At 43.2% G+C, this 230,686-nt stretch carries 209 protein-coding genes (2 of these 209 only partly in view); 191 read left to right on the top strand and 18 right to left on the bottom strand.

Annotation, left to right across the window (positions count from 1 at the left end; genetic code table 11):
- The 39 genes from AC27IJ_RS10265 to AC27IJ_RS10075 form a co-directional block, all read left to right on the top strand.
- Positions 1–12, top strand: partial view of a hypothetical protein gene (locus AC27IJ_RS10265; RefSeq protein ID WP_487148696.1) — the end only. It extends 444 nt beyond the left edge of the window; 12 of the gene's 456 nt are visible here — the last part of the coding sequence; its start codon lies off the left edge, out of view; its stop codon occupies positions 10–12.
- Positions 13–310: 298 nt separating this feature from the next.
- Positions 311–745 (top strand): hypothetical protein, encoded by a 435-nt coding sequence (locus tag AC27IJ_RS10260; RefSeq protein WP_487148694.1) that lies wholly within the window; start codon positions 311–313, stop codon positions 743–745.
- A 150-nt stretch (positions 746–895) separates the two neighbouring features.
- Positions 896–1,162 carry a hypothetical protein gene (locus tag AC27IJ_RS10255; RefSeq protein WP_487148692.1) on the top strand — a complete coding sequence of 89 codons (267 nt, stop codon included), beginning with the start codon at positions 896–898 and terminating at the stop codon, positions 1,160–1,162.
- A gap of 188 nt (positions 1,163–1,350) precedes the next feature.
- Positions 1,351–2,529, top strand: coding sequence for a PAAR-like protein (locus tag AC27IJ_RS10250; protein WP_487148690.1), 1,179 nt, complete (start codon positions 1,351–1,353; stop codon positions 2,527–2,529).
- A gap of 112 nt (positions 2,530–2,641) precedes the next feature.
- A complete protein-coding gene (locus AC27IJ_RS10245) occupies positions 2,642–3,454 on the top strand; it encodes a PdaC/SigV domain-containing protein (RefSeq protein WP_487148688.1) in 813 nt (270 codons plus the stop codon).
- A 237-nt stretch (positions 3,455–3,691) separates the two neighbouring features.
- A complete protein-coding gene (locus AC27IJ_RS10240) occupies positions 3,692–4,282 on the top strand; it encodes a hypothetical protein (RefSeq protein WP_487148686.1) in 591 nt (196 codons plus the stop codon).
- Entirely contained in the window at positions 4,282–5,949 is a 1,668-nt protein-coding gene (locus AC27IJ_RS10235; protein WP_487148684.1) for a hypothetical protein, read from the top strand. The genes AC27IJ_RS10240 and AC27IJ_RS10235 overlap by 1 nt, the downstream gene beginning before the upstream one ends.
- Positions 5,950–6,039: 90 nt before the next feature.
- Positions 6,040–6,597 (top strand): hypothetical protein, encoded by a 558-nt coding sequence (locus AC27IJ_RS10230; RefSeq protein ID WP_487148682.1) that lies wholly within the window; start codon positions 6,040–6,042, stop codon positions 6,595–6,597.
- Positions 6,598–6,802: 205 nt separating this feature from the next.
- Complete coding sequence (locus AC27IJ_RS10225; RefSeq protein WP_487148680.1) at positions 6,803–7,372, top strand: hypothetical protein; 570 nt, start codon at positions 6,803–6,805, stop codon at positions 7,370–7,372.
- A 123-nt stretch (positions 7,373–7,495) separates the two neighbouring features.
- A complete protein-coding gene (locus AC27IJ_RS10220) occupies positions 7,496–8,035 on the top strand; it encodes a hypothetical protein (protein WP_313260159.1) in 540 nt (179 codons plus the stop codon).
- A gap of 169 nt (positions 8,036–8,204) precedes the next feature.
- Complete coding sequence (locus AC27IJ_RS10215) at positions 8,205–10,823, top strand: Hsp70 family protein (protein ID WP_487148678.1); 2,619 nt, start codon at positions 8,205–8,207, stop codon at positions 10,821–10,823.
- A 10-nt stretch (positions 10,824–10,833) separates the two neighbouring features.
- On the top strand, positions 10,834–11,610 hold the full coding sequence (locus AC27IJ_RS10210; protein ID WP_487148676.1) for a hypothetical protein: 777 nt from the start codon (positions 10,834–10,836) through the stop codon (positions 11,608–11,610).
- Positions 11,611–11,923: 313 nt separating this feature from the next.
- Entirely contained in the window at positions 11,924–12,454 is a 531-nt protein-coding gene (locus AC27IJ_RS10205; protein ID WP_487148674.1) for a hypothetical protein, read from the top strand.
- 617 nt (positions 12,455–13,071) lie between these two features.
- Positions 13,072–14,466, top strand: a complete 1,395-nt coding sequence (locus tag AC27IJ_RS10200; RefSeq protein ID WP_487148672.1) for a phage baseplate assembly protein V — start codon at positions 13,072–13,074, stop codon at positions 14,464–14,466.
- An 11-nt stretch (positions 14,467–14,477) separates the two neighbouring features.
- Complete coding sequence (locus tag AC27IJ_RS10195) at positions 14,478–15,764, top strand: hypothetical protein (protein ID WP_487148670.1); 1,287 nt, start codon at positions 14,478–14,480, stop codon at positions 15,762–15,764.
- A gap of 11 nt (positions 15,765–15,775) precedes the next feature.
- Positions 15,776–16,366 (top strand): hypothetical protein, encoded by a 591-nt coding sequence (locus tag AC27IJ_RS10190; RefSeq protein ID WP_487148668.1) that lies wholly within the window; start codon positions 15,776–15,778, stop codon positions 16,364–16,366.
- A 31-nt stretch (positions 16,367–16,397) separates the two neighbouring features.
- On the top strand, positions 16,398–16,928 hold the full coding sequence (locus AC27IJ_RS10185; protein WP_487148666.1) for a hypothetical protein: 531 nt from the start codon (positions 16,398–16,400) through the stop codon (positions 16,926–16,928).
- 48 nt (positions 16,929–16,976) lie between these two features.
- Positions 16,977–18,470, top strand: a complete 1,494-nt coding sequence (locus tag AC27IJ_RS10180; protein ID WP_487148664.1) for a DUF4280 domain-containing protein — start codon at positions 16,977–16,979, stop codon at positions 18,468–18,470.
- 13 nt (positions 18,471–18,483) lie between these two features.
- A complete protein-coding gene (locus AC27IJ_RS10175) occupies positions 18,484–19,692 on the top strand; it encodes a hypothetical protein (RefSeq protein WP_487148663.1) in 1,209 nt (402 codons plus the stop codon).
- 112 nt (positions 19,693–19,804) lie between these two features.
- Positions 19,805–20,041, top strand: a complete 237-nt coding sequence (locus AC27IJ_RS10170; RefSeq protein ID WP_487148661.1) for a hypothetical protein — start codon at positions 19,805–19,807, stop codon at positions 20,039–20,041.
- Positions 20,042–20,248: 207 nt separating this feature from the next.
- Positions 20,249–21,382, top strand: coding sequence for a tetratricopeptide repeat protein (locus AC27IJ_RS10165; protein ID WP_487148659.1), 1,134 nt, complete (start codon positions 20,249–20,251; stop codon positions 21,380–21,382).
- A gap of 34 nt (positions 21,383–21,416) precedes the next feature.
- Positions 21,417–21,575, top strand: a complete 159-nt coding sequence (locus AC27IJ_RS10160; RefSeq protein ID WP_487148657.1) for a hypothetical protein — start codon at positions 21,417–21,419, stop codon at positions 21,573–21,575.
- Positions 21,576–21,589: 14 nt separating this feature from the next.
- Positions 21,590–22,792, top strand: coding sequence for a hypothetical protein (locus AC27IJ_RS10155; RefSeq protein WP_487148655.1), 1,203 nt, complete (start codon positions 21,590–21,592; stop codon positions 22,790–22,792).
- A 72-nt stretch (positions 22,793–22,864) separates the two neighbouring features.
- Positions 22,865–24,070, top strand: coding sequence for a tetratricopeptide repeat protein (locus tag AC27IJ_RS10150; protein ID WP_313152252.1), 1,206 nt, complete (start codon positions 22,865–22,867; stop codon positions 24,068–24,070).
- A 199-nt stretch (positions 24,071–24,269) separates the two neighbouring features.
- Positions 24,270–25,505 carry a hypothetical protein gene (locus AC27IJ_RS10145; RefSeq protein ID WP_313152251.1) on the top strand — a complete coding sequence of 412 codons (1,236 nt, stop codon included), beginning with the start codon at positions 24,270–24,272 and terminating at the stop codon, positions 25,503–25,505.
- 162 nt (positions 25,506–25,667) lie between these two features.
- Positions 25,668–26,804 carry a hypothetical protein gene (locus tag AC27IJ_RS10140; RefSeq protein WP_487148652.1) on the top strand — a complete coding sequence of 379 codons (1,137 nt, stop codon included), beginning with the start codon at positions 25,668–25,670 and terminating at the stop codon, positions 26,802–26,804.
- A 109-nt stretch (positions 26,805–26,913) separates the two neighbouring features.
- Positions 26,914–27,513, top strand: a complete 600-nt coding sequence (locus tag AC27IJ_RS10135) for a hypothetical protein (RefSeq protein ID WP_487148650.1) — start codon at positions 26,914–26,916, stop codon at positions 27,511–27,513.
- The gene (locus tag AC27IJ_RS10130; protein ID WP_487148648.1) at positions 27,485–32,422 is read left to right on the top strand and encodes a DUF6531 domain-containing protein; all 4,938 of its coding nucleotides are present in this window, start codon (positions 27,485–27,487) and stop codon (positions 32,420–32,422) included. The genes AC27IJ_RS10135 and AC27IJ_RS10130 overlap by 29 nt, the downstream gene beginning before the upstream one ends.
- Positions 32,423–32,427: 5 nt before the next feature.
- Positions 32,428–32,862 (top strand): hypothetical protein, encoded by a 435-nt coding sequence (locus AC27IJ_RS10125; protein WP_312441932.1) that lies wholly within the window; start codon positions 32,428–32,430, stop codon positions 32,860–32,862.
- 66 nt (positions 32,863–32,928) lie between these two features.
- Positions 32,929–33,279, top strand: coding sequence for a hypothetical protein (locus AC27IJ_RS10120; RefSeq protein WP_313258332.1), 351 nt, complete (start codon positions 32,929–32,931; stop codon positions 33,277–33,279).
- Positions 33,280–33,300: 21 nt separating this feature from the next.
- Positions 33,301–33,477, top strand: coding sequence for a hypothetical protein (locus AC27IJ_RS10115; RefSeq protein ID WP_312441935.1), 177 nt, complete (start codon positions 33,301–33,303; stop codon positions 33,475–33,477).
- Between the two features lie 366 nt (positions 33,478–33,843).
- The gene (locus tag AC27IJ_RS10110) at positions 33,844–34,050 is read left to right on the top strand and encodes an RDD family protein (RefSeq protein ID WP_487148645.1); all 207 of its coding nucleotides are present in this window, start codon (positions 33,844–33,846) and stop codon (positions 34,048–34,050) included.
- Between the two features lie 207 nt (positions 34,051–34,257).
- A complete protein-coding gene (locus AC27IJ_RS10105) occupies positions 34,258–34,491 on the top strand; it encodes a hypothetical protein (RefSeq protein ID WP_312441937.1) in 234 nt (77 codons plus the stop codon).
- Complete coding sequence (locus AC27IJ_RS10100) at positions 34,476–35,021, top strand: hypothetical protein (RefSeq protein WP_312441939.1); 546 nt, start codon at positions 34,476–34,478, stop codon at positions 35,019–35,021. Before AC27IJ_RS10105 ends, AC27IJ_RS10100 begins: the two co-directional genes overlap by 16 nt.
- Positions 35,022–35,060: 39 nt before the next feature.
- A complete protein-coding gene (locus AC27IJ_RS10095) occupies positions 35,061–35,486 on the top strand; it encodes an RDD family protein (protein ID WP_487149044.1) in 426 nt (141 codons plus the stop codon).
- Between the two features lie 369 nt (positions 35,487–35,855).
- Positions 35,856–36,302, top strand: a complete 447-nt coding sequence (locus AC27IJ_RS10090) for a hypothetical protein (protein ID WP_312441940.1) — start codon at positions 35,856–35,858, stop codon at positions 36,300–36,302.
- 315 nt (positions 36,303–36,617) lie between these two features.
- Positions 36,618–36,806, top strand: coding sequence for a hypothetical protein (locus AC27IJ_RS10085; RefSeq protein WP_312441942.1), 189 nt, complete (start codon positions 36,618–36,620; stop codon positions 36,804–36,806).
- Between the two features lie 220 nt (positions 36,807–37,026).
- Positions 37,027–37,158, top strand: coding sequence for a hypothetical protein (locus AC27IJ_RS10080; RefSeq protein ID WP_312441944.1), 132 nt, complete (start codon positions 37,027–37,029; stop codon positions 37,156–37,158).
- A gap of 72 nt (positions 37,159–37,230) precedes the next feature.
- Complete coding sequence (locus AC27IJ_RS10075) at positions 37,231–38,043, top strand: hypothetical protein (protein WP_313152232.1); 813 nt, start codon at positions 37,231–37,233, stop codon at positions 38,041–38,043.
- A gap of 590 nt (positions 38,044–38,633) precedes the next feature.
- On the opposite strand, the gene AC27IJ_RS10070 is transcribed toward AC27IJ_RS10075, so the two are convergent.
- Positions 38,634–39,653 carry a LacI family DNA-binding transcriptional regulator gene (locus AC27IJ_RS10070; RefSeq protein WP_312441946.1) on the bottom strand — a complete coding sequence of 340 codons (1,020 nt, stop codon included), beginning with the start codon at positions 39,651–39,653 and terminating at the stop codon, positions 38,634–38,636.
- Between the two features lie 248 nt (positions 39,654–39,901).
- Between AC27IJ_RS10070 and AC27IJ_RS10065 the strand changes: the two genes are divergently transcribed.
- The 8 genes from AC27IJ_RS10065 (at position 39,902) to AC27IJ_RS10030 (ending at position 48,495) form a co-directional block, all read left to right on the top strand.
- Positions 39,902–41,191: an ABC transporter substrate-binding protein gene (locus tag AC27IJ_RS10065; RefSeq protein ID WP_313258320.1), complete on the top strand. Its 1,290-nt coding sequence runs from the start codon at positions 39,902–39,904 to the stop codon at positions 41,189–41,191.
- Positions 41,192–41,257: 66 nt separating this feature from the next.
- A complete protein-coding gene (locus AC27IJ_RS10060) occupies positions 41,258–42,136 on the top strand; it encodes a carbohydrate ABC transporter permease (RefSeq protein ID WP_312441950.1) in 879 nt (292 codons plus the stop codon).
- 1 nt (position 42,137) lies between these two features.
- Entirely contained in the window at positions 42,138–42,992 is an 855-nt protein-coding gene (locus tag AC27IJ_RS10055; protein ID WP_487148640.1) for a carbohydrate ABC transporter permease, read from the top strand.
- Between the two features lie 72 nt (positions 42,993–43,064).
- Positions 43,065–44,474, top strand: coding sequence for a mandelate racemase/muconate lactonizing enzyme family protein (locus AC27IJ_RS10050; protein WP_487148638.1), 1,410 nt, complete (start codon positions 43,065–43,067; stop codon positions 44,472–44,474).
- 6 nt (positions 44,475–44,480) lie between these two features.
- Positions 44,481–45,494 (top strand): mannonate dehydratase, encoded by a 1,014-nt coding sequence (locus tag AC27IJ_RS10045; RefSeq protein WP_312441956.1) that lies wholly within the window; start codon positions 44,481–44,483, stop codon positions 45,492–45,494.
- 21 nt (positions 45,495–45,515) lie between these two features.
- Positions 45,516–45,977, top strand: a complete 462-nt coding sequence (locus AC27IJ_RS10040) for a VOC family protein (RefSeq protein WP_313186873.1) — start codon at positions 45,516–45,518, stop codon at positions 45,975–45,977.
- Positions 45,978–45,993: 16 nt separating this feature from the next.
- Positions 45,994–47,340 (top strand): GH1 family beta-glucosidase, encoded by a 1,347-nt coding sequence (locus AC27IJ_RS10035; RefSeq protein WP_487148636.1) that lies wholly within the window; start codon positions 45,994–45,996, stop codon positions 47,338–47,340.
- 12 nt (positions 47,341–47,352) lie between these two features.
- A complete protein-coding gene (locus tag AC27IJ_RS10030; protein WP_487148634.1) occupies positions 47,353–48,495 on the top strand; it encodes a Gfo/Idh/MocA family protein in 1,143 nt (380 codons plus the stop codon).
- Positions 48,496–48,921: 426 nt separating this feature from the next.
- Here the strand turns inward: AC27IJ_RS10030 and AC27IJ_RS10025 are convergent, their stop codons facing one another.
- A complete protein-coding gene (locus AC27IJ_RS10025) occupies positions 48,922–49,620 on the bottom strand; it encodes a FadR/GntR family transcriptional regulator (RefSeq protein ID WP_312441962.1) in 699 nt (232 codons plus the stop codon).
- A 272-nt stretch (positions 49,621–49,892) separates the two neighbouring features.
- Between AC27IJ_RS10025 and AC27IJ_RS10020 the strand changes: the two genes are divergently transcribed.
- From AC27IJ_RS10020 to AC27IJ_RS09915, 22 genes are all read left to right on the top strand, one after another.
- Positions 49,893–51,626 carry an ABC transporter substrate-binding protein gene (locus AC27IJ_RS10020; protein WP_487148632.1) on the top strand — a complete coding sequence of 578 codons (1,734 nt, stop codon included), beginning with the start codon at positions 49,893–49,895 and terminating at the stop codon, positions 51,624–51,626.
- A gap of 68 nt (positions 51,627–51,694) precedes the next feature.
- Positions 51,695–52,654, top strand: coding sequence for an ABC transporter permease (locus tag AC27IJ_RS10015; RefSeq protein WP_312441966.1), 960 nt, complete (start codon positions 51,695–51,697; stop codon positions 52,652–52,654).
- A 5-nt stretch (positions 52,655–52,659) separates the two neighbouring features.
- Positions 52,660–53,577, top strand: a complete 918-nt coding sequence (locus AC27IJ_RS10010) for an ABC transporter permease (RefSeq protein WP_442913621.1) — start codon at positions 52,660–52,662, stop codon at positions 53,575–53,577.
- A gap of 13 nt (positions 53,578–53,590) precedes the next feature.
- Complete coding sequence (locus AC27IJ_RS10005) at positions 53,591–54,610, top strand: ABC transporter ATP-binding protein (RefSeq protein ID WP_487148629.1); 1,020 nt, start codon at positions 53,591–53,593, stop codon at positions 54,608–54,610.
- The gene (locus tag AC27IJ_RS10000) at positions 54,603–55,616 is read left to right on the top strand and encodes an ABC transporter ATP-binding protein (RefSeq protein ID WP_312441970.1); all 1,014 of its coding nucleotides are present in this window, start codon (positions 54,603–54,605) and stop codon (positions 55,614–55,616) included. The genes AC27IJ_RS10005 and AC27IJ_RS10000 overlap by 8 nt, the downstream gene beginning before the upstream one ends.
- A gap of 13 nt (positions 55,617–55,629) precedes the next feature.
- Positions 55,630–56,553: a dihydrodipicolinate synthase family protein gene (locus tag AC27IJ_RS09995; protein WP_313258307.1), complete on the top strand. Its 924-nt coding sequence runs from the start codon at positions 55,630–55,632 to the stop codon at positions 56,551–56,553.
- A gap of 204 nt (positions 56,554–56,757) precedes the next feature.
- Positions 56,758–58,575, top strand: coding sequence for a glycoside hydrolase family 125 protein (locus tag AC27IJ_RS09990; RefSeq protein WP_487148626.1), 1,818 nt, complete (start codon positions 56,758–56,760; stop codon positions 58,573–58,575).
- A complete protein-coding gene (locus AC27IJ_RS09985; protein ID WP_487148624.1) occupies positions 58,562–60,697 on the top strand; it encodes a glycoside hydrolase family 65 protein in 2,136 nt (711 codons plus the stop codon). The genes AC27IJ_RS09990 and AC27IJ_RS09985 overlap by 14 nt, the downstream gene beginning before the upstream one ends.
- A gap of 25 nt (positions 60,698–60,722) precedes the next feature.
- Positions 60,723–61,727 carry a LacI family DNA-binding transcriptional regulator gene (locus AC27IJ_RS09980; protein WP_313152215.1) on the top strand — a complete coding sequence of 335 codons (1,005 nt, stop codon included), beginning with the start codon at positions 60,723–60,725 and terminating at the stop codon, positions 61,725–61,727.
- A 55-nt stretch (positions 61,728–61,782) separates the two neighbouring features.
- Positions 61,783–63,054 carry an ABC transporter substrate-binding protein gene (locus AC27IJ_RS09975; protein WP_312500827.1) on the top strand — a complete coding sequence of 424 codons (1,272 nt, stop codon included), beginning with the start codon at positions 61,783–61,785 and terminating at the stop codon, positions 63,052–63,054.
- 31 nt (positions 63,055–63,085) lie between these two features.
- Positions 63,086–64,003: a carbohydrate ABC transporter permease gene (locus AC27IJ_RS09970; RefSeq protein ID WP_312500830.1), complete on the top strand. Its 918-nt coding sequence runs from the start codon at positions 63,086–63,088 to the stop codon at positions 64,001–64,003.
- Entirely contained in the window at positions 63,993–64,817 is an 825-nt protein-coding gene (locus AC27IJ_RS09965; RefSeq protein ID WP_487148621.1) for a carbohydrate ABC transporter permease, read from the top strand. The genes AC27IJ_RS09970 and AC27IJ_RS09965 overlap by 11 nt, the downstream gene beginning before the upstream one ends.
- Positions 64,814–66,424: a glycoside hydrolase family 31 protein gene (locus tag AC27IJ_RS09960; protein ID WP_487148619.1), complete on the top strand. Its 1,611-nt coding sequence runs from the start codon at positions 64,814–64,816 to the stop codon at positions 66,422–66,424. The genes AC27IJ_RS09965 and AC27IJ_RS09960 overlap by 4 nt, the downstream gene beginning before the upstream one ends.
- Positions 66,425–66,483: 59 nt before the next feature.
- Positions 66,484–69,723 carry a TIM-barrel domain-containing protein gene (locus AC27IJ_RS09955; RefSeq protein ID WP_487148617.1) on the top strand — a complete coding sequence of 1,080 codons (3,240 nt, stop codon included), beginning with the start codon at positions 66,484–66,486 and terminating at the stop codon, positions 69,721–69,723.
- 11 nt (positions 69,724–69,734) lie between these two features.
- The gene (locus tag AC27IJ_RS09950) at positions 69,735–73,565 is read left to right on the top strand and encodes a TIM-barrel domain-containing protein (protein WP_487148615.1); all 3,831 of its coding nucleotides are present in this window, start codon (positions 69,735–69,737) and stop codon (positions 73,563–73,565) included.
- A 103-nt stretch (positions 73,566–73,668) separates the two neighbouring features.
- Positions 73,669–74,313 (top strand): beta-phosphoglucomutase, encoded by a 645-nt coding sequence (gene pgmB, locus AC27IJ_RS09945; protein ID WP_487148613.1) that lies wholly within the window; start codon positions 73,669–73,671, stop codon positions 74,311–74,313.
- Between the two features lie 360 nt (positions 74,314–74,673).
- Positions 74,674–75,729: a LacI family DNA-binding transcriptional regulator gene (locus AC27IJ_RS09940; protein ID WP_313152207.1), complete on the top strand. Its 1,056-nt coding sequence runs from the start codon at positions 74,674–74,676 to the stop codon at positions 75,727–75,729.
- A gap of 55 nt (positions 75,730–75,784) precedes the next feature.
- A complete protein-coding gene (locus tag AC27IJ_RS09935) occupies positions 75,785–76,672 on the top strand; it encodes an ABC transporter permease (RefSeq protein WP_312442414.1) in 888 nt (295 codons plus the stop codon).
- A gap of 14 nt (positions 76,673–76,686) precedes the next feature.
- Positions 76,687–77,622 carry a carbohydrate ABC transporter permease gene (locus tag AC27IJ_RS09930; protein WP_313152206.1) on the top strand — a complete coding sequence of 312 codons (936 nt, stop codon included), beginning with the start codon at positions 76,687–76,689 and terminating at the stop codon, positions 77,620–77,622.
- 31 nt (positions 77,623–77,653) lie between these two features.
- On the top strand, positions 77,654–79,129 hold the full coding sequence (locus tag AC27IJ_RS09925; RefSeq protein WP_313152205.1) for an ABC transporter substrate-binding protein: 1,476 nt from the start codon (positions 77,654–77,656) through the stop codon (positions 79,127–79,129).
- Between the two features lie 80 nt (positions 79,130–79,209).
- Positions 79,210–82,320: an alpha-mannosidase gene (locus tag AC27IJ_RS09920; protein WP_487148610.1), complete on the top strand. Its 3,111-nt coding sequence runs from the start codon at positions 79,210–79,212 to the stop codon at positions 82,318–82,320.
- A 70-nt stretch (positions 82,321–82,390) separates the two neighbouring features.
- The gene (locus AC27IJ_RS09915; protein ID WP_487148608.1) at positions 82,391–84,844 is read left to right on the top strand and encodes a glycoside hydrolase family 2 protein; all 2,454 of its coding nucleotides are present in this window, start codon (positions 82,391–82,393) and stop codon (positions 84,842–84,844) included.
- 303 nt (positions 84,845–85,147) lie between these two features.
- Here the strand turns inward: AC27IJ_RS09915 and AC27IJ_RS09910 are convergent, their stop codons facing one another.
- Both AC27IJ_RS09910 and AC27IJ_RS09905 read right to left on the bottom strand, forming a co-directional pair.
- A complete protein-coding gene (locus AC27IJ_RS09910) occupies positions 85,148–86,134 on the bottom strand; it encodes a serine hydrolase domain-containing protein (RefSeq protein ID WP_487149042.1) in 987 nt (328 codons plus the stop codon).
- Positions 86,135–86,174: 40 nt separating this feature from the next.
- Positions 86,175–86,726 carry a MarR family winged helix-turn-helix transcriptional regulator gene (locus AC27IJ_RS09905; protein WP_487148606.1) on the bottom strand — a complete coding sequence of 184 codons (552 nt, stop codon included), beginning with the start codon at positions 86,724–86,726 and terminating at the stop codon, positions 86,175–86,177.
- A gap of 302 nt (positions 86,727–87,028) precedes the next feature.
- On the opposite strand from AC27IJ_RS09905, the gene vanR reads away from it, so the two are divergent.
- From vanR to AC27IJ_RS09825, 16 genes are all read left to right on the top strand, one after another.
- Entirely contained in the window at positions 87,029–87,730 is a 702-nt protein-coding gene (gene vanR / locus AC27IJ_RS09900; RefSeq protein WP_312441996.1) for a VanR-ABDEGLN family response regulator transcription factor, read from the top strand.
- Positions 87,731–87,770: 40 nt separating this feature from the next.
- A complete protein-coding gene (locus tag AC27IJ_RS09895; RefSeq protein ID WP_442913642.1) occupies positions 87,771–88,853 on the top strand; it encodes a sensor histidine kinase in 1,083 nt (360 codons plus the stop codon).
- A gap of 140 nt (positions 88,854–88,993) precedes the next feature.
- Complete coding sequence (locus AC27IJ_RS09890) at positions 88,994–89,785, top strand: M15 family metallopeptidase (protein WP_312501061.1); 792 nt, start codon at positions 88,994–88,996, stop codon at positions 89,783–89,785.
- A 349-nt stretch (positions 89,786–90,134) separates the two neighbouring features.
- Positions 90,135–91,154 carry a LacI family DNA-binding transcriptional regulator gene (locus tag AC27IJ_RS09885; RefSeq protein ID WP_312441998.1) on the top strand — a complete coding sequence of 340 codons (1,020 nt, stop codon included), beginning with the start codon at positions 90,135–90,137 and terminating at the stop codon, positions 91,152–91,154.
- 123 nt (positions 91,155–91,277) lie between these two features.
- A complete protein-coding gene (locus AC27IJ_RS09880) occupies positions 91,278–92,348 on the top strand; it encodes an ABC transporter substrate-binding protein (protein WP_312500850.1) in 1,071 nt (356 codons plus the stop codon).
- A gap of 37 nt (positions 92,349–92,385) precedes the next feature.
- Positions 92,386–93,897, top strand: a complete 1,512-nt coding sequence (locus AC27IJ_RS09875; protein ID WP_313152198.1) for a sugar ABC transporter ATP-binding protein — start codon at positions 92,386–92,388, stop codon at positions 93,895–93,897.
- Between the two features lie 5 nt (positions 93,898–93,902).
- A complete protein-coding gene (locus tag AC27IJ_RS09870; protein ID WP_313260249.1) occupies positions 93,903–94,853 on the top strand; it encodes an ABC transporter permease in 951 nt (316 codons plus the stop codon).
- A gap of 18 nt (positions 94,854–94,871) precedes the next feature.
- Positions 94,872–95,855 (top strand): aldo/keto reductase, encoded by a 984-nt coding sequence (locus AC27IJ_RS09865; protein WP_487148602.1) that lies wholly within the window; start codon positions 94,872–94,874, stop codon positions 95,853–95,855.
- 328 nt (positions 95,856–96,183) lie between these two features.
- Positions 96,184–96,675, top strand: coding sequence for an HD domain-containing protein (locus AC27IJ_RS09860; RefSeq protein WP_313260253.1), 492 nt, complete (start codon positions 96,184–96,186; stop codon positions 96,673–96,675).
- Positions 96,676–96,746: 71 nt separating this feature from the next.
- On the top strand, positions 96,747–97,322 hold the full coding sequence (locus AC27IJ_RS09855; RefSeq protein WP_312442007.1) for a TetR/AcrR family transcriptional regulator: 576 nt from the start codon (positions 96,747–96,749) through the stop codon (positions 97,320–97,322).
- 14 nt (positions 97,323–97,336) lie between these two features.
- Positions 97,337–97,585: a zinc ribbon domain-containing protein gene (locus tag AC27IJ_RS09850; RefSeq protein ID WP_312442010.1), complete on the top strand. Its 249-nt coding sequence runs from the start codon at positions 97,337–97,339 to the stop codon at positions 97,583–97,585.
- 18 nt (positions 97,586–97,603) lie between these two features.
- Positions 97,604–97,915 (top strand): carboxymuconolactone decarboxylase family protein, encoded by a 312-nt coding sequence (locus AC27IJ_RS09845; protein ID WP_312442012.1) that lies wholly within the window; start codon positions 97,604–97,606, stop codon positions 97,913–97,915.
- Positions 97,916–98,004: 89 nt separating this feature from the next.
- Positions 98,005–98,469 (top strand): YbhB/YbcL family Raf kinase inhibitor-like protein, encoded by a 465-nt coding sequence (locus tag AC27IJ_RS09840; RefSeq protein WP_312442014.1) that lies wholly within the window; start codon positions 98,005–98,007, stop codon positions 98,467–98,469.
- A gap of 276 nt (positions 98,470–98,745) precedes the next feature.
- Positions 98,746–99,588 carry a BglG family transcription antiterminator LicT gene (gene licT, locus AC27IJ_RS09835; protein ID WP_487148598.1) on the top strand — a complete coding sequence of 281 codons (843 nt, stop codon included), beginning with the start codon at positions 98,746–98,748 and terminating at the stop codon, positions 99,586–99,588.
- A gap of 186 nt (positions 99,589–99,774) precedes the next feature.
- Complete coding sequence (locus AC27IJ_RS09830; RefSeq protein ID WP_313260996.1) at positions 99,775–101,658, top strand: beta-glucoside-specific PTS transporter subunit IIABC; 1,884 nt, start codon at positions 99,775–99,777, stop codon at positions 101,656–101,658.
- Positions 101,659–101,738: 80 nt separating this feature from the next.
- Complete coding sequence (locus AC27IJ_RS09825; protein ID WP_487148596.1) at positions 101,739–103,205, top strand: glycoside hydrolase family 1 protein; 1,467 nt, start codon at positions 101,739–101,741, stop codon at positions 103,203–103,205.
- Between the two features lie 88 nt (positions 103,206–103,293).
- On the opposite strand, the gene AC27IJ_RS09820 is transcribed toward AC27IJ_RS09825, so the two are convergent.
- Positions 103,294–103,716, bottom strand: coding sequence for a pyridoxamine 5'-phosphate oxidase family protein (locus tag AC27IJ_RS09820; protein ID WP_312442020.1), 423 nt, complete (start codon positions 103,714–103,716; stop codon positions 103,294–103,296).
- A gap of 98 nt (positions 103,717–103,814) precedes the next feature.
- On the opposite strand from AC27IJ_RS09820, the gene AC27IJ_RS09815 reads away from it, so the two are divergent.
- The 26 genes from AC27IJ_RS09815 to AC27IJ_RS09690 all read left to right on the top strand — a co-directional run bounded on the left by AC27IJ_RS09815 (position 103,815) and on the right by AC27IJ_RS09690 (position 127,262).
- A complete protein-coding gene (locus tag AC27IJ_RS09815) occupies positions 103,815–104,756 on the top strand; it encodes a helix-turn-helix transcriptional regulator (protein ID WP_313258644.1) in 942 nt (313 codons plus the stop codon).
- Positions 104,757–105,092: 336 nt separating this feature from the next.
- Positions 105,093–105,881, top strand: coding sequence for a PTS mannose/fructose/sorbose/N-acetylgalactosamine transporter subunit IIC (locus AC27IJ_RS09810; RefSeq protein ID WP_312442023.1), 789 nt, complete (start codon positions 105,093–105,095; stop codon positions 105,879–105,881).
- On the top strand, positions 105,874–106,713 hold the full coding sequence (locus tag AC27IJ_RS09805) for a PTS system mannose/fructose/sorbose family transporter subunit IID (RefSeq protein WP_312442025.1): 840 nt from the start codon (positions 105,874–105,876) through the stop codon (positions 106,711–106,713). Before AC27IJ_RS09810 ends, AC27IJ_RS09805 begins: the two co-directional genes overlap by 8 nt.
- A 36-nt stretch (positions 106,714–106,749) precedes the next feature.
- Complete coding sequence (locus AC27IJ_RS09800; protein WP_312442026.1) at positions 106,750–107,175, top strand: PTS sugar transporter subunit IIA domain-containing protein; 426 nt, start codon at positions 106,750–106,752, stop codon at positions 107,173–107,175.
- A gap of 23 nt (positions 107,176–107,198) precedes the next feature.
- Positions 107,199–107,672 (top strand): PTS sugar transporter subunit IIB, encoded by a 474-nt coding sequence (locus tag AC27IJ_RS09795; protein ID WP_312432647.1) that lies wholly within the window; start codon positions 107,199–107,201, stop codon positions 107,670–107,672.
- A 26-nt stretch (positions 107,673–107,698) separates the two neighbouring features.
- Positions 107,699–108,553, top strand: a complete 855-nt coding sequence (locus AC27IJ_RS09790) for a MurR/RpiR family transcriptional regulator (protein ID WP_312442028.1) — start codon at positions 107,699–107,701, stop codon at positions 108,551–108,553.
- Positions 108,554–108,562: 9 nt separating this feature from the next.
- Positions 108,563–109,474, top strand: a complete 912-nt coding sequence (murQ, locus tag AC27IJ_RS09785; RefSeq protein ID WP_313258640.1) for an N-acetylmuramic acid 6-phosphate etherase — start codon at positions 108,563–108,565, stop codon at positions 109,472–109,474.
- Positions 109,475–109,478: 4 nt separating this feature from the next.
- Complete coding sequence (locus AC27IJ_RS09780) at positions 109,479–110,483, top strand: serine hydrolase domain-containing protein (RefSeq protein ID WP_487148591.1); 1,005 nt, start codon at positions 109,479–109,481, stop codon at positions 110,481–110,483.
- Between the two features lie 322 nt (positions 110,484–110,805).
- Positions 110,806–112,161 carry an MFS transporter gene (locus AC27IJ_RS09775; RefSeq protein ID WP_312500870.1) on the top strand — a complete coding sequence of 452 codons (1,356 nt, stop codon included), beginning with the start codon at positions 110,806–110,808 and terminating at the stop codon, positions 112,159–112,161.
- A gap of 276 nt (positions 112,162–112,437) precedes the next feature.
- Entirely contained in the window at positions 112,438–113,031 is a 594-nt protein-coding gene (locus AC27IJ_RS09770) for a GNAT family N-acetyltransferase (protein WP_487148589.1), read from the top strand.
- A 21-nt stretch (positions 113,032–113,052) separates the two neighbouring features.
- Complete coding sequence (locus tag AC27IJ_RS09765) at positions 113,053–113,319, top strand: nuclear transport factor 2-like protein (RefSeq protein ID WP_487148587.1); 267 nt, start codon at positions 113,053–113,055, stop codon at positions 113,317–113,319.
- A gap of 15 nt (positions 113,320–113,334) precedes the next feature.
- On the top strand, positions 113,335–113,547 hold the full coding sequence (locus tag AC27IJ_RS09760; RefSeq protein WP_487148585.1) for a hypothetical protein: 213 nt from the start codon (positions 113,335–113,337) through the stop codon (positions 113,545–113,547).
- The gene (locus AC27IJ_RS09755) at positions 113,544–113,981 is read left to right on the top strand and encodes a hypothetical protein (protein ID WP_487148583.1); all 438 of its coding nucleotides are present in this window, start codon (positions 113,544–113,546) and stop codon (positions 113,979–113,981) included. Before AC27IJ_RS09760 ends, AC27IJ_RS09755 begins: the two co-directional genes overlap by 4 nt.
- Positions 113,982–114,109: 128 nt before the next feature.
- Entirely contained in the window at positions 114,110–114,532 is a 423-nt protein-coding gene (locus AC27IJ_RS09750; protein ID WP_487148581.1) for a DUF3788 family protein, read from the top strand.
- 479 nt (positions 114,533–115,011) lie between these two features.
- Positions 115,012–115,635 (top strand): HDIG domain-containing metalloprotein, encoded by a 624-nt coding sequence (locus AC27IJ_RS09745; RefSeq protein WP_312442036.1) that lies wholly within the window; start codon positions 115,012–115,014, stop codon positions 115,633–115,635.
- 196 nt (positions 115,636–115,831) lie between these two features.
- Positions 115,832–116,776, top strand: a complete 945-nt coding sequence (locus AC27IJ_RS09740; RefSeq protein WP_312442037.1) for a Gfo/Idh/MocA family protein — start codon at positions 115,832–115,834, stop codon at positions 116,774–116,776.
- A 278-nt stretch (positions 116,777–117,054) separates the two neighbouring features.
- Positions 117,055–118,461 (top strand): GH1 family beta-glucosidase, encoded by a 1,407-nt coding sequence (locus AC27IJ_RS09735; protein WP_487148578.1) that lies wholly within the window; start codon positions 117,055–117,057, stop codon positions 118,459–118,461.
- A gap of 13 nt (positions 118,462–118,474) precedes the next feature.
- Complete coding sequence (locus tag AC27IJ_RS09730; protein WP_312500880.1) at positions 118,475–119,761, top strand: PTS sugar transporter subunit IIC; 1,287 nt, start codon at positions 118,475–118,477, stop codon at positions 119,759–119,761.
- A gap of 99 nt (positions 119,762–119,860) precedes the next feature.
- Positions 119,861–120,565 carry a GntR family transcriptional regulator gene (locus tag AC27IJ_RS09725; protein ID WP_312500882.1) on the top strand — a complete coding sequence of 235 codons (705 nt, stop codon included), beginning with the start codon at positions 119,861–119,863 and terminating at the stop codon, positions 120,563–120,565.
- Between the two features lie 11 nt (positions 120,566–120,576).
- The gene (locus AC27IJ_RS09720; RefSeq protein WP_312442045.1) at positions 120,577–120,882 is read left to right on the top strand and encodes a PTS sugar transporter subunit IIB; all 306 of its coding nucleotides are present in this window, start codon (positions 120,577–120,579) and stop codon (positions 120,880–120,882) included.
- 30 nt (positions 120,883–120,912) lie between these two features.
- Entirely contained in the window at positions 120,913–121,212 is a 300-nt protein-coding gene (locus AC27IJ_RS09715) for a PTS sugar transporter subunit IIA (RefSeq protein ID WP_312442046.1), read from the top strand.
- Between the two features lie 172 nt (positions 121,213–121,384).
- A complete protein-coding gene (locus tag AC27IJ_RS09710) occupies positions 121,385–122,110 on the top strand; it encodes a histidine phosphatase family protein (protein ID WP_313152738.1) in 726 nt (241 codons plus the stop codon).
- A gap of 44 nt (positions 122,111–122,154) precedes the next feature.
- Entirely contained in the window at positions 122,155–122,916 is a 762-nt protein-coding gene (locus AC27IJ_RS09705; protein ID WP_312442050.1) for a DeoR/GlpR family DNA-binding transcription regulator, read from the top strand.
- Between the two features lie 332 nt (positions 122,917–123,248).
- The gene (locus AC27IJ_RS09700) at positions 123,249–125,603 is read left to right on the top strand and encodes a glycyl radical protein (protein WP_487148574.1); all 2,355 of its coding nucleotides are present in this window, start codon (positions 123,249–123,251) and stop codon (positions 125,601–125,603) included.
- Positions 125,604–125,635: 32 nt separating this feature from the next.
- Entirely contained in the window at positions 125,636–126,562 is a 927-nt protein-coding gene (locus AC27IJ_RS09695) for a glycyl-radical enzyme activating protein (protein ID WP_487148572.1), read from the top strand.
- A 19-nt stretch (positions 126,563–126,581) separates the two neighbouring features.
- Positions 126,582–127,262, top strand: coding sequence for a fructose-6-phosphate aldolase (locus AC27IJ_RS09690; protein ID WP_312442054.1), 681 nt, complete (start codon positions 126,582–126,584; stop codon positions 127,260–127,262).
- Between the two features lie 395 nt (positions 127,263–127,657).
- On the opposite strand, the gene AC27IJ_RS09685 is transcribed toward AC27IJ_RS09690, so the two are convergent.
- Positions 127,658–129,052 (bottom strand): collagen-like domain-containing protein, encoded by a 1,395-nt coding sequence (locus AC27IJ_RS09685; RefSeq protein ID WP_487148570.1) that lies wholly within the window; start codon positions 129,050–129,052, stop codon positions 127,658–127,660.
- Between the two features lie 423 nt (positions 129,053–129,475).
- On the opposite strand from AC27IJ_RS09685, the gene AC27IJ_RS09680 reads away from it, so the two are divergent.
- The 13 genes from AC27IJ_RS09680 (at position 129,476) to AC27IJ_RS09620 (ending at position 140,699) form a co-directional block, all read left to right on the top strand.
- A complete protein-coding gene (locus AC27IJ_RS09680) occupies positions 129,476–129,658 on the top strand; it encodes a hypothetical protein (protein WP_312442056.1) in 183 nt (60 codons plus the stop codon).
- Between the two features lie 339 nt (positions 129,659–129,997).
- A complete protein-coding gene (locus AC27IJ_RS09675; RefSeq protein WP_487148568.1) occupies positions 129,998–131,230 on the top strand; it encodes an ABC transporter substrate-binding protein in 1,233 nt (410 codons plus the stop codon).
- A gap of 105 nt (positions 131,231–131,335) precedes the next feature.
- The gene (locus tag AC27IJ_RS09670) at positions 131,336–132,226 is read left to right on the top strand and encodes a branched-chain amino acid ABC transporter permease (protein ID WP_312442061.1); all 891 of its coding nucleotides are present in this window, start codon (positions 131,336–131,338) and stop codon (positions 132,224–132,226) included.
- 11 nt (positions 132,227–132,237) lie between these two features.
- Positions 132,238–133,254 (top strand): branched-chain amino acid ABC transporter permease, encoded by a 1,017-nt coding sequence (locus AC27IJ_RS09665; RefSeq protein WP_487148566.1) that lies wholly within the window; start codon positions 132,238–132,240, stop codon positions 133,252–133,254.
- A gap of 2 nt (positions 133,255–133,256) precedes the next feature.
- Positions 133,257–134,063 carry an ABC transporter ATP-binding protein gene (locus AC27IJ_RS09660; protein ID WP_312442065.1) on the top strand — a complete coding sequence of 269 codons (807 nt, stop codon included), beginning with the start codon at positions 133,257–133,259 and terminating at the stop codon, positions 134,061–134,063.
- Entirely contained in the window at positions 134,056–134,754 is a 699-nt protein-coding gene (locus AC27IJ_RS09655) for an ABC transporter ATP-binding protein (RefSeq protein ID WP_312442067.1), read from the top strand. The genes AC27IJ_RS09660 and AC27IJ_RS09655 overlap by 8 nt, the downstream gene beginning before the upstream one ends.
- A 12-nt stretch (positions 134,755–134,766) precedes the next feature.
- Positions 134,767–135,429 carry a cytidylate kinase-like family protein gene (locus tag AC27IJ_RS09650; RefSeq protein WP_487148563.1) on the top strand — a complete coding sequence of 221 codons (663 nt, stop codon included), beginning with the start codon at positions 134,767–134,769 and terminating at the stop codon, positions 135,427–135,429.
- A complete protein-coding gene (locus tag AC27IJ_RS09645) occupies positions 135,426–136,283 on the top strand; it encodes an aminotransferase class IV (RefSeq protein ID WP_312442071.1) in 858 nt (285 codons plus the stop codon). The genes AC27IJ_RS09650 and AC27IJ_RS09645 overlap by 4 nt, the downstream gene beginning before the upstream one ends.
- Before the next feature lie 9 nt (positions 136,284–136,292).
- Positions 136,293–137,381 (top strand): DUF4392 domain-containing protein, encoded by a 1,089-nt coding sequence (locus AC27IJ_RS09640; RefSeq protein ID WP_313259119.1) that lies wholly within the window; start codon positions 136,293–136,295, stop codon positions 137,379–137,381.
- Positions 137,369–138,058, top strand: coding sequence for a 5-oxoprolinase subunit PxpB (pxpB, locus tag AC27IJ_RS09635; RefSeq protein ID WP_313259106.1), 690 nt, complete (start codon positions 137,369–137,371; stop codon positions 138,056–138,058). Before AC27IJ_RS09640 ends, pxpB begins: the two co-directional genes overlap by 13 nt.
- A gap of 4 nt (positions 138,059–138,062) precedes the next feature.
- Positions 138,063–139,091: a 5-oxoprolinase subunit C family protein gene (locus AC27IJ_RS09630; protein ID WP_312442073.1), complete on the top strand. Its 1,029-nt coding sequence runs from the start codon at positions 138,063–138,065 to the stop codon at positions 139,089–139,091.
- A gap of 32 nt (positions 139,092–139,123) precedes the next feature.
- Positions 139,124–139,933, top strand: coding sequence for a putative hydro-lyase (locus tag AC27IJ_RS09625; RefSeq protein WP_487148560.1), 810 nt, complete (start codon positions 139,124–139,126; stop codon positions 139,931–139,933).
- A gap of 10 nt (positions 139,934–139,943) precedes the next feature.
- A complete protein-coding gene (locus tag AC27IJ_RS09620; protein ID WP_312442076.1) occupies positions 139,944–140,699 on the top strand; it encodes a 5-oxoprolinase subunit PxpA in 756 nt (251 codons plus the stop codon).
- A gap of 381 nt (positions 140,700–141,080) precedes the next feature.
- On the opposite strand, the gene AC27IJ_RS09615 is transcribed toward AC27IJ_RS09620, so the two are convergent.
- Entirely contained in the window at positions 141,081–141,572 is a 492-nt protein-coding gene (locus AC27IJ_RS09615) for a pyridoxamine 5'-phosphate oxidase family protein (RefSeq protein WP_025231965.1), read from the bottom strand.
- Positions 141,573–141,597: 25 nt separating this feature from the next.
- Positions 141,598–142,506: an AraC family transcriptional regulator gene (locus AC27IJ_RS09610; RefSeq protein WP_312500902.1), complete on the bottom strand. Its 909-nt coding sequence runs from the start codon at positions 142,504–142,506 to the stop codon at positions 141,598–141,600.
- 620 nt (positions 142,507–143,126) lie between these two features.
- On the opposite strand from AC27IJ_RS09610, the gene AC27IJ_RS09605 reads away from it, so the two are divergent.
- The 7 genes from AC27IJ_RS09605 to AC27IJ_RS09575 all read left to right on the top strand — a co-directional run bounded on the left by AC27IJ_RS09605 (position 143,127) and on the right by AC27IJ_RS09575 (position 149,407).
- Entirely contained in the window at positions 143,127–143,318 is a 192-nt protein-coding gene (locus AC27IJ_RS09605) for a nitroreductase family protein (RefSeq protein WP_487148557.1), read from the top strand.
- A gap of 406 nt (positions 143,319–143,724) precedes the next feature.
- Positions 143,725–144,408, top strand: coding sequence for a FadR/GntR family transcriptional regulator (locus tag AC27IJ_RS09600; RefSeq protein ID WP_487148555.1), 684 nt, complete (start codon positions 143,725–143,727; stop codon positions 144,406–144,408).
- Between the two features lie 92 nt (positions 144,409–144,500).
- On the top strand, positions 144,501–145,685 hold the full coding sequence (locus tag AC27IJ_RS09595) for a trans-sulfuration enzyme family protein (protein ID WP_312442082.1): 1,185 nt from the start codon (positions 144,501–144,503) through the stop codon (positions 145,683–145,685).
- 27 nt (positions 145,686–145,712) lie between these two features.
- The gene (locus AC27IJ_RS09590; protein WP_312442083.1) at positions 145,713–147,092 is read left to right on the top strand and encodes an ABC transporter substrate-binding protein; all 1,380 of its coding nucleotides are present in this window, start codon (positions 145,713–145,715) and stop codon (positions 147,090–147,092) included.
- Positions 147,093–147,186: 94 nt separating this feature from the next.
- Positions 147,187–148,092, top strand: coding sequence for a carbohydrate ABC transporter permease (locus AC27IJ_RS09585; RefSeq protein ID WP_487148552.1), 906 nt, complete (start codon positions 147,187–147,189; stop codon positions 148,090–148,092).
- Between the two features lie 3 nt (positions 148,093–148,095).
- A complete protein-coding gene (locus AC27IJ_RS09580; RefSeq protein ID WP_312500913.1) occupies positions 148,096–148,938 on the top strand; it encodes a carbohydrate ABC transporter permease in 843 nt (280 codons plus the stop codon).
- A 253-nt stretch (positions 148,939–149,191) separates the two neighbouring features.
- Positions 149,192–149,407, top strand: a complete 216-nt coding sequence (locus tag AC27IJ_RS09575; RefSeq protein ID WP_313152775.1) for a DUF6485 family protein — start codon at positions 149,192–149,194, stop codon at positions 149,405–149,407.
- Positions 149,408–149,432: 25 nt separating this feature from the next.
- Here AC27IJ_RS09575 and AC27IJ_RS09570 read toward each other — a convergent pair whose 3' ends face one another.
- Positions 149,433–150,770 carry an MATE family efflux transporter gene (locus AC27IJ_RS09570; RefSeq protein WP_487148549.1) on the bottom strand — a complete coding sequence of 446 codons (1,338 nt, stop codon included), beginning with the start codon at positions 150,768–150,770 and terminating at the stop codon, positions 149,433–149,435.
- Between the two features lie 642 nt (positions 150,771–151,412).
- Between AC27IJ_RS09570 and allC the strand changes: the two genes are divergently transcribed.
- The 28 genes from allC to AC27IJ_RS09430 all read left to right on the top strand — a co-directional run bounded on the left by allC (position 151,413) and on the right by AC27IJ_RS09430 (position 183,356).
- Positions 151,413–152,642 carry an allantoate deiminase gene (gene allC / locus AC27IJ_RS09565; protein WP_487148547.1) on the top strand — a complete coding sequence of 410 codons (1,230 nt, stop codon included), beginning with the start codon at positions 151,413–151,415 and terminating at the stop codon, positions 152,640–152,642.
- 17 nt (positions 152,643–152,659) lie between these two features.
- Entirely contained in the window at positions 152,660–153,913 is a 1,254-nt protein-coding gene (locus tag AC27IJ_RS09560; protein WP_312442094.1) for an MFS transporter, read from the top strand.
- 24 nt (positions 153,914–153,937) lie between these two features.
- Entirely contained in the window at positions 153,938–154,729 is a 792-nt protein-coding gene (gene allE, locus AC27IJ_RS09555) for a (S)-ureidoglycine aminohydrolase (RefSeq protein ID WP_312442096.1), read from the top strand.
- A 34-nt stretch (positions 154,730–154,763) separates the two neighbouring features.
- Positions 154,764–155,813, top strand: coding sequence for an ureidoglycolate dehydrogenase (gene allD / locus AC27IJ_RS09550; RefSeq protein ID WP_312500916.1), 1,050 nt, complete (start codon positions 154,764–154,766; stop codon positions 155,811–155,813).
- Between the two features lie 23 nt (positions 155,814–155,836).
- On the top strand, positions 155,837–157,597 hold the full coding sequence (gene fdrA, locus AC27IJ_RS09545) for an acyl-CoA synthetase FdrA (RefSeq protein ID WP_487148544.1): 1,761 nt from the start codon (positions 155,837–155,839) through the stop codon (positions 157,595–157,597).
- Between the two features lie 43 nt (positions 157,598–157,640).
- Complete coding sequence (locus tag AC27IJ_RS09540; protein ID WP_487148542.1) at positions 157,641–158,906, top strand: YlbE family protein; 1,266 nt, start codon at positions 157,641–157,643, stop codon at positions 158,904–158,906.
- Positions 158,878–159,774 carry an oxamate carbamoyltransferase subunit AllH family protein gene (locus AC27IJ_RS09535; protein WP_312500922.1) on the top strand — a complete coding sequence of 299 codons (897 nt, stop codon included), beginning with the start codon at positions 158,878–158,880 and terminating at the stop codon, positions 159,772–159,774. Before AC27IJ_RS09540 ends, AC27IJ_RS09535 begins: the two co-directional genes overlap by 29 nt.
- On the top strand, positions 159,775–160,995 hold the full coding sequence (locus AC27IJ_RS09530; RefSeq protein WP_312500923.1) for a dicarboxylate/amino acid:cation symporter: 1,221 nt from the start codon (positions 159,775–159,777) through the stop codon (positions 160,993–160,995). It begins immediately after the preceding gene.
- A gap of 110 nt (positions 160,996–161,105) precedes the next feature.
- Positions 161,106–162,737, top strand: coding sequence for a PucR family transcriptional regulator (locus tag AC27IJ_RS09525; protein WP_312500926.1), 1,632 nt, complete (start codon positions 161,106–161,108; stop codon positions 162,735–162,737).
- A 259-nt stretch (positions 162,738–162,996) separates the two neighbouring features.
- Positions 162,997–163,305, top strand: a complete 309-nt coding sequence (locus AC27IJ_RS09520; protein WP_312442107.1) for a PTS fructose transporter subunit IIB — start codon at positions 162,997–162,999, stop codon at positions 163,303–163,305.
- Between the two features lie 45 nt (positions 163,306–163,350).
- A complete protein-coding gene (locus AC27IJ_RS09515; RefSeq protein ID WP_312442108.1) occupies positions 163,351–164,457 on the top strand; it encodes a PTS fructose transporter subunit IIC in 1,107 nt (368 codons plus the stop codon).
- Positions 164,458–164,564: 107 nt separating this feature from the next.
- Positions 164,565–165,449: a class II fructose-bisphosphate aldolase gene (locus tag AC27IJ_RS09510; RefSeq protein ID WP_312442110.1), complete on the top strand. Its 885-nt coding sequence runs from the start codon at positions 164,565–164,567 to the stop codon at positions 165,447–165,449.
- Between the two features lie 24 nt (positions 165,450–165,473).
- Positions 165,474–167,435: a BglG family transcription antiterminator gene (locus AC27IJ_RS09505; RefSeq protein ID WP_487148538.1), complete on the top strand. Its 1,962-nt coding sequence runs from the start codon at positions 165,474–165,476 to the stop codon at positions 167,433–167,435.
- 13 nt (positions 167,436–167,448) lie between these two features.
- Positions 167,449–167,898 (top strand): PTS sugar transporter subunit IIA, encoded by a 450-nt coding sequence (locus AC27IJ_RS09500; RefSeq protein ID WP_312442112.1) that lies wholly within the window; start codon positions 167,449–167,451, stop codon positions 167,896–167,898.
- Positions 167,899–167,927: 29 nt separating this feature from the next.
- Entirely contained in the window at positions 167,928–168,917 is a 990-nt protein-coding gene (locus AC27IJ_RS09495; RefSeq protein ID WP_487149039.1) for an aldo/keto reductase, read from the top strand.
- Positions 168,918–168,950: 33 nt separating this feature from the next.
- A complete protein-coding gene (locus tag AC27IJ_RS09490; protein WP_312442113.1) occupies positions 168,951–169,631 on the top strand; it encodes an RpiB/LacA/LacB family sugar-phosphate isomerase in 681 nt (226 codons plus the stop codon).
- 163 nt (positions 169,632–169,794) lie between these two features.
- Positions 169,795–171,177 carry a 6-phospho-beta-glucosidase gene (locus tag AC27IJ_RS09485; RefSeq protein ID WP_312442114.1) on the top strand — a complete coding sequence of 461 codons (1,383 nt, stop codon included), beginning with the start codon at positions 169,795–169,797 and terminating at the stop codon, positions 171,175–171,177.
- Between the two features lie 203 nt (positions 171,178–171,380).
- On the top strand, positions 171,381–172,127 hold the full coding sequence (locus AC27IJ_RS09480) for a MurR/RpiR family transcriptional regulator (protein ID WP_312500931.1): 747 nt from the start codon (positions 171,381–171,383) through the stop codon (positions 172,125–172,127).
- 231 nt (positions 172,128–172,358) lie between these two features.
- On the top strand, positions 172,359–174,254 hold the full coding sequence (locus AC27IJ_RS09475) for a BglG family transcription antiterminator (RefSeq protein WP_312442118.1): 1,896 nt from the start codon (positions 172,359–172,361) through the stop codon (positions 174,252–174,254).
- 23 nt (positions 174,255–174,277) lie between these two features.
- Positions 174,278–174,619 (top strand): PTS lactose/cellobiose transporter subunit IIA, encoded by a 342-nt coding sequence (locus AC27IJ_RS09470; RefSeq protein WP_312442120.1) that lies wholly within the window; start codon positions 174,278–174,280, stop codon positions 174,617–174,619.
- A complete protein-coding gene (locus AC27IJ_RS09465; RefSeq protein ID WP_312442121.1) occupies positions 174,616–174,915 on the top strand; it encodes a PTS sugar transporter subunit IIB in 300 nt (99 codons plus the stop codon). The genes AC27IJ_RS09470 and AC27IJ_RS09465 overlap by 4 nt, the downstream gene beginning before the upstream one ends.
- A gap of 17 nt (positions 174,916–174,932) precedes the next feature.
- Complete coding sequence (locus AC27IJ_RS09460) at positions 174,933–176,195, top strand: PTS sugar transporter subunit IIC (RefSeq protein WP_312442122.1); 1,263 nt, start codon at positions 174,933–174,935, stop codon at positions 176,193–176,195.
- 24 nt (positions 176,196–176,219) lie between these two features.
- On the top strand, positions 176,220–177,032 hold the full coding sequence (locus tag AC27IJ_RS09455) for a tyrosine-protein phosphatase (protein WP_487148533.1): 813 nt from the start codon (positions 176,220–176,222) through the stop codon (positions 177,030–177,032).
- A gap of 266 nt (positions 177,033–177,298) precedes the next feature.
- On the top strand, positions 177,299–177,787 hold the full coding sequence (locus tag AC27IJ_RS09450; protein ID WP_487148531.1) for a MarR family winged helix-turn-helix transcriptional regulator: 489 nt from the start codon (positions 177,299–177,301) through the stop codon (positions 177,785–177,787).
- A gap of 107 nt (positions 177,788–177,894) precedes the next feature.
- A complete protein-coding gene (locus AC27IJ_RS09445; RefSeq protein WP_487148529.1) occupies positions 177,895–179,625 on the top strand; it encodes an ABC transporter ATP-binding protein in 1,731 nt (576 codons plus the stop codon).
- Entirely contained in the window at positions 179,622–181,457 is a 1,836-nt protein-coding gene (locus tag AC27IJ_RS09440; RefSeq protein WP_487148527.1) for an ABC transporter ATP-binding protein, read from the top strand. The genes AC27IJ_RS09445 and AC27IJ_RS09440 overlap by 4 nt, the downstream gene beginning before the upstream one ends.
- A gap of 19 nt (positions 181,458–181,476) precedes the next feature.
- Entirely contained in the window at positions 181,477–182,157 is a 681-nt protein-coding gene (locus AC27IJ_RS09435) for an HlyD family secretion protein (protein WP_487148525.1), read from the top strand.
- 26 nt (positions 182,158–182,183) lie between these two features.
- Positions 182,184–183,356: an efflux RND transporter periplasmic adaptor subunit gene (locus tag AC27IJ_RS09430; protein ID WP_487148523.1), complete on the top strand. Its 1,173-nt coding sequence runs from the start codon at positions 182,184–182,186 to the stop codon at positions 183,354–183,356.
- 100 nt (positions 183,357–183,456) lie between these two features.
- Here the strand turns inward: AC27IJ_RS09430 and AC27IJ_RS09425 are convergent, their stop codons facing one another.
- Positions 183,457–183,879 carry a winged helix-turn-helix transcriptional regulator gene (locus AC27IJ_RS09425; RefSeq protein WP_487148521.1) on the bottom strand — a complete coding sequence of 141 codons (423 nt, stop codon included), beginning with the start codon at positions 183,877–183,879 and terminating at the stop codon, positions 183,457–183,459.
- A 129-nt stretch (positions 183,880–184,008) separates the two neighbouring features.
- Here AC27IJ_RS09425 and AC27IJ_RS09420 point away from each other — a divergent pair, with 129 nt between their 5' ends.
- Complete coding sequence (locus AC27IJ_RS09420) at positions 184,009–184,416, top strand: pyridoxamine 5'-phosphate oxidase family protein (protein WP_442913799.1); 408 nt, start codon at positions 184,009–184,011, stop codon at positions 184,414–184,416.
- Positions 184,417–184,535: 119 nt separating this feature from the next.
- Here the strand turns inward: AC27IJ_RS09420 and AC27IJ_RS09415 are convergent, their stop codons facing one another.
- A complete protein-coding gene (locus AC27IJ_RS09415; RefSeq protein WP_312500958.1) occupies positions 184,536–185,171 on the bottom strand; it encodes a superoxide dismutase in 636 nt (211 codons plus the stop codon).
- Positions 185,172–185,481: 310 nt separating this feature from the next.
- Here AC27IJ_RS09415 and AC27IJ_RS09410 point away from each other — a divergent pair, with 310 nt between their 5' ends.
- From AC27IJ_RS09410 to AC27IJ_RS09395, 4 genes are read left to right on the top strand one after another with little or no spacing between them, the layout of a single operon-like run.
- Positions 185,482–186,870, top strand: a complete 1,389-nt coding sequence (locus AC27IJ_RS09410) for an efflux RND transporter periplasmic adaptor subunit (protein WP_312500960.1) — start codon at positions 185,482–185,484, stop codon at positions 186,868–186,870.
- A gap of 12 nt (positions 186,871–186,882) precedes the next feature.
- Positions 186,883–187,674 carry an ABC transporter ATP-binding protein gene (locus tag AC27IJ_RS09405; protein WP_312442138.1) on the top strand — a complete coding sequence of 264 codons (792 nt, stop codon included), beginning with the start codon at positions 186,883–186,885 and terminating at the stop codon, positions 187,672–187,674.
- Complete coding sequence (locus tag AC27IJ_RS09400) at positions 187,668–188,876, top strand: ABC transporter permease (RefSeq protein ID WP_313153925.1); 1,209 nt, start codon at positions 187,668–187,670, stop codon at positions 188,874–188,876. Before AC27IJ_RS09405 ends, AC27IJ_RS09400 begins: the two co-directional genes overlap by 7 nt.
- Positions 188,877–188,890: 14 nt before the next feature.
- Positions 188,891–190,102 (top strand): ABC transporter permease, encoded by a 1,212-nt coding sequence (locus AC27IJ_RS09395; protein WP_313257328.1) that lies wholly within the window; start codon positions 188,891–188,893, stop codon positions 190,100–190,102.
- 68 nt (positions 190,103–190,170) lie between these two features.
- On the opposite strand, the gene AC27IJ_RS09390 is transcribed toward AC27IJ_RS09395, so the two are convergent.
- Together AC27IJ_RS09390 and AC27IJ_RS09385 are read right to left on the bottom strand one after the other, a co-directional pair.
- Positions 190,171–191,505, bottom strand: coding sequence for a serine hydrolase domain-containing protein (locus AC27IJ_RS09390; protein WP_487148517.1), 1,335 nt, complete (start codon positions 191,503–191,505; stop codon positions 190,171–190,173).
- Complete coding sequence (locus AC27IJ_RS09385; protein WP_487148515.1) at positions 191,486–193,729, bottom strand: helix-turn-helix domain-containing protein; 2,244 nt, start codon at positions 193,727–193,729, stop codon at positions 191,486–191,488. The genes AC27IJ_RS09390 and AC27IJ_RS09385 overlap by 20 nt, the downstream gene beginning before the upstream one ends.
- A 326-nt stretch (positions 193,730–194,055) precedes the next feature.
- On the opposite strand from AC27IJ_RS09385, the gene AC27IJ_RS09380 reads away from it, so the two are divergent.
- From AC27IJ_RS09380 to AC27IJ_RS09315, 14 genes are all read left to right on the top strand, one after another.
- Positions 194,056–195,627, top strand: a complete 1,572-nt coding sequence (locus AC27IJ_RS09380) for an extracellular solute-binding protein (protein WP_312442148.1) — start codon at positions 194,056–194,058, stop codon at positions 195,625–195,627.
- Positions 195,628–195,643: 16 nt separating this feature from the next.
- Complete coding sequence (locus AC27IJ_RS09375) at positions 195,644–196,603, top strand: ABC transporter permease (RefSeq protein WP_313260271.1); 960 nt, start codon at positions 195,644–195,646, stop codon at positions 196,601–196,603.
- 13 nt (positions 196,604–196,616) lie between these two features.
- Positions 196,617–197,453, top strand: coding sequence for a carbohydrate ABC transporter permease (locus AC27IJ_RS09370; RefSeq protein WP_312442151.1), 837 nt, complete (start codon positions 196,617–196,619; stop codon positions 197,451–197,453).
- A gap of 63 nt (positions 197,454–197,516) precedes the next feature.
- Positions 197,517–199,052: a glycoside hydrolase family 43 protein gene (locus tag AC27IJ_RS09365; protein WP_487149036.1), complete on the top strand. Its 1,536-nt coding sequence runs from the start codon at positions 197,517–197,519 to the stop codon at positions 199,050–199,052.
- Positions 199,003–200,784 carry a family 43 glycosylhydrolase gene (locus AC27IJ_RS09360; RefSeq protein ID WP_487148512.1) on the top strand — a complete coding sequence of 594 codons (1,782 nt, stop codon included), beginning with the start codon at positions 199,003–199,005 and terminating at the stop codon, positions 200,782–200,784. The genes AC27IJ_RS09365 and AC27IJ_RS09360 overlap by 50 nt, the downstream gene beginning before the upstream one ends.
- The gene (locus tag AC27IJ_RS09355; protein WP_487148510.1) at positions 200,738–201,418 is read left to right on the top strand and encodes a rhamnogalacturonan acetylesterase; all 681 of its coding nucleotides are present in this window, start codon (positions 200,738–200,740) and stop codon (positions 201,416–201,418) included. The genes AC27IJ_RS09360 and AC27IJ_RS09355 overlap by 47 nt, the downstream gene beginning before the upstream one ends.
- A gap of 9 nt (positions 201,419–201,427) precedes the next feature.
- Positions 201,428–203,215 (top strand): ABC transporter ATP-binding protein, encoded by a 1,788-nt coding sequence (locus AC27IJ_RS09350; RefSeq protein ID WP_487148508.1) that lies wholly within the window; start codon positions 201,428–201,430, stop codon positions 203,213–203,215.
- Between the two features lie 315 nt (positions 203,216–203,530).
- Positions 203,531–203,959 (top strand): hypothetical protein, encoded by a 429-nt coding sequence (locus tag AC27IJ_RS09345; RefSeq protein WP_312500971.1) that lies wholly within the window; start codon positions 203,531–203,533, stop codon positions 203,957–203,959.
- Positions 203,956–204,903, top strand: a complete 948-nt coding sequence (locus AC27IJ_RS09340; protein WP_312442160.1) for an ABC transporter permease — start codon at positions 203,956–203,958, stop codon at positions 204,901–204,903. The genes AC27IJ_RS09345 and AC27IJ_RS09340 overlap by 4 nt, the downstream gene beginning before the upstream one ends.
- Positions 204,904–204,929: 26 nt before the next feature.
- Positions 204,930–205,802: a diadenylate cyclase CdaA gene (gene cdaA / locus AC27IJ_RS09335; RefSeq protein WP_312442420.1), complete on the top strand. Its 873-nt coding sequence runs from the start codon at positions 204,930–204,932 to the stop codon at positions 205,800–205,802.
- Entirely contained in the window at positions 205,780–207,081 is a 1,302-nt protein-coding gene (locus tag AC27IJ_RS09330) for a CdaR family protein (protein ID WP_312442162.1), read from the top strand. The genes cdaA and AC27IJ_RS09330 overlap by 23 nt, the downstream gene beginning before the upstream one ends.
- A gap of 61 nt (positions 207,082–207,142) precedes the next feature.
- A complete protein-coding gene (locus AC27IJ_RS09325) occupies positions 207,143–207,406 on the top strand; it encodes an HPr family phosphocarrier protein (RefSeq protein ID WP_025232049.1) in 264 nt (87 codons plus the stop codon).
- 34 nt (positions 207,407–207,440) lie between these two features.
- On the top strand, positions 207,441–209,156 hold the full coding sequence (ptsP, locus tag AC27IJ_RS09320) for a phosphoenolpyruvate--protein phosphotransferase (RefSeq protein WP_313259534.1): 1,716 nt from the start codon (positions 207,441–207,443) through the stop codon (positions 209,154–209,156).
- A 98-nt stretch (positions 209,157–209,254) separates the two neighbouring features.
- Positions 209,255–210,547: an O-antigen polymerase gene (locus AC27IJ_RS09315; protein ID WP_312442166.1), complete on the top strand. Its 1,293-nt coding sequence runs from the start codon at positions 209,255–209,257 to the stop codon at positions 210,545–210,547.
- Between the two features lie 63 nt (positions 210,548–210,610).
- On the opposite strand, the gene AC27IJ_RS09310 is transcribed toward AC27IJ_RS09315, so the two are convergent.
- Positions 210,611–211,588: a DUF4349 domain-containing protein gene (locus tag AC27IJ_RS09310; RefSeq protein WP_487148503.1), complete on the bottom strand. Its 978-nt coding sequence runs from the start codon at positions 211,586–211,588 to the stop codon at positions 210,611–210,613.
- Positions 211,589–211,693: 105 nt separating this feature from the next.
- Positions 211,694–212,545: an AraC family transcriptional regulator gene (locus AC27IJ_RS09305; protein ID WP_312442170.1), complete on the bottom strand. Its 852-nt coding sequence runs from the start codon at positions 212,543–212,545 to the stop codon at positions 211,694–211,696.
- A gap of 145 nt (positions 212,546–212,690) precedes the next feature.
- Here AC27IJ_RS09305 and AC27IJ_RS09300 point away from each other — a divergent pair, with 145 nt between their 5' ends.
- From AC27IJ_RS09300 to AC27IJ_RS09260, 9 genes are all read left to right on the top strand, one after another.
- Entirely contained in the window at positions 212,691–213,713 is a 1,023-nt protein-coding gene (locus tag AC27IJ_RS09300; protein ID WP_487148501.1) for a D-alanine--D-alanine ligase family protein, read from the top strand.
- On the top strand, positions 213,710–214,570 hold the full coding sequence (gene dapF / locus AC27IJ_RS09295) for a diaminopimelate epimerase (RefSeq protein ID WP_312442173.1): 861 nt from the start codon (positions 213,710–213,712) through the stop codon (positions 214,568–214,570). Before AC27IJ_RS09300 ends, dapF begins: the two co-directional genes overlap by 4 nt.
- Positions 214,571–214,794: 224 nt before the next feature.
- Positions 214,795–217,767 carry an EAL domain-containing protein gene (locus tag AC27IJ_RS09290; RefSeq protein ID WP_487148499.1) on the top strand — a complete coding sequence of 991 codons (2,973 nt, stop codon included), beginning with the start codon at positions 214,795–214,797 and terminating at the stop codon, positions 217,765–217,767.
- Positions 217,768–217,834: 67 nt separating this feature from the next.
- Positions 217,835–219,040, top strand: a complete 1,206-nt coding sequence (locus AC27IJ_RS09285) for a pyridoxal phosphate-dependent aminotransferase (protein WP_312442176.1) — start codon at positions 217,835–217,837, stop codon at positions 219,038–219,040.
- Positions 219,040–220,092, top strand: coding sequence for a histidinol-phosphate transaminase (gene hisC / locus AC27IJ_RS09280; protein ID WP_312442178.1), 1,053 nt, complete (start codon positions 219,040–219,042; stop codon positions 220,090–220,092). The genes AC27IJ_RS09285 and hisC overlap by 1 nt, the downstream gene beginning before the upstream one ends.
- A gap of 57 nt (positions 220,093–220,149) precedes the next feature.
- Entirely contained in the window at positions 220,150–221,277 is a 1,128-nt protein-coding gene (gene ytvI, locus AC27IJ_RS09275) for a sporulation integral membrane protein YtvI (RefSeq protein WP_312442180.1), read from the top strand.
- Between the two features lie 53 nt (positions 221,278–221,330).
- On the top strand, positions 221,331–222,284 hold the full coding sequence (locus tag AC27IJ_RS09270; protein ID WP_487148497.1) for a glycoside hydrolase family 25 protein: 954 nt from the start codon (positions 221,331–221,333) through the stop codon (positions 222,282–222,284).
- A gap of 21 nt (positions 222,285–222,305) precedes the next feature.
- Positions 222,306–223,670 (top strand): MATE family efflux transporter, encoded by a 1,365-nt coding sequence (locus tag AC27IJ_RS09265; protein WP_487148496.1) that lies wholly within the window; start codon positions 222,306–222,308, stop codon positions 223,668–223,670.
- Between the two features lie 44 nt (positions 223,671–223,714).
- Complete coding sequence (locus AC27IJ_RS09260; RefSeq protein ID WP_312442183.1) at positions 223,715–224,065, top strand: NifB/NifX family molybdenum-iron cluster-binding protein; 351 nt, start codon at positions 223,715–223,717, stop codon at positions 224,063–224,065.
- 71 nt (positions 224,066–224,136) lie between these two features.
- Here the strand turns inward: AC27IJ_RS09260 and AC27IJ_RS09255 are convergent, their stop codons facing one another.
- From AC27IJ_RS09255 to AC27IJ_RS09245, 3 genes are read right to left on the bottom strand one after another with little or no spacing between them, the layout of a single operon-like run.
- Complete coding sequence (locus AC27IJ_RS09255; protein ID WP_312442185.1) at positions 224,137–224,922, bottom strand: ABC transporter permease; 786 nt, start codon at positions 224,920–224,922, stop codon at positions 224,137–224,139.
- Between the two features lie 16 nt (positions 224,923–224,938).
- The gene (locus AC27IJ_RS09250) at positions 224,939–225,742 is read right to left on the bottom strand and encodes an ABC transporter permease (RefSeq protein ID WP_312500978.1); all 804 of its coding nucleotides are present in this window, start codon (positions 225,740–225,742) and stop codon (positions 224,939–224,941) included.
- A gap of 12 nt (positions 225,743–225,754) precedes the next feature.
- Positions 225,755–226,555 (bottom strand): ABC transporter ATP-binding protein, encoded by an 801-nt coding sequence (locus AC27IJ_RS09245; protein WP_312442187.1) that lies wholly within the window; start codon positions 226,553–226,555, stop codon positions 225,755–225,757.
- 379 nt (positions 226,556–226,934) lie between these two features.
- Between AC27IJ_RS09245 and AC27IJ_RS09240 the strand changes: the two genes are divergently transcribed.
- The 4 genes from AC27IJ_RS09240 to glnA all read left to right on the top strand — a co-directional run.
- The gene (locus AC27IJ_RS09240; protein WP_312442188.1) at positions 226,935–227,318 is read left to right on the top strand and encodes an ArsR/SmtB family transcription factor; all 384 of its coding nucleotides are present in this window, start codon (positions 226,935–226,937) and stop codon (positions 227,316–227,318) included.
- Positions 227,319–227,359: 41 nt separating this feature from the next.
- A complete protein-coding gene (locus AC27IJ_RS09235; RefSeq protein ID WP_312442189.1) occupies positions 227,360–227,584 on the top strand; it encodes a cation transporter in 225 nt (74 codons plus the stop codon).
- 16 nt (positions 227,585–227,600) lie between these two features.
- A complete protein-coding gene (locus AC27IJ_RS09230; protein WP_312442190.1) occupies positions 227,601–229,469 on the top strand; it encodes a heavy metal translocating P-type ATPase in 1,869 nt (622 codons plus the stop codon).
- A 153-nt stretch (positions 229,470–229,622) separates the two neighbouring features.
- Positions 229,623–230,686 carry the 5' portion of a type I glutamate--ammonia ligase gene (gene glnA / locus AC27IJ_RS09225; protein WP_312442191.1) on the top strand. It continues 274 nt past the right edge of the window, so 1,064 of the gene's 1,338 nt are visible here — the first part of the coding sequence; the start codon lies at positions 229,623–229,625; its stop codon lies beyond the right edge, outside the window.

Below are 230,686 nucleotides of genomic sequence, written 5' to 3'. Positions count from 1 at the left end.
AAAGTATTGTAAGTACATATACGGCATTAATGTATAGAGATCATAGAGGTTACTAAGGTGATTAGATCTAAGGGGATGGGGAATGAGTATCTAACTCTTAAACAAATGAAGAATTTGGGATGGAATAAAATTCATTGTGGTTATAAAGTGATTGGCACAGGAAAAGATAGTCCTATGAATGATATGTCAAGAGATTGTAGAGGTTCCTATGGTGAATAGAACTAAGGTGACGGGTAATAGTTATATCACTAAACAAAACTTAATATACATAGGTTGGAACACAGATGAATAATATCTAAATGATGAAATGGTGAAAGAACTTAATTCAATGTTGGTTAAATATGGTATTACAAAATCAGAGCAAATATATCATTTCCTATCACAAGTCATGAAAGAGTCTGACGATTGTTACAAAAAAGGTTTAGTCGATGGGGTTATTAAAATAGGAAGTAATACTTACATTTCAAGTAGTTATGAAGGCAGAAAGGACTTGGGAAATACTCAAAAAAGTGATGGTATATTGTTTAAAGGAGCAGACATATACACTGACATTTTTATAGAATATCCTCAAATAAAAAACATGGAGTTACTCGAAATAGAGATGAAAGTTAATAAGTTGCTTAAGGAAAAAGCTGTTTTAATATATAAAGACAAAGATATTGAGGGATTAAATTTACCAATAAAGACTAAAGTGGAATATTTTAGCTCGGATATTATCTCGGTTAAATATACAGGTTATGGGTAATATTTTGGTGCTATAAATGGCACTAATATAATGTATGCTACATATGTAAATCTAAGAATCGGTGAAATAATGGATATTCACAATTTGCTTACTGATTGTTTTCAAGAAAAATTAAGTAGAAATGTTTTTAAGTTTAATGGTAGAGGGAAAGTGAGTGAAGGAGAAATTATTGATCCTAATTCTCTTGAATATGGATATGTTAATGGAGACGAAAGTTTAATTTTGGAAATGTTTAAAAATTACTATTACAATAAGGCAATTGATAAATTTTACTTTAATGAGAAATATTTTAATAAAATTGCGGAAACTCCAAGTGGTCCAACAACATATATAGAATTGGCAGCTAGTTATAATGATTTGAAGGATTGTATGAATTATAATGGCGGATTTTGGAATGAAATCCTGAAGTTTAAGTAAAACGAAATATCAGCACGGCTAGAGGACGGGGCAATTGGCATGAAGGTAATATGCGTGATACATATAGATTTTTTTTCATCAAGAGCCGGTTTTGATTTTACAGCACATGTTTTATTATGTTGAGCGGATATTCATGCTGTTGAGGAGGATATATCATAAGCTTTCCTAGATTATAAAGGAGTAATATTATGACGGTTGAAAAGACAAAGGTTAAATCAGTAGTAACGGTTACCAAAGAGGCTGTGTTCATTGGAGATTTTGTATTCAAATTTCAGGGAAATCTTATTAAACAATATAAGGAATGGAAAGATGCCTGCAATGGTGATGTGACGGAATATGAACAGACTGTCAAGGAGTTGATGGCCAAACATTATGCATTTTATGGTCAGTTTCAGAAAGAGAATAAATATGTAAAGAGCGGGTCCGTTTTATGGTGTAGCGGAGGAAGTAAGTTGACAGCATTTGATATTTTACATGATCATGGGGTGGTGCAAAAGGATGGAACCCCGATAGGGATTTGTACAGACTGTAAAGCAAATGAGAATATATATACATTTGAAGGCTGTAAGATACCAGCACCGGCCGGATACCCGGAAAGGCCGGTTGTTACAGTAAAGTCTCAGCCTCAGACTACCTTGCGTAAATGCATCCCTATGTTGAATGGAAGCTGGAGTAAGATCAAGAGTTCTAAAATTAAAATTTGGGATGAATCGGTGGGAACGTATGTTGATGCAATTACTACGGGAGATTTCCTGGCTTGTTTTTATGGGGGGATTATAAGTGTAGTTGAAGTTCCGGGAAACAAGGGATCAGGTAAGGAATATGTCACTGCTGAACAACTTATAGCAATTGGTTGGAGAGAGGAGGTAGTTACAACTGAGATGATTAAAGAATTAAATAGGGTTCTAGCAGAGTATGACATCACTGATATAAATAGTATTCGACATTTCATTGCTCAAGCTAGCCATGAATCTGATGATTGGAACAAAAAGGGATATGGTGATGGTTTGGTAGAAATCGGCTCTAAATCATATTTAGAGAGTAAAAAGTATTGGCCATACATTGGTGCTGGATATATTCATCTAACATGGAAGTATAATTATCAAAAATTCAGTGATTATTTGAAAGAAACAAAAGGGCTTGACGATCCGTTAATTATGTCAGAAGGTCCAAAACGTATTGCAAGTACATATGCTTGGGAAAGTGCAGCATTTTTTTGGAGTGTATTTACTAATGCAAATGAAGTGGCAAGTCACGAAAAAGTAAATCCGGATAGATTATCTGAGATTGTGAATATATATGACACAAAGTCTTTTCCTATAAGAGCAGATATTTATTATAACAAGGTTGTACCAAATATTAAATAATTATTTAAGATATATTCTGCATACTATAATCTATTACAAGAAACAAAAAAACAAGTACTATTTAATATAAATTAATTGGTATATTTCTTACTTAGAAGTAAAGGAGTTTGATATGAATAAAAGAGTATATGTCATCTTGATAATTTTCGTTTTATCAGCCTGTGCCTGTAGATCAAACTCATTCGTTAGCTCTTTGGATAATACTACAAATAGAACTACTCCAGAGTTTAATAAAGGATTGGATAAAGAATTAATTGAGAGTAAAAGTGAAATTGAAGCCGTACAGCTTGGAGAGTTTGATATTAGTACAAAAAGTTACGATAATTCAGATGTTATCAAACAAATTAATATTAATATTTCGTATCCTGAGATATCAGGTCTGTCAACTATGAAATTGCAAAATAAAGTTAATACACTAATAAAAAAGACTGCATTAAAACCGTATAACAACATTGTTAAAACTAACAACGGAATAGTTCAAGGCACCGAATGGACCGTAGATTATACAATAGAATATGCAACGAACACTGTGATTAGCATTAAATTTGAAGGATATCTTTATGCTCAAGGAAATGCTAATGGTATCAATTGGGTGTATTCTGTGAATATTGATTTAACATCTGGAAAAAAAATTACTTTTGTTGATATTTTTCAAGATTCTTTTAAAGAAAAATTAGATTATCGTTTTTTTAAATGCATTGATGTGGACACAATAGGAGCTGAAGAAATTGCTTTAAAAGAAATATTTGATAATTATAAAAGCAACTTTGAAATGAATGATGATAATTTTTATTTTACTAAGGAAAAATTTATTATTATATTGCCTATTGGAGATTATTACCGATTTTCTTCGGACTATAAAGACTTAAAGAGTTCTATGAGAGAAGACAATTTAATCTGGAGTTCCATTTCAAACAATAATTGATGACATAGAGATTGTAGAGATTACAGTGGTAAATGGAATTAAGAGGGCGGGGAAGATTGTAACTCTTTGTTCTAAAGGCTTAAATATGATTGCTTATTTGGATAGTAAAGAAGACTGGAAACGACTAATTAAGCGAAACTGTACCGCGTTTAATTTATACAATTTTCATGGATAGTTGAGAAACTGAACGCCAAAACAATTTTGTATTGATTTTGAAGTTGTACAAGGGAGGATAAGATGGATCGAAGGAAGGAAATGGAAGAATATTTAAAAGATTACAGGACGGAACGGTTGAAAATAAAGAAAATTTATTTAGAAAATAACCTTATAAAACTAGAGTCAGCATTTAATGAAAAGCTTAATATATTAATAGCTGAGCAACTGCAGCGACAAAAAGAAGACAATGCGGTTAAACTGAAAAATATTTTTTTGTGTCGCTTAATCAGCAGCGGCTATACAGAAAGTTATGAGGTAATACTCGGAATGAGTAGTGATATGCTATATATGGATGAGAAAAAAAGTATGGTTTATTGGTATCCAGAATTGGTTTATGAAAATATAGTTCGGGATTTTGATGCAGTTGAAAAATTATTACGAATAAAATTTTTGAGATTGGAGGACTTTGAACTATTTTTTTTGAAACAGAAATTATTATATGATGATTGGACTCTGCTTCAGGAATGTTTCCGCAATTTATTTAAACAAGCGGTTAGTTTGATTATGGATAGCCCACTGCGATTAGAAAACGAATTTCTAATATTGAGCGGAGATTATATGGATAACTTAAAGATTATAGATCATAAGGTGACAGAAAGGAGAGAAGAGTAATGGGAAAAAAACAAAGTTCTTTTCATATGGGAAATGAGTTTAATGGATGTGGGGATATAACTTATTTAAAAGGGACTCAATATGGAACTCATCTTCCGCTAGCCCAGGAGAATGTTCAGCTTTCACCAGATTTCAGAAACTGTTTATTAAAAGTTCTGGGAAGCGTTCCGGTGGTAATCGATCCGGCGAACATGAATCCTGTCTTGTCATCCTTGTTGGGTTCCATGGCCAGTGTAAATCAGGTGCTTATGACAAAAGATGCAGCAACAGGTAATTATGTTGTTCAATTTAATGTCATAAGTCAGGATTTTACAGATGGAGCTTATCCATATTATTTTGAAATACTGGACAATAAGGTACCTGCTGCCATGGGAATAGCTAGTCAATGGGTACCATATGGGGCACCGGAAGGTGCAAAGTGGAAATATTATAAAGATGGGCATTATGTAAAAAGTGACTGGGTATTTATAGGCAAAGATAAGGCATGGTACTATCTGGATTCAGATGAATATATGGTAACAGGCTGGAAGGAGATAGAAAAACGCTGGTATTACTTTATATCGAGCGTAGTGAATGGGCGCGAAACAGCCGGACATATGGCGCTTGGCTGGATGCAAATAAAAGGTTTGTGGTACTATCTGAAAGAGGAAGAGTCAGCCGGATATATGGTAACTGGTTGGAGAGAAATAGGTGGTAAATGGTATTATTTCAAGACAAAAGCAGAGGCTTCTAATGGTAATGACTATGGATATACAATTACCAACACGTGGTTGGAATATAAAGGAAAATGGTATTATTTTAATTTGAAAGGGGAAATGGTTACTTCCAAATTAGTATATTGGAAGGGTAAGAACTATTTTCTGAAAGAAGATGGGAGTATGGCGGTTAATGAAGTTGTCGTTGACCCGGTATCAAAAAAGAAATTTAAAGCAGATGAAAATGGGGTATGCAGGGAGATTAAAAATGGGGTTATTAAGATTGCTTTGAGCGATTCTAAGAGGTTTGTGGAGATTGTTGATGAAGAAGGTAAAAAATATTATGGTGGGAATCAGGCATGGTATAAATGGCCGAATGATAAGAAAAAAGAGAAAGTTGCTCAAGAGGGAGGATGTGGAACAGTAGCATCTGCCAATATTGTGGCATATTTGGCAAGGCATAATTCAAAATATAAAGAGATGTATGCCTATTCAGATTATACAAAGGCTAATTTTTTATTACATATGGAAGACATGTATGAATATGTTACTCCACGCCACATCAAAAGTCAGCCTTTGGGTGTATGGCCTATTGGTATGATGGAGGATGGTATCGAAAAATTTGCGAGAGACAGAGACGTGGAACTTCATGCAGTAAGTAAATACCTTTATTCATTCACTCGTGAAACTATAATTGATTACATTAAAGAAGGTTTAGAAAAAGACTCTCCCGTAGCAATGCTGATTGGAACAGGTGGAAGCAACAACGTAACTATCACAGAACCAGATGGAAGTGAAATATCAGGTAACTCGTTTAAGTTACACTGGGTAACAATTACAGAGTTGGAGGTAGATGAAATCAACGATACGGCAAAAGTGAAGGTATCCTCATGGGGAGGCTGGGGAGAAGTGGATTTAGATGAATATATACAAAATGAAGGGGTTTACCAAGGACTGTTATATTTCGAGTAATAATATATTAAAAGTTATATGTTGCGATAGATATCGTAGTGTCGGGGCGTTTAGCCCCGTGACCACAAATTAAGAATAGGAGGAAAACCTATGGAGTATTTCAACCTAACCCCTTTATTGCTATTAGTAACAATTTTTTTTCTAATTTGTGCTTTTTTATTGATGACCTTTATAAAAGTAAAGAGAAGCCGAATCTGGTTTTTGATTATTGCGGTGGTTATTATAGCAGGTGTAAAAATCCATGACCGGATTATAAATTCGGTGTTTTATGGGTTTGAAACAGAAATGTGTAGGACATATTCAGAAATAAAAAACATAGAGTTGCGTATTATCAATGGAGGAAGTGTTTGCATAATAGATGTCGATCTAAAAGAGGAGATAGAAGCTGAAGAAGTAGAAAATATATTTATTGAAGTATTAAAAAGAGTTAATCAAGATCCAATGTCAAGCTATTTAAAAGGTAATTCTAATCGTAAAAATAAGCATTGGTGTTATTTAACAATAAACTTTTTTAGAGTAAGCCAGGGTAGATTTGAGTCAAAGCTATATCAGCATTCAGATTGGTTTACAAAGGAAAATCAGAAAGAGCAGACATGGAGAAATAGTGATACTGGTAAGGAATATCATTATTCAGATTATATAGAATGATCGTTTTTTCTATGTGTTCTTGCTTATTTGATTATAATGGAATAAATAACGAGTGAAAGTATCCTTATGGGGGCTGAGGAGAAGTTAGTTTAGATGAATATATACAAAATGAAGGGGTTTACCATGGACTGTTATTTTACGATCAATTATATCTTAAAAGTACGTTCAGCTCAGTGACTGCGAGTTTTGAACAGGAGAAAAGCTTATGGAGTATTTTAATTTAATTCCATTACTTATAGCTGCAATGATTTTTTTAATGATTAATGCTATTTTATTGGTTTTTTTTATAAAAGTAAAGAAAAGTCGGACTTGGTTTTTTATTATCGTGTTGATTATCATAGCCGGAGTCAAAATCTATGACCAGACTCTAAATTCGGTGTTTTATAACTTTAAAGAAGAAATTTGCAGAAAATATTCAGGAATAAATAATATAGAATTAGGTATGAGTTATGGAGGGCGCTTTGGATCAATAAATGTTTACATAGAAGAAGAGATAGAAGATGAAAATATAGAAAATATATTTATTGATATACTAAATAAAATTAATAAGGAACCAATGTCAAGCTATTTAAAAGGTAGTTCTAATCTCAAAAATAAAAGTTGGGTAATTTTTGACATAGAATTTTATGGAAAAAATTATATAAGATTTACTTCAGGGCCATATCCTCATTCAGACTGGTTTACAGAAAAAAATCAACAAGAGCAAATGTGGGAAAACAGCAAAACAGCAAAAAGGTACTATTATTCAGATTATAATGGAATAAATAATGAGTGAAAGTATCCTTATGGGGGATGAGGAGAAGTGGATTTAGATGAATATGTCAAAATGAAAGGGGTTTACCAAGGACTGATGGACGTTCAACCCAGTGACTACGAGTTTTGAACAGGAGTAAAGCTTATGGAATATTTCAATTTAATCCCATTACTAATAGCAGCAATGATTCTTTTCATGATTTGTGCTATTTTATTGGAACTTTTTATAAAAGTAAAGAAAAGCCAAATTTGGTTTTTGATCATTGTGTTGGTTATCACAACTGGTGCAAAAATCTATGATCAAATTATAAACTCGGTGTTTTATGGGGTTAGAACAGAAATGTATAGGGAATATCCAGAAATAGATAGTTTAAAGTTACACATAAGTCAAGGAAGACTTTATTCAATGGAAATTGTTCTAAAAAAAGAAATAGATGCTGAAAAAGTAGAAGATATTTTCGTTAAGATTTTAAAAAGAATTAATAAGGAACCAATGTCAAGCTATTTAAAAGACCGTTCTGTTTGGGTTGAGTTTCATGTAAACTTTCGGGGAGCGGTACGGGAGGATTTTGATTCAGGACGCTATTCGTTTTCTGAATGGTTTACGAAAGAAAACCAACAAGAGCAGACATGGCATAATAGCAAGACTGGAAAAGAATATCGTTATTCAAATTATATAGAGTAAAGAATAAGTGAAGGTAACCTCGTGGGAAGGTCGGGGCGGAGTGGATTTAAATGAATATGCAAAAAGGTAATGGCTTTATCACGGACTGGTATATTTTACTCAGTATGTGGATTTTTAAATGATGCAATTGTTATATTAAAGATTAAACGAATGATTAAGGGGAATATAAATGGACAAATATGGATATGTGTTAAACCGGCAGGAAGAAAAGGTTTCAGACAAACGCTATCACAAAGCAGACCTGGAACTGATGACGACATTCCAATTGCGTGAAATCTGCCGGAAGGAGAAAATCATCCAAGGAGTTTTAGATCCAATGGATAAAGAAGAACTGATCCGGGTTATCTTAAGGTACCGGGGGGCGGATGAATACTTCCTGATCCAGAAACAGGATGAGAATGGCCTGCAGGCTCTGGAAGGGGTGCTTCGGGGAACAAAACTTCAGGAAAAGCAGGATATCAGACTGCAGTGCAGTTCCAGGATTGTGGCTTATGAAGGGCTTGCAATCGGTTTCTATGACGGTCTGACGCTGCCTTATGACAAGGAGCTGGCTGGTACCAATGTCCTGGTAGTAGGGGGAGATATGACAGTCTGTGCAATCTTAAATCTAATGCCCATGGGGGATCGGACAGACTGCCTGCACTTAGTCAAAGCTGCAGAGATCACCTGCCGGGAATCCAGTGTCAAGAACTACAGCCTGTACTGTATGGGGCGGCGGGAATCGGAGATGCTTTATGATATTTATAATGGAAGATATAGTTATATGCCGGAGCATATGGAGGTTTACCGGGTCCAGCTTCTGGATTTTGATGTAAGGAAGCCAGTTCCTTTATCCATGCCCATAGCCATGGATTTTGGAACCACCAATACGACAGCCGGGGTCTATCTGGATAACCAGTATTTTGAGAAAGCCGGGGTGAATGACGGGGAAAGAGGACTAAAAGAAAATGATATTAACTATGCCCTGTTCTACGATACCTCCGGAGACTGGCAGGAAACCACCCTGTTTCCCAGCGTGGTAGGAGTACTTTCCGTAGAAGCCGGGAGACCGAAGTTTCTGTTTGGATATGAGGCCATACGCCTGGCAGATTCCAGCTATATTGACGAGGGTTTCTGCGTATTCTATGACATTAAGCGTTGGATCGGAGACTATGAAAGGCAGGAAGAAATCACAGACTGCCAGGGGAGAAGGGGATTTGTTTCCAGAAAGGAAATCCTGAAAGAGTATTTTGACTATGTCATTCAAGCGGTAAGAGACCGGTTCAAGTGTGAGGTCCAGACAGTACATATTTCCTGCCCGGTGAAGCAGAAAGCCCGATTTCAGAAATTGTTCGCAGAAATTCTGCCGGACTATGGAGTGGAAGGAAAGGACATGATCGACGAAGGCGTGTCTGTTTTGTACAACACTATATCCGAAATGATCCGGAAAGGGACCGTGGAAGAAGGGGAAGAGTATAAGGCTCTGATTATTGACTGTGGCGGCGGAACCACTGACTTGTGTTCCTGCAGGTTCCGGATTTGGGACAGGCGCATGGCTTATCGGGTAGAGATTGACACTTCTTATGAGAATGGGGATACAGATTTCGGGGGAAATAACCTGACCTATCGGATCATGCAGTTGTTAAAAATAGCAATCGTGAATCGTCTGTATACGATGAAATTGAATCAGGAAGGGCATATTCTGGCTGGTTACGACATGGATGTATTCCGTTACGTAGACCAGCACGGTACGAAAGAACTTTATAGGGAACTGGAGAAAAATTATGAAGAAGCGGAGGAATTTCTACCCACCCGTTTCCGTGAATATGAGAATAGGAGCAGGGCCGATTATTATAAGGTAAAGAACAACTTTTATTTTCTGTTCCGCCTGGCGGAAACAGTTAAGAAAGAGTTTTACGACCATGTGGGAACATTAAGGACCGTGTTATCCTCCCAGCCGGTAAAGGATGATACTGTAACCTGGATTTCTGTGGACAAGTGGAAGCTGTCCGGATATACGGAAAGAGGGCTTGAAACCATTAAGGAGTTCCCGGCAGTATATTTCAGCGTCTATGAGCTGGAATTATTGTTAAAGGGAGATATCTATGGGCTTATCCGTCAGTTTATGGAACCAATGTATGAGGAGGATAAACTGGGTGAGTATTCTATCATCAAGCTGACCGGACAATCCTGTAAGATCGACATATTCCGAGATGCCTTAAAGGAGTTCGTGCCGGGAAGGACGATCCAGTTTAAGCGCAAGAGCGGAGATCAGACGAAGAATTTTGAATTGAAGATGACCTGTGTGGATGGGGCACTCCGTTATTTGAAGGATAAGAAGTATGGATTTGCAGAGATTGCCATCCATACTGGGGAATCGGCCCTGCCTTACCGGATCACAGCCTTTACCCACAATGGGGAAGAGGTGGAACTGATCCGGCATCTGGAACGGAACAGCCGGAGCGGAATGATATCCAGGAATATGGAAGACTTAACACTCAAGCTGTATTTAAAAGACATGGAAGGAAAAGATCGGTACCAATATACCTGCCACAGTTCCCTGGCTGATTTTGAAGAAAAGAGTTATGAGGAAATTAAGGAGAAACACGGGGAACATATCCTTCAGGCAGACACGGATGATATTGTGGAAAATGAAGTAAAGTTCTTCATATGGGCCAGGCCCATGGACCTGACATTTTCGGTAGTACCGGTATACCGGAAGATTGGAAAGCTGTATCTTGGAGTAGAAGAAGAGTTCTATTTTGAAAATGAAAAATGGGTTCAGAACTTTTTTGATGGGATGAAATAAGGAGGAGCTTATGCAGAATCTATATCCATTGTTTGAACGAAACCGTATATTAAAGAAAGAATTGCTATGGTCACTCCGGGATTATTCCTTTGCACATCTCCAACTGGAATATCAGGAATATAGCCAGGGAATCCTTCGGGGCTGCGATATAACAGTACGAGGTGATAAACTGGTAGTCAGTCCGGGAATTATAAAATACGGACCGTTTATCTGCTTGATGATGGAAGAAGAAACGATTGAATATACTCCATTGGAGCAGATGCAGTTTTTGAAAATAAAAGCAGAGATTGACCGGTCTTCTCCTGATTATATCGCGTACCGTACAATGCTTTTACTGGATCAAAATGAAGCAAAAGACGAAGATGAATTTGAACTCTGCCGTTTTCATTTAAGGAAAGGGGCGCAGCTAAGGAGTCAGTACACAGGCTTTTCAGACATGATAACCGGGTATGATACCATCAATTTGATTTATGGGACCTGGGGAGGTCTGGGAGGAGGAAGTATGGCTCCCGCAATTTCAAGATATTTTGCCAGAACTGTTCTGGAAAGCGGAAACAGTCAGCCAGAGGACCGGTCATTTGCATATCTTTGCTTAAGTCAGCCAGGAGCAGTACCGGTCCAAGCATTAACTGCCTATGTCAGACACCGGAGCAGGGGCGGATGGGATAAGGCAATGGATAACCTGTCTCTCTACCAATCCATGAGTACCATAATTGATGAGATACAAAAGGGTGAGGAAAAAGGCATAAGCAGCAGGAAGGAAAGACGCAGGATACTTGTGGATTAAGCCAACCAGCCAGAAGAGGGAAGTGTATTTGATGAAGGTTACATCGGGAACTCTTAAATTCGATACATATGGTATATGCCAGCTAGGGGCCAAAGAAACTGAAGTTAAATGGGAGCGGTTGGAATTCTTACGGGGCATGTTCCTGCCTGTTAATTTTGAGGTGTTCCTGTTTTGAGAGCACCATTTTGCGATTATTGACGTGGAAGGCACTATGGAGTTTGATGAGATGGTGTTGATTTAAAAGATAGAGAGAAGTAAAAAACAGTACAAATAGGATAGAAAGATAAGTGTTATAAAAGAGGGGAGATATTTAGTGAAATATTTTGTACTCAGACCAGATGAAAAATTCTGTGATGGGCCAATTTTGGGGAATCAAAAAAATGCATTTGATCTTAATTGGATATGCAGAGAGCATTTTTATAAAATACCAAAGAGGAATATTATTCCGGTTTTTACAGCAAAAGATACGATATTTCCATCAATCATAACATCTCCATATGTTTTGGTATCAGAAATGGTCAGATCTGTGTTTGAAATGTATGGAGATAGGATTTTGGCAAAAGATGTTGTGTTAGTGGATTCCGTGAAAGGTTGCATGAAACAATATTTTATGGTTGTTTTGGAAGAATTAACTGGAGAGGTCGAGACTGAAAAAAATGTTGGAGGTTTAAAAAAGACTTTTATCCTTAAAAGTGAAGGAAGACCTTTAGTGGATAGAAATATTTTTATGATGGAATTGGATAGGCGTAGAGATATTGTCATTAATCTGGATTTAGCAGAAAGTATTTTACGGCGTGATGCCCATGGAATTAGTTTGGAGGAGATTGAACTGAAAGAAAGATAAAAGAGAGGAATTAAAAATGGGGGAACCAAGAAAAAATGATCTGAGTCTTTTCGTGACAAAATACCACAGGAGTTCTATATGGTTCAAGGGGTGAAAGTTCAATTTGATTTTGGGTCAAAGCCTAGTGTAATAAATTTACCGTTTGATCAAGGAACATATGTTGGAGATCTAGAGGGCATGGTTCTTTTTTATACGATTTACCTCTGTTCTGATAACTGTCCAGCCTCCGGATAATATTTTGTATGGATATGAAAAATAGGTGACAGCATGATTATTTTCACAGAAGCAGCCGAATCTGATTACTCTACATAAGACAAAGTTTCTTTAACATTTATTGCAGATAAGAAAATAAAAAAAGAACTGAGCAAATGCTTTAAATTAATATTTTGACAATTTATTTGAAAGATTAAAAAAGGCAAGACAAAGGTATACGCTTTACCGCATTAGATAAAATCTGCTAAGTGCTGAATGGTGAAGTTGAAGATATTTTGGAATACTTAACGCTTTATACGTTTGATGTTAAACCCGAAAATCGAATTTGGAGGCAATATACATGCCATGTAGGGAAACAAAGTAATCTATAAATCTAATAAATCATCAGAAACAAAGGAGTAAATATGGGCGAGAGAAGAATAGCAATTAAACCATTTGAAATGATTTCTATATTAGATTATGTGGGAATACAGGAAGTGAATGAACACGGAATTGTAAAAGTTAAAGGGCTGATCCGGGCAGAGAATAAGGAAGAATATATCAGAATGGCTGCTGGAGAAACATGGGTACAGATACTGGCATATGATGACAATGGAAATGAAAGCATCCTGTTTAATGGTGTACTTACAGATTTCAGCATTCAGTCGGCAGGGAACGGTTGTGTTATGGAACTGATTCTTTTTACAGGTACAAAGCTGATGGATTATAAAAAACATATCAAAAGTTTTCAAAAAGAAAGTTATACATACAAACAAACAGTGGAGATATGTAATGAAAGTTATTCTCAGTCAGGAGTGATTATGACGGAAGGAAAAGACAGTTTCCTGCCTGGTTTTGTTCTGCAGTATGAAGAAACAGACTGGGAATTTCTGAAAAGAATTGCAAGTTTTCATAATACGGTAATTGTGCCAACATGTAAGGTAAAAGGAGAAAGATATTTTTTTGGATTGCCAGATAGAAAGGTAATGATTGAATTTGATACAGAAGACTACACAGTCCGACAGGAAGCAGAAGAGTATACTCGTAAAAGTGCAGGAGGGATAAATATCGGAAAGGCAGATGCTGTCAGTTATATCGTAGACAGCAGGGAGTTCTTCGAATTAGGGGATAAGGTATCATTTCAAGGCATGAACTTATATGTGGCTAAGATTCAAACATCATGGTTGGGAAATGAGCTGTCACATAAATATTATTTAAAAACTAAAAATGGGCTGAAAGTGATTAAGTCATACCTTGACTATATTATTGGACTGTCGTTGTTTGGAACTGTGACTGCGGTTAAAGATGAGCGGGTGAAAGTTTCTATCAGAGATGATGAAAATCCACAAAGTGGAAACCGGTGGTTTTCGTATTCCACAGTCTATTCCTCACCAGACGGCGCTGGCTGGTATTGTATGCCTGAAACAGGAGATACAGTGAGACTGTATTTTCCGTCAGAGGATGAAACAAATGCATATGTAATCAGTGCATTTCAGGAAAATCAGGGGGATGGGATAAGAAGAAATCCAGATAACAAGATTTGGAGAAATAAAAAAGGGAAAGAAATCCGCATAACGCCAGATCAGATTCTAATTACCAATAATAAAGGAATGTCTGTGGAACTTTCTGACCGGAAAGGGATCAAAATCGTAAGTGATTCCTCAGTTTCTATTAAAGCAGCCGATGACATCTGTATCAACAGTATGAATGCGGGAGTAGAATTGTCTGCTTCGAACAGCATTGTATTGAGACAGGGAGATACTGTGATGAGAATGGCAGATGGAATCTCCTTCAACGGTGCAAAAATTAATCTGCAATAGGATGGTGGAGTATGAATATAAGGATTAATCAGGAAATTTCATTGGAAACGGAAATTCCATTTCTATCAATTCAAGAGTTTCTTATGACATGGGAAATAAATAAACATTCAGAAGTAAATATATCAGGAATTATAAAAAGCAGTAGCAACAGGCTGTTAAACCATGATTATTCACAGGGAGAAATAAAGCTTATAATGGTTGGAAATGGAATGGAAGAAGCTTCTAAAGTACTGTTTTGCGGATTAGTTGAAACGTTTGATTGGAAATACAGTCATGGTGTAACACATATGATGGTAAAGGCAATATCTGCATCTGTACGGTTGGATGATAAGAAAACCAGCTGCTCATTTCAGAATCCAAACAAATCATATGCAGAAGTGGCCAGAGATATAAGTAATTTGGCAAATGGGCAGGTAATATCAACTACGGTAAATGAGAAAATAGAAAAGCCGGTTATTTGCTATAAAGAAACCATTTGGGAATTTGAAAAAAGATTGGCGAGCCTGCAAAGCAGTTATATTATTTCAGATGTAGTAACTGGTCGTCCGAACATTTGGTTTGGAATGCGCAGAGGAGAAGAAATTAATGAGAAAGATCCGGATTTAAAGGTAGAGATTAAAAAGAATTATGCGGATGGAGAAAAAGGAAGAGTGATTCGACGTTTTTGCATGGAAAGCAGAATCAGTTATTCATTGGGAGACTGGCTTCTTATTTGTGAAAAAAGGTGCGTAATCTATAAAAAAATTGTAAGACTGGAACATGGGGAAACCCGGTTTGTCTATTGGCTTTCGGAAGAGAAAGATTTAAAGACAGAACCCTACTATAATAGTAGATTTACAGGCATGGGATTGATAGGAACAATTGAAAAGACGAATAAAGAAACATTCAGAATCCGATTTGATTTGGATAACAAAAGAGGAGATTATTCTTATACCTGGAGACCGGAATCAGGAAATTCTTTATATGCTATGCCAGAAGAAGGCAGCAAAGTAGAGGTGCAGTTTATGAATCATGATGAGAAGCAGGGAATTGGCGTCAGGTGTTTGCACAGCCTGAAAAATCAGGATGCGAACACCGAAAATAAGTTATTTGAAACATCTGAGGTAAAAATTGGCTTATTTAATGACAGCATCGAACTGGCAACATCAGAGGAATCACTGAATATACTTGATGATTCCGTAATAGATATAGAAGGAGACAATCTGGCAATTAAATCTAGTGGAAAAGTAAAATTATATGCTAAGAATATCAGGTTATCTGCTTCTACTGAGGTCAAAGCACTTACGGGTTTGCAATAAGGAGATCAGATATGATGGAATACGATGATGAGCAGATTATTGCTGTAAAAAAACAAATGAAAGCCCTGCAGACTGCTAACTTAAAAGAACAGGGAATTTACATTGGAGAAGAATATTTTAAGTTTCAGTCAGTTCATATTTTTGATAATGTCAGTATTTACTTGCCGGAAAGTTTTATTGAAATGCCAGATAAAATAAGAAAAATGAAATATCCATCTGATAACCGGCCTGATGTAATTAAAACGAACTTAAATACAAATATCAATTTTGCATTTAATTGGCTGGATAATTTAAATTGTATCAATCAGGGAGAGGAGTTGTCTGGACAGATAAAAGATGTACTTATTAAAGCGAATCCTTCATTTGTTTTTTATGAAGAACGTAATGGAAAAACCTACAGTGGAAATATAATTAAAATGTTTGATTTTAAAAGCTATGGAATTGACGAACAAATGTACAATATGATGTGCACTATATCATTTCATGGCGGTATATTACATGGTATCTTTAATTGCCTGGACAGAGATTCCGAGGATTGGAAGGAGGTTGCATGGCAGGTATTTCAGACATCTATGGAATCAGAACAAAGCAGCGACCGTTAAATCAGTAAAATAGCCAATGGAAGGAGATCGTATGGTAGAAGAGAACAGGAAGATAAGCAGCTTGGATACGCAGGAAATAAGCTATCATCTTTCTGCAAACCTGGAAAAATATCTGGAAAGGTTTGAGAAAATCGAAAAGAGAGAAAGGACTTTTAACTTTTGTGCCGGATTTTTCACAAATTCCTGGATGGCCTATCAGTTTATGCTTCCAGAATGTCTAATTGCTTGGTCCATAGAATTTGGAGCACAGTTTTTCATAAGTATGTGGTTGCTATATGGTAATGTAAATGACAGGTATTTGTCTGTAAAAATAAGATTGGGATTTTATTTGTTTTGGATATTAAAATTTATTTTATTTGGATTTTTTGGTGACAGATGGCTGTTTAAAAGTATAAAAGTAAGAATTAGAAAAGCTCGTGAAGGTAAGGTTGGATTGGTCTCCTATATGACAGCTTCCGAGAAGGCAGTCGTCTTTCGGGGTGTTTCAGTGGTAGTGTGTTGGATCATCATGCTGCTTTCGGAGCAATGGCAGTTATTTCTCATTGATCTGATTGTATATTGATGGAAAATATAAGGAAATGTCTTTTATTGATAATTGAGAGGGAATTTTATGGAAGAAAAAGAGATTCTTAAGCAGATGGCGGCAAGCCAAACCTTACAAAATACAGCTAGTGAATATGTAGTAAGGGGAGCAATGATAAAGTGTTCCAACGGAGAAAAAACTGCAGTGCTCAATCTACCGGAAGATCATGGAGCTTACATACAAGGGCAGCCGCAAATTAATGTGCAGGATAGTAAAACAGCAAATATTCATGGATTTGGAACATGCAAAATGACCGATAAAAAATGTACTCCTGAGCTGTCAACTTGGCTAAATGGGAGCAATGAAAACCAAATGTTTGATAAAAACACTCTGAAATATGAAAGCGCTGTTCCTTTTCGTGATTCCTATTGTATTTGTATGAGACAGGGGGGAATTGTAGAACCGATTAATTCGGGTCAGGTTATTCGTAATCCGGTTCCGAAAAAAGTATATATTACGGATGACCGAACTGCTATTGTAGTTAATGATATACGGTTTGATATATATAATCCTAATAATGAAATGGTTTCTGATACTGTGACAATTAGGCCAGTTGAGGAGTGGTATACGCTTATGGAATATACTATGACTGAGAAAGAGTTTAGCTTGTCACAGGCTTTATTGGGAATTCACTTTGACTTAGAAGATTTTACTAGAGAAGAGGTTTCACAATATGCAAATCAAACAGTTAATTATTCAAATGGTAATACAAAAACAGAAACTTCTAAAATAACATTTGTGCCTAAACATACATCATCAGGCAGTAAAGCTGGAAATGAAATATTATTTGCAGAACTTGCCTGGTTATCTAGTAATATTTTACAGATGTTTGCCGATGCAATTGAGTATACTCATGTAACTTTCTACTTTCAAAAGGCAAGTACTGGAAAGCGTAGAGTGGTTTTGCTAGGTGGTACAAAGTCAGATTATTGGAAGTATATAAATTATGGATTCTATGAAAGAGAAAGAAGTTATTTGTATGATATTGTGCCTGAAAATTTAACAATTAAAACGAAAAATGAAATGAAAGAAACTGTAAAAGCGTTGATTAAAATATATCTTGAGAAAGTTGAACGAGGACTATCTAATGCAAAATTATTAGTCAGTAAAGAAGAAATGATATTAAAAGATAATGAATACTATGATTTGATTTTATTTTTATCAAATAAAAGGGAATGTAATGTACATCATGTTATTCTTTATCCCAATAATGGTAATATGTGTCAAAAGTTCATTACTCATCCAAAGGAGTCATTAGCAATTGTGAAGCGAATGGGAATTTATCCGTTTGGTAAAAGAATTAAATTGATCGAATTTATACATGATACAGATACAGATCAAGGAAATCATAAGTTTTGGGAAATCTTTGATAAAGTATTAGAACAACAAAGCTCAAGTGATATAATGCCTAAAGTAAGCGTCCCATCAAATGCAACATTTAGTTTTGAAAATTTAAAAGATGAGATTCCGAAAAATGCAAAACCAAAGTCGATATTTAACTTGATAACGATTAAAGGGTAGGAGGCACATAAATATGCGGTATTTTAAGTATTTATTGTTTGCTTGTTTTTCCATAATTTTTATAACTTCCTGTAGTAAAAAGGAAAATAGTTTGATAGACGATACAGAGTATATCGTAGACGATTCTGCAATTTTAATGCTTTGTAAAATAACAGGTCAAGAGGCGAATAAAGAATTAATGGTACAACTGAAAGGTAATGGGGATTCTTTAATTGAGGTGATCAAAGTTTTAGAAGATATGAAACAGGATGCAAGCATAAAGAATGCTTTAGGTGTCAGTTATCTGCGATTGAGGAGGTTTCATGAAGCAAATAGTAAATTTCAGGAAGCACTTCGCATTGCTGTTTCAGATGAAGAGAAAATGTGCATTTTGTCAAATATGGCTGAAGTCATGTTATATCAGGAAAATAGGGATACTGCTAAATATTATGTAGAAGAAGCTCTAAAACTGGAGGTAGACGATCAGGTAAAAAAGCTGGTTTTACAATCGAATCTTACAGCAATTGAATTGCCTTTTAAAACAGATTTTATCCAGGAAATAGGAAATATAAAAGAACTTATTAAGAAAGAAAGGAAAATACTGGGTTCAAATCAGTTTATCGGTATTTTCAATTATAAGACATTATCATGGGCCTGTTATTATGCCGGTAATATGAAGAAATGTGAGTATTATATAGATAAGGCGTGTAAATTGAATGATAAACTGTATCAGTATATTCCTGTTGAAGCTAATTTATACAAAACTTTGTCATTTATGTATGAACCAGATTATAATTTGAATAAAGCCTATGATTATGTAAATAAAGCTATAGATCTTTTGGAAATATGGCAAGTACAAGATCATTATGATTTATTAAATTTATATGAATTAAGAGGTAATATATATATGAATTTAGGGTGGGCCAATCTTGACTTGGCTATCAAGGATTATGAGCATGTTTTAGAAAAGTGCTTGCCTTACCATGACTTAGCTGCAGTATCTTATTATAACTTGGGAAACGCATATTGGTATTATGGAGGTACAGATAAGATCATTGAATCATATGCGAGAGCTTATTACATTTGGAATTTGGAAGGCTATGAGGATTCTAATCAGAAAATAGAAGAAGTGTTAAGAAGTATATATGAGAAACAGGCAGACAAAGATGATGATTATGAAAGCTGGTTTCAGACTCAAATTATACAGGGAAAAGAAGATTTAAGCAAGCTGTGGAAGGAATGATATGTCAGCCTTTTTGACTTAAGGGGGAGGAAATATATATGTAATATTAATGCTTTCGAAACATAAGAACAGGAATATTACAGAAATTTAATTACCAGAGCAAAAGAATTATGTGGAAATAACAAAACAATTAAAAGGCAATTATCTTATGGGTTATGAGTATGAAGAACAGGATAAAACAGAACCTGCCATATATGCTTATATCAATGCATATTGCTTAAATCAAAATCTAGGGGAGGAAAAAGTTGAAGAGGACTCTTATGATAGGCTTCTTCATTTATACGCAGAGGGTAACTATAAGGAGGAAGTAATTGATTTTGATGAATGGTTTGAAGAAAAGAAAATTTAATATTTTCAAAATAGTATCCAGTAAATCACGTGTTTTTTATCGTTTAGTTTTGAAAAATGAAAACCCTATTCAAAAGAGCGAAACCCAAATTAGCGTTTGACTTAATAACTATTATGGATAAGAAGGAAGCTGAATATGCGATGTTTTAAGTATTTAGTATTTGTATTTACTATCTTAGTATTAATGACTAGTTGCAGCAAAAAGCAAATGAAACTGATAGATGACACTTGGTATATAATAGATGATTATGCTATTTTAATGCTTATTAAAACATCAGAGCAGGATTCTTATAAGGATTTGATGGTACAGCTTAAAGGAAATGGGGAATCGTTAAAAGAAACCATTGAAACACTTAGGGAAATTGAGCAGGATGTAAGCATAAAGAATGCTTTGGGAATCGGTTATCTGAGACTAAGAATATTTCAGAAAGCCTATAGTAGTTTTCAAGAAGCACTTAATATTGTTAATTCAAATGAAGACAGAGCCTGCATTTTATCTAATTTATCTGAAGTTATGTGGTATCAGGAAAAGCCAGAGTCTGCTAGAAATTACTTAGAAGAAGCTTTAAAAATGGAGATAGAAGATCCATTAAAAAAATTAATATTGCAATCGAATCTGGAAGCGATGGAATTATCGAATAAAGATAATTATGTTCATGAAATAGCAGTAATAAAAGACTTAATCAAGCAAGAAAGACGTATAATTGGATCGAATCAGTTTGTTGGAATTTTCAACTATAAGACATTAGGATATGCATGTTATCTTACGGGTAATATGAAAAGGTGCGATTATTACATAAATAGAGCTTTTGATCTGAATCATAAAAGTTATCAATATATTTTTATTGATGCCGGATTGTATAAAATTCTATCTCAAATGTATTCGACTGTAGATCTAAATAAGGCACTTGATTATGTAAATGAAAACATTGAACTTTTAGAGAAGTGGCAAATAGGCGATCATTATGATCTGCTAGATTTATATGAATTAAGAGGTAATATTTATTTGAATTTACATCAGTTTAAAGAACATTTAGCAATAAAAGATTATGAGTATGTTTTAGAACAATGCTTACCCTATAATGATTTAGCGGCAGTATCTTATTATAATTTGGCATATGCTTATGATTATTTAGGAGATGAGAATCGAGTTATAGAATCATATGCGAGAGCTTATTATATTTGGAATCGAGAAGGTTATGAGGATTCCAATCAGGAGATAGAAGAGGCGTTAAGAAAAATATATGAGAAACAGATAAATAAATCTGACGACTACGAGAGCTGGTATCAGACACAAATCATTCAGGCCAAGGAAGACTTAAGAAAGATGTGGGGAGAATGAGGGATACACTCATGATAAAGGTATGAAGGTAGGTATGTTTGATAAAGTATTAGAACAACAATCTTCAATGGATTCAATGCCAAAACTAAGTATTCCATCAAATCCATTATTTAGCTTTGAAACTTTGAAAGAAGAAATTACAAAAAGGGAAAAATTAAAGTCGGCATTTGATCTAATGAGCATAAAGCGTTAGAAGGGGATTTAAACATGAGGCATTATCGATATTCAATTCTGCTCTGTTTATTAACAATATTAATGGTTGGCTGTAAGAATAAAGAAATCAGACTAATAGATTACACATGGTATATTGTAGATGATTCTGTGATTTTAATGCTTTGTAAAACATCAGAACAGAAATCTTATAAAGATTTGATGGTTCAATTGAAGGGGAATGTGAATTCGATAAATGAGACCATCCAAGTTTTGGAAGTGATGCCTCAAGATGGAAATGTAAAAAATGCATTAGGGGTTGCTTATCTACAATTGTGGAGGTTTCAAGAAGCGAATGATAAGTTCCAAGAAGCTCTTGTACTTTCTAATTCAGCAGAAGAAAGGGTATGTATTTTATCTAATTTAGCTGAAGTCATGGTATATCAGGAGAATGAGGGAGCTGCTATTAAATATCTGGAAGAAGCATTAGAATTGGAAATAAATGATCCGTTGAAAAAACTGATTCTGCAATCGAATCTTGCTTCAATTGAACTATATGGTAAGGAGAATAGAGCTAAAGAAATCTCGAATATAAAAAAACTAATCAAGGAAGAAAAGAAAATACTAGGTTCCAATCAGTTTATAGGGATTTTTAATTATAAGCTTTTAGCTCGTGCTTGTTATTATGAAGATAAGATGAAAAGATGTAAATACTACATGAACAAAGCATTGAAATTAAACCAAAATATATACCAAGATGTTTTTATAGAAGCTCATTTATATAAAGATTTAGCGTTTTTATACTATAATTCAGCAAATGGTTTAAATGAAGCTTTAGATTACATAAATGCCAATATAGATCTTTTGGAACAATGGCAAGTGCAAGATGGTTATGATTTGTTGACATCATATGTATCAAGAGGAAATATTTACATGAATTTGGGGTGGTCCAATCGAGATCTGGCAATCAAAGATTATGAGCATGTTTTAGAACTATGTCAACCTTATGGTGATTTGGCGGCAATGTCTTATTATAACCTGGCAGATACTTATGAAAACATGGACCGTATTATTGAGTCATATGCAAGGGCGTATTATATTTGGAGTTTAGAAGGCAATGAAGATTACAATCAGGAAATAGAAGAAGCGTTAAAAGGAATATATGTACAACAAGAGAATAAGTCTGATGACTTTGAAAACTGGTTTCAGGCACAAATAATACAAGCAAAAGATGATTTAAGAAAGCTGTGGAAAGAATGATGTGCTAGCATTTTAAATCCCTATCCTCAGTATTTGACTTAATTGCTATTAAAGGATAAGGAGACAACTTATATGCGGTATTTTAAGTATTTAATATTTGTATTTATAATTTTAATATTTATGACTATTTGTAGCTATAAGCAAATGAACCTGATAGATGATACGTGGTATATAGTAGATGATTATGCTATCTTAATGCTTTGCAAAACTACAGAACAAGATTGTTATAAAGTTCTGATGTCTAAATTGAAAGGAAACGGAGATTCCCTAAAAGATGCAATAAAATTGTTGGAAAAGATGGAACAAGATGTAGGTGTAAAGAATGCTTTAGGTGTCGGCTATCTGCGATTAGGGAAGTTTCAGGAAGCAAATAAAACTTTCGAAGAAGCACTTCAAATTGCTGGTTCAGATGAAGATAGAGCATGTATCTTATCAAATTTAGCCGAGGTTATGATATATCAGGAAAATACAGAGTCGGCAAAAAGTTATTTAGAAGATGCCTTAAAGCTGGGAGTAGATGATCCATTAAAGCAGTTAGTTCTGCAATCGAATCTTGCAACAATTGATAACCTTTATAAAGGAAATCATGTTAAAGAGGTAGCAAATATAAAAAGTTTGCTTAAAAAAGAAAAAAGTATTTTGGGATCAAACCAATTTGTAGGTATTTTCAATTATAAGACTTTAGGTTATATCTGTTTTCAAGATGGCAGCATGAAAAAATGTGAGTATTATATAAACAAAGCGTTAGAATTAAATGATAATACCTATCAATATGTAACTATAGAAGCTGATTTATACGAAGCATTATCTTTAATATACACATCTTATGATTTTAATAAATCTATTGAATATGTAAATAAAGGCATTGAAATTCTAGAAAATCAGAAAGTATATGATAATTATGATTTATTAAGTTTATATGTATTAAGAGGCAATCTTTACATGAAAATAGATTATCCAAATGTTAATTTGGCAATAGAAGATTATGAGTATGTTTTAGAACAATGCTCACCCTATCATGATTTAGCAGCAGTATCTTATTATAATCTGGCATATGCACTTGAGTATTTAGGAGATGAGGATCAAGTTACAGAATCATACGCAAGAGCATATTATATTTGGAATCGAGAAGGTTATGAGGATTCAAATCAGGAGATAAAAAAAGCGCTAAGAAAAATATATGAGAAACAGGACGACAAAGATGATGATTATGAAAGCTGGTTTCAGACTCAAATTATACAGGGAAAAGAAGATTTAAGCAAGCTGTGGAAGGAATGATATGTTAGCTTATTTGACTTAAGGGGGAGGGGAGTAAATATACATGCAATATTAAAGCCTGTGTTTAATAAATGAGCCTAAAGAATAGGGCTTGCAATAAGTTTTGGAATTTATGGAAAAGCATTAAAAGATGCAAACGATAAAAAGGCTAAGATTAATTTAGCTGTTATCACAGATTGATAATATTCTGGAGGAGTGAATGAAGAAGAGAAGATTCATTTGTTTCACTATAATAGTTTTGTGTTCCGTAGTTCTTTTTGCTTATGTTAGAAACCGTCAAAGAAACATAATACCTATGGATGATACATGGTATGCTTTGGACGGTAGTTGGATATTGCTATTGAGTCATGGAGAACCAGTACAAAAGGATTATGTGGAAATAGCAAAACAATTAAAAGGAAATTACCTTGATGTGAATGAGGCAATAAATAAACTGTCTAAATTAGAGCAGACAGTGGATGTTCGAAATGCACTTGCAGTGGGGTATATACGCCTTTTCAAAGCAGAAGAAGCTGAAGCAATTTTAAGGAGTATTTTGGAAGAAAAAGAAACTGATGAAGAAAGAAGTGTCTGTGTACTTTCTAATCTTGGAGTAGTCGAATCAATGAAAGGTAAATCAGAGGAATCCTATAAATACTTTTTCGAGGCCAGTCAGAAAAAGATTCAAGATCCCTTTCAGCAGCTTGTAGTCCAATCGAATTTGGTTATTAGGAATGCTTATGTTAAGAAAAGAAGAGGCGAGGGTATATTAAATGAAATAAGGGAAATTAAAAAATTAATAGCAAATGAAAGAAAAATACTAGGATCTAATCAGATGCTTGGAATTTATAATTATCAATCGTTAGGAATTGCGAGCGGTATGTATGATGGTAAGTTTAATAAAGGTATTGAATATATGAAAAAGGCTCTTAAAATAGCAAAAGCAACTTACCGTTATCCAGATTTAGAGGCTTCTATTGAATACTGTTTAGCACTTATTTATGAGGAAGGTGAAAAAAATTATGTTGAGGCGTTAGAACATATCAATCAGGCTATTGTTATTATCAATGGCTGGCTTCCTAATAATCATGAAAGTGTTATATCATACTATTTAGAACGCGGAAATATATTAACAGATTTACGACGTACAGATGAAGCTATGAGTGACTATACATTTGTATTAGATAATAGCAGCTCTTCCTCACAGTATTCTGTTCTTGCATATTATTACATGGGATATGAGTATGAAGAACAGGGAGAAACAGAACTTGCTATAGATGCTTATATCAATGCATATTGCGTAAATCAAAATCTTGGGGAGAAAAAAGTAGAAGAGGACTCTTATGATAGGCTTCTTCATTTATACACAGAAGGTAATTATAAGGAGGAAGTAATTGATTTTGAGGAATGGCTTGAAGAAAAGAAAATAGAATATTTTCAAGATAGTGTCAAGTAAATTACGTGTATCTTTATCGTTTGTTCAAAAGAGCGAAACCAAAGTTAGCGTTTGACTTAATGGCTATTATGGTTAATGAGGAAATTTAAAATGCGGTGTTTTAAGTATTTAGTATTTGTATTTAATATCTTAATACTAATAACTGGTTGTAGCAAAAATCAAATGAGCCTGATAGATGATACAGAGTTTATTGTAGACGATTCTGCAATTTTAATGCTTTGTAAAATAACAGGTCAAGAGGCGAATAAAGAATTAATGGTACAACTGAAAGGTAATGGGGATTCTTTAATTGAGGTAATCAAAGTTTTAGAAAATATGAAACAGGATGCAAGCATAAAGAATGCTTTAGGTGTCAGTTATCTGCGATTGAGGAGGTTTCAGGAAGCAAATAGTAAATTTCAGGAAGCACTTCGCATTGCTGTTTCAGATGAAGAGAAAATGTGCATTTTGTCAAATATGGCTGAAGTCATGTTATATCAAGAAAATAGGGATACTGCTAAAAATTATGTAGAAGAAGCTCTAAAACTGGAGGTAGACGATCAGGTAAAAAAGCTGGTTTTACAATCAAATCTTACAGCGATTGAATTGCCTTTTAAAACAGATTTTATCCAAGAAATAGGAAATATAAAAGAACTTATTAAGAAAGAAAGGAAGATACTGGGTTCAAATCAGTTTATTGGTATTTTCAATTATAAGACATTATCTTGGGCTTGTTATTATGCCGGTAATATGAAGAAATGTGAGTATTATATAGATAAGGCGAGTAAAATGAATGATAAACTGTATCAGTATATTCCTGTTGAAGCTAATTTATACAAAACTTTGTCATTTATGTATGAACCAGATTATAATTTGAATAAAGCCTATGATTATGTAAATAAAGCTATAGATCTTTTGGAAATATGGCAAGTACAAGATCATTATGATTTATTAAATTTATATGAATTAAGAGGAAATATATATATGAATTTAGGGTGGGCCAAACTTAACTTGGCTATCAAGGATTATGAGCATGTTTTAGAAAAGTGCTTGCCTTACCATGACTTAGCTGCAGTATCTTATTATAACTTGGGAAACGCATATGGGTATTTAGGAGATACAGATATGATCATTGAATCATATGCGAGAGCTTATTACATTTGGAATTTGGAAGGTTACAAGGATTCTAATCAGAAAATAGAAGAAGCATTAAGAAAAATATATACGAAACAGGTAAACAATTCTGATGATTACGAGGGTTGGTTCCAGAAGCAAATCTTCCAGGCAAAAGATGATTTAAGAAAGCTGTGGGGAGAATAATGGATACGATTGCAGTACTTTTTCTAGTAGACAGGAATTAATTAAAAAGTCACCAGGAGATTGAAATAGAAGAGTATCAGCAGAAATTATTTGATAGAAAAGAGGACAAATGACACGTCTGGAAGCAATGGAACGGTACTTAAAACCATTTATAAATGATCAGATAAAAAGAAAGATAACAGATGTAAAAAAACAAAGACTTGATATTATTCCAAAAGAAATAGAGGAGATTTTATCAGTAGCCCTTGAAAAACAGAAGAAGCATATATGGGAACCTGCTTATATGTCCATCTTTCATTTACATAGCAGTTTAATGACCGGTACTTATGAATACCAGATTTGCCTTATGAATGAACGAATGTATTTTGATGACGAATGTGTCAGTTATAATTGGTTTCCGGCTTTTTTATACGATAACCTGGATGAAGAGAGATCTGCTTTATCAGGAGAATTAATGAGAAAATTTGTAAGAATAAAAGAATATGAAATTGATTATGCAGTCCGCCAGTTAGCAAAAGGATATAAAAAAGTGATGGAAGTGTATTTAACAAAAACGCTTGAAGGTTTGTACCAAAATGAAGCATTTATAAAATTAAAGAAAGAAGAACCATTTCGCTTTATATTTGGAGATTACATGGGAGAAATACGGTCTATTTTAACTTACGAAGGGGGAGATCTACATGTCTGTGAAGAACATTTTGGGAAATAGCTTTATCATAAACCAGGAAGTAAATATTATTGGAAAGAAGACTGAAGTAAAAACAAAAGGAAAAAGCTGGCCGGATATTTCCTTAAATAACAATGCGGAACCAGTTAATATTCCAGCCATTGTTTCTGCTGCACTAGGAGCATTACCTGTTTGTTCCGGAGCAAAAAATATATCACCGGAACTTATGGCGGCTATGGGAGCAATTGGTACAGCCGGAACCATACAGGTAACACAAAATCAAACAACAGGACAGTATAATTCCAGTTATATCCTGTCACTTATGAAAGTATTGAATGGTGCATATGCGAAGAGTGGAAATCTGAGCGAGGAAGAATTAAAAAAATTTATTATGTTTATGGTAAAACAGATGCTAGAAAAAGCAGGCCCTGGATTTTCTCAGTGGAATCAGGTACTAATAGAACTTATGCAAAGTGCAACTCTGACTGACTTTATGAAAGGGGTACAATCTGCTGTCTGTGCGATTACTGGAGACCCTGTCAATGCAAATACTGGAAATTTTATTTATGAAAAAGAAGATATTCATATAAATGCCACTGTACCGTTGTGTTTTAAACGAACCTATAACCGGATTGATAAAAGAGAAGGATGCATGGGAGATGGCTGGCGGCATAATTATGAGATAGAGCTTCTGATCGAAAATGACCGCTACGTTATTATTTGGGAAGATGGACGGGAAGAGATCTACATAAGGTTGGAAGAAGGTGGGATAAAAGCACTATTTGGCTGCATCTGCCGTCTGGAAGAGAAAGAAAAGGGCTATTGGTATAAAACTCAGGAAGGCATGGTCTACATATTTGATGAGAAAGGTCGTTTAACTGCTAAGAATGATACAAATGGCAGGGGATTGTGCTTTACTTACGGAAGAAATGGAAAACTGGAATGTGTTTCAAATGGTTATGGGATACGCATAAGTTATGGATATGACAGTGTATCGGGGCTTCTGATTTCCGTAACAGACCATACGGGACGCAGCATTACTCTTGGTTATGAAATGGGGCGTTTATGCTATGTTACAAATGCCGGTGGTGAAAGCTACTGCTATTATTATGATAATGATAAGACACTTTACAGGATTCAGAACCCAAGAGGCGTGATGGTTCTGGAAAATGAATATGATGATCAGGGTCGTACGCTTTGTCAGCATTTTGCTGATGGGGGAAAGATTTACTATGATTATCAGGAAGAAAGTAACCGTACCCTTGTAACCGAGCAGAATGGAAGCAAGGTTGCTTATATCCATGATGAGCGATTCCGCAACATCAAAACAGTTTATGAAGATGGAGAAGAAAGGTTTGCATATAATGAGCGTAACCAGATGATCCAGTATGTTGATAAGAATGGAAATAAGACAAGGTTTTCCTATGATGGTAAAGGAAATATGTCCCAGGTTATTTACCCGGATGGTTCTAAGAATAACATGACTTATGATGTAAATAACCGCCTTCTTATGTTGTCTGTTAACGGTATTGAAAAATTCAAAAATGTATTTGATTCAAAAGGGAATCTGTTAAGAACTTCGGATGCATTGAACCGGAATCGGGAATTTGAATATGATAAAAGCGGGAATGTCATACAAGTGAAGCAGCCGGATGGCAGTGTAACATCATTAGAATATGACAGTCGTGGAAATATCACCAGTATTATTGATGAGGCAGGAAGACAGTTGAGTTATGAGTATGATGATTCTAACCGGGTCATTGGTACAGTGGATGGAAATGGATATTGTACCAGGTTTGCCTATGACAATTGTGATCGAATTTTCTGTGTAACAAATGCTCAGGGAAAACGGCGTATCTATGAATATACAAAGAATGGGAAAGTTACAAAGGTTATAGATTTTAATGGGGCTGTTGCCAGCCAGAAGTACAATTGCATGAACCAGGTTGAAGCTTATAACGGACCGGATGGGGAAGTACTTAGTGCAGAATATGATCTAATGCAGAACGTCATCCGTAGGATTTTGCCAAACGGAGCAGAGTTGGTTTATACCTATGATGGGTTAAACCGCATGGAGAAGATGACGCTTCCTATGGGAGGAGTCATCTATTATGAATATGATCCAAATGGAAACCGTACTGCAGTAACCGATCCAAATGGGAACCGCACAGTTATGGATTATGATGAGCGTAATCGGATTACCAAAGTAACCGATCCTTCTGGTGCATCCACCCAATATGAGTATGATATGGAAGGGCATTTAATCAAAGTTACTAACGCTATAGGCAAATCTCATACCTATGTTTACGATGAAGCAGGGCAGCTCATCAGCGAGACAGATGTTCTTGGTAATAAGACTTGCTATGATTATAATGCCTTAGGAAAGCTAACCTGCGTTATAGACCCGGAGAAACGAAAGACCATCTATGAGTATGCTCTGGGAGGGTATCTTTCCAGAACGATCTATCCAGATGGATCGTTTGAAACTTATTTATATGATAAAAACGGTAATCTGATACGTCGCCAGAATCATAAAGAAGATTTTCTTGAGATCATCTATGACTGCCTGAATCAGCCCATTACGGTAAAAAGCAGTTTTGGGCAGGAAAAGCGTTATACATATAATGCTGTGGGAAAAGTGACATCAGTAACAGATACTTTGGGACATGTGACCCGTTATTTGTATTCACCAGGAGGGAAACTGACCTCCGTGATCGATGCTGCAGGGAACCGGACGGAATATGCTTATGATGCATTAGGAATGCTGATTACCATATGCCAGCATCAGGGGAAAGAATTCCTGTTAAATGGAGCAGATCAGAAATTTGTAAATGATTCCGAATGCAAGAATCATATTCATATTACCCAATATGAACGTAATCTGGCCGGGGAGATTGAAACTATTACGAATCCTCTTGGATTGCAGGAGCATTATACTTATGATTTGGCCGGGCAGATGATATTAAAAAAAGATAGGGAAGGATATGAGACATATTACGCATTTCATCCATCGGGGGACATCGAAAAAGTTACTTATGGGGATGGCCGTAGTGTCGCATTTTCTTATAATTCTCTTCGACAGCTGACTGAGATACAGGACTGGCTTGGAATAACAAGAATTGAACCGGATGAGATCGGCAGGGCGAAAAAAATTACAGACTATAAAGGACGTGAGATTTCCTATCAGTGGGGGAAAATGGGAGAACGGAAATCCTTGGTTTATCCGAATGGGCGTAAAATATACTACGAATATGATGAACTGGCACGTTTAAGCAGGCTGACTGATGGAGAACGGGAAATTAGTTACTGCTATGACGAGGATGGACATTTATCAAAAAAGATTTTTCCGGATGATATAATCAGTAGTTACAGCTACAATTCCAGGGGATTATTGGAGAGCTTGATTCACCAGCAGAACGGAGAATTGCTAGAGAAGTACGAATATGAATATGATCTGATGGGAAATAAGACAGCAATAGGAAAAAGGCGAAGAGCAGTATCTTCCTTGTCAGGTATTCCACCCGAAACAGAACGGCGCATGCAGGAAGAAAGCGGAAATTATGAGTATCGGTATGACAGCATGAACCGGCTCATAGAAGTGAGGAAGGACCGGAAGCGAATCAGCCAGTATGAATATGATGCTTTTGGAAATCGTGTTGGGAGGCAGACGGAAACAAAAAATATCCGTTATCATTATAATGTGGCCAATCAACTGATTCATGAGGAAGGGATTTTTCCTGAACAATCCTATCAGTATGACGCAAGAGGAAATCTTACGGCGATTCTTCAGGGAGAGATAACAGCCAATCAGTATGTTTATGATGAGACGAACCGTCTTGCAGCGGCTTTTCATAAAAAAGGGCAGGCCGTCCGGTATGAGTATGATGGGCTTGGCAACAGAGTTGGCAGGAAAGAGTATGATTTTGAGAAAACTAACTTTTTCAGTCAGTTCCAGGTAGGAATGATGCCTGTGGAAAATCCAGCCAGAGAAGTGGAGTATCTTCTGGACTTGACCAAGCAGTATTATAATCTGCTGGAAAAAACGGAATCAGAAGAAAATGATGTGCATGCCCAAAGCTATATCTGGGATAACAATGCGGCATTTATGACAGAAGGAGGTGGAACGCATATTTATCTGCAGGATGAACTGGGAAGTACGGTTCGTCTGGTTGGAAGACAGGAAAAAGGACAGATGGTATATGGATATGATGAGTTTGGTCACGACTTATATGGAACGCAGGGGGAGGTACAGCCTTTTGGATATACAGGATATCAGAGAGACCGGACAGCTAACACATATTTTGCACAGGCAAGAGAGTATATGCCTGAGATTGGGAGATTCACGGGGGAGGATATTATAAAAGGGACTATCAATCAGCCATTTACTTTAAATGGTTATGGGTATTGTTGGGGGAATCCTAAAAAGTGGGTGGATTTAAATGGGAAGCGACCTCAAAAGCCGTCAAGTTACGATGTTTGGAGGTGGTATTTGGAAGAATTAGGTGAATCTGCAGATAGAGCATGGAAAAAAACTTGTCAGGATATCAAAGATGAAATTGATAAAATTGTGGACATCACTGCAGAAGTAGGTACAGGACTTGGTGCAAAAGTAAGTGTCGGAGAAGGGAGTTTAGGCGGAGGATTCAAAAGTTTTATTGAAATAAATGAGCATTTGGATACTTCTGTCAAAGGAAGTTTATCGATAAGTGGAGAAATCAAGGGATTGCCTGAAGCAGTTATAGGATTAGATTATGATTTTGAAAAAGAAGAATTAACTATACCATTGGGTTTGGATTCCATTTTATATGATGGAGATCTTAAGATAAGTTTTGGTGGTGAACTTTATGTGGGAATTGGAGGAGGAGGTTATATTATCATTAATGCCGGAGAGATAGGAAAGCTAGCTTTAAAGGAAATTAAAAAGATATTAGACTGTAATAGCCAAAGGTGATGAATATGAAAAAAATATTAACAATCTGTATTTTATGTATCTGTATGATATTGTTTAGTGGATGTAAGAATAGATTCGTAACTGCTTATGAGACTGATTCTATTAGTGAACAAGAAGTTGAATCTTATCTCGATCAGTTTCTGCAAGCGTTAAATAAAAAGGATTCTGAGGCTGCTTTTGCTTTATGCATTCATGGAAAGTCGGATTCACTTGAGTCTTTTGATGTACTATTTCAACCAATCTTGGAGGAGTGGGGAGAAGAGAAAAAATATATTTTCAAAAAAATAGGGGAACAGGAAAGACCATCTAAAGGAAAACGACCGGTCACAACCATATATACGTTTCAGATTGAAAGTGAAAGTGATAATTATCGTGTGAGTTTATCTATAGACGGAACAAATGGAATAAATTATTTTACATTAACAAAAATTAATAATTAGTAAAGTTGTTTAATCATTGTATAAAAAAATATATACAGTAATGTTTAAAGATGAGGTAAAAAAATTATGAAACGTGTATATGCAGCAATAATTGATTATGTTACTTTTTTTTGTGTAGGAGGTATATTTTTTAATAATTTATACGATATTGTTAAGTCATTTAAGATATATTTAATGATTATAGTTCTATTGTTTTTCTTGTATTTCTTTTTTCAGGACTTCTTTTTTCAAGGAATAAGCTTTGGAAAAAGAATTGTTTGGTTAAAATTAAGATTTAGAGAAAAAACCATTGGCACCGCTATAAAACATAGCCTATTTAAAATACTGGCTTGTATGTTATGGCCTGTAACTTTGATGTATTATATTGCCAAACATCGTATGTTTTATGACAAAATTATAGGAATAGAAGAAGTATAGTTTATTATTCTTAGAGTTTTCATGACAGAAAAATGCATGGAAGTTGACAGTGATTTTTATAACCGAATGGGAATTACTGATGGAGTTAAATGGTATCATAGCGGCGAATTTGAAAAAAAGGTATTGGGTGGACGTTTTGTGGGAGAAGTATATATGTCACATGATGGCAAATATATCTATATTCAAGCAGAGGAATGACAAAACTTATGAAACGTTTATAAATTGATTAAGTTATTTTTATGTATAGGTATGATTGTGTATACATATTTTGTCATAGGAACAGAGCTGGATGATATTTAATTTAATACATATTTATTGTTTGTATCTGTATTTTTATTTCTATATTTCTTTATACAAGAGTTCTTGTTTTAAGGAAGAACAGCAGACTGTATATGGGTATGCTTATTATCAATTTAAAAGTCTGGGATCAATGTCCCATTTGTTTATGCTAGAAAGACTGACTACACATATTTATATTGCTATTTCATATAAGAAATATAAATCAAAGAGTAGGGGCATACAACATTTTTATCATTTTTTTGTGCCCTGATAAAAGTGAAAGGAATGACAAAATTTATGAAACGTTTATGTGCGGCAGGTATTGATTACATTATTTTCGTATGTATAAGTATGATTGTGTTGACTTTTTTTATTATAGGAACAGGTCCATATAATACATATTATACTCTTGATACATTATTTAATGCCTACTTATGGATTGCAACTGTATTTTTATTTTTATATTTTTTTATGCAAGATTTTTTTTTCTAGGAAGTAGCATTGGTAAAAGGATAGTCCAGTTAGAACTGGTGAATAAAGAAAAAACGATAGGATTTGCTGTTAAGCATAGCCTGTTTAAATTGCTGGCTGGAATTATATGGCCTGTAACTTTGCTCTATTATTTTGTCAAACATCGTATGTTTTATGACACAATTTTAGGAATAGAAGAAGTGTAGTCTAGTATTCTTAGGAGTCTTCATGAATGGAAAATGCATGAAACGGTTAAGTGATACTTCCCATAGGAGGAGTCATCTTTATAAAAATCAGATAGGGAAGGATATGAGACTCATTAAGCATATCATCCATCGGGGTAAAATGGAATATAAGGCAGAGCAGAAAGCGTTTGAAGAACGTATGATTTCAGATGTGCAGCCAATTTTGTATTATGCAGGAGCCAGGGAGTATGGGTTTACGAATTGGATAAGAAAGTAGCAAAGAATGATTGGGGCTATTATTTGTATTCATTGAAAGGAGACAAAAATAAAGATTACCATGTTCTATGCCCAATTATTGCAAATGAAGATGAAAATCATCTTTTATATGTTGAGTCTGGGTTTGAGATTACGACTGAAGGGGAAGTAACAGGTATCATTGTGGCTAAAGATGGAAATACGTTATGGAATACCAGATTCATAAAACAAAAAAAGATACCAGGTTTAATAAATGAACTATCAAAAGAAAATAATTTTGTATTGACTGAGGAGGAAAAGGAACTATCCCAATTTGTCAACTATTACCGAATTTATCTATGCTTTAATGATTGTCCTATATCAGGAAAAGTTGTCGGTTATATAGTGGAGCAGGGGAAGGAGTATATAGTAATAAAGGATGAATCTTCGCCGTTTTATGTAACAGATAGGGGAGAAATGAAGATAAAGAAAGGTATTGAATATATGATTGTAGATAATAAGAATATAAGAAGAGAAATAAGAGGTATCTTAGATAAATATTGGTGGGACTAATAATAAAAATGATGGCGTGAATTGTTGCAAATCCAAGTAATGCGACTAAAAGTGAAGCAAGTAATTGAGAGAGGAAAAACTATGAAGCGCTTTTTTGCAACATTAATTGATTATGTAATTTTATCCATAATTTATACCATTATCTTTTCTTTATATTCAGTTGGAATAATTATAAAATATGTAGATACTGTATTTCAGATATCCGATGGCTGGCTCGTTGTTTATGGAATATTAGCATTTTTGTATATTTTCGTACAAGATTATATTTTTAAAGGAAGGAGCCTCGGGAAAAGGTTCGTTAAATTAAAACTAAAGTATAAAAAAAATACAATAGGATTTGCTATTAAACATAGTCTATTGAAAATATTGGCAAGTGGTGCGCTTTGGCCAATCACTTTGATATATTATTGTATCAGACATAAACTGTTTTATGATGGAATTTTAGGGATAGAAGAAATTCAGTAATTCAGATTATTTGCTTCTCTATGGAGCCATTTGATACAAGTTTGGTTTAATTACTGATAAGACCACCAGTAAGCACTAAATATATTATGGCATCAATAGTTTTGTCTCTTGTAATAGGATCCAATGCTGCAAATATGGATAAACAGTAGAATAATAGCATTAAAAAATCCAAATTATTATTAATGAGTAGGAAATTTATTATATAGTGGTATATAAAAAAGTTTTAGGTTGCGAAAGTCAAAGATAGTTACCTGAGAATTGTTTCACCTATCTTTAATTCATGAAGGATTTCTATGAAGAAACTATTAATTGGTATCTATGAAGGTAAAACAGAAGATACCGTTATAACTTGTACGAGGGAGAGATAGAATGAAGAAAATAATAAGTATTATATCAGGTGTTTTGTTCTTTTTTTTGGTGATACTATTTGTTAAAAGTTTGTATGGAAAAAGCGGATATAAAGAAGGTGAAGATGTAGCAATAATAGAAAAAAGATTTCCAGCCCTTATTAAAATAAGAAAATGCTTTTATAAAATAGATATTATATCGGTGGGTGGTGTTGGTCCGACCAGATATAGAATTTCTTCATTATGTATGATAGATGATAAAAATATAACAGATTTATCGGTTAAATATGAGTGGAAAGAAATGGTACTGGAAATTGACAGTGATTTTTATAACCGAATGGGAATTACTGATGGAGTTAAATGGTATCATAGCGGCGAATTTGAAAAAAAGGTATTGGGTGGACGTTTCGTGGGAGAAGTATATATGTCACATAATGGCCAATATATCTATATTCAAGCAGAGGAATGACAAAATTTATAATAGATTAAGTTAAGTACGATTGTGTATACATTTTTTGTCAGAAGAACAGAGCTGGATGATATTTTTAAGCTTAATCATTTAATACATATTTATTGTTTGTGTCTATATTTTTATTTCTATACTTCTTTATAAAAGAGTTCTTGTGTTAAGGAAGAGAAGGAATTAAAAAAAGATATTAGACTGTAATAGCCAAAGGTGATGATATGAAAAAAATATTAACAATCTGTATTTTTTGTATCTGTATGATAGTGTTTAGTGGCCGTAAGAATAGATTTGTAACTGCTTATGAGACTGATTCTATTAGTGAACAAAGTTGAATCTTATCTGGATCAGTTTCTGCAAGCGTTAAATAAAAAAGATTCAGAGGCTGCATTTGCTTTATGCATTCATGAAAAGTCGGATTCATTTGAGTCATTTGATGTACTATTTCAACCAATCTTGGAGGAGTGGGGAGAAGAGAAAAAATATATTTTCAAAAAAATAAGGGAATAGGAAAGGCCGTCTAAAGGAAAACGACCGGTCACAACCATATATACGTTTCAGGTTGAAATAAGTGATAATTATCGTGTGAGTTTATCTATAAACGGAACAAATCGAATAAATTATAATAATTAGTAGAGTTGTTTAATAATTAGTCATTTTGTTGCTAAATAAATATGATAAAAGTCTGGATCAATGTCCCATTTGTTTATAATGGTAGGCAAGTGGGTATATGACCTATAAGGAACTGGTAATAAGTGATCTATCAGAGACAAAGAATGCCCAGCTGATATTTCACATAGAAGAACAAAAGAACGGCATACCGGTTTATCAAAACCGGGTAAAGTATTGGGAGTTTTTATAAAGGATTACGGGGCGAATGGAAAACTCCCTGCTTCCAGGAGGAAATACTTAAAGCCGGAACTTTGGAGGAAAGATGAGAAAGAAAAGTATTGTAGTAGAAATAATGGAAAAAAGGTTATCTCCCTATGGCTTTCATTATGCAGAATATGAAAACTATCGCTGGAGATTCAGTAGAGAGGTAGAAGAAGTAACTCAGAATATAATGATTCAGCGGGAACGCTGGGGAAATGGCTATACTTTAGAAATTGATGTTGGGAATTGTCCATGCAGACTTAAGGATATAACAAATGATCCGGAATATAATTTAGACTTCCTGGATTTCAACAACGAGGAAGAACAAAAAGCTGTGCTGAATAAGCTGCTAGATGCTGTTGAAAAGTATGGAATTGACAAGCTGGATGAATTGACGGAAGAAAAGAAATCCATACAGCCGACAACCCAAATGTATAAGAAACTATATAAGGAGAACTCTGTATTGACACAGCAGTTTATAAATCGTAATAATGCAGCTGAATTGATGGAGGAGGATATATTACAACTGTTAAAAAAAGAACTGGAGGTAGGGCATGGGAAAACGTATGAGGCTGTGCAGGATAAACTAGTAGAGCTTTCTTCTGTTTATGGAAATATGCTGATTAAAAAAGTGGGAGGGCGTTGGAGATACACGAAAAATGATGGTAGAACTGGCGTAGATATACAACTGTTTTGTTGGTGTGATGTGCTGGAAGATTTTATTGAAGCCTGGCAACAAAATGAAGAAAATATAATAATAGAAAAATATAATTATAAATGTGGCACGATTATTAATTGGGTAAGTCAATGTAGAAGGTTTGTTGGAGAGAACTGGCAGCCAGTAGGAGCGAAATATAATATACCGCCAATGTAAAACAGCAATTGAATATAGAAATGATACAAAAAATAGTTGGAATAAGCAATAAATTTCTGGCAACCCAAGGGCATGTTGACAATATGGGACTTTAAGCCCAATGGATTAAAAAATGATCCGGTTTATCCAGTGGTACCGAGGGAGTATAAATATTTCTCCAATCAAGAAACTGGATGAAAAAGGACCGCATGCCCTTGTGTTGGCTGGATGATTTCAATACCATGGTGGTAGGAGGAGATATGAAGGTCTGTACAAGTTTAAATTTAATTCACATAAAGGATCGGACAGACTGCCTTTGCTTTGTCAATACCGCAAAAATCACCTGACGAAAATCCACAGCAGAAGATAAAAACTCAGATAAAACCACACATCTCCTTACATCTTATCCACCATCTTTAAATACAATTCTATCAACAAATCTGCCTGTATCATAAGAAAAGTCCGGAAAAAACATCCTAATTATGTGTCTGTAAAACCCAAACAATTCCAAAACCTTTAAACCTCTATAGTCTCTCTTGTTCATCCGCAAGAAAGTATATCATTTGTTTGATCTCTAATATGGAAGTTTCCTTAATAAATCCGCCTATCATTTATTCCGGGCAGAAGCACACTGTTTCATGCTCCTCCAAAGTAGTCTGGTAGAATTTGTTAATAGGAGTTGTGATACTGCCCTGAAGCATGCCATCTATGGACTGGATGCTGTCGTATCCAATCTGATATAAAGGCTGCTGGATGCTGGTGATCCGAGGTCCACGGTAGGAGAAGCCGTATGTAATCAGATTGTCAAAACCCACAACAGAAACATCTTCAGGCACCTTAAAGCCAGACTGCTGCAGTTCATTAATTACCTGCATAGCAATCTTGTCATTGCTGCAGAAAATAGCGGTGGGCCGTTCACCTTCTGGATGAGCCATCATTTCCCTGAAATTGGGCAGGGAGAGAGTGGAGTCATTAAGGGTATTCTGGATATAATAATCCTGGATCAGCAAACCGTTGTCCTGCATGGTCTCCATGTAGCCGCTGAAGCGCTCTAGGATGACTTTTTTATTTGGATTGCCCATCACATGGGCGATACGCTTGTGGTTATGACGGATTAAATAATTCACCGCATCCTTGGCTCCAGTTACATTATCAATAAGGAACTGGTTAACCGGCATCATCTGAAAGTTGTTTTCAATCAACAGAAAGGGAAATCCTACTTCTTGCAGATGTTCAATCATTGCTTTGTCTGAAAAAAGAGAGCCATATAGGATGATGGCGTCTGAAATGCCGTTTGTCAGGTATTCGATGTAGCGGTCCCTGACTTTCTCGTCTCTTCCTGGACTGCAAAATATGACGTTACGCCCAAGGAGAGCGGAGGCGTCTTCAATACCGCGAATCAGATCGGTGAAAAAAGGATCATGTATATTACGCAGCAGGATGGCAATGGAATCTGTTTGCTTCTTTACCAATGAGCGGGCTGCATTATTAGGAAAATATCCCAGTTCCTTTATGGCTTGGTCAACCTTGGCTTTGGTTTTGGGAGAGACTTTATCAGAGCCATTAACTACTCGGGATACAGTGGTTAAAGAAACGCCAGAGTAAGCTGCTACATCTTTTATGGTTTTCATTTTTAATCCCTTCTTATGAAAATATTTGTACTTTTTTCATTATATCATATCCGAAAATCACTTTCAAGGCAGGATAATGGCTAAAAATGAAAACGTTTATAAAAATAAAATGCATAAAAGTTATTAAAAAGTACTAATAGAATAAAAAAAAGCTTGCAAAGTGCACAAGTATTTGCTAGTATGTAGTTGTAATAAAAATGAAAACGTTAACATTTTAGAAATGGGTAAAAAGAGCGAGGAGGAAAAACATGAAAAAGGTAGTAAAGAGAACATTAAGTATGACTATGGCAGCTGCAATGACATTAGGACTTATGGTTGGATGCTCTTCGGCAAAGGGAGAACAGAAGTCTGAGAGTACGGCTCCCCAGTCTGATCAAAAGAAAGAAGCTTCGGGGCAACCGGTAACCATTAAATTTTGGGATGGCAACTGGCAGGAAGCTGTTTGGCCGGAGGTAGAGGCTATATGGAACAAGGAACACCCTGATATTAAGATCGAAGCAGAGTTCCAGGCAGATCTTGCAAATGATAAATACATGTTGGCGCTTAAAAATGGCACTGCTCCAGATGTTCTGTCTTGCGCGCTGGATTGGGTTACCACGTTCGGTAATGCAGGGTTGCTGGCACCGCTTAATGATTACGTAGCAAAGGATTCCCTGGATGTGAATCAGTTTGTCAAAGGAGCTAACGACGCCTCCACTGTGGGTGGAAAACTCTATGGCCTTCCATTCCGCAGTGAAACATATGTCATGTTCTATAACAAGGACATCCTGTCTACAGCAGGATACAATACACCTCCTGCAACTTGGGATGAAGTGAAAAAGGCGGCGGCTGCATGTACGAACGGTGACGTGTATGGATATGGTCTTTGCGGCACAAATTACTCGAATTTCTCTTTCCAGTACATAACCATGCTCCGTTCTTCCGGTGGTGATATTTTAAATGCGGACAATCGTGCATCTGCGCTGGGAAGTGATGTGGCGATCCAGACAGCACAGCTTTATAAAGACCTGGCAGCTTATGCACCTGTATCCTTGCTGGAGAACGACAACATTGCAAACCGCACTCTGTTTGCCAGCGGAAAAATTGCAATGTACTTAAGCGGTATCTATGATCTGGCAGAAATTGTGAAAGCAAATCCGGATTTGAATTTTGCATGCACCATGGTTCCTACTGCCAACGGTGCAGAGAGGAATACCATTTTAGGAGGCTGGTCTGTAGCAGTTGCAGAGTCCAGCAAGGAGAAAGAAGCTGCATGGGAATTTGTGAAATTCCTTAGCAGGCCTGATATAGCGGCTATCTATACAAATACTTTCACAGGCACGGCAGAAGTAGCGGCTCGTTACACAGACTATCCGGAAGAAATTATCAAGCCAAATGCAGACGCTTTGCAGTACGCGAATGCACTTCCGGCAGTTGAGAACATTGTAGGTATCCGCCAGGCTATCATGGATAACCTTCAGCTGATGCTGTCTGAGGACATGTCTGCCGAGGAAGCAAGCGGCCTGCTGGATCAGGCAACAACGAAACTGTTAGAGTAATCGAAGAGGGGCATGCAGGCTCCGCTGACAGGCGGGGCCTTTTTTAAAAAAGAGAAAGGTGAAAGTATGCTTAGAAAAATGAAACGTTCAGGAGCCGGTTATGTACTTCCCGCTGTGATTACCGTTGCAGTAGTCATGATATATCCGTTGCTTTATACGCTAGTCATGGGGTTCTTTAACAACACCCTTTTCCTGGAAGCCCCTGTTTTCTGTGGTATTTCCCAGTACAAAAAGTTGTTTGAGGATAAGGTGTTCCTTGGTTCTATCGCAAATACGTTAGTATGGACGTTTGGAAGTGTTTTCTTCCAGTTCGGTCTGGGTTTTATCATGGCTTTGATACTTCACCAGCCATTTGTGAAAGGGAAGACTCTTATTCGTATCCTGCTGATGATCCCATGGGTAACGCCCAGCATCATCGGTTCCGCGGTGTGGAAGTGGATGTACAATGCTGATTATGGTATTATCAACTTCATTTTCAGCTTTCTGGGAATCATTGAAAAGAACCAGACATGGCTGTCCAATCCCAAAGTTGCCATGTGGTCTGTCATTGCAGTCAACACATGGAAGATGTTCCCCTTCATCCTGCTGATGATTGAGGCATCCCTTCAGAGTGTGTCCAAGGATTTAAAAGAGGCTGCGGTTATTGATGGAGCAAATGTATTTGGCATCTTTAAAAACGTGACCTGGCCATCAATTGCCGCAACCTGCTATTCAACGATCTTGTTAATGATCATCTGGACCCTGAATGCATTTACCTTTATTTATGCAATGACAGAGGGCGGACCGGCTCATAAGACAGAAGTAATGGCCATGTACATTTATAAACGGGCATTCATGGATTATGATTTCGGTATAGCCAGTGCAGCCAGTGCAGTCTTGTTTGCGTTATCTATGTTCGTAAGTCTTGTATATCTCTATCTTACAAGAGAAAAGGAGGGGAAGTAACATGGTGAAAATGAAGAAATCTGTAACAAGGACTAGTATTGTCTGGCAGATTTGTACCTACGCAATCTTACTTCTTGTAATACTGGCAGCCGTGTTCCCGGCAATCTGGATGCTGTCCACATCCATCAAGCTTCCTACGGAACAGTATGATATCCCTCCTCAGATCATCCCAGACACACCTACATTGGGCAATTATGTCAATGTACTTACTAATTCCAAGATGTTTGACGCTTTTGTTAACAGCATTATCATTACGGTCAGTGTGGTTGTAATTACATTGCTTATTTCCATTCTGGCAGGTTACGGTTTAAGCAGGTATAAGTTTAGGGGACATGGAGTGCTGAAGATCGCCCTTCTGTTCGGACAGATGATTCCCAGTGTGGTAATCATCATCCCGTTGTATTTCCTGGTTGCAAAAACAGGGCTTTTGGATACTCATTTCTCACTGATCGTGGCAGATCTGGCACTGACGATTCCTATGGGTGTTATCATGCTCAGTTCCTTTTTTGAGACAGTGCCAAAGGAACTGGAGGAAGCAGCCAAAATTGATGGTTGTACGGGAATCGGGGCGCTGTTTCGGGTGGTTTTGCCTATCGCAAAACCGGGATTGATTTCCGTGGCTATTTACACCTACATTCATGCATGGGAAGAATTTCTTTTTGCACTGAACTTAAGCACATCGACTAAGACAAGAACACTTCCCATTGCTATCCACATGTTTGCAGGAGAGTTTGCGGTAGACTGGGGTTCCACGATGGCTGCATCGGCCATTGTAGCTTTTCCGGTACTCCTTATTTTCCTTTCATGCAACAGGTATTTTGTCAAGGGTATGGCAGACGGTGCGGTAAAAGGTTAACAGCAGCTGGCTGAACAGTAATGAATGAATAGAAAATAGTGGATAAGAGTTGGAATGGACAGGAGGTTGACGATGGAACATAAGAGCGGTCGGACAGATATAAATTATGAAGAGTGTCTGAATTTTGTAAGGCAAAGCTCCAATCCGTCTATGTTACGGATCACGGATGTAAAATTCACCAAGGTGGATCTTCCTCCCTGGGGCTGTTATCTGGTGAGAATCGACACCAACCAGGGAATCAGTGGATATGGGGAAATGCGTGATGGCGCCAGCGCCACCTATTTAAAATATTTAAAGAGCAGGATTATTGGTGAGAATCCCTGCGATGTAGATCGTATTTTTAGAAAAATCAAACAATTCGGTGGTCAGTCCAGACAGTCTGCAGGCGTTTGTGCCATTGAACTGGCCCTCTGGGATCTGGCAGGAAAGGCGTATGGGGTGCCTGTGTACCAACTTTTGGGAGGAAGGTTCCGGGATAAGGTCAGGCTCTATGCAGATACCCATATTGAGGAAGGAAGGGCCACTGGTATCTTAATGGAGCCGGAAAAAGTGGGACAAATCTTAAAAGGGTATATGGATCAGGGATTTACCGCAGTGAAGATTCTTAGCGTGGAGCTCCTTATGGCGCAGGAGGGAAATTACTCCGGTCCCTTAGACTGGGTCAATGAGCTGCGGGCTGTGGAGGAAAAAGTACGCCGGGTTTCAAGAACTGGTACAAGGGCTGAAGGTTCTGCAGCCAATGCAGCGTTATATGATTTCAACCGGATCTCCCACCCTTTTACCAATATGCATGTGACGGAACAAGGGCTGGCGCATTTGGATGAATACATCGGAAGAGTGCGGGACGTGATTGGTACAAAAGTGCCATTGGCGATTGACCATTTCGGGCATTTCCCCCTTCCGGATATGATTAAGATTGCAAGAAGGCTTGAAAAATATAACCTGGCATGGCTGGAGGATATGCTCCCCTGGTATCTGACGGATCAGTACAGGGAACTAAAGCACGCGACGACTTCTCCCCTTGCAACGGGAGAGGATATGTACCTGACAGAGACCTTTGAACCTCTTTTTGAGGCAGGTGCCTTGGATGTGGTGCATCCGGACCTCCTGACTTCCGGAGGAATCCTGGAGACGAAGAAACTGGGTGATATGGCGGCCAGGTATGGGGTATCTATGGCACTCCATATGTGCGAAAGCCCTATATCAGCCTTGGCTGGTGCCCATATGGCTACTGCCAGTGAGAATTTCTTTGTGCAGGAGCATGACGCCTTTGACTCTGAGTGGTGGCAGGATTTGATCATAGGACCGGTGAAGCCTATTGTGCAGGAGGGCTTTACGGCAGTGACGGATGCACCTGGTCTTGGAATTGAGTCCCTAAACGAGGAACTGATCCGGGAACATGGGCCTATGAAGGGCAAAGATGTATGGGTATCTACCGATGAATGGAACCAGGAGACCTCTCTGGACCGGATATGGAGCTGACAGAAAATGATGAGATTAGCATATGGACAGATTCGGAGCGTGGATCAGGAGATTCTGACCAACGCAAGGCAGATGGGGATTGACAGGGTACAGTTCAACCTCCCCTATGATCTGCCTGCGGATGAGTACTGGAAGTACGATGATTTGGTTCGTTTTAAAGAAAGGTGCGACCGGTACGGTGTTATCGTGGAAGCAATGGAAAACATGCCAATTTCTTTTTATGACAAAGCGATGCTGGGTCTGGAGGGAAGAGATAAGCAGATTGAAAATGTCTGTGAATCCATCCGCAGCCTAGGCCGTGTCAGGATCCCCGTGCTGGGGTATCACTTTTCACCGTCCTTTGTCTGGAGAACGGAAAATCACGCTCCCGTAGGAAGATATGGTGCTTCTGTGCAGGCCTTTGACTTAGAAAAACAGAAGCAGGGCATTGATGATATGGCGGATTTTGGCCAGAGAAGAGATGTGAAGGTGCCTGACGTGGAATCGCTGTGGGAGAATTTTGAATATTTTATGAAACGAGTCATACCGGTGGCGGAGGAGTACCATGTGACAATGGCGTTACATCCGGACGACCCGCCTATAGAAAGCCTGTCTGGAATTGCAAGGATGTTTATTGATGTGGACAGCTATAAACGGGCGGAAGCCATGATTGACAGCCCGAATTGGGGATTGCTGTTCTGTATCGGTACCTTTTCACAGATGAAAGGCGGGGCAAAGAACATTTTTGATGCCATTGAATATTTCGGGCCAAGGAAAAAGCTGATTTATGCCCACATGAGGGATGTACAAGGTACAGTGCCTAAATTCCAGGAGTGTTTCCTGGGAGAAGGTAATTTCGATCCCTTCCAGGTGGTATATGCATTGATGCATTCAGGATTTGACGGCTTTATCGTTAGTGACCACGTGCCTGGCATTGAAGGTGACAGAGACTGGGGCCATAAGGTGCGCTATGCGGATACTGCTTACATAAAAGGATTGATGGAAGCAATAGAGAAATTAAAAACAATGGAAAATGCGTAAATTGAAAGGATGAGAATAATTATGGACAAACCAATTGAGGACATGAGACTGGCACAGATTGGATTTCTGGTAAATGATATTGAGAAGACAAAAAAGGAGTTTGCACGCTTTTTCGGGGTAGAGGAACCTGAAACCGTAAATAGCGGTGAATTTGAGATTACAAAGACGGAATACAGGGGCGAGCCGGCGCCAAAGGCAAAGTGCTACATGACATTCTTCTATTTCGGAGATTTACAGATGGAACTGATCCAGCCAAATGAAGAGCCAAGCATCTGGAAGGAGCATTTAGAACAGTTTGGTGAAGGAATCCATCATATTTCCTTTAATGTAAAAGGTATGAAAAAGACCATCAGCGCCTGTGAGGATTGGGGAATGGAACTGCTGCAAAAAGGTGAGTACAGGAGAGGAAATGGAAGATATGCATTCATGGATGCACTGGACAGCCTGAAAGTAGTAGTAGAGCTGTTGGAGCGCGACGAATAAGAAGGAGGGCGGAATCATGGAACAGAGACAGTTTCCTGAAGGCTTTGCATGGGGGGCGGCTACTGCGTCATACCAGATTGAAGGCGCTTGGGATGAAGACGGAAGAGGAGAAACGATATGGGACAGATATTGCCAGGTTCCCGGTAATGTGCTAAATGGAGATGATGGAAAAATAGCATGTGACCATTATCACAGATATAAGGAAGATGTTGCGTTGATGAAGCGCATGGGAATCAAGGCTTACCGGTTCTCCATTGCCTGGTCCAGGATTTTTCCAAAGGGATATGGGGAAGTCAATGAAAAGGGGCTTGAATTCTATAGCCGTCTTATTGATGAACTTCTGGATGCAGGAATCGAACCGTATATCACGTTATACCACTGGGATCTTCCTCAGGCCCTGCAGGATATAGGCGGATGGGCCAATCCCCAGATGCCGGAATATTTTTTGGAATACGCAAAGGTTGTTATAGATGCATTTCATGGCAAGGTGAAGAAATGGATTACATTAAATGAACCTTATTGTGCTGCGTTTCTAGGCAATTCCGAGGGGCGTCAGGCTCCTGGTATCCGGGATTTTTCTACTGCGGTGCGGGTGTCTTACTATCTTTATGTAGGTCACGGCCTTGCGGTGGATTATTTCCGTAAAAAGGGCTGTGACGGGGAAATTGGAATTACCTTAAACCTGATGGGAAGGCTTCCTCTTACGGATAAGCCAGAGGATATCCAGGCAGCAGCCAGGGCAGATGGGTATTTAAACCGCTGGTTTGCTGAGCCTATTGTGTATGGCAGATATCCACAGGAAATGATTGAGTTTTACCGTTCCAAGGGAGTCAGACTTCCGGAATTTAAAGAGGAGCACATGAAGCTCATTGGACAGAAGCTGGACTTCATCGGCTTAAATTATTACAATGACTTTCATGTGAAGGCAGATGACAGCGTATGGCCTCTTGGATTCAAGATAGAGAATCCCAAATACGTTCCCGTCAATGACAGGAACTGGCCGGTGACAGAGCAGGGCCTGGTAACGATGCTTTTACGGATGAAAAATGAGTACGGAATTGACAAGATCTACATAACGGAAAATGGCACTTCCTTCCCGGATGTGGTTTCCATGGAAGGAAAAGTAGAAGACGGCGCAAGGAAGGATTATCTCCACAGGCATTTAACAGCACTTTGGGAGGCTATTTCCCAGGGAGTTAATGTACAGGGATATTTCCAGTGGTCTTTGTATGACAACTTTGAGTGGTCATTCGGATATAGCAGCCGCTTCGGAATCGTATTCGTGGACTTCAATACACAGGAGAGAATTATCAAGGAAAGCGGACACTGGTATTCAAAGGTAATTGAGCAGAATGCGGTATAAGGAGGCTTTCGTATGAAAGGAATAAAGAAAGTAAAGACAGCGGTAATCGGGTGCGGAGCTATCAGCCGGATCTATATTGAAAATATGGCAAAGACCTATGAAATTCTGGAATTGACAGGATGCTGCGATTTAAACCGTCAGTTGGCAGAAGAAACAGCGGCTGCTTACGGTATTCGTGCGATGACTATGGAAGAAATACTGGAGGATAGTGAAATTGAAATCGTCGTGAATCTGACCAATCCTGCCGCTCACTACCAGGTCATAAAGAACCTTCTGGAGCATGGGAAGCATGTGTATACGGAAAAGGTGCTGGCTGCTGACATTACCCAGGCAAAAGAGCTGATAGCCCTGGCAACTGATAGGGGAAAACTGCTTTGCAGCGCACCGGACACATTTCTGGGGGCGGCTGTGCAGACCGCCAGGTATTTGGTGGAATCGGGCATGATCGGAACCGTGACTTCCAGCGTGGCTGTCCTTCAAAGGGATGCACGCCTTTTGGCTGAAAAATTTCCCTACACAGCTAAATCGGGAGGCGGAATCGGGATAGATGTGGGAATTTATTATACCACTGCCATGATTAACGTGCTGGGAGAGGTAATGGAAGTGTGCGGAATGTCCGGCGTTTCCATGCCGGAGCAGAAGCACTACTTTGTAAAGAATGATAATTTTGGGGAGACCTATTCCCAGGAATCAGAGACATACCTTATGGGTACCCTGCGCTTTAAAAGCGGCTGTATGGGTACGCTTCACTTTAATTCCAGAAGCATCCGCACAGAAAAGCCTTATGTGGCATTCTACGGCACGGAAGGTATTATATTCCTGGAGGATCCCAACTTCTTTGGCGGCGATGTGAAGGTTATCTTAAAAGGCCGGACAGAGCCTATGGTATTTCCCCATACCCATGGATACGATGGCGATGACAGAGGTCTTGGAGTGGCAGAGATGGCCTGGGCCTTAAGGAAAGGCCGCGTACCCAGGACAAATGGTGATATGGCATTTCATGCTTTGGAAATTCTTACGGGAATCATTGAAAGCGGGGAAACTAAAGGGTTTTATGAGATGAAATCCGGATTTGAAAGACAGCCTATGCTGCCAAGAGGATATCTGGGCGGGAACTATGCACAGAACCAGCCGGAGGGAGCGCTGAGTTTTTAGATGGGTGGTGGATGGAGAATTTGAGATCCATAAGTTTTTACGTTATCTGCCTTTTCTTTTTTTATTTCTGCGGGCAACGAGCCAAGCGGACATGCTCGCATGTTCATTTGGCGACTGCCGCAAGAGTCAAATACCCCACTGCTTGCGGCAGGGTATTTGACTGATTGTATACAGTATTGTTCTTTAACTTGGAAACTGGCGCAGAACTCCACCTTTGTATCCTATGGCAGGTAACAAGGGTGGAGTTCTTATTTTGTTTGCCCTGATTCCATGTGCATGTCACACGCTCTTTTGATCTGTTTATCTTTTTTATCTGCGGAAACATCGTCGACAGCCTTAATTTCCTTTTACTTTTCTTTTCGTACTAAATTATCCCATGGCATCATTTAACGTGAATTCAGTGGATAACAACCATGTGATAACAGTCTATTTTTTAAGATATTCATAAGTGTAGTGGTAAATCATGGCCTGATGAAACTTTTCATAATCGTGGTCATAGAGTGCCTTGATAATGCGCTCATGCTTTTCAATCGTTATCTCAATGGATTTCGAGGAGAGCTTCGTGTTGTAATATTTGTCATAAGCCCAGAAGAAATCAATGATAGAAGAGAGGAGCACATTGTCCACTTTGGAAAACATGGTTTTATGGAACATGGCATCTGCTTTTGCAAATTCAATGCCCAACGGTTTCGTTCCGCCATTATCTACACCCAGATGGCTCTGCATGATGGTCACCTGTTCGTTCATCCGGTCAATATCGGCCAGCCCCAGGCTGTAAAAGGCTTTCTGATCAAAGCCCAGCTCCAGGACATGGCGCAATTCCTCAATATAATCCTTGATCTTGCTGTCGTTGGAAGCGTCTACGTGAGAAATCAATGAAGACATGAAAAAGTCGGAGTTAAATTCTCTGATGATGATGCCGACCCCTGGCTTGGAGGTCACGACACCGGTGATTTCCAGGGATTTAAGTGCTTCCCTGAGTACGTTCCGGCTTACTCCCAATGATTCACAGATTTCCATTTCGGTGGGAAGTTTATCTCCTGGCTGAAGATTGTGCTCCTTGATATATTGTTTGATTTCATCGTATACCTGTAAATACAACTTTCTGGTTTTTAAATTTTTCATAAGTCAGCGATCCATTCTCAATTATATTTGTAGTACAAAGTAATAACTTGTTTAATATTATAATTTATAAATATTAGTGTGTCAATAAAAGAAACATAAAAACTAAAATATAAACTTTTACGAAGAAAAATATGTAAAATATGCACAAATAATAATCGCATATTCAGTGAGGTTGTTGGTTGACATTTAAAAAAAAGTTAATTAAACTTAAAATATCAATTGCAAGTTTATACTTTATACTACAAAGTACAAATAGGAAAGGGAGGTTATTTATGAAACAAAAAAAACTTGTAAGCATTTTATGTGCCGCATCCCTGGCCGCTTCACTTTTGATCGGCTGCAGCGGAAAACAACAGCCACCATCAGAGACAGCAGGAACCGGGGAGAAGACAGAGAATGCCAGTTCCGGGGATTCGACGACTGGGAATCAGGGGACTGAAAGCAGTGAAGCGCTTGGGACCCCGCTGGCGGATTTAAGAGTCAGACAGGCTCTGGCTTATGCGATTGACATGGATGCAATTGTAGAGACACTGTTTAACGGCAAAGCGGAGGCAGCAAAAAGTTTTACCGCCCCCGGGGACTGGCTGAATGCAGATATTCCTACATATAAGTACGATCCGGAAAAGGCAAAGGAGCTTTTAAAGGAAGCCGGCTGGCCATCGGATTATACCCTTGATGTGGTTTATTATTATGATGATCAGCAGACCGTTGACTTAATGACCATTATCGGGCAGTACTGGCAGGAGATAGGGGTAAAGGCCCAGTTCAGAAAGCTGGAAGGTGATCTGGCCGCACAGCTTTGGGTACCTCCGGTGGACCGGGTAAAGGGCCCTTCTGCAGTAAAATGGGATCTGGCTTATGCTGCAGTGGCTGCATTGGCAGAATCCGAATTCTATAACAGATTCAGTTCGACAGCTTCCAATAACTCCACCGTTCCAAAGCAGGAGGGGCTTGATGAATTAATTATTTCTGCCAATGGGACTATGGATACCAACGAGCAGAAGAAGGCGTTTGGTGAAATCCAGAATTATGTAGCAGAGAATGTTGTTGCACTGCCTCTTTATCATCAGGTCTGCTTTATTTATACCAGCAAAGATCTTGATATGGCAGGGGCAGGATTCGGGAACGACCAGTTCTCATATGAGAAGCACATCCTGGACTGGAAGATCAGCCGGGACGACCGTACTTTGTATACAAATGGCGGACCCCAGGAATTTTTCTGGTATCCTTTGGTAAATCCGGGACTCCTGATTAATACGGAATTGATTTTTGATAAGCTTATAAACGCTGATGAGAACTTAAATCCTAAGGAAGGTATGCTGGCCCAAGACTATAAGGTGAGTGAGGATTCCAAATCCATCGAGTTTACGCTTCGTGACAATCTAAAATGGCACGATGACCAACCTCTGACGGCAGAGGATGTCCGGTTCACGATTGAACTGATGCTTAAGGCTCCCGGTACCAATGCGGTTGCTTCGGAAGTTATGAAGGCAATCCATGGTGCCCAGGACTTTATTGACGGAAAAACAGACCATTTGGAAGGCGTAGTGACTGATGGGAATAAGATCACGGTTAATTTTGATCAGGTTTCCGCCAATGCACTTCAGGTATTTGCCCAGTGGCCCATTCTTCCCAAACACTGCCTTGAAAAAGCAGACCCGGCGGCTCTCCAGCAGGATGGATTCTGGCAGAAACCAATCGGGTCAGGACCATACAGAGTTGATGAAGTCGTTCTGAACAATTACGCGACGCTGAAAAGATGGGATGGATATTATAAGACAGGAAACGGTAATATTGAGACAATTTACATGTCTGCAAGCGGTGAAAATGATGCAAACCTCGTAAAGAATGCGGGAGCCGGCAAGATTGACTATGCTTGGTCTAAGTCTACGGATGAAGCAAAGGCGATCGAAACTATGAATCATATGAAGGTCAATACGGCAAATATCAGATATACAAGATGCTTTTTTATCAATCAGTTTCCCCATGACGCAAATATTAAATGATTTCCCATTGATGAAGCATATAAACGGTGGATCTGCCAGGGTTCACCGTTTATAACAGGAGGAATTAAATGGCTACTTATACAATCAGAAAGATTTTATCATTAATTCCAATGATGCTAGTCATCAGCTTTCTCATTTATTTGGGAATTGAACTGATGCCAGGTGATGCGGTTGATTTCCTGATTCCGCCGGATGCACTTTCCACGATGTCGGCGGAACAGCTTGATCAGATGAGAAACTCTCTTGGCTTAAATGATCCGTTTGTAATCCGGTACGTTAAATGGCTGGTGGGCATCCTGCACGGTGACTTTGGTTACTCTCTGCAGTCGGGAGTACCTGTTGCGGAAATTATGAGGAATCATATTTCGGCAACGCTTGAATTATCCGTAGCATCTCTGATCATGTCTTCCATATTCGGTATTCTTCTGGGTGTGATCAGTGCCCTGAAAAAGGGAAGTGTTTTGGATCATATCCTGGACGTATTGGGTATGGTGGGTGTGGCGATCCCCCAATTTTTATTCGGCCTCATTTGTATCAATACATTGGCTCTGCATTACAACATTCTACCGGTAGGAGGGCGGATGGCTTATGCAGGGCAGAGCTTCATACAGAGATTACCGTACTTAATCCTGCCGGCTGCGGTCCTGGGCTTTTCCATGACAGCCGGTGTTATGCGGTATGCGCGGGGCAGCATGTTAGAATCCATGGGCAGGGATTATATGAAAACCGCAAGATCGAAGGGAATCCCGGAGTGGAGGGTGAATCTCCTGCATGGTCTCAGGGCGGCGGTGACCCCTGTTGTGGTATTGATCGGATTCCGGCTGCCCATGCTGATCGGCGGAGCGGTTGTTGTGGAGGAGGTATTCCAGTGGCCTGGAATCGGCGGTCTGTTCATCAAGGCCGTGCGGGCGCAGAATACTCCGCTTGTCATGATGATAGGATTTTTTTCCGTACTGATCGTTCTGGTGTCAAGCATTTTGGTTGATTTAGTCACCGCTATGCTGGATCCCCGGATAAAACTGAGTTAGGAGGAATGGGATCTATGAGTGCATTAGAGAAAAAAATGGATCGGATCCTTGCTCAGGAGGAATCCGGGAGACCAAAGAAACGGTTGAAAAGCAGGGTGTTAAGGAAAATGCTTGCCAATAAACTTTCCATTGCGGGTCTTATTATTTTTATCGTTATCTTTTTTATCTGCTTTGCAGCGCCCCTTATCACGTCCTACTCATCGACAAAGATTGATTTAAGGAGTATCCTGCAGGCACCGTCAGCGAAGCACATTCTTGGCACGGATAAAATCGGGCGTGATATTTTTGCAAGAATCCTGTACGGGGGCAGAATTTCCATTGCAGTTGGCCTTGGATCTGCGCTGATTGCCACGCTGTTCGGTGTTTCCCTGGGCACGATCGCGGGTTATAAAGGAGGGCTGGCAGACGGGATTGTCATGAAGATTTCAGAGATTTTAATGGCATTTCCCCAGATGATAATGGTGTTGATCCTTGTAACAATAACCGGGCAGAGCCTTTGGAATCTGATTTTTATATTTTCCTTAACCGGCTGGCCATCCATGTACCGAATGGCCAGATCCCAGATGCTTTCCCTGCGGGAAGAGGAATATGTCCAGGCCTTAAAGGCATTTGGCATAGGATCTATGAGGATTGCTTTTTTTCATATGCTGCCTAACGCAATTGGCCCTATTTTTGTCAACATAACATTGTCAACGGCTATGTTCATTCTTCAGGAGACATCACTTAGTTTCCTGGGGCTGGGTGTTCCGCTGGAGGTAGCTACCTGGGGAAATATATTGAATGCGGCGCAGGATATCATGATACTTAAGCGTGCATGGTGGGTCTGGGTACCTACGGGTGTTGTGGTAACTCTGTTTGTTATCAGCATCAACTTCATTGGCGATGGCTTAAGAGATGCAGCAGATCCGTCTCAAATTGGTTAAGGAGGAAGGTCAGATGAGTCATGATACGGTAGTAAGTGTTAAAAACCTCCATGTGAACTTTTATAACAATGATCGCTGCAATCAAGTAATCAGAGGAATCAACTTTGATTTAAGAAAGCGAAGGATTCTTTGTATCGTAGGAGAGAGCGGATGCGGAAAATCGGTTACTGCAAATTCCATTATGGGACTGCTTCCGGATCTCTCCAGGATTGAAAAAGGCGAGATTCATTTTTTTAACGATAGCAAGGATATCCGGATCGATCAACAAAAGAGAAAAGGAAGTGAAATGCGTAAGATCCGGGGCAGTGGTATTTCCATGATATTCCAGGATCCGATGACGGCGCTGAATCCGGTGTTTACCGTGGGATACCAGATCAATGAAGCACTTCTATCACATGGGAGAGCGAAAAACAGAGGGGAAGCAACAAGGTCCTCCATCGGGCTCTTGAAGGAAATGGGAATCCCGATACCTGAAAAACGGTTTTATGAATACCCTCATCAGTTTTCCGGGGGGATGTGCCAGCGAGCAATGATTGCCATGGCAATGAGCTGCAGGCCCAGAGTACTGATTGCGGATGAACCGACTACGGCCCTGGATGTTACGATTCAGGCTCAAATATTCGAATTGATGCTGGATTTGAAAAATAACAATGATACTGCTATCCTGTTGATTACCCATGATATGGGGGTAGTGGCCGAACTGGCAGATGATGTGGCGGTGATGTATATGGGAAATATCGTAGAGAGCGGAGATGCTAAGTCGGTCCTGACGGAGCCTTCCCATCCTTATACAAAGGCACTGCTGAATTCCATTCCTGTTCTGGGACGGGGAAAAAAGCAGAAGCTTGAGCCTATCAAAGGTTCCACTCCGGATCCTTATAACCGCCCGCCAGGCTGTCAGTTTGCTCCAAGATGTCCATATGCAGCACCGGTATGCGAAGAAAGGCTTCCGGATGAACATCTGATTGCTCCCGGGCATATGTGCCGGTGCTGCCATGACCGTTTAAAAGAGGAGGGCCAGCATCATGAATGAGAACAAGGAGAGGAAAGAAATACTCATCTCTGTGAAAGGATTAAAGACCTACTACCCGGTCAGGAAGGGGATATTTAAAAGAACTGCCGGTTATGTAAAGGCGGTGGACCACGTGGATCTGGATATTTACAGAGGGGAAATCCTTGGGGTCGTAGGGGAATCAGGTTGTGGAAAAACCACGCTGGGAAAAAGCATTCTGCAGCTGATCAGGCCATTTTCAGGAGAAGTGATCTACCATTTCCCAGAAGGGGAGAAGGATATTACAAAGGTGCCGAAAAAGGAATTGGACGATGCACGTAAGAAGATGCAGATCGTTTTCCAGAATCCATATTCATCTTTAAATCCCTCTTTCACCATATTTGGTACTATGCAGGAACCGTTGATCCGGTTTGGAATGAAAAACAAAAAGGAAAGGCGGGAGAAGATCGCAAAACTACTGGAAGAGGTAAATCTTCCTAAGGAGTATATGGAACGGTATCCCAATGAGTTTTCCGGAGGACAAAGACAGCGGATCGGCATAGCAAGGGCGCTTTCCGTGGATCCTGAGTTTATTGTATGCGACGAAGCGGTTTCTGCACTGGATGTTTCCATTCAGGCCCAGGTATTACAGCTTCTAAAGGAATTAAAGGAAAAGAAGAATCTGACCTATATGTTCATAACTCATGATCTGTCTGTAGTCGAGTATATCAGTGATCGCATCGCAGTAATGTATCTGGGACATATTGTGGAAATGGCAGAGACTCAGGAGATTTTTGAGAATACCCTGCATCCATACACAGAAGCTCTGCTTGGCGCCATTCCGATTGCTGATATTAACAGGCGGCGTAAGAGGATCCCGCTTCAGGGAGATGTCCCAAGTCCGGTGGATCCACCCGGTGGCTGTCCCTTTCATCCCCGCTGCCCCAAATGCATCCCGCGCTGCAGGACGGAAATTCCCAGAGCGCACAGAATCGAAAATAACGGCCATGAGCACCTGGTTTGCTGCCATCTGGCCGAAAATTTATAAGCTGGAGGTTAAAATGAGTAAATTTCAAATTACGGATATTAAAGGAGTCATTCCTGCAACCATGGCATTTTTTGATGAAAAAGAGAATATCGACGAAGCCTGTACTAGAAAAATGACAGAATTTATGATTGAAGCAGGGGTAAATGGGTTTTATTTAACTGGAAGTACAGGAGAATGCTTTACCATGACTCCGGAAGAAAGAAATCGTGTGGTTGATATCGTTATGGATCAGGTAAAGGGGAGGGTACCGGTGATCGTTCATGTAGGAGATATCGGAACCAGAAAGAGCATAGAGCTGGCAGAGCATGCGGAGGCAGCAGGAGCAGATGCCATTTCGTCGGTACCTCCCTTCTATTGGAAGTTTTCAAAAGAGGATATTTATCATTATTATAATGACATTGCAAAATCCACCAGCCTTCCGATGATTGTTTATAACATTCAGCTGGCAGGAATCATGGACAAAGATCTGATCCTTAAAATCGCTGAGATCGATCAAGTGAAAGGACTGAAATATACCGCCAGGAGCCATGACGAGATGGGCTCTTTAAAAGAGATGCTTGGAAAGGATTTCATGATCTATTCAGGGTGTGATGAGATGGCATTTTCCGGACTATGTTTTGGAGCGGATGGGCTTATCGGTTCCTTCTATAATGTAATCCCGGAAATTTACGAAAAAATATATCAGTGTGTTCAAAACAGCGATATCCCGGGAGGCATCCGGCTGCAGCGGATTGCGGATGAATTTATCTTTGCCTGTCTTCAATATGATTTCCCGTCCTGTGTACATAACCTGATGCGATGGAGAGGACTGGAAGGAGGATATTCCAGGCGGCCGTTCTATAATTATAAGGATGAGGAGCTTGCCGATTTAAAGATAAGCTTAAGGCAGATCAGGGAAAAGTATCAGGCCGAGGATTTGGAAATGTTTCAATTCTAGGCGGCAAAGCCCCCCATTTTTAAATGGCAAAAATGGGGGGACTTTTGATTATCAGCTTTATGCACAAAACTTCCATAGGAATAAAGAAATTTTTATTAAAACATATTGACAAAAAATAAAAACACAGTATATAATTACTATACAAAATCAATAATTTTATACTGACTACTTAAACGTTTCAGTAAAAATTGGGGAGGTGTTTTTATGCAAGATTGCTATATGCCCACAGGGAACGAATTTGTCAGCCTGCCGACATTGAACCAGACTACGGCTTCGATAGAAAGTTTTACGGTGCTGCATATGGGCTACAAAGGGATGCTGGCTTTTTGGGGCGGCGAAAGCGAACCTCTCATACGGCCTTTTGTGCAGGCAGAGGAAGGGGATCTGCTCTGTGATCTGGAATGGAAGCGGGAATGTGACTGGATTCCCAGGTTTGAATCGGTAAAGGACGGCGTTAGTACAGAGGGGATTTTTCTGGCTCCCATAGGACAGAAGGCCTTTGCCATACGTTTGACCGTCATGAATCATTCCGGCAGAGAACGGGAGATTTCCTGTGGTTTCAGCGGGGCGTGGGGAAAAGTGACCCACAGCGTCAACGAGGATAAGACGGTTACAGGACAGAGAACGGTTTACCGCTCCGGCTGGAATGACGGCCCGGTCTTTGATTTGTCCATTGGAATGCCGGTTATGGCATTTGCACCTATGGCGGTTTTGCCTGTTAAATGGGAATTTGAACAGGGTGAGGAAATACGCTACAAAGGGACTCATGATTGCCTGTTAAAATCCGGCGAATCCGTGATACTGGACATTTTCTGGGGCGTGGGCTTTGAAGAGGTGGCTGCGGCAACGGCGGCTAAGGAGCTTTTGCGGCAGAGTTTTGATGCGGTTTACGAGGAAACTCTGTGCTGGCTGTCAAAGCGTCAGAAAACCGTGGGCATACGGGAAGTGGATTCCCTGTTAAACCGGAACTTGTTTTTCAACTTCTTTTACGCGACAGGTATGACCATGGATACAGAGGAAGTGGTCATGGTCACTTCCAGAAGCCCCAGGTATTATGTCAGCGCAGCCTATTGGGACAGGGACAGCCTGCTGTGGAGTTTTCCTTCCATTCTAAAGGCGGACCCGCAGTATGCAAAGGAACTTCTGAATTACGTTTTTACCCGCCAGATCAAACAAATCGGCATTCACAGCCGTTACATAGACGGGACGGTTTTGGAACCGGGATTTGAACTGGATGAACTGTGTGCCCCATTAATGGCCCTTAGCCGTTACGTCAATGCTACGGGAGAGGCTGATCTTTTACAGGAAAGCCATATTGAGAGAGGAGTAAAGAAGATCCTTTCGATTCTAAAGACCAAGCGAAGCGATGCCCTTCATCTGTATGAAACTTTTTTACAGCCCACGGATGACATGCGGGTTTATCCTTATATCACGTATAACAATGTTTTAACCTGGAGGTGCTTGCGGGATTTAGAGAAAATGTATCGTAATTTGTGGCCTACTGAAACGCTTAAGTGGCTGGAAGAGGAAGTTTCGTGCTTGTTTGATGCCATTAATACCCATTGTAGGAAGGAATATCAGGGAAAAATGATTTTTGCCTGGTCCGTAGATGAGGATGGGAACTGGGACGTGTATGACGAACCGCCGGGAAGCCTGGAGCTTCTGCCCTATTTGGGTTTTTGCGGCAAGGAGGATCCTGTCTGGCAAAATACAGTTGAGATGTTACGAAGTCCGGATTACACATACTCTTTTGCAGGAAAGCCTTTTTCCGACATTGGCTGTCCCCATGCGCCCCACCCCTGGATACTGAGCGTCGCCAACGGGCTGATCAGCGGCAGGAAGGAAGCGTCTTTAGACTTTCTGCGCAGAGCTTCCATGGACAATGGAATCGCCTGTGAAAGCGTAGATGAAATGACAGGCGAATGTACCACGGGAGCCGCGTTTGCGACCTGTGCCGGATATTTGGCCTATTGTTTAATGGAAGGGTTGAATGAGGGGGGTGTGGATCATGATTCAGTATGAAACATGGAAGATTCGCTGTGAGGGCAGAGAAGATCCAAAGTTTTTAGAAAGCATATTCAGCCAGTCAAATGGTTATCTGGGTTCCCGATGTTCGTTTTTCATGGACGGGGCAAAGGCTTACGAGCGCTGTAATTATCTGGCGGGCGGCTTTGATTATATCAGTCCCGGTGTCACGGATATGGTGAACTTACCGGATTTGTTTCATTTCCAGTTTTCCCTGGGGACAGGGGAGTACCAATCCTTTTCCCAATCCCTGGATATGCGCAACGGCCTTTTTGAGAGGAAGTCGGTGTGGAAAGATAAGGAAGGAAGAGAGACGCAAATTGATATTTCCCGCTTTATCAGCATGGACAACAAACACGTGTCAGCCCTTTCACTGGAATTGACGGCTTTAAACTACAGCGGGAATACAGCTGTTTTTATGGGAATAGACGGGAAAACCGTGAACCTTCCTGTGGATGACGACCAGACCAAGGAAAACTTGGATACCGTGTCTTTGCTCTCCGTTTCTGAAACGGAAACGGGAGAGGACTACTGTTTCTTAAAGGCTGACAGTAAAGCTTCCTGCCGTTTGCACGTAGCCATGACTGCCCGCATGTTCCAAAACCGGGGGACTGCAAAGGACGCTTCGGTGCCTGACTGTCCGGCGAAAGAACTGAATATTCCGCTGGTGGAAGGGGAAATGGTGAGGATCGAAAAGATTCTTTATACGGAAGCGGTTCTGGTGGATTCGGAAACGTTCCTCCACGGCGGGCAAGACTTGCGCCCCCACGTCATAAACCGTTCCTTTGCGGAACTGCTAAAAGACAGCGAAGGGGCCTGGAAATCCCGCTGGGACCAAGCGGACATAGAGGTCACCCAGAAAGGAAACGACAGTACCATTCAGTCCGCCCTGCGGTACAACTTATTTCAGCTTATTCAGAATTGCCCCTGGGAGGACCCAACGGTCAGCATTGGCGCAAGAGGCTTGACCCATGGACGGTATAAGGGCTGCTGCTTTTGGGATACGGACATTTTCCTGCTGCCGTTTTACCTGTATACGGACCCGAAGGCCGCGAGAAATCTGATCCTGTTTCGCTTAAACACTCTGCCGGACGCAAAGAAGAACGCAAAGGCGCTGAATCTGCCGGGAGCCAGGTATCCGTGGATGTGCGCCATAGGCGGCATAGAACAGTGCCAAAGCTGGGACATCGGGCGTTGTGAGATTCACATTACCGCAGACGTAGCTTATGCCGTTGAAAACTACTTAAAGATTTCAGGAGATGAAACCCTGGATAGCCAGTCAGCGCAGTTGTATGTGGAGACCGCCAGATATTGGGCCGGAAGATTTTCCTATGACCAAAGAAAGGATGTATATAACCTGCTCTTTGTTAAAGGACCAGACGAATACTGCGGCGTTTCGGGAAACAACGCCTATACGGTACTTCTGGCCCGCCATAATCTCCGGCTGGCTTTGCAGGCGGTCGAGAGGAAGGTAGCGGTAGCTTACGTTTCGGAAATGAAAAAATGGCGGGACATCATAGAAAAAAGCCGGATTGAGTATGATTCTGACAAGGACTTGTACATTCAGGACGACAATTTCCTCCGGCTGGAAGCATTTCCGGGGCAAAAGGCCGGGGATGGAAGCGCAGCCTACCATCAGTACGATTTTGATTGGCTCCAAAGGTATCAGGTGTTAAAACAGGCGGATTTAGTTTTGCTCATGGTCTTAAAGCCGGAATGGTTTACGGACCGGGAACAAAAGGCTATCTGGGACTTTTATGAACCGCTGACACTTCATGATTCCAGCTTAAGCTTTGGAATTCATGCCTGGGCGGCGGCATATTTGGGCCTGGAGCAGAAGGCTTGTGAATATTTTGATAAAAGCCTGTTTCTGGATCTGGAAAACCGGATGAAGAATACGGGAAGAGAAGGCATTCATTTGGCCGCGGCAGGGGCCACCTGGCAGGCCGTGGTTTTTGGTTTCGCAGGTCTGGCACTGGGAAACGGCGGCAAGCCGGAGTTATCTCCCAGGCTTCCGAAGGACTGGGAACGTTTATCTTTTCACTTTTATATAAAAGGAAAACGGTACCTGGCGGTGATTGACGAAAAAGGCGGAAAAATAGAAACAGAAGAGGAATAAAAATGATAAGAAGGAAGGTGATTTTATGAAGCGGCCTGGTTTAAAGGATGTGGCAGAGAAGGCTGGGGTTTCCATAGCCACGGTGTCTTATGTAATTAATAATACGCCCTCGCAAAGCTTAAGTCCTGAAACAATTAAGCGGGTGAATGACGCCATAAAGGAACTGGGATACATTCCCAATCTGGCAGCCCGCACCCTGGTAAATAACAAAAGCAACTTATTAGGAGTGCTGATTCCCCAGACGGAATCAGGAAAAGAATTAATGTTCTCTAATCCCTTTTACGGCGATTTCATGTCGGCGGCGGAGTATACGGCCCGCAAAAGCGGTTATCACATCATGATTTCCGGAGCCGATTCCGGCCAGACTTACGCGGAAGTGGCCAGAACCCGGGGACTGGACGGTGTGATCGTGGTAGGGATGAATGACGACGAGGAATGCCGTCAGTTAAAAACCTTAAACATCCCAGTGGTACTGGTGGACAGTTACTGCGAAGCTTCCGGTTTTCACTCGATCAGCGTGGACGATATGCAGGGCGGGTACATGGCGACGAAGTACCTGTTGGAAAAGGGACTTAGAAGGATTGCACATGTGACTGGGCATGTCAATGACAGGGGCGTAAATTTCCTGCGCCATAAGGGGTATGAGAAGGCACTGGGAGAGTACGGACTGAGTACGGAGCAATCCTTGTTACTGTCTGGGGAAGTGTCCTTTGAATACGGCTGTGAAATGGGAGAATATCTGGCTGGGATGGCCGAACGGCCCGACGGGGTGTTTGTTTCCGCAGACATTCTGGCGGTGGGCTTATGTATGGGACTGCGCGGGAGGGGCGTAAGGATTCCTAAGGATATTTCCGTCATAGGTTTTGACGATTCGCTGCTTTCCAAAACCTGTGATCCGCCCCTTACCACCATACATCAGGACGTGGCGGCAAAGGGTGCGGAAGCAGTGAAACTTCTGATAAGCGAGAACCACACACTACAGAACAAGGTATTTCCATTAACTTTGGTAGAAAGGGGATCGGTGCGCTGATCCTTTTACGAAAACAAAGCAACATCCATTCTTTCTATTAAGGAGACAGTTTATTATGATGAAGTTAGCAAAAAAATGTATATGGGCCGCAAGTGCAATGGTATGTACCGCAGTTTTACTTTCAGGATGCAGCTCCAAGACTGCAGAAAAAACCGGAGCCGGAGAAGCAATCACAATCCGCCTGGACCAGTTTTCAGGAAGCGGTGCGTCTGAAGGGGCACTGAAAGAAATGATTGCAAAATTCAATGAGCAGTACCCAGGCATCAAGGTGGAGCTGCAAAGCTTTGGCTATGATGATTATTTCACTCAGCTGCAGTCTAAAATCGTCGGAGGCAGTGCGGCAGACGTATTTGAACTGAATTTTGAGAATTTCGTAGCCTATGCGTCGGAAGATGTACTTTTGGACATCGGGGCTTTGATGGGGGATACTTCAGGCTTTAACCAGACGGCTTTGGAAGCCTTCCAGTACGAGGGAAAACAATTTGGAATTCCCAATTCCTTCTCCAATGTGGTGCTTGTATACAACAAAGATTTATTTGACAAGGCAGGAGCCGCCTATCCCACCGACGACTGGACCTGGACGGAAATGTTAGAAGCCGCAAAGAAAATCCGCTCCCTTTCCGGGGACACCTACGGCTTGTACCGTCCCGTAAGTTTCCATGAATTTTACAAAGGGGTAAAGCAGAACGGGGGAAGCTTGTTAAGCGAAGATGGTGGGAAATTTACGGTCAATTTACCGCAGAATGTGGAAACGCTGGAAATCATGTCCGGTTGGGTGACGGACAGCAATGTTATGCCTTCGGACGCACAAATGGGCGGCATGGGCGACTGGGATTTGTTTAAATCCGGACGTCTTGGCATGATTATAACCGGAATCTGGGCCTTCAGCGACTTTACGGATAACTGCGATTTTGCCTGGGACGTGGCGGTGGAGCCGGGAAATACCGCAAAAGCCACTCACTTTTTCTCTAATGCTTACGTGGTAAACAAAGAAACCGCCAATCCTGAAGCTGCCGCCGCTTTGGCCGCCTTCCTGGCAGGAAGCAAGGAAGCCGCACAGATCCGCGTGGATTCAAGCTGGGAGCTTCCCCCTGTTAACTATCAGGATGTACTTGATTCCTATCTAAAGGTAACCCCGCCGGAGAACCGGGAAGCTGTATTTAAATCCCTGGATTATCTGGTAACACCGCCGGTGGTGAAACAGCAGTCTGAAATGCAGGAGATCATCACCAAGCACTTAAACAACGCTATTTCCGGTAACGTTACCGCTAAAGACGCGCTGGATGAGTGTCAGGCGGAACTGGAACAGAAAATCAAATTAGACTGACATTTATCTAGCCTGACAGGAGGGAACTGCTATGTATAAAAAACAGGGGTTAAGAGCCTTTATCTTTCTTTTGCCAAGTATGGCCGGACTTGTGTTGTTTAATCTGATTCCTATTTTTGCCTCGTTGCTGCTTAGCCTCACCGATTGGTCGGGGTTAAGCAGGGTAAGGCTGTTCCATGGTTTTTTTCAATTCGTCGGCGACAAGTTCGTGGGGTTTTCCAATTACTCCCAGCTTGTCAAAGATCCTGAATTTTGGGTGGTTTTGGGGCATAACGCCTATTTTATTCTGTTGTACCTTCCGCTGGTCCTGCTGTTTTCCTTAATGGTTGCCCTGATCATTCAGAGGAAGAGCCGCATGGCCTCTGTTTACCGGATGCTTTACTACATACCGGTACTGACCAGCTGGGTGGCGGGAGCCTTGATCTGGAAATGGATGTTAAGTCCGGAGTACGGGCCGATCAACAATGCCTTGTCAGCCATAGGGATTAAGGGGCCTTTATGGCTCCAAAGCGAGAGTTGGGCAATGCCCTCCATCGTCCTTGCCAGCGTGTGGAAGGATATGGGTTTTTATGGAATGATTCTGCTTAGCGGACTTTTGGCCATAAATCCGGAGTACTACGAGGCCGCCGAGATTGACGGGGCGGCATATTTTCAAAAGTTTAAGAGCATCACCCTGCCCCTGCTGTCACCGATTTTGTTCTATGTCATTATGCTGTCCCTGATCAATGCCTTTCAGCTTTTCCCGCAGATCATGGTCATGACCAAGAACGGAGACGCAGGACCCAACGGGGCCACCATGGTCATGGTGGAGCGGATTTACAAATACGCCTTTAAATTTGGCCGCATGGGCTATGCGGCGGCATGGTCATGGGTGTTGTTTGTCATTATTTTTGGCTTTACCGTACTGCAAAACGTGCTGCAAAGAAAGTGGGTGTACTATGAATCGTAAAGCGGCATCCGGAGTTTTATACCATTTGACGGCTGTTTTGCTATCGGTCGTAACCTTGCTTCCCTTTTTCTGGATGCTGTCCACTTCTTTCAAGAACTACGGTGCAATCATGGCCCTGCCCATACAGTGGATACCCAAAAACCCGACCCTTAAGAATTTCACGGATTTGTTCAGTAAAGAGGGAATGACCGTTTCCACATTTAATTCCCTTGTGGTCTCCATCAGCTCCGTAGCAGTGACGATCATAAGTTCCGCCATGGCCGCCTTTGCCTTCGCGAAACTGGATTTTAAGGGGAAAAACGCCATTTTTCTGGTTTATCTGGCCACCATGATGATCCCTTCCCAGGTGCTGTTCATTCCCCTTTACTTACTTATGGGAGAGCTGAAACTGGTGGATAGTCTGGGGGCTTTGGTACTGCCCAGTGTATTCAAGGTGTTTGCGGTGTTTATGCTGCGCCAGTGCATGATGACGATTCCTAACGTCTATATGGAAGCGCCCGCCATTGACGGCGCAGGAATTTTTACTGTCTTTGTACGGATCATATGCCCCATGTGCAAGTCCAGCCTTGCCACTTTGGCAATTATCTGCTTTATGGACGCATGGAATGACTACTTATTGCCGCTGGTCATGCTGACCACAAAGACAAAGTTTACCCTGCCCATTATTCTAAGCTCCTTAAATGGGCAGTACAAAAGCGAATACAACTTGCTTATGGCGGGAGCGCTGGTTTCCATGCTGCCGATTCTGGTGGTATATGCTTTTGCACAGAAGTATTTTGCAGCAGGATTACAGGTAGGAGGTGTGAAAGGATGAAATGTTTGCTTGCCGGTCAGGCCGTTTACGGATTTGGAGAACGGTTTGACGCATTGAATCAGGAGGGGCTGACCCGCGAAAACCACGTATACGAAACCTTTACCAATCAGGGGGCTTCCACCTATTTGCCCATTCCCTTTGCATTGACAGACGGGGGCGGGGGTCTTTATGTGGACACCATGGAGAAGTTTACCATATTCACGGAAAAAACCGATGACGGGATCGTCTTTACGCTTCCGGACCAATACGATGTGCGGACATTTACGGGAAGGCCCCTGGAGGTTCTTAAAGAGTTTACGGCGCTTACGGGGCGGCCCAGAGTGCCGCCGGACTGGGCTTTTGGCCTTTGGATGTCCGCTAACCGCTGGGATAGTCAGGCGGTGGTGGAAGAAGTGGTGGAAGAAGCTGTCAGGCATGGGATGAAACCTTCTGTGGTGGTAATCGAAGCCTGGAGCGATGAAGCCACCTTTTACCGCTTTGACAAAGAGCGTTTTCCCGATCCGGAAGGGATGATCCGGGACCTTCACGAAAAAGGAATCCGCCTGATTCTCTGGCAGATTCCGGTTTTGAAAAAGTTGGAGCCTGGGCGCGTTTGTCCGGAACACGAAGCAGACTGCGCCGAAGCGGTCCAAAAGGGCTTTGTCGTTACCAATGCCGACGGATCCCCCTATCTGATTCCGGAGGGGCGATGGTTCGGCGGTTCCATGATACCGGATTTCACCAATCCGGCGGCCTGTGACTGGTGGTTTGGGAAACGGCAATATCTGCTTGACATGGGAGTGGACGGCTTTAAGACCGACGGAGGGGAATTTGTATACGACGATAACGCCTGCTTCTTTGACGGGCGGACCGGAGCCCAAATGAAAAATGGTTATGCCATGGTTTACACCAGAGCCTATACGGACTTTATAAGAGATGACCGGATGCTTTTTTCCAGGGCCGGATATACGGGAGCTCAGACCACGCCTATGCACTGGGCCGGGGACCAGCAGTCCACTTGGGAAGAACTGCGCCATGTGGTGACGGCGGGTTTAAACGCAGGATTGTCGGGTCTGCCCTTCTGGGGCTTTGACCTTGCGGGTTTTGCGGGAAAGATGCCTTCCGCCGAACTGTATCTGCGATCCTTCTGCCTAGCCTGTTTTGCTCCGGTCATGCAGTGGCACTCGGAACCGGCTGCCGGCCAGTTTTCCGAACTTCTGGAGGCTTCGGAAGAAGAGATCAACGACAGAAGTCCATGGAACATGGCAAAGGTGACAGGCATGCCGGAAATCCTTGATATTTGCCGAAGGTTTACGCAGGAAAGAGAGCGGTTGCTGCCTTATATCCTAAAGGAAGCAAGCGTAAGTGCAGATACAGGCCGCCCTCTTATGGCCGCACTGGTAATTGACTGGCCGGAGGATAAAGAAGCGTGCGCAGTGGACGACGAGTATATGTTTGGTTCGCAGCTTTTAGTGGCTCCGGTTTTAGAGGAAGGAGTGGTAGGAAGGCAGGTATATCTGCCAAAAGGAAATTGGAACGATTATTGGACAGGAGAACAAACAGCGGGTCCATGCCGTTTGTACAAAGAATGCCGGGCGGGAGAACTTTTGGTCTGGCGTTTGAACTAGTTTGACAAAAAGAAACCATATCACAAGGAAATAACACTTATGATAAATGGAGGGGAAATATGAGAAAGAAGCTTATGGCCATTTTACTGAGCATATGCTGTATTTTGCTCAACGTTTCACCGGCTTTTGCGCTGGAAGGAACGTGGCACAATCCTTACGGATTAAATGATATTTATGAAATAGAACCTACCGAGCGTTCGCCCAGGAATCCGATTGCAGGCCAGTCCGTGAGGATACACAGCACCACCTGGCCTGTGGAATCCGGACAGACGGTTTGGGTTTCCTACACCGTAAATGGTGTAAAGAAGACGGACGTAGGCGCGGGCTGGTCCTATAACAGCGGAAACAATTCTTACTGGGAAGCGGATTTAGGCTCCTTTGCTAAAGGAGATACTGTGGAGTATACGGTCCACGGGGGCGTAAACGGCACAAACACCAAATCCATCGGTCCCTTTACCTTTCATGTGACCGACTGGGAAAAAGTAAAGTCCGTGTCTTTGAATTCCTATAACAACGGAACCGTCCTTTTTGACGTGAAGGCGGATACGGGGAATTTCTCCCCAAAGCTGGCTCTTAGCTTTACGGACGAGGAAACAGTGCGTTTCCAGCTTTCACCAAAGGGAGACGGGAAATTCGCCTCCGGTATTTCCGGTTACACTGTGACGGAAAATGCACAAAAAGTGGAAATAGAAGCCGGAAAACTGCGGGTTACCGTCACTAAGAATCCATACGCCTTAGAGGTATACAGCTACGAACACAACAAGGTTTTGACTTCTAACGGCGGTATGGGCAAGGAGATGTCCTGGCTGACCGACGGAAAGGATGTGATCGGGCAGTTCCGGGACGGCTATCTCTCTCCTTCAGACGAGCGTTTCTACGGTTTCGGAGAGCATTATGACGGTGCGGAGAAACGGGGAGAGGTGGTTGAAACCTACATTTACAACCAATACCAGAACCAGGGCAGTAAAACCTATTTGTCGGTTCCCTTTTTCGTTACCAGCAAAGGTTACGGAATTTACTTAAATACCACCTGTTATTCCAGGTTCGATATGGCAGCAGCGGATGGGGACCGGTATGTATTTGAAGCTGATACGGAACATGTGGATTCCCCCCTTTTGGATTACTACTTAATCAGCGCAAGTACGGCTGCGAAGGTGGTGGGGAAGTACAACAAAATTTCCGGTTTGCCCCAGGAACTCCCCAAATGGGCTTTCGGACTTTGGATGTCCGCCAATGAATGGGATACTCAGTCAGAAGCGCTGGAAGCCATGAACCAGTCTAAAAACAACGACATTCCGGCTACGGTTTTAGTGCTGGAACAGTGGAGTGACGAAAACACCTTCTATGTCTGGAATGAAGCAACCTATACGCCAATTCCAGGCTCGGCTGCTTTTAAAAATTCGGATTTCACTTACGGCTCTAAATGGCCCGATCCAAAGGCAATGACAGACACTCTTCATGAAAATGGCTTAAAACTGGTGCTGTGGCAGATACCCGTTTTAAAATACACGCCTTACTCCTATGCACAAAAGGACAATGACGAGGCCTATATGCTCCAGAAGGGATACGCTGTTTCCGACGGACATGACGGGGCCTACCGCATACCCGAATCCGGGTGGTTCGGAAACAGTCTGCTGTTGGATTTCACCAATCCCGAGGCAGTAGATTGGTGGATGAACAAGCGCTCCTACCTTTTTGACGACATTAAGATAGACGGCGTAAAAACGGACGGTGGGGAAATGGTTTGGCGTAAGGACACTTCCTTCCATAACGGCAGTACCGACCTTTCCATGAGAAATGCATATCCCAACGCCTACATAAAGGGATATAACGACTTTGTGAAGAAAAAGACAGGGGAAGGGATCACCTTCAGCCGGTCGGGAACCACAGGCGTTCAGTCCTCCGGAGCCTTTTGGGCAGGAGATCAGACCTCCAGCTTTTCCGCTTTCAGGGACGCCCTCAGTGCCGGTTTGAGCGCTGGGATCTCAGGAGTACCTTACTGGAGCTGGGATTTGGCCGGGTTTACGGGGAATTTCCCTTCGGCCGAGCTCTATAAGCGCAGTACACAAATGGCTGCTTTTGCTCCGGTCATGCAGTTCCACTCCGAGAAGGCAAACCCCTCTCCCAGTGAGGAACGCTCCCCCTGGAACGTTCAGAACCGTACGGGTGACAGCAGTATCGTTCCCATGTTCCGCAAATACATCAACACCCGCATGAACTTGCTGCCCTATATTTTCAGCGAGGCACAAAACAGTGCACAGGGCGGAACGCCCATGATGAGGGCCATGTTCTTAGACAATCCGGAAGATTCCAATACCTATGACTTAGAAGAACAGTATATGTTCGGGCGCAGTCTTTTGGTGGCGCCTGTTGTCCAGGAGGGAGAGACAGTAAAGAGCGTATACTTGCCCGAAGGGGAATGGATCGATTTATGGAACAACGCCCTGACTGCAGGCGGCATGAAGAAAGACTATTATGCGGATGTGAACTCTATCCCTGTTTACGTGAAGTCCGGCAGTATTCTGCCCCTTAACTTAAACAAAAACTATGAGATCGGCGGTTCCATAGGCAATGATGTGGAGAATTACGATAACCTTACCTTCCGTGTCTATCCCGAAGGGGAAAGCACCTATATCCTGTCCCACAGTGACCGGAGTACTATGACGGTCCGGGCATCCGAGAATTTTGGGGCAGGTACTGTAACCGTTCATCTGCCTTCCTGCCAGATTCCAATCACCACGCAGGTCTTTGGAACCAGACCCGGCGGTGTAAATGCAGACGGTCAGACATTACAGGAAGTGAAAACTCTGGACGGCTTTATAAAGGCGCAGAGTGCGTACTACTACAACGAGAATGAAAAGCTTACCTATATCAAAACCCCGTCCGGTCCGGCTAAGAAGATCGAATTAAACGGCGTAAACAAAGCTCCTTATGAAGCCGAACACGCATCCCTTCATCAGGTTTCCACCAACACGGATTACAGCGGCTATTACGGGGAAGGCTTTGTGGATCAGTTTGCGGACAAGGGCGACTGGGTGGAATTTGAGGTGTATTCAAAAGAAAAACGAACGGCATCACTGTCAGTCCGTTACTCCGCCGGAGTGACCGCCGGACAGCGTTCCGTAATGGTCAACGGGGGAAACATCAGCGCTTTGGCCCTGCCGGCTACTTCCGGCTGGGGTGACTGGAATACCGCAGGCATTCCTATTAACTTAAACAGCGGCAGAAACACCGTCCGGATCTCCTATGAAAATGGGGATTTTGCCGGTATCAATCTAGACTGTATTCTGGTTAAATAAGGGGGAGCAGTATGAAACAGAAAAAACGGTTTCTATCATTAAGTTTAGTATTTACCTTATTATTCACCGCTCTGTGGCCGGCCTTTGTGCCGGCCCCGGCCAGGGCGGCAGTATCTGCTTTAGGTGACGTGATTGGTACGCAGGTCAACGGAACTACTCTGGTCCTCACCGTGGACAGCGGTTCCTCTCCTTCGGATCAATTGACGCTGGAAGTCTGTGACGATGACATTCTGCGGGTGAACTACCAGCCTGGCGGAGCTGTTTCCAGTGAGCGGACACCCATGATCGATCCCGGTCTGAAATGGGATACAAGTGACGCCGTCATTCATACGGCTTCCGATCCCATAACCATAAAGACGGACGAAATGCAGGTTGAAATTAATAAAAAGCCTTGCCGGATGACGGTGAAAAAAGCCGACGGCACGACCCTGTTTTGGGAACCTCAAAGCGGGGGAGTCTACCACGATGGCGTTCGCTTTGTCCGTCAGGATTCCACCAACTTATACGGAATCCACAGCTTTGACTGTTTTGACGAAAACGGCAATCTGCTGCGAAATGACAACACACAGGCGGCCAGGGCAGGCCAGCAGGGCAATTCGGGCGGCCCCTTCCTCTGGTCCACAGCAGGTTATGGTTTGCTGGTGGATTCAGACGGCGGCTACCCCTATACCAATTCCAGGGATAAGAAAATGGAATTTTACTATGGGGGAACTCCGGTGGAAGGCCGCAGGTATGAAAAAGATAATGTGGAATATTTCATTTTACTGGGAGAGCCAAAAGAGATTATGAAAGACTATTCCAAAATTACGGGAACCTCTCCCATGCTTCCCAAGTGGGCACAGGGTTTTTCCAATTTTGAGTGGGGAATCAACGAACAGGAATTGATGGAAATGGTTGATACCTACCGGGCAAAAAACATTCCCCTGGACAGCTACGCTTTTGACTACGACTGGAAGCTTTACGGACAGGACAACTATGGGGAATTTAAGTGGAATACGGGAAATTTCCCCTTAGCAGGAAGCGGTGCCTTAAAAAACACCATGGATGCAAGGGGAGTGAAAATGATCGGAATTACCAAGCCGCGAATCGTAACAAAGATTTCCGGAGGTGCAGCCACCGCCCAGGGGCAGGACGCAGCCAATAACGGGTATTTCTATCCGGGGCACAACGAATACGTGGATTATTTTTATCCTGTGACGGTACGCAGTATTGACCCTTACAAATCAGGAGAGCGTGCCTGGTGGTGGAACCACTCCATTGATGCATTTACAAAGGGGATCGTGGGCTGGTGGAACGATGAAACAGATAAGGTTTCCTCCAATGGGGCTGAGTACTGGTTCGGTAACTATAATACCTTGCATGTTGCCCAGACTATTTATGAAGGACAGCGGGAGTATGCCAAGAATAATGTCCGTGTGTGGCAGACGGGCAGAAACTACTATCCGGGTACCCAGCGCTTTGCCACCAGCATATGGTCAGGAGACGTTGCCACACAGTTTTACAAGGGGGAGCGGGTTTCCTGGGCCGCAGGCTTAAATGAACAGAAGGCCGCCCTGCTTTCCACCGTAAACAACGGGCAGCCGAAATGGGGTTCGGACGGAGGAGGCTTTAACCAAAATTCCGGAAACATTGAAAACCCCAGTCCAGAGCTTTACACCCGCTGGCTCCAATTTGAATCCGTTGTGCCTGTTTTCCGGGTTCACGGAAATTTAAACCAACAACGCCAGCCCTGGTATTACGGCTATACAGCGGAGGAAAATGTAAAAGCAGCCATTCATTTGCGCTACTCCCTGATGCCTTATTTCTATGCCTATGAAAGAGAGGCTTACGAAAGCGGCTTGGGCCTGGTGCGCCCTCTGCTGTTTGATTATCCTCAGGACGACAAGGTAAAGGATTACTCCGACGCATGGATGCTGGGGGACTGGCTTCTTGCGGCTCCGGTTACAGAGCGGGGGCAGTCCTGCAAATGGATTTACCTCCCAGAGGGAAACTGGATTGACTACAACAGGGGAACCGCATATAAGGGCGGACAATATATTCCTTACAGCTTAGACACCCAGTCCTGGTCCGACTTACCCCTATTTGTGAAGGAAGGAGCTATTATCCCTTCACAGGATGTAGAGGACTACGTAGGGCAGAAGAAAACGGAACGCATTTTCGTAGACATATTCCCTTCATCCCAGAAGACGGAGTTTCAGTATTATGACGATGACGGCATTACTTATGATTACGAAAACGGAAAGTATTTCTCTCAGACCGTATCCGGTCAGAAAAGTTCAGGTCAGGTTCAGATCGGTATATCGGCCAAATCCGGAAGCTACACAAACGGTGTGGATTACTACTACCTGGCGGTTCATGGCAGCGCCGCCGGTCAGGTGACGAAAAATGCCGCCCAGTTACAGGAATACGCCGACTTAAATGCCCTATTTGCCGCAAACGGCGGGGGATTTGCAAAATCCAGGGACATTTACGGGGAAGTTACTTATATAAAAACCCAAGCGGGCCAGTCAAATGCAGACACACTGGTTTTATCCGGTAACCCGGCAGTCACACTTTCCGATCAAAAGTACGAGGCGGAATACGCCTCCCTTTCCGGTAAAACAGTGGCCAGCCAGCCCAAAGTGGGCAGGGATCATACAGGATTTTCCGGTACTGGCTTTGTGAACGGTATGGAAGCGGAGCAGGCGGCAGTGACTTTCTATGCAAAAGCCGCAAATCCGGGGGATTATGAGGTGACTCTGCGCTGTTCCAACGGCGCAAAGGCCGCAAAAACCTTATCCGCTTACGTCAACGGCACATACAGCGGCCAGGCGGACATAGCTTCTACCGGAGGCTGGGATACCTGGGGAGATGTGAAAATTCTACTTCCACTCACCGCGGGCAGTAACAGCATCACGTTCAAATACGATCCGAAGGCAGGGGATACAGGCTTTGTAAATATTGACTATCTGGCGGTTCCCTTTGAACCGGAACGGATGGTAATAGAAGCGGAGAATTCTCCTCTTTACGGGGCTGCAAAGACAAATCAGGATCATTGGTTTTACAGCGGCAGCGGCTTTGTAGATTCCATGGTTTCACAGAATGCGGAAGTAGCCTTTGAGGTCGATATGGAACAAGGCGGAGCCTATACCGCAGATTTCCGCTACAGCAACGGAAACCAAAGCACGAAGGATTTAAATTTATACGTAAATGGAAGCTATGCAGGAAACCTGCAATTTGCCGGTACAGGCGGAAACTGGAACATCTGGAAGACCGTGAGCACAAATCTGGCACTTTCAAAGGGAAGAAACCGGATTTCCCTTCGCTATGATGCGGGCAATTCCGGTAGCATCAACCTTGACAAATTGACACTGTCTGCCGCCGCTTCCGGTACTTATCCGGAAAACCTTTTGGACAATGGGGATTTCGAGCGTCCCACTTCCTTTAATTCCAACTGGACGGAGTGGCATCCCAGCAGCCAGGCGTTAGCTTACGGCATTGATTCCGGCTCCGGCACGAATCCGCCGGAATCCCCGGTGGAAGGTGACAAACGGGCGTATTTTTACAATACAGCCGCTTTTGAGCAGAGTATTCATCAGGGGCTTAACGTGGAAAACGGAAGCTATCGGGTAGAAGCCTTTGTGAAGGTGGTAAATACCTCTCCTGCCGTTGGACGGATGGAGATCACAAACTACGGCGGCAATGCGGTTTACGTGGATATGCCAAAGTCGGGAAGCGGGTGGCACAAAATAGAGGCAAGCAATGTTTTGGTCACAAATGGTACCATTGATATTGGGTTCTATTGTTCTTCCGGCGGAGGGACGACGGTACATATTGATGATGTGAGATTGTATAGGAATTAACAATTTACCTGCAGCGGCACATGGAGAAGGTCTTGTGAAAAGTCTTCCGATGTGCCGTTGCATTTTGAACATGAATGGATTACAGAACATTTTGGAGGGTGAAATGAAGAATTTGATAAAAGCTGTTATCTTTGACTTGGATGGCGTAATCGTTTCCACGGATGAATATCACTACCTTGCCTGGAAACGTATGGCTGACGAAGCAGGATTGTATTTTGACAGGGATATAAATTCTGCCTTGCGGGGGGTCAGCCGCTTAGAAAGCTTAAACATTATACTGTCCCGGCAGAACCGCCATGCGCCAGAAGCGGATAAGTTACGGCTGATGGATAAGAAAAATGGATATTATAAAGAGTATCTGGAACGCTTAAGTCCTACTTTTGTCACAGAAGACACGGCAAATACTTTATCGACCCTTCGTAAACGCGGATTTATGTTAGCCATTGGCTCTTCCAGCAGAAATGCACGGTTTATATTGGAGCGAATCGGATACGGAGATTTTTTTGATACGGTTGTTGATGGCAATGATATAAGCCGTTCCAAACCCGACCCGGAGGTGTATCAGCTGGCGGCAAAGCGTCTGGGGATTCTACCGGAGCAGTGTATAGTAGTGGAAGATTCGGCGGCTGGAATTGAAGCGGCTTTCGCCTGCGGCATGAGGACGGCGGCCGTGGGTTATGCGGCGGAGACAGGATGCGGTGATTGGAACTTTGACAAATTGTCGGAACTTGTGTTGAAAGTAGTGTGAGTAAAAGAGTGAAAGAGACTTAATAAATGTTAGGTCTCTTTTTTAAATGTATGTTTTACCAGCTGCCATCACTGCATGCAGGACTGTCAAAGAACACATTCAAGCTGGCTGCTATGATGAAGCAAAAGAGGAGTGGTGAAAAGTAGAGGCTGATGGGCATATGGATATGTATATATTGTAACCTTACAATAAAAGTTAATATTTTTAAAAAGAAGGAAAAATCTACTAAAATACAATTCGATAATTATTAAAATAATACAAAATTTTATTTATAATAAAAATATAATTGACAAATTATACAAAAATATGTTAAGTTACAATTAGTTAAAGTTAACTAAAGTTGAGATTTTGGAGAAGAAGATGATGAAAAAACGTAAGGTTTCCATGCAAAGTATTGCAGATGAACTGAAAATCAGTAAGGTAACGGTGTCCAAAGCTCTGAATGATAAAGAAGGAGTGGGCGAGGAATTAAAGAATAAGATTAAAGAGGCTGCTTTCAGACAGGGATATATTATGCCGGTTCAAGAGGAAACTGAACGAAAGAAGATTGGCATCATCATGAATGGACGCTTTATCTCAGAAGGTGGCGGCGGGGCTATTTATATGCGCATGTATGAGAAAATTGTCAGAGAGCTTGGCCGCTATAATTATTCCACCATGATGCTCACACCCAGCCCTGCAACTATTTACGATGATATTTCTATGATGAAGAAGGAAAATCTTTTTAAGGGGATTCTCGTTTTGGGTCTTTTAGATCAAGAGGTACGTGAACAGGTTAAGGAAATTGATATTCCCAAGGTTTACGTGGATATCTATGACCGGACGCACCGTTCAGATTCGGTGGTGTCCGAGAATATTTACAGCATGTACGACATGACCCGGTATCTTATCCGGATGGGTCACAGAGAGATTGGATTTGTAGGAACCATTAATTCCACTACAAGTATCACCGACCGTTATCTTGGCTTTTTACGGGCTATGCTGGAAAAAAACATGCAGTTAAGAGACGATTGGGTAATTCCTGACCGGAGTCTGGAGGGAAAAGCTGTTGATATAGAGCTGCCAAAAGAGATGCCCACTGCTTTTATCTGTAACTGTGATGAAACTGCCTTCCGGCTGACACGAACTCTGAACAATCATGGGTTTACAGTGCCGGATGATATTTCCATAGGCAGTTTCGATGATGATATTTATGCCAAGTTGACGGACCCCCAGCTTACTACCGTAGCAGTGAATGCTTCATTAATTGGAAAAGTATCTGTCAGGCAGATAATTGAAAGAATTGAAAAACCTGATAAGAAGCCCGAGACAAGGCGGATTGAGGGCGAAATCATCTATCGGAATTCAGTGAAAAATCTGAATCTGGACTGTGAGGAAAGTATTGAAAAGAGGGATAAGGTTGAAAACATTAAATAGTAACACAAAGGCAAAAAAGAGAAAGGCTACAAAAGGTGACTGGGAACTTACCCTGATGGCGATGCCCACAACCGTATGGTATATTTTATTTTGCTTTATGCCCATGTTTGGACTTATTATCGCTTTTAAGGATTATAAAATTCAGCCTGGGAAAGGTTTCATCTACAATGTTTTCCATAGCGAATGGGCGGGCTTTAAGAATTTTGAGTTTCTTATTAAATCCAATGATTTGTATGTGATATTAAGAAACACGATTGTTTACAATCTGATTTTTATTGTTATGGGCACTGCACTTGCAGTAATACTTGCCATTATGATGAATATGCTCCATAGCAGAAAAAGATCCAAAGTCTATCAGACGCTGATGTTTTTCCCTTATTTTATGTCCTGGGTTGTTGCAGCATATTTTCTGGATGCGTTTTTAAATTATGATAACGGTCTGATTAATAATATGATGCGAGATGTAGGAAATACGGCAAATCAGTGGTACATGAACAAAAATGTATGGCCATTTATTCTGGTTATCATGTATTTGTGGAAGAGTACAGGATATAACATGGTTATTTATTTGTCCAGTATTTCGGGAATTGACCAGACGCTCTATGAAGCGGCGGTGATTGATGGCGCGGGCAAATGGCAGCAGACCAGATATATTACACTTCCCAGCCTGAAAAATGTAATTATTATGATGTTCATTTTGAATGTGGGCAAGATTTTCTATTCTGATTTCGGACTTTTTTACCAGTTGTCACAGGGGGCTAAGGGCTCTATTTTCAATTCGGTTGCCACCATTGACACCTATGTGTTTAATGCATTGAAGTCAGCAACTCCAATCGGGATGACATCGGCGGCATCCTTCTTCCAGTCGGTGGCATGTTGCATTACCATTCTGGCGGCAAACGCGATTGTGAAAAAGATTGATAACGAAAGTTCAATCATTTAGAAAGGAAAAGTGAAATGAGAAAAAGAGCAGATAAAGATATGGATATGGCCGACAGCTCAACACTTAACCGCATATCACCAGCAATCAACATTAGCTTTAACGTTCTGTTCATTCTGCTTGCGTTGATTTGTATTATCCCGGTTGTTTTTGTGTTTATTATTTCCATCTCATCTGAGCAGTCCATAAAATTGAACGGATACCGCTTCTGGCCTCAAGAATTTTCGTTGGAATCCTACCTCTTTTTGTGGAAGGAAGGAAAGATGATCATAAGGGCGCTGGGCATATCGGCAGCAGTAACGGTGGCAGGAACAGCTATGGGAGTTATTCTGACCACTCTTATGGGTTATGTGCTGTCAATCCGGAAATTTAAATTCAATTCATTTTTTACCATGGTGGTATTCATTCCCATGATTTTTAATGGGGGCATGATTTCCTCTTATGTAATCAACACCCAGTTTCTACAATTGAAAAATACACTGTGGGCGCTTATTCTGCCCCTGTGTGTCAGTTCGTTTCATGTAATTATCTGTAAAACATTTTTTAAGCTGAATATTCCGGAGTCCATAGTAGAATCCGCCCAGATAGACGGAGCCAGTCATTTCACCATCTTTGCACGGATCGCATTCCCGCTTTCCAAGCCCATTGTTGCCACCATTGCATTGTTTTTGTCTTTCGCTTATTGGAATGACTGGTTTCAGTCTTCACTGTACATAACAGATACCAAATTATTTTCAATCCAATCGTTACTGGATCATATTCAGAGAAATATGGAGATGATGGCAAAGAACCCTTCGTTAGGTGTGACTTTACAGCAGTATATGAATAACATGCCGAAAGAAGGTGCGAGAATGGCGATGGCGATTATAATTATTATACCAATTGCCTGCACCTATCCGTTCTTCCAGAGATATTTTATTTCGGGACTTACGGTTGGGGCAGTGAAAGGATAGAACTTATTCAAAAAAAGAAGGGAGAGGTATTATGAAAAAGAAAAAAATATTGGGGCTTTTTACAGTAGCGGTTTTGGGGATATCCATGCTGGCCGGATGCGGAGGAAACAATGCGGCAATGAGTAACAAAGAAACAAAAGAAGCTGGTACGAAAGAAGAAAATGCAGCCGATGGCGAGGTAGTAACGGTTAAATGGATTCAGGTTGGAAATGGAATGCCGGAAAATTATGACGCCTGGCTTCGACAGGTGAATCCTTACCTGGAAGAAAAAATCGGTGTAAATGTTGAGATGGAGATTGTTCCTTGGGGTGACTGGGATAAACGGCGAAGCGTAATCGTCAACTCGGGCGAGAAGTTTGATATTCTTTTTACGGATATGAACCGTTATAATTCAGAGGTAAATACCGGAGCATTTCTGGATATTACTGATTTGCTGAAGGAAAAGACTCCTGAACTTTACCAAATGGTGCCGGAGGATTACTGGAAGGCGACCTCCATCGGCGGCAAGGTTTATGCAGTGCCAACCTACAAAGACAGCTCGTCTTCCCAGTATTTTATCTGGGATAAAGCCATTGCAGATAAATATAAGATTGATTTTGAACATGTAACAGACTATGAGAAGCTGTATGAAGCCTTAAAGGCGGTGAAGACAGGTGAGGGTTCTGCCCCCTATTATATGTCCAAGAACGGAGCTGAATTCCTTGCTACCAACTTTTTCGATCAGATAGGTGCAGGCCTTGTGCCTTTGGGTGTAAAGTACAATGATGAGACCAGGACGGTAGTAAATCCGCTGGAGGATGAAGAGGTGCTGAAAGACCTGGATATTATCCACAAGATGTACATAGAAGGCATCATCAATGGTGATGCGCCAAATGCGGATGATGCAAACAAATACAGAACTTTTTTTACTGCTCAGGGCTGGAGTGGCGCTGCAAAGAACATATGGGGTCCTCAGAATGGTATTGATGACTGTGTGGCAGTAAAATTTGGCGAAACCGTTGTGTCCAACACCACCGTTAGAGGTTCATTAAACGGCATTTCTGCAGGTTGCGAACATCCGGAGAAAGCGCTGCAGCTTCTTAATCTTATGAACACAGATCCAAAGGTAAGAAACTGGTTCTTCTATGGTGTGGAAGGTGAAAACTTTGTCTATGAAGGTGAAAAGATTAACAAACTGAATTCAAACTGGGGCATGGCCGGGTATACTCAGGGAACCTTCTTTAATGTGGGCCAGCTGGTTAGTGATGAATTTAACCAGTGGGATGAGGTAAAGGAATTAAATGCTAACGCGGCTCCTTCGGTTATGCTTGGATTTGATATGGATACCAGTGAAGTAAAAACAGAAATTGCAAATTGTACGGCAGTATATGAGAAGTATAAGGCTGAACTCTGGACGGGTGCCAGAGAACCCCGTGAATTGGTGAAGACCATGAGGGAGGAGCTGAATAAAGCAGGATATGAAAAGATTCTTGCTGCAGCTCAGGCACAGGTTAATGCCGCAAAATAAAGAGATGAAAGGGGCATGTGGAATATGCCCCTTTTGTAAAATAATAAAGCTGAGAGTGAGCGAAGACGCAGGGAGACATTATGTGGTTTATTGATAAACGGATTGAGGTTATTTGCAATCAACTGAAAGAGCTGGCAATTGTAAAAAAAGAGCCTGTCAAAGAGATTGAATATAAAAAAGGGAGATTTTTCTACCCGGAGGATGCGGATGCAGATGAGCAGCCATGGGAGAAATTTGACCATCAGAAAATGAAATGGTATGGCCCCGACGCCCATTACTGGTTCAGGGCAAATTATCAGGTGGAAGATGAGCAGGAAGGAAAGACTCTTCGGCTGGGGGTAAAAACCCAGGTTGACGAGTGGGATGACGGGAAAAACCCTCAGTTTTTGTTGTTTCTGAATAAAACAGCGATCCAGGGGCTGGATATGAATCACCGGGTCGTTCATCTCATCGATCATGCCATACGGGGGGATAACTACATCTTTGATTTACAGGCGTATACAGGTACACTTCATTCGGAATTTAACTTATTTCTTGAGATGCAGCAGGTAGATTTGTTAATTGAGCAGTTGTATTTTGATCTTTTGGTTCCGCTGCAGGCGTTTACCCGGATGGACAAGGATGACAAAATACGGCTCGACCTTGAGACGGTTTTAAACAACACCATCAACCTGCTGGATTTAAGGACGCCTTATTCCCCGGAATTTTATACTTCTGTACACAAGGCGGTGGATTATATTGAACAGGCTCTGTATGGGAAGATGTCCGGTTATCATGATGTGATTGCAAGCTGTATTGGACATACCCACATTGACGTTGCCTGGTGGTGGACGGTGGAGCAGACCAGAGAAAAGGTGGCAAGAAGTTTTTCTACGGTACTTAAATTAATGGACGAATATTCAAACTATAAATTTATGTCCAGCCAGCCCCAGCTTTATGTGTTTTTAAAAGAGCGGTATCCGGATTTGTATGAAAGGGTGAAAGCCAAAGTCAGGGAGGGGCGCTGGGAAGTTGAGGGCGGCATGTGGGTGGAAGCCGACACAAATCTGACCTCCGGCGAATCTCTGGTCCGTCAGTTTCTGTATGGGAAGCGTTTCTTTCGAGAAGAGTTCGGCGTTGAATGCCGGGAACTGTGGCTGCCGGATGTGTTTGGGTACTCCGGTTCCCTGCCTCAGATCATGAAGAAGAGCGGTATTGATTATTTTATGACCACAAAGCTTTCCTGGAATCAGGTGGATAAGGTTCCAAGTGATACCTTTCTATGGAGAGGAATTGACGGAAGCGAGGTATTTACCCACCTCATTACAACCCTCGGTGTGGGCCAGAGTGAAAACAATTTTTTTACCACTTATAATGGGATTTTGCATCCTGATGCCATTATGGGTGGGTGGAAACGTTATCAAAATAAGGAATTCAACAATGATATTCTGATTTCTTATGGCTACGGAGACGGAGGAGGAGGCCCCACAAGGGAGATGTTAGAAACCTCTAAGCGCATGGAAAAAGGAATCAGGGGAATTCCCAAGGTGGAACAGAAATTTACCAGACAGTACTTTGATGAGCTGTATGTGCGAGTAAAAGATAACTGCCGTCTGGAGACCTGGGAAGGGGAACTTTATTTTGAGTATCACCGGGGAACCTACACCTCCATGGCACGAAATAAGCGGGCTAACCGCAAAAGCGAAGTGATGATGATGGATGCTGAATTTTTCCTGACTTTATGCGCTCTGAAGGGGGGGAACTATCCGTCAGAAGAGCTGGATCAGTTGTGGAAGACAATACTTTTGAATCAGTTCCATGATATTTTACCGGGAACTTCCATTAAGGAAGTGTACGAAGTGACCCGGAAAGAGTATGAGGAAATTAAGCAGACTGGTGGGCAACTGATTCAGCAAAGCCTTGATTCGCTGTGCAGGCAAAGGGGTAAAATAACCGTGTTTAATACATTGTCCTTTGACCGCAGTGATGTAGTAAGTCTGCCCAAAGAGGTGACAGGAAGCCTTAAGGATGCAGAGGAACATACTTATCCCATTCAAGAAGGAGAAAGTAACAACTTAGTATATCTGGAGCATCTTAACTCCAAGGGGTATAACACCTATACGAATGAGCCGGAAAAAAGCGGGGACGTTACCGCCCGGATTTCCGGTGATGGTTCCCGTTTTGAAACGCCATTTTACCGGGTGGAGATGGATCAGGCGGGAATGTTTACCTCCATTTATGACAAAGCTGCCGGGCGTGAGCTGGTCCAGGAGGGCAGGCGCGCAAATCAGTTCCGGATGTTTGAAGATAAGCCTATCTATTATGACAACTGGGATATTGACATTTTCTATACGGAAAAAAGCTGGGTTGCTGATGAGGCGGATCAGTTCGAATGGCTGACCAACGGCCCGGTAAGCGCGGTGCTTAAGATAAAGAGAAGAATAAGCAATTCTATGATTGTACAAAAGATAAGCTTTTACAGACATGCAAAGCGCATAGACTTTGATACTTATGTGGACTGGAAGGACAGCCAGTGTCTGCTGAAGGTAGAATTCTCTCTGGATATTCATTCGGATGAAGCGGCATTTGACATTCAGTTTGGAAATTTAAAGCGCAAGGTGCATCAAAACACCAGCTGGGATAAGGCACGGTTTGAAAGCTGCGGACATAAGTGGGTGGATTTATCAGAAGGCCATTATGGCGTCAGCGTATTAAATGACTGTAAATATGGACACTCGGTAAAGAATGGATGTGTATCCCTGACGCTGATTAAATCCGGTATTGAGCCGAATAAGACCACCGATCAGGAGGAGCATTTCTTTACCTACTCGCTCTATCCCCATGAGGGAAGCCTTTACGACGGTAATACCATTAGGGAGGGCTATAAGCTGAATTATCCGGCTCACGTTGTACTTGCGGGAGCACCAAAGGAACAGGACAGCTTTTTATGGACAGACCGGAAAAATGTGATTGTGGAGACAGTGAAGATAGCGGAAGATAAAAATGGTATCATCATCCGGCTGTACGAAAGTGAAAACACAAAGACTACGGCAACGCTTACCTTTGGCATGGATCACCGGCTGTTTACGGTGAACGAGTGCAATCTCATGGAGGAACCGGTTGAGGGTGCGGTAGAGAAAACAGAGAACGGGTTTACCTTTACCATCAAGCCCTTTGAGATTAAGACTTATAGAGTGAATCTGGATAAGTGAGGAAGAAAACATGAACGGGCCCTTTCAAAATCAAAGCCTTGTGCCTATAAGGATGGGGAGGCAGTTTTAGATGAATAAAATATTATTAAATCAGGGGTGGAGACTGGATTATGAAGGAGAGACGTTAAATACGCAGATTCCTTTTTCCCTCTATTGCGATTTGCTGAACCATAAGCGTATCGATGATCCCTTTTACCGGGATAATGCAACCCTTCTGACAAGCTTGTCGGAAAAGGATTATACCTATCGGAATGACTTTGCATTTATAGAAGAAATCGACGAGAGAAAGCAGTACTTTTTGCATTTTGACCGGGTAGACACCATTTCTAACGTTTACTTAAATGATATCCATGTGGGATATACCGACAATATGTTCTATACCTTTGAGTTTCCTGTGAATCACGCACTGAAAAAGGGAACAAACCATCTGCGGGTGGAATTTGAATCCCCCATTCACTATATGAATGAGCAGATTGAAAAAAATGGAAGAATCCCCTGCAACACCGATACTTTGGACGGATTTCCCTATCTAAGAAAATCCAGCTGCATGTCCGGCTGGGACTGGGCGCCCCGCCTGCCTGACATGGGGATTTATAAGGAAGCATCTATTGTGGTGGTGGAAAAGGGACGTCTGTCCAATGTCCATATCCGCCAGCAGCATATGGATGGGCGGGTTACCTTAAACCTGTTTACCGAGCATGAAATCAATGGAGCGATGACCGGAGACGTAGATAAGATAGAGACGATCGTAAGGATTACCGACCCTGAGGGCAGGCTGAATATCTATGAGAACAACCCGGATAACATAGAAATTGAAAATCCCAGACTTTGGTGGCCCAACGGTCTTGGGGATCAGCCTCTTTACCAGGTGGAGGTTGAGTTTTATATTGGAGGAGAACTCCAGGATGTGTATCGCACACGCATTGGTCTTCGCACCATGACTATGGCGGTTGAGAAGGATGAGTGGGGAGAGAGCTTTGCCCATGAAGTAAATGGAGTTAAGGTTTTTGCCATGGGGGCGGATTATATTCCCGAAGACTGCCTGGTTCCCCGGGTAAACAGGGAGACAACAAAGAAATTGCTGACCCAGTGTATACGGGCCAACTACAATGCAGTCCGGGTATGGGGCGGCGGTTACTATCCGGATGATTACTTTTTTGATCTTTGTGATGAAATGGGACTGATCATTTGGCAGGATGGCATGTTCTGCTGCTCTACCTATCTGCTGACTCCGGAATTTGAGGAGAATATTACAAAAGAACTGGTTCAAAATGTGAGAAGGCTGCGCCATCACGCCTGTCTGGGGCTCTGGAGCGGAAATAATGAGCTGGAAGAGCTGATCCTTGCAGGAGAGTATGGAAGCTTTGAGGAAACTGTGTCTCTGCGCGCAGATTACATCAAGATATTTGAATATATCATTCCTAAAATCATTAAGCGGGAAGATCCGGACACCTTCTACTGGCCTTCAAGCCCTTCCTCAGGAGGCGGTTATGATTTTCCCAATGACCCTGATCGCGGAGATGCACATTACTGGGCGGTATGGCACGGGTTCAAGCCTTTTACGGAATACCGCAAACAGATGTTTCGCTATGCTTCGGAATTTGGCTTTGAAGCAATGCCGGCGTATAAGACCATTGAAAGATTTACCGGCGAGGAGGACCGGAATTTATTCTCTTATGTGATGGAGCGCCACCAGAGAAGTAATATGGGATATGCCAAGATGATGAACTACATGGCTCAGACCTTTTTATATCCCACCGATTTAAAAACATTGGTTTATGCATCCCAGTTAATGCAGGGAGAAGCCATGAAGTATGGGGTGGAACATTGGAGGCGTCACCGGGGGCGTTGTATGGGAGCTATTGTATGGCAGTTAAATGATTGCTGGCCGGTAACTTCCTGGTCATCCATTGACTATTTCGGACGCTGGAAAGCGCTTCATTATTATGAGAAAAGGTTTTTTGCTCCGATTATGATTTCCTGTGAAGAGGAGGGGCAGCTTTCCCAGAATCCAAATATTAACACACGTCCTTATCCGTTAGAGAAAAGCTTTCGCTTAAATGTGGCCAATGAGACGATGAATGAGCAGTTGGTGAAAGTGCGATATTCTCTGCGCAATACCAAATCAGAAATAATTGGAAAAGAAATGATCGTTGAAAGAAAGGTCTCTGCAATGAGCACCATATGGCTGGATAAGGTGGATTGTTCGGAGGTCAGTCTTTATGAGGATCATGTACACTTTGCCTGTGAACAGGACGGAGTGGTGATTTCTGAGGGGACAGCCATTTTTACCATGCCCAAATTCTACCGCTATGAACAACCGGAGCTTTCATGGCGCATGGATGGGCCAGACATCATCATTACGGCAGGGGCATATGCCAAATCGGTTGAGATTCTCAATGAAAATGAGGATCTGGTTCTTACCGATAATTATTTTGATATGGAGGCAGGAGAAAAGCGGGTGAGCATTATCAGCGGTTCGCTTAAGGGACTGCGTCTGAGAAGTGTTTATGATATCCGGTAAATAACACATGTTTATTGCGGAGACAGAGCGCGGGGACTGGAATTTTGGCAACGAAACTTGTGGTGAAAGTGGTGTGAGTAAAGTAGTTTATAAACAAAGAAAATCGGTGCGGGGACTTGTGTCCTGGCATCGATTTGTCTGCTAACTTATCTCTTTGCGGGCTATACAACGGTTCTTAAATACAATTCTATCAGCAAATCTGCCTGAATCATAAGAAATGTCCGGGAAGTAATATCATAATTTTTATACATATTAACGGATCCTGTCCGCCATAAATTCCAGGTCTGAAATATCGATCATATTTTATTTCTGCAGGCCTTCTAAAATTGAAAGCGCAATTTTTTTATCAGAATTAATGCCCAGCCTATAATTAGCCAATACAACAGAAGCGGCTTTTTTGCCTTTATCTATCGCCAGGTAAGAACTGAAGCAGCCTGTTCCTCCGCCATGTTCCATGATATTGTTATTCTCCTGGCGCAGCCACCAAGCAAGTCCCATCTCATAATTTTGGGGCCCTCTTCCGTGTTTTTGGTGGCAGAGCATGAAATAAGGCTTTTCCTCATACATATTTAACTTTGCATAAGCCAGCAGATCTTCTGCCGTTGAGCTAATGGCTCCGGCCGGGGCTATAAGGTTATGTTTGTCCCAATGCCAATTCCCTAACTTCTGATTTTTTGTGCCAAATCCAAGTAAATTTTTATTATGATTCGTACCTAAATAAGTATGGCTTAAACCAAGTTCATCAGATAAAAAATCATTCATGGTATCCCAATAGCCTCTGCCGGAAACGACACCTGTTGCATAACCAAGCAATGAATATCCAAAATTAGAATATTTCCATTTATAGTCTGTATCGCTTAACCTGCTTTTGTGGATAAGCATTTTCATTTTGTCTAAATCCATTCGCAGTGGATTTACTCCCTGATTTTTTCCCAATATCATATCGATAGTCAAATTTAAATATTCTCTTTGGCTAAAAGGATATATGAGGGAATACCCCGCCGTATGGGTAGCAATACGCCGTAATGTGGGATAGTAGTTATTTGCATTCAGCCCTGCAATATATTTCTGAATGGAATCATTTAACTGCATTTTATTTTCAAAAATATAGTTTGACAGAAGAGAAGCCGTAAAAGTTTTTGTTATGGAGCCGATTTCATATGTGTGGCTCTCAGCGGCGGTCTCACCATGTTCACCAAAAACTCTAATCGCAGTATTCCCTTCTTTAAAAAAGCCTACAGTCAGCTTGATATGCTTTTTTCCATTGCAGGTTTTATTGATTAAGTCCATTGTCTGTGAATCCAATTGAAACATCGCAATTCCCCCTGTTTCAGCGATCTCTTCTTCGCCTAAATTCTTCTAAAGCTCTTGTCTGTAAGTCGGAATAATCGCCTTCTATACGATGGCCTGCGTCGTCTTCAAAACCAGAAAATTCCTCCCCGTCAAAGCAGTGAAGCTTTATTAACAACTGCCATAATGTTTCCAATTCTTTTTCGTTAAATCCATGAAAGATATCCGCCATAAAGACAGTGCCGCTTTCCGCACTTTCTACCATTGCCTGTAAACCAGATTCCGTTACCTTAATATTCACAGCCCGTTTATCAATATCGCTGCTTGATATTGCTATATAGCCTTTTTTCTCAATGGTGGTGAGCAATTGATTCGCGTTTTGTTTAGTAGTGCCCAATTTTTTAGCTATATTTTTAACTGTTGTTTCCTCTTGTGGTAAATGCAGGATCGCCAGTATAGCCATGTACTGTCTTGCAGTTAGTTTCTTGAAATATTTATCAGCCTGTTTTTCAAGTTTATTGGAGGCAGACATAAGCGTTGCATACGCTTGCTGCATCAAAAAAAGTTCTTGTAGTTCTTTCGAGTAGTCCACAGCGACCTCCTGGTTTATTGATTAGTCAATATATTGACTAGTTTCAGTATATCAAAATGCTGGTTATTAGTCAATGTATTGTCTATTTATTTTTATTATATATTGAACCCGGTGATAATATTGGCAATAAAAGGCATGATACACTATGCACATGGGAATAATACGTTCGTATGCCCTATGATCAATCCAAACTATAGTCTTAAGAAATTCTTAATGATTTATCATGGAAAAAATCAAAATCAACCCAATACATAATGGTAAAATCATACATAACTGACTTTAAGAGAAAGGAATTAAAATCTATGCAGGAAAAAATACTTGTCGTTGATGACGAGCATGAGATTTCAGATTTGATAGAACTCTATTTACAAAATGAAAATTATTCGGTATTTAAGTTTTATACCGCAAAAGAGGCTCTTGCCTGCATTGAGACTACGGAGCTTGATATTGCTATTTTGGACATCATGCTGCCGGATATGAGCGGATTTGCACTTTGCCAGAAGATTAGGGAGAAGCATGCCTACCCGATCATCATGCTGACAGCCAAGGACCAGGAGATTGATAAGATTACCGGGCTCACCCTGGGAGCTGATGATTATATTACAAAACCGTTTCGTCCGTTGGAGTTGGTAGCGCGGGTAAAGGCACAGCTGCGACGCTATAAAAAGTACAATTCGGCTCAAGCAAATGCATCCGGAGAAAATGTTATTGTGCATTCCGGTTTGGTGTTGAATAGCAGCACCCATGAATGCCTTTTGAATGAAAAACCACTGGACCTTACGCCCACCGAGTTCAACATTCTTCGTATTCTTTTAGAACGAAAGGGAAAAGTAGTCAGCGCGGAAGAACTTTTTCGCGAAATCTGGAAAGACGAATATTACACGAAGAGCAATAACACCATCACCGTCCATATCCGCCATTTACGTGAAAAAATGGGGGATACTGTGGAGAATCCACAATATATCAAGACAATCTGGGGAGTGGGGTATAAAATTGAACTATAATTTGCAGAAAGCATCCGGATACAGAAAGTTCAGGCAAAAGATGCTTTGGCAGCTAATTCTTATGGCTGTTTTATCATTTTCAGTGATCGTCGTAATCTATATGATGGTTTGGAAAGGCAAAGTAGGCGACCTGCTGGTAAAATTTTTTCAAAGGGTCTTGCACATGACGCAAGAAGAAGCATTTACCGCCTATCACTATGTGTTCCGCTATAACTTTGGACTTTTTTTCCTCGGTGCTGCGCTTATCGTATTTTTTCTGTTGCTGTTCATTTTTCTCCAGAGGTTCACCCGATATTTTGATATAATTAATCGTGGGATTGATGCACTGGTATCAGAACAGGATGAGTTCATCCAACTCGTTCCTGAAATGGCCGCCATCGAGGAGAAGCTGAACACTGTCCGCAAGACTTTGTCTGACCGTGCTTACCGTGCACAGGAAGCAGAGCAGAGGAAAAGTGACCTCATCATGTATCTGGCTCACGATATACGGACGCCACTCACTTCTGTGATTGGTTATCTAAGCCTGTTGGACGAGGCCCCGGACATGCCGTTGGAGCAAAAGGCTAAATATGTCCATATTACATTGGAGAAAGCATACCGGCTGGAAAATCTGGTAAATGAGTTTTTTGAAATCACCCGCTATAACTCGCAACAGATTAAGCTTGATAAACAAGTAGTTGATTTATACTATTTGCTGGTTCAAATGGCGGACGAATTTTATCCGGTTCTTGCCCCTAAAGGAAATACCATAGCGATCCACGCAGATGAAAATCTGACTGCTTATGGAGATCCCACACAGTTGGCTCGTGTGTTCAATAACATTCTGAAAAACGCGGTGGCGTACAGCAATCCCTATTCGGAAATCTCCATTTCCGCAGGGGAATTTAATCATCAGGTGGTGATTACGTTTCGAAATCAGGGAACGACGATCCCTGCTGAAGAGTTATCCTCTATTTTCGAGAAATTCTACCGGCTGGACAAAGCCCGCGCCTCGAATACGGGTGGAGCTGGTTTGGGATTGGCCATTGCAAAAGAAATCATAACTATGCACGAAGGAACGATAATGGCGGATAGTAAAGACGGTATTACGGCCTTCACGGTATCTCTTCCGGTTACGAATTAGTAAAATATCAATCGGATTTTAGGCTTTTCTTAGGAATTAAACAACTCCATATTAAAATACAGGAAGCTCCTGTTTGGTAAGATATTTACCAGCAGGAGCTTCTTGCATCCGATTCATTAAAAGGAGAGAACTTAATTATGATGGTTAATTGCAATAATAATTTTAGAGGCTATGAAAGGAAAAGAACGTTGAAACAACATTCACGCATTAGAAAGATCCATATTATATTACGGCTGATCTCAGTGGCAGCGGTTATCGGCCTGCTCTGGTACTGCATCAATGGATTGAACTTGAAAGAAGTTTCGCCCGAACCCATTTTATCCGTTGGGACGGGCAGTTTCAACGTTAGTTCAGCCGACACCTCCAAAAATGATACCGACGAGACTTCATGGAGCCTGATTTTAGTCAATCGCTGGAATGCGATTCCAGAGGATTACGTCGTAGATATAACCGAATTATCAAATGGACAAACTGTTGATACACGGATATACCCAGCACTTCAGAAGATGTTTGATGCAGCAAGAGCTGACGGTGTTTATCCCGTGGTCGCTTCTGGATATCGAACGGCTGAAAAACAGCAGAGCTTAATGGAAGAAAAAATTGCCGCGTTTAAAGAGGAAGGATATTCCGCTTCCCAAGCAAAAGCTGAAGCGGAAACATGGGTCGCCATTCCCGGCACAAGCGAGCATCAATTAGGAATCGCAGTGGATATCAACGCGGATGGGGTTAAATCAAACGGAAGTGAAGTTTATAAATGGCTGAAACAAAACGGTTACCGTTTTGGATTTATCCTTCGCTATCCGCCAGATAAAATAGAAATCACTGGTGTCAGCAATGAGCCATGGCATTATCGCTATGTAGGGATTAAAGCAGCCGCTGCAATGCACGATCAAACCCTCTGTCTTGAGGAATATTTGAGAGAAAAAAATTGAAAAGAATGCTGCACGGCGACAGCGTGGAGAAGATTCATCTTGATGCTGTGTTCCCTGTACTGAATGGGAAGAACGGTGAGGACGGAATCTGGAATTTGTGTTCCGGCCAATGCGCCAGGCTCTGCGGCACAACGTGCAAGAGCTTCAAGCTCGCCTTAACTTTATGATACCGGTCCCATAAAATGAGTAAATAAGTGGAGTATGGTTTTACATTAATAACGATAAAAATAAAAAAATGACCAAAAATATTAAAAAATTAGAGTTGACATGTAAAAAATGCTATGATAATATGGAAATACAATATGAGGGACCGGTACCACAAGCGAAAAAGAAGTACAAGGAGAATGATATGCTGACAATTCATGAAGTGGCAGAACTGGCAGGTGTTTCGAAATCAACTGTATCCAGAGTTTTGAATAATAATGGCTATGTAAATGAGGAGACCAGGCGCAGGATTGAGAAAATCATACAGGAACATCAATATAAGCCATCCGCAGCAGCGGTCAGTCTTTCCAAGCAGGTCGGGAGTACAATCGGTGTGGTTATCCCTGAGATCGATAATTCTTTTTTCGGAGAAGTTTTAAAGGGAATTAATGAAGTAGCTGATCAGAATGGTTTTTCTATCATCTATTGCGACACACAAAACAATGGTGATAAAGAACTGAAGGCATTATCAGCCTTAGAGCAGCAGCGGGTCCGGGGAGTTATTATTACACCGGCCATGGGCTATGGCGATAGAGAATCTGTGGATAAGTTAAAGAATGCTTTGGCGAAACTGGATGTACCTGTAGTAGTTGTAGATAGAGATTTTGATTATTCTCAGTGGGATACGATCTACTTTCAGAATTACGAGAGCGGTTATATTGCAACGGAAAGTATGATTAAGGCTGGGAATACAAAGATTGGCATCATTCAAGGTGATATGCAGCTTAAAATAGCGCGGGAGAGATTCCGGGGATATCAGGATGCTATGGCGGCAAATGGTTTGGAGGTTCCGGAGCAGTATGTGCTGAAGGGGGATTTTACGATAGAGACAGCATATGCACTTACCAGAAATATGATAGACAGCAAAGAACTTCCTGAAGGCATGGTTACTTGTAATAACCGTACCAGTATAGGGTTTATTAAAGCAATGATAGAGAGCGGTATTGTCCTTGGGAATGATATTGCAGTTGTAGGAATAGATAATGTCCCGATGCTGGACGTGCTGGGTTTTCCATTCAGCTGTGTATCCAGGGATACGATTGAGATGGGACGCATGAGTATGAAGCTTCTTATGGAACGGATGAATAAGCCGGATGTACAAAGAAGTATTTGGGTGGCCCCCTGCAGGCTGGAGCTGAATGGCTCGGAAAAAACAAACCGATAAAGTTTGTTTTTTTTACCAAATGTGGGAGCGGTTCCACATTTGAAATACATCGTATATATTCATGGGAGAGACGTCATCCCGGATGTATAAATAAAATTATATAATGAATGAGAGGGATTTATTATGAAGAAACGAGCTTTAGCACTGATGATGGCGGTCATGATGGCAGGAACACTGACTGCATGCGGCGGAAATTCAACCGCAAAGTCCACTGGGGCGGCTCCGGCGGCAACAACGGCAGCAACAACGGCGGCAGAAAGTGAAAAGCCGGAAAAACCAGAGGCAAAATCAGGTCCTTACAAAGTGACGGTTATTATCAAAGCAACAGATTCTTCCTACTGGCAGACGGTATTGCTTGGAGCGAAGGCAGCAGCAGCTGAGAGCAATGGAGAGATTGAAGTGACGACTGCAGGTCCGGCATCTGAGACGGGAATTGATGAGCAGGTTACGATTTTGGAAAATGCGATTTCCGCAAAACCGGATGGCATAGTCATTGCATCCATCAGCTCTGAGGCAACCGTTCCGGCGGTGGAGGAGGCAGTGGCTGCAGGGATACCCGTTGTAACTGTAGACAATAAATTAGCAACAAATGTTTATACCCAGCATCTGGCAACCGATCATTACGCAGCTGCATCAACGGCTGCTGAGAAAATGGTGGAGCAGTGGAAAGAGGCAGGAATAGACCCGGCAGGTAAAAAGGTCGCAGTGATCAGTGCAGACTCCGGTTCTGCCGTTAATCAGGCACGTTGTGAGGGATTTGCAGATAAGGTGAAAGAACTGGTTCCTAATATTACAATGATAGAGACCCAGTATTGTGACAACGATATTGCAAAAGCACAGGATGCAGTTGACAATCTGATTCTCGCAAACTCAGATCTGATTGGAATCTTCGGAGATAATAACCACATGGGAGATGGCATTGCGAATTCGATTGCACAGAATGAGAAGTCCGGAAGTATCATTGCCTATGCATTTGACTCTGATGACACGGAAATCGAAGCAATTAAAAATGGTGCATTAACTGGAATCGTTGTTCAGGATCCATTCGGAATGGGATATGAAGGTGTACTTTCCGTAATTGCATCTTTAAAAGGTAAGAATGTTGAACATGATGTTGTAGCGGCTACGACTCTGGTAACCAAAGACAATTTGGACGTGCCAGATGTGCAGAAGCTGCTGTACCCGGGCAAATAATAAAGGTCAATTGCCTAAAGTTTATGGAGGTTGGCAAATGCAGGAACAAATAACACCCATTGTCTCCATGAAAGGAATTGTAAAGGAGTTTCCAGGTGTACGCGCTCTTTCCGGCGTAGACCTGGAGCTCCTTCCAGGAGAAGTGCATGCACTGGTAGGTGAGAATGGTGCGGGTAAATCCACAATTATTAAAATACTGATGGGGGTCTATGCCAAAACAGAGGGAGAAATCTATTTAAACGGTGAGAAAAAAGATATCAAATCCCCTTTTCATGCACAATCACTGGGATTGGGGGCAGTGTATCAGGATGTGAATCTGGCACAGCATCTTTCTGTAGCTGAGAACTTCTTTATGGGGCAGCTGCCCAGATCAAAATTTGGTACCGTAGATTATACCCGCATGTATAAAGAAACAAAAGAAACACTGGACTCCATCGAAGTGCATGTGGATCCCAAGGCGATTATCAGAACGCTGTCAGTGGCGCAGCAGGAGATGGTAGCAATTGGAAAGACCATGCATCAAAAGGCAAGGGCGGTCATTTTTGATGAACCGACAGCACTGCTGACAGCAGATGAGACGAAACAGCTATTTGGAATTATCGATAAGCTGAAACAAGACGGCGTAGGAGTTTTGTATATCTCACACCGTATGGAAGAAATATTCAGTATCTGTGACCGGGCAACTGTTTTAAAGGACGGATGCCTTGTGGGAACAGTTGAGATTGAAAATACGGATGAAGACCACTTAATTTCCATGATGGTGGGAAGAAATGTAAATGATATGTATCAGATAGAGCACGTACAACCGGGTGAGACGATTCTTAAGGTAGAGAATATTTCAAGGGGAACATCCTTTCAGAATGTCAGCTTTGAGGTGAAGCGCGGCGAGATCTTTGGCATGTTTGGTTTGGTGGGTTCAGGACGGACTGAAATTGTGAGAGCGATTTTCGGTGCCGATGCCAAAGATTCGGGAAAAGTGACCTTTATGGGGAAACCGGCGGATTTCACCAGACCAGTTCAAGGAATCCAGTCTGGAATCGCACTGCTCCCGGAAGACAGGCGGGCTCAGGGGCTGGCACTGGGCATGTCGGTTGCAGACAATACCAATATGGTTGCAGTACGCCAAATCACTCATCTGGGAATCATGAATAAAGGCAAAGGCGAACAAATCGCCCGTCATTATGTAGAAAAACTCAGGACAAAGACACCTACGGTTTATCAGCGGGTAAAGAATCTGTCAGGAGGCAATCAGCAGAAGGTAGTTATATCGAAATGGCTGGCCCAGGATAGTGATTTGTTTATCTTTGATGAGCCCACAGTCGGCGTTGATGTGGGGGCGAAGCTTGAGATCTATAAAGTATTTGAATCACTGATTAAGGAAGGAAAGACCATAATCATTATATCCTCCTATCTTCCGGAGGTAATGGGACTTGCAAACAGAATGATGGTGATGTATGAAGGACGTCAAATGGGAATCATTACCCGGGAAGAGTTTACCGATGAAAACATCATGCGTTATGCATCGGGTATGAAAGGAAAGGAGTCATAGAGACTATGGCGGAGAAGAAAAAACAAAATCTGTTACTGACTCGTTTTCAGACAGAGCTGCTGTTGGTGGGAATTTTATTTGCTTTATTTTTGTTCTTTGGTGTGAAGTCGCCGGTATTTTTAAAGGTGGATACACTTATGAAGCTGTTAAAACAGGCTTCCATATATGGGATTATAGCAATCGGTATGACCTTTGTCATTACGTCATCCGGTATTGATTTGTCAGTTGGCTCAGTCGTCGGTTTATCGGGAATTGTGGTTTCCATGTGCATGGTAAGCGGGATCCCGGTCATTGTATCAATCCTCATTGCCATAGGTGCAAGTATGTTGGTTGGATTGTTTAACGGAGTCCTGGTACATAATGCAAAAGTGCCGCCGTTCATTGCTACGATGGCATCCATGACGGTTGTCAGGAATGTGATTCTGTTGATGACAGGGGCCAAAACAATATCCAACCTTCCCCAGAGTTTTACGTCATATGCATCAGGATCGGTGTTGGGAATTCCCAATATGTTCCTGACCTGGCTCGCGATTATATTCATGGGCATTTTCATTACAGGAAGAACTGTGTTTGGAAGGAATATCTATGCATATGGAAGTAATAAAGAATCTGCAAGATTAAGCGGAATCAATATCTCTTCAACGGTGTATGGGGTGTATATATTCTCTTCGATTGTCTGTGGAATTGCGGGCATTCTGATGGCAGCCCGTCTTGGCAATGGGGTACCAACTTCGGGTGTTGGGTATGAGCTTGATGCAATCGCTGCTTCTGTTGTAGGTGGTGCGAGTTTAGATGGTGGGGAAGGTTCCGTGATTGGTACCGTTCTTGGCGCTATGATCATGGCAACGCTGCGTCAGGGTGGAACATTGCTTGGAATCAATTCGTTTATCATGGAAATTATTATAGGCTCGTTAATTGCAATCGCAGTTGTGATTGATAAAATGCGGAAAAGCTGATAGATGGAGGAAAAGGCTATGATTTACAAGAAGGTTGGAAAAATTGCTGAAAGAATCTCAGTAATTGGAATTGGGTGCTGGAATTTTGGAGGCGATTGGGATTCCATGGATGATAAGAAATCATCCCGGATTATTCATGCAGCGATTGAAATGGGAGTAAATTTCTTCGATGTGGCGCCGGTTTATGGCTGGGGACATTCGGAAACGGTTCTGGGAGCGGCACTGAAGGAAGGCGGTCACAGAAATAATGTGCTGATTGCATCCAAAGGCGGTCTGCTATGGAATGAGAAGCATGAGACAACGAATAATCTCTCAAAAGTGAGCCTGCTAAAAGAGATTGATGCGACATTGATCAGACTTCAGACGGACCATGTGGATATCTATCAGATGCATTGGCCGGATCAAAATGTACCGTTAGAGGAAACAGCAGAGGCTCTGGAAGAAATGAAGAGGGCCGGAAAGATCCGATATGTAGGATTGAGTAATTTTTCACAGGCAGATGTAGAAAAGATGATGGAATATACAGATGTGCATTGTCAGCAGAGTCTTTACAATATGCTCGAACGGAATACAGACAGCTATCACAACATTCCTTTGGAATATAAAACAGAAAAAGAGGTACTGCCCAATGTGCGGAAGTTCGGTCAGGCATTTTTGCCGTACAGCCCACTGTTCCAGGGGCTTCTGGCTGGGAAATTCCATTCGGGGTCAAATTTCTCTGAAAATGATATCAGGAATGCAAATCCCAAGCTGGTAGGGCCATCATTCAGACAGTATTTTGATGGCGCAGAACAGATTAAGAAGATTGCTGAAGCATATGGAAAACCAATGAATGAAGTTGCTTTTAACTGGCTGAGGCAGAAGGAAGAGGTTACTTCTATTATTGGAGGAGCTTCTACTGTGGAGCAGCTTGAACAGAATATCCAATGTACAACCTGGGATATTGATGATGAAATGATGGCAAGGATTGATAAAGTGCTGGAACCATTTGAGAATTTATAAATAGGTGCTATAAAATAGCAGAGTTATATCTTTAAATTTGCAGTTGATGCGTTAACTAAGAGCGGTAGTCTTGAAAGATAATTTCTAAAGACTGCTGCTTTTTTATATTGCGATCTATTATGCTTTATGCTACCATTATGAAAACTATGACATAGAAGCCGGAATGGTATACTAAGAGAAGTATAATTATGGAAGTGTATGTCGTTTAAAGTGATGATTGATAATTAAAATGTCATATATAACTAGTTATATATAAATAATAGGTAATGTTAAAGCGGAAGGATTCAAAAATATACAATATTCTTTAAGAGAACAGGGAGGAAGAGGCGTGAATCGAATCGAAAAAGTTCGTGAATATGTTGATACTGTACTTTTAACTATGACTGATACTACTGAAAGAAGATGTGGCTATCTGCATTTATACGGTGTTTCACAGGCTTGTACACTAATCGCATTAAAAAGAAATGAAAATGCCGAATTAGCAACTATCGCTGGAATGCTGCATGATATTTATTCATATGCAGCTATGGATACAAAAGAACATGCACATAAAGGCTCGATTATGGCGAGAGAAATTCTGTATGATTTGAAGGTTTTTACTGAAAATGAAGTTGATATTATTTGCAGTGCCATATATAACCACAGCAGCAAAGGAACGACACACTCACCGTTTGATGAAGTGTTGAAAGATGCTGATGTCTTACAGCATTGCTTATATAATCCTCTTTTTGATGTTTTGGAACATGAGAAAGCAAGGTATGAAAAATTAAAATCAGAATTCGGGTTAGGCGATTTGAAAACATTTTGCAGGGGTCTTTAAAAAATATATCTTGACACTTTATAAAAAACTAATTATAATGAGTGCATACTCATTGAGCTGGAGGTCATTATTTGAAGTCAAAAAGGCAGCTGCAAAAAGAAAATACTCGAAAAAAGATAATTGAAACAGCATATCAGGTTTATTCTGAACAAGGCTTTTCAGCTACAACGGCTGTTATCGCAAAGGAAGCGGGCGTATCTCACGGTACAATATTCGTTCATTTTTCGTCACTGGATGAACTGCTGTGCTGTCTGATACAGGATTTTGGTGATGCATTGGGATCAGAGATACATCGGCTGGCGGAAACAAAAGATAATATTGAGGAGCTGTTAAAGACCCATTTAGATGTTTTAGCCAGGCACGAAAAGTTTTATATCCGATTGATCGCTGAAAGGAGTTTATTGCCGGAGGATGCAAGATTAACATTTTCAAATATTCAATCCATTGTCGCCTACCATTTTAACAAGGTATTTGAACGCGAAAACAACACAATTAAGAATCTTCCTGTTCACCTGTTGTTTAATACGTGGATGGGATTGGTCCATTATTATTTGTTAAACAAAGATTTGTTTTCGCCGGAATCGCCGGTTTTAGAGCGGTATGGCCCGGAACTAACGGAAACTTTTTTAGAATTGATTAAAAAATAAAAGGAGGATATAAAATGAAAGTTTGTATTGCTTGCGGTATGCCAATGGTAGAGGCTTCTGAATTTGCATGCGGTGACACAACGAAAGACTATTGCGTACACTGTGCCCGCCCTGACGGTTCCATGCAGTCGTTTGAAGAAAAGAAGGCAGGCACGATTAACTTTATCATTAAAACACAGGGGATTGATGAAAAGGCTGCGGTCCAAATGGCCGAAAGCAGCATGAAAAAGCTTCCGGCATGGAAGGGACATTTCAATAGTTAATAAAGGAGAGGTGATTATATGCAGGTTAGTAAAGCGTTTCAAGTCTTTGCAAAAGAGGCTCCTGAAGTACAAAAAGCTTGGATGGAAATGGTACAAAAAGTGGACGGTGCAAGTGCACTGGATAAGAAGACGGAAGAACTCGCCTATCTTGCGGTGATGGCTGCCGTGGGTCTTGAAAGCGGATTGCCGTTCCATGTTAAAATGGCAAAATCCAATGGGGCAACAAGAGAAGAAATTATAAGCAGTATTCTGGTAGGATTACCCGCTGTTGGGAATACAATTGTTAAGTCCTTGCCCATAGCTTTGGAGGCATTTGATGAGGAAGCGTGAAATACGGCTGAATATGCCGTATTTCACACAGATAAGGCAAAAACAGAACGTGGATTTACTGGCTGTTTCACTTAGAAAAGGATGATAAGATGAAAAATCAACTAACAGTAACCAGTCCGGCTTTTAAGAACGAAGCCGTCATACCGATACAATACACAGGGCGTGGAGAGGATATTTCTCCAGAACTGAATCTGTCCTCCATAAATGAAAACGCCAAGTCCCTGGCTATCATAATGGATGATATGGGACACCCCATTCCTGCATATAACCATTGGGTTATTTGGAATATTCCCGTCATGGAGATAATCCCCCAAAATATACCTCACGGACCCTATATTACAGAACTGAACGGGGCAACTCAGGGACGCGGATACGGAAGAAACAGATACCGCGGGCCGAAACCGCCTTTCAACTGGTCCCACCTCTATCAATTCAATGTTTATGCTTTGGATTGCCTGTTGGATCTGCCGGGCAAATCCAGAAAGCGGGATTTATTGGCTGCTATGCAAGGGCATATTTTACAGGAGGGCTGTTTAGTGGGAAGATTTCGGTAAAACTGCAATAATATTACTGGTCCGATATTTTTCTGGATAACGTTTTGGCGGGTTCGTTTAAACTTTAGAATCATTCTCTTGACAATATGACGGTAAAATGCTATATTAAAGACAAGTAAATAGTGAGTGTTACTGACTCGATCAGGCATCATCAAATGCAAATATCCACATAATAGGGGATATTGGCGTTTGGTGATTTTTTTTATCCTATTTTTAAATAATTTTTAACTGAAGTAAATTTAAAAGGAAGAATTCTAACGAGAAAGGAGGTGTTTTATGTTCGAGTTTGTTAAATCACTGAATAATAACATCGTTCTTGCCTACGATGAGAATCATAACGAAGTCGTGCTGTTTGGAAATGGGATCGGTTTTAACCGGAAGAAGGGAGATATGGTTACAGAATCTTCTGTCAATAAGCTTTTCATCAATGACAGCAATAAACGTCTGGCTCCCATGGTTCAGAACCTGTCGGAAGACATCGTTTCCGTCACGGAAGAAATCATTCAATATGGCTCCAGGATATTGGAAAAACAGCTTCATGCCTCTATTCTGATCATACTTGCTGATCATCTGTATTTTGCTATTGAGCGGGCGAAGAAAAGTCAGAATGTGGATAATCCGCTGCAATGGGAAGTCCCCCACTTATATCCAAGGGAATATGAAATCGGAGGTAAGGGCGTGAAATTAATTGAGGAACGCCTTAAAGTAATATTGCCGCCTCAGGAGGCATCCTTTATAGCCCTTCATTTTGTAAATGCACAATTTGAAAGTCAGGATATGAGTGATACCTTAAAAATTACAGAGATCATCAGCCGGATCCTGGATATTGTCAGCTACCATTTTCAATTGACATTGGATGAAAATTCATTATTCTACTCCAGATTTATCGTGCATCTTCGGTATTTTATCATACGGCAGGAAACTCATATGAAGGACACCATAGGATTAAACGACGAAGATTTATTGGAAACGGTAAAAACCCGTTATAAAAAAAGCTACCAATGCGCCGTTAAGATTGCAAAATATCTGTTTGATGCCTATGCCTGGGATGTCTCCAAGGATGAAATCATTTATTTACTGCTTCATATCGAAAGAATAACAAATGTCACAAACAAGTAATTAAAATAAGAGTGTTACTATTCAATTAGGCATTGTCTGCGAACTAGGATTTATTTTAACCTCATCAAGTAAGTAGCAGCTATGAGGGTATGCCCGTTAAAGCGGGGCACGCTGTGAGCGAGTAGCGTAGCGGATTGCGAATATCCGATTGACTACTAAAAATAAAACGAAAAGGAGACTTTGTGTATGGAACATTTAAAGTTAGCTCAGGAAATTATCCGGTATTGCGGTGGAAAGGATAATATTACCCAGGCTTGGAACTGCATTACCAGGCTGCGTTTTCATTTGAAAGACAGAGAAAAGGCAGATGTGGAGGCCATACAGGCTTTAAACGGTGTCTTAGGAGCCCAGTTTCAGGGGGACCAGTTTCAGGTGATCATCGGAAATGAGGTATTAAAGGTATTTGAAGGGGTAAAAAAAGAACTGGGAGATCTTGTTGTTTCTTCGGAAGAAAAGACAAAGAAGGATAAAAAAAGGGAAAATCCGGTCAACGTTGTTTTCGGCGTGATCTCGGGTATTTTCAATCCCATTTTACCTGCAATCACAGGAGCCGGAATTATAAAAGGGATCCTGGCTCTGCTGATATTTCTTAAAATGCTGAATCCGGACTCTAACAATTATTTTGTTTTAGATATGATCTCCAATGCTACCTTTTACTTCCTTCCCTTTCTAGTCGCTTTTTCAGCGGGAAAGAAATTTGGAGTGAATGAACACCTGGCCGCTACTCTTGCCGGAATCATCATGTATCCAGCATTTGTGAATTTAAGCGGGCAGGGGATCAGTACGGTGAAATTCCTGTTTCTGAATATTCCCGTAATGGATTATAATTCCACGGTAATCCCAATTATTTTGGGTGTCCTGTTACTGAGCATCGTATACAAATTCATAGACCGTTTTGTACCGGGCTTTTTAAAAATGATCGTGACGCCAGTGGTTTCCCTTCTGATTACAGCCCCAGTGGTTCTTGTATTTATAGCTCCTCTGGGAAGCTATGTGGGCAAATATGTGGCAGCCTTTTTCATTTCCCTGTTTGGAGTAGCTGGCCCTGTGGCCGGCTTACTGATGGGAGGGCTTATGTCGGTCATCGTTATAACCGGCATGCATTATGCATTCTTCCCGTCCACCTTTGATGGGCTGGGCGGTGTTGGATATGATATTTTACTGCTTCCCATGAGTATTGTAAGCAATATGGGACAGTGCGGCGCTGTTCTGGGAGCTGCCTTTAAAATAAAGGATAAGAAAATGAAATCCATTGCATTTTCCAGTGCGCTTTCCGCTTTGTTCGGCATTACGGAGCCGGCCATATATGGGGTGAACTTAAAATATAAAAAGCCCTTCTATGCCGCACTGACAGGCGGGGCGGTGGGAGGAGCCATTTACGGCATCTTTCATGTTAAGGCTTATGCATTCAGCATTCCGGGAATTACCGCTTTACCTACCTATTTAAAGGAAGGGGAGTTAAATAACTTTATCTGGGCCTGTGTTGGTGTTTTTGCTTCATTTTTAACTGCCTTTATCATGACCATTGTTCTACCCCTGGAAGAAAAAGAAAAATCAAAGGACAAAGAGAAGGAGACTGAAGCAATCAGCCAGAATCAGGAAGGTCACATCGCAAAAATACCGGTTGCCGCCCCAATGACGGGAAAGGCAGTGGGACTTGCCCAGGTTCCTGACAAGATGTTTGCGGAGGGCATCCTTGGAAAAGGGATTGCAATCATACCGGATGAGGGGACGGTGAAAGCCCCTTTTCAGGGACAGGTAAAAATGATCGCTCCTACAAAGCATGCGATTGGCTTAATTTCCGACCGGGGAGTAAACGTTGTGATCCATATCGGGATCGACACGGTGAATCTCCAGGGAAAGGGGTTTGAAATCCTGGTGAAGGAAGATCAGTGGGTGGATCAGGGAGAGCCTTTGATGAAGGTGGATCTGGAACTTATTAAGGAAAACCACTTAAACCCCATCACCCCCATGATTGTTACAAACTCAGATGAATATGTGAATGTTCTGGATTTTCCTATGGATAAGGCTCAGGCGGGAACCAGTGAAGTTCTGATTGTATTCCAATAACATTTCAATAACATTTCAATAACATTTCAATAAAGTAAGCAATTCCTATTAATATAAGTATTCAGAAAAGGAGAATGATTATGAAACAGGAAGTAAAATACGGATTTCCAGAGGGCTTTTTATGGGGAGGGGCAACTGCTGCCAATCAGATCGAGGGAGCCTATCAGGAAGATGGAAAAGGAATGTCCACATCGGATTATGCCGCTTATAAAGATCCATATGCAACGGGAGAAGTGAATAATTTTACCTTCAATGTGACCTCAAAAGAGTTGGAAGAGTACCGGGCCCACGAGGAAAAATATAAATTTCCCAAGCGTTGGGGAATCGATTTTTACCATCATTATGCGGAAGATATCGCACTGTTTGCAGAAATGGGATTTAAGGTATTCCGGTTCTCCATTTCCTGGGTAAGGATTTTTCCGACAGGGCTGGAAGCGGAGCCAAATGAAGCCGGATTTGCTTTTTATGATAAAGTGATCGCTGAGCTGAAAAAGTATAACATAGAGCCTCTCATTACATTATCCCATTATGAAATGCCCATAATCCTGTCAGAAACTTATAACGGCTGGCAGAGCCGGGAGCTGATCCAGAGCTTTGTCCGGTTTGCAACCGCATGCTTTAAACGTTATAAGGATGACGTGAAGTACTGGATCACATTTAATGAAATGAATATGAACTTAAACAGCCTGTACACCGGAGCAGGAAGTTTCCCGGACAGAGTGGATCGCTTAGAAGAGGCGGCTTACCAGGCATCTCATTACCAGTTTGTGGCAAGTTCCCTGGCAGTGAAGTCGGGAAAGGAAATCATGCCTGATGCACAAATCGGCTGTATGATCAACCGGATTGAGTCTTATGCAAAGACCTGCAAGCCGGAGGACCAGTTACAGGCATTAAAGGCTGACCAGATCAACCTCTTTTATCCGGAGGTACAGGCAAGAGGAGAATATCCTTCCTACATGTCACGGTATTTCAAAGAAAAAAACATAAAGCTGGAAACAGAACCGGAAGATTTTGAAATCATCAGGGATTATACGGTGGATTTCATCGCATTCAGCTATTACATGACCCATGTTACGGAAGACAGGCCGGATGCAAATGAACTGGCTGGAAAACTGGACAGTCCGATCAAGAATCCTTATTTAAAGCTGACGGAGTGGGGGTGGCCCATTGACCCCATAGGGCTGCGCATTACACTGAACAAAATGTATGACCGTTATAAAAAGCCCCTTTTCCTGGTTGAAAATGGACTGGGAGCCAGGGATAATATGGAGACGGATGGAAGCATTCATGATGATTACCGGATTGACTACATCCGTGAGCACATAAAGCAGATGAAGGAAGCGGTAACAGACGGCGTAGATTTAATGGGTTATACTACGTGGGGCTGCATTGATTTAATCAGCTGCGGAACATCGGAAATGACGAAACGTTATGGCTTCATCTATGTGGATCAGGATGATGAAGGAAAAGGTACGTTAAACCGATCAAGAAAGGATTCCTTCCATTGGTATAAAAAAGTGATAGAAACCAACGGAGAAGAACTGTAAGATCAAGGAAAGTATCAGTATATAATCAGTTTTAAAAGAATGGCGCAGCGCAAAGGCTGTGCCATTCTTTCTATAATTATGCACTTTATCAGTCAGCTAAATCGTATGTTTCTATGTTCTCAAAATCTAAGGTGACAATGGCTGATTCAAAGGAAATTTCATAGAGAATCAAGTAATCTCCGGCTTGTTCTATCATATCTTTGTAGCCGGGGATTTTTTTAATGAAATGTTCCGCTGCGTCAAATACTGTGCTTCTGCTTTTTTTAACCGTGCCTTTCGCCTTAATATGCTCATTGCCTGTGTGGGGAATGGTTGTAAATGCTACCTTATTATTGCCTTCCAATTCCTTGACTTTCTCATTATCCCCAAAAGTGGTAAAGAGCATCACTTTGGCGGCTTCGTCAAAGCAGAAATTTACAATCCTCACATTGGGCTGGCCGTCAGCACAAGTAGCCAAGGCAATTTCGGTTTGTGTGTTGATCAGTCGGGTAAATTCTCGTTTTGCATTCATAATTAAATTCTCCTTTGCTTTTTTTATGACTATGTTTGCAGTATAATGTATAATGGTATCATTTAGTGAAACCATTTAATCAGAAAGAGGAAAAATCCATGAAAAAATCAGAGCGGCTGAATGATATGATGATATACTTAAACGATAAAAAGTTTTTCAGTCTCAAAAGCATAATGGACAGATATTCTATTTCCAAAAGTACAGCACTTCGGGACATTCAGTCCTTAGAAGAAATCGGTATGCCGATATACTCTAAGACTGGGCGGAACGGATGTTATGGTATCCTTCCCAATCGATTATTATCCCCTATTGTCTTTACGGTTGACGAGGTTCAGGCGTTGTATTTTGCCATGCAAACACTTAACGCCTATCAATCGACACCTTTTCACTTAAATGTCCAAAAGTTAAAGCAAAAGTTTGAAGGGTGTATATCAGAAGAACGAATAAAAAAACTACGGAAAATGGAATTGATTTTTAGCTTAGGGAGTTACAAGAACAAGAATGAATGTAACTGCTTGCAAGATATTCTGCACATGGCGGTTGATGAAAACGTGTGTGAAGTCCACTATACAAAGGGAGAGCTGGAGAAGCAGTATTATGTTCAGTTCTTTGATATTACATCTGCCTATGGACAATGGTATGCAACGGCGTACAATTTTCAAACGAAGAAGCCGCAAGTGTTCCGCTGTGATAAAATTCATTTTGTACAGCTTTGTGATAAGTATATGCCAAAGCCGCTTTCTGAATTTCTTATTTCCCCTAAAGAAATGTTTCGGGATAATGATTCCATTGATTTTGAGGTTGGTGTAACTGTCAAAGGCGTGGACATATTCTATAAAGAGCATTATCCATCAATGGAGCTGCATCAAGAAAATGGAAAATATTATGTAAGAGGTTTTTATAATAAAGGGGAAGAACTGTTTATCGCCAATTATTTTACTAATTACGGTGAAAGGATTTTATCTATCAGTCCAGCCAGCTTGAAAAACCTGATTCTTGATCGGCTTGATGCAATAAAGAATCATTTTATTTCAATATGACGGTTAAACAAAGTAATACAAAGTAATCAAAGGAAAGCAAAGTATCGGCCCAGACGGCTGATACCTTGTTTTTTTGACTTCTTACATGGTGGAGCCATAAGCATTTTGTATTATCATGCTCCAGAATGGACGCCTGAATATGCCCTTTTATTTCTTTAAAAAGCAAATCACTTTATCAAATAATGTAACGCGATTACATTTAAAACTAATTTATTAAATATATTGTAAAATGGTTACATGCGTGCTATAATACTAAATATAAGCGCTTATACTATAAAAAACCATACACATTGCCTATGGAGTGAAAAGGCATGAGGCATGAAAAGGAGGTAAAACATGCAGGGAGTTTCTTTGCTGGTTGTTATTGGATTGATTCTGTATACCGTGATCGCTGTGGTTGATCAGATTTCCATTCAATGCGGATTGTATACCCCGTTGTTCGCGGCTGTGATTACCGGGGCATTATTGGGGGATTTGCCAACAGGTCTGATAGTTGGTGCGACATTGCAGCTCATGACATTGGGAGTTGCTACTTATGGAGGTGCCACGGTTCCGGATTATTTATCAGGAGCGATTATGGGTACCGCCTATGCAATTATTTCCGGACAGGGGGCAGAATACGGAATCGGTCTGGCTATTCCCATCGGATTGCTGTTAACTCAGATGGATATTCTGGGAAGGATGACCAATTCATTCTTTCAGCATTACGCAGACCGCTGTGCGGAAAAGGCGGATTACAAAGGAGTGGAGCGGGCAAATTTACTGGGAGTGCTTCCCTGGGTCCTTTCCAGAGTGATTCCGGTCGCATTGGGACTGTGTTTTGGAGAGGCAGTGGTAAATGGAGTAAATGCCATTATCCCGGCCTGGTTCATGACAGGACTTAAAACTGCAGGCGCCATTCTTCCTGCAATGGGTATGGCCATACTGATGCGCTATCTGCCCATTAAAAAATACTATCCGTATTTTATCATCGGATTCGTGCTGATTGCCTTTGGAGGCGCTACATTTACCGTTATGGCGGCCGCATTGATCGGCTTGGCACTGGCTGCTCTTCATCTTACCAGAGTAAGGGAGCGGGTGGCAGTGAAGACTTTGGATGATGAGGAGGTAGAAATCGATGGCTGACAAAAACCAGACAGGAAGCGTGAAATTGGAAAAGAGTGATATCAATAAAGTATATCTGCGTAATCTGTTTACTTTACAGTTTGGCTGGAATTATGAAAAGATGCAGGGTCTTGGATATGCCTATGTCATCATGCCGGTTTTAAAGCGGCTGTACTCCAAAGATCCCGAGAAGATGAAACGTGCACTGAAGATGCACCTGGGCTATTTTAACACCACTCCGGCAATGTCTCATCTGATCGTCGGTGCCGATATGGCGCTGGAGGAAGAGCTGGGAATTGAGGCGGAGGAGGCTATTACCGGTTTAAAGACCGGACTTATGGGACCGTTTGCAGGAGTCGGTGATACGTTGTTCATCGCCATTTACCGGGCCATCGTGTTCTCCATTGCATCTTATATAGCCATGCAGGGGAATCCCGTTGGACTTATCATACCTCTCATTGCTTGTGCCGGGGTATTATGGATACGATATAAATTTACCTGGGTCGGCTATCAGTCCGGACGAAAGCTTGCGACCGGGTTTGCGGATAAAATTTCTCCTATTACAGAGGCGGCCAGCATCCTGGGACTGACTGTGGTAGGGGCACTGATTCCTTCTGTAATCAAATACCGTACGGATCTGCAGTTTACCATGGGAGACGTAACCTTTGCCCTTCAGGATATGCTGGATAAAATCATGCCATCCCTGCTTCCTTTGGGTATCGTGGTATTTTCATACTGGCTTCTTGGAAAGAAAAAGGTAGATTCTACAAAATTAATTTTTATTCTCATCGGTTTGGGCATGGTACTTGGCAATCTGCAATCCATGCTGACCTTTGTGGCTGGTTTATTTTAGAAAAAAGGAAGTTGAAACAGGAAAGGAAATAGTGGTATGATTGGAATCATAGTAACCGGTCATGGTGAATTTGCCTCCGGTTTAACCAGCGGGCTGAAACTGCTGGCTGGAGAGACGGAATATTATGAAGCTGTTGATTTTAAAGCGGAGGATTCCACGGAACTTCTGACAGAAAGGCTTACGGAAGCGATCCGGAGGCTTAAGGACTGTGAAGCGGTGGCAGTGCTTGCGGATCTGACGGGAGGCTCCCCCTTTAATATGGCTTCCAGACTTAAAATGTCCGGTATCCATGAAAATATGGAGGTAATCGGAGGCATCAACCTTCCTCTGGTCCTTCATGCCTACATGTCCAGGGGAATGATTTCGGATATCCGAGAGCTTTTAGATGCCTCCATGGAGATGGGAAAACAGCATATGATGTATTTTCAGACATCGGATGATGCATGTGAGCTGGAAGAATAGGAAGAAGAAAAGGAGAAAAATTCATGGCAATTGTGCATGCGAGAGTAGATGAGAGACTGATTCATGGTCAGGTGGCTATGGTTTGGACTAATACCGTAGGGGCGTCCCGGATCATTGTGGTTAACGATGAAGCGGTAAAGGATGAACTGATCATTGCAGGCCTTAAGATGGCAAAACCTGCAGGAGTAAAGCTTTCCATCCTGTCTTTAAAGCGGGCTGCTGAAAAATTTGCAGAGAAGGCTTACGAAGAGGATAAGGTATTTCTCATAACAAAGAACGTGACGGATATGGCAGCGCTGATCCGCTCTGAAGTTCCGATCAAGGCTTTTAACGTGGGAAATGTGGCAAAAAGGGAAGGAAGCAGACCCATTAAAAAGTCAGTGAATTTAACGGAAGACGATGAAAAGGATATCCGGGAAATGGTACAGCTTGGAGTGAGTGTAACGGCTCAGATGCTGCCCAATGAGTCGGACCAGTCGATATTAAATATGCTGTAAAATAATCGGATGCAGGAGGAGGCGGAATGGAATCAGTTCGGTTAAAGATAAGAGAACAATACAATGAAATGAGTAAGGCAGAGAAGAAACTCTCAGATTTTGTATTGTCAGATACCAAAAACTGTCTTGGGATGACGGCAGTGGATATTGCAGGAAAAAGCGGGGTATCCTCCGCCTCTGTGATCCGTTATGTTCAAAAACTTGGCTTTGATGGGTTGGAAGGTTTTAAGCTGGCACTTGCTGCTACCGATGCCCAAAATGATAAGGAAGATATGGTAGACCCCATTATTTCCAAAGAAGATGATTTAGATACGCTGTGCCGAAAGATGGATGCCCTGGTGGATGCGGCATTTCAGGATTTTTTTTATCAGCTGAATAAGGATGCATTAAAAAAAGCTATCAACAAAATAAAGAAAGCCCGACGTATTTATCTGGTGGGGATCGGAAGCTCCTCACTGCCTGCTTATGATCTGTTCCATAAACTGAAGCGGGCCGACTTAAATGCAAATTTTTACCAGGATATCAATATGATGGTGGAATTTTTTAACTACATTGATAAACGGGATGTGGTGATTGCATTTTCCTACAGCGGGCAGTCCCAGGAAGTCCTTTATGCCTGCGGGATTGCAGAAAAACAGGGAGCATCGATCATAGCGGTTACCCGCAGAAGAGATTCTCCCCTTCAGGATATTGCGGATATATGCCTTCATGTGCCGGACAACGAGAAGGTCATGCGGATCGGTGCATTTACCTCTCTTCATACCTCCATCATGATGGCGGATCTTCTGTACATGGGAGTGATCCAGGAGAATTTAGAGCATTATGAGGTGGAGCTGATCAAAACCAGAAAGATGGTAGAAGGGCTGAAAATTAAAAAATAGAGGAGTTTTATGTGCAATATAGAAAAGCTTACAACGGAATCAACCAATGAATCTACCCGGAACATTGACAGGCTGGAATCATTGGAAATCGTTACATTAATAAATAATGAAGACAAAAAAGTGGCGGAAGCCATAGAAAAGGTACTTCCCCAAATCGCTGAGGCAGTGGAGTCAATTGTGGAGCGTTTCAAAAAAGGCGGACGGATCATTTATTGCGGTGCAGGATCGTCCGGCCGGATGGGCACACTCGATGCGGTGGAACTGACCCCCACTTACAGCGTATCACCGACACGGGCCTTTGGCCTTCTTGCAGGCGGTGATGAGGCCATGTATACAGCGGTGGAGGGTGCAGAAGATTCGGAAGAACTGGCAGTTGAGGACTTAAAAAGGGTGAAGCTTACAGCCGATGATTGTGTGATCGGCATTGCTGCCAGCGGAAGGACTCCTTACACAAAGGCGGCCCTGGAATTCGGAAAACAAACAGGTGCCTTTACCATTTCCGTTACCTGCAATCAGGACAGCGCCATGGCAAAGATCGCGGATATATCCATTGCCCCGGTAGTGGGCCCAGAGGTAATCAACGGATCCACCAGGATGAAAGCAGGGACCGCTCAGAAAATGGTGGTAAATATGCTTTCCACCGGAGCCATGATAAGGCTTGGAAAGGTATATCGGAACTATATGGTTCATGTGCAGCCCACCAACGAAAAGCTTATAAAGCGGGCGGTAAAGATGATCGTGGAAATAACAGGTGCGAAAGAGGAGCTGGCTCTTAAAGTGCTTTATGAGGCAGATAAGGATGTAGCTGCTGCCATCGTGATGATCGAATGCGGCTGCAGAAAAGATCAGGCCAGGGAAGCCCTTTTAGAATCCGGCGGTCAGGTGAGGAAAGCCATTGCGGCTGTGAAAAACGGAGTTTAGGCAGATGATAAGAGCCTGGAATGATAAAAATGAAACGGTTTTGGATGAAATGGCAGAGCAGCTTGTTCGGGACCAGGTGATCTGGGGAGCCAGCTGGGGCTTTGTCAGTGATCAGGGGATCCGCTTAAAGTACGCCGGAAAGCAGGGTGCGGTGGTTCCCTATTGTGACCGGAAAGTGGAAGCAGGTATGTATTACGACCTTGCTTCGCTGACTAAGGTGATTGGGACGGCCACCCGGGTCCTTCAGCTGGTGGAAAAAGGAGCAATAAGCCTTTCTACTCCTGTAAAAGAGATCCTGGGCCGGTTTTCCTATGAGGATGTCACGGTGGAACACCTGCTGCTTCATTCAAGCGGGCTTCCTGCCGAGATACGGAACAAAGAAAGCTGGAGCCGGGAAAATCTTCTGGAATATCTCTACACCACACCAAGGGAAAGAGAAGCCGGAGAAGGCTTCTTGTATTCGGATGTGGGTTTTATACTGCTGGGAAAGATCATTGAGAATCTGGACAAAACTACTCTTGAGGAGACCTTCCGGGAGCATATTTTCCGCCCCCTTGGGATGTTGGATACTTCCTATATGGTTCTGGGCAGCAGGGAGCGCTGCATCCCGACGGAATGCACGGAGCAAAGAGGCTGTATCTGCGGAGAAGTTCATGACTCGAAGGCTCATCTGCTGGGGCAGTGCGGCAGCGCCGGTTTATTTTCTACATTGGAAGATGTGGTGAAATTTGTTAAGGCTTACCTGGAACATTCCCGGCTTTTGTTTGGAGAAGAGGTGTTTGAAAAACTTTGCAGCACTATAAAGTTTGAACGCACTCTGGGCTGGAGCAAGGAGTATGGAAGGGATACGCTTTATCATACCGGCTTTACAGGAACTTCTGTTTTAATGGATTTGAAGGGCAGAAAAGGTTTTGTTCTGCTGACAAACAGGATCCATCCCAGCCGGAGCAATGAAGAATTCTTAAAGATGAGAAAGAAAATGAATGAAATTTACTTAAATATGGTTTAATAGACTTATAAAAATGGGGGCGGCTCTTTCACAAAGGGCTGCCCCTATGATTTCCATTATACTGATTAGCTTTTTCCCAAGGCTTTCCCTGTCGCTGGATAGCTGTACGAAAAAGTCCGTTTCATAAACAATAAATTAGTATACTTCTTCTTCATATTTCTTTAAACGGCTTTGATACTTGACTTTTTGTGACTTAATAGCTATAATTAGACGGTTACAGTTTTCGTACAGAGAACACGTTATAGTGTTGATATAGAGGCGGAATTATTATTTTAAAATAATAATCCCGCCTCTTTTTATGTTTAAGGAGGCAAGTTACAATATGGATAAAAACAAAAATTTTCACTTGTTTGGGGCGATAATCGCCGCAGGTATTTTATCTTTTTCAGGAGTATTAATTGAAACGGCAATGAATGTAACATTCCCATTGCTTATACAGGAGTTTCGTGTGACTACGTCAGGAATTCAATGGGTAACTACCATTTATTTGCTTATGATTTCCGTCATTGTTCCAATTTCCTCTTATTTAAACCAGAACTTTTCAGCACGTAATTTATTTATCACAGCAAATCTATTCTTTTTACTGGGAGTTTTGATAAACTGCTTTTCGTCGGCATTTTCCCTGCTTTTGCTGGGGCGCTTGCTGCAAGGGGTGGGTACAGGCATAGGTCTTCCTCTTATGTTCCACATCATTCTCACAAAAGCTCCAGCTGAAAAGCGAGGAATGATGATGGGAATCGGGACTCTGACAACTTCAATCGCTCCCGCCATTGGACCCACTTACGGTGGACTTATTTCCAACCTGTTGAACTGGCGATATATTTACATTTTTTTAATTCCTCTTATTATTCTTTCCCTTGCTCTCGGTCTGCACTCTATTACAAATGAGGTTTCAAGAGAAAAACAGCATCTGCATTTTCGTTGTGTTTTCTTTTTGGCCATTACCTTTACTTCATTTATAATGGCTTTAAGTGCCGGTTCAGGGATTGTTTTTGCATTGTTTTTAGTTATTGGGCTTGTAAGTACTCTTTTGTTTTTGATGTCTAACCGTAAAACTCCCTTACTGCAAATATCGGTGTTAAAAAACAGTAGATTTTCCTCATTATTATTCAGCCTTCTTATATATCAGGCTTTGCTATTGGGGTTGTCTTTCGTTCTGCCAAACTATCTGCAAATTTCTGCTGGCTTTCGTTCATCTACCGCAGGGGCCTTCATGTTTCCGGGTGCTTTGATGGGTGCTTTACTTGCTCCTCTTTCGGGGAGGCTATTAGATAGAATTGGTGCAAACAAGCCCATTTTGATCGGCCTTATTACAACCATCGTTGGGATAGGTATGCTTATTGGGCTGTTGCATACCAATTCATTGGTGCTGCTGATAGGTGCTCACCTTATTCTGATGACAGGTCTTGGCCTTTCTTATAGCAACCTAATGACCTGTAGTTTAAGCGCATTGCCGTCCACCCAAATTTCAGATGGTAATGCCTTTGTAAATACTTTTCAGCAGTTTATAGGCGCTGTTGCAACAGCGCTGGTCGCCGCAGTAATTTCATTTTTTCAAAATAAATATGGTTTTATCGCTGGTACTACCTCCGGAGCCTGGGTTGTGCTTCTGATTTTCTTCTTATTATTGGTCGCAAGCACAATTGTTGCCCTTTCAGCATTGAAAAAGAAGAATTGAACTTAAATTTTTTATTTTCTTTCAAGCCTATAAGCAGTTTTCTCGCATTTTGGATACGCTTCAAAGAGCCTGAACTTCCTCGGTATTGGCGGGGGCTTCAAGCATGGTTTTTTGCCCGGCCATGTGTTATAACAGTCAAAATCCCATCCTGGAATTGTAATGTTTGAGCCTATATAGTAAAATGAGCAAAGAGAACTGTTTTTTTAGGGCCATGATACTTTGGTTGCAGAAAAAGAGGTAAAACTGTTTGAGATATTTGAAAGGAGGAATTAGCTGATGAATGAAAACACACCGGTTATAGAAACACAACGGTTAATTTTACGAAAATTCACTCCCGAAGATGTTAATGATTTTTATGAAATTATGAGCGATAAAGAAGTGAATGATTTTCTTCCGTGGTTTCCGCTTAGAACTATTGAGGAGGCAATGACATTCTTAACCGACAGATTCCTTGCATATTACAGCAAACCAAGCGCTTACCGGTACGCTATCTGTCTGAAAGAGGATAACAAGCCGATTGGATATGTTTGGCTGAGTGAAAGCAAAAGCCACGACTTTGGTTACGGTCTGAAAAAAGAGTTCTGGCATAAAGGTGTCGTTACAGAAGCGGCAAAAGCGGTTGTGAAAAAAATCAAAGATACAGGATATCCTTATATTACAGCGACCCATGATGTGAATAACCCTCGAAGCGGCGAAGTGATGAAAAAACTTGGCATGGACTACAAATACTCCTACGTGGAACAGTGGCAGCCAAAAGATGTTCCTGTAACCTTTCGGATGTATCAGCTTAATTTTGATGAAAAAGATGAGAAAACGTATATGGAGTATTGGGATAAGTATGCGGATCACTTTGTAGAACAGAATATATAATAGTCAGAACCAATTAATGCTATGAAGAATGGCTGGATAGGCTATTTTGAATGGTTCCCAGATTACCTCATCGAAGTGACAGATTTATTTGTTGATGATAAAACAGTAGCTATCGTAGGATACGCAAGCGCTACTTATCAGGGAATAAAAACATCGGACAATAAAAATTTTTGGAAGCTTCCAGCCGCATGGAAAGCTATTGCCGAGAATGGTAAAATTCGACTTTGGCAGGTTATTTGTGACAGCAAAATACCTTTTGACATTATGAACAATGCCGGGAAATCATGAAAGTGGGGTACGGCTATGGATTCGGCTCTCCAATTAAGAGTAAAATTTGATACCAATAAGTTAGTTGCAGAGAACGAAATTAAATCTTCGCTGGAGCAATCAAAAGTTGTTCAAAAACTTACAAGTGATTATGAAGAAAATGCCTTTTTCAATCTTTTTCGCCTCATGTGCTTGTCTGATATACCATATGCGGAACGGTTGGGATTTGTAAGCATGGCGGCTGTATGAACGCTGCTCCTTGTTATATTGGCATTGGAAAAACGGTGCGGGCATTGCTTACATATGCCGAATTTACAAGCTATTCAGACAAGACAGTAGAAGGCCTGATTGAAAAAGGCACTGAATATATGCTTCGGCACAATATGTATCAGCGGTTGTCAAATCATGCTCCTATCAGCGCTCACATTACGGACATTATGTTTCCGCAGGCATATATGCTTTCTCTTACTGATTTAGTGTATATTGCAGGCAAGGCAAATCTTTGGGCCGACACCCGGAGCAATGCATTGAAGGAATTAGTTAATCACAAGGCTTGCGACAAAGGTAATTGGAAGATTGATTATATTTACAGCCACAAAGGGTATAAGGCATTTGATACGAAAAGGAAAGCGTCAGAATGGATTGGGTATATATTTGATTCAAGCTTGTCAGTAGAGAGATAGCAAAGAAAGTAACGCATACCGGCGGTCTGTTTGCCAACATGTTTAAAGACGCTTTTTAACGCTTTTCTAAATCAAGTCTTGGAAAAATTTGAAATGCCCAAACGCCCATAAGGAAAGGATGTGTTGTTATGTCGAATCAATTATTAAAGGATGAAAAAATCTTTCCCACCCCGGAAATACTGCATGAAGCTTTGGTTGAGGCCTACCCTGCTTATGCACAATTTTTGAATATGCTGTCGGAGTCCTTCACCGGAATGTCATTTGACTGGCGATATTACAAGGATGGGAAGGCATGGCTTGGCAAAGGCAGTGCAGGGAAAAAGACTGTGTTCTGGTTCTCTGTTTGGGAAGGCTTTTTCAAGGTTTCTTTTTACTTCACAGAGAAAACACAGCCTGGTGTAATGAACTTGGAGATTTCCGAAGAACTAAAAGCGCAGTCGAGAAATGCCGCCATGGTCGGAAAACTAATTCCACTTATTTTTGATGTTAGCGAAGAAAGTCAGTTGAAGGATTTAATTACCGTAATGAAATATAAAGCAGCTTTGAAATAATTGAATTTATGGGTGTGGAAGTTGGTTGTGGAGTTTTTAATTACTGATAATTTCACTTTGCAGTTGTGCTGCTGGATAACTGCAATACTCTTTTAGTCATTCATATACGTCCTGTCCGCTGATGAAATCGGACTGTCATTTGCAAAGTCGTGTGCAAGAAGGGGCTTAGTCCCCTTGGGATTCCCCCACAACAAAACAGGCTGTATACTCCCTCTGCGGGAGCATACAGCCCTTTTGTTGCCAGCAGCCTGTTTTTCGGTCTGCGTGTCATCTCTTGTAAACTGACCTAAGTGAACGTGCAAGTATCACAACGTATCACAACGTATTACATCTAAGTATAGACAAGAAATATTGGTGCGGAATCTCATCTGCAGTTGCTGAAAAAGAGATTTTTGTTTATTTCAATAAATATTTGTAATAATAGATATCGTGTAAACTGGATAGTACAGTGATATTCATGAAATAGAAAGGCGGATTTTATGGCAGAAGAAAATAATAATATGGAAGAACTGTTCCGGGAGATGGATTATCATTTGCTTCATGACGAACGTCCATCGGAATATCTGGAAAAAATCAGCAGAGAACCGTGGTTTTTGGATTATCCCTTTTCCATGCTCGGCAGGATGAAGGAAACACCCCAGTCAAAACGTTATCATCCGGAAGGAAGTGTATGGAATCATACGATGATGGTAGTGGATCAGGCGGCAGAACAGAAAGCGAAGAGTAAAGAGGCCCGAACTTTTATGTGGGCGGCTCTGCTTCATGATATCGGCAAACCGGCAGTGACGAAAGTCCGAAAAGAAAAAATTACCGCATATAATCATGATGCTGAGGGAGAACATCTCGCGGAGGATTTTTTGTCCTGCTTTTCCGACGATGCCAAGTGGATTGGGTCAGTCGCTAAACTGGTCCGGTATCATATGCACATTCTGTATGTGACAGATGGGCTCCCTTTCGGCGATATTGATGGTATGAAGCGGGAGACAGATATCGGTGAAGTTGCACTGCTTGGGCTTTGTGACCGGATTGGTAGGGGCGGAAGCGTTCCGGAAGATGAAACAAAGGCGGTCAGACTATTTCTGAAGAAAATGGGGAATATGTGAAATCTTGAACATTCGTTAAGTCTTTTATAATAAATCAGATCATTCATTTCATTCGGAAGGAAACAAGTTTGATTTAATTGTAAGGCTGCTGAGTAAAACATCTTCTATACAAATAACATCCAGAAATAGGCAAATGTTCATCAATGTACTATAATAAGGATAGTTAAAGAAATTAATGAATTTAGAGAGGCTAATTATGAAAATAAATTATGGAATTATATCAACGGCTGCCATCGGAAAACGATTCATCGGTGCAGTGAGGGCCAATGGAGGAACGGTGACCGCGGCGGCATCTAGGTCACTGGATAAGGCAAGGGCCTTCTGTCAGGAAAACAATATCGAGAAGGCTTATGGCTCTTATGAAGAACTTTACCAGGACCCGCAGATTACAGCTGTGTATATTACCACAATAAACCGGGAGCATTTTCATGAAATGAAGCAAGCTTTGAATAACGGAAAGCACGTGCTCTGCGAGAAACCGTTTACGCTGTCAAAACCCCAGGCAGAAGAAATCTTTCAACTGGCAAAGGAAAAAGGGCTGTTTGTGATGGAAATGCAAAAGAGCCTTTTTCTTCCTGTCACCGATTTGATTAAAACATATATTGATTCAGGAATGTTTGGAAAACTCCATCAAGTGAATATGAGTGCATCTTTTCAAAGTCCAAAGGCTTCATGGATGCATGAAAAGGATCAGGGGGGAGTTGTTTATGGCAGCGCTTCCTATACGTTTGAATATCTCGATTATCTGCTGGAGCCTGCCGATGTAATCGTGCAGGCACTGGGTACCAGGGGCGGAACCGGAGTTTATGACTCTGTCAGTCTTAATATAAAAATGGATGATGTTCTGATCAGCAGCCGTATTTCCATGCGGGGGCCGGCAGAAAGTCTTGCAGTTTTTTATTTTGAAAAGGGGTTTATAAAAACCAATGAATACTGGAAGGCGGACCGCTGTGAAATACATACCGGACAGGGCATCGAACTGATTGAGAAAACGGTTGATTTTGAAATGAAATATGAGGTGGCACATGCGGAAGCATGCATCAGACAGGGCCTGACAGAAAGTCCGGTTATGACGGCTGAAAGAACACTTCGCTGCTGCGGGCTTGTGGATCAGATAGTGGAATCGTTAGACCGGCAGTAGGGGAGGGCAGCCTTCTTTGCTTTTTGCGATTAATATAATAATACAACAAAATACCCTGATGATTGAACACAGTCTTTCTTTCTGTGTTCAGCCATCAGGGTTTCGTTTACCTTTTTTCGTTTGTGCAAAGTGTATATAGTTTAAAACGCGATTTGTCGATTATTCATAAAATTGAATTCTGGCAGAAAAGATAAACTTGACACTTGTTAAAATGATTGTTATAATTCGAAATCATACGTATGAATTAAAAAAGTAATAATGAATCAGGAGGACACATTATGAGATTTCCGAAAGATTTTCTATTTGGCGCGGCATCAGCGGCTTATCAGGTAGAAGGAGCTTTCGATGAAGACGGCAAAGGTTTATCAAACTGGGACGTATTTTCAAAAATAGAGGGCAAGACTTTGAACGGAACAACCGGTGATGTTGCTGTGGATCATTATCACCGGTTTAAGGAAGATATAAAACTGATGGCGGAGATGGGATTGGAATCTTATCGTTTTTCGGTTTCCTGGACAAGAATCTTTCCTCACAATGACGGCAAGGTAAATCAGAAAGGACTTGATTTCTACAACCAGTTGATTGATGAATGCCTGTCTTATGGCATCGTTCCTTTTGTAACATTGTATCACTGGGATCTTCCGCAGTACCTTGAAGAGCAGGGCGGCTGGTGCCACAAGGGAACCATTGATGCGTTTCTCCGTTATGCGGAAGTCTGCTTCCAGGCTTTTGGGGATCGGGTAAAGCATTGGATTACTTTTAATGAAACCATTGTTTTTACCAGACTTGGATATATGACCGGGGCTCATCCGCCGGGGATCAGACAGTGCCAGGAGAAGTTTTTCCAGGCAATACATAATGTTATGGTCAGCCATGCGAAGACAGTGTTATTATATAAAGCGCTTAAACAGTACGGCGAGATCGGAATCACCCATGTACTTGCACCGGCTTTTCCGGCCGATGAGCGGGAAAGCAGTAAAAAGGCGGCTGCACATGCCAACTATTTTGAAACTGCGTTCTTCTATGACCCGGTATTAAAAGGGGAGTATCCCCAGTACTGCCTTGATATTTTAAAAGAACGCAAGGTGATGTTTGAAATCACGGAGGAGGAACAGGAACTGCTCCGCAAAGCTGTCCCATTCAATGATTTTATGGGGCTGAATTATTATCAGCCGAAACGGGTTATCCTGATAGAAGGTGAGTCGGAGGCGGATTTGTCAAGGGCAGCAAGTACCGGTGGTGTTGGTCAGGTCTCCTTTGACGGAGTTTATCAGACGGTTAAACTGGACGATAGGCGATATACCAAATGGGGTTGGGAAGTTTCGCCGGAAGGTTTCTTAAGTGGGCTGCAGCAGCTGAAGGAGAATTATGGTGATATAAAACTATATATTACCGAGAACGGCCTGGGAGATGTGGATCCTGTTATCGAGGGAGAAATCATGGACATTCCACGGATTAAATACATCGAGGAGCATCTGGCTGTGGTGAAAAAAGCCATTGCAGGAGGAATTCATTTAAAGGGATATTTCGCCTGGTCAGCCATCGATTTACTCAGCTGGCTGAATGGGTATGAAAAGCAATACGGTTTTATTTATGTGGATCATGAGAATAACCTGGAACGAAAGAAAAAAGCGTCTTTTTATTGGTATCAGCAAGTGATCGCTTCAAGAGGAGAAGCATTATAGGGAGGGAGTTATAATGAATAAATTTTTAGATAAGTTTACTGAAAAGCTGATGATATTTTCCAATTTTAAAACAGTGATGGCTTTAAAAGACGGTGCCATGTACATCATGCCGATAACCTTGGTAGGTTCCATCTTTTTGTTGATTGCCAATTTCCCGATCAACAATTGGGCCGGAATTATGACAAACATTTTCGGCGAAAGCTGGAATATTGGCCTTAAGCAGGTTTCTGCCTGTACCTTTGACATTATGGCGATTATTGCGGTTCTGGGCATTTCCTATACCTTTGCCAAAAACGAAGGTGTGGATGCGATTTCATGCAGCCTGCTTTGTCTTGTATCCTTTTTGATTATTACAAATTCATCGGTTGTATCTCAGAATGGTGATGTAGTAAACGGAGTAATCCCCAAAGCGTGGGTCAATGGGAACGGGGTAATCTCAGCGATTATCATCGGAATTACGATGCCAAGGATCTTTACCTTTTTTATTAAAAGAAAAATTGTTTTCAAAATGCCGGATGGCGTTCCGGAAGGCGTCAGCAATGCATTTGCAGCATTAATTCCTGGTTTCGTGATTATGCTGATTTCCATGGCCGCATATCAGATCTGCAAGATGGCTGCCGGACTTTCATTGACAGAGATTATTTTTAAAGTGATCCAGGCACCGCTGCAGTCCTTATCAGACAGCCTTGCAGGAGGAATTATCATCATTTTACTGATGTCGCTGCTGTTCTGGGTTGGTATGCACGGACCGAATATTGTCAATGGAATCGTATCCTCCTTGCTTCTTGCCAATGCTATGTCCAATCAGGCAATTTTGGATGCCGGACAGACTCTGGTTGCCAATGAAAATGCAAAGATCATCACCAAGCAGTTCACTGAAAACTTTGCAAAGTTTGGCGGAACCGGAATTACTCTTGGACTGATTATAGCCGCTTTTATTGTGGCCCGTTCCCAGCAGATGAAAAGCATTTGCCGGATGTCTTTTGTTCCAGGCCTGTTTAATGTAAATGAACCGGTGATTTTTGGTCTTCCGATTGTGTTAAACCCGATCATGCTGGTTCCGTTTATTCTTGTTCCGGTCGGTGCGGTAATTATCACTTATTGTGCTATCCGCTTCGGATTTATGCAGCCCTTTGGCGGTCTGGTACTGCCGTGGACAACGCCGCCGATTATCGGAGGATTTTTGCTGGGAGGCATTCGCGGAGCAATCACGCAGCTTGTTATACTGGCCTATTCCGTAATTGTATATTTACCATTTGTAAAAATGCAGGATGATCTGTTTTTAAAAGAGGAGAAATAAATAAACCAGTTGGTATATCATGTTCCCTTGCTTGAAATTAATGGTATTATATAGTATTTTAGATAGTAGGGAAAAAGAAAGTTAATTGAGGTAATCAACATGGTAAAATACAAAAAAATAGCGAACATATTACTTAAGGAAATTGAAGAAGGATTATATAACTCTGTCGGAAAGCTTCCGACAGAGGAACAGCTGGTTGAACGATTTGGAGTCAGCAAGGCAACAATCCGCAATGCGGTTGACATCTTGTGCAATTACGGAGTGGTTTATCAATTGCAGGGGAGCGGGATGTTTGTCAGAAATCATGACCGGAGTGATTATCTTACACTGGCGCTGCAGCGAGGTTTGTCCAGCCGGTACGGGGACAAGGATATTCACACCCAATGCCTTGAATTTAAAGAGATCCAGGCGGATGAGCAGCTGGCGGAGCAGATGAAATGTGCGGTCGGTACACCGCTGCATTATATTGAGCGCCTGCGGATTGTGGATGGTTTTTATTATTCAGTCGAATATACTTATTACAATAAGGACATTATTCCATATTTGAATAAGGAGATTATTGAAAGCTCGATTTATAAATACATTCAGGAAGGGCTGAAGCTGAATATTTCATTTGCTGATAAATATATTACCAGCGATAAGTTATGCAAAAAGGATGCCGGGCTGCTTCATTTGCAGGAAGGCGATCCTGCTTTGATTATCAATGATATTGCGTATTTATCAAACGGAACTATTTTTAACTACTCCAAAGTCGTCCATAATTATCAGAAGGTTACGATATTTGCTATGGCTAATAATATTTAGGAGGTTACGTTATGTTGAATATATTACTGGTGTGTAATGCTGGTATGTCCACAAGTATGGTTGTAAAAAAAATGAGGGACGCCGCAAAGGAAAAAGGGCTGGAGGCAGAGATCAATGCCCGGCCGATTTCAGAGTGCAAGGACTTGATTGATACTTTGGATATTATCTTGTTAGGGCCGCAGGTAAAGTTCCAGAAGCCTCAGATTGACAAGCTGGTAGAGGGCAGAATACCGGTAGAAGTAATGGATATGAGAAGTTATGGAACCATGAACGGTACCGCTATTTTAGATCAGGCCCTGAAGATACTGAATCTGTAAAGCACACAGGAACATGAAGGAGTATACATAATGGAAAATTTAGAAATGACTGCAGTTACACTGATCAGCAATGCGGGAATGGCGAAATCAGCCGCATTTGAGGCGCTGCAGTGCGTGAAAAGCGGTTCAAAGGAGGAAGCCTTTAAGAAATTGGAGGAAGGCGATGCCTATTTCTCAGAAGCCCACAGAATTCACGCAGATTTGATCCAGAGAGAGGCGGCTGGTGAGGATATCAAATGCTCCCTGCTGATGATGCATACGGAGGATCAGTTAAACAGTGCGGAGATGATTCGTTCTCTTGTCAGGGAACTGATTGATGTATTAATATAAAATATTAGGGGCTGCTGCAAAATAGAGGAGTAATCATCTATTTTACAGCAGCTTCGTCTTTATGCCGGAAAACGAATAGCGGTCAGCAATTCAGTTTGAGGTTTTATTGTGTTTGTTAACGATAAATGCTATGATAAAAAGGACTATAATCAGCACAGAAAAGAGGACAGGTATGAAGTTAATACTAATAAGACACGGAGAACCAGACTATTCCATTGACTCTCTCACAGAAAAAGGCTGGAGAGAGGCAGATATGCTTTCCGAAAGGATCAGTAAGCTTTCTGTTTCCGCTTTTTACTGCTCCCCTCTTGGAAGAGCAAAAGATACAGCAAAAGCAACATTACAAACACTACAAGCTGAGGCGGAGGTATTGCCCTGGCTTAGAGAATTCCGTGCGCCGGTTGATAACGGGGCTGGTGAAACTAAAACCATACCCTGGGATTTTATGCCCGGATACTGGACAAACCAAAAGGAGCTTTACGACAGAGATTTATGGTTTGAAAATGAGAGGATGAAAACAGGGCCTGTAAAAGAAGAATATGAAAAAGTGGCTTCCGGGCTTGATGAAATATTAAAGAAACATGGATATCAGAGAGAAGGCGGAATGTACCGGGCTGTACCGGGGAGTGACGATACCATCGTCCTGTTCTGTCATTTTGGAGTATCTTGTGTTATGCTGTCTCATCTTCTGGGAATCCCGGCCCCGTTGCTGTGGCAGGGCTTTTTTCTGCCGCCTTCATCGGTCACCACACTGGAGACGGAAGAGAGGATAGAAGATGAGGCTTATTTCCGGTGTAAGGGAATGGGGGATACGGCTCATTTATATGTGAAAGGCGAACCAATATCAAATGCTGGATTTTTCCCAAGGGAAGCGAAAAATCCTAATGCATACCAATAAAAAGTATGATATAATAGGAAAAAGTAATAATCGGAGGCGGTCGTATGTTTGCAGAAGAAAGGCAGAATCAAATTGTGGCGCTTGTCAACAAAAATGGTTCCGTGCGCGTAAAAGAACTCAGCGAGAAGTACCAGGTCACGGAAGACAGCATACGGAAAGACCTGACGTTTCTTGAAAATAAGGGGCTTTTAAAAAAAACATATGGCGGAGCCATGAAAAAAAGGGTCAATGTTCATGACTTGAACGTGTCCCAAAGGAAGGACAAGAATACTGAGGCAAAGCAGAAGATTGCTTCTAAAGCCATGGAACTGATTAAGGACGGGGATATGGTATTCCTGGATATTTCGACTGCAAATCTGGAACTGGCAAAGCTCATTACGAAATCCTCTTTAAATATCACAGTTGTTACAAATATGGTGGACATTATGCTGGAATTCATGGTACCTGCCACAGCCAGGCTCATTTTTATCGGAGGGGCCTTCAGCATAGGAAAAGATGGGTTTGTAGGAAGCTTTACCAATAAGCAGATCTCAGATTTCCGGTTTGACATCGCATTCCTCGGTGCAGTTGGAGTTGATGTGTTTGAAAATAACGTTTCGACCTATATGGTGGAAGACGGGCTTACAAAAAGTGCGGTGCTGGAAGTGAGTAAAAACGCCTATATGATGCTGGAGACCAGGAAATTTAACACCGACGGCACTTATAAATATGCAAGAATTGATAGTTTTACCGGCGCTGTGATGGAAAGTAAGCCGCCTGCCGAAATAGAAGAAAAATTGAAAGAATTTAATATTGAGTGGTTATAAAGATGAAAGTCAAGGTAAAAAACATGCTTTTCCATTTCGATGGAGGGAGGGCATGTTTTTTTGTTTTATCCAGGAAAGAATGTTTCATTAATGACTCCATTTGCAGGGACACGTAATTTCCTTCAGTAATATTGTTGCTGAAGAATCCACATTCCAGCCAGACAGGCGCCCTCATTGTGCTTCATAAGACTAAAATTATTACTGATAAGTACATTTTTAAAGAAATAAAAAGTAATAAAAAATAATAAAGATATCGTTGACAAAAACAATCGAGGGTAATATACTAAAATCAGAAAAAGTAATAAAAATAAATAATAAACAGGAGGAATCCCGTGGAAACTCTGTTGTTGACAGAACGTATCAGCATCCTGAAAAAAAAGATGTTGTCAGAGCCAAGATACGCGTCTGTTGAGCAGGCGAAAATCATTACGGATATCTATAAGGCAAATGAAGAAAAGCCGAGAATCATCCAGCGGGCGTTGTCTTTAAAGGCTGCATTGAAACAGCTGGAAATCCACGCTGAACCGGAAGAATTGATTGTGGGCAACCGGACGGCCGGGGTACGGTATGGCGTTGTTTTTCCGGAAAGCGGAAGTACCTGGGTGGACCGGGAGTTTGAAACCCTTCCGACCAGGCCACAGGACAGATTTGAGATCAGACCGGAAGACATTACATATTTTCGTGAGGTAATAAGGCCCTACTGGAAGGGAAAGTCTCTGGAAGATGTGCTGTGGGAACGCTGCGGAAAAGAGATCGATCATATTGCAAAGGTCGTGAAGATCAACCAGAAAGACCATGCCCAGGGGCATATATGCCCAAACTGTAAGGAGTGGCTTCACAAAGGACCGGCAGGAATCAAACGGGAAGCAGATGACCGTTTGAGAATTGCAGGCGGGCGCCAGAAGGATTTCTTTAAAAGCGTATCCCTTGTGATGGACGGAGCCATTCATTTCATGCAGCGTTATCATAAGCTTCTGCTGGACATGGCCCAGGGGGAAGAGGATGGTTACAGGCGCGGCAGCATGGAAGAAGTGGCCCGCATCTGCAAAAAGCTGTCCGAACAGCCGCCGGAAACGTTCCATGAGGCGGTACAGTCTTTGTGGTTTCTTTTTGTGATTCTCCATATGGAATCCAATGCTTCTTCCTTTTCGCCGGGAAGGATGGATGAATTCCTTTGGGAATATTTTGACCGGGACAGAAAGGAAGGGTGCCTTAATGAACAGGGAGCATTAGAGATTATTGAGTGCCTGTGGCTGAAATTTAATGAGATTGTATATATGCGTAATGCTAACAGCGCCAAGTTTTTCGCAGGTTTCCCCATTGGATTTAATATTGCCATAGGAGGGCAGGATGCAGAGGGAAATGATTTTGTCAATGATCTCTCCTTTCTACTGCTAAAAGCTCAGGAGCACTTAGGGCTTCCCCAGCCGAATCTTTCCGTAAGGCTCCATGAACATACGGGAGACGATCTTTTAAAACAGTCGGTCAAGGTGGTTTCAAAGGGAAGCGGCATGCCCCAGTTTTTCAATGATAAGGCAGTGATTCCAGCCATGGAAGAACTGGGAGTAGACCAAAAAGATGCCAGGGACTATGCCATTGTGGGCTGCGTGGAGCTTACCACCCAGGGAAATAATCTGGGTTGGAGCGATGCCGCCATGTTTAATTTAAACAAGGTCCTGGAACTGACACTGACAGGTGGAAAATGCCTTCTGACCGAGGAACAGCTGGCCCCCAACTATGGGGACTTAACCACTTATGAAACCTACGAAGAACTGGAAGCCGTATTTCAGAGATACATAGATGAATACATGGAGTTGATGGTAAAGGCCTGTGAGGAGGTAGAAAAAGCTCATATAGACTTGCTTCCGTCTCCATTCCTGTCCTCCGTCATTGATGAATGCATGAAAAAGGGGATGGATGTGACTGCGGGAGGAGCGAAATACAACTTCTCCGGAATCCAGATGATTCAGGTGGCCAATTTAGCGGACAGTCTGGCGGCCATAAAGCTGCTTATATTTGATAAACATAAAGCAGAGGCCGGAGAACTGCTGGAAGCGCTTAAAAATGATTTTGAAGGAAAAGAAGTGCTGCGTACCATCCTTTTAAACAAAGTGCCTAAATTCGGCAATGATGTAGACTGGGTGGACCAGTTGGGGACCAAATGGGCGGAATATTTTAAAAAGCGCCTGTCCCGGTATACCAATTACAGAGGCGGAATATACCATACAGGCATGTATACGGTTTCCGCGCATGTCCCCATGGGAGAGAATGTAGGGGCTTCGCCGGACGGCAGGCATACAAGAGAGCCGCTGGCTGATGGCGGAATGTCCCCAGTCTATGGAAGAGATATCACGGGGCCTACGGCAGTGCTGAAATCCGTATCAAAGCTGGATAAAAACCTGACTACAAACGGAGGTCTTCTTAATATGAAGTTTTTGCCGGAATTTTTCCGCACACAGCAGGGAATCGATAAGTTTGCCTTGTTTTTAAGAACCTTTGTGGATCTGGAGATTCCTCATATCCAATTCAATGTGGTCAGGAAGGAAGATTTGATTGCGGCAAAGAAAAATCCGGAACAGCATCGAAGCCTTACCATCCGGGTAGCCGGATATACCGCTTATTTTACGGAGCTTGCCGATGAGCTTCAGAATGAAATCATCGCAAGGACCAGCTACGCAGATATCTGATGGGAGACATAAAACATATGGAGGGAATCAATATGGAGGAGAGGACGGTAAAAGGAACTGTCTTTGATATCCGCCGTTTTTCCACCCATGACGGCGGGGGAATCCGGACAACCGTATTTTTAAAGGGCTGTCCCTTAACCTGCGTATGGTGTCATAATCCGGAAGGGATCAGTAAGTCGGTAAGACCATTGCACTTCCCGAACAAATGCATTGGCTGCCAGATCTGTTACCTGCTTTCTGAAAACGGCGGTATCTTCATGACAGAAAAGGGAATCCGGCTTGATATTACAAAAGCGGAGGACTGGGACCGGATCATAGAGGAATGCCCTTCCGGGGCAATCCTATGGGACAGCACCAGGATGACCGTGGAAGAGGTTGTGGAAGAGGTACTTAAGGATGCCCCTTTTTATAAATACGGCGGCGGTGTTACTCTCTCCGGGGGAGAGCCGCTGCTCCAGCCGGAGTTTGTCCTCTCCTTTTTAAAGGAGATGAAGAAAAGGAACATCCACACGGCGATTGAAACGGCTCTCCATGTACCAACAGAAACGCTGGAGGCGGTACTCCCGTGGATGGATCTGATTTATGCGGATTTTAAGATTTTTGACCCGGAAGCCCATAAAAAATATATCGGTGTGACCAATGAGCGGATCAAAAAAAATATTCGTCTTTTGCTGGAATCTGAGAATAGAGACCATGTTACCATCCGTACCCCAATGATTCCGGGGCTTACCACTGAGGAAGATAACATTGCAGGAATCAGCCGGTTTATTTCAGAGGTTTACAAGGAAGTGTCATATGAAATACTGAATTACAACCCCCTGGGGGAAGCTAAGTACCATTTGGTTGACAAAACCTATTGTTTTAATGATAACCCAAAACCCTACTCCCGTCAGGACATGGAGCTGTTTGCAAAAATCGCCAGATCTAACGGGGTAGACCATATCATCTTAGAATCATGAGAAGAGGAGGAGCAAAGGCATGAAATTTATTATTGATGATGCAAACATTGAGAAGATTAAAGAGGTATACGACATATTTGCAGTAGATGGTGTTACGACCAATCCCAGCATTCTCGCGAAAAACGGAAAGCAGCCTTTTGAGACACTGAAGGAAATCCGTGAATTTATTGGGCCGGAAGCGGAACTTCATGTGCAGGTGGTTGCAGCAGATACTGGGGGAATGATTGAGGAGGCTCACAGGATCCAAAAGGAGCTTGGGAGGAATACCTATGTAAAGATCCCTACCACAAAAGAAGGATTAAAAGCCATGAAAGCCCTGAAAAAAGAAGGGGCCAATGTGACAGCCACGGCCATTTACACCCAGATGCAGGCATTTTTAGCAGGAAAAGCCGGGGCAGACTATGCGGCACCGTATGTAAACCGGATCGATAACCTTGGAGCAAATGGCATAAGAACGGCCAAGGACATCCACGACATATTCAAGAAAAATGGGTTAAAAACAGAAGTGCTGGCAGCCAGCTTCAAGAATTCCCAGCAGGTTCTGGAACTTTGCCAGTATGGGGTCGGCGCGTCTACGATTTCTCCGGATGTCATAGAGGGGTTGATTAAAAATGACTCTGTAACGATGGCGGTAAGAGCCTTTACCAAGGATTTTGAAGAGCTGTGCGGTGCAGGCAGGACCATGAAAGACTGCATGTAATCATTTGCCTAAGCAATAAGCCTGCCGCATATGCTTTGCACGAGGGTGATGAAGCATTGATCAATCTACTGGAAGCAGTGGAAAAAATACGATTAAGAAAGCCTAATTTATCTGAATGGAAGGTACAGAGCTTGCGTATTGCTGGAAAGGTATATGGAGAGCAACTATTATGCTGAACAGTGACTTACGAATAAATTAATAGCCACCCAAGGCTTTATGCACATGGATGACTATTATCTGAAAATCTATGAAAACTCCACGGTATACCGAATGGTACCCACGGTGGTGTGAGAGGTCGGCTAGTCAATTAATGTCTAGTCTCTTATTCAATTCGTTACATCATATCCGATTTTACTCTCAACACCAACTGTGGAATATTCTTTATTTAATTTTTACTATGCTCCATCCGCAAACCTAAAGAAAATTAAGTGGCCGGCGCTGCCTACAACTCCAGGCGATTCTTCCAGTGTCGTGCTCGTTCCGATGTTGCCAGATGCTATTTGGACAATATCGCCAACATTATAGAAGTTGACTCTTGAAATCGTTATCTCCCCTACGGTATCCGCGTTTGATACCGGCGCAACACCCTCCGTCGGGTTATTATTTAGTAATACCCAAAAATAGGTATTTGCCGGCGTCCCTACTGCAAAGTTCAATGAGCACACCAATGCATAAAGACCAGCTCTTGTAATGACAAACGTATTGCTATTAATAAAATCAATTCCCACAGCTGTAGTTGCTCCAAATGTAACAATACCCCGCATACCAGGTACTGTTTGCTGGATTATATTTGCATTTACAAATGGCTGTAGAATGGGGCCGGTAGGCCCAGTAGGCCCAGTAGGCCCAGTAGGCCCGGTAGATCCGGTAGGTCCAGTCGGTCCGGTAGGTCCAACAGGTCCCTCAATCCCCTGTGGCCCCTGAGGTCCCTCTGGTCCCTGAGGTCCAGTCGGACCAATAGTGCCTTGGGCGCCAGTCGGCCCGGTAGGTCCAACAGATCCTTCAATCCCCTGTGGCCCCTGAGGTCCTTCTGGTCCTTGAGGTCCGGTAGGTCCAATAGTTCCTTGGGCACCAGTAGGCCCGGTCGCACCAGTAAGTCCGGTAGGTCCAGTCGGTCCCGTAGGTCCAGTCGGTCCAGTAGGCCCGGTCGCACCGGTAAGTCCGGTAGGTCCAGTAGGCCCGGTCGCACCAGTAAGTCCAGTCGGCCCGGTCGGCCCGGTCGCACCGGTAAGTCCGGTAGGTCCAGTCGGTCCGGTAGGTCCAGTCGCACCAGTAGGACCGGTCGCACCAGTAAGTCCGGTCGGCCCGGTTGCACCAGTAAGACCAGTCGGCCCGGTAGGACCAGTCGGCCCGGTCGCACCGTTAAGCCCGGTAGGTCCGGTAGGACCAGTCGCACCAGTAAGTCCAGTCGGTCCAGTCGGCCCAGTAGGACCGGTTGCACCAGTAAGACCAGTAGGTCCAGTCGGCCCGGTAGGACCAGTCGGTCCGGTCGCACCGTTAAGTCCGGTAGGCCCGGTAGGTCCAGTCGGCCCGGTTGCACCGTTAAGCCCGGTAGGCCCGGTAGGTCCAGTAGATCCAGTCGGTCCTTGTGGTCCTTGTAAGCCTCTAGGTCCAGTCGGTCCGGTAGCACCAGTCGGTCCAGTCGGTCCTTGTAGTCCCTGTAAGCCTCTAGGCCCAGTAGGTCCAATCGGCCCAGTAGGTCCAGTCGGCCCAGTAGGTCCTGGACAACAACATCTAGGTCCATTATGTTCACAAGAACAACGACATTTACAGCATTGATTATCATTCATATAAATTCCCCCTCTATAATTATATACTTAACAATTAAAATATCATAAAGAAGTTTAATTCTTTATACATATAAAATATGTCTACTTGTACCAACGTGTTAATTTCAGGTTATTCAGTACATTATTCGGAACTTGTTGATAAAATCTAGAAGAACCCCTTTTTCCGTATTTTTGCTTCTTTTAATTGCTGATTAGACCGTATTGATGTTTGTTAACTTTGAGACATTGCATTACATCATAACTTGCGGATAAAAGTCTGTTTATTAATAGAATTAGAAGCCATAATATTACATCTATTGAAACAAAGATAAAGTAAGTTTATTAGAAAAATTATGTTTAACTGGAGTAATGTGATATGCTTGATTGTGCCCTTGCAATTTTATTGATAATATACCGTCAGCTAATTTTGAGTAGAGGAGAAGTATGATTGACAAAGAATACGATGTCCCTACAATGACCAGAAAAGAGCATGAAAAAATGATAGATAACGCTTTAGCTTTATCTACTTTAGATGCTCCTGAACCAACAAGAAAGATCCATATTTGTATGATGGTGTTCCCGTTTAGAATTAAGATATATCTATTGATAAATTCTCGTTTTTTCTGAAGACAGTGATGGATAAGTTTACAGAAACGGATTGAATAATTAAGAAAATTAAGTCAAGACCATCTAAAACACAAAGTTGACAAAATCACTTGAATTCTTAAAATACAAATGCTATAATCCTACCAACATACAGACGAGAGAACAAAGGAGTCTCAAGCGTACACAGTACGGTTGCGGCTCTTTTTGCTTATGGAAATTTTGTGATGCATGTGATCCAATTCATAAAGCAAATAAGTTTCTTAAGGAGAACAAGGAGGTTTTCCCTGCATTTTTGGGGAAGCCTCCTTGTTCCGTCTTTATTTTCGTCTTTTATGATAATAGATTGAGGAGGAAGCGATTATGAAAAAAAGATTATTACCCGTAACTCTTATCACAGCAATGACAGCAGCGCTCCTTGCCGGCTGCGGTTCATCTGCACAGCAGAGTACTGCGGGAGGCAGTACAGCCGCTGTAAGTACAACGGCTTCCCAGGATGCAGCGTCTACCCTAGAAGGAGAAGACGGGAAAACCATTAAGATCGGCGTGTATGGTCCTGTCACAGGAGGCTCTGCTGTTTATGGAGAGGGCGCACAGAATGCCATTGCTATGGCGGTTGAAGAAATCAATTCCGGGGATTTCGATTATAAGGTTGAAATCGTAAATGGCGGAAAAATAGTAGATGACGGCGGTGATGCCAAGCAGGCAATTAACGCTTACAACAGCCTGATGAAGGAAAGTCCCGGTGCCATAGTAGGAAGCTTTTTTTCTTCCGTTACCCTTCCCGTTGCCGAACAGGCTTCCAAAGATAACATGCTCCTTCTGGCAACAGGAGCTACCAATAAAGACGTAACCTTAAAAGGTTCCACTATTTTCAGGAATTGTTTTATTGACCCGTATCAGGGCAAAATGGCAGCGCAGTTTGCAAAGGAAAAGGGCTGGACAAAAGCCGCCGTTATTTATGCAAAGGATGATGATTATTCCAACGGCTTAAAGGATGCATTTATTGAGAATGCCGAGGCAAATGGAATTGAAGTGGTATATGTAGGAGAGTGTACCACAAAGGATACAGATTTTTCTTCCCAGACTTCCCAGGTAGTGGCTAAAGGAGCAGATTTCCTGTTTTATCCCGCATTCCTTGATACGGTTCCCCTTCTGATAGGCGCGGCAAGGGATGCAGGCTTTGACGGTGCTGTCATGGGCGGCGATGGCTGGGATGGAACCGATACGGCAGGTTTTGAAGATAAATTTGAGAACTGCTATTTTACCAACCACTATTCTTCAGAAGATACCGCTCCGGCCGTAGTAAATTTCGTATCCAAATATACAGAAAAATACGGTACGGAAAGCTTAAATGCATGTGCGGCTCTTTACTATGATGCTATTTACATGCTGGTGGAAGCTGCCAAAAACGGCGGTGCATCAGATACGGCCTCCCTGGTAAAGGGGATGACCGGAATGACTTTTACAGGTGTAGGAGGAACCTATACCATGGATGAAAACGGCGATCCAGAGAAATCCGTAGCGATCAATACCTTTGAAGCCGGCAAGGTGAAATGGCTTATGACTCTTTCGCCGGAAGGAACAAAGGAATAAATCAGCAAAAATCTTACAGGAAGATCTGAAAAAATGATAGGGAAATGTGCATAAAGACTTGAAAAGCCTTTGTTGCACATTTTCCTTTTGAGAAAGGAAGATCCTATGACATTTTCATTATTCTTTCAAAGCCTGATAAACGGACTGAACCAGGGCTCTATCTATGCTTTGATTGCACTTGGTTATACCATGGTATATGGAATCATCCGTATGATTAACTTTGCACATGGCGATTTTATCATGATTGGAGCCTATACCTTATTTTATACCATTCCTTTCATGATCCATGCAGGAATGCCTGTATGGATTTCCGTTTTCCTTGCCGTGGTCATATGCGCGGCGGTGGGAGTCATGGTTGAGGTGATAGCCTATAAGCCGGTCCGCAGGGCAGGCTCCATGTCAGCCCTTATTACAGCACTTGCCATGAGTCTGTTTCTTGAAAATCTGGCCATGGTCCTTTTTGGTGCAAAGCCCCATAATGTCCAGAAAATATTTGATTTACCTTCTGTAGATGTGCTTGGAGTGGCGCTACCTCTGAATGTTATCTTAACCATCAGTATCGGGATAGTTATGATGGCAGGCCTTCAGATATTTATTAAGAATACCAAGATAGGGAAAGCCATGCGGGCAGTTCCCCAGGACCGCGATGCTTCCATTCTTGCGGGAATCAATGTCAATAAAGTGATTACCATGACCTTTGCCATCGGCTCCGCACTGGCGGCAGTTGCAGCCCTTATGTACTGTGCCAAATATCCCCGCGTCACCAATGATATGGGTTCCATGATGGGACTTAAGGCCTTTATTGCCGCTGTCCTTGGAGGAATCGGTGTCATTCCCGGAGCCATGCTTGGAGGAATCCTCGTTGGCCTCATTGAGATTTATGTAAAACTCTTTGCACCGGGCTGGTATGAAGCGATTACTTATGCTATTCTGATTGTGATTCTTTTGGTAAAACCGTCCGGCATTCTTGGCAAGAATGTGGGCGAGAAAGTTTAGGGGGATGAACCATGGAAAAACGGTTTAAAGTTTGCTATTTCCTTAATTTCCTGGGTGTTCTGGCAGTTTTTTTCCTGTTTGTCCTGCTTTTTGAAAACAATGTTTTTGGCAGGTCCACTCAGTACATCAAGGGAATCAGTACCACCGCCTGTTATACGGTCATTATGGTGGCTTCCTTAAATCTGGTAGTGGGCTGTATGGGCGAATTTTCCCTTGGCCATGCGGGATTTGTATCAGTGGGGGCATATGCCTCTGCCATTGTGTCCAATGGACTTGCAGGAAAAGGACTGCCGGATATCGCATTATTCCTGGTTGCTCTTCTTGCAGGAGGAATTGCAGCAGGTATGACTGGAGTCCTGGTTGGAATTCCGGCTCTACGCTTAAGAGGAGATTATCTTGCCATTGTGACCATTGCTTTTGCGGAGATTATACGGGTTCTCTTTTGCAATCTTTCTATTACAGGCGGTGGAAAAACCATGAGTGGTATTTTAAAGCTTTCCAACTTCTATTGGAGCTTCTGGATCATGGTGATCTGCATCACCATCATGTACATGTATGTACGCAGCCGCTTTGGCAGAACGGTGAAAGCCATTCGGGAAGATTACATAGCAGCGTCTGCTTCGGGAATCAATGTAACTTATTATAAAGTGCTTACCTTTACCGTAGCTGCTTTCTTTGCAGGAATCGGCGGAGGTGTTTATGCCCATTACATGACAGCCATGATCCCCACCAACTTTAACTTCATGTACTCAGCGGAGCTTCTCTCAGAGGTAATCATCGGAGGGATCGGCTCCATTACCGGGTCCATTATCGGTGCGGCTTTTCTTTCTTCTCTTCCGGAGATGATGCGACAGTTCTCCCAGTACCGTATGCTGGCATACTCTGTAGTACTGATACTGGTTATGATTTTCAAACCGGGAGGTATCTTTGGAGCATGGGAATTTTCCCTCATTCGTGTATATGAACGGCTGACAGGCAGAAAAGGCGGTTGGGTAAAGAACCGGAAAAAAACAGAAGGAGGGGAATAAATATGACAGGGACGGAAGGAACCAAGCCGGTATTAAAGGCACAGAACCTGGGAATCCAGTTCGGCGGATTAAAAGCGGTTGACAGCTTTAATATGGAAATCGGAGAATCGGAGCTGGTAGGGCTGATCGGGCCAAACGGTGCGGGAAAAACCACCGTGTTCAATCTGATCACCGGTGTTTATAAACCTACGGAAGGATCCTTTTACTTAAATGGTCAGCGCATGAATGGAAAAAAGACCTATCAGATCGTTGAGGCGGGAATTGCAAGAACATTTCAGAATATCCGGTTATTTAAGAAAATGACCGTAATTGATAATGTAAAGGCAGCCATGAGCGCCAAGCTTTCCTACAATCTGTTCCATGCCGTTTTTCGTACACCGTCATACTGGAAGCAGGAAGAGGAACTGACAAAAAAAGCCAGGGAGCTGCTTCAAATTGTCCATCTAAGTGGAAAAGAAAATTATGAAGCAGGAAATCTTCCTTATGGAGAACAGAGGCGCCTGGAAATAGCCAGAGCCCTGGCTACGGATATGAAGCTCCTTCTTCTTGATGAACCTGCGGCAGGGATGAACCCTACGGAAACGGAAGAACTTTTGGAGATTATTAACTATATCCGGGATGAATTTAAGATTTCCGTGCTTCTTATCGAGCATGACATGAGCCTGGTCATGAAGATCTGTGAGCGGATCAAAGTCCTTGATTTTGGCACTACCATTGCATCCGGGACTCCGGAGGAGATTGCCAATCATCCAAAGGTCATTGAAGCCTATTTGGGAAAAGACGATGAGGAGGTAGAGGAAGATGCTTAAGGTAAAGGATCTGGTGGTATCTTACGGAGCCATTGAAGCCATTCATGGAGTATCCTTAGAAGTTCATGACGGAGAAATCGTTTCCCTCATTGGGGCTAACGGAGCGGGAAAGACCACCATCTTAAGAACCATTTCAGGGTTAAAAAAGGCTGATAAGGGAGAGATTACCTTTGACGGAGCTGATTTGATAAAAACAGAACCCAGCAAGATCATCAATTTAAAGCTGGCACATGTGCCGGAAGGGCGTCATATTTTTCCCCAGATGACCGTAGAGGAGAATTTAGAAATGGGAGCTTTTACCGATGGAAAAGACATGGCAGCCAATATGGCAGATATATTTGAACGTTTTTCCCGCTTAAAAGAACGGAAAAAACAGCTGGCAGGAACCTTGTCCGGGGGAGAACAGCAGATGCTAGCCGTAGGCCGGGCCCTTATGGCAAAACCCAAAATGATCCTGATGGATGAACCGTCAATGGGACTTTCTCCATTGCTGGTAAAGGAAATCTTTTCTATTATCAGAGAAGTGAACAAAAAAGGAATCACCATTCTACTGGTGGAACAAAATGCAAAAATGGCCTTATCTATATCAAACAGGGCATATGTCATGGAGACAGGGAAGATTACCATGGAAGGCAATGCCGGAGAGCTGCTAAAGGATGACAGGGTAAAAAAAGCATATCTTGGACAATAGGAGGATACGGCCATGGAGGAGAATAAGAAGTATTTTGCCATTGCCATCACCCGCACCTGCGGGAGCGGAGGCGGAAGCTATATAGGGAAAAAGCTGGCGGCTGATTACGGGATTGATGTATATGAGAGAAAGCTTTTACGTCTGGCATCGGAAGACAGCGGAATCAATGAGACGTTATTTGCAAATGCAGATGAAAATACGAAAAAGACCTTTTTATACCGTGCTTCAAGAAGAGTCTATAACGGGGAAGCCATCCCAAAGGAAAGCGGCAATTTTTTATCGGATCAGAATCTTTTTAATTATCAGGCAAAGGTCTTGCAGGAGCTTCTTCATCACGAATCCTATGTCTGTATCGGCCGGGCGGCGGATTTTGTCTTAAAGGATGAGCCCAATGTAGTGTCCGTGTATCTGGATGCCCCCTATGAATTCCGTTTAAAAAGAGAAATGGAACGGCAGGGGATATCAGAACAGGAGGCTGCAAAGTATATAGACAGACTGGATAAATACAGGAATTCCTATTACGTGTACCATACCGGAAGGCAGTGGAAGAATCCTGAAAATTATGATCTTTGCTTAGATACGGAAAGTCTGGGGCTGGATCATTGCGTGGAATTAATAAAGAAATACATGGAGTTGAAGTTTGGTATTGGCTCCAAGGAAAAGGAGATATTATGAAAGAGCTTGCTTATTATGATGGAAAGATCGGAACCCCTGAGGAATTGATGGTTCCCTTCCAGGACCGGGTCCATTTTTTTGGAGATGGAGTTTATGATGCCACCGTTGGAGGAAATCACAAAGTATATCTTCTAAAGGATCATCTTGACCGTTTTTATTCCAGTGCCAAAGCCCTGGATATTAAGATTCCCATGGGAAAAGAGGAACTTGGAGAACTTCTGACAAAACTTCTTTTTATGGTTGAGGGGGATACTCATTTTGTGTATTGGCAGGTGACAAGAGGCACGGCCCCCAGGGATCATGCTTATGATGAGACAATGCTTGGAAAGCTGTGGGTCATGATAAGACCTAATAAACTAAGAGACCCTAACGTGCCCATCCGCCTGATAACAAAGGAAGATACCAGGTTTCTCCACTGCAATATCAAAACATTGAATCTTCTCCCGTCCGTGATCGCTTCCCAGGAGGCTTTAAAAGCAGGAGCACTGGAAACTGTTTTACACAGAGGGGATATGGTTACGGAGTGCGCCCACAGCAATGTTTCTATTTTAAAAGACGGAACCTTCATTTCCCATCCCAACGATAACCTGATTCTTCGGGGGATTGCAAAGACCCATATGATCCAGGCCTGTTACAGGCTTGAGATTCAGGTACTGGAGCGGGCCTTTACCCTTGAAGAACTGATGGATGCCGATGAGATTATAGTGACCTCTTCATCCAATTTCTGCCTTCATGCAGACACCATTGACGGTAAGCCTGTAGGAGGAAAGGATCCGGGAACTTTAAAGAAGATTCAGGATGCCGTTTTAGAAGAATACTTAGAGTATACAGGCAGAAAGAGTATATTTGATTAGGAGTGGATGATGGACAGAGGCGGACTGGAAAAGAGAAATGTGGGAGAAAACCTGGATGCTCTCATGAATTTAGATCCCCGGGGATATGGTGTATGCCGGATTCTATATGCCGGGAGCCGGGAGCAGATGGGAGAGCCTCTTACCATGAGAGCGGCGGAAAAACTGTGTGAAACGGTAAAAGAAAATGATCTGGTTTATATTCTGACAGGATTTATACTTCTGCCTCATAAGAAGCCGGAGATGGATGGAATGGTCAGTTCCTTGCTGTTAGCACGGGCTCTGGTTATGGCTTTTGGGGCTAAGCCTGTCATCATCTGCCCGGAGGACTGTGTAAAATCTGTAAAGATATGTGCCGGCGTGGTAGGTCTTCATATATACCAGGATATAGGGACCGTACGGGAACTTCCTCTCAGCATGGGAGTGCTGGCCTTTACAAAAAATCCGGCCAGGGCAGTAATTGAAGCAGAATGGCTGATAAAAGAAGGGCTTCCTGGGGCGGTAATCTCTGTGGAGGCCCCTGGTTCCAATGAAAATGGTGTTTATCACAATGCTGCCGGAAAAGATGTTACAGAGCTGGAAGCCAAGACAGATGTATTATGGGAAATACTTCGGAAAAAGGGAATCTTAAATATTGCCATCGGTGATCTGGGCAATGAGATCGGTATGGGGGCCATCGCAGACCATATTAAAAAATACATACCTTTTACTGCGTCAGGGGAATGTGTGTGCGGCTGCGGGGGCGGAATTCTGGCAGCAAGCAGAGCAGATCATGTAATTACGGCAACCTGTTCTGACTGGGGCTGCTATGGTTTGATAGCGGCACTGGCTTACTTAAAGCGGGATATGGAAATTCTCCACCGGGAAGAAATGGAAGAAGAGCTGATGAGAGTGGCGTCAAGAACCGGCCTTATTGATATGACCGGATCTTTGATTCCTGGAATTGATGGATTCAATACCCGGCTGAATACCGGAATTGTCAGCCTGATGCGCCAGTGCACGGCTTATACGGTCCGATATTCCCATGATTCCGATCAGTGGTTTGGCTCTGTACTGAAAAAAGGGTTTTTTGAAGAAGGGGATGGGCCATGGTTCAAATAAAGGCGGTCGGCGACTGTGGGGCCCTGGTGGAATTGGGTGACTCCATCAGTGAGACAGTAAATTCGAAGGTAATGGAATTAAACCGGAAAATCAATGAGCATTCCTTAGAAGGAATTCTCGAGACAGTACCTGCTTTTTGTTCTGTTCTCGTTTGTTACGATCCATTGAAGACAGATTATAATGCTGTATCCAAGGTCCTTTTTCAACTGTCAGAATCCTTGGAAGGCAGAACAGGGACAGGAGGAAGGCTGGTGGAAATTCCGGTCTGCTACGGAGGCAGCTTCGGACCGGACCTTTCTTTTGTGGCAGAGCATGGAAAAATCAAGGAGGAAGAGGTGATCCGTATTCACTGCAGCAGGGAATACCGCATTTATATGCTGGGATTTCTTCCGGGCTTTCCTTATCTTGCTGGAATGGATGAACGCATTTTTACTCCCCGGTTAAAAACACCCAGAACCAGGATCCCGGCGGGAAGTATTGGAATCGGAGGAGAGCAGACAGGAATCTATCCCATGGACTCTCCGGGAGGCTGGCAGCTGATCGGACGTACACCTTACCGTCTTTTTAAACCGGAGCAGGCGGGAAGACCTCTTTATGAAGCCGGGGATTCCATTCGTTTTGCACCCATCAGCCAGGAAGAATATAAAGAAATAAAAAGAAAACAGGAAAAGGGGTGACGGGATGGGATTTGAAATCTTGCGTCCTGGAGCCTTGTCCACGGTTCAGGATAAAGGGAGAAGAGGATTTTTAAGCCAGGGCATCCAGGAAAGCGGAGCCTGTGACAAGTATTCCATGAAACTTGCCAATCTCCTTGCCGGGAATCTGGAAGAACCGGAAACGGCGGCAGTCATAGAATTTACGTTAAAGGGTGGTGAGATCCGTTTTACCTCTGACGAGATCATCGCCCTTGCAGGCGGGGATATGAAACCCTGTATCAATGGAATCCCGGTTCCCATTTTCTCCCCGATTCTGGTTCGGACAGGAGATATTCTGACCATGGAGCTTGCGGTCTCAGGCCTTCGGACTTACATGTCGGTCTATGGAGGAGTAGAGGTTCCTTCTGTCATGGGAAGCCGTTCCACTAATTTAAAGTGCCGCATAGGAGGCTTGGAGGGTAGGGCACTCCTTGAAGGGGATCTTCTGGAATCAGGGAAAGATCTCAGGCAGTTTAAGAAAATAGCAAAGAAATTAAAGGGAAATGAGAAGCTGGCAGCCGTAGGAGAGAATGAACCATGGCTTCGTCACTCGTCAACACCTTACCGTTTTTATGGAGACGACCGTATGGTTCTTCTGCGTGCCGTAATGGGCCCCCAGGAAAATGCTTTTACGGAACTGGGACTTAACACTCTGGTCCGGAATCCTTTCCGGTTAAGCAGGGACTGCGACCGCATGGCCTGCAGGCTGGAGGGAGAACCCATAGAGATGAAGAATGGGGCAGATATCATATCCGATGGGATTGTAGAAGGCTCGGTTCAAATCTCATCTTCTGGACTTCCCATGGTTTTGATGGCAGATCATCAGACCACCGGAGGATACGCAAAAATTGCCACGGTAATCAGTACGGACATCCCTGCACTGGCTCAGTTAATGCCGGGAGAATGGGTGGCATTTCAGTATATAACTCCAGGTGAGGCCATAGCAATTTGCCGAAAGGAAGATGAAAAGCTGAGGAAATTAAAGGAACGGCTTATGAATGCCATTTACCGGTAAATGAACCATAAGACAGGAAAGAAGGAAAGAACATGGCACTAGAGTACATAGACAGGGAGCCAAAGGAAGTCCGCCGGCTGATCAGGGAGGGTGTAATACAATGTCCTACCACCGGAATGTGTGGCGGCTATGCCCAGGGAAATCTGGTGATTCTTCCTGAGGTGCTGGCCTGGGATTTTCTTTTGTTCTGCCAGAGGAATCCCAAAGCCTGCCCGCTCCTGGAAGTATCGGATGCAGGAAGCAGGAGTTTTCCGCTGACTGCAGAAGGAAGTGATATCACAAGGGATATCCCCAGATACCGGGTGTATGAATACGGCGTGTGCACCGGTGAATACACAGATGTATCAGAATTATTTGAGGAATACCAAAAAACCAGGGGAAAGCTGGTAAGCTTTCTCATTGGCTGCAGTTTTTCTTTTGAAACAGCACTTTTGGAGGCAGGAATACCGGTGAGACAAATTGAGGAGGGTGTCAATGTTCCTATGTTCCACACCAACATTCCCTGCACACCGGCAGGAGTGTTTACAGGCAGCATGGTAGTGAGCATGAGGCCCATTCCTCACCGTCAGGTTTCCGGGGCTGTTGCCATTACCGCCTCCATGCCAAGAGTCCATGGGGCGCCTGTTCACGTCGGTTATCCCGAAATCCTTGGAATAAAAGATATTAACAAACCGGATTTTGGGGACCCGGTGACCATATATGATGGAGAGGTACCTGTTTTCTGGCCTTGCGGGGTAACGCCTCAGGCAGTGGTCATGAACAGCAGGCCGCCCTTTGTCATCACTCATTCTCCGGGACACATGTTTATTACGGATATAAAAAATGCGGAATTAAAAAATTAGAGGTGAGAATATGCCGGTCATTGATTTAAATTGTGATTTGGGAGAAAGCTTCGGTGCGTATAAAATGGGGCTGGATGAAGAGGTGCTGCCTTTTGTTACATCGGCGAACATTGCCTGCGGCTTCCATGGGGGAGATCCTATGGTAATGGAACAGACGGTGGCTTTGTGTAAAAAATATGGAGTGAGGGCAGGGGCCCATCCGGGATTTCCCGATCTGGCGGGATTTGGAAGAAGAAATATGAGCCTTACTCCCAGGGAAGTAAAAACCAGTGTTATGTATCAGATCGGTGCCCTGAACGCTTTCTGCAGAGGAGCCGGAATCAGGCTCTGTCATGTAAAACCCCACGGGGCCTTGTACAACATGGCGGCAAAGGATTATGAGTTGGCAAAAGCCATCTGCCAGGCTATAAAAGAAGTGGATGGCAGCCTAGTTCTCCTTGCTCTCAGTAATAGTGAGATGCTTCGGGCGGCAAAGGATACAGGGGTGTCTGCTGCCAGTGAGGTATTTGCAGACCGGGCCTATGAAAGGGATGGTAGCCTGGTTCCAAGAAGCCGGAGAGGCGCGGTGATTGAAGATGAGGAACTGGCATTAAAGCGGGTGATCCGAATGGCGAAAGAAGGGGTGGTGGAAGCCATTGACGGAAGCACGATTTCCATTGATGCGGATTCTGTATGTGTTCATGGAGATGGAGGGAAGGCTCTGGAATTTGTAAAGAGTATAAGAGAAGGTTTTTTAGTAGCAGGAATAGAGGTAAAATGCTTTTAGTGGCAATACAAAGGCGTGGCACGGAAAGGTGAGTAGTCTTAAAGACAACTTGTGAACCAAGGGTAAACAGAAAAAATTGCCGCTTATTATGGAGTTGAGTCGATCCACATACTAAAAACTAATGAGTATAGGTGACTATTTATACAAAACAAAGAAGCAAGGCGTATGTCTTGCTTCTTTGTTATTAGATTAATAATATGGATAATGTGTTGTATAGATAAAATCTCATAGGGTCGCATTAATTAAGTACTGGAAACGTGGGAAAACAACACTATCAGCATTTGACCTTATTAATGCTAATATACAAATGTTTATTAGGTATGACACATTGTATGTCATAAATTTTTACTGCCGTGCGGATCGTTTTAAATGTTTCATTGATTAAAAAATGCCTCCATTTTCCATATCAGTCTTATTCACAAAATCCATATGGTATAGTTTTTCCCAATGATTAATGTTTAATGTTCCCTTAGTGAGACGGATTGCTAAAAAGCAACAGTTTTCATCCTTTTCATTATTTGCCATATCGTACCATTCGGAAAAAGCTGTACGGAGTTTGGTTCTTATTTCGGCATTTTTTGGATCAAGCACCCAACCGAGGTTTTCACCTACTCCATTAGCGGTGAACATCTCTAAACAACCCGCAACCGAAACCTCCGAATTTTGCGAGATTTGCTGCATTTTGTTTGATTTTCCATGTGTTACAACATAAAACGTGCCGTCTTCGTAATAGGCGTCCACACTACGGACAACCGGGCGGGGCATTCCGTTAGCGCCCGGCTCCCGCGCAATCGTCGCGAGGGAAATAACATTGTCTTTGCCGTTTCCGAACTTTTCTTCGATTAATTTTAATCCTTCTTCGTAATTGCTCATTTACTTTTCCTCCAGCATTAATTATTTATTTTTCTCGTTTCTTAAAAGGAATCCACAATTCTACATAAGAGATGTCGGACGTACTTTTATAGTACATCTCAGGGAAAAATCCATCGGCAATTAGATTGTGCTTTTTAAGCCAAAACCGAGTGTATTTCATTGCCTTACCCAAATTAATTATCATCTGTTCATGATTTTCCGATTCAAAGCCACAGACGATATATTCTCGTATGGGAAGTTGCCAATTTGTAAATTCGGGGTTTTGCTCGTCTTTTTTTACTTCTGCACCAACAAAATAACTCGAATAACCGTCTGGTGCATCGCCGTGATAAGAAACACCAACCCAGCGCCTCTCTGAGATATGCGAGATATTCGGAAGAACCCTAAAAAACCTGTCCCAAATCTCACCAACCGTGTCAACGCCGGTTCTTTCGCCAAACATTTTACCATATTTGAATGGATAATATCCGGTAACACCAAGAAAGTTAATTGGCTCTTCAAGAAATTTACGGTTCATTTCCAAAACCAATCCATCACTAATCAGCGGTACACCCTCATCAACCACAATATAACCAAGCAATAAATCGGGTTTATCAAAATTCTGTAAGCCAATCGGTTTATCTCGGTACTGTGAAGGGGTAATCCCATAGGTTTCTTTAAAAGCTCGCGTAAAAGTTACGTGACTACCAAAACCGTATTCCATTGCAATGTCGATAATGCGGTTTTCTTTATCACGTAGCATCGTGAGAGATTTTGCCAATCGGCGCAATTTAATATAATCCCGAACCGATGTTTTTACCAATCGTGTGAATAATCTCTGATAATAAAACAGTGACAGTACGGCGGTTTCTGCCAGTTCTTCAATGTGGATTTCTTCACCGAGATGTTCTTCGATGTGGTTCAGAGTTTTTTGTATGGCTTCCCATGCGTGCATATAGATTCCTCTCTCTAAAACAAAATACCACAGACGAGAAACAAATGCTTTACCGTGTCTGCTCTTTTTTATCTAATGTATGAAGTATAAAATAATGTGCACCTGTTCATACCGAACTCTTATACAAGTTATAACCATAATTATTTATTGCAAATATTATATCAGGATTTATGACTTTTTGAAATAATGAATAATTATTAGACGATATCCAATTAAAGAATATTTGATAAACTTTGTCAACAGCTCGAATAAATCACACTCTCCCCTTAAAAATTACCAAGTAAGGTGTATGCATTCCCCTATCATATGAATACTAGCTATTTTGCTTTTAATAATTATCAATTTACCTGAGTATATACCATAAAATACATAATTACAAATATTAAAATATACTATATATAAATTGCTTTTCTTACTTTAAAATCCTTTATTTTTGTATCAGAATGAGATGTATTAGATTAAGTATGCCCGTGAATATATAGAGAAAAAATTAGATAATATATGATTGATATATATACACACGTATGGTAGGTTAAACGTAAGTAAAGATATATGAGAGATAACTGTAATCTCACGTTTAATCTCCGTTTACATTCGACCTGTATAATTAATAAAAAAGAATGGAGAATCCCATTATGACAAACCCGATTATCGATGCTATCAAAAACAGACGCAGCACGCGCCAGTTCACCGACGAACAAATCATGGAAGAACAAATGGACACACTTCTCGAATCCGCAATATGGGCTGCCGATGACGTACTGTCTCGACCTTGTCCGCGCGGTAGTATATGCCGGAACACCGGAGTATGACAGCATCGTGATGTTCAACCCGCTCGTGAACTGCCTTGCGATTGTTGGGTTGACACTGGGGTGTTTGATCGTGGGAACAATGTTCTTTGCGAGGAGTGAGAGGAATAGATAAATATAAATTTTCAAATGAATCTGCATAATAATCTAAAGAAAGAATGAAATGGCATTGACACAGAGTTAAGCCAAGACTATAATGTGGTCAATACAAAGGCGTGGCACGGAACTGTCATGCCTTTTTCTGTATAAGTCAAGGAAAACAGAAAGCTATCTAAAAATGATATATGAGATTGTATTTGTTCATTATGTACATGTATGTGGGGGAAGGAAAATAAAATTTAATAGTTATTGACATACAAACTCACGTATGTTAAGTTAAACGTAAATAAAGATATGTGAGAGATAACAGATGACTAATAAGATACAACGGACATCGCTTCAGTTAGAGATTATTCGTTATATACAGAATTATATTGAAGAAAATGATCTAAAAGCAGGGGACAGGCTTCCTTCCCAGGAACAGCTGTTAGAAATGATGGGTGTAAGCAGAACTTCACTCAGAGAGGCTATGAAGACCCTGGAGGCACGCAATGTTCTGGAAGTGCGGAATGGAAAGGGCGTTTACGTAGGCAGCCAGAAGGACAGTGCATTTTTGTCACTGATGGATTTTACCAGGGAAAAAGGTAAGCTTTTAGATGCTCTGGAAGTACGTAAGATTCTGGAGCGGGAAATTCTCCGTATGGTGATTCATACGGTTAACGAAGAAGAACTGAAAGAACTGGGCGATATTACTAAGGTATTAATGGAAAAATTTCATCAGGGAGTAAGACAGACAGAAGAGGACAAACAGTTCCATTATACCATATACCGTTTGTCCCATAATGATATTATGTATCAGTTGATCTTATCCATCAGCCATGTAATGGATCAGTTCTGGGAGTTTCCGCTCAATATGGAAGATCCTTTTTTAGAAAGTCTGCCATTGCATGAAAAACTGTATGAAGCGATTCGCGAAAAAAATGTGAAGAAAGCACAGCTAATCAATGAACAATTGTTAGATGCAGTATACCGGGATATTAAAAAACAAATATAATGTTCTATAGTAAAATGTTTTATAACAACTTAACCTATATTATAGCATATAGCATATAGGTTGAGAAATCAAAGGAGAAAAGAGGTAACACTATGTCAGATCAGAGCCAGTATTTAAAAAGTGATAAATTAATTACTGCACATTACGGAGAGGAATATGAGCATTATTATAATGCTGTTGTACCGCCGGTTTTCATGAATTCACTCAATGTATTTGAAACCATAGATGAATATTACGATTTTGACCGTACCGATAAGCATAAATATTGTTACGGCAGAGTTCAGAACCCTACCGTCAGGATTCTGGAAGATAAAATTGCGGCTTTGGAGCACGGAGCCGGAGCCCTGGCATTTGCATCGGGCATGGCGGCTGCTACAACAGCAGTATTAACTGCGTGCAGGACAGGCAGCCATGTAATATGCATCCATAATTCCTATGGCCCATTAAAAGATTTTCTGACCGGATACTGCAAAGAACACATGGACATTTCCACCACGTTTGTAAAGGGCGACTGTGTGGAGGAATTTGAAGAAAGCATAACGGATAAAACGGATTTAATTGTTCTGGAAAGCCCTTCTTCTCTTGTATTTTCCCTGCAGGACATTGAAGCGGTTTCAAAGATTGCAAAAGAACATCAGGCACTTGTCTATATTGATAACACGTTTTGCACTCCCATTTACCAGCAGCCCCTTACCCTTGGTGCAGATATCGTGATGCATACCACATCAAAATATATTGGCGGCCATAGTGACATAATAGGCGGCATGCTGGCAGTGAAAGATCCTGCACTGATGAAAAAACTGACAGCAAACAGGGAGCTGTTTGGCGGCATTGCAGGACCAATGGAGGCATGGCTGATGATCCGCGGCCTTCGAACATTGGCAGTCCGCATCGCGCAGCATCAGGAAACGGCAATTGAGGTTGCGAAGTTCCTTGAAAAGCATCCAAAAGTAAAGAATGTGTATTATCCTGGCCTGGAATCCAATCCCCAATACGGGCTGATGAAGAAACAGCAGTCAGGAAATACAGGATTGCTGAGCTTTGAGATGAATGGAACATTAAAGGACGCAGTAAAAGTGGCGGAAAGCCTTAGGATATTTAAGATCGGCGTATCATGGGGAGGTTTTGAGAGTCTGGTATTTTTACCCCATGCAAGGCTGGAAGAGAATGCATGCAAAGTTTTAGGAGGATCTCAGAATATTATCCGTATTCATTGCGGATTAGAAGGTACAGATGCCTTGATTTCAGATTTGGAATCGGCTCTTGCTCAAATATAAGCAAAACAAATCAAAGGAGGAGAACAGATGAGGAAAAAAAGAGCAGCAGTATTGGCGTTGGCAGCGGCAGCCATTCTGTCAGGATGCAGCGGGAAGACAGCTGCAGAAGCAACAACATCAGCAAGCGGGGAAACAGCAAAGACTGAAGCAGCGAAGACAGACAATGGAAAGCCGGGGGATGCGGTAACCATCAGCCTGGTAGAATCCCTGACCAGTCCGGAACGTACGGCTGTTTTACGAGGAATTGCGGACAAGTATGAGGCAGAGCATCCCAATATCAAGATTGATATTGTATCCCCGCCATTGGAGAATGCCGATGCGAAAATCACCCAGATGCTGATGAATGGAAGCGGTGTGGATATCGTAGAAGTAAGAGATTCCACAATTACCCAGTTTGTGACCAATGAATGGATTGCAGATCTTCAGAAATACTTAGATGGCTGGTCAGAAAAAGACACTTTAACAGATTCTGCGAAAGAAGTGATCCATTACATGAAAGACGGAGCTTACATGGTTCCTTATGGATTTTATCAGAGAGGTCTTTACTACAGGGCCGACTGGTTTAAGGAAAAAGGTTTGAAGCAGCCTGAAACCTGGCAGGATATCTATGACTCAGGAGTTGCCGTTACGGATCCGGCAAACAGCCGTTTTGGTTATTCTTTCCGCGGCGGCTCAAGCGGCTACCAGTATGCAGATACGATTTACTGGAGCTGGATCGGTACCGATAAGCTTGCAGATCCCAATGCCGGTTATTATTTAAAGGATGGCAATGGGGCAACCATTTTTACATTGCCTGAAGTAAAGGAAGCACTTCATTTCTATAAGGACCTTTTTAAAAATGCTTCTCCTACGGATTCCATAGCATGGGGCTTTTCCGAAATGGTACAGGGCTTTGTGGGAGGAACCACCTCTATGCTGATTCAGGATCCGGAAGTGATTGCGACCTGTTCCGCTGATTTACAGGATGACCAGTGGGATTTAGTTCCCTTCCCCAAGGGACCGTCCGGTCAGGCGGTTTTTCCAAACGGATTCGCCGGCTGGGGTATGACATCCTTTACGGAACATCCCGATGAGGCAGCGGACTTCCTTCTGTACTTGTCCAATTCCGAGAATAATACATACTTTGCAAAGAATTATTCCACAATCCCGATTCACAGTAATGCAGCAGATAAAGACAGTTATTTTTCAGAGGCACGGTTTGCTATGTATATGGACATGGCAAAAGAACCGGATGTATACCGTCATGCGGCATATCCTCAGATGTATGAAGCGTTTGCAACATATAAAACAGAGGTAGATACCATGTATCAGAAGTATCTTACCGACGAGATTACGGATGAGGATCTGTTAAAATGGCTGGATGAATTCTGGACAAAAGCATATCAGGATGAAGGACAGAAGTGGTAAGCAGGAACTAAATTATCACAAGAAGTATCTGGAAGGAGAGGGGTCTCCTTCCAGACACCTTATAGATGAAAGGCAGTAAAGAGGAGGGAACGGTATGAAACAAAAATCGAGACTGCAATTGAAAAGAGCCTGTTTTATCTTTCTTATGGTTCTTCCCGCCATTATCATTCCTATTATATTTACGTATTATCCCATGATCAGGGGATCCATGATGGCTTTCCAGAGTTATAATCTGATGAATATTAAAAATATCAAATGGGTGGGGTTTGATAATTTTAAAAAGCTATTCCAGCACAGTGCCAGCAACACCTTCTATTCCACCATGTGGAATACCGTCAAGTGGGTCGGGATTTCGCTGTTCTTCCAGTTGGCGGCAGGATTAGCCATGGCGCTGCTCTTAAAAAAGAAGTTTAAGGGAAGCGGTATGTACCAGGGCCTGATTTTTTTTCCTTGGGCAGTATCCGGTTTTATAATCGGGATCATGTGGCGCTGGATGTTTAATGGCACTTCCGGCGTTATCAATGACATGCTGATAAAGCTGCATCTGATCCGCCTTCCGGTGGGCTGGCTGGCAGATAAGAGTACGGCACTGTATTCCTGCATTATAGCAAATATATGGTATGGGATCCCGTTTTTTACGATCATGATTACGGCTGCCTTAAGAGGGGTACCCGAAGAACTATATGAAGCCGCTGATGTGGATGGAGCGAATCCGTTCCAGAAATTTTCCGGAATTACAGTACCAAGTATCCGGTCCGTATTATTGCTGACCGTTTTGCTCAGGGTGATCTGGATCTTTAATTTCCCGGATCTGATTTATTCCATGACACAGGGAGGTCCGGCGGGATCTTCCAATATCATCACATCCTACATGATGCAGCTCGTCCAGAGTCTGGACTATGGCATGGCTTCCGCTGTTGGGGTATTGTGCATCCTGTTTTTAGTGATATTTGCTTCATTTTACCTGACGCTTACCAAATACACGGATAAGGAGGCATGACATATGACTGCAGCAAGTAAAAAACAGGTGTGGAGATTCTTTAAGTTTGCCGTACTTTCTGTCTTTCTTGTGCTGACCATGTTCCCTTTTCTATGGATGCTGCTTACTTCGTTAAAGGGGTCTCAGGGAGAGATTTACGCATTCCCGGTGAGATATTTACCGGATCCTGTCTCTTTTGTCAATTATGCGGCAATGCTCTGGAAAGGTAATTTTGCCAGATACTTATGCAATTCATTTTTTACATCTTCTGTGGCAGCAGCCTGTTCGGTCTTCATTTCCATTCTTGCCAGTTATGTCATCAGCAGATTCCGTTTCCGCTTTAAAAATGTGCTGCTGCTGTTTTTTCTGGTTACGCAGATGATACCGATGTTCATTATGCTGGCGCCGTTGTATCAGATGTTAGGCAAGATGCGGATGCTGAATAATCTGTATGGCCTGGCAATGCTGTATACGAATATGATGATCCCTTTTTCTGTTGTGACTTTATGCGGCTTTTTTGACGGAGTGCCCAAATCTCTGGAAGAAGCGGCATGGATCGATGGCTGCGGCTATCTGCAGGCATTATTTCAAGTGATTGTACCGGTTATTATGCCAGGCATCGCCGCCACATTTATCTTTGCGTTCATCAATTCCTGGAATGAACTTTTTATGTCAGTTATGTTTATTGATGTGGATAAATTTAAGACAATACCGGTAGGGCTTAACGCCCTGATCTTAAAATATGATATAAAATGGGGGGAAATGGCAGCAGGTACTATTATGTCATTGATCCCTACCATGTGTTTGTTTACCTTTGCCCAGAAATATATGATAGAAGGGCTTACAGCTGGATCGGTGAAAGGATGATTCCTGTATTATACCATATGAAAAGTGAGTCTTGATTGGTTATAAAAACCGTATTCAAGGCTCACTTTTATAGGTACCTTGTGCAAAAAATGCCGTCTGTTGATCAAAAGGAAGCGCTGCAGTTTTTTATTGATGTTATAATACAACCATACTTGACATACCTGGAAGCTGCAATATAATACAGACAAGGGTAAAAATTGAAGAAGTTATTTTTTGCCTAACCACTAAAGTAAAAACTGGAGGAACGAACCCAATGACAAACCAAACCCATTTTTGCACCTGTACAGATACAACCTGCAAACTAAACCCAAGCAATCACAATCTGGGCTGTGATCCATGTATCCGAAAGAATTTAAAGCAAGGTGAAATCCCAGGCTGCTTCTTTCATCTGATCAGTGACGATACATCACAACTTAAAGAATTTACTGTTGAAAGCTTTGTCCAGTTCTATCTAAAAAATAAAGAATAAAGCGTTACGCCAAGCCTGCACCGGCTCAGCGATTGTTTACATAATAATGCCTGATTAAAATAACACCGATCACATCTGCAAGAGCCCACCCAATAGGAATTGCCCACCATATCCCAACCATTCCGATCCAATTTACAGCGGATAATATATAAGCCAGGATAACTCTGGTACCAAGGCTTATAACGGTAAGTATAATGGATACCCCTGGCTTTCCGATTCCACGGAACAGGCCATAAAACATAAACAAATACCCGATCAGGCAATAAAAGCCAGCTACAATGGTAAGATATTGCACTCCAATCCTTAATATCTCTGTTTCACTTTTATTAATAAAGATATACATCAAAGGTTTTGCAGACATTAATATTAAGACGGAAATCATAACGCAGTAAATGGTTATTATTTTAACTGCGGAGCGTATTCCGGTGTAAATACGCTTTTGCTTTCCTGCACCCATATTTTGGGCGATAAAGGTAGAAAAGGCGTTGCCAAAATCCTGCACTGGCATATAAGCAAAGCTTTCTATTTTAACGACTGCTGCAAAAGCTGCCATTGCTGAAACACCGAAGCTGTTTACCAAACCCTGTATCAACAAAATCCCAAAATTCATAACCGAATACTGGATGCTGGAGAGTATGGAAAAATTAGAGATTTTTTTAATAATACTCTTATTAAAATATAAATGCTCCCGTTTAAGATGGATCAGAGGAACGCGCAGCATGCAAAAAAGAGCAATGCCAATGGCAGAAAATCCTTGTGCAATGATTGTGGCATAGGCAGCACCGGCGATCCCCATCTGAAGTGGAACAACGAATATGATATCCAGCACGATATTAATAACAGCAGATAGGATAAGAAAGATAAGCGGCACTACCGAATTACCTATGCTCCGCATAGCAGCGCTGAAGTAATTATAAATATAAGTAAAGCTGATCCCATAAAAAATAATCTGCAGGTAAGTTTTTGCGTCCTTAAAGATTTCCGCAGGAATATTGATAAAGGTTAATATATCATCAATAAAAATGATGGAGCACACATTGATAATAACTGTGACGATTCCAATGAAAATAAAAGCTGTAAAAAAACAGTTTTTTAATTTGTCAATTTCCTTTGCACCATAAATCAGGGAAAACACCACGCTGCTGCCCATGCAGAATCCAATGATGATAGAGGTCAATAAAACCATAACGGAAAATGAACTGCCTACTGCAGCAAGGGCATTGGAGCCAATAAACTTTCCCACAATCACCGTATCTGCAACATTATATAATTGTTGAAATATGTTTCCTATGATCATGGGTATGGCGAAATTTATCATGGCCTTTGTTTCGTTGCCGTTGATCAGATCTCTTGTAGTGTTCATGTTTACTCATAAAATCCTTTCTAAGTATTAATTGCGGCAGGGAAAATCAGTATGTAAACAATTTTAAAACTTTCATTGTGTCATGCAACCCCTTATTTGTGCAATGCATAAAGGGTATCATTAGAACATCCTTTTGTCAATAAGTAAGGAAATAGCGATATTGATAAAAAGGAGCCGTCAAAGCGGGAGCATTAAGATTTCCTAAGGGCCGTAGAAAAGGCTTTTCTTTTACCTTAACCAGGCGTTCAGAAATGAGCGTCTTTTTTCGTGCCTAAAACCATGAAGAAAGTGAAACATATACAGCATCATTTATACCGATCCTTTTATCCCGGCTGGCATCCCGTTCCCGTTCCAGCTCCACCCTGCATGAGATGATATTCTTAACCATTGATAAGGCATACAAGCTATAAACCACATATCTGCCATATTTAAGTATATAAATTGCAAAAACAAACCAGCGAAATTGAAAATAAATTAACAACATTGTTAATTAATTACCTAATAAAACAAAAACCATTGTGCTAAACATACAAAAATCAAAAAACGGATTATCTGGTTTGGATGATGTATTGTAAGAAAAATTTCTTTAAAATAAAACCATGGATTCGAATCGATAGAAAAAAGATTCAGGAGGTAGCACAAATGGATATTTCCGTCAATGAGATCAGGGAAGCATTGGACTGGATGTCCTCTTATGGGAAAAACCAAACAGGAGGAATGACCAGGCTCCTTTATTCCAAGAGCTGGCTGGAGGTACAGTTAGCTTTAAAGGAAAAATTTGAGCAAATAGGCATGGAAACCAGGTTTGACGAAGTGGGGAATTTATATGGAAGGATAATTGGAACGGAACCGGATTCCGGTACCATTGCCACTGGTTCCCATGTGGATACGGTAATGAATGGAGGGAACTTAGACGGCCAGCTAGGGATCTTTGGAGGATATTTAGCTGTTAAGAACCTTTTTGAAAACCATGGAAGGCCGAAAAAGAATCTGGAGGTCATTTCCATGGCAGAAGAGGAGGGAAGCAGATTTCCCTATGTTTTCTGGGGAAGCAAAAACTTATTTGGCCTGGCGAAAAAAGAAGAGGTCGAAAATCTCACAGATTCAGAAGGAATTAAATTCATGGATGCCATGCATGAGTGCGGGTTCGATTTTAAGAAGGATCCCGGCGGTTTCATGAATGATGTAAAGGCATTTATAGAGTTACATATCGAGCAGGGAAATACCCTTGAGATGGAAGGAAAATCCGTAGGGGTCATCACTGGGATCGTAGGGCAGAGAAGATATAACATCACCTTAAAAGGCGAAGCAAACCATGCCGGAACGACTCTCATGAAATACAGAAAGGATGTAATCCAGGTATTTTCTGAAATCGTATATGATTCCTTACATAAGGCAAGAGCCATAGGAGACCCGTTGGTATTGACCTTTGGAAAAATCGAAGTAAAACCAAATACAGTAAATGTGGTTCCCGGAGAGGCACTGTTTACCATGGATTGCCGTCATACGGATCAGGCTCTTTTAAAAAGTATTACAACTGAGCTGGAAGAAAACATGAAGCAGATTGCAAATAAGCATGGGGTGGAAATTAACATAGACCTATGGATGGATGAACCGCCTGTTCCAATGAATGATGATATGATCCGGCTCATAGAGAAGGTTTGCAGGGAAAAAGGCCTGAATTACCGGATGATGCACAGCGGCGCAGGCCATGATTCCCAGATCATAGCGCCCAGGATCCCTGCAGGCATGCTTTTTGTCCCAAGCATTAAGGGAATCAGCCATAATCCGGCGGAACGGACGGAACTTTTGGATTTGAAGCAGGGAATTGAGGCATTAAAGTCATCTCTATATGAATTATCATATCAATAGGAAAAGTGAGGGGCATTATGGGAAATCAAAGTTTAGCAAAACAATTGCCAAAGGATTATTGGAAGACAGTCGTTTTTACCTTTTGTTTAGGCTGGGTGGTCATCTGGATCTACCGTTCCATGCTGTCACCCATTTATTCGGAAATCCAGGGGACAGTAGGGCAGCACTCCAACACGGCAATGGGACTCATAGCAAGCTGTTATTTCTTTGGGTATACGTCGTTACAGATCCCATCCGGATTCTTAGTAGACAGATTCGGACAGAAAAAGGTTCTCATACCAGGCTTTCTCCTCTTTGCTATAGGAGCCTTCAGCATTGCCATGTCAAGGTCCCTTAATACGATTTACATTGGCAGCGTTTGCGCTGGTATAGGCTGCGGAACGTATTACGGCGCTGCCTTTTCCTTAACAGCGGAACACGTGCCTCCTGAGAAAAAGGGAATCTCCACGGCGATTGTCAACAGCGGTTCTGCCTTGGGGCTGATCCTTGGAATGACTGGCTCCAGCTTTATCGTTAAGACCCTGCATCTGCCCTGGCAGACAATGGTGACGATTTCAGGCAGCCTCATCGTGCTTTTAGTTATCTGGTTTGCCATTGCGATCAAGGACAGGGGAAGGCATAACGTCATTCAGAAAGAAAATAAAGGAAAAACAGAAGCTGTAGATTCAGGATCAGAGAAAAAGGTTTCCTTGCTTTCCCTTAACATGATTTCCTGCTACATACTGTATTTTTCCACCTGCTATGCCTATTATCTGATTGTGACCTGGCTTCCCAAATTCCTGGAATCAGAGAGAGGGATCGCCGGCGGTATGATCGGACTTGTGGTCTCCATGATATCTGTTACGGCAGTACCGGGAGCGCTGTTCTTTGCAGGACTTTCCGATAAGTTCAGAGGAAAAAAGGCGCTGATCATCATTGGCTTAGAGCTTTCCGCATTTGTGTTGGTAGCATTATCCATGTCAATGCCAAATGCGATATCACTGACCATCATTTTACTGCTGTATGGGTTCCTGGGCAAGATGGCTGTTGATCCTGTCCTCATATCCTATGTGTCAGACAGAGCCAATAAAAAGAACATGGCAACAACCCTGGGACTGTTCAACTTTTTCGGAATGTCCTCATCCATTATCGCGCCTGCGGTAACAGGATTTATTATAGATAAAACCGGATCAGGCACTGCAGGTTTTTATATCGGAGCATTGCTGCTGATTCTGGGAACCATACTATTCCTGATATTTAATGCAAGGACATTTTTCAGCAAAGTAAAATAATTACAAAATAAAGGAGAATTTATCATGAGCTATATGAATCACATAACAGGTTACCGGGAGGATATTTTATCAAGCCGTTCCATCGTAAAAAGGGGGAATTTCGCATTAATAGAGCCGGATGGCCTGGTGAAGAACGTGATACCGGGATTTGAAAAATGTGCTGTGACCATTTTGGCTTCCCCTAAGATGGGAGCTTCCTTCGTTGATTATCTGGTGACAATGGAGCAGGGCGGAGGCCATCCAAAAGGATTTGGAGGAGATGGGATCGAGGTATTCCTCTATATTCTGGAAGGCAGAGTAAAGGTGAAAAATGAAGATAAAGAAGAGGTGCTGACGGAAGGGGGATATATTTATTCTCCTGAGGGAAACAAGGTGAGCTTTGAAAATGTGGGGGATATTCCTGCAAGGGCATTTTTATATAAGAGACGCTATAACAGAATCGAGGGCCAGGCCGCTTATACGGTCTGCGGAAACATCGGGGATGTACCATTTGCTCCCTATGAAGGGATGGAAGATGTGGGGGTCAAGGACTTCCTGCCATCGGCAACTGATATTGGATTTGATATGAATTTTCATATTTTAAGCTTTAAGCCCGGAGCTTGCCACGGCTACATTGAAACCCATATCCAGGAGCACGGTGCTTACATCTACTCAGGGGAAGGAATGTATAATCTGGACAATCACTGGATCCCGGTTAAAAAGGGTGACTATCTGTTTATGGGCGCTTACAGCTTACAGGCAGCCTATGGTGTGGGACGGACGGAAGAATTTGCATACGTGTATTCAAAAGACTGTAACAGAGATGTAGAAATATAAAGTAAATATGATCGAAGAAAGGTTGCGGTATCTTATGAGATTAACAGAAGGACAATTACATGAACTGATCAGCAATAAACTTCAGAAGGCAGGGCTTACAAAGGAACATGCGGATATTACCGCAGATATCCTTACATGGTCCGATGCAAGAGGGATCCATTCCCATGGCGCTGTCAGGGTAGAGTATTATTCCGAAAGAATAGCAAAAGGCGGCATTACCATTCATCCGGAGTTTCAATTCGAGAGAACAGGTCCGGCAAGCGGGATATTCCACGGGGATAATGGCTCAGGCTATGCGGCGGCAGTGCTCTCCATGAAAGAAGCGATCAAGATGGCAAAAGAAACAGGCGTTGCCGTGGTAGGAGCCAAGCACATCTCCCACAGCGGCAGCCTGGGATATTATGTGGAAATGGCCGCAAAGGAAGACTTGGTTTCCATTTCCATGTGCCAATCAGACCCGATGGCGGTTCCCTACGGAGGGTCGGAGCCTTATTATGGAACAAACCCCATTGCTTTTGGAGCGCCGGGAGCTGACGGCAGAAATATCATATTTGATATGGCAACAACGGTCCAGGCCTGGGGTAAGGTGTTATACGCCCGCTCGAAAAAGGAGCCGATCCCAAGCACCTGGGCAGTGGATGTCAATGGAAATCCTACCACCGATTCTACCTTAGTTAATGCCCTTGTTCCGATTGCGGAAGCAAAGGGATATGGATTAATGATGATGGTGGATGTGCTCTCCGGCATCCTTTTGGGCCTGCCCTTTGGAAAGCACGTAAGCAGCATGTATGAAGACCTGTCAAAGGGCAGGGATTTAGGGCAGCTTCATATTGTATTGGATCCGAACAAATTTGTTGGACTGGAACGATTTAAGGAGAACATAACCACCACTATGGAAGAACTGGCTGCCATTAAACCGGCAGAAGGCTTTGACAAGGTAAGCTATCCGGGAGAACGGGGACTTTTGAGAAAGGCCGGCTATGATAAGAATGGGATAGAGATCGTAGACGATATTTATAAGTATTTGATCAGCGAAGATATTCATTATGACCGTTATGACCACAAGAATAAATTTGCTGAATAAAGGGGTAAAAGGAGAGTAGTAACATGATTAAAACGATAATTTGTAAAGGAAGTTATCAGGATTCCGTGGTTCTTATGTTGCTGACGAATAAAATTTCCGCCATGCAGGGAATACATAAAGTCTCCATTATGATGGCAACACCTGCCAACAAAGACTTATTTAAGGAGGGCGGCCTGGAGACTCCTGAATTAATGGAAGCCCAGTCCAACGATATGGCGATTGTGGTGGATGTGGAGTCAGAGGAGCTGATCGGGCAGGTTTTAAAAGAAGCAGAGGAATTTCTCAATAACCAGTCGAAAGGTTCTGCCGGAACCGAAGAAAAAGTGGTATCTTCCTGGGAACAGGCTATTAAAAGAATGCCGGATGCAAACCTGGCAGTTCTGTCCATACCCGGCATGTATGCGGCAGCTGAGGCTGACAGAGCGCTTGATGAGAATTTAAATGTATTTATTTTCAGCGACAACGTATCAAAAAAGGATGAAATATATCTGAAGCAAAAGGCTCATGAGAAAGGTCTTCTGGTCATGGGACCGGATTGCGGAACAGGTATCATAAAGGGAGTTCCCATCGCCTTTACCAACCATGTGAGGATGGGAAAAATCGGGGTCATCGGCGCTTCCGGTACCGGAATCCAGGAGGTCACGACCATCATTGACCAGTTGGGGGAAGGCGTTGCCAATGCCATCGGCACAGGCGGCAGGGACTTATCGGCTGAGGTAGGCGGGATTACCATGCTTGACGCCATTGACGCTATGGAAAAGGATTCCCAGGTAGAGGTGGTAGTTATCCTGTCAAAGCCGCCGGCAAAGGAAGTGAGGGCTGTAATCGTAAAAAGGCTATGGGATTATAAAAAGCCTGTGGTGACCCTATTCCTTGGGGAAAAGCCGGAGATACACGAAGAGAATTTCTACCATGCCTACACCCTTGATGAAGCGGCCAGAATTGCAGTTTCCTTAGTAAGAAATGAGGAAATTGTCCAGGATATGTGGAAGCCGGAGATACAGGAAGGATTTAATAAGGAAGATCACAAAACTATAAAAGGCTATTATTCCGGAGGGACCCTGGCGTCAGAGGCTGTGATGCTTATAAAGGATACCATTGGTATTGCCGGAGCAGGAGGAAAAAAGGAAGGCTATATGCTCAACACACAGGGCTATACCATCATAGATCTGGGAGATGACGTCTATACCGTAGGAAAACCTCACCCAATGATCGACCCGGCCAACAGGATCGCATGTATGAAGCAGGCTCTGGAGGAAGAACAGACCGGAGTCATCCTCTTTGATCTTGTGCTGGGATACGGTTCTCATGAAGACATGGCAGGAGCCCTTCTTCCCGGGATCGTGGATATGATGGAGCAGATAAAGAAGCAGGAACGAAAGATTTACTTTGTGGCGGCCATCTGCGGAACCAGAGGGGATAAGCAGAATTATGACTTGCAGAAGAAAAAGCTGGAAGATATAGGAGTCATCCTTTGTACCAGCAACAAGAGAGCGGTGGAAACGGCCCTCTTCCTCATCGGCTATCCCTATGTGGAAAAGGAGAAGACGATCCTTCCTAAGGAAAAGGTGAAAGCAGATAAGGATCATATCGTATCAAAGAAGATGACGGATTTGCTTTCCCAAAAGCCCAGAGTCATTAATATCGGGCTTAATAGCTTTACCGATGTGCTGGAAAATTTCTCCTGCAAGGTAGTTCAGTACCAGTGGGCACCGCCTGCAGGAGGGGATTTAGAGCTGATCAAGGCCCTGCAGTATCTAAGAGGCTACAAGTTTTCCAGGTAATAGGAATCGGTAAAGACGCTTATGTGGATATAAGGAGGTTCTTATGTTGTACGATACAATAGACGATGCAAATCAGGCAGTCATTCAGAAAATAATCCTTTCTACACCTGTTTTATTGGATGTGGTGCCTGCAAAAACCGTAATCAAAGAGTTAAACCAGGGAAAGGTACTTCTCCATGCAGGGCCGCCTATCCGTTGGGAAAATATGACCAGCCCCATGAAAGGCTCCTGCATAGGCGCGGCCCTGTTTGAGAAATGGGCGGTTACCAGGGAGGAAGCAGTGAAGCTTTTAAGCCAGGGGGAGGTGGATTTTATTCCCTGTCACCATGTGGATGCCGTAGGGCCTATGGGAGGCATCACCTCCGCCAACATGCCCGTTTTTGTGGTAGAAAACACCACCGATGGAAACAGGGCCTATTGCACCATGAATGAAGGAATTGGCAAGGTCTTAAGGTTTGGCGCATACTCCAAAGAGGTGATCTTAAGATTAGGCTGGATGAGAGATGTTCTGGGGCCGGTGCTTTCTCTGGCGCTTAAAAGGTTTGAAAAGGGGCTGGCCATTAATCCCATGATCGCAAAGGCCATTGCCATGGGAGATGAATTCCATCAAAGGAATATTGCGGCTTCCCTGCTGTTCTTAAAAGAGATGTCCCCAGACATATTAAGTCTTTCCATAGAAGATGAGAAGAAAAGGGAAGTCATTCAGTTTCTGGCTGATACGGACCAGTTTTTCTTAAATATCATGATGGCAGCTGCCAAGGCGGTAATGGATGGGGCACGCATGATCACAGAAGGAACCATTGTGACAGCAATGTGCAGAAATGGAGAAAACTTTGGGATCAGGATCAGCGGCATGAAGGATGAGTGGTTTACAGCGCCTGTAAACACTCCCCAGGGCCTTTACTTTACAGGATATTCCGGAGAGGATGCCAGTCCGGATATAGGAGACAGCGCCATCACGGAAACCTTTGGCGTAGGCGGAATGGCAATGATCGCTGCACCTGCTGTCACCAGGTTTATAGGAACAGGCGGCTTTCAGGACGCCCTTCGCATCAGCAATGAAATGATGGAGATCGTCATTGGCCAGAATCCTAATTTTTCCATTCCCACATGGAATTTTCAGGGGACCTGCCTGGGCATTGATGCGAGAAAAGTAGTAGAAACAGGGATCACTCCTGTTATCAATACGGGAATCGCCCATAAGGAAGCCGGTGTGGGGCAGATAGGAGCAGGAACGGTTCATCCGCCTATCCAATGCTTCCAAAAAGCAGTGAGGGCTTATGCAAAAAAACTGGGATATAAAGGGTAAGGATATGAGAAGCTTATCAGGAAAGCTAGCAGCGTCAGAGCTGATAGAAGCATTAAAAGAAGGGGAAGCTTATAGAATCCACAGTCAATTTGAGAGCGGATGCAATCTGGTGCTTTCTCCGTTCCTTTGCTTTATTGGAAATAAAAACGATTCCCTGGTCCCATATGGTATTTTATTAAATAAGGAGGATCTGCCTGTATTTCTGGAACAGGCAGCCTCCTCCGGCTGTTTTCGGTGGGATGAGAAGGAAAAGACCCTGTATTCGGATTCCATCCGGCTTTGCTTAAAAAACACCCGGATATACAGCAGCTATATCCAGAAAAAGGAATATTCCATAGACCGTGAATGGCTTTCCATGTTTGAGAGGCTCATTGATTGGAATCTTCCTACCGGATTTGGGGAATCCATAGGCTCTTTTTTGATGGCAGAGAAAAAAGAAGTGGAGGAATTATATCAGGCATTTTCCAAACCAAAAGAAGAGGCTGAAAAAACGATAAAAAGATGGATCGGAAGAGGGAGGGGCCTTACGCCGTCAGGTGATGACTTTCTTATGGGTCTTCTTTATATGGACAGAATTTGCCCTATATTGGAAATGCCCTTTCTCCAGGGCTTAAAGGCACTCATAGACCGTCAATATACAACGGATATCAGCGGACATTATTATCATTGTGCATTGGAAGGGTATTTTAATATCGTTTTGGCGGAGTTGTTGGATGCCATGATTCAGAAAGATTCTTCGCATATGAAGATGTGTATAGGCAGGATAAGGATGATAGGTTCTACCTCCGGCTGCGATATGATGTTAGGTATGGCAGCAGGGGCCAATTTTATCAAAGGCATGGTAAAAAATAGAATGGGAGGTCCGTGAATGAAAAAAATGAAATTATCAATGACAGTGCAGATCATGATTGGGATGGCTGCGGGGCTGCTGCTTGGAATCTGTTTTGGGGATAAGGTGAAGGATATCAAGCTGTTAGGAGATATCTTCCTGCGGCTCATTCAAATGTCTGTCGTGGTAATGATCATGGGAGCGGTCACTGAATCAGTGGCCAAACTGGATCCTAAAGAATTAGGGAGATTTGGGGTAAAGATGCTGTTCTGGTTTCTGCTGACCACTGTGTTGGCGGCAGCGGCAGGAGCTGCTATGGGCCAGTTTTTTCTGCCTGGAAAAGGACTTTCCCTCCCAGTCTCCGATCAGATTGTTCAGACGTCAGACAAGGGACTTTACAACATCATTCTAGATTTTTTACCCAGCAATATCGTTCAATCCATGGCAAACTCCAATATGATCCAGGTGATCATATTCTCCGTATTATTCGGCGCGTCTTTGGGGTCCAACCGTATTAATAAGGAGAGGAGCCAGCTTATGGGAGTCATAAAGGAATTCAATGAAGTGATATTGGGAATTGTACATAAGGTCATGAACCTGGCTCCATTGGGGATCGGTGCCCTGCTAGCTTATACCGCAGGTACAACAGGCATTAAGGTCATTATGCCATTGATCAAGTTTCTCTTAATATTCGGGTGCGGTTCTCTTCTGTATCTGGGGGTTATGATCGCATTCGTATCCTTTTACTGTAAGACCAACCCGTTTCATGTTGGAATAAAGCTTTGCAATATGACCATTGTTGCATTTACCACAACCTCTTCTGCCGTTACCCTTCCAACAAAAATGGAGGACAGTGAGAAGAAGCTGGGAGTCAGTAAGAAGGTATCAGGAATTGTCAATCCCTTGGGAATGACCTTGAACAGCAATGGCTTATCCATGTTTCTGGCTCTGGCATGCATTACGGTTTCCCAGATTTATGGAATTCCCCTACCCATGCCCCAGCTGGTCCGAGTAATTGTTTTATCTACTTTAGCGTGTCTGGGAACGGTGGCAGTACCCGGAGGCGGACTGGTGGCATTGGCTACGGTAATTCCCGCACTTGGCCTTCCGCTGGAGAGCATTGCTTTCTTATCCAGCATTGACTGGTTTTCCGGGATGTTCCGCACCATATTGAATGTGGATATTGACGCCTTGGTTGCCATGTTGATAGCAAAGGATGAAAAGGAACTGGATTACGGGATTTTAAACGGAAATCAATAATCAGAGGATTTATTCCTAAATGCCGGATTGCTAGGATAGTGAGGACATAGTATAATAAGCGTAAGTGGGAAAGAAGAAAACGATTCCGAATGTAAAAAGAGGGGCATAATATGACCGTTGGGAAATTACTGGAAGAACCAATATTTCAAAATCTAAAGGTGCTGAATAAAAAGGCTGATTTGAGTCGAGAGATTTTCACGGTTGAGTCTACGGAAACGCCGGATGTTGCCTCTTATTTACCAGAGAATACGTTATTGATCACTACCGGGATGGCGTTTAAGGAGAACCGGACCGGATTATGTGAATTTATCCTCAGCCTGGACCGTCTGCCCTGTGCAGGATTAGCCATTAAGCTGGGACGTTTTATCGACCATCTGGAGCCGGAGGTTATCGACCTGGCGGACCAACTGGGATTTCCTCTGATCCAGATTCCCTATCATATGACATTGGGTGAGGTCTTTCAGCAGTTATTGGCTTATATCTGGGATAATCAGAACGCAGAACTGACCTTTGCCTTAAACACGCAGAAGAAATTCTCTGCTTTGCTTCTTCAGGGAGCTTCCATGAGTGTTATGATGAACAACTTAGGGCTTGTCATTAAGAAGCCGGCCGCATTATTAAATCCCTTTGGTGAAGTAGAGGCTGCGACTCATACGTGTCAGAAGGAATATTTAAAGGCGGCGCAAAATCTGTTCTATGATCTGTCACTTTATGAAAGAAGGACGGACAGTTTTGAGAATTTCGTATATGTGTCAAAGATAAAAGAAAAGGTTTGTATCTATCCAATTCAGACGGTGGGGAAAAACCCTTATTATCTTTACATTTACGGCGGCGAGGGAAAGGAAGATACCTTGTCCGGCATGGTGATCGAGCAGCTGGTGCTGGTGTTTGGCATCTTTCTATATAAGAACCTGTATGTGAGATGCAATCCATTAAAGCAAAAAGAATCGATTTTACATATCCTTGTAAATAAATATAAGAAAGAACGGTGGTCCTCTGCCCAGTTATTCACGGTAGGGGAGAAGTATGGGCTAAAGCCGGCTGCCGGCTATAAAATAATCCTGGCAACTCTGGAGCCGTTTGGAGGAAAAGAGTTTGATTTCCTAAACTTATCCCATAGGGAGGAACGATACATCTTGATCTATGACTGGCTTAGCAGGAAGCTGCAGGAGAAATTCCATGGGGATATCATCATTTTTCCGGAGACCCTGACTTACCAGTATATTTTACTGATACAGGGAAATTACAGGGAACTGGAGAAGGTTCTGGAGGAATACCATGAGGCTTTGCAGCATTTTTTGCAGGTCGCTGTCACATTTTCCTTTGGAAATGGCGTGATGGAGCTGGAAACCATGGGAAATTCCTATATTACAGCTTTGGAAAGCTATCAGTACGGGGAAGAGAAGGAGAATATTCCCTATATCAAATATTTCAAGTCAACCGATGCCAATGAACTTTTTAAAATGGTGTCCAGTGAACAAATCAAAGGATACTGCTTATACCATTTAAAGGGCTTAACAAATCCTGTGGATGAGATGACATTGGAGCTTAGGAGGACACTTAAGACGTATTTAGACTGCAGGTGCAGTGTCACTGAGACTGCCAATCATATGTTCCTTCACAGGAATACAATTAAATACCGGATTAAGAAGTGTGAAGAAATTCTTGGCAGGGAAATCGTTGATGCCAATTACTGCTTCCAATTACAGTTAAGTCTGGTTCTGTTAGAACAGAATGAATGAAACCCTGCTCCTGATTTTTGTCACTGGGTACCATACCTGCCGTCATGCTGGTTGGAGGTATGGTTTTCTAAATGAGGATATAACTGATAAAAAGGGAAAACGCCCTGCAGAAAGTTTTAAAGCCTGCAGGGCGTTTTTGTATCATACCTATTTGAAACAAACAAAAATTTACCGTAACATTATGCCGCTTTTCATTTACCATCGACGCCGTTTAAGTGTTAAAGTGAATATAACCTAAAAATAAGCGAGGAGGAAGTGTATGAAGATTTTAGCTATCACGGCATGTACGGCAGGAATCGCCCATACGTACATTGCTAAGGAAAAGCTGGAAAATGCAGCAAAGGAACTGGGAGACTATATCAAGGTGGAGACCCAGGGCTCCATTGGGGTGGAAAATGAGCTTACCCCTGAGGATATCCGGGGGGCGGATGTGGTTTTAATTTCCGCGGATATCCGGGTAAACAAAGAACGTTTTGCAGGAAAACCGGTCGTGGAGATTCCAATCAGCATGGTAATGAAATCTCCAAAAGGGGTAATTTCTAAGATTCACGAAAAATTGGGGAAGTAGCCGAAACGCAGCAAAGAAAAGAATATGGAGAAAGAGGGGAATACAATGGCAAGGCAAAAACTTGATATTAAAAAACATGTTATGACTGGAATTTCTTATATGATTCCGATTGTGGTATGCGGGGGAATCCTCTGTGCACTGGCAAAGGGGTTTGGCGGATATGATATCGGAAGTGCCGTAGAGGCAGGGGCAACACCGTTTACAAATTTAAATCCATTTTCCTGGATTGGCTTTTGGTGGGGAGTGAATAAGTTAGGTTCCATAGCAATGGATTTTGCGGTAGCGGTGATGACGGCTGGTGTGGCCTATTCCATTGCAGGGCGGCCTGGAATCGTGCCTGGTATTGTAATCGGTTACTGTTCGTCCCAATCCAAGGCAGGGTTCCTGGGGGGATTGCTCATGGCCTTTATCATCGGCTCCTTTGTAAACTGGATGAAGACCTGGAAGCTTCCCAAATGGTGCGTAGGGCTGATGCCGGTTATGTTCATACCGGTGGTATCGACCGTAGTATGCGGCATGATTTTCCTCTGTGTGTTCTCAATTCCACTTTCCTTTATTATGAATGTGTTCCAGCAGTGGATCATCTCCTTAAACGGAGGAGCAAAGGCTGTGATCGGCGGGGTTATTGGCGCCTGTATGGGATTTGATATGGGCGGCCCCATTAATAAGACTGCTTCCATGGCTGCCAACGCCCTGGGAACAGATGGGATTAACGGCCCTATGGCTGCCAAGATCATCGGAGGTATGACTCCTCCTATCGGAATATTTATTGCTACCTTATTAAGGAAAAACAGGTTTTCAAAAGTGGAACTGGAAACCGCTAAAACAGCGCTTCCTATGGGCCTTTGCTTTATTACGGAAGGTGTTCTCCCCTTTGCGGCAGCGGATCCTGCAAGAGTAATCCCAAGCAGCATGATCGGTTCTGCTGTGGCCGGAGCCATTGCAGTAGGCATGGGCTGTGAGTCAGTAGCTGGCCATGGAGGTATTTTCGTGGTTCCCATGATGAAGAATCCCCTGTGGTTTTTGATTGCCTTGGGTATTGGCTCTGTGGTGACGGGAGTAATCTATGCAGCTCTTAAGCGTCCTTTAGACGAACAGGTGGAAAAGGAAGAGGAAGAACTTGACTTTGATCTGGATATTAATATCCAGTAAAACTGAGGACAATGTGGAACGCCCTGCGGGCAACCTTTGACACCCGATAAAGCGGGGTGGGTCCTGCCCGAAAAGTATGGGCATAATATGGAAAGGAAGAGGAAAGCATGTTAGTATCAATGAAAGCCATCCTTGATGATGCAAATAGAAATTACTACGGAGTTATGGCCATGAACAGCATCAACATAGAGATGGCCAGAGCGGGAATTATGGCAGCGGAAGAGGAGCATTCTCCCATTATCATGCAGTTTGGACCTGGACAGATGAAAAATCATGCCCATGCGGAAGAGATGCTACCGGTGATAAAGGAGCTGGCGGCAAGGGTCCATGTACCGGTTGCCTTAAATCTTGACCATGGTTCTGATTTTTACACCATTGCGGACTGCATCAACCGGGGATTTACCAATGTTATGTATGATGGTTCCTCTCTGCCTTATGAGGAAAATGTTAAACGCACGGCAATCATCACTGCTCTTGCTCATGGCATGGGCTGTTCCGTAGAAGGGGAGCTGGGACATGTGGGACAGGCGGACCACGAGGATGATGCGGATACGGATTTGTATACAGATCCTGATCTTGCAATGGATTTTGTGGAAAAGACAGGTATCGATGCTTTGGCTGTGGCAATTGGCACGGCTCATGGGGCTTATCCCAAGGGAAAGATACCGAAGCTGGATTTTGAACGCCTTCATTTGTTAAAAGAGACATTAAACATGCCATTGGTACTCCACGGCGGCTCCGGTTCCGGAGAAGAAAATTTAAGAAAGGCAGTAGCCGGAGGCATTAATAAGATCAATGTATGCACGGATGCCTTTGAAGCAGGTAAGAGGGCCATGCTTATGGAGATTGGGAAGAATCCGGAAACCGATTATATGCATCTTTGCATGGCGGCGGAAGCAGGGATAAAACAGTTTGTAAAGGACTATATGAAGGTAATCGGTTCCAGCGGAAGATATATTTATGGAGCAGCAAAGCAGGCAGGAAATGAGTAATTCCTAAAGGATAGGGGTGTTTACTTGAAGGAAGATAAGAACGCATTATATAACAATAAAATATTGCAGTGCCTGATAAACGGAGAAACTTACACCATACTGCAGCTTGCCGATAATGTGGGATTATCTGAAAAAACGGTAAGGACCCGTATGAAACAGCTTGATGAATGGCTGGAGGCGGAAGGGCTTGGGAAAATAGAAAAAAGGCGGGGAACCGGGATATGGCTGGAGCTTGACGGCAGGCAGAAAAAGATCCTGGAAAGCCGCCTGGAGCAAGGGGAAGACCCTGCCGGGGATTTCGAAAACCGGAATATACAGCTTATGGGCAAGCTTCTCAAAATGAAGCCTGTAGAAGTCGTGACCCTTCAGCAGCTGGCAGACAGCCTCTATTTAAGTCCTCCTACCGTCAGCAATCTGCTGAAAATCATATCGGAATGGTTTGAGGTACGGAACATAAAGATAACGGCCGTACGGAACAAAGGAATATGCCTGATAGGGAAAGAGTATAGCTTCCGGATTGCAATCAAGGACTATATGCTGGAAATGCTGCCGGAAGTTATGGAAGCGCTCTTTGGAACTTATGCGCCGGGAGTGGATGCGGCCCGCATCCGGCGCATTATCGTGGAAGCGGAAAACGCCTGGAGAATCGAGCTGGCCGACAATTCCTTTAAGATGGTATGGATCATGACCTGCTTGTCCGTTTCCCGAAAAGGTCTGTACGATGGACTTCTTTCCAGCAATATGCAGGAGGAAAATATCCAGCGCTACAATGAATATTCCTTTGCCGAATCCATTTACCAGAGGATCGGAAGGGAATATAAAGTTGACTTATCAGAGGATGATACCGTTCTTCTGGCGGTGCTGCTGCTTTCGGCTAAAAAACTGAAAACTTTTACCGATGTCAGCGACGAGGATTATGCCATGCAGTATGATAGGAATCTGGAGCACTTTGTAAAGCTGGTGATCGAAACCATTGGTGACTTACTGGAAGCAGACCTTTCCGGGGACCAGATGCTGTATGAAGGCCTGTTGATCCATATGAGGTCGGCCATATTCCGGATGAAGTATTCCACGGTCGCGGGAGACAGCATAAGCAAGTATGTTAAGAATGAATACAAGCAGACTTTTCTGGCGGCCTGGTCAACCAGCAGCTTGTTTGAGGAGTATTACGACGTACAGGTGACAGAGGATGAGCTGGCAGGAATTGCACTTTATATCCAGGCTGCCATGATCCGCAGAAAAAAGGGGAGACCCCTGACCGCACTGCTGGTGAGCCAGAAGGGCATGGCCGCCTGCCAGCTTTCCATTGAGATGATTAAATACAGCATTCCTGAAATCACGGACGTACAGGCGGTCAGCCGCCATGATTTTAAATTGTCCCTTCATCCGGAAACGGATATCATTATCAATGGATCCGGTCTGGATTTAGAGGATTCCAGGGTGGTAACAGTGGAAGACCGCATAAGCGAAAAGGAAATTGATATGATACGGCGGAAGGCTGCCCAGGTTTCCAGGCTAAGGAATAAACCGGATTTCCAGTTTAACAGCTTATGCCACCAGTTGTTTGAGGTCGATTTAATCATGGTAAAGCCTCAGGTCAGGGATAAGGACCAGCTGATCACCATGATGGTGAAGAGGCTGGAAGAAAAGGGAGATGTGACTCAGAATTATCTGGAAAGCGTATTTGACAGGGAAAGGGCTACAACGACTAGTATTGGCAGAGGAATCGCCATTCCCCATGGAAACATGGCAGAGGTGAATGAATCCCGCATTGTAGTGGCTATTTTAGACAAACCGGTCAAATGGCATGAGGATATGGTTGATACCATATTCCTTCTTGCAATAAAAATGACGTCAAAATTTGAGATAAAAAGGACAAAGCAGTTTTATAAAGATTTTCTGCTGCTTACAGAGAATGACGACAACATGGAGGCAATGAAACGGCTGGAGTCATCTTTAGAAGTCTATCAGTATTTTATCAAGTAAGGGGAGAAACAAGATGGCAGTAAAAGAGATCCTGGATAAGGGAGTCATAGATTTAAAGATGAAAGCAGGTAATAAGGATGAGGTGATCCGCCATCTGGCAGGCCTCTTAAAGAAGGCGGGATACGTGGAGGATCTGGAAGGCTACATTAAGGATGTATACTTAAGGGAAGAGGAAGGAATCACAGGGATCGGAGGACATGTGGCTATTCCCCACGGAAAATCCGATTTTGTGGATAAGGTAGGGATTGCAGTGGGAAGAACAGAGCAGATGGTGGAATGGGAGTCCTACGACGAGGAGCCTGTGGATCTTTTTTTCCTGTTTGCAGTGCCCTCCGATAGCGAAGGTGCCAAAGACCACCTTCGCCTGATTGCGGAACTTGCGGGTAAGCTTGGAAATGAGGCCATCATGGGAAAACTGCAGGCTGCGTCTACTTATGAAGATTTATTGGACGCATTCTCATAAAGGGAGAACATGGAGGTTTGATTGTGGAAATGAGAGAGATAGGAAAATCAGGAATTAAGACTAATGCCTTTGCCTTAGGCTGCTGGGCAATCGGAGGCGGAGAATGGTGGGGGACCAATGACGATGAAATGTCGGTGAAAACCATCTTAAGAGGACTGGAACTGGGGATCAACTGGATTGATACTGCCAGGGTTTACGGTTTTGGCCACAGTGAGGAAGTAATCGGGCAGGCGTTAAAGCAGACGGACCGCAGCCGTGTCATCCTTTCCACCAAATGCGGCCTCCAGTGGTATGACCATGGAGGAGAGGTGCATTTTACAAAAGAAGGCAATACCGTGAGCAGGGATTTATCCCCCAAAGCCATACGGAGGGATTTGGAACTGAGTTTAAAAGCCCTGGGAACGGATTATATTGATGTATATTACACTCACTGGCAATGCAAAACCTATGGAAAGGTACCTGTGGCAGAGACCATGGGAGAACTTTTGAGGATGAAGGAAGAGGGAAAGATCCGGGCCATCGGTGCTTCCAACGTGGATATGACTGTCCTTAAGGACTATGCAGCCGCAGGGGAGCTGGATGTGATCCAGGAAAAACTCAGCATCCTGGACAGGAAAGCTGAAACAGACCTCCTTCCTTTCTGCGTAGCGAATGGGGTCACCCTTCAGACCTATTCCCCCATTGAACAGGGACTTCTTGCAGGAAAGGCTCCGGATGATTATATACCAAGAAAGGGAGAAGTAAGGGACGGCAAAACCTGGTGGAAGCAGGAGAATATCAGGACAGCAAATGAGATGCTGGCAGGCTGGAAGGACTTAACGGATAAGTACCAGTGCAGCCTAGCAAACCTATGCATCAAGTGGAATTCCATGGTTTCGCCTAATATCAACGTGCTTTGCGGAGCCAGGAAGCTGTCCCAGATCGAGGACACCGCAAAATCCATGGACATTCCTATGTCTCAGGAGGATTTTTTAAGGATGAGAAGGGATGCGGATGAGGCCATAGGAAAACAGGTTTAGACAAAGAAAACAGACGGAAAGGAATGGAAACAAATGAAAATTGCATTATTAAATGAATTCAGTCAGGCGCCCAAGAACGGGATTATATTAAAGGAGTTAAAAGCAGTAGCAGAACCAATGGATTATCAGGTATATAATGTGGCTATGGAAAAACCCCTGTCAGACCAGGATGTGCCGGAGGCATATACCAAAGAAAATCCCAGGCTTACTTATTTACATTTAGGAATCCAGGCAGCCCTTCTTTTAAACTCAGGGGCGGTTGATTTTGTAGTCACCGGCTGCGGCACGGGACAGGGGGCATTGATGTCCTTAAATATGTATCCGGGAGTTGTGTGCGGCTACTGCATAGAGCCAACGGATGCCTATCTGTTTTTGCAGATCAATAACGGAAATGCTTTATCCCTTCCTTTTGCCAAGGGCTTTGGCTGGGGAGCGGAGCTTAACTTAAATAATATTTTTACCAGGGCATTTGGTTCCCCAAAGGGAATGGGATACCCGGAAAGCAGGAAAGAGGCGCAGAACAGGAATGCCAATCTTCTTTTTGAGGTTAAAAAACAGGTGGCAAAACCACTTCTGGAGGCTCTTAAATCCTTAGATCCCCAGATGGTAAAGGAATGTATGATCCCAAGATTTCTGGATTGCTTTTATGAGGGATGTAAGGATGAAGAAATCAAGGCTTTTGTGGACCAGATGGCCGCGGATGCAAATCAATAGTATGATTTTACCGCATATGAAGTAATTCCTGTAGAAAAAAATACAAGGTGTCTTTTACGAGAAACATGTACCTAAACGGTTTGTTATGTTACTGGATGAGCTGCCTCTGTTTTCTTGCCCTCTTTTTTGTATTATAATTTTAATATAAAAAGGAGGGCTTTATATGAACAAAAAAATTAAAATAGTAACCATTGGAGGAGGTTCCAGTTACACTCCTGAATTAATGGAAGGTTTTATTAAGAGAAAAGACGACCTACCCATAAAGGAAATTTGGCTGGTTGATATTGAGGCGGGAAAAGAAAAGCTTGAGATTGTTGGCAATTTGGCAAAGCGCATGGTGAAAGCGGCAGGACTTGACTGGGAGATCCACCTCACATTAGACCGGCGGGAAGCTTTAAAAGATGCTGATTTTGTTACCACTCAGTTTCGTGTCGGCCTGCTGGAAGCACGTATTAAGGATGAAAGAATCCCGTTGTCTCACGGAATTCTGGGCCAGGAGACCAATGGCGCCGGAGGCATGTTCAAAGCGTTCCGTACCATTCCAGTCATTTTAGATATTGTAGAGGACATGAAAGAGTTGTGTCCCGATGCATGGCTTGTTAATTTTACAAATCCATCCGGCATGGTTACAGAAGCTGTTATGCGCTATGGTAACTGGAATAAGGTGGTAGGTCTATGTAATGTTCCTATTCTTTGCAGAAAGATTGCAGCAGGAGCTTTAAAGGAGAATGAGGAGGATTTATTCTTCCGTTTTGGAGGCCTGAATCATTTTCACTGGCACAGGGTATGGGACAAAGCCGGCGGGGAAAAGACCAATGAGGTACTTGAAACGGCTTATACCAGTGTTGAAAATATGAAAAATGCGCTGAAAAGCTTTACTAGCGCAAATTCGGGAGTGCAAAATATCCCCAATATTTCGTTTTTACCGGAACAGATTTTAAATCTTGGAATTATCCCCTGCATGTACCATAGATATTATTATATTACAGATGACATGCTGAAGGAAGAATTGGAAGCCTTTGCAAAGGGTGAAACCCGTGCAGAGGTGGTAAAACGTACCGAGGCCGAATTGTTTGAACTGTATAAGGATCCTAATCTGAGCATTAAACCGCCTCAGTTAGAAAAACGGGGCGGAGCTTTCTATTCTGATGCTGCTTGTGAGTTAATTAATTCCATCTATAATGACAAGCGCACCCATATGGTAGTCAGCACGAAAAATAATGGAGCTATTTCAGATCTGCCCGATGACGTGGTAGTGGAAGTAAGCAGCATCATAACATCAGGCGGTCCGGTTCCCATCTCCTGGGGTTCCTTTGAACCTTCCAGCAGAGGATTGCTGCAGTTAATGAAAGACATGGAGTTAACTACCATTAAAGCAGCGGTAACCGGTGATTATGGAACTGCCCAACAGGCATTTACCATAAATCCTCTGGTTCCCAGCGGCAAAATTGCTAAGACGGTATTGGATGAATTATTAATCGCCCATAAGGAACATTTACCTCAGTTTAAAGAGACGATTGACCGTTTGGAAGCTAAGAACAGCTAAGTTTCCGTTTCTATTGCTTTTCTGCTGTAAAAGGAGTCATTGCATGCTGACATAAAAGTTAGCTGCAATGACTCCTTTTGGTGGTTAAGGAATTCCTGTTCATTGAAAATGCACCCTTTTTATGTTAAAATAAAAAAGACAACTTACACAGTAAATTGGAATATCAGATTTTGATTAATAAATATAAAAGGCGGTAGCGGAATATGATGATGTTTTCCAATCAGGTACTGAACCAGTTCAGTGAACTTGATTATGAGGTTTATAATTTCATATTGAAAAACAGTGAGAAGATTCCTTATATGACCATTCGGGAATTTGCCAATGAAGCCCATGTTTCCACAACGACCATTACCCGGTTCTGCAGGAAAGTAAACTGCAATGGATTTTCCGAGTTTAAGATCAGATTTAAGATGGAGCAGGAGAGTACAAAAACGATTCGCCAGGGATTTGATTCCAGTTCGATTTTAGATTTTTTCCAAAGGATCGAGACGGAATCTTTTCATGAACAACTTAAGTCTATCGCCAATATTATCGCAGAAAAGAAACAGATTATTTTTCTTGGAATAGGCAATTCGGGAATTATTGCTGAGTATGCAAGCCGGTATTTCTGCAATATCGGAATATTTGCCACAGGGATAAATAATCCTATGTTTCCTATTAATCTGGAATTTCCCAAGGAAAGTATTATTATCATTCTTTCCGTGGAGGGGGAAACGGACATACTCATTGAAAATTCAGAGATCATTAAGCAGTGCAACAGTACGGTAGTATCGATTACCAACAGTAAAAATAGTACATTGGCCAGAATATCTGATTACAATATCTCTTATTATATCCAGGGGGAACGGACGGATTATAAGAAGATGAAGGTGGATATAACCTCCCAGATACCGGCAGTTTATATCGTGGAAGCTTTGGCAAAGTTAACGGTGCAGAGAAAACAGGGGTGAAATGGAATAGGATATTAAGATATCTAGTTGAAGACGGAAATATAAAGGATGATGGGGATACAATACCCTGCAGGCGAAGCACAGAAAAAGAGGCTGTGTTTTGCTTGCAGGGTATTTTCATGTTTAATACCAGCAAGCAGCAATGATGAAAAGTTCCGAATTCAATAGAGAAGATTTCCATATGGAGTTTAAATTACCAGGATGATAGGATGATGACAGGAGAGGGGTGCCATGAATACAAGGTTGACAGAAATTCTGAATATGCTGACGCCGGGCTGCTATGTGACTGCAAAGGAACTGGCGGAAAGATTAGGAGTTAGTACTAAAACTGTTGGATTAAGAGTAAAGGAATTGAATGAAAGAGCAGCCTCCTTTGGTTTTTCAGTGGAGGCAAAACCGAGATGCGGATATGCCCTGGTTCTTGATGAAAACAACGGTATGGAGAATTTCATTTCCCAGGAAAGGCAAAGGGACCGGATTCCCTCCGGAGCTAAGGAGAGGGTCAGCTATCTGCTGGCTTATCTGGTCAATTACAACGACTACATCAGGCTGGATGACTTATGTGAGTTTCTGTATATTTCCAGAGCTACTCTTACAGGACCTTTAAAAGAGGCGGAGGAGATCTTAAACCGGTACGGGATCCGTCTGGACAGAAGGCCCAATTACGGCATTCGTGCAGCAGGGGATGAATTTGATTTCAGAAGGTGCATCGGGGATTACTTTATCAAAAGAAACATGCTGGAGGAGAATGGAGAACAGCAGAAAAAAGAACTGGAAGAAATGGGAGCAATCATTTTTCCCATGTTAAAAAAATATGGTATCCACCTGTCTGAAACGGCCTTTGAACTATTTGCCATCCAGATTTACATTGCGGCAAAGCGGATCAGGCGGGGACGGCTGGTGAAGATGCCGGAAAACAGCGGGTCAGTTTTAGGAGACAGGGAATGGGAGTTTGTAAAGGAGCTGCTTGGGGAGTTGAGCAGGAATTTTAAAATCAGGTACAACCAGGATGAAGCCACCTATACGGCCGTGTGGCTGGCAGGAAAGCGTATGATAGGCAATGTGGAAAAGGATGAAGTGAATTTTGTGATCAGCGAGGAGATTGACCGTCTTGTTTCCCAGATGCTGCAGCTGGTGGACCGGGATTTTAAGATGGAGTTCAGCAGCCATTTTGACATCCGCATGCTGCTGAACCAGCACATGGTCCCTTTTGATATCCGTATGCGTTATAACATTCCGGTCAGTAATCTTCTTCTTAAGGATATCATGAAGAAGTGCTTTTTTGAATATATCATGGCAATTTCAGCCTGTACGGTGCTGGCAGAATGGTATCAAAAGCCGGTTCCAGAGGAGGAAGTGGGCTATTTTGCCTTGATCTTTGCCCTGGCGGAAGAACAAAAGAAGACAAAGGATGAGAAGAAAAATATTCTGATCGTGTGCAGTACGGGAAGAGGAAGCTCCCGGCTTTTAAAGCTCAGATACGGCCAGGAATTCGGGGAGTACTTAAACCACATTTATATCTGTGACCTTTCCGGGCTGGAAAATTTCGATTTTGATAAAGTAGAATACGTTTTCACCACAGTGCCGATTCACCGGTATATTCCCAGACCCATCATTGAAATAGGCCATTTTCTGGAGAGTGAGGACATTCCGGCTATCAGGACTGCGCTGGAGGGTGGGAGAAAAGTCATTCTGACGAAGTATTATAAACGGGATTATTTTTTTACCAATATGGAAGGGGAAACAAGGGCAGAGGTTATTAAAAATTTATGTGAGAGGATCGGCAGGAAGAGGAGCCTTCCTAAAGGGTTTTATGAAGCTGTCTTAAAGAGGGAGGACATGGCACAGACAGACTTCGGCAACCTGATCGCAATTCCCCATCCCTGTGAGGTGATGACGGAGGAGACCTTTGTCTCTGTGGCAATCTTGAAAGAGCCTGTTCTATGGTCCAGACATCCGGTCCAGGTGGTGCTTCTTGTCTCAATCGGGAAGGAAGAGGAAAAAGGTATCTCTGATTTTTATAAATATACATCAAAGCTGGCTCTTAGCCAGGAGGCTGTGCAGGAATTGATTAAGAAAAAGGATTTCGATGTTTTGATCCGGCTGCTGCAGGCATTTCCGGAATAGAAAGAAATAGGAGGACAGAAGGAATGACAACAGAAACCATTGTTATGGAGCTGGTAGTAAAGGGCGGAAGTGCGAGAAGCAAGGCTATATTGGCGATCCAGGCAGCAAGGGAAAAGAATTTTGAAAAGGCGTCAGCTCTCATGGAGGAGTGCCGGATGGCTCTGCTTTCAGCCCATGAGGTGCAGACAAAGCTGATCCAGGAAGAGTTAAACGGAGAAGGAGAAACAAGGATGAGCCTGATCATGATACACGGCCAGGATCATCTGATGAACGCCATGACCGTACAGGACCTGGCGGAGCAGATGATCGAAATGTACCGTATTATGTATAAAAATGGAAACAGCAAAGGAGATGAGGTTTTATGAAAATTATTTTAGCCTGTGCAGCAGGGATGTCAACCAGCATGCTGGTTGAGCGCATGAAGGAAAGTGCGGATCAAAAAGGAATGGAATTGCAGATTGACGCGATGCCTGTGTCCTCTCTTTCCTCCCACACAGAGGGGACGGATATCATCCTTTTAGGTCCTCAGGTAAGTTACATGGAAGAAAAGGTGGCGGCTGATTATCCATCTATCCCTGTAAGGGTCATTGAAATGATGGATTATGGCATGATGAACGGAGAAAAGGTTCTTGCAGATGCACTTATCCAGATAGGCCGGTAAGGAAAGGAGAAAATGGTATGGCAGCGTCAAATGATAAAAAAAGCATTAGTCAGAGACTAACAATGGCCATGGGCAGGTTTGCATCGGCCCGTTACGTAAAGGTCATTTCAGCAGGAATGATGGGGATCATGCCCATTTCCCTGGCAGGCAGTTTATTCATGATCATTACCACCCTGGACTTTATGCCCCAGCCTGTTAAGGAGTTCTGCACCCTGGGGTCTACGGTCACTTTAAATCTCATCGCCATTTACACCCTCATATCCCTGGCCGTGGCCATGGCCAATGAGTGCAAGCAGGAGATTTTGCCCCCCGTCATCATTTCTTTTGCATGCTTTTTGGCGGTGACTCCTATTGAGAAGATGTTTGCAGAAGCAGTGGAAGGCGCCAAAACTGCCAATGTCATCAACATCAGCTACCTTGGTTCCAGGGGAATGTTTGTAGGGATCATCGTAGCCATTGCGGCAACGCGGGCTTACGCGTATTTTATTGACAAAAACATCTATATCCGCATGCCTGCGGCTGTGCCGAAGGGAGTTTCAAAGATCTTTCAGGCCATTGTACCTGCATTCTGCATCCTGTTTTTCTTCCTCATTGTGGATAGGATCATCAGGATGACGCCCTTTGAAAACATGCATGATCTCATTTACAAGATTCTCCAGATTCCTCTTCAGAACCTTGGCGGCTCCATTATTTCCGCTTGTATTCTTTATGCGGTGTCGGAATTTTTGTGGTTTTTTGGGATTCATGGCTCCAATGTGTCCAATGTTTTCCTTAACGCCCTTTTTGCCACCCAGGCCTATGAAAATGCGGAAGCAGTCCTTGCGGGAGATATGCCCAGGCATGTGATCAACATGTTTTTCCTTGAGTCCTTTAAGGGGCCGAGAGCCCTTGCCATTGCCATACTGCTGGTGTGGTATTGCAAAAGCCAGCATATGAAGAGCATTGGAAAGGTGGCGATCATCCCCAGTATTTTCGGAATTACGGAGCCTATGAAATTTGGAATCCCGATGGTACTGAATGTGTGGCTGATCATTCCCATGACCCTTGCCCCAGTTGTCAGCATCTTAATTGCTTATGCCGCGACCCTGGCCGGATTTTTACCCATTGTCAGTGCAAATGTGTCAAGACAGCTTCCTCCTCTGCTGCAGGGTTTCCTGGTGGCAGGGTGGCAGGGCGCATTGATACAGCTATTACAGCTTTTTGCAATCGTTGCTCTTTACATCCCCTTTATATACCGGGTGGATAAGGAGGCAAAGGAGAAAGAAAACGGAGCCCAGTAGGCGTGCTCTGGGAAGGAAGATGGAATGGATAAATATATTTCTTTAGACGGAACCTTTAATTTCCGTGACATGGGAGGTTTTTATACGGAGGAAGGACGGCAGGTAAAGGCGGGCATGGTGTTTCGCTCCGATGCACTACATAAGCTTTCAGATGGAGATTTAAAAAAGCTGGAGGAAATGAATATCCGTATGGCAGTGGATTTCCGTTCCCAATCAGAAAGAGAAGTTCAGCCGGACCGGCTTCCCGAGGGAGTCCGGCTGAAGGTACTGTCTCCTGATGGGGAAACCGCAGCCCTGGCAAGCGCTTCTCACAAGGATGATGAGGGGAAGGTCGCAAGACTGACGGCGTGGGAGAAAACCTCCGAGGGCCATGATTACCTGGTAAAGAATTTAAACTCCATGGAAGGGCAGATGAGGACTTTCGTAACATCAGAAAACAGCATAGGGGCATATTCTTCCTTTTTAAAATTGTTGACTGATGTTGCTTCAGTACCCCTGGTTTTCCATTGCAGGGGAGGAAAGGACCGCACAGGCTGGGCGGCCGCTCTGTTTCTTTCCATATTGAAAGTTTCAAGAGAGGACATCATTGGGGATTATTTAAAAACGGCACAATATAACTGGGAACGCAATATAAAGCGTATGGATCAGTACCGCCGTTATACGGATAACAAGGTCGTCCTTGATTATCTTTCAAGCCTTATGGAGACAAAGGAATCTTATATCAGTGCAGCCTTTGAGGAAGTGGACAGGCTTGGGGGAATGGAAGCCTATCTGGAGCAGGCTTGCGGTTTTTATGAGGCTGACAGAAAGCGGCTTAAGGAGATTTATTTAGAATAGAAAATTGCAGGGCTTCCAGTGGGGAAGCTTTAAAATAGGGATAATTGCATTGAATACCGGTGAAATGCTCTTGTGAAAGAGGCATTATCACCGGTATTTTTGTGAAGCGCCTATGATTTTTTGTCACAGGATCATGCTGGATGATTTTCCATCGATGTGTAGAATCTTAACGAAAAAATAATTGACACATCGTTTAAACGGATGTAGAATGATAAACATTGAAAATTGTTAACAATGTTAAGTGAGAAAAAAGGGGGGCTTTTGTTGTGAAAGATGGACAGGAAGAGTACATAAAGAAGTTTAAATCAGAATTAGCGATGATGATGGGCAGAAAGCAAAGCCTCCATAGAAACTGTATTCCGGAAGGCGTCACGCGCAGCGAATTCTTTGCACTGCATCAAATATGGACCGGTATGAATGAGAATCCGAAAAAGAAGGGGATTCATGTATCTGATTTGGCCAAGAGGATGAATATTGCATTGTCAGCAACATCCCGGATGCTGAATTCACTGGAGGAAAGGGGCTTGATATACAGAGAAATAGATCCCAAAAGCCGCAGAAATATCTGTGTTTCCTTAACGGAAGATGGAGAAAAACTATGGAAGAAGTGCTCGGGAGGTATGAGTGACCTCCTGGAGCGGGTAGTTATTGGAATGGGAGAAGAGGACGCATGTAAATTAATTGAATTATGGAAAAAGTTTACAGAACTAATGGAAAAAGAAGTGGATTTAATGATGAAAGAAAAGGATATGTGAGGAATAAAGTAGATTGCAGAGGATAAAGACAGATTTAGAAAAGACAGACAGATCTACAAAACGTTTGAAAGAAAGTATTAGAGATGAAAGGAAAGGAGGGAATAAATGTGAAAATATTTTTTCGGTATTTTAAGCCATATATTTTATTTTTAGCAGTGTCTGTAGCACTGTTATATAGTCAGGCTACTTGTGACTTATCACTTCCTGATTTCATGTCTGATATTGTAAATAAAGGAATTACAACGGGCAACACCTCTTACATTCTGAAAGTGGGATTTCAAATGTTAGGCATTGCCCTTATTAGTGCCTGTTGTACGATCTTAGTAGGTTTCATCGCCGCCAGAATAGCGGCCGGTGTCAGCCGGGATATGCGCCAGGACATTTTCGCGAAGATAGAGAGCTTTTCCAATACAGAGCTGGAGAAATACTCTACCTCTTCCCTGATCACAAGGACAACAAACGATATCACCCAGATCCAGCAGTTGATCGTTATGGTGATCCGAATTGTATTTTACGCTCCGATCATGGGAGTTGGAGGCGTGATCCATGCACTGGACAAAAACAAATCAATGTCATGGATTATTGCACTTTCCGTGGCGTTATTGTTAGTAGTGGTTTTCAGTATGCTTGCGGTTGTTATGCCAAGTTTTCAATTTGTTCAAAAGCTCATTGACCGATTAAACCTGGTAGTAAGAGAAAGCCTGGAAGGAACGCTGGTGATCAGGGCATTTAACACCCAGCGTTTTGAGGAAAAACGGTTTGAAAAGGTGAATGCAAGGCTGACTGAGACAAATTTGTTTGTCAATAGAGTCACCTCCGGTATGATGCCGGCCATGATGCTGATTATGAATCTGACCAATCTTCTGATCATATGGGTAGGGTCAAAGGCAGTATCCTCCTTCCGTATGGAGGTTGGAGATATGATGGCTTATATGCAGTACGTTATGCAGATCATCATGGCATTTTTGATGATGACCATGATGTTTATTATGATCCCGAGAGCGATCGTTTCCATCAGGCGTGTTGTTGATGTGCTTCAGACGGAGCCCTCCATTGCAGATCCCATGGTTGCGGCTGATATTCCTAAATCTCCCAAAGGGGTTGTGGAATACCGGGATGTATCGTTCCGGTATCCGGATGCAGATGAGGATGTGTTACATAACATTACGTTTACGGCGATGCCGGGACGTACCACGGCATTTATCGGCGCTACGGGAAGCGGAAAAAGCACGTTAGTGAACTTACTTCCCAGATTCTATGATGTGACGTCAGGAGAAATCCTGATTGACGGAATAAATATCAAGGATTGGCCCATTCACCAATTACGGGGGATAATCGGATTTGTTCCCCAAAAAGGGATCCTATTTTCAGGGACAATTGAAAGCAACCTGATGTATGGAGACCGGAAGGCCACCAAGGAACAGATAGAAGAGGCTGCACAAACAGCTCAGGCTACAGAATTTATCCATTCCAAGGCGGATGGCTTAGAGTCCTCCATTGCCCAGGGAGGAGGAAATGTATCCGGCGGACAAAAACAGCGTCTTTCCATTGCCCGGGCACTTGTAAAAAGAGCTCCTGTTAACGTATTTGATGACAGCTTTTCCGCTCTGGATTTTAAAACAGATGCAAAGCTTCGGGCAGCCCTTCGTGAAAAAACCGGTGACAGCGCGATCTTTTTGGTGGCTCAGCGCATCAGTACAATCATGAATGCAGACCAGATCATTGTTTTGGAGCATGGAAGGATTGCCGGAAAAGGAACTCACCGGGAACTGATGAAAACCTGTGAGGTTTACCGGGAGATTGCATTGTCACAGCTTAGCGAGGAGGAATTGAAATGACAGAGAAAAAACCATCCAGTTCCCCCATGGGCCCAGGAGGCGGAATGCATAAACCGGAAAGCGCAAAGGACTTTAAAGGAACCATGCTGCACCTGGTCGATTATTTAAAGCCATATAAAAACTCCGTATTTATCGTAATTCTGTTCGCCAGCTGCTCCTCCGTATTTTCCATAGCAGGACCAAAGATTTTAGGAAAGGCCACGACAAAACTGTTTGAAGGCCTGATTGCCTGGGCGGCGGGGACCGGATTATTGACAGATTTCCGGTATATCCGAAACCGTCTGCTGCTTTTGGTGGTGCTTTATCTGATATCGGCTGCATTTTCTTACTTGCAGAGTTATATCATGTCCGGCATCAGCATGAAGGTCACTTATGAACTCAGGAAAAATATTTCAGAGAAAATGAACCGTCTTCCCCTTAATTATTATGATACAAGAACACATGGTGAGATTTTATCAAGAATCACCAATGATGTGGATACGGTGAGCCAGACATTGAATCAGAGTTTGACCCAGATCATCACCTCAGTGACCACACTGGTGGGAATCGTGATCATGATGATATCCATCAGCATCCGGATGACCTTGGTGGCTGTTTTGGTCCTTTTCGTTTCCATGGGCCTGATTATGGGTGTGGTAAAGAAATCCCAGAAATATTTCCAGAAGCAGCAGGAGAGCCTTGGATACTTAAACGGCCATATTGAAGAAATTTACAGCGGCCATAATGTGGTTCAGATATTTAACGGAGAACAGGAAGCAATTGAAAAATTCCGGACCATCAACCACAAATTATATGGGTCAGCCTGGAAATCCCAGTTTTTATCCGGTATGATGATGCCCATCATGACCTTTGTCAGCAACTTAGGCTATGTCGGTGTCTGTTTATTAGGCGGATATTTAACGGTAGAAAAGGTAATCGAGATTGGAGACGTTCAGGCATTTATCCAATACATGAGGTCCTTTATGCAGCCCATCTCCCAGATTGCCAACGTATCCAATACACTGCAGTCCACAGCAGCAGCAGCTGAGCGTGTATTTGAGTTTTTAGATGAGCAGGATGAGGTGCCGGAAAACGAGGCGCCGATCCAGCTGCAGGAGATCCAGGGAAATGTGGAATTTAAAAACGTTAATTTTGGTTATTCGCCCAATACAATAATCATCCACGATTTCTCTTCCGCCATAAATGCCGGCCAGATGGTCGCCATCGTAGGTCCCACTGGAGCGGGTAAAACAACGGTGGTGAAATTGCTGATGAGATTTTACGAATTAAATTCCGGTCATATTTTGATCGACGGTCATGACACCCTGGATTTTACAAGAGGGTACTTACGATCCATGTTCGGTATGGTGCTTCAGGAAACATGGCTGTATAATGCAACCGTTATGGATAATATCCGGTATGGAAATTTTGATAAGACAGATGAAGAAGTCATAGAGGCGGCAAAAGCGGCTCACTGTGATGAATTCATCCGGTCATTGCCGGGTGGCTATCACATGGTGATCAACGAGGAATCCAGTAACCTATCCCAGGGGCAAAAGCAGCTTTTGACGATTGCCAGGACGATTTTAGCGGATCCAAAGATCTTGATACTGGATGAAGCAACCAGTTCCATTGATACAAGAACAGAAGTCTTGATCCAAAAGGCCATGGGTAAATTAATGCAGGGCAGAACCAGCTTTGTAATCGCCCACCGCCTTTCCACCATTCGGGATGCAGACTTGATTCTGGTAATGAAGGACGGCGATATCATAGAACAGGGTAATCATGAATCGCTGTTGGAAAAGAAAGGCTTTTATGCAGATCTGTACCACAGTCAGTTTGCAGATCAATAATAGAATGGAGAGAAAAAATATGCAGGAAAACAAACATATTAATATTGAGGATCAGGAAATAAAGACAGGAACAGGAAAACTAAAAAAGATCTTAGCTCCCCTGCTGATCATACTGGTGCTTGCCGGATGCGGGGTCGGATATTATATCTATAATTCCAGTGTCTCTTACTTTAAAACCGATAATGCAAAAGTAACGGCAAAGCTGTATTCCATAAAAGCAGTAGCAAGTGGCAAGCTTTTATCATGGGATGTGGAAAATGGGGACTTAGTAGAGCAGGATCAGGTGATGGGACGGCAGGAGGTTCTTCCTTACATTAGTTCCCCCATTACAGGAACTGTGGTAAAAAATGACGGAGCCGTGAATCAGACGGTGGCTCTGGGATCAGAACTGGCGCAGGTAGCCGATACCTCAAATCTATACATAGGGGTAAATGTGGAAGAAACAGATATCATGAAGGTTCACTTAGGACAGCGGGTGGATGTGAAAATCGATGCATATCCCGGAAAAACCTTTAAGGGGCAGGTGACGGAGATCGACCCGGCCACTCAAACCTATTTTTCCGGTAATATGAGCTTTAACACCAGCGGGGAATATACAAAAGTGACGCAGCTGATACCAATTAAGGTGACGATTGAAAACGAAGAAGATCTTCCCCTTGTTTTTGGGATGAATGCATCTGTTAAAATACATCTGAAATGAAAAGGGCTTACAGGAGGTCGGAAAAGATGAGAAAATTGATCACAGGTTTTATGGCGACGGCAATGCTGGTGGGCCTTCTTACCGGATGTGCGGGAGAGAGTAAACAGACTGAGGTAACCGTAGCGGTAGCGAAATCAGGTAAGGATTTGTCCACCATGGTGTGGCAGGGAACCGTGGAAGCGCTCAGCAGTGTTGACGTGATGCCAAACAGCAATGGAAAAATTATAGAGATCCCGGTAAAGCAAGGGGATCATATAAATGCAGGAGACGTTTTGTTCCAGGTAGATAATCAGGATGCAGGGCTTCAGCTGGAACAGGCAAAGGCAGGCTACCAGGCAGCAGAAGCCGCTTTTAAAAATGCAGAGAAGGCAAGCCAGCAAAATACAAGCGTAAGGCCGGCGGAAATTGCCTTTAATACAGCCAGAGATAATTTTAGCCGGATGGAAGCCTTATATTCCGGCGGAGCTATTTCCCAGGCAGAATATGAGGGTGCCAAAGCGCAGATGGATTCGGCGTCCGTACAGCTTCAGGCGGCAAGAAACGGGCAGACAGGCAATTATGAGGTCACAAAGGCCCAGATGGACAGCGCCAGGGCTGCACTGGATATTGTGCAGAAAAAATATGATGACTGCACGGTTACATCACCCTTATCCGGAATGATAACAAATGTTTATGTGGAAGTTGGTCAAATGGTTTCCCCGCAGGTTAAGGCCATGGCGGTGATTGACGACAGCGGCAAGAAGGTGAAGATTCAGGTGGCCGATATGGACATTGACCAGCTGAAAACAGGAATGCCTATGAATGTCAGCCTTCAGTCATTGGATGAGAGCTGCCAGGGAACGATCTCCGAGATATCCGCAGTCAGCAATGCTTCCACAGGGATGTTCACAGTGACCGTACAGCTGGAAGAGGCAAGCAAGGTCAGCTATATTGGCATGACGGCGGATCTAAGGGTTTCCGATAATAAGGAAAACACTTCCGTATACATTCCGGCAAAGTGCATCCAGTCCGATGACTCCGGGTCTTTCGTTTATAAGGTTTCAAGTGGAACTGTGGTAAAGACGGCAGTCACAGAGGGGAAGAAAAAGAACGCTTATTATGAGGTATCCCAGGGATTGTCCGAAGGGGATGAAGTGGTAATGCAGAGCAGCAGTCCTTTGGAAGACGGAAAAAAGGTTCATGTACTGACTGTAAAGTAAGCTGGAATCGGGTAAAAGAACATAAGAAAAGCACCGCCTTGTATATGCCTGGCCAGTTAAGCGGGCATGTACAAGGCGGTGCCAGTTTATAGACAAATTATTATAAATCCTCAATGGAATCCTTCTCAAGATTTAACATTTCATGACATTTAGAACAAGGAAAGTTATTGGCGATGCAGATATCAACATTGCAGGTGGTCGTTTTATTAATATATGATGCTCCCCACTCCATAATTTGAGTCATTACGGGAATAAAGCTCTCACCAATGTTCGTTATGGAATACTCTACTTTTGGAGGCACTTCCTTATACACTTCTCTATGAATGAGATTATCTCGTTCCAATTCCTTCAGTTGCTGTGCCAGGACCCCGCGGGACACATCGGGTATAAGCTTTTGCAGCTCACCAAACCGCCTGGTTTTGCGGCTGACAATCCATAAAATAGTTAATTTCCATTTGCCCATCAATAAATTCTGTGTTACATATACGGGACATAATTTGCTTGCATCAAATTTATCAGACATCAGACAACCGCTCCTTTTCTAATAGTCATATTTTTATGACTATGTCATAATCATATGCCTACTTGTAAAGCATATCTTATTGTCGTACTATTATATAGCAAAGAAAAACAGCAGTCAATCCCTAAGAACATGGAGGATAAGCGAGTGAAAGAAGTTTATGAATTTTTGAAAAAGTGTGAAACATATTATATTGCAACTATGGATGGCGACCAGCCAAGGGTCCGCCCATTTGGCACAGCAGACATTTTTGAAGACAAACTCTATATTCAAACCGGCAAGATCAAGAATGTTTCAAAACAGATTCATGTGAATCCGAAAATTGAAATCTGCGGCATGGCCGGTGATAAGTGGATTCGTATAGAAGCTGTGGCTGTTGAAGATGACCGGATTGAAGCTAGGCAGCATATGCTGGACACATATCCCATGTTGAAGAGGATGTACGCGGCTGATGATGGTAATACCGAGGTCTTTTATCTGAAAGAAGCCACCGCAACGATTGCATCGCTTACAGATAAGCCTGAGATAATTAAATTTTAATAGCTTACACGGATACCGCCTTGTGCATGCCTGGCTTTTATTTGGCCAGGCATGCACAAGGCGGTGTTTTTTTTTGAAAACAGGCTCCATCCCCTGCTGGGAAGAAAAAGCACCGGGATTCAGTTCCGGCATTTCAAGCATTCCAGGTAATGCATATTGGCGCACTCCCAGTCTACCACCTGGAACCAGTTATAAATGTATGCTATCCTTTCATTGTAATGCTTTAAATAATAGGCGTGTTCCCAAACATCGATGGTAAGTACCGGGCAAAGATTTTGGACAATAGGGGTATCCTGATTAGCCGTAGTTATGATTTTAAGTTTGCCGTTTTGGTCCACGGTCAGCCACGCATATCCGGAACCAAAAACGGACATCGCCTTTTCTTCAAATTCATGGTAAAAAGCTTCCACACATCCAAACTCTTTCACAAGAGCATCATGGAGCTTTCCGGCCTTACAGCGTGTATCAGAGTCTGACATGCCATTAAAATAGAAGATATGATTGTAAACGCCGCCGCCGTTATTCCTGATGGACTTCTGAACATCTTTTTTAAGACAGTCCGCATTGCAGATCAGCTTTTCCAGTGGCCAATCCTGCAGGTCCGGACAGTCTTTAAGAGTTGCGTTAAGGTTATTCACATAGGTTTGCAGGTGCCTGTCATGATGGAGACACATTGTCAATGCGTCTATGCATGGCTCCAGTGCATCGTAAGCATAAGGAAGGGGCGGATTTACAAATGGGTAATGCTCGTTCATTCGATATTTCCCTTTTTCGTTCTTTTGTATAAATATATTCAGAAAATATGGGCATGTGAGGGTTATAAGCCTTTTATTATTTTTTATTTACATGTTTGTCTGAAAAATTACCATTTATTTCTGCGATGCAGCAGTCATGGATTGTATCGAAAATCACAAAAAACGCTTTACTTATGGCATCAATACTATAAAAAACTCTTTAAAATGGAAAAGTTTAGAAAATTATAAGAATTTTATACTTAAAAAAGTCATATCAGACCGTTATAATAAAGAAAAAAGAAGTGGCACCAAGTACAGGAGGGACACGTGCATGAATATATTTAAGAGCAATGTGGAAGAAACAGGCGGAGCAGAGGAAATGGAGCCAATGGAGCCAATGTCTGATGAAACGTTTGATAAAGAGCTGCAAAACCTGATGGAGGAGGAGAAGAGCGGAAAAAAGAAGAAGAAAGGTCCTCGGAAAAAATGGAGCAGGAAGAGGAAAATCATAACCATTGGGGCGGCGGCCATTGGGGCCTTTTTTATTGCCTTTAGGGTTCTGGCAGGAGGCGGCAGCGCAGCATTGCCGGTAACTGTTTCGCCTCTGGCAAAGGGAGAGGTGGTTGAAATGCTTTCGGTCAGCGGACCTGTCCAGGGAACGGACAGCGTAGAAGTGGTATCCAACCTTCACGCGGAAATCCTGGAGCTTCCGGTAAAAGAAGGAGACAGGGTGGAAAAAGGGCAGGTTTTGGCAGTGCTTGATGACAAGGATGCTAAAAAGGAAGTGGACATTGCCCAAAATGCCTATGATCTTGCTGTCAGCACCTATCAGGATAAGCAGCTGGAAGCAGAGAACGGATATGCAAAGGCAAAGCAGGATTATGATGCAGCCAAGGCCAATTATAACCGGACACTGGCTCTTTTCCAGGGAGGAAGTGCTTCCCAGGTGGAGCTTGAAACTGCTTCTAATACTATGAATGACGCACAGAGAGAAATAAGTACATACACGTTAAAGAACGGAAGACCTGTGGCAAATGAGTCCTATGCCCTGCAGATCGAGAAAGAGGCTTTTGAACTGGAACAGAAGAAGGAAGCGCTTAATAATACAAGGGTTAACAGCCCTATTGCAGGAACCGTTGTAAGGGTCAACTGCAAGGTGGGCCGTTTTGCGGATAAAACCGATGATGACAAACCTATGTTTATCATCAATAATCTGGATGTGCTGGAGATGAGGATCAATGTGAGTGAGTATTCCATCGGAAAGGTTGCCATAGGACAGCCGGTGGAAATCAGCGCCGATATTTTAAACGGTGAAACCGCAAGAGGCGAGGTAACCGCCATTTCTCCAACCGGAGAGGAAAAGGGAAATGGTTCCACGGAAAGAGTCATTCCCACCACCATACGGATTATAGACCAGAATACCAAACTGATCGCAGGCATTACCGCTAAGGCGAAGATTGAACTTCAAAAGGCGGAGAATGTATGGGTTGTCCCGATTTCTGCTGTTATCCAACAGCCGGATGGCAGCACGGCCATCGCTTGTGTAAAGGAGAATACCGTAACATTCATTCCTGTGAAAACCGGGGTGGAAAGTGACATTCAGGCAGAAATTATTCCAGAGAATGAAGAGGCCTTAACAGAAGGGTTGCAGGTGATTGACGCTCCGTCCTCCATGCTTACAGAAGGAATGACAGTAACCGTGGCTACACCGGTACAATAAGGGGGAGGCAGTATGTGGAAAAAGAAAGATAAGCTTCCCGCCTGCGTGACAGAGAATGTCAGGGAAGACTTGATAAAGCTGGTGGATGTTGTAAAGGTTTATGATACCGGTTCTATTAAGGTGCTGGGTTTAAAGCGGGTGAACTTAACCATAAAGCGAGGAGAATTTGTAGCCATTATGGGTCAGTCCGGCTCGGGAAAATCAACGCTTATGAATATCTTAGGCTGCCTTGACCGGCCCACCATGGGGCATTTTTATCTTGACGGAATTGATACGGCAGAGCTTTCTGCTGATGACTTATCGGCGATCAGGAACCGTAAGATAGGATTTGTATTCCAGTCCTTTAACTTAATCTCTAGGACTTCTGCATTAAAGAATGTAGAGCTCCCCATGACCTATGCCCATATTTCCAGAAAAGCAAGGGAAGATCGTGCCTTAAAGCTTTTGGAACGGGTGGGGCTTGGAAAACGGTATGAACATATGCCGAATGAACTATCCGGCGGACAGCGGCAGAGAGTGGCTATTGCCAGGGCACTGGCCAATGAGCCTCCTCTGATTATGGCTGACGAGCCTACGGGTAACCTGGATACCGCATCTTCGGTTGAAATTATGGGGCTGTTTTCCCAGCTTCACAGGGAAGGCGCCACTGTGGTGCTGGTAACCCATGAAGAGAATATTGCGGCATTTGCAGGGAGGATCATACGGTTCCGGGATGGAGAGCTGGTCAGCGATTTGCCTAATGTTCCCAAAAATCAGGTACAGGAAGAAGACGTAAAAATGGAGAAAGAGGAGGCGCCATGCTGATAGAAAATATGAGTATGGCGCTTCACGCCATACGGTCTAATAAAATGAGATCCTTTTTGACCATGCTGGGAATCATCATTGGCATTGGAGCAGTGATCGCTATTGTATCTGTAGGAGACAGCATGAGAAACCTGTTTTCCGATGCCTATAAGGATGTGGGCTATAACCGGGCAGTCATCATGGTATCCTGGGATGTAACAGATTTCCGAATGACGGATTATTTTACCAGAGATGAGATGGACCGTGTCAGGGAAGTGTACCAGGATAAAATCCAGTATATTGACAGCGATGCCAGCACCGAGGCAGACGCCGTCAATGGGCGCAGAAAGGTAAAGTATCAGTTCCAGGGAATTGACTCTAATTATAGCGACGTGCAGTCATTGGATATTATTTACGGAAGGGCCTTAAATGCGGCGGATGTAAAAGGAGCGGTAAATCACGTGGTTCTGGAAGATAAAGGAGCGGTGCAGCTGTTCGGTACGGCTGACTGCGTGGGCAGGACCTTCCGCATGACGATAAATAAGGATACTCAGGAATATATGGTTGTGGGGGTCTATCATAAGGATATCTCACCCATGATGGCCATGCTTTTAGGAAATGGGCAGACCCAGTCAGGGTTTCTGCCATATACGGTACTTACAAAATCCAATGATTTGTTTCAGGATTTAAATTTTTACGTCAGAGATGGAGTGGATGTGAAAGCATTCCTGGCAGAACTCACCCGGTATGTGGCAAAATTAAAGGGCCGTCCGGAATCGGAGATCCGGACCATGTCAGTGGTAGATCAAATGGGGAGCGTGGATACCGGCCTTTCCGCCATGGCGGCAGCCGTGGGAGGAATTGCTGCCATTTCTTTGCTGGTTGGCGGAATCGGAATCATGAATATTATGATGGTTTCTGTTACGGAGCGGACGAGGGAGATCGGGATCCGGAAGGCCCTTGGTGCGAGGACAAAAGACATCATGATCCAGTTTTTGACGGAATCCGCTTTTATGTCGGCCTGTGGAGGGATTATCGGCATCTTTCTTGGAGTGGCCCTCGTTAAAGCGGGGGGAGCTGCCTTTCAGATGACCGTGGTCATCAGGCCCTCTGTGGTGATCATGGCAGTTGGTTTTTCGGCTCTTGTAGGTATTTTCTTTGGTCTTTATCCAGCTTCCAGGGCAGCTAAAAAGGATCCTATCGAAGCTTTAAGATATGAATAGGAAGGAGGAACATCATGCTGCTGGAAAATATGAATATGGCAATTCATGCCATTAAGGCAAATAAGATGCGGTCCTTTCTGACCATGCTAGGGATCATCATAGGCATTGGCTCTGTCATTGCCATCGTGTCCATTGGTGATACCATGCGTTTTATGGTATCCGATCTTTATAAAAATGTGGGAGTAACCCTGGCCTATGTCTACGTCTGGCCAAAGGACGGCGAGGATATGAGGGAAAGCGATTACTTTTCTCTTGATGAAATAGATCGGCTGAAAGAGGTGTTCGGAGATGAGATCACCTACATTGACAGCAATGCCAGAACAAGTGCAGAAGCCGTTTTTGGGCGCAATAAGGTCAAGTACCAGTTTGAAGGAATTCTTTCTAATTATCATCAGGTACAGAAGATCAATATCATATACGGCCGTAATATAAACGAAGCCGATGTAAGAGGAAGAAAGAATAATGTTGTACTGGAGGCAAAGGGGGCAAAGGATCTTTTTGGCACGGAAAATTGCGTGGGAAAATCATTCCGTACCACAATTTATGGCAATACGGACGATTACAATGTAGTTGGAGTCTACAGGGCGGATCAGAATCCTTTTGAGGCGATGATGGCGGGAACCAGTGATACCAGGGCTGGATATGTGCCGGATTCCTTATTAACCTGGCCCAATGACAATATTTACAGTCTGCGCCTCTATGCAAGAGAAGGAACGGATATGAATGCGTTTTCTGACAGTTTTACTACTTATTTGGCAAAGACCAAGATGCGGAACAAGGAAGATGTCACTTTCTACTCTGTTTCCAGTGAAATGGGAAGTGCGGATTCCATAATGGGCGGCTTATCTGCTGCTGTGGGAGGAATCGCAGCTATCTCACTTTTAGTTGGCGGAATCGGAATCATGAACATCATGCTGGTATCCGTTACGGAACGGACCCGGGAAATCGGGATACGTAAAGCTCTAGGTGCTAAAACAAGGGATGTCCTGATCCAGTTTTTGACCGAATCAGCCATTCTTTCCGCCCTGGGAGGAATCCTGGGCGTTGTAGCCGGCGGGGGCCTTGTGCTGGCAGGAGGAGCGCTGTTTGGCATGAAGGTGGTCATAAAGCCGGAGGTCATCTTTGTGGCGGTGGGATTTTCAGCTTTGGTAGGCTTGTTTTTTGGTATTTATCCGGCTTCCAAGGCGGCAAAGGCAGATCCTATTGACGCCCTGAGGTATGAATAAAGGATAGCAGAATATTTGACCTGTTACAGGTTGGAGAGTCATGTGGATGCAGACTTTCCAACCTGTTTTTATTCCTTTACCCCTTCTAAAAATCCCTGAAACTCATGAAAATATGTTTCCTCTATTTTTTTCATCCATACCGTGACCCTTTCATCAGACAGCCGGAGCAGGAAATGGATCGAACCCACGCATTCTCCTGCTATCTGGACCGGAAGATACAGGGTATCGGGGCCAGCCCACATTCCCTGCACGGCTATTCTCTGTTTATATTCTTCCAGAATGCTGATTGTCTGGGTATGAAAAGAGTATGGAATATGGAAGGCAGAGTCCGGGCCGGAAAGGGCGAGTGCACCCTCTGCCGGACCAAAGGAGAGGGAAAGCCTGGAAAAGCCGCCTGGATTCGCAAAAAGCCGGTAAGAGGCATCCCAGGACCGGGGACCTTCCGGATTCCATATCTGTTCCGGCTGGTCCAGGATTTTTTTAACAGCATCATGGATTAGATCCAGTATTTTCTGATTTCCGCCTTTCATATTTTGTGTATCTGCCGTGACAACGAAAACCAGATCCAGATCAGGGTAGAAGAGAACATACTGGCCTCCCATGCCGTACATGGCAAATCCATTCCGAATACGCCAGAACTGATATCCGTATCCCTGCTGTTCATCTGTAGTCTGACCAAAATGAATGGTAGGGACTTTAAATGAAACTGCCTCTCTTAAATAATCTGCAAATTTCCCCGTTCCCTTTTTTAAGGTATCCATACAGAACCGGCCCAGCTTTAATAAGTCCGTGGGGCGGGCCATAAGGCCGGAGCCTCCCATTTCCGAGCCAAAGGGATCTAAGATGATGTAGGCCTCTTTGGAAAAACCGGTTTTATCCAGACATTTCTCCCTTAGATAATCCAGGACCCCTTTTCCTGTAAGCTTTTTTACAAGAGCAGCCAGGGTATGGCTGGAAGAGGTGTCATAAAGGAATATCTGACCGCTTCTATGGGAGGGGGGCGTGGTGAAGAAGCTTTCCACCCAGTTTTTGCTTGTATCCGCTTTGTAAGTAGTGGAGGAGTGGCAGGTTTCCATGGAAAGCATATGGCGTATGGTCATCTCTTTCAGCCAGGGATGAATTTCCCTACAGGAACAGTATTCCGGAAAGTAATCCACGATCCTGTCATCCAGAGAAAGTCTCCCATCTGCATAAAGGAAGCCCGTGGCAAGGGAACAGAGGCTTTTTGTAATGGAAAACATGCGGTGAAGGTCCATGGCAGTATATGGGGCTTCATAGGCCTCCTTCAAAAGCGTGCCTCCCTGTTCGGCGAGAAAGCTGTGGATGGGCAGCCCGCTTTCCTTAAGCCGGAGCCAAAGGGCTTCTGTAATTTCCGGAATATTCTTAAATCTGCTGTTTTGCATTGACTTTATCCCTCATTTCCTTTGGTGATATACCAAAATTCTTTTTAAATACGCGCCGGAAGGAGGCGGCATTATTATATCCAAGATACTGGTAAAGGACAGACAGGCTAGTATCAGATTCCAAGATCATTTCCTTGGCCTTAGCCATGCGCAGCCGCTCTAAGTAGGTGGAAAAGTTCTCTGATACCTCTTTTTTAAACAGATAACTGAAATAATTTTCTGAAATTCCGAACTCATCGGAAATTTTTGTCAAGCACAAATTTGGATCATGATAGTTGCTGTTTATGTATTCCTGTATTTTAAGAATCAGCTCATTTCCTTCGGAACCACATACGTCACACAGTTGGATTGCAATGGTTTTTAAGCTGTCCAGACTCATTTCACCTTCAAACTGCTTGTCAATCATATCCAAAAGCTTTAATTTTTCAGGCGCCAGCCCATCCGCGATGATGTTGTGCCTCTTTTTAAAAATAGTAGCGCGTACATCAGAGATCAGCCAGCGCTGCTGGGTGTAGGAAAGATTTCTTTTTCCGGTATTTTCATTCCTGATGAGCTTGAACAGTTCACGGATCTGATCCTTGTTTCTTATAGAAATAAAACCGCTTAACTGGACGGAAAGGCTTTCCGGGTAGTAATAGACATCACTGGAATGAGTGAAATCACAGCTTAAAATATATTTTTCTACCGTGGTAATGGATTTCGCTTCCTTAGCCTGCTGGTAAGATTTCCAAGTGTAGGAGATGAAACTGTTTCTGCCGCCTAAGCCGCCGCTGATCCAGATTCCGTAATTTTCCAGAAGCTCTTCATGCAGGGCAATAAAAATATCCTTGTCCCGGCTGATGACCTGCGCGGGGGGCACAGATTTGTCGGAGGCAATCAAAATGGCAAATACCCGGTCGGACGGTTTGTAAATATACCCGGTGTCAGGATAGTAGCGGTGCAGGGCCTCCCTTACCAGCATGTCATAGTTCTGGAGGCATAGCTCCAGATCATTGGAGCGGATCATAGTATCCTCGGAGGGGGATACTTCGGTGTATAGAACGTGGAATTTAGTATCCGGCCGGTCCAGGGAAAGCTCACCTATGATGTACTGCATCTCATCATTGGTGGTGATGCTTCCCTCCATGATCCTTCTCATGTAGGATTCAACGACCACAGGCTTCTGTTTCTCCACCAGAAGGTTTAAAGAGGTGGCCATGGATTCCTTTACGGTCAGCTCATTTGCAAGCTGGGTCAGGCAGCGGCTGCCGAAGGAGGAAAAAACTCCCGCAATGATTCCGCCCAGACATAAGGACGCAATGGTAATGGCCGTAAAAAAGCGCTGGTAAGGGAGAATAGAGTAATAAGCCTTGTCCGCAGGCTGGACCAGATAGTAGGTCCAATTATTATAAGAAGAGGCAACCGTGGTCACTAGCATTTCCCGGCGATGCCCCTTTGGGGTGAAGTGGGCAGTCTGGTTTCCGTAATCCAGTCCTTTTAAGATATCAGAGCTGACTGCTTCCGCTGCTCCGGACAGAAGGAACGCCTGGGAACCGTTCTTGTCGTAAGCTACTAAGTACCCTTCTCCGTATAAGTTCATGTCTGAAAAATACGCTGTGATCAGATCGTAGTCGAATTCATAACACAGGACAGAATCCGCTCCTGCTTTAAGAACTGAGGCGGAGAGAGGCTGTATGTAGAGAAAGCTCCTGGCTGTACTCTGCAAATGTCCGAAGGGAATGAATCTGTTCCAAAACCCGCTGTTTAAAAGGGCGTCAGAAAACTGTTTGGGCTCGATCTGATACGTTGTGTTATGCCGGATATAAAAATCGTAATCCGAAAACAGGGTGGAAGAAATTGCGTATTTGGAGTTTTTCATATAAATAAAAGAATTACTGATAGGAAGCAGCAGCTCAACCGGAGTGATGGATTTTAAACTGAGCTGGGTCTTATAGGCCAGGTGGTAAAAATCGGGCTCTTCATCTCCTGTGAGATGGGAAAGATCATTAAACAGGAGATTGGAAGAGGTCTGTCTCGCCGCCGCATTCATCAGCTTCATGGTGTAATCCAGCTGGGTGACAGAGGAAGAGAGGGTGAGCCGGTTCTGTTTGTTGATACCGTTTTTGACCTGACAGCAGGAAATGTAGTACAGGATTACTCCGATAATAAGAATTATTGCCAGTATCATAATGTAGGACAACATCAGCTGATTTTTAAATGGGATGCCATTGTTTTGTTTTTTCATGTTTACCATTCCTTTTTCCATATGAGGAAATTATAGTATGAATTATTATCAAAAGCAACAAATTGGAATAACAGGGTAAAATCTGCACACTGATAGTAAAAAATGTATTCAAAAACAGCCTGTAATTTAGCATATCATTCATTTCACGGCACAGGAAAAAGGTAAAAACATATCAATTGCACAATGAAAAAATGAAAAACGTTCCGGAATAGAAAAAAGTGTACAATGACATGTAAAATTGAGCGTTGATATTGGGGGTGGCAGATGCTATCATGGCAATGCGAAAAATATTCGCACCAAAAATAAACTCTTATGGGAGGTATGAAATGAGATTTAAGAATATGCTTGCAGCTGGAATGGCCGTGACAATGGCGGCCTCTGTCATCTTAAGCGGATGCTCTGCAAAGACTGCAGAAGCACCAACCACCGGTTCCGGCTCAGCGATCGGTGAGACAACAGCGGAAAATGAAATCAAAAAGCCGGAAAAGATTACCGTTTTAGTAGACGGAACGGTTACTACCAAGATTAACAACAGAGATGCCTTTGAGAAGAGATGGGAGGAGCTTACCGGTATTGATCTGGAGTTTATACAGCCGGATCATGATGCCTATTATGATGTAGTTGGACAGACCTTTGCTTCGGGTCCAGATAACTGGCCGGATGCGATCATTCTGTCTTCTTCCTATTATACCGGATATGCGCAGGAGGGTGCGTTGTGGGACATGACAGATACCTGGGATAATTCCGGGTTAAAGGCCTCCGGACGTGTGACAGGTGAAGATGTGATTGATAATATGAAGATTGACGGACACTTATATGGCCTCCCGGTTACCAGAGGAAATGGCTGCATCACCTATGTAAAGAAAGCATGGCTGGATAACTGTGGTTTAGAGGTTCCTGAAACCTATGACGAGTATTGGAACATGCTGAAGGAGTTTACAGAGGGCGACCCGGATGGAAATGGAGTCAATGGGGATACCTACGGTGTTTCCGCACCAGGAATCGTTGGAACGGAGGCTCCCTTTATAAATTATCTGCCTGAATTTTACCAGGATGCATATCCAGCCTTTATAAAGGGAGAGGACGGCGTATGGTACGACGGTTTTACAAAAGATAACTTTAAGGAAGCCCTGACAAGGCTGAGGGAAGGCTATGCAGCCGGCTATATCGATAAGGAAACCCTGACCAACGGAAGCAAGGATTGCCGCAATAAATTTTATGAGGATAAGTTTGGTGTGTTTACTTACTGGGCAGGTACATGGGCAACCAATTTAAAGAGCAATCTGGAGAAAAACGGAAAAGACGGCGAGCTGGTTGCATTAAAACCTCTTAAGGAAACAGGTACATATATAGAGAGAATTCCACCTGTATGGGCAATCACAACCGCCTGTGAGAATCCGGAAGGCGTGTACAAGTATCTCATCGAATCCATGCTGGATGGAGGAGATATGCAGACCCTGTGGACCTACGGTGTGGAAGACATCCAATGGTCAACAAAGGCAGAGACGGTGCTGGACAATACATATGGGGAAGGCGTGTTCCATTTAAAGGAAAGCCTGGAGTTTCCAGGTACCCAGTATACAAAACAGCACATGGATCCCATGCTCTCCATTACGAAATGGGAGAATAATCCCGGTAAAGATACTGTGGAGGAATCAGCCAAAGAATCCCAATCCATGTTCAATGAAAACTGCCGCCAGGCCCAGATCGTTCCTTCCACTGATGTGATGGCAACCTACAACGGAGATTTGACCACGTTAAAGAACTCCATCATTGCAGACGTTGTTGTCCAGGGAATCTCCATCGAGGATGGTTATAAGCGCTTTGAGGCTGAAAATGGGGCAAAATGGTCCCAGATGATCGTTGATTCCTTAAATGAACAGACATCTGCAAAATAGTTCAGGAAGGTAGAGTATGAGTAAAATAAAGAGAAGGCCTGCAGCAAATGCTGCAGGCGAAAATAAACGCCCTTTGCTTGTTTCGATTTATTATTACAGAGGATTTTACATGATGTTTCTCCCTGTTCTTGTTTTTGCAGTGATCTTTCATTATCTTCCCATGTTCGGAATCCGGCTTGCTTTCTATTCCTACAAAGGCATCAAGGATCCCTTATTCATAGGCCTGGCAAATTTTGAGAAGATGATTAACATGCCCGGGTTTTGGAGCGCTTTCGGCAATACCATAACCTTAAGTGTTACCAAGCTGCTGTTAAATACTTTCATGGGAGTCGTGCTTTCTCTTATGCTCAATGAGCTTAGGTCCTTGATTTTTAAAAAGTTTTCCCAGACGGTGGTATATCTTCCTCATTTCATGTCATGGGTGGTTACTGCCTCCGTCTTTACCTTGATTCTCTCTCCCACCAGTGCAGGACTGGTCAACTCCATATTAATGAAGCTTGGCATTGTAAACGATGGAATCTATTTTCTGGGCAACCAGAACTGGTGGCGGCCGATGTTTTACATCATCAACATCTGGAAGGATACCGGCTGGGGAACGATCATCTTTATGGCGACGCTATCCGGGATCAGCCCGGAGCTTTACGAGGCTGCCTCCATGGACGGGGCAGGGCGGTGGAACCAGATGCGTTACATCACCCTGCCGGGCCTTTCCAATACCATCATCACGGTTCTGATTTTAAATCTGGCCAAAGTCATGAACTTATTTGAATCCGTATTCGTACTGCAAAATGATGCGGTTGTTCAGAAAGCGGATGTTCTTCAGACTTACATTTACACACAAACATTCAATTCCGGCGCTCTTCCTGACTACGGCTATACCACGGCAGTAGGCCTGACCTCTTCATTGGTTGGCTGCTTCCTTGTCCTGATCTGCAACAAGGCAAGCCACAAGGTCCGTGGAAGAGGAATTGTATAGAGGGGAGAAAGAAATGAAAAAGAAAGCAACCGCATTTGACTATGTGCTGGTGATGATATTCGTGCTCATAAGCTTAGTTATGATTATCCCCATTTACAAAGTACTGATTGACTCCCTGGACTTAAAGACAGCTTACGGTATGAAGCTGTTTCCGGAGGAGTTTGGACTGGAGGGATACATTTCCGTATTCACAAACCCGACTCTGTACCGGCCATTCCTGGTATCCTGTCTTACCACAGTCGCCGGCACCTTTATCGGCCTTACCATTTCCACTCTGGGAGCATATGTCCTGATCCAGTGGAAGATGCCTGGCAGAAATTTTTTTGCAAACCTTCTGCTGTTTACGATGATATTTAACGGCGGCATGATCCCCACTTATCTGGTGATGAAGGGGCTTCACCTGACCAATACCCTGTTTGTGGTAATCCTTCTTCCGGCCATCAATGTTTACAATATGGTCCTGATGAGAAATTTCTTTGAAGGAATTCCGGTAAGCCTGTTTGAATCCGCGGAAATAGACGGCTGTTCCCCGATGAGGATATTCTTCGGGATTGTCCTTCCTCTTTCCAAGGCAGCTCTTACGGCCATCGGCCTGATGTATGCGGTAGGTTACTGGAACGATTACACCAATTATAAACTTTATATTACGAATGAAAACCTTTACAATTTCCAAATGAAGTTAAGGTCTGTCATAATGGGAAGTGATCTGCCAACGGCAGTTGGGGGAGCAACGGAGAATACTGTGAAAAATGCTGTAGTTATCGTAGCAATCCTGCCATTTATGATCATATATCCGTTCTGCCAGAAGTACTTTATTCAGGGTGTCAATATCGGAGCTGTAAAGGAATAACGGCCTGGCAGGGAAAGGGGCAGAATGTCTGTCCCTTTTCTCTATTTTAATAATAAGGGGGTAATAACAATGTATCAAAATCCGATCTTGTATGCAGATTATTCGGATCCGGATGTCATCCGGGTGGGAGAGGATTACTATATGGTGGCCTCTTCCTTTACCTATCTTCCAGGGGTTCCCCTTCTTCATTCCAGAGATTTAGTTCACTGGGAAATCATCAACTATTGTGTCCGCACTCTTCCCTTTGGAAAATACAACAAGCCTTCCCATGGTTCAGGAACCTGGGCTCCGTCCATCCGATTTCATGACGGGATATTCTACGTGTTCGTTCCTCTGCCGGATGAGGGGATATTTGTGGCCCGGTCCGCAGATCCTTATGGAGAGTTTGCCTTGAATTGCCTGCATCCTGCCAAGGGCTGGATCGATCCATGCCCCTTATGGGATGACGATGGGAAAGCTTACATGGTATTTGCCTACGCAAATAGCCGCAGCGGCATCAAGCACCGGCTGGATCTGGTGGAGATCGATACCCAATGCACAATGCTTTTGGGAGAGCCGGTTACCATATTTGACGGAAAGCAGCTGGGGCCAACCACAGAAGGACCGAAGTTTTACAAGCACCAGGGATATTATTACATACTGATGCCTTCCGGAGGCGTAGCAGCCGGATGGCAGTCCGCTCTGCGTGCAGAAACTGTCACAGGGCCATATGAATACCGGATCGTCATGCACCAGGGAAATACAGAGGTAAATGGCCCTCATCAGGGAGGCTGGGTAACAGCGAACGACGGAAGACACTGGTTTGTCCATTTCCAGGATGTGACCGAGCTGGGGAGAATCACCCACCTTCAGCCTCTGTGCTTTCATGCAGGATGGCCCTTTATTGGAAGCGAGCAGAACGGGGATGGCATCGGAGAACCTGTGAAGGAGTGGGATCTCCCGTCCAAAGGACAGCCGGAGTACCGGATTGCCCAGTCCGATGATTTTTGCGGGAACTGCCTGGGACTTCAGTGGCAATGGCAGGCCAATCCGCAGGATACCTTCTATTCCATGAATGGACATTCCGGAATCCGGCTTTCCTGTCTTGCGAACCCGGCAAGAGAAAATCTCTTATGGTATGCTCCGAACGCCTTGACCCAGATTCCCCAGCAGCAGGCCTTTTCTGCGGTGACAAAGGTAAAGCTTAAGGGAAAGGCAGGAGATATGGCTGTTATCGGCATGATCGGCCATTCTTACGCTTACATGGGGCTGATGAAGACAGAGACCGGTAATCTGCTTGTGCTCTATTCGGGAACCGTCACACAAAAGGAATATGAGGGAGAAGCAAAGGAGATCCGGGAAGTTGCCTGCCCCTATGAGAAAGATACGGTTTATCTTAAGGTGGAAGTATTCAGGAACAAGACCTACCGGTTTTTCTGGTCTGCGGATGGAATACGCTACACAGCCATAGGAGAGGCTAATCCCCTGCGCAGAGCCACCTGGACCGGAGCAAAGCTATGTCTCTGGAGCTCAAATAAAAACAATGTAATTTCAGAGGGGTACGGAGAATATGATTTCATACACATCGAAGACAGAAGCAATTGCGAAACAGGCCTTTAAAGCAGCAAAAGAGGGGGATCAGGCGGCGGTTATCCGTCTGATCGATCACTCCTTCAATACGGAAGACTGCGATGAAGAGGGGAACAGTCTGCTTCACTATGCAGTAAAAGGGAAGAATCCGGATCTTGTAAAATATTTAGTGGAAAAATGCGGTATGGATCCTGCATGGGCCAATCAGGATATGGTAACCCCCTACGATCTGGCCCGGGGCATTTCTCCCATTGAGGAATACTTTCAGTCGTCCTGCGGTTTTTCTTATGAGGAATGCTATCGGAATCCGGTGCGCAGGGGAATGCATCCGGACCCCAGTATCGTTCGGGTAGGGGAAGACTATTATATGGTCAACTCCAGCTTTATCTACTTTCCCAGCATTCCTATTTCCCATTCCAGGGATTTAGTCCACTGGAAGACCATCGGATATGCTGTGACGGACCGGAAATGGGCGGAGGAACACTTAGGAGAGCTGGAGGGCGGAAGGGGATTTTGGGCTCCGGATATCAGTTATCACAACGGAAGGTTCTATATCTGCTCCACCCTAAGAAGGAACGACGGTGACCCCTTTATCCAGACCCAGATGATCACCAGTTCCGGGAGTCCGGAGGGACCTTACGAAACACCGGTCATCCACAATGTACTGGGGATCGACCCCTCACTTTTTACCGATGACGACGGGAAACGGTACATGCTTTTAAACCGGGGAGCCCGGATCATGGAGATATCAGAGGATGGAAAGCAGATTCTCTCAGAGCCGTCTCTTATATGGTACGGTCATTCCGGCCATGCACCGGAGGGGCCGCATATCATAAAAAAGGATGGATACTATTACTGTTTTCTTGCAGAGGGAGGAACGGGAAAGGGCCACATGATCACTGTGGCAAGGTCCAAAAGCCTGTTTGGTCCTTATGAAGACTGTCCCTATAATCCCATTTTGCAGCAAAAGGATGAGACCGGAAGCATCCAGTGCTGCGGTCACGGAAAACCAGTACAGACTCCGGATGGAAGATGGTTCATCGTGTACCTGTGTTCCCGCTTCTTAGAAGGCCGGTGGGGGATGTTAGGCAGAGAAACCTGCCTGGATGAAATGACCTGGTCAACCGATGGCTGGCCAGTCATCAATCGTGGTAAAGGGCCATCCTACATGGCAGCTTTTCCGTTTCCGGCCAATTTAGGGCAGAACTTTGAGGGACAGGCGGATGAGGTATGGCTTTCTCCCAGAACAAAACATCCGGAGATCGTCGGAGAAAACGCGGATGGAACCATATGGATCAAGGGGAATGGGCTGGACTTAAATCAGAGGGAGTGTAAGAGTCTATTAGTGAAGAGTCAGCCTGATTTCCGCTTTTCCGTGGAATTTGAAATGAGTTTTCCCCATGAGGGAGAAGAAGAGTTTACCTCGGACGCAGGCGTGACCCTCTATTATGATGAGAATACTTACATAAAATTCGGCCTAACAAGGGACCGGGTATTTGTATCTGAATATGTTGACGACACCTATGTAAGGACAGAAACAAAGCCATTCCGGTTTCAAAGCCCGGTAACGTTCCGGGTGGATACAAACGGACTTATAAGAACCTTTTTATTAAACAGTAAGCTTCTGTGGCAATGGACAGATGTGACCTCCATCTGTTCGGAGGGCCTGGTAAAAGGCAAGCGCTTTACAGGAGCCATGTATGGAGTGTATGTAAATGGCAGTAATCTATTATGCTGGAGACAGCACAGTGAAATTCAATAAGATATCCACCTATCCACAGACCGGGATCTCCCAGGCACTGTTATTATACTTAAAGGATTCCGTGGAAATGAAAAGCTTTGCCCAGAATGGGCGTAGTACAAAATCTTTTATTGATGAGGGACTCCTGGCTCTGATCGAAAACGAGATAAAGAAAGGAGATTATCTCTTTATCCAGTTCGGTCACAACGATGAAAAAGACGATCCGGCAAGGCATACGGATCCGGACACCACTTTTCCGGAAAACCTCATACGGTTTATTAACGCCGCAAAGGAAAGGGGCGCTTGGCCGGTCCTTATAACCCCTATTGCCAGAAGGATTTTTGATGAAAACGGAGTCTTCCGGCCGGGAAGCCACGGTGCGTATCCGGAGGCGGTCATGCGGACCGGAAGAAAAGCAGGTGTTCCTGTTATCGATATGACAGCGATTACGGAAAACTATCTGGCATCTCTGGGGGATCTGGCCTCTAAGGCCTACTTCATGTGGCCGAAGGACAATACCCATTTAAAGCCTGAGGGAGCAGTCCTTATGGCTGGTTTTCTCTGTGATGAGCTGCAAAAACTGGGATCTCCCTATGGGGATATCTTAGAAAACAGGGAAGAGTATCCCGAAAATGCGGGACTTGATGTCTCCTAAGGAGCGGCTATGAAAAATTATGAAGAAATTGAACGCCGTTTTGTCCGGTGTTATCAAAAATACGGGAATCATTCCGTCATGGTTCTTCTGGGTTTTTATAAGGGCCAGTATTATAAGTTTTTATTCTCCACCTTCTTTTTTCTGATTAAGCATGCCCCCAGCCTTTTTTCGGCTCTTCTGATTGCCAATGTGATCAATGGGGCACTGGAAGGAGGTGAGGCTGGAAAACAGGCCATTTTATTAAATGTGGCGGTCTGGCTTGGGCTGCTGGTCATCCATCTGCCTGCCAACTGGTTTCATAACAAATATAAAAACAAAGTCATCCGTAAAACTGAGGCAGGCTTAAGAGGGGCTTTGGTGAGAAAGCTTCAGGAGCTTTCCATTCCCTACCATACGGAAATCCAGTCGGGACGCCTTCAGTCAAAGATTATCCGGGATGTAGAAGCGGTAGAAACCTTGTCATCCCAGCTTTTTGTAAACCTGATGAACATTATGATGAATCTGGTGATCACCCTGTCCATTACGGCGGTAAAAAACAAAATTGTCCTTTTGTTTTTCCTCATGGTGGCGCCTTTGACCTCTCTGACAGTCATTGCTTTCCGGAAGAAAATACACAGGGAAAACCGGGCATTCCGTCAGGAAATGGAAGAGACCAGCGCCCGGGTCATGGAGATGGTGGAGCTGGTTCCTGTGACAAGGGCCCATGCCCTGGAACAGAAGGAAGTGGAAAAGATCAAGGAGCAGCTGGAGGAAACTGCGGATAAGGGGTACCGTCTGGATATGATACAGGCTCATTTCGGAGCGGTCAGCTGGTGTGTGTTCCAGGTGTTTCAGGCTCTCTGCCTGGGCTTTTCCGGTTTTATGGCATTAAAGGGACTCATAAAGATTGGGGATGTGACCTTTTATCAGTCCAGTTTTACAACGGTTGTAAACCAATTCACCTCCCTTATAAACCTTCTTCCGATCCTGACAAAGGGACTGGAATCCGTTACCTCCATCGGTGAGATTCTGGTTTCAGACGATGTGGAACATAACGATGGAAAGACGGAAATGAAGGAGTTAAAAGGAGACTATTCTTTTCATAACGTGCAGTTTTCCTATAAGAATTCCGTAGAACAGGTGCTTGATGGCTTCCAGCTGGAGGTAAAGGCGGGAGAAACCATTGCTCTGGTAGGAGAATCCGGTTCCGGAAAGACGACCGTCCTTAACCTGATTATCGGGTTCATCACGCCCTCGGATGGAAGGCTTTTGATTGACGGCATGGATGTGAATGACATCAACTTACGAAGCTACCGGAGATTTATTTCTGTGGTACCCCAGTCTCCGGTCCTCTTTACAGGAACGGTCAGGGAAAATATTGTTTACGGCCAGGAGTGCGTTTCGGAAGAGGAGATCGGGCACGCGGTGGAGGCGGCCAACTTAAAGTCAGTCATCGCAAAGCTTCCCAAGGGCCTTGACACCATGATCGGTGAGCACGGTTCCAATTTAAGCGGCGGGCAAAGACAAAGGATCTCCATTGCCCGGGCAATCATACGTGATCCGAGAGTTATCATATTGGATGAAGCCACTTCAGCCCTGGATACCATATCGGAAAAGGAGATTCAGGATGCCCTGGATCATCTTATTAAGGATAGAACCACCTTTATTGTGGCTCACAGGCTTTCCACGGTCAGAGGGGCAGACCGTATCGTGGTGTTAGACAAGGGGAAAATAAGAGAAGAAGGAAGCTATCAGGAGCTTATGGCCCAAAAGGGAGAATTCTACCAGATGGAACGGCTTCAAATGGCTTTGAGATGAGGATTATAAAAAAAGAAACCGGTGCCGGGACTTGCGTCCTGAACACCGGTTTGTTTACATTCTGAAGGAGTGTAAAAGCTAATAACCTGGTGAGAGTATCTTTTCCTTGATGATCGTTTTGGGGATATTAAATTTGATTTAAAATCAAATATTGTTGTGAATTAAAGTTTTTCTGTCATGAATTTTATTAGGGAAAACAAAACCATGAGAAATATATGAACCTAACAAAATAATAAAAATTCTGTATTAGGCTCGCAAAGTAAAAGGTTCTATGCTATAATAGGGTGATATCTTATGGTTTAGTGAGGAAACTATATGCTTAGTGAAGAGAAAATAAAGATCATGACCAGCCTTGCAATGTTTGAAAAACACGAAGGAAAAAGGATATTTCCCATTAACCGGTACTTTAAAAGTGATTACATCAGCAGTAAGCTGCTCCGCTCTTTTTTCAGCTATACACTGAGCTTTGTTTTATGTCTGGTTTTATGGGGATTATATGATTTGGAACGATGGATGAATACCATGGAGCTGAAGGGCCTGACGGCGGCCGGGTTCCGGATTGGAATCATTTATCTCATTGGGTTGATAATTTACATGGGAATCAGCGCTGCTATATATATGAAGAAGTACGAATATGCCAGCCGTGGCACTAAGGTATATTTGGCCAAATTAAAAAGGCTGGACAAGCGTTACGAGGGAAATACCAGACCTTTAAAAAGAACAAAGGGAGGACGGACATCATGATGGGCCTTCTTGTATTCAAAGAACAATTGAAAGAGTTTTATGCCAGGTTTGAGATTTATATAACGCCTGTGATCAAGTTTATATTCAGCTTTCTGGCGTTTATCCTGATGAATAAAAATATCGGCTTTATGTCAAAGCTGACGGTAGGCTATATTCCACTGGTGCTGGCTCTGGTATGCTCCTTTTTGCCCTATGGAGCCATCTCCTTTCTGGCGGCAGGCTTTATGCTTGCCCATCTGTCGGGAATTTCCATTGAAATCACTCTGGTCATGGCTGTTTTTATTTTGGTGGTAGGACTCCTTTATTATGGATTCCAGCCGGGTGACAGTTATCTGCTGGTGTTGACCCCGGTGTTTTTCCTTTTAAAAATCCCTTATGCGATCCCTCTGATCGTAGGGTTGTCAGGGAGCGTTATATCTGTGATTCCGGTAAGCTGCGGCGTATTTATTTATTATACGCTTTTATATGTGAAGCAGAATGCAGGGGTTCTGACCAATGATATGTCGGTGGATGAGGTGCTGAAATTCATGCAGCTCATGAAGAGCCTTCTGTCTAATAAGCTGATGCTTGTGATGGTTACGGCGTTTGCCCTTTCCCTTGTGGTGGTGGCGGTCACCAGGAGCTTATCCATGGATTATGCCTGGATCATCGCCATTGTGGCAGGCACCATTGCACAGCTTGGAGTAATTTTTATCGGAGATATTGCTGCGGATGTATCGGTATCGGTCATCAGACTTCTGATGGGAATCCTGGTTTCCATCGTGATTGCAGGAATTTATACATTTTTTGTCTTTGCAGTGGATTATTCCAGGACAGAATACGTACAATTTGAAGACGATGACTATTATTATTACGTCAAGGCGGTTCCAAAGCTGACAGTCAGCGCGCCTGACGTAAAAGTTCAGAAAATCAATGCCAGAAAGCTCCAAAGGCCGCAGAGGTAGGAAGAGATAAAAGGGAGGTGGAGACAATAGCAGATTTTTTAAACGGAATGTACTCCTGGGTATCTTTCCTGCCCAGGATATCGAAAACAAACTTGGTTGAAATTATTATTATAGCCGTTCTGCTGTATGAGCTGCTGACCTGGATCATGAATACTAGGGCATGGACACTTTTAAAGGGAATCATTGTGATTCTTTTATTCTATCTCTTTGCATATGTATTCCGGCTGGATAATATTTTTTGGATTCTCAATAAAATCGCTACGCCAGCAGTGACCATGGCGATTGTGATCTTTCAGCCTGAGCTTCGGAAAGCTCTTGAGCAGCTTGGAAGCAAGAATCCCTTTACTGGGATTCTGACCTTTGATGACGGCAGGGACAATTCCAGTTTTACGGATAAAACAATCAATGAGCTGGTGAAAGCTGTTTTTGAGATGGCAAAGGTCAAGACAGGAGCGCTCATAGTAATTGAAAGAGGGGACTCCTTAAAAGAGATCGAGCGTACAGGAATAGAAGTAGGCGGAATTTTAAGCAGCCAGCTTCTTATCAATATTTTTGAGCATAATACTCCGCTGCATGACGGAGCGGTGGTAATCCGGGGAAACCGTGTGGCGGCGGCAACCTGCTATTTGCCCCTGTCTGATAATATGTCCATCAGCAAGGAACTGGGTACAAGGCACAGGGCTGCTGTAGGAGTCAGCGAAGTCAGCGACAGCATTACCATTGTGGTATCGGAAGAAACAGGGCGTGTGACGGTGGCATTGCAAGGCGGTCTTAAACGGATCGCGGATGCGGATATGCTCCGCTCGGTCCTTGCAGGTGTAAAACGGGAGGTAGAGGAAGGAAGCAGATTCAGGATTTTGAAGGGAAGGCGTAAGAATGAAGGAAAAGCTATTAAATAATCTTGGACTGAAAGTTGCGTCTCTGGTGCTAGCCTTTGCAGTATGGATGGCTGTTGTCAACATTTCCAATCCCATCATTGACGATTCCCAGGTGGTTGCGGTAGAAGTGCGCAATGAGGACGTGCTGGAGGCTGCCAATTTGACCTATGAAATTGTGGGAAAGGATGCGGTAACAGTCAGCTATCAGGTGAGAACAAGAGACCGTTCCTTAGTGAAGGCCTCGGACTTTCATGCCTATGTTGATTTAAAGGATTACAACGTGACAGGAGCTATTCCCATCACAGTAGAGATTAATAGAGATAAGGAAAATCTGGTCAGGAGTGACACCATTACGGCTAAGCCAATGGTGATCCGTATCGATACGGAAGAGCTCCAGCGCAAGAAGTTTGATCTTCAGTTCCGCACGAAAGGAACCCCGGAAGAAGGGTATGCCCTGGGCATGGTCACCTTGTCGCCGGATTCTGTGACGGTGGAAGGCCCTGAGTCCCAGATCGGCCAGATCAACCATATGGGAATAGAGATCGAAGTGGATAATGCCAATGCGGATATAAATGCAGTGGCCGCTCCTGTCTTTTACGATGCCAACGGCAACAAGCTGGACCTTGGAAATAAGGTTACTGTCAGCAGGCATGAGATCGAATATAATGTATCTGTGCTGAAGGCCAAGAGTCTTGCGATCAACTTTGAGGTTTCAGGAGTAGTGGCAAAGGGTTACCGGTATACGGGAGTGGAATGCAGCATCAAATCCGTGCCGGTGGTAGGTACCAAGTCTGTTCTTGCCTCCTTGACCACATTAGCTGTTTCCTCGGATAAGCTGAATATTGACGGTGCCACCTCTGACAAGGTGATTCAGCTGGATTTGAGCCAGTATCTGCCGCCAAGCACCTCTGTTGCAGGGGATGAATATAAGAATGTAACCGTGAAGCTGAAGGTAGAACCACTTACTACCAGAGTATTCACTTTGAATCTGAAGAATCTGGATAAGAAGGGTGCGGAAGCTGATTACGATTACAGTTTTGATAAGGAAACTTCTGATGTCACGGTAAAAGGGCTGAAGGAAGATTTAGATGCCCTGACGGAAAAGAACTTGAATGCAGTTCTTGACGTATCGGACCAGGAGGCTGGCCCCCATCCCGGAATGGTGACATTTGAGGTTTCAGGAGGGTTTGAAGTGGTTGGCTATACGCCTTTCAATGTGACGGTTGCCCATAAAGAACCTGGCCCCGGAACGGATGAAAGCACCACAGCCACTTCTGCGGAAGTTCCTGAGACACAATGATAAAGTCTTTCATTTCCTGGAAAAGGGTAAATGATGAAAGAATGGAGGGAGGGAATTCAGTATGGTCAGTGCTAAAGTTGTTATAAAGAATCCTACCGGCCTGCACTTAAGGCCGGCAGGGATTCTTTGTAAGGAAGCCATGAACTTTAATTCTTCGGTGAGTTTTCGATTTAAGAACACCACTGCCAATGCGAAAAGCGTGCTTAGCGTATTGGGTGCCTGCGTAAAAAGCGGGGATGAGATTACTTTTGTCTGTGAGGGAGCAGATGAGGAGGAAGCTCTGGCAACCATGGTCAAGGCTGTTGAAGAGGGTCTTGGCGAATAGATTAATGATCCAGTAATTAATAAGGAGGCTAATTATGTTTAAAGGAACAAGTGCATCTGCGGGAATCGGTATTGGGAAGGCCGTTAACGTGGAAGAAGCAGAGCTTAAGATCAGGAGAGAGGCAATCACGGATCCGGAGGCTGAAAAGGCCCGCTTTCATGCGGCTGTAAAACAGGCCATGGAAGAGACCGGCCTTCTGGCACAGGATCTGGCAACAAAGGTGGGAGAAAAGGAAGCGGAGATTTTAAATGGTCATTTACTGCTCCTTTCCGATCCAATGCTTACAGGTGAGATCGAAAATTCCATAACAGGGGAGAATGTTAACAGCGAATATGCGGTTGAAAATGTATGCAATACCTATGCCGACATGTTTGCATCTATGGGAGACGAGCTCATGCAGCAGAGAGCAACGGACATGCACGATATCAAAACCCGCGTGCAGAAGATACTCATGGGAGTAAGCTCTGTGGATATTTCCGCTCTACCGGAAGGAAGTGTGATCGTTGCAAGAGATTTAACGCCTTCCATGACAGCCGGGATCAATCCGGAAAATGTAGTTGGTATTGTCACAGAACTGGGAGGAAAGACATCCCATAGCGCTATTCTTGCCAGAGCCTTGGAAATTCCTGCAGTGGTTGCCATTGAGGGATTTTTAGGTAAAGTATCTGATGGGGATGATGTGATACTGGATGGCTCTAAAGGAGTTGTCGTAGTGAATCCGGATGATTCCTTAAAGGCGGAATATGCCGCAAAGAGAGAATCCTTTCTAAAGGAAAAAAAGGAACTGGAGCAATACATCGGAAAGCCTACCGTGACAAAGGATGGCGCTTCCATTGAATTGGTAGCCAATATCGGAAAGCCTGAGGATGTGGAAAAGGTCCTTCAGTATGACGGGGAAGGGATCGGACTGTTCCGTACGGAGTTCTTATTTATGGACCGTGCGTCAATGCCCACTGAGGACGAGCAGTTTGAAGCCTATCGGAAGGTTGCGGTTTCCATGAATGGCAAACCTGTAATTATCCGTACTCTGGATATCGGAGGAGATAAGGAAATCCCATATATGGGCCTTCAAAAGGACGAAAATCCGTTTTTGGGATACAGGGCGATCCGTTTTTGCCTGGACCGGAAAGAAGATGTGTACAAGCCTCAGCTGCGGGCTCTTTTAAGAGCCAGTGCTTTCGGCAACATCCGCATCATGGTTCCTATGGTAACCTGCTTAGAGGAGTTCAGAGAAGCAAAGGCACTTATTGAAGAACTTAAGAAGGAATTAGATGAAAAGGGAATTGCCTGTAAAAAGGATATTCAGGTGGGAATCATGGTGGAAACCGCTGCTGCCTCCTTAATGGCAGATGTGTTTGCAAAGGAAGTTGATTTCTTCAGCATCGGAACCAATGACCTTACCCAGTATACCATGTCTGTAGACAGGGGTAATGATAAAGTTTCCTATCTGTATTCCCCGTTAAATCCTGCAGTTTTAAGAAGCATCCGCCATGTCATTGAATGCGGACGCAAAGAAGGGATTATGGTAGGTATGTGCGGGGAGGCTGCAAGCGATCCCATGCTCATTCCCCTGCTTCTGGCATTTGGCTTAAATGAGTTCAGCATGAGTGCATCTGCTATCTTAAACGCCAGAAAGCTGATTACCGGTTACAGCACAAAAGAATTGCAGGCAGTGGCAGATCAGGCAATGTCCTATTCCACTGTAAAAGAGGTAGAAGATTATATGAGAGAGTTCATTAGCCGTATATAGTGGACTCCAAAAGGGAAGCGCGGCTGTCGCCAGGGCGGCGGCTGCTTTTTTCCAAATAAGACGGCGTTTCTATTATTTGCCAAAGGGGATATTTTACGATGAGTGTTTATCTGATCAGCTATGGAGCGTCTTATTTATTTGCAAGAGCAGGGTTTTACTGGCTGTCCGGTATTATTTTAATCCTGGCAGCTCTTTTCCTGTACTGGCGTGATTACGGTCGAACCGAGAATATCATTCACTTAAGGGGGTTGTTTTCCCTGTTCTGGGTAGGAGGGGAAGGCATCGCCTGTTTAAAGCTCTCAGAGCTTTCATTTGATTGGAATATTATTACGTGGCTCTGTTTTCTGGTAGCATTCCTGGGATTTTGGGTCACCTTTGAATTTTTCGCAAAGCTGCAGGGAGAATCAGGAGGACAGCGTTCCAGCTGGTTCAGTTTTAAGGGTTATGAGAGACCTCTTTTTCTGGCCATGGTTTTTGTCACCTTTGTATCCCTTGCCGGTTTTATCGTTGAGGCGGTAGTGCTGGGGTTCATCCCCTTCTTTGTAAAAGGAGTGCCTCATGCTTACTCCACGTTTCACATAACAGGAATTCACTATTTTACCGTTTCCTGTGTACTGGTGCCTGCTCTGTCGGTCCTTTATATATGCATAGAACAGGGGAGAAACGGCTTAAGGCTGATTCTGGCCGTGCTTATGGACGTCATCGCATGTGTGATTCCGGTTTTGTGTGTTTCCCGCTTCCAACTGATCCTATCTGTGGGATTGGCGGTTCTCACCTATATTGCTATGGAGCACAGGCTGAAAATCGCTTATGGGGTGGGCCTGGCGCTTGGTATGATCCCCATCTATGTGATCCTCACCGTCGTAAGAGGCCATGATGTCTCCTACTTAAATGGCATTTTTCAGATGAAAAACAGCCAGATGCCCATATTCATCACTCAGCCATATATGTACATTGCAAACAATTACGACAATTTTAACTGCCTGGTGGAGTGGCTTCCGTCCCATACTTTTGGCCTTCGGATGCTCTTTCCCTTATGGGCGCTTACAGGGCTTAAATTCCTTGTCCCGGCTCTTGTGGATTTTCCCATCTATGTGACAAAAGAGGAATTGACCACGGTCACCCTGTTTTATGATTCTTTTTATGATTTCGGTATTGTGGGCGTCTTGTTATTTGGATGTATACTCGGTGGAGTTGCGTTTTTCCTGATGCGGATGGTAAAGCGTATCCGCAATCCCATCGGCTATCTGTTCTATGCCCAGTTTGCCATGTATATGATACTATCCTTTTTCACGACCTGGTTCAGCAATCCTTCCACCTGGTTCTATTTTGGAATGACGGGGATTTTATTTGCCTTTTGTTCGTGGAAGAATAATGGAAGACATAGCTGACGATAGAAAAGCTCCTGGAAAAATTACTTTTTCCGGGAGCTTTTTTGTTTGCATGAGTTGAAATCAGGCCTTGGGTGTGCCGGAAGGCTCCTTTTCCTCTAAGGGAGGGGAGATAGCAGGGTGCCTTTTCTTTTTGCGCCTGCGGAAGAAGAAAATGGCATAGGCTGCTGCGGCAATGGGGAACCAGAATGGAATGGTTGTAATGGCGCCGATCGTAAGGTTTAAAAAGCCGGTCTTAAAAAGCTTAAGATTGTCTGTAAATCCCTTACTTATGCGGGTGCCGGCTGATTCCGGGGCTGTGGGGGTAAATGTGGTGACCTCCCTGATGCTTAGGGAAACCGTGCTGTAATCCACCTGATTGTCGTATAGCCTAAGCTGGGATTCCATGGATTCCAACTGGTAGCGTATCTCGGAAAGCCGCTGCTGGAGAGTGATGACCGTATCAACTGATTCTGCTTTTTGGAGAAATTCCCACAGCTTTTCCTGCTCCATTTCCAGGGACTTTTTCCTGCTTTCCAGATCGCTGTACTGCAGCGTGACATCCTGGGTGGATTCAGACTTATTAGTAACATTTCCGTTTGTTTCCACTGTGCTTACAAAGCTGTCGATCTGGTTTACGGGTATCCGGACGGTCATATTGGCAAACCTTGGCACCGGTTTTCCCAGGTTATCCATGCGGCTGCCTGACATGTCGGACTGTTCCACATATCCGCCAAGCTGGGTAATCTTGGTTTGCAGGCTGTTAAGCAGTGTTTCAAACCCATCCGTTTCCACGTTCATGGATATGTTCCGTATAAGCTTTCTTCCGGCAGGAAGCACCTGGCTGCTTCCTGTTTCGCTTGCCAGTGATGCATCAGCTTTTTCCTCTTCGGCATTTTCATACTGGCTGTCTGCGTTTACTGAGACATTTGTCTCTGCAGGCATAACAGTTCCATAATCCGATACGGCGTTCTGGGACATTGCCGCGGACTTATTGGAGCATGCGCTTAAGCAGAGAATTACCAGAAGCGACGGGATGAATCCCCATTTTCTTTTTCTCATAAAACCCCTCCTCTTATCATCATATTTCTAAGGATCATGTGATATCCTTAGAATAGCATGGTGCCTGGACCATTTCAACAAAGGCAGAGGAAGCTTAAGAAAAACTTATATATTTCCATGCTCTTTTACGGTTTCTGAAGGGGAAACGTGAAAGTGTTTTTTATAGGCCCTGAAAAATGTTGAGTAGTTTTTAAAACCGCTGCCAAAGCAGGCTTCGGTAACCGGCATTCCGGTCTTTAATAGGTCCCTTGCCAAAGCCAGACGTTTTTCCGTGATATAGTCAAACAGAGTATAGCCGGTTTCCCCTTTGAATAAGTGCATCAGGTGATAACGGCTGATATAACAGGCCTCTGCAATGGCATCCACGGTTATATCTTCCATCAAATGACTGTTTATATAGTCCATAATGCCTAAAATGCGTCGGTCACCGGTGGAAGGGGGAAGGTATTGCACCCGGTTGGCCAGGGAAGCCCTGTTTAACTGGATCATGAATTCCAGAAAGAGCACCTGGCAGTACAGATCCCTGGCATAGCCGTCATGGGTGCAGGCATATTCTAAGTTCACCAATGTGCGGTATAGGTCGCTTTTTTCCATGGAATGAATCCGCAGGACGTGGGAGTGGAGCTCTTTTGATTTCTGGAAGCAGGAGCTCAAATCATAGCTGTCCGACCGGTAAGCCAGTAAGAAGCCGGTGGAAAGATAGACAATGATTCTTTCATAAGGTACCGATGGGTCGATGTCGGGCTTGTGTATATCGTTATGCCGGACCAGTATGATGTCATAGGGGTTCAGTTTATAAGCACAGCCTTCGATCCGGTAGGTCACGGATCCCCGGATGAATATGATGATTTTATCGAAATCATGATAATGGTATTCAAAATCCTGTTTTTTTGTATCGGTCAGATGAAACAGCCGGAAATCACTGTTTAAATATCCCCGCTTTTCGTAGTTGTCCATGTTAATCTAATCCCTTCTGTTCGCTGCTTTTTATAATACAACATAATTTGCAATAAAAAAAGCATTATATTGATGGAAATGATAAATAGTGCTGTATATAATTTAATATATAAATTAAATGTGCATGTATAGAAGGAAGATAAGAATGAAAATAGTTGTATTAGCGGGCGGCTTCAGCCCGGAAAGAGAAGTCTCATTATCCTCAGGAGCCATGATCACAAATGCCTTGATGAAGAATGGTCATGAGGTTTACCTGCTGGATTCATACCTTGGAGTTGATGAGGGGGAAGCGGTCTGTTTTATAAGCCTTAAAGATGGTACAGACCTTTCCTGGGAAATCGGAAGAAAAGTTCCGGAACTTGACCGATTGACCGAAGGGAGAAAGGGAGAAGGATATATAGGAAACCGGGTCATTGAAATCTGCAGGCAGGCTGACGTAGTATTTCTGGCACTACACGGAGGTGCTGGAGAAAACGGGCAGATACAGGCTGTTTTTGATGCCTATGGTATTTCTTATACCGGAACTGGTTATGAAGGGTGCTTAAAGGCCATGGATAAGCCTTTGGCAAAGCTCCTGATGAAGGCCTCTGGCATACCAACCCCGGATTGGCGCCTTTATACCAGAGGGGAGCCTTTGGAACCGTTTTCTTTTCCTTGTGTGGTAAAGCCATGCGGCTGCGGATCCAGCGTAGGTGTTACCATGGTGGATAAGGAAGAACAATGGGAGAATGCCCTTAGTTCTGCTTTTGCCTATGAAGACCGGGTTCTGGCAGAAGTGAAAATTATTGGCAGGGAATTTTCTGTCGGGATCTTAGGAGAAAAGGCCCTTCCGGCAATCGAGATCATACCTAAGGCAGGGTTTTATGATTATGAAAATAAGTACCAGGCAGGTATGACGGAGGAGATCTGTCCGGCAAAGCTGACAAAGAACGAGGAGGAGGCCATGGGCCTGATGGCTTTGAAGGTCCATCGCACTTTGGGACTCGGATATTATTCCAGGGTGGATTTCATCATGGAGGAAGATGGCAGCCTTTCCTGTCTGGAGGCCAATACACTGCCGGGAATGACGCCTTTCAGCCTTCTTCCCCAGGAAGCTATGGCAGCCGGAATTTCATATTATGAATTATGTGAGGATATTGCAAAGCACGGGAAAGGAGTTTTATCATGAATATCACGTTGGAAAAGTATCATGGACTGGGTAATGATTATCTGATTTTTGACCCCAATAAAAATGAATTGGAGCTGACAGAGGAAAGTGTCCGCTTGATCTGCAACCGGAATTTTGGAGTGGGATCTGACGGGCTTTTGGTAGGGCCTATCCTTGGGCAGGATAAACTGGAGTTAAAGATTTTAAATCCTGATGGAAGCGAAGCGGAGTTAAGCGGCAACGGTGTACGGATTTTTGGGAAATACTTAAAGGATGCCGGATATGTGCAGAAAAACCGTTTTATCGTCAATACATTAAGCGGGCAGCAGACGATCCAGTACTTAAACGAGACTGGAACCAAAATAAAGGTTTCCATGGGAAAACTAAGCTTTTACAGCGATGAAATTCCTGTAACAGGGCCAAGGAGAGAGGTACTGAATGAAACCATGATGTTTGGAAGCATCCCTTACCGGGTCACCTGCGTTACCATAGGCAATCCTCACTGCGTCATCTGGCTGAACGACATATCAAAGGAACTGGCATGCCGCATTGGAAAGCATTCGGAGACAGCCGATTATTTCCCTGAAAAGACAAATACGGAGCTTTTGAAGGTTGTGGACAGGACAAATATTGAAATTGAGATTTACGAACGGGGAGCCGGATATACCCTGGCCTCCGGAACCAGCGGATGCGCGGCCGCTGGTGCGGCGTACCGTATGGGACTTACAGATTCCAAGATGTATGTGCATATGCCGGGAGGCGTGCTTGAGGTGGAGATTGAAAAGGATGGCAGCGTACTGATGACAGGGGAAGTCGGTTACGTAGGAAGATTCACCCTTTCTCATGAGATGACGGAGCAGTTGCGCGCACTCCGGTAATAAAATGTAACAGATTGGCAAAACGGGCACGACAATCAGCCGTTCATTCAGAGCAGGAAAAAACCGCCTTATCTGAGATAAACGGAGGGTTGAAGTGCCTTTTGCATGTTCCTGTTTTTATGATGTGAGTCTGAACCTGTTGACGGAAACAGACTTTTCATACTATAATATTACAATAATTTATAAGGTGCGTAAATAATGTAATGCAGGAGAGGCGGGGGCTTATGAATCTTATGTCGGCTGAAAACGGAGAAGCCGGTGTTTACATAGTTGACCAGGGTTACAGGATCATTTATCTCAATGAAGCGGCTAAATCATATTATCCGGATTTAAGAGTAGGGATGTACTGTTATCAGGGGGTTTGTAAAGGACTGGAGCCCTGTAAGGACTGTCCGGGTACAGGGGAAAAGTCCGGGCATGTGATATTTTATAATTCTGCCTCAGAGCTTTGGATGGATGTATCCTCAGGCACAATTGACTGGCCCGGACACAATGGATGCAGGCTCATCATGTTTCGGCCGGTGGATGAGAAGAATAAGAATCTTTTTTATCATCTGACGGATAACACCGTTTATGATGAGCTTTTTGAATTGAACATTGCTGCAAACTCCTATAGGATCCTGTTTCACCAGAAAGATAAATTCAGGATTCCAAAGATGGAGGGACAACTGGATTCCATGTTCCTGGAGGTGGCGGATCTCATGATCCACCCGGAAGACAGGGAAGGATTTTTGGAATTCTGGGCTGGGAACACCCTGCTGGACCGCCTTCATGCCAGCGGCAGGATCATTAAGGGAGAGTTCCGCAGGCTGCTGGCGGGCGGGAAATATTGCTGGGTCAGCGTGATTGTCGTCTTGTTCAGGTGCGGGGATTGTGCGGACCCCATCATCATGTGCTATGTCCAGGATATTGACAACAGGAAGAAGCAGGAAGAGGAAGAGAAGAAAAAGCTTAAGGAGAAGCGGGAAGAAACGGATTCCATGACAGGGCTTTTCCGTTACGGTCCTTTTTTTGAGAAGGCGGAAGAGCTGCTGAAAAAACAACCCGACACAAGATTTTTTATGGTGGCCATTGACATTGAGCATTTTAAGCTTTTCAATGAATGGTATGGGGAGGAGGAAGGGGACCGCTTCCTGATAAAGATAGGAAAATATTTAAAGTCCGTGGAGCTTTTGTATGGTTCCCTGGCAGGGTATATGGGAGGAGACGATTTTGTCATCATCCTTCCGGAAGACATTTCCATATTGAAAAACCTGGAAGGCGAGATTAATCATTACGCCAGACAGTATGGAGGAAATGCAGGATTTCTTCCGGCTTTTGGCGTCTACCGGATAGAGGACCGGAGCCATTCGGTCAGCATGATGTATGACAGGGCGGCAATTGCATTAAACTCCGTAAAGGGAAATTATGCCAAGAGAATAGGCTGGTATGATCCCGGTATGAAGCAGAAGATGGAAAAGGACCAGATCCTTCTCTCAGAAATTCAGAGCGCTCTGGAAAAGAGGGAGTTTATTTTTTACGTCCAGCCCCAGTGCAACATGTTAACAGGTAAGATCATTGGACTGGAATCCCTGGTCAGATGGAGGCATCCGCTCCGGGGGCTGATCTCTCCCGTAGAGTTCATACCGCTTTTAGAGCAGAACGGGTTTATCACTTATCTGGATATTTATATCTGGGAAATGGTATGCAGGCAGTTAAACAGCTGGTCCAAGGCCGGAAAAAGACTGATCCCCATTTCCATCAATATGTCCCGTATGGATATCTATGCCATTGATGTTGTGGAAAAATTTAAAGAATTGGTAAGCAAGTACGAGATTGATCCTAGATATTTGGAAATTGAGATTACGGAAAGCGCCTATGCAGAGGATGATGATAAGATGCAGAGGGTTCTGGAGGATCTGCGCAGGGCGGGCTTTCCGGTGTTTATGGATGACTTTGGAAGCGGATACTCCTCTCTTAACATGCTCAAAGATGTCAATGTCGACGTCATCAAGATCGACACCAAATTCCTGGATATGAATGAGAACAGCCAGAGCCGGGGAATGGGGATCTTAGAGACTATTGTGAGAATGGCAAGAGTCATGCAGATGAAGATCATTGCTGAAGGAGTTGAAACAAAAGATCAGGTGGATTTTTTAAGAAATATCGGCTGTATTTACGGACAGGGATATTATTATTATAAGCCGCTTCCGGTGAAAGAGGCGGAGCTGCTCTTATTACAGGAGGATCATGTGGATTACGGGGGGATCCAGGCCCGCCAGCTGGGGCAGCTGAAACTGGAGGATCTGTTTAATGAGAACATCACCAGTGAGGCGATGTTAAATAACATGCTTGGGGCAATCGCTCTGTATGAAGTGTATGAGGACCAGTGCGAGGTTCTTCGGGTGAACCAGGAATATTACCACATGACAGGGGACAATCCGGCGGACATGGAAGAACGCAGGTGGTTTTTGTTAAAAAGAATCTATAAAGATGACAGAGACTGGGTTTTGAGTATTTTTGAAAACGCATACAGCAATCCGATCCGGGGAGGGGAAGGCATTTTCCGGCAGTACCGTTTAAGCGGAGAACTGATGTGGGTACATTTGCGTGTATTCTTTTTAAGAGAGCAGGATGAGCACCGTCTGTACTATGGAGCGGTAAGAGATGCCACGGAACAGATGGAACAGCGTCAGAAGCTGGAAGACTCCCAGAAAATTCTGGGAGATATGCTGAAACTTTCCGGAAGAGATCTTTCCTTAGAGAAGCTTCCTGACCGCCATGCTGCCGTTTCCATGATGGAGGCCTATGTGATGCGCCGCCGCTTCCAGCCTTCGGCCCTGGCTTTGTTTGAAATTTTAGGGAAGGAAGAGGAGGGCGGCGTAGGGGGTAAAGCAGAAAAGCCGCTATTTGCAGCCTATGTGGAATGCCTGAAGCGTTTTTTCAGGGAAGATGATATCATCTGTCTGAACGGTGTATATGAAGCAATGGTACTGTGCAAAAATATCCGGAGCAGTGATATGGAACATAAGCTCATTCGGGTGGCGAAAGCTTTAACCCAGGAAATTGCGGGAAATGAGACAAAGCATCTGTTCTGGATCAACACCGCTTTTGCCATGGTAGAAGCGCAGGATAAGGATTTTGAGGATTGCTGTGATAAGGCAAGGTCAGCTCTTATACAGTCCAGGAAGCTTTCAGACAGGGGAAGCGTGAAATAGGAATAGACCGTTTCCGGCACTTGTGATATAATCCTCATAAAATCATTTCAGGGAAAGGAATAAGATTATGATAGCAGACAAGATGAGACCCCTTGTAGAAAACAATTCCGCCATCCGTGCCATGTTTGAGGAAGGAAAGAAGATGGCTGCCGTGTATGGCAGGGAGAATGTCTATGATTTCAGCCTTGGAAATCCCAATGTGCCGGCTCCGCCTGCGGTAAACCAGGCCATTCTTGACATAATCAGAGAAGAGGAAACCACTTTAATCCATGGATACATGAGCAATGCAGGATTTGAGGAGACAAGAGCTGCGGTTGCCCAGTCCTTAAACAGGCGGTTTGGGACTCATTTTCGTCTGGAAAATATTCTTATGACCGTTGGGGCGGCCAGCGGCATGAACGTGATATTAAAAACCATATTGGATCCCGGCGATGAAGTACTGGTGTTTGCACCGTATTTTATGGAATACGGTTCCTATGTCCGGAATTATGACGGCGTACTTGTGGTTGTACCTCCGGATAGGTCCAGCTTTCAGCCTGACTTAAAGGAATTTGAGAGGCGGATCACCCCAAAGACAAAGGCGGTGATCATCAATACTCCCAATAATCCTACGGGCGTGGTTTACTCTGCAGAAACTCTCCGCGAGATCACAGGCATCCTTAAGAAAAAGGAAACAGAGCTTGGCATCCAGATCGTGCTGATTTCTGATGAACCTTACCGGGAGCTGGTTTATGATGGGGTGGAGGTCCCCTATGTCACACCGTTTTATCATAATACCATAGTCTGCTATTCTTACAGTAAGTCTTTGTCCCTGCCTGGGGAACGGATCGGATATCTGGTAATCCCCGACGAAGTGGAGGATTCCTCTAAGGTTATAGCTGCTGCTGTAGTTGCCAACCGTGTGCTGGGTTGTGTCAATGCACCTTCACTTATGCAGCGGGTAATCGTTCGCTGCGTGGATAGCCAAGTGAATCTGGAAGCCTATAACAGGAATCGGGAGCTTCTCTATAACCGTTTAAAGGAATATGGGTTTGACTGCATTAAGCCAGAGGGAGCCTTTTACTTATTTGTGAAGTCTCCGGTGGATGATAAGGAATTCTGCCAGTCCTGCAAAGAGCACCGGGTGCTTATGGTGCCTGGAACTTCCTTTGCATGCCCGGGCTATGTAAGGATCGCTTATTGTGTATCTTATGAGCAGATAGAACGCTCTCTTCCTGCATTTAAGAAAATAGCAGAAGAGTATGGTCTTATGGAAAAAAGGGGGGAAGCATAATGAAGCCATGGGAAGCCAACATCCGCAGGGTCGACCCCTATGTACCGGGGGAGCAGCCAAAGGGAGAAAAGTTAATTAAGCTGAATACCAACGAAAACCCATATCCGCCGTCTCCCGGCGTCAGGCAGGCTTTGACCGGGATGGACTGCGACTGGTTTCGCAAATATCCGGATCCGGCTGCCACAGTTCTTGTTAAAGCCCTTTCAAAAACTTATGAGGTGGAAGAGGACCGGATTTTCGTGGGAGTAGGTTCTGATGATGTGATCGCAGTCGCTTTTATGACCTTTTTTAATTCAAAGAAGCCCATCCTGTTTCCTGATGTGAGCTATTCCTTTTATAAGGTCTGGGCGGATTTATTTAAGATTCCATATGAAACACCTGCCCTTGACGAGGAATTTTGTATCCGTAAGGAAGATTACTACAGGGAAAATGGGGGAATCATATTTCCAAACCCCAATGCACCTACCGGTGTTCTTATGCCTCTTTCCGAAGCAGAGGATATCATAGCCAATAACCAGGAGTCAGTGGTAATTGTGGATGAAGCCTATATTGATTTCGGCGGAGAAAGCGCGATAAGGCTGACTGAAAAATATGAAAATCTTCTGGTGGTGCAGACCTTCAGCAAATCCCGTTCCATGGCTGGAATGAGAATCGGCTGTGCTTACGGACATCCGGATCTTATCCGTGCATTAAACGATGTGAAGTATTCCTTTAATTCCTACACTATGAATATCCCTTCCCTGGTCTTGGGCGCAAAATCCCTTGAAGATGACAAATATTTTAAGGAAACCTTAGAAAAGATCATATACACAAGGGAACAGGCCAAGAAAAGGCTTGGGGAACTGGGTTTTTCCTTCCCGGATTCCATGGCAAACTTTATCTTTGCCTCTCATAGAGAACGCAGGGCAGAGGAGATATATAAGGCTCTCCGGGAAAACAATATTTTTGTCCGGTATTTTAAGCAGCCAAGGCTTGACAATCATTTGCGTATTTCCATAGGAACGGATGAAGAGATGGAAGCGTTGTACTGTTTTTTGAAAGAATATCTTTAGATTTTTTTCGTTTGCCAGGAAGGCCATTGGGTAGTATCATATAAGCGGGTGATTAAAATGGAACAAATTAGAAAATATTGCAGACTGATTCTGAATATTGTGATACCGATTTTATTTTTATACTTGTTTTGCGTGTGGGGACCGAAGCTTTTAAACTTCTTCCTTCCCTTTGTCATTGGCTGGGTCATCTCGGTCATTGCAAACCCTTTGGTGCGTTTCTTAGAGAAACGTTTAAAGATCGTAAGGAAGCACAGTTCCGTGCTGATTGTGGTTGCGGTGCTTGCTCTTATTATGACTGTGCTTTATTTCCTGATCTCCAAGCTGGTTTCCGAAGCGGCCGGATTTGCTAGAGATATTCCAAAGTATTATGAATCTGCCTGGTTTGAAATCCAGAAGCTGCTTTTGAAAGTGGAAGGGCTTTTGCAGTTTCTGCCCCAGAACATTCAGGACTCTGTGAACCAGTTTTTTACCCATATGGGCGAATATTTAAATGTGATGGTTCAGAAAATCGCTTCTCCCACGGTGACGGTGGCGGGAAATGTGGTAAAGAGTATTCCTGCGGCTCTGGTTTATACCATTGTGACGATTTTTTCCTCCTATCTGTTTATTGTGGATAGGGATAGGATTATGGAAGTGCTCCGCCGGTATATACCGGAAGGAGGGACCAAATATTACCAGTATCTGAAGAAAGATGCAAGACGTCTGGTGGGAGGTTATTTTCTCGCCCAGTTTAAAATCATGTTTGTCATTGCCACGGTATTAGCGGCGGGTTTTTTGGTATTGGGAGTGAATTATGCCCTGCTGCTTGCAGTTATCATAGCCATTCTTGATTTTCTGCCGATTTTAGGAACCGGTACCATTCTGATTCCATGGGCATTGATCCGCCTTGTTGCAGGTGAGTATGCCTTTGGCGTCGGTCTGCTGGTCATCTATGTTCTGACTCTTGTGTTAAGGCAGGTCATTCAGCCCAAGATCGTTGGCGACACCATGGGGCTTGACCCTCTCATGACGCTGCTGTTTTTATATCTGGGATTTAAGATAAGCGGGATTGCCGGAATGATTTTAGCGGTGCCTGTTGGCATGCTGATTTTAAATATATATGAATTCGGGGCCTTTAATTCTTTTATTGGCAGCGTGAAAACACTGATCCATGATATTAATGCGTTCCGCAGGGGACCGGATTAAAACACCCTGCGGGTATACCTGTATGCCTGGACCGCATAGGCAGGAAAGAGGAAATGATGAAAAAGAATACAAAGTTGAGAATCGCTTTATGCCTTGCGGCTGGCATAATGACTTTAAAAGCAACGGCAGCTCCTAAGACCGGATTTTCTGCGGAGGCATGGAAACTGGAAAACGGACAATATGTGGATTCTTCCGGTATCCCCATTGCAGGCGCCTTAGAAAAGGGAATTACCGTAACAAAATACCAGAACCGCCAGAATGAGTCAAACGGCGGGATCGATTGGAAGAAAGTGGCACAGGATGGAATTTCCTTTGCCATGGTGCGGATCGGTTATCTCAATGACATGGATCCCTATTATTCCATTAATATGGCGGGAGCAGCGGCAGGCGGGCTAAAGACCGGCGTATTTTTCTACACCCAGGCTCTTGATACCCAGACCGCGGTAGAGGAAGCCAGGTATGTGCTTCGGATGGTAAAGGATTACCAGATTTCCTATCCTATTGCATATGATGTGGAATCCCAGCACCTTCTTGATAATCATTTGACAAAGCAGCAGATTACGGACAATATCAATGCTTTCTGCAAGACCATTTCGGAAGCAGGATACCGGCCGGTGGTCTATGCCAATAACAAATGGCTGACCAATTACATTGATATGAACCAGATACCGTATGATGTCTGGTATGCCAGATATGGCGCTGTAAACAACTATAAGAACCGTACCATCTGGCAGTGCACGGACCAGGGAAGAGTGGAAGGGATCGATGGAGATGTGACCATTGAGTTCTCCTTTGCGGATTACAACACCCTGATCCCTTCAGAGGGCTGGAAGAGTATTGACGGAAACCGGTATTATACCAAAAATTATATAAAACAGACCGGTTGGATCCAGGTGGGAGACATCTGGTATTATCTTGATTCCAATGGCATCTTGATTCATGATACGACCATGGATATAGACGGAGTTACCTATACCTTTGGCTCTGACGGAGCCATGGGACAATGACCGGATTAATGGAGTTTTGACGTGAAGACAGAAAATAATTTAGATACAGATCAAATAAAAGGACTGGTGTGGAGGCTGGCAATTCCCTCCATGCTGGCCCAGTTTGTAAGTGTTTTTTACAGCATTGTAGACCGGATGTACATAGGGAATATCGCCGGAACAGGTGAGATTTCATTGGCAGGGGTAGGAATCTGCGGCCCCATTGTGACCATGATCTCGTCTGTTGCTTTTTTAGTAGGCGTAGGAGGCTCCCCTTTAATGAGCATCCGCATGGGAGAGAAAAACCAGCGGGCGGCCAGCCAGATCCTTGCAAACTGCTTTTTGCTTTTAACGGTTTTATCGGTGGTGATCACCGTTTTTTCCATTATGGCAAAGGAAAAACTTTTGATGTGGTTTGGAGCCAGCGAGGCCACCTTTTCTTATGCCAATGATTACCTTACCATATGCCTGCTGGGTACGGTCTTTGCTCTTTTATCCACGGGGATGAACCAGTTCATCATCTGTCAGGGCTTTGCGAAGACGGCAATGAAGTCGGTTCTTCTTGGCGCCGTATGCAATATCATTCTGGATCCGGTGTTTATGTTTGTGTTTGGTCTCAAGGTACGGGGAGCTGCAATCGCTACGGTTTTGTCACAGATGATTTCCTGCATCTATGTACTCCGGTTTCTGTTTGGAGACAAGCCCCCTATCCGGATTACCTTTGGCAATTATGACTGGCAGATCATGAAGCGGGTTCTGCTGCTGGGCTTAAGCCCTTTTCTCATCATTGCATTTGATAACATTTTAATCATATCCTTGAACATGATGATCCAGCGTTACGGCGGAGAGGGACAGGGAGACATGCTTCTCACCTGTATGACCATTGTGCAGAGCTTTATGCTGATGGTTACCATGCCGCTTGGAGGGATCACCGGCGGAACCCAGACCATATTAGGCTATAATTACGGAGCAGGAAGGCCTGACCGGATTAAAAAGGCAAGCCTTCATATTTCGGGTCTGGCCCTTGGGTTTACCACGATCATGTTTATCCTGGCTCATACGGTTCCTAAGTATTTTGTCCTCATCTTTACGCAGAATGAGGCTTACGTGGATCTGACTGTACGGGCCATTAAGATTTATACCATGGGCATCATACCTCTGGCCCTGCAGTATGCGGTTGTTGACGGATTTGTGGGAATGGGAGCCGCAAAAGTCGCAATATCCCTTTCCATGTTCCGAAAGGTAATATTTTTAGGCGGTGCTGCCATTATACCGGTCTGGTTCGGAATCGAAAAGATATTTTATACGGAGCCTGTTTCGGATTTCATCAGCGTTGCTGTATCCCTGACTGTGACTTTATTGGTGTTTGACCGGGTCATTAGAAAAAAAGAGGTGGAAAACCGCTGACACTTGGCAGGTAACAAAGGATTCTGGAAATGGAGGTCGTATTTATGAAGATTGCAGTAACTTATGACAACGGAGAAATATTCCAGCATTTTGGAAAAACAGAGCATTTTAAGATTTACCAGATGGAAGAGAAAAAAATAACATCCACAGAAGTGATTGATACAAAAGGAAGCGGGCATGGTGCATTGGCAGAATTCTTAAAAGGGCTTGGCGCTGATGCTGTAATCTGCGGTGGAATCGGAGAGGGCGCTAGGACTTCTTTAAGCAAGGCTGGGATCCGGTTATATCCCGGAGTAACCGGCGCTGCGGATCCTGCGGTGGAAGCCTTATTGGATGGAAGCTTAGTTTATAACCTTGAAGTGCGCTGCAGCCATCATGGAAAAGATGGACACTAAACCGTAAAAAAAGACCGCCAAGCAAACGGAATCAGAAGATTCCGCCTGCTTGGCGGTCTTTTCATTTCGGATTAAGAACCGGTTGACTGGTAACGGGACAGTCCGAAATTCCACAAAAGGCCGGCTGGAACCAAAAAGAGGCAGGCAGCCAGAGGAAGAAGGCTGTACCGTGGATCAGGAGTCTTTCCCGTAAGATATAAAAAGGGATAATACTGAAACAGGGCAAAGGGAACCAGGTAAGTACAGATGGTCAGAAGGGTTTTCCCATAAATGCCTATGGGATATTTTCCATATTCTCTGGCTCCGTCAGTAAATACATTCATAAATTCCAGTCCCTCCAGGGTAAAAAAGCATATGGAGGCAAAAATCAGATAAATGGCTGCGAACACCGCCACCCCGCCTATGATCATGAGGACAACGGTCGCCACCCGGACAGGGTTCCAGGTGATGGAGCTGGAATACAGACCGTAGGCAAGCATAACGGCGGCCTGCAAAAGCCGGCCGATTCTGGTCAGTTCTATTTTGCTGCATAGGACCAGAAACAGGCTGCCCCTTGGCCGGAGAAGGATTCGGTCAAATTCTCCGTTCCCGATGATGGTTTCAAAGGTATCCAGGCTCCGGAAGATGGTTTCAGCGATGGTGAATGCCATAAGCGTAATGGAAAAACAGAGCAGAACCTCACCGTAGGTAAAGCCCTTTACTTCTTTAAAACGGTCCATCATAAAGCGGACTCCAAGAAATATGTTAAAGGATATTAAAAATTGCCCTATGGTGGTTAAAAGGAAAGAAGCTTTATGCTGCATCATGCCTTTTAAGTGTATGAGAAGATATTTTTCATATAACCGGATTGAATTCATAGTAGTATCCCCCCTTTCAACCGCCCTGGATTACAATACGCTTTAAGGCATTGCGCTCCATGGCCTGACCGATAACAAGGAACACCGCCAGCCAGAATACCTGTCCCAGAAGGCTTGCATACATATCATGCCCTTTTAAGTCGCCGCCGAAAATACGGAAAGGAACATTCTGGGCCGATGCAAAAGGCAAAAAGTTCACAAATTCCCTGATCCCGTCCGGCAGGAAAGGAAGAGGGATGACCGCACCGCTTAAAAACTCGGAAAGGGATGTGACGATCAGTTTGATTCCCTGGGAGGAAATGGTGTAAAAGACGGACATGTATACCACCATGCCAAAGGCAACCACAAAAAGAAGCCCCAGGGTCATGGACAAAAGGGTAAAAAACCATGTATGGATGTTTTCGGGAAGTGCAAGGCCGTAAGGAGCCGGCAGCAGCCAGGCAAACAAAAGGATGGGCATGCACCGCAGGACTGCTTTGGAAAGGCGGACAGCCAGACCCCTGGTAAACCACATATGGTAAAGGCGGACAGGACGGCATAGTTCGTAGGCCACATTTCCGGTGGTAATGGATTGAAACAGCTCAGCCTCCCAGAACCAGGTCATGTAAAGGGCCAGAAATGCCTGCTGGAGCCATATGTAGGTGGAAAGAGCCTGGAATTCCATGGGAAAGCTTTCCGGTGCAGCCTCATAAAAGGCCCGGAATAAAAGTATCTCCATGGTTCCCCATACGAACTGGGTGACCATGCCGGAAAGTGCTGCTGCCCGGTATTGAAGCCCGTGGATAAAACGGATGCGGAAAAAGGACCAGTATTTTTTCATGGTTTCTTCCTCCTATATCCGGTAATCCCGGTAAAGGGCGGCAATGATCTCATCCAGTGTGGCTTCTTCTTTGGGACGGTGGGATTTTAGATCGGAAAGGGTGCCGTCCAAAAGCAGCCGTCCTCTTCCAATTAAGAGGACCCTGTCTGCCAGGGCATCAATGTCCTGCATATCATGGGTTGTAAGAAGGACCGTGGTCCTGTGTTCCTGGTTCTGCTTTCGGATAAAGTCCCGGACCGCAATCTTGGATACTGCATCCAGACCAATGGTGGGCTCATCCAGAAACAGGATTTTAGGCCTGTGGAGAAGGGACGCTGCAATCTCACAGCGCATCCGCTGGCCCAATGAAAGTTGTCTGGCCGGAGTGCGCAAAAGCTCGCCTAAGGATAAAAGCCCGGTCAGCTCGTCAAGGGTTTCCTGGTATTGGTGTGTGGGGATTTCGTAGATGTCGCGGAGCAGTTCAAAGGAATCAAGGATGGGGACATCCCACCAAAGCTGGCTGCGCTGGCCGAAGACAACGCCAATGTCCTTAACATGTTCCTTGCGTTCCTTCCATGGGATACGGCCATTGATCATGCAGGTGCCGTTATCCGGTGTCAGTATTCCGCTTAGAATTTTGATAGTGGAGCTTTTACCTGCTCCATTAGGCCCGATATAGCCTACCATTTCTCCGTCTCCAATGGTAAAGGAAATATCGTTAAGAGCGTGGATGATTTCCATCTCTCTGTGAAAAAGGGCCTTCACTGCTTCTGAAAAGCCGGCACTTCTTCTTGCGACCTTAAAGGTCTTGTTCATGTGTTCCACTTGAATCATATAAGTTCCTCCTGGTAGTAATATTTGTGAATCCGTTCTTTCCGGCAGCGGGCAGCTCTTATTTTAATAAGAAACTTGTCATGACCAGTCAGAGGATCCTAATATCTTTCCAAGCGGTGAGCGCCATTGGGGCAACCAATGGAAACGCTGCTCTCCGGAAACAGAAATGATCCGTTTCCGGGGACTCTACCGTGGTATCAATATTCTCTTTTCCTGAATATCAGATGTGAAATTAGATTAGAAAAGGACCTTTAGTCTACCACCGGCGGTGAAGGCTGTCAAGTGCGCAAAAAATATGCTTGACAATTTATGAAAAAGTGATAATATAAACATATGAACAGTTATTCATATAATAATATTAAGATTAAGGAGGTACCGAATGGAGCAGGATAGCAAAAAAAACATTCAGGATTACGAAATCGACCAGTGCGATTTTATCTGCGTTCATGAAAACGTAGTGAATCAGGTGTTAAAAGTTATGCCCCAGGATCAGGAGCTTCTTGATCTTGCGGATTTTTTCAAAGTGTTTGGTGATGCTACGAGGATAAGAATCCTCTATGTGCTCAGCCAGTCCGATATGTGCGTGTGCGACATCGCTAATCTTTTGAAGATGGGGCAGTCAGCCATTTCCCATCAGCTTCGGGTATTGAAGCAGATGCGCCTGGTGAAGTTCCGCAGAGAGGGAAAAACCGTATTTTACTCCCTGGCCGACGGCCACATCGAATCGATCCTGGCCCAGGGCATGGAGCATATCAATGAGTGATTAAGATCATAATAAAAGAATGAAAAAGGAGAGTAAAGGTTATGAAAAAGATTGTTAAACTGGAAGGCTTGTGCTGTGCCAACTGTGCAGCCAAGATTGAAGAAGAGGTAAAAAAATTAGCAGGTGTGGAAAACGCATCTTTAAGCTTTATGACCCAGAGAATGACCATGGAAGTCGAAGATGGCAGATCAGATGAAATTATAGAAGCGGCAAGAAAGATATCAAACAAAATTGAGCCGGAAGCAGAATTTAAGGTATTACGGTAATAGAAAAGGAGAGGCTATGACAAAGAAACAGAAACAGATGGCAATAAGGCTTGTGGTCAGCGCCTTGTTCTTTGCGGCAGGTATGCTTGTAGAAGAAAAGACCGCCTGGTACTGGATGCTCTTTTTGATCTCCTATCTGGCGGCAGGGTATGACATTCCCTTAAGAGCACTCCGGAATATCAGAAACGGTCAGATTTTCGATGAAAACTTTCTCATGTCAGTGGCAACCTTCGGTGCCATCGGCATAGGAGCTTTGGAAGAAGCGGTAGGAGTTATGCTGTTTTACCAGGTGGGTGAACTCTTTAATGACTACGCGGTAAACAAGTCCAGAAAATCCATCACCCAGCTTATGGATATTAATCCGGAGTACGCCAACTTACTTAAGGATGGGAAAGAGGAGAAAGTAGACCCTTATGAGGTTTCCGTTGGAGACAGAATCGTAATAAAGCCGGGAGAAAAGGTCCCCTTAGACGGCATCGTCGTAAAGGGGACCGGAGGGTTGGATACCAAGGCCCTGACCGGAGAATCCATGCCTGTGGAAGTGAAGGAAAACGATGCGATATTGAGCGGTTCCATCAATTTAAACGGTGTACTGGAGGTTGAGGTAACAAAGCTGTTTGATGACTCGACGGTGGCAAAGATCCTGGAGCTGGTGGAAAACGCCAGTTTTAGAAAGGCAAAGGCCGAAAACTTCATTACCAGGTTCGCAAAAATCTATACGCCGGTTGTGGTAAGCCTGGCGCTTATCCTGGCAGTGGTTCCTCCCCTGGTGTTTGGCGGTGAATGGGGAACCTGGATTTACCGTGCCTGCAGTTTCCTGGTTGTCTCTTGTCCGTGCGCTCTGGTGATTTCCGTGCCTCTAAGCTTTTTTGGAGGGCTGGGCGCTGCTTCCAGACATGGGATTCTCATGAAGGGAAGCAATTACCTGGAAGCCATGGCTTCTTTGGATACCGTTGTCTTTGACAAGACAGGAACCCTTACAACAGGGAAATTCCGGGTCACAGATGTGGATCCTGTGGAAGGAACAAAAGAAGAGCTTCTAAAGCTGGCGGCTCATGGAGAGTTTCATTCCAACCATCCCATCGCTTTATCGGTAAAGGAAGCCTATGGGAAGCCTGTTGAAGAAAGTTTTATCGGCAGTGTGGAAGAAATTGCAGGGTACGGTGTCAGAGCAGAGCTTAAAGACGGAGAAAGAGAACATGAACTTTATATCGGCAATGCTAGACTTATGGAACAGCAGGGGATTACAATCACTGACCAGGGGCCTGTAACAGGAACGTCACTTTATGTTGCGGATGGAGGGCGCTATCTTGGCTCCATTACCATTTCCGACACCATTCGTGAAGATGTACCCATGGCCTTAAAAGGGCTAAAGGCAGCCGGAGTCAGGAAACTGGTGATGCTGACTGGTGATAAGCCGGAGGTCGGCCAGGCGGTTGGCGAAAAGCTGGGGCTTGACGAGGTTCACGGCGGACTGCTTCCCGGCGATAAGGTGGGAAAGTTAGAGGAGCTGTTATCAAAGAAACAGGAAGGGATGAACCTGGCCTTTGTAGGCGACGGAATCAATGACGCTCCGGTTCTTGCCCGGGCAGACGTAGGGATTGCCATGGGAGGAATCGGCTCCGATGCGGCAGTGGAAGCCGCGGATGTGGTGATCATGACAGATGAACCGTCAAAGCTTATAGATGCCATTGCAATCGCAAGAAAAACAGCTAGAATTGTTAAGCAGAATATTATTTTTGCTATAGGAGTGAAAGTGCTCATTCTTCTGTTGTCGGCAGCCGGACTGGCGACCATGTGGGCAGCCGTATTTGGAGACGTAGGTGTCTCGGTACTTGCTATTTTAAATGCCATCCGGGCTTTAGCATATCAAAGTAATAAATAAAAATATTGACAAATTTTTTTCTAGCTGTTATATTTTACACATATGACGGGGTGGTGCGAAGATGGTCCATTGATGTGAGACTTTATTCGCCTACCCTTTTTCCTTTTACAGGAAAGCGCGTTTCTTATCGTTTTTAAGAAGGGAGATAGCATTATGAGCAAGTACAGCAAAGAAGATATATTTCGGATCGTAGAGGAAGAGGATGTGGAATTTATCCGGCTTCAGTTCACTGATATTTTCGGTATGCTGAAGAATGTTGCCATTACGAAAAGCATGCTTGGGAAGGCTTTGGATAACCGCTGCATGTTTGACGGTTCTTCCATTGAGGGCTTTGTAAGAATAGAAGAATCCGATATGTATCTTTACCCGGATCTTGATACTTTTGAGATCTTTCCGTGGCGCCCCCAACAGGGGAAGGTTGCCCGACTGATGTGCGATGTATATTGTCCGGACAGGACGCCTTTTGAAGGCGATCCCAGATTCGTGCTTAAAAAAGTATTAAAGAAAGCAAAAGACATGGGATTTGAATTTCATGCAGGACCAGAATGTGAATTCTTTCTTTTCCATACGGATGAAGAGGGACGTCCCACAACGGAAACCCATGAAATGGCAAGCTATTTTGATGTGGCGCCCATTGACTTAGCTGAGAATGTCCGTCGGGATATGGTGTTGAATCTGGAAGAAATGGGATTCATGATCGAGGCTTCCCACCATGAAATTTCGCCGGGACAGCACGAAATTGATTTTCAGTATGCAGAGGGCATGGTAACAGCGGATAACATCATGACTTTTAAAATGGCGGTAAAATCCATTGCCAAGCGCCATGGACTACACGCTACTTTTATGCCAAAGCCCAAGGCAGGTGTCAATGGCTCCGGGATGCACATCAACATGTCTCTGTCTGATTTAGAGGGCAACAATATGTTTGAGGACGCATCTGATGAGCTTGGCTTAAGCAGGATTGCCTACCAGTATATAGCCGGAATCCTTTATCACATGAAAGGGATGGCCATACTCACCAATCCTCTGGTTAATTCCTATAAGCGCCTTGTTCCAGGATATGATGCCCCGGTTTACATTGCATGGTCAACCAAGGCAAACAGAAGCCCCTTAATCCGCATCCCAGCCTCAAGAGGGGCAGGGACAAGGATCGAGCTTCGCTGCCCGGATCCTGCCGTAAACCCCTATCTGGCTCTGGCCGCTTGTCTGGCTGCCGG

The organism is Lacrimispora sp. YZC11 (assembly GCF_057543815.1).
Note: the sequence above shows the minus strand (reverse complement) of the source record. Positions and strands in the feature narration are given on the sequence as shown.

Coding starts and splice junctions, on each gene's coding strand:
- AC27IJ_RS09865 (WP_487148602.1), top strand. CDS start 94,872: ATGATTTACAAGAAGGTTGGAAAAATTGCTGAAAGAATCTCAGTAATT.
- AC27IJ_RS09570 (WP_487148549.1), bottom strand. CDS start 150,770: ATGAACACTACAAGAGATCTGATCAACGGCAACGAAACAAAGGCCATG.
- AC27IJ_RS09540 (WP_487148542.1), top strand. CDS start 157,641: ATGTTGTACGATACAATAGACGATGCAAATCAGGCAGTCATTCAGAAA.
- AC27IJ_RS10185 (WP_487148666.1), top strand. CDS start 16,398: ATGGTAGAAGAGAACAGGAAGATAAGCAGCTTGGATACGCAGGAAATA.
- AC27IJ_RS10195 (WP_487148670.1), top strand. CDS start 14,478: ATGAATATAAGGATTAATCAGGAAATTTCATTGGAAACGGAAATTCCA.
- AC27IJ_RS09750 (WP_487148581.1), top strand. CDS start 114,110: ATGTCGAATCAATTATTAAAGGATGAAAAAATCTTTCCCACCCCGGAA.
- AC27IJ_RS09350 (WP_487148508.1), top strand. CDS start 201,428: ATGAAAAATTATGAAGAAATTGAACGCCGTTTTGTCCGGTGTTATCAA.
- AC27IJ_RS09435 (WP_487148525.1), top strand. CDS start 181,477: ATGCAGGAAAACAAACATATTAATATTGAGGATCAGGAAATAAAGACA.
- AC27IJ_RS09615 (WP_025231965.1), bottom strand. CDS start 141,572: ATGAGCAATTACGAAGAAGGATTAAAATTAATCGAAGAAAAGTTCGGA.
- AC27IJ_RS10175 (WP_487148663.1), top strand. CDS start 18,484: ATGCGGTATTTTAAGTATTTATTGTTTGCTTGTTTTTCCATAATTTTT.
- AC27IJ_RS09850 (WP_312442010.1), top strand. CDS start 97,337: ATGAAAGTTTGTATTGCTTGCGGTATGCCAATGGTAGAGGCTTCTGAA.
- AC27IJ_RS09235 (WP_312442189.1), top strand. CDS start 227,360: ATGAAAAAGATTGTTAAACTGGAAGGCTTGTGCTGTGCCAACTGTGCA.
- AC27IJ_RS10065 (WP_313258320.1), top strand. CDS start 39,902: ATGAAAAAGGTAGTAAAGAGAACATTAAGTATGACTATGGCAGCTGCA.
- AC27IJ_RS09940 (WP_313152207.1), top strand. CDS start 74,674: ATGATGAAAAAACGTAAGGTTTCCATGCAAAGTATTGCAGATGAACTG.
- AC27IJ_RS09685 (WP_487148570.1), bottom strand. CDS start 129,052: ATGAATGATAATCAATGCTGTAAATGTCGTTGTTCTTGTGAACATAAT.
- AC27IJ_RS09840 (WP_312442014.1), top strand. CDS start 98,005: ATGAAAAATCAACTAACAGTAACCAGTCCGGCTTTTAAGAACGAAGCC.
- AC27IJ_RS09305 (WP_312442170.1), bottom strand. CDS start 212,545: ATGGACAACTACGAAAAGCGGGGATATTTAAACAGTGATTTCCGGCTG.
- AC27IJ_RS10020 (WP_487148632.1), top strand. CDS start 49,893: ATGAAACAAAAAAAACTTGTAAGCATTTTATGTGCCGCATCCCTGGCC.
- AC27IJ_RS09890 (WP_312501061.1), top strand. CDS start 88,994: ATGGTTAATTGCAATAATAATTTTAGAGGCTATGAAAGGAAAAGAACG.
- licT (WP_487148598.1), top strand. CDS start 98,746: ATGTTCGAGTTTGTTAAATCACTGAATAATAACATCGTTCTTGCCTAC.
- AC27IJ_RS09230 (WP_312442190.1), top strand. CDS start 227,601: ATGACAAAGAAACAGAAACAGATGGCAATAAGGCTTGTGGTCAGCGCC.
- AC27IJ_RS09600 (WP_487148555.1), top strand. CDS start 143,725: ATGACTAATAAGATACAACGGACATCGCTTCAGTTAGAGATTATTCGT.
- AC27IJ_RS10035 (WP_487148636.1), top strand. CDS start 45,994: ATGGAACAGAGACAGTTTCCTGAAGGCTTTGCATGGGGGGCGGCTACT.
- AC27IJ_RS09690 (WP_312442054.1), top strand. CDS start 126,582: ATGAAATTTATTATTGATGATGCAAACATTGAGAAGATTAAAGAGGTA.
- AC27IJ_RS09250 (WP_312500978.1), bottom strand. CDS start 225,742: ATGAAAAAATACTGGTCCTTTTTCCGCATCCGTTTTATCCACGGGCTT.
- AC27IJ_RS09415 (WP_312500958.1), bottom strand. CDS start 185,171: ATGAACGAGCATTACCCATTTGTAAATCCGCCCCTTCCTTATGCTTAC.
- pgmB (WP_487148613.1), top strand. CDS start 73,669: ATGAAGAATTTGATAAAAGCTGTTATCTTTGACTTGGATGGCGTAATC.
- AC27IJ_RS10040 (WP_313186873.1), top strand. CDS start 45,516: ATGGACAAACCAATTGAGGACATGAGACTGGCACAGATTGGATTTCTG.
- AC27IJ_RS09395 (WP_313257328.1), top strand. CDS start 188,891: ATGCTGCTGGAAAATATGAATATGGCAATTCATGCCATTAAGGCAAAT.
- AC27IJ_RS10225 (WP_487148680.1), top strand. CDS start 6,803: ATGGAGTATTTTAATTTAATTCCATTACTTATAGCTGCAATGATTTTT.
- AC27IJ_RS09985 (WP_487148624.1), top strand. CDS start 58,562: ATGATTCAGTATGAAACATGGAAGATTCGCTGTGAGGGCAGAGAAGAT.
- AC27IJ_RS09875 (WP_313152198.1), top strand. CDS start 92,386: ATGCAGGAACAAATAACACCCATTGTCTCCATGAAAGGAATTGTAAAG.
- AC27IJ_RS09770 (WP_487148589.1), top strand. CDS start 112,438: ATGAATGAAAACACACCGGTTATAGAAACACAACGGTTAATTTTACGA.
- ytvI (WP_312442180.1), top strand. CDS start 220,150: ATGGAACAAATTAGAAAATATTGCAGACTGATTCTGAATATTGTGATA.
- AC27IJ_RS09590 (WP_312442083.1), top strand. CDS start 145,713: ATGAGGAAAAAAAGAGCAGCAGTATTGGCGTTGGCAGCGGCAGCCATT.
- AC27IJ_RS10200 (WP_487148672.1), top strand. CDS start 13,072: ATGGGCGAGAGAAGAATAGCAATTAAACCATTTGAAATGATTTCTATA.
- AC27IJ_RS09605 (WP_487148557.1), top strand. CDS start 143,127: ATGGAGAATCCCATTATGACAAACCCGATTATCGATGCTATCAAAAAC.
- AC27IJ_RS09670 (WP_312442061.1), top strand. CDS start 131,336: ATGACATTTTCATTATTCTTTCAAAGCCTGATAAACGGACTGAACCAG.
- AC27IJ_RS09910 (WP_487149042.1), bottom strand. CDS start 86,134: ATGGACTTAATCAATAAAACCTGCAATGGAAAAAAGCATATCAAGCTG.
- AC27IJ_RS09385 (WP_487148515.1), bottom strand. CDS start 193,729: ATGAAAAAACAAAACAATGGCATCCCATTTAAAAATCAGCTGATGTTG.
- AC27IJ_RS09340 (WP_312442160.1), top strand. CDS start 203,956: ATGATGGGCCTTCTTGTATTCAAAGAACAATTGAAAGAGTTTTATGCC.
- AC27IJ_RS09790 (WP_312442028.1), top strand. CDS start 107,699: ATGGAATCAGTTCGGTTAAAGATAAGAGAACAATACAATGAAATGAGT.
- AC27IJ_RS09535 (WP_312500922.1), top strand. CDS start 158,878: ATGCAAAAAAACTGGGATATAAAGGGTAAGGATATGAGAAGCTTATCA.
- AC27IJ_RS09390 (WP_487148517.1), bottom strand. CDS start 191,505: ATGCAAAACAGCAGATTTAAGAATATTCCGGAAATTACAGAAGCCCTT.
- AC27IJ_RS09935 (WP_312442414.1), top strand. CDS start 75,785: ATGGCGATGCCCACAACCGTATGGTATATTTTATTTTGCTTTATGCCC.
- AC27IJ_RS09255 (WP_312442185.1), bottom strand. CDS start 224,922: ATGAATTCAATCCGGTTATATGAAAAATATCTTCTCATACACTTAAAA.
- AC27IJ_RS10250 (WP_487148690.1), top strand. CDS start 1,351: ATGACGGTTGAAAAGACAAAGGTTAAATCAGTAGTAACGGTTACCAAA.
- AC27IJ_RS09485 (WP_312442114.1), top strand. CDS start 169,795: ATGAACAAAAAAATTAAAATAGTAACCATTGGAGGAGGTTCCAGTTAC.
- AC27IJ_RS09810 (WP_312442023.1), top strand. CDS start 105,093: ATGCAGGGAGTTTCTTTGCTGGTTGTTATTGGATTGATTCTGTATACC.
- AC27IJ_RS09490 (WP_312442113.1), top strand. CDS start 168,951: ATGAAAATTGCATTATTAAATGAATTCAGTCAGGCGCCCAAGAACGGG.
- AC27IJ_RS09955 (WP_487148617.1), top strand. CDS start 66,484: ATGAGAAAGAAGCTTATGGCCATTTTACTGAGCATATGCTGTATTTTG.
- dapF (WP_312442173.1), top strand. CDS start 213,710: ATGAATATCACGTTGGAAAAGTATCATGGACTGGGTAATGATTATCTG.
- AC27IJ_RS09470 (WP_312442120.1), top strand. CDS start 174,278: ATGACAACAGAAACCATTGTTATGGAGCTGGTAGTAAAGGGCGGAAGT.
- AC27IJ_RS09630 (WP_312442073.1), top strand. CDS start 138,063: ATGGGATTTGAAATCTTGCGTCCTGGAGCCTTGTCCACGGTTCAGGAT.
- fdrA (WP_487148544.1), top strand. CDS start 155,837: ATGATTAAAACGATAATTTGTAAAGGAAGTTATCAGGATTCCGTGGTT.
- murQ (WP_313258640.1), top strand. CDS start 108,563: ATGTGCAATATAGAAAAGCTTACAACGGAATCAACCAATGAATCTACC.
- AC27IJ_RS09345 (WP_312500971.1), top strand. CDS start 203,531: ATGCTTAGTGAAGAGAAAATAAAGATCATGACCAGCCTTGCAATGTTT.
- hisC (WP_312442178.1), top strand. CDS start 219,040: ATGAAGCCATGGGAAGCCAACATCCGCAGGGTCGACCCCTATGTACCG.
- AC27IJ_RS09510 (WP_312442110.1), top strand. CDS start 164,565: ATGTTAGTATCAATGAAAGCCATCCTTGATGATGCAAATAGAAATTAC.
- AC27IJ_RS10165 (WP_487148659.1), top strand. CDS start 20,249: ATGAAACTGATAGATGACACTTGGTATATAATAGATGATTATGCTATT.
- AC27IJ_RS09240 (WP_312442188.1), top strand. CDS start 226,935: ATGGAGCAGGATAGCAAAAAAAACATTCAGGATTACGAAATCGACCAG.
- AC27IJ_RS09325 (WP_025232049.1), top strand. CDS start 207,143: ATGGTCAGTGCTAAAGTTGTTATAAAGAATCCTACCGGCCTGCACTTA.
- AC27IJ_RS10135 (WP_487148650.1), top strand. CDS start 26,914: ATGACACGTCTGGAAGCAATGGAACGGTACTTAAAACCATTTATAAAT.
- allE (WP_312442096.1), top strand. CDS start 153,938: ATGAGCTATATGAATCACATAACAGGTTACCGGGAGGATATTTTATCA.
- AC27IJ_RS09290 (WP_487148499.1), top strand. CDS start 214,795: ATGAATCTTATGTCGGCTGAAAACGGAGAAGCCGGTGTTTACATAGTT.
- AC27IJ_RS09310 (WP_487148503.1), bottom strand. CDS start 211,588: ATGAGAAAAAGAAAATGGGGATTCATCCCGTCGCTTCTGGTAATTCTC.
- AC27IJ_RS09515 (WP_312442108.1), top strand. CDS start 163,351: ATGGCAAGGCAAAAACTTGATATTAAAAAACATGTTATGACTGGAATT.
- AC27IJ_RS10210 (WP_487148676.1), top strand. CDS start 10,834: ATGCAGAATCTATATCCATTGTTTGAACGAAACCGTATATTAAAGAAA.
- AC27IJ_RS09725 (WP_312500882.1), top strand. CDS start 119,861: ATGGTAAAATACAAAAAAATAGCGAACATATTACTTAAGGAAATTGAA.
- AC27IJ_RS09830 (WP_313260996.1), top strand. CDS start 99,775: ATGGAACATTTAAAGTTAGCTCAGGAAATTATCCGGTATTGCGGTGGA.
- AC27IJ_RS09560 (WP_312442094.1), top strand. CDS start 152,660: ATGGGAAATCAAAGTTTAGCAAAACAATTGCCAAAGGATTATTGGAAG.
- AC27IJ_RS10145 (WP_313152251.1), top strand. CDS start 24,270: ATGAAGAAGAGAAGATTCATTTGTTTCACTATAATAGTTTTGTGTTCC.
- AC27IJ_RS09990 (WP_487148626.1), top strand. CDS start 56,758: ATGCAAGATTGCTATATGCCCACAGGGAACGAATTTGTCAGCCTGCCG.
- AC27IJ_RS10120 (WP_313258332.1), top strand. CDS start 32,929: ATGAAACGTGTATATGCAGCAATAATTGATTATGTTACTTTTTTTTGT.
- AC27IJ_RS10190 (WP_487148668.1), top strand. CDS start 15,776: ATGATGGAATACGATGATGAGCAGATTATTGCTGTAAAAAAACAAATG.
- AC27IJ_RS09995 (WP_313258307.1), top strand. CDS start 55,630: ATGAGTAAATTTCAAATTACGGATATTAAAGGAGTCATTCCTGCAACC.
- AC27IJ_RS10130 (WP_487148648.1), top strand. CDS start 27,485: ATGTCTGTGAAGAACATTTTGGGAAATAGCTTTATCATAAACCAGGAA.
- AC27IJ_RS09420 (WP_442913799.1), top strand. CDS start 184,009: ATGGAGGATAAGCGAGTGAAAGAAGTTTATGAATTTTTGAAAAAGTGT.
- ptsP (WP_313259534.1), top strand. CDS start 207,441: ATGTTTAAAGGAACAAGTGCATCTGCGGGAATCGGTATTGGGAAGGCC.
- AC27IJ_RS09980 (WP_313152215.1), top strand. CDS start 60,723: ATGAAGCGGCCTGGTTTAAAGGATGTGGCAGAGAAGGCTGGGGTTTCC.
- AC27IJ_RS10235 (WP_487148684.1), top strand. CDS start 4,282: ATGGGAAAAAAACAAAGTTCTTTTCATATGGGAAATGAGTTTAATGGA.
- AC27IJ_RS09825 (WP_487148596.1), top strand. CDS start 101,739: ATGAAACAGGAAGTAAAATACGGATTTCCAGAGGGCTTTTTATGGGGA.
- AC27IJ_RS09675 (WP_487148568.1), top strand. CDS start 129,998: ATGAAAAAAAGATTATTACCCGTAACTCTTATCACAGCAATGACAGCA.
- AC27IJ_RS09885 (WP_312441998.1), top strand. CDS start 90,135: ATGCTGACAATTCATGAAGTGGCAGAACTGGCAGGTGTTTCGAAATCA.
- AC27IJ_RS10220 (WP_313260159.1), top strand. CDS start 7,496: ATGGAATATTTCAATTTAATCCCATTACTAATAGCAGCAATGATTCTT.
- AC27IJ_RS09880 (WP_312500850.1), top strand. CDS start 91,278: ATGAAGAAACGAGCTTTAGCACTGATGATGGCGGTCATGATGGCAGGA.
- AC27IJ_RS10050 (WP_487148638.1), top strand. CDS start 43,065: ATGGAACATAAGAGCGGTCGGACAGATATAAATTATGAAGAGTGTCTG.
- AC27IJ_RS09660 (WP_312442065.1), top strand. CDS start 133,257: ATGACAGGGACGGAAGGAACCAAGCCGGTATTAAAGGCACAGAACCTG.
- AC27IJ_RS09475 (WP_312442118.1), top strand. CDS start 172,359: ATGAATACAAGGTTGACAGAAATTCTGAATATGCTGACGCCGGGCTGC.
- AC27IJ_RS09705 (WP_312442050.1), top strand. CDS start 122,155: ATGTTTGCAGAAGAAAGGCAGAATCAAATTGTGGCGCTTGTCAACAAA.
- AC27IJ_RS10180 (WP_487148664.1), top strand. CDS start 16,977: ATGGAAGAAAAAGAGATTCTTAAGCAGATGGCGGCAAGCCAAACCTTA.
- AC27IJ_RS09775 (WP_312500870.1), top strand. CDS start 110,806: ATGGATAAAAACAAAAATTTTCACTTGTTTGGGGCGATAATCGCCGCA.
- vanR (WP_312441996.1), top strand. CDS start 87,029: ATGCAGGAAAAAATACTTGTCGTTGATGACGAGCATGAGATTTCAGAT.
- AC27IJ_RS09595 (WP_312442082.1), top strand. CDS start 144,501: ATGTCAGATCAGAGCCAGTATTTAAAAAGTGATAAATTAATTACTGCA.
- AC27IJ_RS10125 (WP_312441932.1), top strand. CDS start 32,428: ATGAAAAAAATATTAACAATCTGTATTTTATGTATCTGTATGATATTG.
- AC27IJ_RS10140 (WP_487148652.1), top strand. CDS start 25,668: ATGAGCCTGATAGATGATACAGAGTTTATTGTAGACGATTCTGCAATT.
- AC27IJ_RS09530 (WP_312500923.1), top strand. CDS start 159,775: ATGAAAAAAATGAAATTATCAATGACAGTGCAGATCATGATTGGGATG.
- AC27IJ_RS09465 (WP_312442121.1), top strand. CDS start 174,616: ATGAAAATTATTTTAGCCTGTGCAGCAGGGATGTCAACCAGCATGCTG.
- AC27IJ_RS09575 (WP_313152775.1), top strand. CDS start 149,192: ATGACAAACCAAACCCATTTTTGCACCTGTACAGATACAACCTGCAAA.
- AC27IJ_RS09525 (WP_312500926.1), top strand. CDS start 161,106: ATGACCGTTGGGAAATTACTGGAAGAACCAATATTTCAAAATCTAAAG.
- AC27IJ_RS09625 (WP_487148560.1), top strand. CDS start 139,124: ATGGCACTAGAGTACATAGACAGGGAGCCAAAGGAAGTCCGCCGGCTG.
- AC27IJ_RS10075 (WP_313152232.1), top strand. CDS start 37,231: ATGAGAAAGAAAAGTATTGTAGTAGAAATAATGGAAAAAAGGTTATCT.
- AC27IJ_RS10025 (WP_312441962.1), bottom strand. CDS start 49,620: ATGAAAAATTTAAAAACCAGAAAGTTGTATTTACAGGTATACGATGAA.
- AC27IJ_RS10045 (WP_312441956.1), top strand. CDS start 44,481: ATGATGAGATTAGCATATGGACAGATTCGGAGCGTGGATCAGGAGATT.
- AC27IJ_RS09965 (WP_487148621.1), top strand. CDS start 63,993: ATGAATCGTAAAGCGGCATCCGGAGTTTTATACCATTTGACGGCTGTT.
- AC27IJ_RS10055 (WP_487148640.1), top strand. CDS start 42,138: ATGGTGAAAATGAAGAAATCTGTAACAAGGACTAGTATTGTCTGGCAG.
- AC27IJ_RS09720 (WP_312442045.1), top strand. CDS start 120,577: ATGTTGAATATATTACTGGTGTGTAATGCTGGTATGTCCACAAGTATG.
- AC27IJ_RS09270 (WP_487148497.1), top strand. CDS start 221,331: ATGATGAAAAAGAATACAAAGTTGAGAATCGCTTTATGCCTTGCGGCT.
- AC27IJ_RS09650 (WP_487148563.1), top strand. CDS start 134,767: ATGGAGGAGAATAAGAAGTATTTTGCCATTGCCATCACCCGCACCTGC.
- AC27IJ_RS10150 (WP_313152252.1), top strand. CDS start 22,865: ATGCGGTATTTTAAGTATTTAATATTTGTATTTATAATTTTAATATTT.
- AC27IJ_RS09425 (WP_487148521.1), bottom strand. CDS start 183,879: ATGTCTGATAAATTTGATGCAAGCAAATTATGTCCCGTATATGTAACA.
- AC27IJ_RS10070 (WP_312441946.1), bottom strand. CDS start 39,653: ATGAAAACCATAAAAGATGTAGCAGCTTACTCTGGCGTTTCTTTAACC.
- AC27IJ_RS09430 (WP_487148523.1), top strand. CDS start 182,184: ATGAGAAAATTGATCACAGGTTTTATGGCGACGGCAATGCTGGTGGGC.
- AC27IJ_RS09300 (WP_487148501.1), top strand. CDS start 212,691: ATGAAAATAGTTGTATTAGCGGGCGGCTTCAGCCCGGAAAGAGAAGTC.
- AC27IJ_RS10015 (WP_312441966.1), top strand. CDS start 51,695: ATGGCTACTTATACAATCAGAAAGATTTTATCATTAATTCCAATGATG.
- AC27IJ_RS10245 (WP_487148688.1), top strand. CDS start 2,642: ATGAATAAAAGAGTATATGTCATCTTGATAATTTTCGTTTTATCAGCC.
- AC27IJ_RS10005 (WP_487148629.1), top strand. CDS start 53,591: ATGAGTCATGATACGGTAGTAAGTGTTAAAAACCTCCATGTGAACTTT.
- AC27IJ_RS09745 (WP_312442036.1), top strand. CDS start 115,012: ATGGCAGAAGAAAATAATAATATGGAAGAACTGTTCCGGGAGATGGAT.
- AC27IJ_RS09645 (WP_312442071.1), top strand. CDS start 135,426: ATGAAAGAGCTTGCTTATTATGATGGAAAGATCGGAACCCCTGAGGAA.
- AC27IJ_RS09500 (WP_312442112.1), top strand. CDS start 167,449: ATGGCAGTAAAAGAGATCCTGGATAAGGGAGTCATAGATTTAAAGATG.
- AC27IJ_RS09360 (WP_487148512.1), top strand. CDS start 199,003: ATGATTTCATACACATCGAAGACAGAAGCAATTGCGAAACAGGCCTTT.
- AC27IJ_RS09800 (WP_312442026.1), top strand. CDS start 106,750: ATGATTGGAATCATAGTAACCGGTCATGGTGAATTTGCCTCCGGTTTA.
- AC27IJ_RS09730 (WP_312500880.1), top strand. CDS start 118,475: ATGAATAAATTTTTAGATAAGTTTACTGAAAAGCTGATGATATTTTCC.
- AC27IJ_RS09610 (WP_312500902.1), bottom strand. CDS start 142,506: ATGCACGCATGGGAAGCCATACAAAAAACTCTGAACCACATCGAAGAA.
- AC27IJ_RS09440 (WP_487148527.1), top strand. CDS start 179,622: ATGACAGAGAAAAAACCATCCAGTTCCCCCATGGGCCCAGGAGGCGGA.
- AC27IJ_RS09755 (WP_487148583.1), top strand. CDS start 113,544: ATGAACGCTGCTCCTTGTTATATTGGCATTGGAAAAACGGTGCGGGCA.
- AC27IJ_RS10230 (WP_487148682.1), top strand. CDS start 6,040: ATGGAGTATTTCAACCTAACCCCTTTATTGCTATTAGTAACAATTTTT.
- AC27IJ_RS09805 (WP_312442025.1), top strand. CDS start 105,874: ATGGCTGACAAAAACCAGACAGGAAGCGTGAAATTGGAAAAGAGTGAT.
- AC27IJ_RS09580 (WP_312500913.1), top strand. CDS start 148,096: ATGACTGCAGCAAGTAAAAAACAGGTGTGGAGATTCTTTAAGTTTGCC.
- AC27IJ_RS09925 (WP_313152205.1), top strand. CDS start 77,654: ATGAAAAAGAAAAAAATATTGGGGCTTTTTACAGTAGCGGTTTTGGGG.
- AC27IJ_RS09585 (WP_487148552.1), top strand. CDS start 147,187: ATGAAACAAAAATCGAGACTGCAATTGAAAAGAGCCTGTTTTATCTTT.
- AC27IJ_RS10160 (WP_487148657.1), top strand. CDS start 21,417: ATGTTTGATAAAGTATTAGAACAACAATCTTCAATGGATTCAATGCCA.
- AC27IJ_RS09975 (WP_312500827.1), top strand. CDS start 61,783: ATGATGAAGTTAGCAAAAAAATGTATATGGGCCGCAAGTGCAATGGTA.
- AC27IJ_RS09740 (WP_312442037.1), top strand. CDS start 115,832: ATGAAAATAAATTATGGAATTATATCAACGGCTGCCATCGGAAAACGA.
- AC27IJ_RS10110 (WP_487148645.1), top strand. CDS start 33,844: ATGACAAAATTTATGAAACGTTTATGTGCGGCAGGTATTGATTACATT.
- AC27IJ_RS09260 (WP_312442183.1), top strand. CDS start 223,715: ATGAAGATTGCAGTAACTTATGACAACGGAGAAATATTCCAGCATTTT.
- AC27IJ_RS09780 (WP_487148591.1), top strand. CDS start 109,479: ATGATAAGAGCCTGGAATGATAAAAATGAAACGGTTTTGGATGAAATG.
- AC27IJ_RS09495 (WP_487149039.1), top strand. CDS start 167,928: ATGAGAGAGATAGGAAAATCAGGAATTAAGACTAATGCCTTTGCCTTA.
- AC27IJ_RS09330 (WP_312442162.1), top strand. CDS start 205,780: ATGAAGGAAAAGCTATTAAATAATCTTGGACTGAAAGTTGCGTCTCTG.
- AC27IJ_RS09710 (WP_313152738.1), top strand. CDS start 121,385: ATGAAGTTAATACTAATAAGACACGGAGAACCAGACTATTCCATTGAC.
- AC27IJ_RS09285 (WP_312442176.1), top strand. CDS start 217,835: ATGATAGCAGACAAGATGAGACCCCTTGTAGAAAACAATTCCGCCATC.
- AC27IJ_RS09950 (WP_487148615.1), top strand. CDS start 69,735: ATGAAACAGAAAAAACGGTTTCTATCATTAAGTTTAGTATTTACCTTA.
- pxpB (WP_313259106.1), top strand. CDS start 137,369: ATGGTTCAAATAAAGGCGGTCGGCGACTGTGGGGCCCTGGTGGAATTG.
- AC27IJ_RS09920 (WP_487148610.1), top strand. CDS start 79,210: ATGTGGTTTATTGATAAACGGATTGAGGTTATTTGCAATCAACTGAAA.
- AC27IJ_RS09930 (WP_313152206.1), top strand. CDS start 76,687: ATGAGAAAAAGAGCAGATAAAGATATGGATATGGCCGACAGCTCAACA.
- AC27IJ_RS09870 (WP_313260249.1), top strand. CDS start 93,903: ATGGCGGAGAAGAAAAAACAAAATCTGTTACTGACTCGTTTTCAGACA.
- AC27IJ_RS09405 (WP_312442138.1), top strand. CDS start 186,883: ATGTGGAAAAAGAAAGATAAGCTTCCCGCCTGCGTGACAGAGAATGTC.
- AC27IJ_RS10155 (WP_487148655.1), top strand. CDS start 21,590: ATGAGGCATTATCGATATTCAATTCTGCTCTGTTTATTAACAATATTA.
- AC27IJ_RS10115 (WP_312441935.1), top strand. CDS start 33,301: ATGACAGAAAAATGCATGGAAGTTGACAGTGATTTTTATAACCGAATG.
- AC27IJ_RS10095 (WP_487149044.1), top strand. CDS start 35,061: ATGCGACTAAAAGTGAAGCAAGTAATTGAGAGAGGAAAAACTATGAAG.
- AC27IJ_RS09640 (WP_313259119.1), top strand. CDS start 136,293: ATGGACAGAGGCGGACTGGAAAAGAGAAATGTGGGAGAAAACCTGGAT.
- AC27IJ_RS09845 (WP_312442012.1), top strand. CDS start 97,604: ATGCAGGTTAGTAAAGCGTTTCAAGTCTTTGCAAAAGAGGCTCCTGAA.
- AC27IJ_RS09620 (WP_312442076.1), top strand. CDS start 139,944: ATGCCGGTCATTGATTTAAATTGTGATTTGGGAGAAAGCTTCGGTGCG.
- AC27IJ_RS09455 (WP_487148533.1), top strand. CDS start 176,220: ATGGATAAATATATTTCTTTAGACGGAACCTTTAATTTCCGTGACATG.
- AC27IJ_RS09655 (WP_312442067.1), top strand. CDS start 134,056: ATGCTTAAGGTAAAGGATCTGGTGGTATCTTACGGAGCCATTGAAGCC.
- AC27IJ_RS09480 (WP_312500931.1), top strand. CDS start 171,381: ATGATGATGTTTTCCAATCAGGTACTGAACCAGTTCAGTGAACTTGAT.
- AC27IJ_RS09970 (WP_312500830.1), top strand. CDS start 63,086: ATGTATAAAAAACAGGGGTTAAGAGCCTTTATCTTTCTTTTGCCAAGT.
- AC27IJ_RS09245 (WP_312442187.1), bottom strand. CDS start 226,555: ATGATTCAAGTGGAACACATGAACAAGACCTTTAAGGTCGCAAGAAGA.
- AC27IJ_RS10240 (WP_487148686.1), top strand. CDS start 3,692: ATGGATCGAAGGAAGGAAATGGAAGAATATTTAAAAGATTACAGGACG.
- AC27IJ_RS09315 (WP_312442166.1), top strand. CDS start 209,255: ATGAGTGTTTATCTGATCAGCTATGGAGCGTCTTATTTATTTGCAAGA.
- AC27IJ_RS10080 (WP_312441944.1), top strand. CDS start 37,027: ATGACCTATAAGGAACTGGTAATAAGTGATCTATCAGAGACAAAGAAT.
- AC27IJ_RS09820 (WP_312442020.1), bottom strand. CDS start 103,716: ATGAATGCAAAACGAGAATTTACCCGACTGATCAACACACAAACCGAA.
- AC27IJ_RS09410 (WP_312500960.1), top strand. CDS start 185,482: ATGAATATATTTAAGAGCAATGTGGAAGAAACAGGCGGAGCAGAGGAA.
- AC27IJ_RS10030 (WP_487148634.1), top strand. CDS start 47,353: ATGAAAGGAATAAAGAAAGTAAAGACAGCGGTAATCGGGTGCGGAGCT.
- AC27IJ_RS09460 (WP_312442122.1), top strand. CDS start 174,933: ATGGCAGCGTCAAATGATAAAAAAAGCATTAGTCAGAGACTAACAATG.
- AC27IJ_RS09680 (WP_312442056.1), top strand. CDS start 129,476: ATGATTGACAAAGAATACGATGTCCCTACAATGACCAGAAAAGAGCAT.
- AC27IJ_RS09895 (WP_442913642.1), top strand. CDS start 87,771: ATGCTTTGGCAGCTAATTCTTATGGCTGTTTTATCATTTTCAGTGATC.
- AC27IJ_RS09735 (WP_487148578.1), top strand. CDS start 117,055: ATGAGATTTCCGAAAGATTTTCTATTTGGCGCGGCATCAGCGGCTTAT.
- AC27IJ_RS09815 (WP_313258644.1), top strand. CDS start 103,815: ATGAAAAAATCAGAGCGGCTGAATGATATGATGATATACTTAAACGAT.
- AC27IJ_RS09695 (WP_487148572.1), top strand. CDS start 125,636: ATGGAGGAGAGGACGGTAAAAGGAACTGTCTTTGATATCCGCCGTTTT.
- allC (WP_487148547.1), top strand. CDS start 151,413: ATGGATATTTCCGTCAATGAGATCAGGGAAGCATTGGACTGGATGTCC.
- allD (WP_312500916.1), top strand. CDS start 154,764: ATGAGATTAACAGAAGGACAATTACATGAACTGATCAGCAATAAACTT.
- AC27IJ_RS10000 (WP_312441970.1), top strand. CDS start 54,603: ATGAATGAGAACAAGGAGAGGAAAGAAATACTCATCTCTGTGAAAGGA.
- AC27IJ_RS10060 (WP_312441950.1), top strand. CDS start 41,258: ATGCTTAGAAAAATGAAACGTTCAGGAGCCGGTTATGTACTTCCCGCT.
- AC27IJ_RS09520 (WP_312442107.1), top strand. CDS start 162,997: ATGAAGATTTTAGCTATCACGGCATGTACGGCAGGAATCGCCCATACG.
- AC27IJ_RS09355 (WP_487148510.1), top strand. CDS start 200,738: ATGGCAGTAATCTATTATGCTGGAGACAGCACAGTGAAATTCAATAAG.
- AC27IJ_RS09715 (WP_312442046.1), top strand. CDS start 120,913: ATGGAAAATTTAGAAATGACTGCAGTTACACTGATCAGCAATGCGGGA.
- AC27IJ_RS09375 (WP_313260271.1), top strand. CDS start 195,644: ATGAGTAAAATAAAGAGAAGGCCTGCAGCAAATGCTGCAGGCGAAAAT.
- AC27IJ_RS10010 (WP_442913621.1), top strand. CDS start 52,660: ATGGGATCTATGAGTGCATTAGAGAAAAAAATGGATCGGATCCTTGCT.
- AC27IJ_RS09400 (WP_313153925.1), top strand. CDS start 187,668: ATGCTGATAGAAAATATGAGTATGGCGCTTCACGCCATACGGTCTAAT.
- AC27IJ_RS09915 (WP_487148608.1), top strand. CDS start 82,391: ATGAATAAAATATTATTAAATCAGGGGTGGAGACTGGATTATGAAGGA.
- AC27IJ_RS10090 (WP_312441940.1), top strand. CDS start 35,856: ATGAAGAAAATAATAAGTATTATATCAGGTGTTTTGTTCTTTTTTTTG.
- AC27IJ_RS09795 (WP_312432647.1), top strand. CDS start 107,199: ATGGCAATTGTGCATGCGAGAGTAGATGAGAGACTGATTCATGGTCAG.
- AC27IJ_RS10105 (WP_312441937.1), top strand. CDS start 34,258: ATGAATGGAAAATGCATGAAACGGTTAAGTGATACTTCCCATAGGAGG.
- AC27IJ_RS09765 (WP_487148587.1), top strand. CDS start 113,053: ATGAAGAATGGCTGGATAGGCTATTTTGAATGGTTCCCAGATTACCTC.
- AC27IJ_RS09960 (WP_487148619.1), top strand. CDS start 64,814: ATGAAATGTTTGCTTGCCGGTCAGGCCGTTTACGGATTTGGAGAACGG.
- AC27IJ_RS09370 (WP_312442151.1), top strand. CDS start 196,617: ATGAAAAAGAAAGCAACCGCATTTGACTATGTGCTGGTGATGATATTC.
- AC27IJ_RS09380 (WP_312442148.1), top strand. CDS start 194,056: ATGAGATTTAAGAATATGCTTGCAGCTGGAATGGCCGTGACAATGGCG.
- AC27IJ_RS09760 (WP_487148585.1), top strand. CDS start 113,335: ATGGATTCGGCTCTCCAATTAAGAGTAAAATTTGATACCAATAAGTTA.
- AC27IJ_RS10215 (WP_487148678.1), top strand. CDS start 8,205: ATGGACAAATATGGATATGTGTTAAACCGGCAGGAAGAAAAGGTTTCA.
- AC27IJ_RS09665 (WP_487148566.1), top strand. CDS start 132,238: ATGGAAAAACGGTTTAAAGTTTGCTATTTCCTTAATTTCCTGGGTGTT.